Annotated in this window: 168 protein-coding genes, 1 tRNA gene and 6 pseudogenes (2 of these 175 only partly in view); 107 read left to right on the top strand and 68 right to left on the bottom strand. The window is 66.7% G+C overall.

Features of this window, described 5'->3' with window-relative positions:
* From ACWPXK_RS24560 to ACWPXK_RS24530, 7 genes are all read left to right on the top strand, one after another.
* Positions 1-771, top strand: partial view of an MCE family protein gene (locus ACWPXK_RS24560; RefSeq protein ID WP_454198589.1) — the 3' portion only. 462 nt of this gene lie to the left of the window's left edge; only the last 771 of its 1233 coding nucleotides appear in the window; its start codon lies beyond the left edge, outside the window; it ends in the stop codon at positions 769-771.
* On the top strand, positions 768-2009 hold the full coding sequence (locus ACWPXK_RS24555; RefSeq protein ID WP_454198520.1) for an MCE family protein: 1242 nt from the start codon (positions 768-770) through the stop codon (positions 2007-2009). Before ACWPXK_RS24560 ends, ACWPXK_RS24555 begins: the two co-directional genes overlap by 4 nt.
* Positions 2006-3247 (top strand): MCE family protein, encoded by a 1242-nt coding sequence (locus ACWPXK_RS24550; protein WP_454198519.1) that lies wholly within the window; start codon positions 2006-2008, stop codon positions 3245-3247. Before ACWPXK_RS24555 ends, ACWPXK_RS24550 begins: the two co-directional genes overlap by 4 nt.
* Positions 3248-3276: 29 nt before the next feature.
* Positions 3277-3993 carry a hypothetical protein gene (locus ACWPXK_RS24545; protein ID WP_454198518.1) on the top strand — a complete coding sequence of 239 codons (717 nt, stop codon included), beginning with the start codon at positions 3277-3279 and terminating at the stop codon, positions 3991-3993.
* Positions 3994-4003: 10 nt separating this feature from the next.
* Complete coding sequence (locus ACWPXK_RS24540) at positions 4004-4738, top strand: hypothetical protein (RefSeq protein ID WP_454198517.1); 735 nt, start codon at positions 4004-4006, stop codon at positions 4736-4738.
* 409 nt (positions 4739-5147) lie between these two features.
* The gene (rpoB, locus tag ACWPXK_RS24535; RefSeq protein ID WP_454198516.1) at positions 5148-8654 is read left to right on the top strand and encodes a DNA-directed RNA polymerase subunit beta; all 3507 of its coding nucleotides are present in this window, start codon (positions 5148-5150) and stop codon (positions 8652-8654) included.
* Between the two features lie 106 nt (positions 8655-8760).
* Complete coding sequence (locus tag ACWPXK_RS24530; RefSeq protein WP_454198515.1) at positions 8761-12714, top strand: DNA-directed RNA polymerase subunit beta'; 3954 nt, start codon at positions 8761-8763, stop codon at positions 12712-12714.
* A 94-nt stretch (positions 12715-12808) separates the two neighbouring features.
* Here ACWPXK_RS24530 and ACWPXK_RS24525 read toward each other — a convergent pair whose 3' ends face one another.
* The 5 genes from ACWPXK_RS24525 to ACWPXK_RS24505 all read right to left on the bottom strand — a co-directional run bounded on the left by ACWPXK_RS24525 (position 12809) and on the right by ACWPXK_RS24505 (position 16333).
* Positions 12809-13345, bottom strand: a complete 537-nt coding sequence (locus ACWPXK_RS24525; protein WP_454198514.1) for a hypothetical protein — start codon at positions 13343-13345, stop codon at positions 12809-12811.
* A 6-nt stretch (positions 13346-13351) separates the two neighbouring features.
* The gene (locus ACWPXK_RS24520; protein ID WP_454198513.1) at positions 13352-14566 is read right to left on the bottom strand and encodes a DUF6973 domain-containing protein; all 1215 of its coding nucleotides are present in this window, start codon (positions 14564-14566) and stop codon (positions 13352-13354) included.
* Positions 14563-14859, bottom strand: coding sequence for a hypothetical protein (locus ACWPXK_RS24515; protein ID WP_454198512.1), 297 nt, complete (start codon positions 14857-14859; stop codon positions 14563-14565). The genes ACWPXK_RS24520 and ACWPXK_RS24515 overlap by 4 nt, the downstream gene beginning before the upstream one ends.
* Positions 14859-15251, bottom strand: a complete 393-nt coding sequence (locus ACWPXK_RS24510; protein ID WP_454198511.1) for a YbaB/EbfC family nucleoid-associated protein — start codon at positions 15249-15251, stop codon at positions 14859-14861. The genes ACWPXK_RS24515 and ACWPXK_RS24510 overlap by 1 nt, the downstream gene beginning before the upstream one ends.
* A 71-nt stretch (positions 15252-15322) precedes the next feature.
* Complete coding sequence (locus ACWPXK_RS24505) at positions 15323-16333, bottom strand: aldo/keto reductase (protein WP_454198510.1); 1011 nt, start codon at positions 16331-16333, stop codon at positions 15323-15325.
* A gap of 100 nt (positions 16334-16433) precedes the next feature.
* On the opposite strand from ACWPXK_RS24505, the gene ACWPXK_RS24500 reads away from it, so the two are divergent.
* Positions 16434-17288, top strand: coding sequence for a helix-turn-helix transcriptional regulator (locus tag ACWPXK_RS24500; RefSeq protein ID WP_454198509.1), 855 nt, complete (start codon positions 16434-16436; stop codon positions 17286-17288).
* Here ACWPXK_RS24500 and ACWPXK_RS24495 read toward each other — a convergent pair.
* Positions 17285-17908: a hypothetical protein gene (locus ACWPXK_RS24495; RefSeq protein ID WP_454198508.1), complete on the bottom strand. Its 624-nt coding sequence runs from the start codon at positions 17906-17908 to the stop codon at positions 17285-17287. The genes ACWPXK_RS24500 and ACWPXK_RS24495 overlap by 4 nt on opposite strands.
* Positions 17909-18293: 385 nt before the next feature.
* Here ACWPXK_RS24495 and ACWPXK_RS24490 point away from each other — a divergent pair, with 385 nt between their 5' ends.
* Positions 18294-18626 carry an ArsR/SmtB family transcription factor gene (locus ACWPXK_RS24490; protein WP_454198507.1) on the top strand — a complete coding sequence of 111 codons (333 nt, stop codon included), beginning with the start codon at positions 18294-18296 and terminating at the stop codon, positions 18624-18626.
* Positions 18623-19099 carry an SRPBCC family protein gene (locus tag ACWPXK_RS24485; protein WP_454198506.1) on the top strand — a complete coding sequence of 159 codons (477 nt, stop codon included), beginning with the start codon at positions 18623-18625 and terminating at the stop codon, positions 19097-19099. Before ACWPXK_RS24490 ends, ACWPXK_RS24485 begins: the two co-directional genes overlap by 4 nt.
* 57 nt (positions 19100-19156) lie before the next feature.
* On the opposite strand, the gene ACWPXK_RS24480 is transcribed toward ACWPXK_RS24485, so the two are convergent.
* The 6 genes and pseudogenes from ACWPXK_RS24480 to ACWPXK_RS24455 all read right to left on the bottom strand — a co-directional run bounded on the left by ACWPXK_RS24480 (position 19157) and on the right by ACWPXK_RS24455 (position 23493).
* Entirely contained in the window at positions 19157-20146 is a 990-nt protein-coding gene (locus tag ACWPXK_RS24480) for a pirin family protein (RefSeq protein ID WP_454198505.1), read from the bottom strand.
* A 76-nt stretch (positions 20147-20222) separates the two neighbouring features.
* Entirely contained in the window at positions 20223-21017 is a 795-nt protein-coding gene (locus ACWPXK_RS24475) for an N-acetyltransferase (RefSeq protein ID WP_454198504.1), read from the bottom strand.
* A gap of 117 nt (positions 21018-21134) precedes the next feature.
* On the bottom strand, positions 21135-21428 hold the full coding sequence (locus ACWPXK_RS24470) for a putative quinol monooxygenase (RefSeq protein WP_454198503.1): 294 nt from the start codon (positions 21426-21428) through the stop codon (positions 21135-21137).
* Between the two features lie 25 nt (positions 21429-21453).
* Positions 21454-22489: pseudogene (locus ACWPXK_RS24465) on the bottom strand (aldo/keto reductase).
* An 11-nt stretch (positions 22490-22500) separates the two neighbouring features.
* A complete protein-coding gene (locus tag ACWPXK_RS24460) occupies positions 22501-22956 on the bottom strand; it encodes a MerR family transcriptional regulator (RefSeq protein WP_454198502.1) in 456 nt (151 codons plus the stop codon).
* A gap of 165 nt (positions 22957-23121) precedes the next feature.
* On the bottom strand, positions 23122-23493 hold the full coding sequence (locus ACWPXK_RS24455) for a glyoxalase superfamily protein (protein ID WP_454198501.1): 372 nt from the start codon (positions 23491-23493) through the stop codon (positions 23122-23124).
* A 58-nt stretch (positions 23494-23551) separates the two neighbouring features.
* Between ACWPXK_RS24455 and ACWPXK_RS24450 the strand changes: the two genes are divergently transcribed.
* A complete protein-coding gene (locus ACWPXK_RS24450) occupies positions 23552-23755 on the top strand; it encodes a hypothetical protein (protein ID WP_454198500.1) in 204 nt (67 codons plus the stop codon).
* 18 nt (positions 23756-23773) lie between these two features.
* Here ACWPXK_RS24450 and ACWPXK_RS24445 read toward each other — a convergent pair whose 3' ends face one another.
* Positions 23774-24265, bottom strand: a complete 492-nt coding sequence (locus tag ACWPXK_RS24445; protein ID WP_454198499.1) for a SixA phosphatase family protein — start codon at positions 24263-24265, stop codon at positions 23774-23776.
* A gap of 119 nt (positions 24266-24384) precedes the next feature.
* On the opposite strand from ACWPXK_RS24445, the gene ACWPXK_RS24440 reads away from it, so the two are divergent.
* Positions 24385-26055 carry an FAD-dependent oxidoreductase gene (locus tag ACWPXK_RS24440; RefSeq protein WP_454198498.1) on the top strand — a complete coding sequence of 557 codons (1671 nt, stop codon included), beginning with the start codon at positions 24385-24387 and terminating at the stop codon, positions 26053-26055.
* Between the two features lie 230 nt (positions 26056-26285).
* Here ACWPXK_RS24440 and ACWPXK_RS24435 read toward each other — a convergent pair whose 3' ends face one another.
* Positions 26286-27107 carry an acyl-[acyl-carrier-protein] thioesterase gene (locus ACWPXK_RS24435; protein ID WP_454198497.1) on the bottom strand — a complete coding sequence of 274 codons (822 nt, stop codon included), beginning with the start codon at positions 27105-27107 and terminating at the stop codon, positions 26286-26288.
* 146 nt (positions 27108-27253) lie between these two features.
* Complete coding sequence (locus ACWPXK_RS24430) at positions 27254-28087, bottom strand: transglycosylase SLT domain-containing protein (protein ID WP_454198496.1); 834 nt, start codon at positions 28085-28087, stop codon at positions 27254-27256.
* A gap of 236 nt (positions 28088-28323) precedes the next feature.
* Here ACWPXK_RS24430 and ACWPXK_RS24425 point away from each other — a divergent pair, with 236 nt between their 5' ends.
* Both ACWPXK_RS24425 and ACWPXK_RS24420 read left to right on the top strand, forming a co-directional pair.
* Complete coding sequence (locus ACWPXK_RS24425; RefSeq protein WP_454198495.1) at positions 28324-29298, top strand: NADPH:quinone oxidoreductase family protein; 975 nt, start codon at positions 28324-28326, stop codon at positions 29296-29298.
* A gap of 22 nt (positions 29299-29320) precedes the next feature.
* Positions 29321-30433: a winged helix DNA-binding domain-containing protein gene (locus tag ACWPXK_RS24420; RefSeq protein WP_454198494.1), complete on the top strand. Its 1113-nt coding sequence runs from the start codon at positions 29321-29323 to the stop codon at positions 30431-30433.
* A 147-nt stretch (positions 30434-30580) separates the two neighbouring features.
* Here ACWPXK_RS24420 and ACWPXK_RS24415 read toward each other — a convergent pair whose 3' ends face one another.
* Positions 30581-31105 carry an Lrp/AsnC family transcriptional regulator gene (locus tag ACWPXK_RS24415; RefSeq protein ID WP_454198493.1) on the bottom strand — a complete coding sequence of 175 codons (525 nt, stop codon included), beginning with the start codon at positions 31103-31105 and terminating at the stop codon, positions 30581-30583.
* A gap of 161 nt (positions 31106-31266) precedes the next feature.
* Between ACWPXK_RS24415 and hppD the strand changes: the two genes are divergently transcribed.
* The 7 genes from hppD to tuf all read left to right on the top strand — a co-directional run bounded on the left by hppD (position 31267) and on the right by tuf (position 38376).
* Positions 31267-32469 (top strand): 4-hydroxyphenylpyruvate dioxygenase, encoded by a 1203-nt coding sequence (gene hppD / locus ACWPXK_RS24410; protein ID WP_454198492.1) that lies wholly within the window; start codon positions 31267-31269, stop codon positions 32467-32469.
* Between the two features lie 81 nt (positions 32470-32550).
* Positions 32551-33078 carry a DUF3558 domain-containing protein gene (locus ACWPXK_RS24405; RefSeq protein ID WP_454198491.1) on the top strand — a complete coding sequence of 176 codons (528 nt, stop codon included), beginning with the start codon at positions 32551-32553 and terminating at the stop codon, positions 33076-33078.
* A gap of 11 nt (positions 33079-33089) precedes the next feature.
* On the top strand, positions 33090-33647 hold the full coding sequence (locus ACWPXK_RS24400; RefSeq protein ID WP_454198490.1) for a DUF3558 domain-containing protein: 558 nt from the start codon (positions 33090-33092) through the stop codon (positions 33645-33647).
* Positions 33648-33985: 338 nt separating this feature from the next.
* Complete coding sequence (rpsL, locus tag ACWPXK_RS24395; protein WP_014353064.1) at positions 33986-34360, top strand: 30S ribosomal protein S12; 375 nt, start codon at positions 33986-33988, stop codon at positions 34358-34360.
* Between the two features lies 1 nt (position 34361).
* A complete protein-coding gene (gene rpsG, locus ACWPXK_RS24390; RefSeq protein WP_014353063.1) occupies positions 34362-34832 on the top strand; it encodes a 30S ribosomal protein S7 in 471 nt (156 codons plus the stop codon).
* Between the two features lie 137 nt (positions 34833-34969).
* The gene (gene fusA, locus ACWPXK_RS24385; protein ID WP_454198489.1) at positions 34970-37072 is read left to right on the top strand and encodes an elongation factor G; all 2103 of its coding nucleotides are present in this window, start codon (positions 34970-34972) and stop codon (positions 37070-37072) included.
* Positions 37073-37185: 113 nt separating this feature from the next.
* Positions 37186-38376, top strand: a complete 1191-nt coding sequence (gene tuf / locus ACWPXK_RS24380) for an elongation factor Tu (RefSeq protein WP_364333186.1) — start codon at positions 37186-37188, stop codon at positions 38374-38376.
* 82 nt (positions 38377-38458) lie between these two features.
* On the opposite strand, the gene ACWPXK_RS24375 is transcribed toward tuf, so the two are convergent.
* The 4 genes from ACWPXK_RS24375 to ACWPXK_RS24360 all read right to left on the bottom strand — a co-directional run bounded on the left by ACWPXK_RS24375 (position 38459) and on the right by ACWPXK_RS24360 (position 43015).
* Positions 38459-39103: a hypothetical protein gene (locus tag ACWPXK_RS24375; RefSeq protein ID WP_454198488.1), complete on the bottom strand. Its 645-nt coding sequence runs from the start codon at positions 39101-39103 to the stop codon at positions 38459-38461.
* Positions 39104-39314: 211 nt separating this feature from the next.
* Positions 39315-39950, bottom strand: a complete 636-nt coding sequence (locus ACWPXK_RS24370; RefSeq protein WP_454198487.1) for a hypothetical protein — start codon at positions 39948-39950, stop codon at positions 39315-39317.
* A gap of 417 nt (positions 39951-40367) precedes the next feature.
* A complete protein-coding gene (locus tag ACWPXK_RS24365) occupies positions 40368-41453 on the bottom strand; it encodes a fatty acid desaturase family protein (protein WP_454198486.1) in 1086 nt (361 codons plus the stop codon).
* Positions 41454-41950: 497 nt separating this feature from the next.
* Positions 41951-43015, bottom strand: coding sequence for a serine hydrolase domain-containing protein (locus ACWPXK_RS24360; protein ID WP_454198485.1), 1065 nt, complete (start codon positions 43013-43015; stop codon positions 41951-41953).
* A 372-nt stretch (positions 43016-43387) separates the two neighbouring features.
* Here ACWPXK_RS24360 and ACWPXK_RS24355 point away from each other — a divergent pair, with 372 nt between their 5' ends.
* Positions 43388-43792, top strand: coding sequence for a VOC family protein (locus tag ACWPXK_RS24355; RefSeq protein ID WP_454198484.1), 405 nt, complete (start codon positions 43388-43390; stop codon positions 43790-43792).
* 28 nt (positions 43793-43820) lie between these two features.
* On the opposite strand, the gene ACWPXK_RS24350 is transcribed toward ACWPXK_RS24355, so the two are convergent.
* Positions 43821-43982 carry a hypothetical protein gene (locus ACWPXK_RS24350; protein ID WP_454198483.1) on the bottom strand — a complete coding sequence of 54 codons (162 nt, stop codon included), beginning with the start codon at positions 43980-43982 and terminating at the stop codon, positions 43821-43823.
* Positions 43979-44215: a hypothetical protein gene (locus ACWPXK_RS24345; protein WP_454198482.1), complete on the bottom strand. Its 237-nt coding sequence runs from the start codon at positions 44213-44215 to the stop codon at positions 43979-43981. The genes ACWPXK_RS24350 and ACWPXK_RS24345 overlap by 4 nt, the downstream gene beginning before the upstream one ends.
* A 249-nt stretch (positions 44216-44464) precedes the next feature.
* Here ACWPXK_RS24345 and ACWPXK_RS24340 point away from each other — a divergent pair, with 249 nt between their 5' ends.
* Positions 44465-45271, top strand: coding sequence for a helix-turn-helix domain-containing protein (locus tag ACWPXK_RS24340; RefSeq protein ID WP_454198481.1), 807 nt, complete (start codon positions 44465-44467; stop codon positions 45269-45271).
* Positions 45264-45455: a DUF397 domain-containing protein gene (locus ACWPXK_RS24335; protein WP_454198480.1), complete on the top strand. Its 192-nt coding sequence runs from the start codon at positions 45264-45266 to the stop codon at positions 45453-45455. The genes ACWPXK_RS24340 and ACWPXK_RS24335 overlap by 8 nt, the downstream gene beginning before the upstream one ends.
* 22 nt (positions 45456-45477) lie before the next feature.
* On the opposite strand, the gene ACWPXK_RS24330 is transcribed toward ACWPXK_RS24335, so the two are convergent.
* From ACWPXK_RS24330 to ACWPXK_RS24315, 4 genes are all read right to left on the bottom strand, one after another.
* Positions 45478-45720: a hypothetical protein gene (locus ACWPXK_RS24330; RefSeq protein WP_454198479.1), complete on the bottom strand. Its 243-nt coding sequence runs from the start codon at positions 45718-45720 to the stop codon at positions 45478-45480.
* Complete coding sequence (locus ACWPXK_RS24325; RefSeq protein WP_454198478.1) at positions 45717-46049, bottom strand: hypothetical protein; 333 nt, start codon at positions 46047-46049, stop codon at positions 45717-45719. The genes ACWPXK_RS24330 and ACWPXK_RS24325 overlap by 4 nt, the downstream gene beginning before the upstream one ends.
* Before the next feature lie 132 nt (positions 46050-46181).
* Positions 46182-46820, bottom strand: a complete 639-nt coding sequence (locus ACWPXK_RS24320) for a hypothetical protein (protein WP_454198477.1) — start codon at positions 46818-46820, stop codon at positions 46182-46184.
* Complete coding sequence (locus ACWPXK_RS24315) at positions 46817-48232, bottom strand: AAA family ATPase (protein ID WP_454198476.1); 1416 nt, start codon at positions 48230-48232, stop codon at positions 46817-46819. Before ACWPXK_RS24315 ends, ACWPXK_RS24320 begins: the two co-directional genes overlap by 4 nt.
* A gap of 275 nt (positions 48233-48507) precedes the next feature.
* Here ACWPXK_RS24315 and pglX point away from each other — a divergent pair, with 275 nt between their 5' ends.
* From pglX to ACWPXK_RS24300, 3 genes and pseudogenes are all read left to right on the top strand, one after another.
* Positions 48508-52074 carry a BREX-2 system adenine-specific DNA-methyltransferase PglX gene (gene pglX, locus ACWPXK_RS24310; RefSeq protein ID WP_454198475.1) on the top strand — a complete coding sequence of 1189 codons (3567 nt, stop codon included), beginning with the start codon at positions 48508-48510 and terminating at the stop codon, positions 52072-52074.
* A gap of 678 nt (positions 52075-52752) precedes the next feature.
* Positions 52753-53058: pseudogene (locus ACWPXK_RS24305) on the top strand (transposase); the annotation flags it as partial.
* A 1011-nt stretch (positions 53059-54069) separates the two neighbouring features.
* Positions 54070-54243: pseudogene (locus tag ACWPXK_RS24300) on the top strand (site-specific integrase); the annotation flags it as partial.
* 390 nt (positions 54244-54633) lie between these two features.
* Here ACWPXK_RS24300 and ACWPXK_RS24295 read toward each other — a convergent pair.
* Complete coding sequence (locus ACWPXK_RS24295) at positions 54634-57360, bottom strand: hypothetical protein (protein ID WP_454198474.1); 2727 nt, start codon at positions 57358-57360, stop codon at positions 54634-54636.
* Positions 57361-57936: 576 nt separating this feature from the next.
* Here ACWPXK_RS24295 and ACWPXK_RS24290 point away from each other — a divergent pair.
* The 7 genes from ACWPXK_RS24290 (at position 57937) to ACWPXK_RS24260 (ending at position 63793) form a co-directional block, all read left to right on the top strand.
* Positions 57937-58218 (top strand): hypothetical protein, encoded by a 282-nt coding sequence (locus ACWPXK_RS24290; protein WP_454198473.1) that lies wholly within the window; start codon positions 57937-57939, stop codon positions 58216-58218.
* 966 nt (positions 58219-59184) lie between these two features.
* A complete protein-coding gene (locus ACWPXK_RS24285) occupies positions 59185-59529 on the top strand; it encodes a WXG100 family type VII secretion target (RefSeq protein ID WP_195129081.1) in 345 nt (114 codons plus the stop codon).
* Entirely contained in the window at positions 59526-59822 is a 297-nt protein-coding gene (locus ACWPXK_RS24280; RefSeq protein ID WP_043732571.1) for a WXG100 family type VII secretion target, read from the top strand. The genes ACWPXK_RS24285 and ACWPXK_RS24280 overlap by 4 nt, the downstream gene beginning before the upstream one ends.
* A 5-nt stretch (positions 59823-59827) precedes the next feature.
* Positions 59828-61255 (top strand): EndoU domain-containing protein, encoded by a 1428-nt coding sequence (locus ACWPXK_RS24275; protein WP_454198472.1) that lies wholly within the window; start codon positions 59828-59830, stop codon positions 61253-61255.
* Positions 61256-61267: 12 nt separating this feature from the next.
* The gene (locus ACWPXK_RS24270; RefSeq protein WP_454198471.1) at positions 61268-61630 is read left to right on the top strand and encodes a hypothetical protein; all 363 of its coding nucleotides are present in this window, start codon (positions 61268-61270) and stop codon (positions 61628-61630) included.
* Between the two features lie 514 nt (positions 61631-62144).
* Positions 62145-62618: a hypothetical protein gene (locus ACWPXK_RS24265; protein ID WP_454198470.1), complete on the top strand. Its 474-nt coding sequence runs from the start codon at positions 62145-62147 to the stop codon at positions 62616-62618.
* 30 nt (positions 62619-62648) lie between these two features.
* A protein-coding gene (locus ACWPXK_RS24260) for an IS3 family transposase (RefSeq protein WP_454198469.1) occupies positions 62649-63793 on the top strand; the annotation gives its coding sequence in 2 pieces (ribosomal slippage) (positions 62649-62922 and positions 62922-63793; 1146 coding nt in all).
* 548 nt (positions 63794-64341) lie between these two features.
* On the opposite strand, the gene ACWPXK_RS24255 is transcribed toward ACWPXK_RS24260, so the two are convergent.
* From ACWPXK_RS24255 to ACWPXK_RS24245, 3 genes are read right to left on the bottom strand one after another with little or no spacing between them, the layout of a single operon-like run.
* Positions 64342-68496, bottom strand: a complete 4155-nt coding sequence (locus ACWPXK_RS24255; RefSeq protein WP_454198468.1) for a zinc-ribbon domain-containing protein — start codon at positions 68494-68496, stop codon at positions 64342-64344.
* A complete protein-coding gene (locus ACWPXK_RS24250) occupies positions 68489-69628 on the bottom strand; it encodes an IS3 family transposase (RefSeq protein ID WP_454198588.1) in 1140 nt (379 codons plus the stop codon). Before ACWPXK_RS24250 ends, ACWPXK_RS24255 begins: the two co-directional genes overlap by 8 nt.
* The gene (locus tag ACWPXK_RS24245) at positions 69615-69857 is read right to left on the bottom strand and encodes a hypothetical protein (protein ID WP_454198587.1); all 243 of its coding nucleotides are present in this window, start codon (positions 69855-69857) and stop codon (positions 69615-69617) included. Before ACWPXK_RS24245 ends, ACWPXK_RS24250 begins: the two co-directional genes overlap by 14 nt.
* A 28-nt stretch (positions 69858-69885) precedes the next feature.
* Between ACWPXK_RS24245 and ACWPXK_RS24240 the strand changes: the two genes are divergently transcribed.
* Positions 69886-70197 carry a Wadjet anti-phage system protein JetD domain-containing protein gene (locus ACWPXK_RS24240; protein ID WP_454198467.1) on the top strand — a complete coding sequence of 104 codons (312 nt, stop codon included), beginning with the start codon at positions 69886-69888 and terminating at the stop codon, positions 70195-70197.
* A gap of 490 nt (positions 70198-70687) precedes the next feature.
* On the opposite strand, the gene ACWPXK_RS24235 is transcribed toward ACWPXK_RS24240, so the two are convergent.
* The 3 genes and pseudogenes from ACWPXK_RS24235 to ACWPXK_RS24225 all read right to left on the bottom strand — a co-directional run bounded on the left by ACWPXK_RS24235 (position 70688) and on the right by ACWPXK_RS24225 (position 73160).
* Positions 70688-70763, bottom strand: a tRNA-Arg gene (locus ACWPXK_RS24235).
* Between the two features lie 100 nt (positions 70764-70863).
* Positions 70864-71631 carry a DUF1542 domain-containing protein gene (locus ACWPXK_RS24230; RefSeq protein ID WP_454198466.1) on the bottom strand — a complete coding sequence of 256 codons (768 nt, stop codon included), beginning with the start codon at positions 71629-71631 and terminating at the stop codon, positions 70864-70866.
* A 57-nt stretch (positions 71632-71688) separates the two neighbouring features.
* Positions 71689-73160: pseudogene (locus ACWPXK_RS24225) on the bottom strand (flavin-containing monooxygenase).
* A gap of 506 nt (positions 73161-73666) precedes the next feature.
* Here ACWPXK_RS24225 and ACWPXK_RS24220 point away from each other — a divergent pair.
* The 4 genes from ACWPXK_RS24220 to ACWPXK_RS24205 all read left to right on the top strand — a co-directional run bounded on the left by ACWPXK_RS24220 (position 73667) and on the right by ACWPXK_RS24205 (position 78476).
* Positions 73667-74041 (top strand): ArsR/SmtB family transcription factor, encoded by a 375-nt coding sequence (locus tag ACWPXK_RS24220; RefSeq protein WP_454198586.1) that lies wholly within the window; start codon positions 73667-73669, stop codon positions 74039-74041.
* Positions 74038-75147 (top strand): cation diffusion facilitator family transporter, encoded by a 1110-nt coding sequence (locus tag ACWPXK_RS24215; RefSeq protein ID WP_454198465.1) that lies wholly within the window; start codon positions 74038-74040, stop codon positions 75145-75147. Before ACWPXK_RS24220 ends, ACWPXK_RS24215 begins: the two co-directional genes overlap by 4 nt.
* Before the next feature lie 363 nt (positions 75148-75510).
* Entirely contained in the window at positions 75511-76806 is a 1296-nt protein-coding gene (locus ACWPXK_RS24210; RefSeq protein ID WP_454198464.1) for a serine hydrolase domain-containing protein, read from the top strand.
* Positions 76807-76838: 32 nt separating this feature from the next.
* Positions 76839-78476 (top strand): long-chain fatty acid--CoA ligase, encoded by a 1638-nt coding sequence (locus ACWPXK_RS24205; protein WP_454198463.1) that lies wholly within the window; start codon positions 76839-76841, stop codon positions 78474-78476.
* Between the two features lie 24 nt (positions 78477-78500).
* Here ACWPXK_RS24205 and ACWPXK_RS24200 read toward each other — a convergent pair whose 3' ends face one another.
* The 3 genes from ACWPXK_RS24200 to ACWPXK_RS24190 form a co-directional block, all read right to left on the bottom strand.
* Entirely contained in the window at positions 78501-79049 is a 549-nt protein-coding gene (locus tag ACWPXK_RS24200; protein ID WP_454198462.1) for an HD domain-containing protein, read from the bottom strand.
* Between the two features lie 127 nt (positions 79050-79176).
* Complete coding sequence (locus tag ACWPXK_RS24195; protein WP_454198461.1) at positions 79177-79569, bottom strand: SCO5389 family protein; 393 nt, start codon at positions 79567-79569, stop codon at positions 79177-79179.
* Between the two features lie 61 nt (positions 79570-79630).
* Positions 79631-80695, bottom strand: coding sequence for a nitronate monooxygenase (locus tag ACWPXK_RS24190; RefSeq protein WP_454198460.1), 1065 nt, complete (start codon positions 80693-80695; stop codon positions 79631-79633).
* A 187-nt stretch (positions 80696-80882) separates the two neighbouring features.
* Between ACWPXK_RS24190 and ACWPXK_RS24185 the strand changes: the two genes are divergently transcribed.
* The 6 genes from ACWPXK_RS24185 (at position 80883) to ACWPXK_RS24160 (ending at position 129001) form a co-directional block, all read left to right on the top strand.
* Entirely contained in the window at positions 80883-81758 is an 876-nt protein-coding gene (locus ACWPXK_RS24185) for a M23 family metallopeptidase (protein WP_454198459.1), read from the top strand.
* A gap of 143 nt (positions 81759-81901) precedes the next feature.
* The gene (locus ACWPXK_RS24180) at positions 81902-82885 is read left to right on the top strand and encodes a DNA-binding response regulator (protein ID WP_454198458.1); all 984 of its coding nucleotides are present in this window, start codon (positions 81902-81904) and stop codon (positions 82883-82885) included.
* Positions 82886-83177: 292 nt separating this feature from the next.
* A complete protein-coding gene (locus ACWPXK_RS24175; protein WP_454198457.1) occupies positions 83178-90659 on the top strand; it encodes an amino acid adenylation domain-containing protein in 7482 nt (2493 codons plus the stop codon).
* A gap of 241 nt (positions 90660-90900) precedes the next feature.
* Positions 90901-110730, top strand: coding sequence for a non-ribosomal peptide synthase/polyketide synthase (locus ACWPXK_RS24170; RefSeq protein WP_454198585.1), 19830 nt, complete (start codon positions 90901-90903; stop codon positions 110728-110730).
* A 294-nt stretch (positions 110731-111024) separates the two neighbouring features.
* Entirely contained in the window at positions 111025-127773 is a 16749-nt protein-coding gene (locus ACWPXK_RS24165) for a non-ribosomal peptide synthase/polyketide synthase (RefSeq protein ID WP_454198456.1), read from the top strand.
* A 238-nt stretch (positions 127774-128011) separates the two neighbouring features.
* Complete coding sequence (locus tag ACWPXK_RS24160) at positions 128012-129001, top strand: alpha/beta hydrolase (protein WP_454198584.1); 990 nt, start codon at positions 128012-128014, stop codon at positions 128999-129001.
* A 138-nt stretch (positions 129002-129139) separates the two neighbouring features.
* Here ACWPXK_RS24160 and ACWPXK_RS24155 read toward each other — a convergent pair whose 3' ends face one another.
* Together ACWPXK_RS24155 and ACWPXK_RS24150 are read right to left on the bottom strand one after the other, a co-directional pair.
* Positions 129140-130165, bottom strand: coding sequence for an SDR family oxidoreductase (locus ACWPXK_RS24155; RefSeq protein WP_454198455.1), 1026 nt, complete (start codon positions 130163-130165; stop codon positions 129140-129142).
* 48 nt (positions 130166-130213) lie between these two features.
* Positions 130214-131035: an enoyl-CoA hydratase gene (locus tag ACWPXK_RS24150; RefSeq protein WP_454198454.1), complete on the bottom strand. Its 822-nt coding sequence runs from the start codon at positions 131033-131035 to the stop codon at positions 130214-130216.
* A gap of 127 nt (positions 131036-131162) precedes the next feature.
* Here ACWPXK_RS24150 and ACWPXK_RS24145 point away from each other — a divergent pair, with 127 nt between their 5' ends.
* Positions 131163-132401 (top strand): TetR/AcrR family transcriptional regulator, encoded by a 1239-nt coding sequence (locus tag ACWPXK_RS24145; RefSeq protein WP_454198453.1) that lies wholly within the window; start codon positions 131163-131165, stop codon positions 132399-132401.
* Positions 132402-132412: 11 nt separating this feature from the next.
* Here ACWPXK_RS24145 and ACWPXK_RS24140 read toward each other — a convergent pair whose 3' ends face one another.
* Entirely contained in the window at positions 132413-133936 is a 1524-nt protein-coding gene (locus ACWPXK_RS24140; protein ID WP_454198583.1) for an aldehyde dehydrogenase family protein, read from the bottom strand.
* A 500-nt stretch (positions 133937-134436) separates the two neighbouring features.
* Between ACWPXK_RS24140 and ACWPXK_RS24135 the strand changes: the two genes are divergently transcribed.
* The 3 genes from ACWPXK_RS24135 to ACWPXK_RS24125 are packed head-to-tail and all read left to right on the top strand — an operon-like array spanning position 134437 to position 137092.
* Entirely contained in the window at positions 134437-135420 is a 984-nt protein-coding gene (locus tag ACWPXK_RS24135) for an ATP-binding cassette domain-containing protein (RefSeq protein ID WP_454198452.1), read from the top strand.
* A complete protein-coding gene (locus ACWPXK_RS24130) occupies positions 135417-136241 on the top strand; it encodes an ABC transporter permease (protein WP_454198451.1) in 825 nt (274 codons plus the stop codon). Before ACWPXK_RS24135 ends, ACWPXK_RS24130 begins: the two co-directional genes overlap by 4 nt.
* On the top strand, positions 136238-137092 hold the full coding sequence (locus ACWPXK_RS24125; RefSeq protein WP_454198450.1) for an ABC transporter permease: 855 nt from the start codon (positions 136238-136240) through the stop codon (positions 137090-137092). The genes ACWPXK_RS24130 and ACWPXK_RS24125 overlap by 4 nt, the downstream gene beginning before the upstream one ends.
* On the opposite strand, the gene ACWPXK_RS24120 is transcribed toward ACWPXK_RS24125, so the two are convergent.
* Positions 137062-138252 carry a lycopene cyclase family protein gene (locus ACWPXK_RS24120; protein WP_454198449.1) on the bottom strand — a complete coding sequence of 397 codons (1191 nt, stop codon included), beginning with the start codon at positions 138250-138252 and terminating at the stop codon, positions 137062-137064. The two genes, ACWPXK_RS24125 and ACWPXK_RS24120, sit on opposite strands and share 31 nt — an antisense overlap.
* Positions 138253-138480: 228 nt before the next feature.
* Here ACWPXK_RS24120 and ACWPXK_RS24115 point away from each other — a divergent pair, with 228 nt between their 5' ends.
* Positions 138481-139485 carry an alpha/beta hydrolase gene (locus ACWPXK_RS24115; RefSeq protein WP_454198448.1) on the top strand — a complete coding sequence of 335 codons (1005 nt, stop codon included), beginning with the start codon at positions 138481-138483 and terminating at the stop codon, positions 139483-139485.
* Positions 139486-139501: 16 nt separating this feature from the next.
* Positions 139502-140437: an esterase/lipase family protein gene (locus ACWPXK_RS24110; protein ID WP_454198447.1), complete on the top strand. Its 936-nt coding sequence runs from the start codon at positions 139502-139504 to the stop codon at positions 140435-140437.
* A 9-nt stretch (positions 140438-140446) separates the two neighbouring features.
* Here ACWPXK_RS24110 and ACWPXK_RS24105 read toward each other — a convergent pair whose 3' ends face one another.
* Positions 140447-140923, bottom strand: coding sequence for a hotdog fold domain-containing protein (locus tag ACWPXK_RS24105; RefSeq protein ID WP_357730904.1), 477 nt, complete (start codon positions 140921-140923; stop codon positions 140447-140449).
* 433 nt (positions 140924-141356) lie between these two features.
* Between ACWPXK_RS24105 and rpsJ the strand changes: the two genes are divergently transcribed.
* The 11 genes and pseudogenes from rpsJ to rpsQ all read left to right on the top strand — a co-directional run.
* Positions 141357-141662 (top strand): 30S ribosomal protein S10, encoded by a 306-nt coding sequence (gene rpsJ / locus ACWPXK_RS24100; RefSeq protein WP_003938093.1) that lies wholly within the window; start codon positions 141357-141359, stop codon positions 141660-141662.
* Between the two features lie 14 nt (positions 141663-141676).
* Positions 141677-142342 carry a 50S ribosomal protein L3 gene (gene rplC / locus ACWPXK_RS24095; protein WP_454198446.1) on the top strand — a complete coding sequence of 222 codons (666 nt, stop codon included), beginning with the start codon at positions 141677-141679 and terminating at the stop codon, positions 142340-142342.
* Entirely contained in the window at positions 142339-143013 is a 675-nt protein-coding gene (gene rplD, locus ACWPXK_RS24090; protein ID WP_454198445.1) for a 50S ribosomal protein L4, read from the top strand. The genes rplC and rplD overlap by 4 nt, the downstream gene beginning before the upstream one ends.
* Positions 143010-143315, top strand: a complete 306-nt coding sequence (rplW, locus tag ACWPXK_RS24085) for a 50S ribosomal protein L23 (protein WP_011207266.1) — start codon at positions 143010-143012, stop codon at positions 143313-143315. The genes rplD and rplW overlap by 4 nt, the downstream gene beginning before the upstream one ends.
* Before the next feature lie 33 nt (positions 143316-143348).
* The gene (rplB, locus tag ACWPXK_RS24080; RefSeq protein WP_364329921.1) at positions 143349-144185 is read left to right on the top strand and encodes a 50S ribosomal protein L2; all 837 of its coding nucleotides are present in this window, start codon (positions 143349-143351) and stop codon (positions 144183-144185) included.
* Positions 144186-144200: 15 nt separating this feature from the next.
* Positions 144201-144482 (top strand): 30S ribosomal protein S19, encoded by a 282-nt coding sequence (gene rpsS, locus ACWPXK_RS24075; RefSeq protein WP_195129049.1) that lies wholly within the window; start codon positions 144201-144203, stop codon positions 144480-144482.
* Positions 144479-144880 carry a 50S ribosomal protein L22 gene (rplV, locus tag ACWPXK_RS24070; RefSeq protein ID WP_364329917.1) on the top strand — a complete coding sequence of 134 codons (402 nt, stop codon included), beginning with the start codon at positions 144479-144481 and terminating at the stop codon, positions 144878-144880. Before rpsS ends, rplV begins: the two co-directional genes overlap by 4 nt.
* A complete protein-coding gene (gene rpsC / locus ACWPXK_RS24065) occupies positions 144881-145675 on the top strand; it encodes a 30S ribosomal protein S3 (protein ID WP_364329914.1) in 795 nt (264 codons plus the stop codon).
* 3 nt (positions 145676-145678) lie between these two features.
* On the top strand, positions 145679-146095 hold the full coding sequence (gene rplP, locus ACWPXK_RS24060) for a 50S ribosomal protein L16 (protein WP_067464324.1): 417 nt from the start codon (positions 145679-145681) through the stop codon (positions 146093-146095).
* On the top strand, positions 146095-146334 hold the full coding sequence (rpmC, locus tag ACWPXK_RS24055; protein ID WP_067464321.1) for a 50S ribosomal protein L29: 240 nt from the start codon (positions 146095-146097) through the stop codon (positions 146332-146334). Before rplP ends, rpmC begins: the two co-directional genes overlap by 1 nt.
* A 20-nt stretch (positions 146335-146354) precedes the next feature.
* Positions 146355-146603, top strand: a pseudogene (rpsQ, locus tag ACWPXK_RS24050) (30S ribosomal protein S17); the annotation flags it as partial.
* A 115-nt stretch (positions 146604-146718) separates the two neighbouring features.
* Here the strand turns inward: rpsQ and ACWPXK_RS24045 are convergent.
* Positions 146719-147183, bottom strand: coding sequence for a hypothetical protein (locus ACWPXK_RS24045; protein ID WP_454198444.1), 465 nt, complete (start codon positions 147181-147183; stop codon positions 146719-146721).
* A 104-nt stretch (positions 147184-147287) separates the two neighbouring features.
* On the opposite strand from ACWPXK_RS24045, the gene ACWPXK_RS24040 reads away from it, so the two are divergent.
* Positions 147288-148523 carry a helix-turn-helix domain-containing protein gene (locus ACWPXK_RS24040; RefSeq protein WP_454198443.1) on the top strand — a complete coding sequence of 412 codons (1236 nt, stop codon included), beginning with the start codon at positions 147288-147290 and terminating at the stop codon, positions 148521-148523.
* 4 nt (positions 148524-148527) lie between these two features.
* Positions 148528-149067 (top strand): NUDIX domain-containing protein, encoded by a 540-nt coding sequence (locus tag ACWPXK_RS24035; RefSeq protein ID WP_454198442.1) that lies wholly within the window; start codon positions 148528-148530, stop codon positions 149065-149067.
* Positions 149068-149594: 527 nt separating this feature from the next.
* Here the strand turns inward: ACWPXK_RS24035 and ACWPXK_RS24030 are convergent.
* A complete protein-coding gene (locus ACWPXK_RS24030) occupies positions 149595-149924 on the bottom strand; it encodes a DUF6247 family protein (protein WP_454198441.1) in 330 nt (109 codons plus the stop codon).
* A 420-nt stretch (positions 149925-150344) separates the two neighbouring features.
* Here ACWPXK_RS24030 and ACWPXK_RS24025 point away from each other — a divergent pair, with 420 nt between their 5' ends.
* Positions 150345-150824 carry an EXLDI protein gene (locus ACWPXK_RS24025; RefSeq protein ID WP_454198440.1) on the top strand — a complete coding sequence of 160 codons (480 nt, stop codon included), beginning with the start codon at positions 150345-150347 and terminating at the stop codon, positions 150822-150824.
* A gap of 43 nt (positions 150825-150867) precedes the next feature.
* Positions 150868-153018 carry an MMPL family transporter gene (locus ACWPXK_RS24020; RefSeq protein ID WP_454198439.1) on the top strand — a complete coding sequence of 717 codons (2151 nt, stop codon included), beginning with the start codon at positions 150868-150870 and terminating at the stop codon, positions 153016-153018.
* Positions 153019-153719: 701 nt separating this feature from the next.
* Here the strand turns inward: ACWPXK_RS24020 and ACWPXK_RS24015 are convergent.
* The 7 genes from ACWPXK_RS24015 to ACWPXK_RS23985 all read right to left on the bottom strand — a co-directional run bounded on the left by ACWPXK_RS24015 (position 153720) and on the right by ACWPXK_RS23985 (position 161056).
* Entirely contained in the window at positions 153720-156365 is a 2646-nt protein-coding gene (locus ACWPXK_RS24015) for a hypothetical protein (protein ID WP_454198438.1), read from the bottom strand.
* Positions 156366-156727: 362 nt separating this feature from the next.
* Positions 156728-157474 carry a CPBP family intramembrane glutamic endopeptidase gene (locus tag ACWPXK_RS24010; RefSeq protein WP_454198437.1) on the bottom strand — a complete coding sequence of 249 codons (747 nt, stop codon included), beginning with the start codon at positions 157472-157474 and terminating at the stop codon, positions 156728-156730.
* 213 nt (positions 157475-157687) lie between these two features.
* Entirely contained in the window at positions 157688-158617 is a 930-nt protein-coding gene (locus tag ACWPXK_RS24005) for an RluA family pseudouridine synthase (protein ID WP_454198436.1), read from the bottom strand.
* 51 nt (positions 158618-158668) lie between these two features.
* On the bottom strand, positions 158669-159250 hold the full coding sequence (locus ACWPXK_RS24000) for a putative glycolipid-binding domain-containing protein (RefSeq protein WP_454198435.1): 582 nt from the start codon (positions 159248-159250) through the stop codon (positions 158669-158671).
* Between the two features lie 5 nt (positions 159251-159255).
* Positions 159256-159705 carry a TIGR03667 family PPOX class F420-dependent oxidoreductase gene (locus tag ACWPXK_RS23995; RefSeq protein ID WP_454198434.1) on the bottom strand — a complete coding sequence of 150 codons (450 nt, stop codon included), beginning with the start codon at positions 159703-159705 and terminating at the stop codon, positions 159256-159258.
* Positions 159706-159836: 131 nt separating this feature from the next.
* The gene (locus ACWPXK_RS23990; RefSeq protein WP_454198433.1) at positions 159837-160031 is read right to left on the bottom strand and encodes a hypothetical protein; all 195 of its coding nucleotides are present in this window, start codon (positions 160029-160031) and stop codon (positions 159837-159839) included.
* 317 nt (positions 160032-160348) lie between these two features.
* Positions 160349-161056 carry a siderophore-interacting protein gene (locus ACWPXK_RS23985; protein ID WP_454198432.1) on the bottom strand — a complete coding sequence of 236 codons (708 nt, stop codon included), beginning with the start codon at positions 161054-161056 and terminating at the stop codon, positions 160349-160351.
* Positions 161057-161110: 54 nt separating this feature from the next.
* On the opposite strand from ACWPXK_RS23985, the gene ACWPXK_RS23980 reads away from it, so the two are divergent.
* The 3 genes from ACWPXK_RS23980 to ACWPXK_RS23970 are packed head-to-tail and all read left to right on the top strand — an operon-like array spanning position 161111 to position 164598.
* On the top strand, positions 161111-162409 hold the full coding sequence (locus ACWPXK_RS23980; RefSeq protein WP_454198431.1) for a SidA/IucD/PvdA family monooxygenase: 1299 nt from the start codon (positions 161111-161113) through the stop codon (positions 162407-162409).
* Between the two features lie 37 nt (positions 162410-162446).
* Positions 162447-163388: a methionyl-tRNA formyltransferase gene (locus ACWPXK_RS23975; protein ID WP_454198430.1), complete on the top strand. Its 942-nt coding sequence runs from the start codon at positions 162447-162449 to the stop codon at positions 163386-163388.
* A 37-nt stretch (positions 163389-163425) separates the two neighbouring features.
* Positions 163426-164598, top strand: a complete 1173-nt coding sequence (locus ACWPXK_RS23970) for an AMP-binding protein (protein ID WP_454198429.1) — start codon at positions 163426-163428, stop codon at positions 164596-164598.
* A gap of 216 nt (positions 164599-164814) precedes the next feature.
* Here ACWPXK_RS23970 and ACWPXK_RS23965 read toward each other — a convergent pair whose 3' ends face one another.
* The 4 genes and pseudogenes from ACWPXK_RS23965 to ACWPXK_RS23950 form a co-directional block, all read right to left on the bottom strand.
* The gene (locus ACWPXK_RS23965; RefSeq protein ID WP_454198582.1) at positions 164815-165477 is read right to left on the bottom strand and encodes a class I SAM-dependent methyltransferase; all 663 of its coding nucleotides are present in this window, start codon (positions 165475-165477) and stop codon (positions 164815-164817) included.
* Between the two features lie 579 nt (positions 165478-166056).
* Positions 166057-169146, bottom strand: a pseudogene (gene nbtC, locus ACWPXK_RS23960) (nocobactin polyketide synthase NbtC); the annotation flags it as partial.
* The gene (locus ACWPXK_RS23955; protein WP_454198428.1) at positions 169094-170434 is read right to left on the bottom strand and encodes a beta-ketoacyl [acyl carrier protein] synthase domain-containing protein; all 1341 of its coding nucleotides are present in this window, start codon (positions 170432-170434) and stop codon (positions 169094-169096) included. The pseudogene nbtC and the gene ACWPXK_RS23955, both read right to left, overlap by 53 nt.
* Positions 170431-171189: a thioesterase II family protein gene (locus ACWPXK_RS23950; protein ID WP_454198427.1), complete on the bottom strand. Its 759-nt coding sequence runs from the start codon at positions 171187-171189 to the stop codon at positions 170431-170433. Before ACWPXK_RS23950 ends, ACWPXK_RS23955 begins: the two co-directional genes overlap by 4 nt.
* 465 nt (positions 171190-171654) lie before the next feature.
* Between ACWPXK_RS23950 and ACWPXK_RS23945 the strand changes: the two genes are divergently transcribed.
* The 3 genes from ACWPXK_RS23945 (at position 171655) to ACWPXK_RS23935 (ending at position 182502) form a co-directional block, all read left to right on the top strand.
* A complete protein-coding gene (locus ACWPXK_RS23945; RefSeq protein ID WP_454198426.1) occupies positions 171655-176754 on the top strand; it encodes an amino acid adenylation domain-containing protein in 5100 nt (1699 codons plus the stop codon).
* Positions 176751-181325 (top strand): amino acid adenylation domain-containing protein, encoded by a 4575-nt coding sequence (locus ACWPXK_RS23940; protein WP_454198425.1) that lies wholly within the window; start codon positions 176751-176753, stop codon positions 181323-181325. Before ACWPXK_RS23945 ends, ACWPXK_RS23940 begins: the two co-directional genes overlap by 4 nt.
* Positions 181326-181416: 91 nt before the next feature.
* Positions 181417-182502 (top strand): MAB_1171c family putative transporter, encoded by a 1086-nt coding sequence (locus tag ACWPXK_RS23935; protein ID WP_454198424.1) that lies wholly within the window; start codon positions 181417-181419, stop codon positions 182500-182502.
* Positions 182503-182571: 69 nt separating this feature from the next.
* On the opposite strand, the gene ACWPXK_RS23930 is transcribed toward ACWPXK_RS23935, so the two are convergent.
* Both ACWPXK_RS23930 and ACWPXK_RS23925 read right to left on the bottom strand, forming a co-directional pair.
* Positions 182572-183942 carry a SagB family peptide dehydrogenase gene (locus tag ACWPXK_RS23930; RefSeq protein ID WP_454198423.1) on the bottom strand — a complete coding sequence of 457 codons (1371 nt, stop codon included), beginning with the start codon at positions 183940-183942 and terminating at the stop codon, positions 182572-182574.
* Between the two features lie 42 nt (positions 183943-183984).
* Complete coding sequence (locus tag ACWPXK_RS23925; RefSeq protein ID WP_454198422.1) at positions 183985-184965, bottom strand: ABC transporter substrate-binding protein; 981 nt, start codon at positions 184963-184965, stop codon at positions 183985-183987.
* Positions 184966-185183: 218 nt separating this feature from the next.
* On the opposite strand from ACWPXK_RS23925, the gene ACWPXK_RS23920 reads away from it, so the two are divergent.
* Both ACWPXK_RS23920 and ACWPXK_RS23915 read left to right on the top strand, forming a co-directional pair.
* On the top strand, positions 185184-186311 hold the full coding sequence (locus tag ACWPXK_RS23920; RefSeq protein ID WP_454198421.1) for a DUF6545 domain-containing protein: 1128 nt from the start codon (positions 185184-185186) through the stop codon (positions 186309-186311).
* A 183-nt stretch (positions 186312-186494) separates the two neighbouring features.
* Positions 186495-187616 carry an MAB_1171c family putative transporter gene (locus ACWPXK_RS23915; RefSeq protein ID WP_454198420.1) on the top strand — a complete coding sequence of 374 codons (1122 nt, stop codon included), beginning with the start codon at positions 186495-186497 and terminating at the stop codon, positions 187614-187616.
* On the opposite strand, the gene ACWPXK_RS23910 is transcribed toward ACWPXK_RS23915, so the two are convergent.
* Entirely contained in the window at positions 187565-188005 is a 441-nt protein-coding gene (locus tag ACWPXK_RS23910; protein ID WP_454198419.1) for a nuclear transport factor 2 family protein, read from the bottom strand. The genes ACWPXK_RS23915 and ACWPXK_RS23910 overlap by 52 nt on opposite strands.
* Positions 188006-188284: 279 nt before the next feature.
* Here ACWPXK_RS23910 and ACWPXK_RS23905 point away from each other — a divergent pair, with 279 nt between their 5' ends.
* From ACWPXK_RS23905 to ACWPXK_RS23885, 5 genes are all read left to right on the top strand, one after another.
* A complete protein-coding gene (locus tag ACWPXK_RS23905) occupies positions 188285-189475 on the top strand; it encodes an NAD(P)/FAD-dependent oxidoreductase (RefSeq protein ID WP_454198418.1) in 1191 nt (396 codons plus the stop codon).
* Between the two features lie 10 nt (positions 189476-189485).
* Entirely contained in the window at positions 189486-190424 is a 939-nt protein-coding gene (locus ACWPXK_RS23900) for a sigma-70 family RNA polymerase sigma factor (RefSeq protein WP_454198417.1), read from the top strand.
* Positions 190425-190707: 283 nt separating this feature from the next.
* Positions 190708-191895 carry an NAD(P)/FAD-dependent oxidoreductase gene (locus tag ACWPXK_RS23895; RefSeq protein WP_454198416.1) on the top strand — a complete coding sequence of 396 codons (1188 nt, stop codon included), beginning with the start codon at positions 190708-190710 and terminating at the stop codon, positions 191893-191895.
* Between the two features lie 95 nt (positions 191896-191990).
* Complete coding sequence (locus ACWPXK_RS23890; protein ID WP_454198415.1) at positions 191991-192929, top strand: RNA polymerase sigma-70 factor; 939 nt, start codon at positions 191991-191993, stop codon at positions 192927-192929.
* Between the two features lie 35 nt (positions 192930-192964).
* Positions 192965-194047 carry a hypothetical protein gene (locus ACWPXK_RS23885; RefSeq protein WP_454198414.1) on the top strand — a complete coding sequence of 361 codons (1083 nt, stop codon included), beginning with the start codon at positions 192965-192967 and terminating at the stop codon, positions 194045-194047.
* A gap of 7 nt (positions 194048-194054) precedes the next feature.
* Here the strand turns inward: ACWPXK_RS23885 and ACWPXK_RS23880 are convergent, their stop codons facing one another.
* From ACWPXK_RS23880 to ACWPXK_RS23870, 3 genes are all read right to left on the bottom strand, one after another.
* Positions 194055-194195 (bottom strand): hypothetical protein, encoded by a 141-nt coding sequence (locus ACWPXK_RS23880; protein ID WP_454198413.1) that lies wholly within the window; start codon positions 194193-194195, stop codon positions 194055-194057.
* Between the two features lie 116 nt (positions 194196-194311).
* Positions 194312-194701 carry a cupin gene (locus tag ACWPXK_RS23875; RefSeq protein ID WP_454198412.1) on the bottom strand — a complete coding sequence of 130 codons (390 nt, stop codon included), beginning with the start codon at positions 194699-194701 and terminating at the stop codon, positions 194312-194314.
* Between the two features lie 45 nt (positions 194702-194746).
* Positions 194747-196141 (bottom strand): MFS transporter, encoded by a 1395-nt coding sequence (locus ACWPXK_RS23870; RefSeq protein WP_454198411.1) that lies wholly within the window; start codon positions 196139-196141, stop codon positions 194747-194749.
* A gap of 119 nt (positions 196142-196260) precedes the next feature.
* Between ACWPXK_RS23870 and ACWPXK_RS23865 the strand changes: the two genes are divergently transcribed.
* Both ACWPXK_RS23865 and ACWPXK_RS23860 read left to right on the top strand, forming a co-directional pair.
* Positions 196261-196917, top strand: a complete 657-nt coding sequence (locus ACWPXK_RS23865; protein ID WP_454198410.1) for a TetR/AcrR family transcriptional regulator — start codon at positions 196261-196263, stop codon at positions 196915-196917.
* Positions 196918-197066: 149 nt separating this feature from the next.
* Positions 197067-197945, top strand: coding sequence for a type IV toxin-antitoxin system AbiEi family antitoxin domain-containing protein (locus ACWPXK_RS23860; protein WP_454198409.1), 879 nt, complete (start codon positions 197067-197069; stop codon positions 197943-197945).
* A 73-nt stretch (positions 197946-198018) separates the two neighbouring features.
* Here the strand turns inward: ACWPXK_RS23860 and ACWPXK_RS23855 are convergent, their stop codons facing one another.
* Positions 198019-200067, bottom strand: a complete 2049-nt coding sequence (locus ACWPXK_RS23855; RefSeq protein ID WP_454198408.1) for a M13 family metallopeptidase — start codon at positions 200065-200067, stop codon at positions 198019-198021.
* A 340-nt stretch (positions 200068-200407) separates the two neighbouring features.
* On the opposite strand from ACWPXK_RS23855, the gene rplN reads away from it, so the two are divergent.
* The 5 genes from rplN to ACWPXK_RS23830 all read left to right on the top strand — a co-directional run bounded on the left by rplN (position 200408) and on the right by ACWPXK_RS23830 (position 203812).
* Positions 200408-200776, top strand: a complete 369-nt coding sequence (rplN, locus tag ACWPXK_RS23850; RefSeq protein WP_014349098.1) for a 50S ribosomal protein L14 — start codon at positions 200408-200410, stop codon at positions 200774-200776.
* A 1-nt stretch (position 200777) separates the two neighbouring features.
* The gene (gene rplX / locus ACWPXK_RS23845) at positions 200778-201095 is read left to right on the top strand and encodes a 50S ribosomal protein L24 (protein ID WP_040774295.1); all 318 of its coding nucleotides are present in this window, start codon (positions 200778-200780) and stop codon (positions 201093-201095) included.
* Position 201096: 1 nt separating this feature from the next.
* Positions 201097-201660: a 50S ribosomal protein L5 gene (gene rplE / locus ACWPXK_RS23840; protein ID WP_330233054.1), complete on the top strand. Its 564-nt coding sequence runs from the start codon at positions 201097-201099 to the stop codon at positions 201658-201660.
* Between the two features lie 4 nt (positions 201661-201664).
* Positions 201665-201850 (top strand): type Z 30S ribosomal protein S14, encoded by a 186-nt coding sequence (locus ACWPXK_RS23835; RefSeq protein WP_014981705.1) that lies wholly within the window; start codon positions 201665-201667, stop codon positions 201848-201850.
* A gap of 408 nt (positions 201851-202258) precedes the next feature.
* On the top strand, positions 202259-203812 hold the full coding sequence (locus tag ACWPXK_RS23830) for an acyl-CoA carboxylase subunit beta (RefSeq protein ID WP_454198407.1): 1554 nt from the start codon (positions 202259-202261) through the stop codon (positions 203810-203812).
* Positions 203813-203946: 134 nt separating this feature from the next.
* Here the strand turns inward: ACWPXK_RS23830 and ACWPXK_RS23825 are convergent, their stop codons facing one another.
* On the bottom strand, positions 203947-204606 hold the full coding sequence (locus ACWPXK_RS23825; protein ID WP_454198406.1) for a hypothetical protein: 660 nt from the start codon (positions 204604-204606) through the stop codon (positions 203947-203949).
* A gap of 967 nt (positions 204607-205573) precedes the next feature.
* Between ACWPXK_RS23825 and ACWPXK_RS23820 the strand changes: the two genes are divergently transcribed.
* The 5 genes from ACWPXK_RS23820 (at position 205574) to ACWPXK_RS23800 (ending at position 209245) form a co-directional block, all read left to right on the top strand.
* Positions 205574-206770, top strand: a complete 1197-nt coding sequence (locus ACWPXK_RS23820; protein ID WP_454198405.1) for a cytochrome P450 — start codon at positions 205574-205576, stop codon at positions 206768-206770.
* Between the two features lie 165 nt (positions 206771-206935).
* Positions 206936-207250, top strand: a complete 315-nt coding sequence (locus tag ACWPXK_RS23815) for a WXG100 family type VII secretion target (RefSeq protein WP_454198404.1) — start codon at positions 206936-206938, stop codon at positions 207248-207250.
* A 17-nt stretch (positions 207251-207267) separates the two neighbouring features.
* The gene (locus tag ACWPXK_RS23810) at positions 207268-207567 is read left to right on the top strand and encodes a WXG100 family type VII secretion target (protein WP_454198403.1); all 300 of its coding nucleotides are present in this window, start codon (positions 207268-207270) and stop codon (positions 207565-207567) included.
* Entirely contained in the window at positions 207564-208901 is a 1338-nt protein-coding gene (locus tag ACWPXK_RS23805; protein ID WP_454198402.1) for a WXG100-like domain-containing protein, read from the top strand. The genes ACWPXK_RS23810 and ACWPXK_RS23805 overlap by 4 nt, the downstream gene beginning before the upstream one ends.
* Positions 208901-209245, top strand: a complete 345-nt coding sequence (locus ACWPXK_RS23800; RefSeq protein ID WP_454198401.1) for a hypothetical protein — start codon at positions 208901-208903, stop codon at positions 209243-209245. The genes ACWPXK_RS23805 and ACWPXK_RS23800 overlap by 1 nt, the downstream gene beginning before the upstream one ends.
* 400 nt (positions 209246-209645) lie before the next feature.
* Here the strand turns inward: ACWPXK_RS23800 and ACWPXK_RS23795 are convergent, their stop codons facing one another.
* Together ACWPXK_RS23795 and ACWPXK_RS23790 are read right to left on the bottom strand one after the other, a co-directional pair.
* Entirely contained in the window at positions 209646-209852 is a 207-nt protein-coding gene (locus tag ACWPXK_RS23795; RefSeq protein ID WP_454198400.1) for a DUF397 domain-containing protein, read from the bottom strand.
* Between the two features lie 22 nt (positions 209853-209874).
* Positions 209875-211083, bottom strand: coding sequence for a helix-turn-helix domain-containing protein (locus ACWPXK_RS23790; protein ID WP_454198399.1), 1209 nt, complete (start codon positions 211081-211083; stop codon positions 209875-209877).
* A 220-nt stretch (positions 211084-211303) separates the two neighbouring features.
* Between ACWPXK_RS23790 and ACWPXK_RS23785 the strand changes: the two genes are divergently transcribed.
* The 3 genes from ACWPXK_RS23785 to ACWPXK_RS23775 are packed head-to-tail and all read left to right on the top strand — an operon-like array spanning position 211304 to position 211770.
* Positions 211304-211465 (top strand): hypothetical protein, encoded by a 162-nt coding sequence (locus ACWPXK_RS23785; RefSeq protein WP_454198398.1) that lies wholly within the window; start codon positions 211304-211306, stop codon positions 211463-211465.
* Positions 211462-211605 (top strand): hypothetical protein, encoded by a 144-nt coding sequence (locus ACWPXK_RS23780; RefSeq protein ID WP_454198397.1) that lies wholly within the window; start codon positions 211462-211464, stop codon positions 211603-211605. Before ACWPXK_RS23785 ends, ACWPXK_RS23780 begins: the two co-directional genes overlap by 4 nt.
* Positions 211606-211608: 3 nt before the next feature.
* Positions 211609-211770, top strand: coding sequence for a hypothetical protein (locus tag ACWPXK_RS23775; protein WP_454198396.1), 162 nt, complete (start codon positions 211609-211611; stop codon positions 211768-211770).
* An 871-nt stretch (positions 211771-212641) separates the two neighbouring features.
* Here the strand turns inward: ACWPXK_RS23775 and ACWPXK_RS23770 are convergent.
* The gene (locus tag ACWPXK_RS23770; protein WP_454198395.1) at positions 212642-213295 is read right to left on the bottom strand and encodes a Uma2 family endonuclease; all 654 of its coding nucleotides are present in this window, start codon (positions 213293-213295) and stop codon (positions 212642-212644) included.
* Positions 213296-213580: 285 nt separating this feature from the next.
* On the opposite strand from ACWPXK_RS23770, the gene rpsH reads away from it, so the two are divergent.
* The 9 genes from rpsH to map all read left to right on the top strand — a co-directional run bounded on the left by rpsH (position 213581) and on the right by map (position 219130).
* Positions 213581-213979, top strand: coding sequence for a 30S ribosomal protein S8 (gene rpsH, locus ACWPXK_RS23765; RefSeq protein ID WP_039795549.1), 399 nt, complete (start codon positions 213581-213583; stop codon positions 213977-213979).
* A 15-nt stretch (positions 213980-213994) separates the two neighbouring features.
* Positions 213995-214531 (top strand): 50S ribosomal protein L6, encoded by a 537-nt coding sequence (gene rplF / locus ACWPXK_RS23760; protein ID WP_454198394.1) that lies wholly within the window; start codon positions 213995-213997, stop codon positions 214529-214531.
* A gap of 2 nt (positions 214532-214533) precedes the next feature.
* The gene (gene rplR, locus ACWPXK_RS23755; RefSeq protein WP_454198393.1) at positions 214534-214941 is read left to right on the top strand and encodes a 50S ribosomal protein L18; all 408 of its coding nucleotides are present in this window, start codon (positions 214534-214536) and stop codon (positions 214939-214941) included.
* A 34-nt stretch (positions 214942-214975) separates the two neighbouring features.
* The gene (rpsE, locus tag ACWPXK_RS23750) at positions 214976-215635 is read left to right on the top strand and encodes a 30S ribosomal protein S5 (protein ID WP_040774339.1); all 660 of its coding nucleotides are present in this window, start codon (positions 214976-214978) and stop codon (positions 215633-215635) included.
* On the top strand, positions 215635-215814 hold the full coding sequence (gene rpmD, locus ACWPXK_RS23745) for a 50S ribosomal protein L30 (RefSeq protein ID WP_454198392.1): 180 nt from the start codon (positions 215635-215637) through the stop codon (positions 215812-215814). Before rpsE ends, rpmD begins: the two co-directional genes overlap by 1 nt.
* 1 nt (position 215815) lies before the next feature.
* On the top strand, positions 215816-216259 hold the full coding sequence (rplO, locus tag ACWPXK_RS23740; RefSeq protein WP_364329728.1) for a 50S ribosomal protein L15: 444 nt from the start codon (positions 215816-215818) through the stop codon (positions 216257-216259).
* A 179-nt stretch (positions 216260-216438) separates the two neighbouring features.
* On the top strand, positions 216439-217761 hold the full coding sequence (secY, locus tag ACWPXK_RS23735) for a preprotein translocase subunit SecY (RefSeq protein ID WP_454198391.1): 1323 nt from the start codon (positions 216439-216441) through the stop codon (positions 217759-217761).
* Complete coding sequence (locus ACWPXK_RS23730; protein WP_195129002.1) at positions 217758-218303, top strand: adenylate kinase; 546 nt, start codon at positions 217758-217760, stop codon at positions 218301-218303. Before secY ends, ACWPXK_RS23730 begins: the two co-directional genes overlap by 4 nt.
* A gap of 29 nt (positions 218304-218332) precedes the next feature.
* Positions 218333-219130, top strand: a complete 798-nt coding sequence (map, locus tag ACWPXK_RS23725; RefSeq protein WP_454198390.1) for a type I methionyl aminopeptidase — start codon at positions 218333-218335, stop codon at positions 219128-219130.
* Between the two features lie 488 nt (positions 219131-219618).
* Here map and ACWPXK_RS23720 read toward each other — a convergent pair whose 3' ends face one another.
* The 3 genes from ACWPXK_RS23720 to ACWPXK_RS23710 form a co-directional block, all read right to left on the bottom strand.
* Positions 219619-220047, bottom strand: a complete 429-nt coding sequence (locus tag ACWPXK_RS23720) for a DUF4254 domain-containing protein (protein ID WP_454198389.1) — start codon at positions 220045-220047, stop codon at positions 219619-219621.
* Positions 220044-220502, bottom strand: a complete 459-nt coding sequence (locus tag ACWPXK_RS23715; protein WP_454198388.1) for a DNA-directed RNA polymerase subunit beta — start codon at positions 220500-220502, stop codon at positions 220044-220046. Before ACWPXK_RS23715 ends, ACWPXK_RS23720 begins: the two co-directional genes overlap by 4 nt.
* A 358-nt stretch (positions 220503-220860) precedes the next feature.
* Positions 220861-222384, bottom strand: a complete 1524-nt coding sequence (locus tag ACWPXK_RS23710) for a hypothetical protein (protein WP_454198387.1) — start codon at positions 222382-222384, stop codon at positions 220861-220863.
* Between the two features lie 165 nt (positions 222385-222549).
* On the opposite strand from ACWPXK_RS23710, the gene dtd reads away from it, so the two are divergent.
* From dtd to ACWPXK_RS23690, 4 genes are all read left to right on the top strand, one after another.
* The gene (gene dtd / locus ACWPXK_RS23705) at positions 222550-222993 is read left to right on the top strand and encodes a D-aminoacyl-tRNA deacylase (RefSeq protein ID WP_454198386.1); all 444 of its coding nucleotides are present in this window, start codon (positions 222550-222552) and stop codon (positions 222991-222993) included.
* 356 nt (positions 222994-223349) lie between these two features.
* The gene (locus tag ACWPXK_RS23700; protein ID WP_454198385.1) at positions 223350-223676 is read left to right on the top strand and encodes a WXG100 family type VII secretion target; all 327 of its coding nucleotides are present in this window, start codon (positions 223350-223352) and stop codon (positions 223674-223676) included.
* A gap of 20 nt (positions 223677-223696) precedes the next feature.
* Positions 223697-224224: a YbaB/EbfC family nucleoid-associated protein gene (locus ACWPXK_RS23695; RefSeq protein ID WP_454198384.1), complete on the top strand. Its 528-nt coding sequence runs from the start codon at positions 223697-223699 to the stop codon at positions 224222-224224.
* 16 nt (positions 224225-224240) lie between these two features.
* A protein-coding gene (locus ACWPXK_RS23690; protein WP_454198383.1) for a WXG100-like domain-containing protein crosses the window boundary here: on the top strand, positions 224241-230686 show its 5' portion. The gene runs 18412 nt beyond the window's last position; 6446 of the gene's 24858 nt are visible here — the first part of the coding sequence; its start codon is at positions 224241-224243; the stop codon falls past the right edge of the window.

Below are 230686 nucleotides of genomic sequence, written 5' to 3'. Positions count from 1 at the left end.
GCCGATGGCGCGGTGAACGAACTCGTGCGCACCGGCGCGGCGAACCTGGCCGGCAATGGCGAGGCGCTGGCCAACAGCCTCACCCAGTTGTCGCGGGCGGCACGGTACCTGTCGGACGCTCGTGGGGATATCTTCGACACGATCAAGAATCTGCAAGCCTTCGTCACCATGCTGGCGCAGAACGATCAGCAGGTGCGGCAGTTCAATGTTCAGCTGGCCGACTTGTCCACGTTCCTGGCCGACGAACGCGAAGATCTCGGCGCCGCATTGCATTTGCTGTCGATTGCGCTGGGTGACGTTGCCCGCTTCATCGACGACAACCGGGATCTGATCGCGAGCAATGCCGAAGGGCTGACCACGCTCACCAAGACGCTGTCCGATCAACGCAACGATCTGGCCGCCCTGCTGCCGGTGCTTCCGTTGGCGCTGAGCAATCTGATCAACGTGCACAACGCCGAATCCGGCACCCTCGACATGCGCGCCAACTTCACCGACCTGCAGGACCCGTTCGGCGTGGTGTGCAAGATGCTCGACCTGTCCAAGCTGATGCCCGGCGACCCCAAGTTCGAGGCGCTCGGCAGGCAGATGCGGCCGATTCTCGACCACTGCAAGGAAATCACCGACCAGATCACCGCCGGAGTGAAGACCCCGACGCTGATCCTGCCGTTCGGCATTCTCAGCGGCGAGAACCAGCAGCGCGACCCGGTGCCGGGCACGGTGCCCGGGACCGAGTCGGATCGGCTTCCGCCGTCGCAGGGAGGAGACCGATGACCGCCCGAATCCGTTCCTTCGCACGGGGTCTCGGCGCCGCGCTGGCGCTCGGCATGTCCGCCGCGCTGGTCACCTCATGCGCCGCCGACGGTATCTACAGCGTGCCGCTGCCCGGTGGCGCCGATGTCGGCGAGCACCCGATCCATATCGACATCCAGTTCGACGATGTACTCGACTTGGTGCCGCAGTCGGCGGTCAAGGTCGACGGCGTGCCGGTCGGCCGGGTCGAGGAGATCACCATCGGCGAGGACCAGTGGACCGCGACCGTGCGCACCCTGGTGCAGTCGTCGGTGGACCTGCCCGCGAACGCGCGCGCCGAGGTCAGGCAGTCGAATCTGCTCGGTGAGAAGTTCATCGAGCTGTCCCGCCCCGCCGCCGACCCGGATCCGCGCCGCCTGGGCGACGGCTCGGTGATCCCGCTCGACCGCACCAGGCACGCCACCGAGATCGAGCAGGTGCTCGGCGCGCTGTCGCTGCTGCTCAACGGCGGCGGTGTGGCGCAGTTGCAGCCGATCGTCACCGAGTTGAACAACACCTTCGGGGGTCGCGAGGATCGCGTGCGCTCGCTGATCGAGCAGGCGAACACGCTGATCAACGGCCTGAACGACCAGGTGGACGACATCACAAGGGCGCTGGACGGCCTCGATGTGCTCAGCAGCAGGGTCAGCACGCAGACCGAGCAGATCGGCAAGATTCTCGAGCAGCTGCCCGAGGGCATCAGGATCCTGGAAGAGCAGCGACCGCAACTGATCGGCCTGCTCGCCCAGCTGGACCGGCTCGGCCAAGCCGGCTTCGACGTGCTGAACACCTCGAAGGAGGACCTGATCCGCGATCTCACCGCGCTGCGGCCCACCCTGCAGGAACTCGGGCGCTCGGCGCCGGATCTGGTGAGCGCGTTCCCGCTGATTCCGACCTATCCGTTCCCCGACTCCGCGCTGGAGAGCACCTTCGGCGGGCAGGTCAACACCTGGCTGTCGGTGGACCAGCAGATCGGCGTCACGCTCAGCAATCTGGGCGTGGGCAAACCGGATCCGGTCTACATCCCACCGCTCGGTCCGCCGGTGCCGGTGGACCCGACGAACCCGTACTACGGCGGCAACGGCCCGCGGCCGGGCTGGCCGACGGTGTCGATCCTGCCGCTGCCGCCGCTCATGGCGCAGCCGCCCGCGCCGGGCGTTCCCGCGGGTCCGGTCGGGGCGATCCTCGAGCAACTCGGCGTAGGGAGTGGTCCGCGGTGACACGTCTGGTGCGGTGGCAGCTGATCGCTTTCGTGGTGATCGCAGTGATCGGCGTGGTCTACGTCGGTGCGAGGTACATCCGGCTCGACCAGATGTTCGGATTCGGTTTCTACACCGTCCACGTGCGGGCGGAACATACGGGCGGTCTTTACCAAGGCGCCGAGGTGACCTACCGCGGCGTTCCGGTCGGCAGGGTCGGAGAGCTCGAGCTCACCGACGACGGCGTGGTGATGAACCTGATCATCGATTCGAGTTCGCCGGATATCCCGGCCTCGGCGAAAGCCGTGGTGGCCAACCGATCCGCGATCGGCGAGCAATACCTCGATCTGCAACCCACCTCGGACGCGGGCCCGTATCTGCACGACAACTCGGTGATCACCTCGGTGACCACGCCGGTTCCGGTCGAGCAGTTGGTGGCCAGTGTGGACAATTTCACCCGATCGGTGGATCTGAACGCGCTCAACACCACGGTGCGTGAACTCGGCAAGGCGTTCGACGGCAAGGGTGACGATCTGCAGGTGCTGATCGAATCGCTGAACCAGTTCACCGAGACCTTCCACGCGACGCTGCCGCAGACCATCCAGCTGATCCGGGACGGCAGGATCGCGCTCGGCACCCAAGCCGAGCAGTCCGCCGCCATCCGCGAGTTCAGCGACGGTCTGGACAAGCTCACCGCCCAGTTGCGCTCCAGCGATCCCGACGTGCGCAGGCTGATCGGCACCGGAACCGACGCGGGTGAGCAGATCGGCGCGCTGATCGATGAGAGCGGCGGCGCGCTCACCCAGGACTTGGCGAACCTGCGCTTGACGCTGCAGACGATCTCGCCGAAGTTCTATGCCATACGACCGCTGCTGCAGTTCCTTCCCCAGCTGTCGATCGGCGGGTCCTCCACCGCGCCGGGTGACAGCACCAGCCACTTCGGTTTGGTGCTGGAGACCAACAATCCGCCCGCTTGTACCGTGGGCTACGAGGGCACGTATCGGATCCTCGAACAGATGAAGGCGCAGAACCCGGATTTCGACGACACGCGCGACGAGTTCCCGTTCAACAAAGACGCCAAGTGCCTTGTGCCCTTCGGTAATCCGACCGCCGTCCGGGGTGGCGAACGCGCCGAGCTCGCCGATCCGGCGATTGTGCAGCCCTGGGACGACAATCCCAAGACCGATCCGGAAAAGCTGAACCTGACTCCGGTCGCCGTGCAGCTGTCGACCCTGCTTGGAGTCACGCCGAAGCGGTGACCAGGAGCAATGACGTTAGGGTGGCTCGCGTGAGTGATACCGCGCAGGAAGCGCCGGAGGCCGCGGAGGCCTCGGCGGAAGCGACTGTGGAGCCGGTCGACGCTCCCGCCGCCGCATCCGCGGAGGACCGGACCGAGGCCGCGGAGCAGCGCTCCGGCGCCGTGTCGGTGCTCGGCCGGGTGGCGTTCGCCGGCGCGGCCGCGCTGCTGGTGGTCGCCCTGGTCGCCGCCGCATGGTTCGGCGCGGGCTGGGTTCGTGTTGCGCTCACCGACGGCCCGCGTGCCGACGCGCGCGACACCGCCCTGGACGCCGCACGCCAGGCCGCGCTGAACATGACGTCGATGAACCTCGATGACGTGTCCGGCTCGCTCGCGCTGGCCAGGTCGTCGATGACCGGCGCGCTGCTGGACTCGGCTACGAAGAACAAGGACCAGGCGGAGAAGCTGGCCCAGCAGAGCGGGGTCGGAATGACCTCGAAGGTGCTCGGCGCCGCCCTGACTTCGCTCAACAGCGAGCAGGACAAGGCGTCGGCGCTGGTCGTGCTGCGGGTGACGGAGCAGCCCAAGGACAAGCCGCCCGCGGAGTACCGCTACAGCTGGACCGTCGACGTGGCCAAGGACGGCGAGGTGTGGAAGGCCGAGCAGATCTCCTCGCTCGGCCAGCCGGTGCTGCTGAGCGGTGGACCCGGCCAGCAGTCGCCCGCGCCCGCGGGGGATCAGCCCGCCGCACCGAAGCCGGGATCGTAGGAGGAGTTCCATGACGTCTCGCCGACCGGTCAACCGGGTCACCTCCAAGCGCCGCCCAGCCGCCGAACAGCCGTCGCGCACCGCGACGCCCCGGACCGAGCGCACCGCACCGGGCCGTAAGCCGCGCGTGGCGGGCGTTTCCCGGCCCGCCGGGGCATCGGGTGCCTCCCGCGCCGAGCAGCGCGAGGAGAAGGCCGGACTATCGCGATTGCGCGGGATGCTGGCGTGGAAGGCGGACGACCGCCGAGAGGCCGTACGTCCGCGCTGGGGTGTCGTCGCGGGATTGCTGGTCGCCGCGCTGGTGCTGGGCGCCTTCGGATGGCTCGCCGCCCAGCGGCCCGGCGTGGACACCTCGAACCAGGCGTACGTGAACAACGAGGCCACCCAAGAGGTGCGCGCGGCCGCCGACCACGCGCTGCGGACCGTCTACGCCTACGACGTGAAGAACATCGACGGCTACCGGGACACCGCGAAGCAGGTGCTCACCGGAAAGATGCTCGCCGACCTGGACAAGTACGCCGAAACCACCATTTCGGCGGTCAAACAGGCGCAGACCAGCGCCGACGCCAAGGCCGACCCGATCGCCGTGACGTTGCTCACCGACGATCGCGCGGAGCTGCTGGTCAATTTGGTAGTGAGCGCCACCAAGAACGGCGTGGCGCAGCAGAGCGTCGCCGGTCCCGTCGTCCTGCACATGCAGAAGGTGGACGGTCGCTGGCTGGCCAGCGACATCGTCGACCAGTGAAGTCCGGCGGATCGCCCGGGATGACCCAGCGCGGCAGGCGATCTCGCTAGGGTCTCGGCCGGGCCTGCCACTTGACGAGTTTCGCCCGACCCGTCACGCTATTCACAACAGCGGCAGCTGTCACAGTGGCTTTCAGCGCATTGCGGCACCGGACGCGGCCAGCGAATTCGGCCCGGCGCGCCAGCCACGTGGAGGATCACACGGGTGGTACTTTGACACCTCCGTGTACATGGGTGTAGGTTTGGACGTTGCGCTGGCTGCCTCCTGTCCATACCTCGATTTGCACACGTAAGTTCACCCTTCCGGTGTTACTTCCGTTGTTGCCTGTTCGAGTTTCGTTCGGGTTGTAACCAGCGGAATTCGTAGCAGACAAGCGACGGTCGCGGACCCACCACGCGACGCGCGTGAGGTGCTGGAAGGACGCATCTTGGCAGTCTCCACCCAGACCAAGGCAGTTGCCGGAATCCCCGGAGCTCCATCCCGGGTGTCTTTCGCGAAGATCCGTGAGCCCTTGGAGGTGCCCGGACTTCTCGATCTACAAACGGAATCGTTCGCCTGGTTGATCGGTTCGCCGGATTGGCGCGAGCGTGCGGCCGCTCGCGGCGACGTCGGCCTAGTCGGAGGCCTCGAGGAGGTGCTCGAGGAGCTCTCCCCGATCGAGGACTTCTCCGGCTCCATGTCCCTGTCCTTCTCCGATCCGCGCTTCGAAGAGGTCAAGGCCTCGATCGACGAGTGCAAAGACAAGGACATGACCTACGCGGCTCCGCTGTTCGTGACGGCGGAGTTCATCAACAACAACACCGGTGAGATCAAGAGCCAGACGGTCTTCATGGGTGATTTCCCGATGATGACCGACAAGGGCACGTTCATCATCAACGGCACCGAGCGTGTGGTCGTCTCGCAGCTGGTGCGTTCGCCGGGTGTCTACTTCGACCACAGCGTCGACAAGGGCACGGAGAAGGACCTGCACAGCGTGCGCGTCATCCCGAGCCGCGGCGCGTGGCTGGAGTTCGACGTGGACAAGCGCGACACCGTAGGTGTGCGCATCGACCGCAAGCGTCGCCAGCCGGTCACGGTGCTGCTCAAGGCGCTGGGGTGGACCACCGAGGAGATCGTCGAGCGCTTCGGCTTCTCCGAGATCATGATGTCGACCCTGGAGAAGGACAACACCGCGGGCCAGGACGAGGCGCTGCTGGACATCTACCGCAAGCTGCGTCCGGGCGAGCCGCCGACCAAGGAGTCGGCGCAGACCCTGCTGGAGAACCTCTTCTTCAAGGAGAAGCGCTACGACCTGGCGCGCGTCGGCCGGTACAAGATCAACAAGAAGCTCGGCATCCACTTGGGCGAGCAGGTTGTCGGTTCGGTGCTGACCAGGGAAGACATCGTCAACACCATCGAGTACCTGGTCCGCCTGCACTCGGGCGACAAGACCATGACCGCCCCCGGCGGCGTCGAGGTGCCGGTGGAAGTGGACGACATCGACCACTTCGGCAACCGTCGACTGCGCACTGTCGGCGAGCTGATCCAGAACCAGATCCGGGTCGGCCTCTCCCGCATGGAGCGCGTGGTCCGCGAGCGGATGACGACGCAGGACGTCGAGGCGATCACGCCGCAGACCCTGATCAACATCCGCCCGGTCGTGGCCGCGATCAAGGAGTTCTTCGGAACCTCGCAGCTGTCGCAGTTCATGGACCAGAACAACCCGCTGTCGGGCCTCACCCACAAGCGCCGCTTGTCGGCGCTCGGCCCGGGTGGTTTGTCCCGTGAGCGCGCCGGTCTGGAAGTCCGTGACGTGCACCCGTCGCACTACGGCCGCATGTGCCCGATCGAGACCCCGGAAGGCCCGAACATCGGCCTGATCGGCTCGCTGTCGGTGTACGCGCGGGTCAACCCGTTCGGCTTCATCGAGACGCCGTACCGCAGGGTCGTCGACGGCCGGGTCACCGACGAGGTGGTCTACCTGACCGCCGACGAGGAGGACCGCCACGTCCGCGCCCAGGCCAACTCGCCGGTCGGCCCGGACGGCCGCTTCCTCGAGGAGCGCGTGCTGTGCCGCCGCGGCAACGAGGAGAACGAGCTCGTCGCCGCCAGCGAGGTCGACTTCATGGACGTCTCCCCGCGTCAGATGGTGTCGGTCGCGACCGCGATGATTCCGTTCCTCGAGCACGACGACGCCAACCGCGCCCTGATGGGTGCGAACATGCAGCGTCAGGCTGTGCCGCTGATCCGTTCCGAAGCGCCGATCGTCGGCACCGGCATGGAACTGCGCGCCGCCGTGGACGCGGGCGACGTCGTGGTGAACGAGAAGCCGGGTGTGGTCGAGGAGGTTTCCGCCGACTACGTCACCGTGATGGCCGACGATGGCACGCGCAAGTCCTACCGGATGCGCAAGTTCAACCGCTCGAACCAGGGCACCTGCTCGAACCAGCGTCCGATCGTGGATGAGGGTCAGCGGGTGGAGGCCGGTCAGGTTCTGGCTGATGGTCCGTGCACCGATAACGGTGAGATGGCGTTGGGTAAGAACCTGCTCGTGGCGATCATGCCGTGGGAGGGTCACAACTACGAGGATGCGATCATCCTGTCGCAGCGGCTGGTGGAAGAGGATGTGCTGACTTCGATTCATATCGAGGAGCACGAGATCGACGCGCGTGACACGAAGCTGGGTGCTGAGGAGATCACTCGGGATATTCCGAATGTCTCCGATGAGGTGCTGGCCGATTTGGATGAGCGTGGCATCGTGCGTATCGGTGCGGAGGTGCGGGACGGCGACATTCTGGTCGGGAAGGTGACTCCGAAGGGTGAGACCGAGCTGACTCCGGAGGAGCGGTTGCTGCGTGCGATCTTCGGTGAGAAGGCGCGTGAGGTGCGTGATACGTCGTTGAAGGTGCCGCACGGTGAGTCCGGCAAGGTGATCGGTATCCGGGTGTTCTCCCGGGAGGACGATGATGATCTGCCGCCGGGTGTGAACGAGTTGGTGCGGGTGTATGTGGCGCAGAAGCGCAAGATCCAGGACGGTGACAAGCTGGCCGGCCGGCACGGCAACAAGGGTGTGATCGGCAAGATCCTGCCGACCGAGGACATGCCGTTCCTGCCCGACGGCACCCCGGTGGACATCATCCTGAACACCCATGGTGTGCCGCGTCGTATGAACATCGGCCAGATCCTGGAAACCCATCTGGGCTGGATCGGCAAGGCCGGCTGGAATGTCGACGTCGCCACCGACGGCACCCGCCCCGATTGGGCGCAGGCGCTGCCGGAGGAGATGCTGGCCGCTCCGGCCGACTCGAACATCGCCACGCCCGTCTTCGACGGCGCGCGCGAGGAGGAGCTGACCGGGCTGCTGAGCTCGACGCTGCCCAACCGCGACGGCGAGCGCATGGTCAACGACGACGGCAAGGCCACGCTGTTCGACGGACGTTCCGGCGAGCCGTTCCCGTACCCGGTGGCGGTCGGCTACATGTACATCCTGAAGTTGCACCACTTGGTCGACGACAAGATCCACGCGCGTTCGACCGGTCCGTACTCGATGATCACCCAGCAGCCGCTGGGTGGTAAGGCGCAGTTCGGTGGTCAGCGCTTCGGTGAGATGGAGTGCTGGGCCATGCAGGCCTACGGTGCGGCGTACACGCTGCAGGAGCTGCTGACCATCAAGTCCGACGACGTGGTCGGTCGTGTGAAGGTCTACGAGGCGATCGTCAAGGGCGAGAACATCCCGGAGCCGGGCATTCCGGAGTCGTTCAAGGTCTTGCTCAAGGAACTCCAGTCGCTGTGCCTCAACGTCGAGGTGCTGTCCTCCGACGGCGCCGCGATCGAGCTGCGGGAAGGCGAGGACGAGGACCTGGAGCGTGCGGCGGCCAACCTGGGCATCAACCTGTCCAGGAACGAAGCGGCCACCGTCGACGATCTGGCGAACTAGGCGGCCGGCCGGATGCCGTCATCGCACGGCATCCGGCCTCCGCAACGGATTACCCAACTAGTGAACTTTTGCTCGAATTCGACCCGCACAGGGGAAAGGAAGTTACGTGCTAGACGTCAACTTCTTCGATGAACTCCGGATCGGCCTTGCCACCGCCGACGACATCCGTCAGTGGTCCTACGGTGAGGTGAAGAAGCCGGAGACCATCAACTACCGCACGCTCAAGCCGGAGAAGGACGGCCTGTTCTGCGAGAAGATCTTCGGTCCCACCCGGGACTGGGAGTGCTACTGCGGCAAGTACAAGCGCGTCCGCTTCAAGGGCATCATCTGTGAGCGCTGTGGCGTCGAGGTGACTCGCGCCAAGGTGCGCCGCGAGCGGATGGGCCACATCGAGCTGGCCGCTCCGGTCACCCACATCTGGTACTTCAAGGGCGTGCCCTCGCGCCTCGGTTACCTGCTCGACCTGGCGCCGAAGGATCTGGAAAAGATCATCTACTTCGCCGCCTACGTCATCGTGGCGGTCGACGAGGAGCTGCGGCACAACGAGCTGTCCACGCTCGAGGCCGAGATGGAGGTCGAGAAGAAGGCGGTCGCCGACCAGCGTGACGCCGACCTCGAGGCCCGCGCCCAGAAGCTCGAGGCCGACCTGGCCGAGTTGGAGGCCGAAGGCGCCAAGTCCGACGTCCGCCGCAAGGTCAAGGACGGCGGCGAGCGCGAGATGCGCCAGCTCCGCGACCGGGCCCAGCGCGAGCTGGACCGGCTGGAGGAGATCTGGAACACCTTCACCAAGCTGGCGCCCAAGCAGCTCATCGTCGACGAGGTGCTCTACCGCGAGCTGGTCGACCGCTACGGCGAGTACTTCACCGGCGCGATGGGCGCGGAGTCCATCCAGAAGCTGATGGAGAACTTCGACATCGAGGCCGAGGCCGAGTCGCTGCGCGAGACCATCCGCACCGGCAAGGGCCAGAAGAAGCTGCGCGCGCTCAAGCGGCTCAAGGTCGTCGCGGCTTTCCAGACCAACGGCAACTCGCCGATGGGCATGGTGCTCGACGCCGTTCCGGTGATCCCGCCGGAGCTGCGGCCGATGGTTCAGCTCGACGGTGGCCGCTTCGCCACCTCCGACCTGAACGACTTGTACCGTCGCGTGATCAACCGCAACAACCGCCTCAAGCGACTGATCGACCTCGGCGCGCCCGAGATCATCGTCAACAACGAGAAGCGGATGCTGCAGGAGTCCGTCGACGCGCTGTTCGACAACGGCCGCCGCGGCCGTCCGGTCACCGGGCCGGGCAACCGTCCGCTCAAGTCGCTGTCCGACCTGCTCAAGGGCAAGCAGGGCCGCTTCCGCCAGAACCTGCTCGGTAAGCGCGTCGACTACTCGGGCCGTTCGGTCATCGTCGTCGGTCCGCAGCTGAAGCTGCACCAGTGCGGTCTGCCCAAGCTGATGGCGCTGGAGCTGTTCAAGCCGTTCGTGATGAAGCGCCTGGTCGATCTGAACCACGCGCAGAACATCAAGTCGGCCAAGCGCATGGTGGAGCGGCAGCGGCCGCAGGTGTGGGACGTCCTCGAAGAGGTCATCGCCGAACACCCCGTGCTGCTCAACCGCGCGCCCACCCTGCACCGCCTCGGTATCCAGGCCTTCGAGCCGCAGCTGGTGGAAGGCAAGGCCATCCAGCTGCACCCGCTGGTCTGTGAGGCGTTCAACGCCGACTTCGACGGTGACCAGATGGCCGTGCACCTGCCGCTGTCGGCGGAGGCGCAGGCCGAGGCACGCGTGCTGATGCTGTCGTCGAACAACATCCTGTCGCCCGCCTCGGGCCGGCCGCTGGCCATGCCGCGTCTGGACATGGTGACCGGCCTGTACTACCTGACCCGCCTGGAAGACGGCGCGAAGGGTTCCTACCAGCCGGCCACCAAGGACGCTCCGGAGCAGGGCGTGTACTCCTCGCCGGCCGAGGCGCAGATGGCGGTGGACCGCGGTGAGCTCACCGTGCGTTCGCTGATCAAGGTCCGGCTGACCGACCAGCGTCCGCCGAAGGACGTCGAGGCGGCGCTGTTCCCCGAGGGCTGGCGCCGTGGCGACGCGTGGACCACGGAGACCACGCTGGGCCGGGTGCTGTTCAACGAGCTGCTGCCCGTGGACTACCCGTTCATCAACGAGCAGATGCCGAAGAAGCGTCAGGCGACGATCATCAACGATCTCGCCGAGCGCTACCCGATGATCGTGGTCGCGCAGACCGTCGACAAGCTCAAGGACGCCGGCTTCTACTGGGCCACGCGTTCCGGCGTGACGGTCTCCATGTCCGACGTGCTCGTGCCGCCGGAGAAGGCCGAGATCATGGAGCGCTACGAGGCGCAGTCGGATCAGATCGAGAAGAAGTACCAGCGTGGTGCGCTCGATCACCAGGAGCGCAACAACGCCCTGGTCAAGATCTGGCAGGAGGCGACCGAGGAGGTCGGTAAGGCGCTGCGCGCGCACTACCCGGCCGACAACCCGATCATCACGATCGTCGACTCGGGCGCCACGGGTAACTTCACCCAGACCCGTACCCTCGCCGGTATGAAGGGCCTGGTGACGAACCCCAAGGGTGAGTTCATCCCGCGGCCGATCAAGTCCTCCTTCCGTGAGGGCCTGACGGTTCTGGAGTACTTCATCAACACCCACGGTGCCCGTAAGGGTCTGGCCGACACCGCGCTGCGTACCGCCGACTCGGGTTACCTGACCCGTCGTCTGGTGGACGTGTCGCAGGACGTCATCGTGCGCGAGCACGACTGTGGCACCGAGCGCGGCATCGTGGTGCCGATCGCGGAGAAGCTGCTCGACGGCTCGATCATCCGCGACGCGCACGTGGAGACGTCCACCTATGCGCGCACGCTCGCGGCCGACGCGATCGACGCGCAGGGCAACGTCATCGTGGCGAAGGGCGCCGACCTCGGCGACCCGGCGCTCGAGGCGCTGCTGGAGGCGGGCATCACCGAGGTGAAGGTCCGCTCCGTGCTGACCTGCACCACCGGCACCGGCGTGTGCGCGACCTGCTACGGCCGCTCCATGGCGACCGGCAAGCTGGTCGACATCGGTGAGGCCGTCGGTATCGTCGCCGCGCAGTCCATCGGTGAGCCCGGTACCCAGCTGACCATGCGTACCTTCCACCAGGGTGGTGTCGCGGGTGACGACATCACCGGCGGTCTGCCCCGTGTGCAGGAGCTGTTCGAGGCGCGTGTGCCGAAGGGCAAGGCGCCCATCGCCGAGGTCTCCGGTCGCGTGCGGCTGGAGGACGACGATCGCTTCTACAAGATCACCATCATCCCGGATGACGGTGGCGAAGAGGTTGTCTACGACAAGCTCTCGAAGCGGCAGCGTCTGCGGGTGTTCAAGCACGACGACGGCACCGAGCGTCTGCTCTCGGACGGTGACCACGTCGAGGTCGGCCAGCAGCTGCTGGAGGGCGCGGCGGATCCGCACGAGGTGCTGCGCATCATGGGCCCCCGCCAGGTTCAGGTCCACCTGGTCCACGAGGTCCAGGAGGTCTACCGCTCGCAGGGTGTGTCGATCCACGACAAGCACATCGAGGTGATCGTGCGTCAGATGCTGCGTCGCGTGACCATCATCGACTCGGGTGCGACGGAGTTCTTGCCCGGCTCGCTCACCGAGCGGGCCGAGTTCGAGGCCTCCAACCGCCGCGTCGTCGCCGAGGGCAACGAGCCCGCGGCGGGTCGCCCGGTGCTGATGGGTATCACCAAGGCGTCGCTGGCCACCGACTCGTGGCTGTCGGCGGCGTCCTTCCAGGAGACCACCCGAGTCCTGACGGACGCGGCGATCAACTGCCGCTCCGACAAGCTCATCGGCCTCAAGGAGAACGTGATCATCGGTAAGCTGATCCCGGCCGGTACCGGTATCAACCGCTACCGGAACATCCAGGTGCAGCCGACCGAAGAGGCCCGTGCCGCGGCGTACGCGGTGCCGTCCTACGACGACACCTACTACAGCCCGGAGGGCTTCGGCGCCCCGACCGGCGCCGCGGTTCCGCTGGACGACTACGGTTTCAGCGACTACCGGTAATCCGTCAGCTGTGACAGCATTCGGCCCCCGCTCCGTTTCGGAGTGGGGGCCGAAGTGCTGTGGGCTCTTGGAAGTTGCTACCGGCCTTGTTGATTCATGGTGTAGGACGGAGTTGGCCTGCCCAGGGGGTCAGGACGGTGGTCGGGTAGATCGCATCCTGGCCCCGGAAATCGAAGGCTTGGTCGTGGCCGTAGTACCAGTTCACCGTCTGAATGGGCTTGTCGCCCAAGAGGAACAGGTAGAAGCCGTTAGGCGGGCCTTCTCCGTCGCTGTTGAATGGTTGGGGAAGGCTCTTCCAGCAGTTGGCTGGGGTGTTCGCTCTCCTGTTCAGCTCCTCTGCCGTTATCTCCTCTGGCACGTCGACCATTCGGTCCCAGCCATCGTTCCACCCGGCCTCGCGGGCAATGTCAGCCAGGGAGACGGGTTCCGTCCCCGTCGCGGCTTTCATTGCCGCCCGAGTGAATCCGATCGTAGAACCCAGCGGTTCCTCGCTCGATGACATGCTGAAGACGTTCGCGCAGTGTGCTTCGGAATCGGATTCATTCGAGGGGAGGAGAAACCCGCAACCCGTACTGACCGACATGGCCATGATCGCCAACAGAATCGATATCATTCGCCGTGCTGTGATCATCGGCTGTCACTTCTTTCCTGGTAGCGGGACTCCGACGCCGGGCGGTGGCCCGGTTTGTGCTTCACTGACCACATTGCTCCACGTGATCTGAGAAGGCTTCGTCGAGTTGTCGAGGTTCTTGCTTTCGATGATGATCGCGTTTCCGTTGTTGATCTCGTTCCGGATCAGGTCCTTCAATTCGTCTGGCGACGCATTGGGGTGGGCGAGCGCGACTTTGCGACCGAGTTCGTTGTTGTACAGGTCCATCGCCTCACGCTGCGGTGTGTTGCCCCCACTCTTCTCGTGCGCCGTGGCGAACTCCGTCGTCCAATCCTCGCCATATTTCTGAGTCATCAGGGCGTTCCAATACGCGTGCCGGAAGGCATCACCGTGGCCGTCGTCCACGGAAGCCGGGAAGACCTCTTTCGCGGCATCTCTCGCGGCTTCCGCGAGCTGTCCGTGTTCGATGCAGGCCAGCGGTCCCTGGGTCAGGAACAGTTTCTTCATCGCGTCGATCTCTTCGGATGTCATGAGTGACGGGTTGAATCCGGGCTTGAAGGCGCGGAAAGCTTCGAGTTCCAATCCGAGCGGCCATAGCTGCGGCTCACCTTCGGACACATCCGTTTGATAGTCGGTCAGTATCTTCGCGAGTTCGGGATCGCCCGGCACCAGGGCGAGGCCTTGTTTCACCGCATCGGGCAACGTTTCGATCAAACGGACGAACTTCTCGGCACCCTCCTGATCGTCGCGCTGGATGTTACGCAGCGCGCCCTGTATGGCACTGGACAGCTGAGTGATCTGCAACTCTTTCGCGGCAACGGCGGGGCCGCCGAATGGAAAGTACTTCTTGGTCGTCTCCCAGTTGGAATCGTGGGACAAGACCTCGCCGTCTTCCTGTACGAAAAGGTTCCAGCGGGAATCCTCGGCTTCCTTCTTCTTCTCTCGTATGGTTCTGATGTTGGCCTCGATGTCATCGCTCAGCGAGCTGATCATCTTGCCCATCGCCTCGAGCACGTCGGCGGTGCTGAAGGTCTCGTCGCGATCCTTGCGGCCGCGTACCCGCGCGGCTTCCCCAGCATCGCTGTCGTAATAGTCTCGGGAGCGATCGATCTTGTTCTCGGCGGCGGTGGCCTCTTGCTCTACATCCTTGGCCGCTGCGAGCACCTTGGCGGCGGTGTCCTTTGCGGGCTGGATATTCCACCCGAGCACGTCGGTAATCTTCAGCAGTTGTACGCCACTCATTGCCCGTGCCTGTTCAAACCCGCAGCGCGATGCTGATCAACGCTTTCATACACAGTTGCCTGCCGGTCGATTTCGTCACAGCAGTCACGCAACTGACGAACGTGGTAGGCGACAACCGTGTCCATCGCTTGCAAGACTTCTTCGATCTTGGTCGCGAAATTGGAGAGTTTCATACTCGGCCGCACCCGCTGGCGGCTGTCCAGCGCGATCGGCGCCTTGCCCGCGAGTGTGTCCGCGTTCGTCCGCACGTCTTTTGCCAGCTCCCGCATCCGCGCTGGGTCGACGTTGAACATCAGCGCCTCCGATCCCAGTCGGAGGGCTCGCGCCACTGATTGTTCTGGTAGGTGTCGTCGCGTCTGAGATGGGACGGCGTCCACTCCAGGGCAGGTTCGGTCGCCACTGGCTCGTCAATCGGTGCCGGGTTGTCCGCGGGCGCATCGAAGATCCGCGTCGCTTCCGCATTGGCGTTGTCCAGTGCGGCTCGATGGCGATCGATGATGAGTGCGGCCAGTCGGTCCGGACCGTTCTCCATCGCGTAGTCGGCGAGGTAGAGGTCGGTGATGCGGCCGCTGACGTCGGTTTCTATGCTGACGCTGCCGTCCACCGACCGCGCCGCGCCGCGCACTGCGGCGAGTTGTTCGTTGAGTCGCTTGATTTCGAGCGCCCGCGCGCTGACGTCATCCATTGATTCGGGACTCCCCTCCTTCTGCAGCGAACAGATTACCCAGTGATCGAGTGGTGGGGAGTCCAGCGATATCAGCGTTCGCTGTCGAGCAGTGCCATCTGTGCGGTCGCGTAGCGCTCTCCAGCGACTCGGTCGGCAGGGACGGCCGACTCGATGGCGGACAGTTCGGCGTCGGTTAGTGAGATGTCGAGCGCTCCTACGGTTTCCGCCCAGCGCGTGCGTTTGCGAGCGCCGATGACCGGCACGATGTCGTCGCCGCGGGTCAGTGCCCAGGCGATAGCCAGTTGCGCGACCGAGACGTCCTTGCGCGTGGCGATTTCGCCCAGCGCGCGGACCAGTTCGAGATTCCGGTCCAGGTTCTCGCCTTGGAAGCGCGGGCTGTGCGCGCGGAAGTCGTTGGCGTCGAAGGTGGTACCGGGCCGGATCGAATCGCTGAGCAGACCGCGCGAGAGTACGCCGTAGGCCGTGATGCCGATACCGAGTTCTCGGCAGACCGGGAGAATCTCCGCCTCGATACCACGCGAGATCAGTGAGTATTCGATCTGCAAGTCCGAGATCGGATGGACGGCGGCGGCGCGGCGGATGGTGTCCACCCCGACCTCCGACAAGCCGATGTGGCGGACATAGCCCGCCTCGATCAGTTCGGCGATGGCGCCGACGGTGTCCTCGATCGGGACGTTCGGGTCGAGCCGGGCGGGCCGGTAGATGTCGACGTAGTCGACGCCGAGCCGTTGCAGGCTGTAGCCCAGGAAGTTGCGCAGCGCCTCCGGGCGGTTGTCCACACCGCCCCAGGTGCCGCCGGGGCCGCGCAGCGCGCCGAATTTCACGCTCAGCACTACGTCCTCGCGTGGGCGTTCGGCGATGGCCTTGCCGATCAGCATCTCGTTGTGTCCGGCCCCGTAGAAATCGCCGGTATCGATCAGGTTGACGCCGGAGTCCAGCGCCGCGTGGATGGTCGCGGTCGACTCGGCGTCGTCGGCCGCGCCGTACATGCCGGACATGCCCATCGCGCCGAGGCCGATGCGGCTCACCGTGGGGCCGGTCGTCCCGAGTCGTACTTCGTTGCTCGCCTTTGTCGTCATAGCACCAGCCTGACCTGCGCGGACCCGGTGCGGGAGAGATCGTTTATCGGGGGAGTGGCGATCCCTGGCTGAGGCGGGCGTTCGGGAGGACAGTGGTGGCATGGACCGCGTCGAACTCGCCGATTTCCTGCGCCGCCGCCGTGAGCAGCTCACGCCCGCCGACGTGGGGCTGCCGCCCGGCGTCCGGCGGCGCACGCCCGGCCTGCGCCGCGACGAGGTCGCGCTGCTGGCGGGCATGTCGACCGACTACTACACCCGTTTGGAGCAATCACGCGGCCCGCGTCCGTCCACCCAGGTGCTCGCCGCGCTCGCGCGCGCTCTGCGTTTCACCAGCGACGAACGCGACTACCTCTACCATCTGTGCGACCACACGCCGACGGGACGCGAGCCGGCCGACAAACACGTCGGTCCCGGCCTGATGCACCTGCTGGCGAAGCTGGACGACACCGCCGCCACCGTCGTCACCGACCTGGGCGAGGTGCTGGTGCAGAACCGGATGCACACCCTGCTCGTCGGCGATCATGCCGAGCGGCGGGGCTGGGACCGGTACTACGCCTACCGCTGGTTCACCGATATCTCCTCCCGCGCGATCTTCCCGGCGGAGGACTGGGATCGGCTCGGCCGCCAGCACGTCGCCGACCTGCGTGCCACGGCCGCTCGCCGTGCGGGCGACGCGGACGTCACCGAGTTCGTCGCCGAATTACGTTCCGCGAGCGCGGAGTTCGACCGGCTCTGGGACGAACACGAAGTGGCGGTGCGTCTTTCGGACACCAAGCGCATCCTGCATCCGCAGGTCGGCCTGATCGACACCGTGTGCGAAACGTTGCTCACCCCGAACGCCGCGCAGCGCCTGCTGGTCTACCTTCCGCGTCCCGGCACCGACGCGGCCGAGAAACTGGATCTGCTGCGCGTGATCGGGACGCAGAAGCTGACCTCCGCCGACCAGCTCGACTAAGGCGCGGTCACATACTCCAGTGCCGCGTCGACGGCGGGCTGTCCGCCGCCTACGACGAATCCGGCCATAGCGCCGATCGCGGCGCCCGCGACCGCGGCGGCGGGCACCGTGATGAAGTCGAGCACGAACAGGCCGAGCGGAAATCCGAGGACGAAGCCGATGGCCGCGCCGATCCCCGCGCCGGTGAGGATCGAAGGCATGGCTTTCTCGGCCTCGGCGTAGAACCGCTCCTGCGCGCTGACATCGCGCAGCGGTGCGTCGGTCAGCCCGGTTGGTGCGAGGGTGAGCCGGTGGCCCGCGTCCTCGACTATCGGACGCAGTGCCACGCGTTGTTCCCCGACGCGCAATGCCATCGGCAGCGCCGCGACGACCTTGCCGTCCCGGTCGGAGACGGTCACCACGCGATCGTCGTGGGTGAGCTCGAACCTCCCGTCCTGGATGGTGGCCACGGCCGCGCGCCGGTCATCGGTCGCGGCGACCTGGTAGGCGACCTGGTGGAACGAGCCGCTCAAGTCGAGCGGAGCGTCGTCGGGCGCGGGCTGCGCGTACGCGACAGTCGTGGTGATCGCGGTGGCCGCCAATGTGATCAGTGCCGTCGCGGTGAAGTGGGAGATCCTCATCGTGCTCTTTCCATGTGCCGCCCCCGTGTCCGGTTCGTCCGAAGAACATACCGTCCGGTGGGCGTTATCAGAAGAGGTTGGGACACGGCATTGTTCGGTCCATCCACGCGGAATCGCGATGTTGCGCTTCGCAAACCGGGCCCTCGCATCGGTGCGTGAACCACGACGGCGAGTCGGCCCGAGCATGGCTATGCGGTCGACGAGCGCGGGGTGGACCACTCCGCGTTGCGTTCGCGCTGTTCGCGGTTGCCGTCGCCGATGTGACCGCGCGGTGTGGGCGGCCAGCACGGCTGCTCGCGGATCGTGGCCCGGCGAATCGCGCCGACGTCGAGGCGACGCGCATTCGCTCTTGACGTCCACGCACGAACACGCAACACTGAACTAGATGGTTCAGTATGACTTCCTTGATGCCTCCTTCGGGGCGCTCGCGGATCCCACCCGGCGCGGGATCCTGGAGCGACTCGGCAGTGGGCCCGCGACCGTCAGTGAGCTGGCCGAGCGCTTCGACATGACGCTGACCGGCGTCAAGAAGCACATCCAGCTGCTGGAGGCGGCGGGCATGGTGGTCACGGAGAAGCGTGGCCGGGTGCGGTACTGCCGCCTCGGTGCGAACGTCTTCGACCGCGAAGTGGCCTGGATGCAGGGCTACCGGCGGATGGTGGAAGCTCGGCTGGATCGTCTCGGTGAATTTCTCGAGCGAACGGAGCAGGAACCATGAGTACAACCACGAACGACGCCGTTGTCACGACCGACACCGACCACACGATCCACATCGAGCGGATCTTCGACGCCCCGCGCGAGCGGGTGTGGGACGCCTACAGCAGGATCGAGTTGCTCGCCCAGTGGTGGGGGCGCGGCAACAAGCTCGACATCGAGCGGTGGGAGTTCCGCCCGGGCGGCCATTGGCGCTTCGTCGAGTACTCCGACGAGGGCACCGACGGCTTCGAAGGCCGTTTCCGTGAGGTCACCCCGCAGGAGCGCATCGTGTACTCCTTCGAGTGGGATGGCATGCCCGCCCATGTCGCGATCGACCACGTCAGCTTCGTCGACCTCGGTGACGGCCGCACGAAGGTGGTCACCGACAGCCAGTTCCACACGCCCCAGGAGCGGGACGGGATGCTCCAGTCCGGCATGGAGGTCGGGCTCAACCAGAGCTACCGCGCGTTGGACGCGCTGCTGGCGCGCGGCTGATCCCCGAACCTGTTCGGCCCCGGTCGTCGTCTCCGCGAGCGGGGCCGGATCACGCGGTCAGCCCCGGGCCGGACCGATGCGGCGTTTGCGCGGCTTGAGGTGCAGCCCCGGCAGCGGCGGTGCGGGAATGCGCTGTTGTGGCGTATGGCCCGCGATGTCGGCGAACCGGCCGACGTCGTGGTTTTCCCAATCCGCGCGGGCCGCGACGATGTCCTCGTGGTTACGGCCGACGAAGTTCCACCACATCACCAGTTCCTCGCCGAACGGCTCGCCGCCGATCAGGGCGAAATGAGCGCCCTCCGCGCTGCTGATCCGCAGCTCGTCACGATCGGTGCCCAGGTAGAGCAGGGGGCCGGGAGCGAGTTCGGTACCCGCGACCGTCATGCGGCCCTCGATCACCAGCACCGCATGCTCGAAACGGGTTTCCAGCGGGACGGTGACGTCGGCTCCCGGCTCCACCCGCACGTCGGCACCGACGATGGGCGTGTAGGCGATCGCGGGTGAGGCCACCCCGGCCAGTGAGCCGATCAGCACGATCGCCTCGAGGCCGGGCGCTTCCAGGACCGGCAGCTCGCGATGCTGCTCGAAGTGCGGGTCGATGCCGGTGCGGTCGCCCGGCAGCGCGATCCACAGCTGCAGCCCGTGCCCGGCGGGCGCGCCGGGCACGGCGTACTCGGAATGGGCGATGCCGCGACCCGAGGTCATCAGGTTCAGCTGACCCGGTTCGATCTCCACGTCCGAGCCGACCGAGTCGCGGTGCCGGATACGGCCCTCGAACGGCCAGGTCACCGTCTGCAGGCCGATGTGCGGGTGCGGATCGATGTCCGGCGGCGCGCCGGTCTTGGTGACGGTCGGCGATCCGAAGTGATCGAGGAAGCACCACGCGCCCACCGTCGGCAGATCCCGTTGCGGCAGCACCCGTTCGACGAAGACGCCGCGGACACCGCCGAGCGGCACCTCGCGTGCCGGGTACAGCTCCGCGGCCGGACCGGGACCCGGCGCCGGTTCGCAGAGCGTTTCCGCAGGGCGAGGATCCAGATCACTCACGACTGCGCCTCGCTGGCGCTCGGCTGGGTCGTGCGCGAGGGCGCGCTGTGCTTTCGGTTCGCTCGCTGACGCTGGCTCACCGTGTAACGCCCTTGTCGATCACGTGCGCGTCGTACTGCGGGTGCTTCTCCAGGTATCCCTTGATGAACGGGCACAGCGGCCGGATCACGCGCTCGCGCTCCATCGTGTCCTCGATCGCGTTCTTCGCCAGGATGGAGCCGAGTCCTTTGCCGGAGAACGCGCCGTCGATCTCGGTGTGGGTGAACACCGTCTCGTCGGCGCGCTCCTCGTATTCGGCGAAGCCCGCCAATTCTCCGCCGTGGAACACCTCGTAGCGATGCCGCTCGTCGTTGCGGACGACCGTGGATTCCGGAGTTGATTCGGTCATGCTTGCCTTCTCCTTCCGTGCGCGTACCGGGTGCCCGCTGAGAATCGAGACGCGGTTGAACGCGCCGATCGTGGTGGCCACCCAAATGACGACGGACAGCTGATCGTCCGTCAGGTACCGGCGAGCGAAAGCGTACTCACGCTCGATGATGTTTTCGTCCGGAAGCGTCGCCGTGACCTCCGCGACCGCGAGCACGGCCCGCTCGAACGGGGTGTACGTGCCGCCGCGCCGCCATCCGGGCAGCACGGAGATTTCCTGCTCGGTTGCTCCGGCCGCGAGTGCGGCCCGGTAATGCACGTCGAGGCAGTACGCGCAACCGTTGAGCTGGGAGACGCGCAGGTTGATCAGTTCGATGATCCGGCGATCCAGCCCGACCGCGGCGCCCGCGGCCCTGACCTCGCTCGCGACGCGGTTGAGCGCGCGGAACGCGGACGGGGTCCGCTTGTCGATCCAGACGCGATCGTGCGGTGTATCGGGCTTCATATTCATGGGATGTTAGCCGCCCTCGGTGAACACAGCCGGGCCGGAGTGGCAATAACCGGACTCTGGTCCGGTGCGGCGGTCCAGCGCCGCGCCGAACGCCGGACCGCCGCGGCTCGATCACTCGATCTCAGTGAACCGCCGCAGGTCGAACGGCTCGGCCAGGATGTCCGCCAATGCCGCCGCGCAGGCCTCCAGGTGCGGTGTCCGGAAGTGCGTCGCGAGGGCGTCCGCGTCGATCCACTCCTCGAGCAACACCATTCGGCGCGGGTCGGTGGGGTGCAGGTACAGCTCGTAGCCGACGCAGCCTTCCTCGGCGAGCGTCGGTTCGATCATTCCCTGCAGCACATCCTTCAGCTCCGCTTCGCGACCCGGCTTGGCGGTGAAGCGGACATTGAGCGTCAAAGTCGACATTTGCGTCTCCGGTCTCGTGTGTGCGCTATTCCCGGCCCGCCGATGTGAAGGACATGTCCGCGTATCGGGTTCCGGATACTTTGCCTGCGATCGGCTCCAGCGTCGTCAGCTCGTCGTCGGTCAGCGAAATGGTCGCGGCGGCCACGTTGTCGGCGAGCCGGGTGCGGCTGCGGGTGCCCGGAATCGGGACCACCGCGAGGTCGCGCAGCCTGCTCTGCGCGTGCACCCAAGCCAGCGCGACCTGCGCCGGCGTGATGCCGCGGGCGTCGGCGATGGTCCGCAACGGTGCCAGCAGCTCGGCGTTGCGTGCCGCGTTCTCGCCGGAGAAGCGCGGCATCGTGGAGCGGAAATCCTTCGTGTCCGCGGTGCCGGTGAAGGAACCGGTGAGGAAGCCACGCCCCAGCGGCGAGTACGGCACGAAGGTCACGCCCAGGTCCGCGGCAGCCGGTACCACGGTCGCCTCGACGTCCCGGGAGAACAGCGACCATTCCGACTGCACGGCGGCGATCGGGTGCACCGCGTGCGCCGCACGCAGTTCGGCGCCGGCCACCTCGGACAGGCCGAGTGCGCGAACCTTGCCCTCCCGGACCAATTCCGCCATCGCGCCGACCGTGTCCTCGATCGGCACGCCGGGGTCTTTGCGGTGCATGTAGTACAGGTCGATGGTGTCGATCCGCAGCCTGCGCAGGCTGCCCTCCACCGAGCTGCGGATGTAGGCGGGGGAGTTGTCGAAGCCACGGTAGGACGGGTCGTCGGCCTTGCGGACGATGCCGAACTTCGTGGCGATCACCACCCGGTCGCGTTCGGCATTGACGAAATCGCTGAGGAATTCCTCATTGTGACCGAGGCCGTACACATCGGCGGTGTCGAAGAGCGTCACCCCTAGTTCCAGGGGCCCGGTCCAGTGTCGCCCGGGATTCGGTGAGATCACTGGGCCCGTAGAACTCGCTCATTCCCATGCAGCCCAGACCCTGCGTCCCCACCTGGATGCCGGCGGTGCCGAGCGTGGTGGTGGGAAGCGCGCCGGTGGTCCCACCCGTCGCCCGTCTGCCACCCACCATCGAATCGCTGCTCATAAGTTGATCCCTTCGCTGTCGTGCGCGGTGACCGCGGTCGGCTGGACCTCGTGGGCTTTGCCCTCGTAAAGGGCGATCTTGTAATCCAGCACGGCCAGGGTCTGACGAAGTTCATCGATCTTGGCCAGTACCTCGGCGCGCGTGTTCCGGAACATCTCCAGCCGCTGCGGGAACGTGGCCTCCCCCGCGCGCACCAGCTCGGCGTAGCGCACCATGTCCGCCACCGACATGCCCGTGGTGCGCAGCCGGCCGATCAGCGTCAGCCATTCCAGATCGCGATCGCTGAACCGGCGCTTACCGGTGTGATCCCTGCCGATGTAATCCATCAGCCCGATCCGCTCGTACCAGCGCAACGTGTCCCGGCTCAGTCCGGACCGCTCGGCCACCTCGCCGATCGAATACCGCGGCTGCTCCCGATCGCTCCCGCCGCCGTGTAGTGCGGTTTCACTCACGACTGCGCCTCGCCGGCGCTCGGCTCCGTCGTGCGCGTGCGCACGCTGTGTTCTCGGTTCGCTCGCTGACGCTCGCTCACTGTGCTCGCCTTTCCCGTTGAACACAGACGACGCTAGTCACCTGGAGTGCACTCCAAGCAAATGGCCGGAGATGGATCGTGCGGGTCAGCTGCTGTAGTCGGGCAATTGCTGGACGGCCCATTTGTTGCCGTCCGGATCGGCGAAGAAGGTGAACAGGCCCCAGCCGAGATCCTGGACCGGAGTGGCCTCCACACCGGCGGCGACCAGCTGCCGGTACGCCTCCTCGGCGCTGGCGACCACCATCTGCATGCCCTCGACGCTGCCGGGGGCCGCTTCGGTGATGCCCTCGCCGAGGCAGATGGAACAGCCGGAACCTGGCGGGGTCAGCTGAACGAAGCGCAGATTCTCGTTCACCCGGTGGTCGTGGTCGGCGTTGAAGCCGATCTTGGTGTAGAAGTCCTTGGCGCGGTCGACGTCGGTCACGGGAATCGCGACGAGCTCGATTTTCCAATCCATTCGCCGAGCATTCCACCGCCCACCGACAAAGTCCCGGCTTCCGGCCTACTCTGGGAACATGCCTGGAAAGGACATCGATCGCGTCAGGGCCCGTTCGGCCTGGGCGACGGTCAAGGAAAGCCCCGTGATCACCGCCGTCGCGGTCGCGCCGTTCGCGCTCGCGCTCGGCGTGGTCTGGTGGCTGTTCGGTGGTTTCGCCGCGTTCGTTCTACTGGTCATCCTCGGCGCGGTCGTTGTGGTAGGCGGCAAGTTACTGCGCTGACCGCGCCTCGCTGCGCGGTCAGCGCGGGATATGGAAATGGATCAGTTCCCCGGTTCCCGGGTCGATGTCGGCCCAGGGGCGGTCGAATCGCAGTACCGCGAGTGCTGAGGTCGGGAACTTCCTGCTGAGTTCGACGGCAGGCGCGCAGTCGTGATTGCTCGCCAGTTCCCACGCCGTCCACGGCATGCCCGGTGCGTGCCCGATCACCAGCAGCGTCGCCACGTCGTCGTCGCTGAGCTGGATCAGCTCGATGAGCGTCTCGGGCGCGGCCTCGTAGATCGCGGATTCGAACACGACCGGCGCGGTGATCTCGGTGGCGGTGAGCGTTTGCCTGGTGCGCGTCGCGGTGGAGCAGCGCACGGCATCGATCGGCGGCTGGGTCTCGCGCAGCCACTGACCTGCCAGTCCGGCCTCGCGCCGTCCCCGCGGTGCCAGCGGGCGCTCGTGATCGTCCACGCCATCCGGATAGGCCGATTTGCCGTGCCGCATGAGGATCAGAGTCCGCACCATGGGGATACCGTAAGCCCTCCGGGTGAGAGGTCTCGACCACACTCGAGGCAAACTGAAAGCGGCATCACATCACCCCATGGGTGGCACAGCCCACGCACATCTTCGAGGATCAGCACAATATGGCCTACGTAATCACGCAGCGTTGTTGCAACGACGCCAGCTGCGTTTCCGAGTGCCCGGTCGACTGCATCCGTCCCACGCCGGACCAGCCGGAGTTCGCGACGACCGAGATGCTCTACATCGACCCCGACACCTGCATCGACTGCGGCGCCTGTGTCGACGCGTGCCCGGTGGAGGCCATCTTCCCCGAGGACGACCTGACCGCCTCGCTGGCGCGGTACCGCGATATCAATGCCGCCTATTTCGAACGGCATCCACTGGAATCGAACTTCGATCCGATCGTCACTCCCGCGCGTCCGCCGAAGGAACTGGGCACTCTGCGCGTCGCGATCGTCGGCGCCGGGCCCGCGGCCTGCTATGCGGCCGACGAACTGCTGCGCCGGGCCGACGTCGAAATCGAGATGTTCGACCGGCTGCCGACCCCCTGGGGTCTGGTCCGGGCGGGCGTCGCTCCCGACCACCCCGGCACCAAGACGGTGTCGAACATGTTCGAGTCCGCGTTCCGCCGGGAGACACTGCAGTACTACCTGAATGTCGAAGTGGGCACGCACATCTCGCACGAGGAACTGCTGCGCCACCACCACGCCGTGATCTACGCGGTCGGCGCCTCGACCGACCGCCGGATGGGCATCACCGGTGAGGACCTGCCGGGCAGCCACTCCGCCACCGAGTTCGTCGCCTGGTACAACGGCCACCCCGACTACGCCGATCGGACCTTCGACCTGTCCGGCGAGCGGGCCGTGATCGTCGGCAACGGCAACGTCGCGCTGGACGTGGCGCGCGTGCTGACCGTCGACCCCGACGAGCTCGCCAAGACCGACATCGCCGACTACGCGCTGGACGCCTTGCGGCAGAGCAATATTCGCGAGGTCGTCGTCGTCGGCAGGCGCGGCCCGTTGCAGGCGGCCTACACCTCGTCGGAGTTCCTCGCCCTCGCCCACCTGAAGGGCGTCGACGTGGTCGTGGACGAGACCGACCTGGAACTCGACCACGCCAGCCAGGCGATCGTGGACGACCCGGAAATCGAGCCGTCGCTGGGCTTGAAGTACACGCTCGCCAAGGAATACGCGTCCGGTCGTCGTGCCGAGGGCAACAAACGGATCGTGTTCCGCTACCTGACCTCGCCCACCGCGCTGACCGGCACCGACCGCGTCGAGTCGGTCGAGTTCGTGCACAACGAACTGGTCGAGGTGGACGGCCAGTTGGTGGCCAGGCCGACCGACCGCACCGAGACCATCGACGCCACGCTGGTGCTGCGGTCCATCGGCTACCGCGGCGAGCCGGTCGCGGGCCTGCCGTTCGACGAGCGGCGCGGCGTCGTGCCCAACGAGAACGGCCGGGTCATCGGCGACGGCGGCACGCCGGTGCCCGGCGTGTACGTCAGCGGCTGGATCAAGCGCGGCCCACGCGGCGTCATCGGCTCGAACCGGACCGACTCCGAGGAGACGGTGGAACTGCTCCTCGCGGATTTCACCGCGGGCAAACTCGGTGTGCCGCAGGGTGACCGCGCCGCGCTGAAGACCCTGCTCGCCGAGCGCCAAGCCGACTTGGTGGACCGAGCGGGCTGGAAGGCGATCGACCAGGCCGAGAAGGCGGCGGGCAAGACCGCGGGCCGCCCCCGGGTCAAATTCACCACGCGGGAAGACCTGCTCAAAGCCGCCCGCAGCTGATCGTTCCGGCGGCCGGTCGGATCACCCGAGATCCGACCGGCTCCGCGCAGCGCGTCCTCACCTGCTCTCTGGTCCATGGGTACTCGATCGGGTGAGCCCAGAACCGGAGCGGCAGCGAACGCAACAACTGATTTCGCTACAACATAGGTAACTCACCGGGAACGCCCAAAATTGAGCGGCACATGACGCAGGACCTGAACGCGAATCCTGCGCCATCCGACTAGTACGGCCTAAAGGCCCGGAGAGGCGGAGGAGCCGGAGGAGCCGGGGGAGCCGGGGGAGCGCGGCAGCGGCATGATGCGGACCACTGTGGTGGTCGTACCGCCGACCACGAACCATAATCGCAGCACCGGTTGCCCGGTCCGGTCGCCGGGCTCGTACCGGCTGCGCACGGTCACGTGCTGACGTGCCAGCACCGGTGCCACGTACTCGATCACCGCCCGGTGCGGCCCCGCGAGCAGCTTGGGATATTCGACCAGGAACTGTTCCACCGCCTGCCAGTAACAGGCGTTGTTGACGTGGTTGTATTGATCGATGTCGGTGGCCCGCACCGGGAATGGCATGTCCGTGTCCGACTCCGGCGGCGTGGCGTCGGTCAGATACGGCCGCCACCGCAGGCGGTGTTCGGTGGCGGTGCGGGCCAGGTAGGCCAGGCCTTCGTCGCTGATCCGCGAGGGCATGCCGGTGGACTCACTGATATTGATCCAGAAACCCTCGGTCTCGATCAGGCCACCGTTCCCGCTGGTGATCCGCACACGCATATTGGTCCACCGGGTGGACATCGCCGAGCACCACCGCAGCAACCGCACTTCGTCCGGCCATAGAATCGGCCGGATGACGTCGATGACCGTCCGCCGGACGATCCAGTTCGGGTCGGTGCGATGGAAGAACGTCTTATGCAGGTTTTCCCAGGCGATATCTTGCAGGTAGCGGGCGATGGCGTCGAACCGCAACCGGTCGTAGGGATCCACATCGCCAGCCCGGACGGGCCACGCCGAAGCAAAGCCCATGCCCTCCTGGGGAAGCGGGGCGAGTGGCTGATCGAGTGACACTTGTGCTCCTCGCGCTGCACTGTGTGCCGCGTTTCTTCATGCGGTGCTGTTGTGACGACTTTACGGGGCGTACGTCACACCCTCGCGTCGAGCCGTCTGTACCTCCTTCATAGTCCGCCTGCCCGCACCTGGGCCAGGAGGTATGGCTATGGCCTGGCTATCCCGGCGATGATGTTGTCGACCGGGTTCCAGATGTCGTCGTGACCGGGCGCCTTGTACGCGTTGAACGTGCTGTCGATGGTCTGCATCAGCCCCTTGGACGGATGCCCGGCCACCCAGTTGCTGTCCCAGCGGTTCTCCGCGTACGGGTTACCCGCGGACTCGTGCTGGATGATCAGCGCGATCGCCCGCTCATCGAGGTCCTTGGGGTCGTAGCCCATCGCGATGAGCTTCTGCTCGGCCTCCGCGATCCATCGCGCGACATCGCCGCTCGGCAGTGGACCGCTCGGCGCAGACGGGCCAGGGCCACCGTGGTACGGCGTGCCCGACGACGTGCCATGCGGAGACCCCGAGGTGCCGTGGTGCCCGGACATCAGCTGGCTCGGCCGGTTGGAATTCTGGTTGGCGACCGGTGGACCCGAAGTGCTCGCCGGTGCGGTCGCCGCGGGTGCGGGCACGTTCGAGCTCGGCTCGCCGAGCCCGGCGAACGCCGCCTCCAGCTTGCCGACCGCGCCCTCGACCTGTGTTTTCGCCTGGTCGGCTACGTCATGCGCGGTTTTCAACGCGTTGGTCAGCTCCCAGGTGCGGGAGGCCGCCTGGAGCGCCTCCTGGAAGATCAGGCCCTCCACGTCGGCCTTGTCCGCGTGCGTGAGGTAGGCGATCCGCCCCTTGGCTTCCACGGCGCCGTTGGCCGCGACATCGAAGGGTGGCGTCTGGTTGAGCGCGTCGTCGCGCAGACGCAGCACTGTGGCCTTCGCCTCGGTGAGGCTCTGCACCTGGGCGGTGAGGGCGGTTTTCAGCTCCAGCAGTGCGGCGCTCACCGGGCAGCGCCGCCACGGCGGCGGCGAAACCATCGCCTTTGCCCAGATCGGTGACGGCCGTGGCCTCGGCGCGCAAAGGGCGGTCAGCATAACAAAATCGGGTGGTCCGGACAGGTGCCCGCGGCGGTCGATCCCGCCGCTCGTCACGCAGGCAGACATCATCCGGACGCGCCCGTTATGTTGTCGGTGTGGCGTCGGCGCGGAACATGCCGTCGCGAGGACAGAGAGGTCGGCACATGCGCGCAGCCCAGGTGAGCAAGCTGGAGGGACCGGAAGCGGTCGAGATCGTCAACATCCCGGAGCCCGCGCCCTACCCGGGCGGCGTCGTGATCGACGTGCACGCGGCGGGCGTCGCCTTCCCCGACGTGCTGATGACGCGCGGCCTCTACCAGATGAAGCCGGAATTGCCCTTCGTCGTCGGCGGCGAGGTCGCGGGCATCGTGCGGGAAGCCCCGGAGGACGCGCATGTGCGGGCGGGCGACCGGGTGGTCGCTCTGACCCTGCTCGGGAACGCCATGGCGGAGACGGCCGTCGTGCCCGCGGAGATGGTGTTCCGGCTGCCGGACAACGTCTCGCTGGAGGCCGGTGCCGGCATCCTGTTCAACGACCTGACCGTGCACTTCTGCCTGCGCACCCGAGGCAGGCTGGCCGCGGGGGAGACCGTGCTGGTGCACGGTGCGGCGGGCGGCATCGGCACGTCGACGCTGCGCATGGCCGCGGCGCTCGGCGCCGGCCGGGTGATCGCCGTGGTGAGCACGGAAGCGAAGGCCGAGGTCGCCCGCGCGAACGGCGCCACCGACGTGGTGCTGACCGACGGTTGGCTCGCCGCGGTGAAGGAGTTGACCGGCGGTCGCGGCGTCGACGTCGTGCTCGACCCGGTCGGCGGCGACCGCTTCACCGACAGCATTCGCTCGCTCGCCACGGCGGGCCGATTGCTGGTGGTCGGCTTCACCGCGGGTGAGATTCCCACCGTCAAGGTCAACCGGCTGCTGCTGAAGAACGTCGAGGTGGTCGGCGCGGCGTGGGGCGAATGGGTGATGTCGCATCGAGGCTATCTGCGGGAGCAATGGGCCGAGGTGGAACCGCTGCTGGCCTCCGGCAAGATCGCACCGCCCGAGCCGGTGCTCTACCCGCTGGACAAGGCGGCCGACGCGGTCGCCTCGCTGGACAACCGCACCGCCACCGGCAAGGTCGTGGTCACACTGCGCTGACCCGCACGCCAACGCACCCGTCATGAAGCTGTCCAACCGGGTACTGAACCGGACCCTGCTGGCCCGCCAGCATCTGCTGGAGCGCTCGCGGCTCACCGTGCACGAGATGTGCGACCATCTCGTCGGGCTCCAGGCCCAGGATTCGCCGCCGCCGTTCGTCGCATTGTGGAGTCGCGTCGCGGATTTCGATCCGACGACGGTGTCGGACGCGCTGGAGGACCGCTCGCTGGTCCGGATCACCCTGATGCGCGGCACGATTCACTTGGTCACTCCCGCCGACGCGCTGCGGATCGCGCCGCACGTCCAGCCGGAGCTCGAAAAAGTGCCCTTCCGTAAGGGCTTCAACTACGGCGCCATGGTGGGTCTGGATCCGGACGAGGTGCGCGGGCACGGCGAGGCGGCACTCGGCGACGAACCGATGTCCGCGGCGGACCTGCGGACCCGCGCCGCCGAGCTGTACCCCGATCGCGACGCGGGCGCGGTGCTGCAGACCTGGCTGTATCAGCTGCCGGTCTTGCAGACTCCGCCGCGCGGGAAATGGAAGGACAGCAGCAGGCCGATCTGGTCGCGGGTCGAACCGTGGCTGGGCGCCCCGCTGGACCCGACGTACCCGCTGGCGGAACTGCTCTTCCGCTACCTGCGCGCCTTCGGCCCGGCCAGCACGATGGACATGCAAACCTGGTCCAAATTGCTCGGCATGAAGCAAGCGGTCGAACAACTCGGCGACCGGGTGCGCACCTACACCGACGAGCGCGGCCGCACGCTCTACGACGTCGCCGACGGCGAACTGGCCGACCCGGACCTCCCCGCCCCGGTCCGGTTGCTCGGTTGGTACGACAACGCCCTCCTCTCGCACCGAGACCGGACCAGGATCGTGCCGGACGGCGCGGCCCCTCCGCTGCGGGCCTTCGCCGCGCAGGTGTCGCCGATCCTGGTCGACGGGTTTCTCGCGGGGCTGTACAAGGTCTTCGCGAACGCCGAGACGGCCCGGCTCCGGATCAGTCCGACCAGGGCATGGACGAAGGCCGAGCGCGCGGCCGTCGAGGCCGAGGCACACGGTCTGCTGGCTTTCCTGGAGGCGAGCAAACAGGGGAGCGTGGAAATTCTCGACCCGCACGCCGATCTGCGTCCCTGACGGGAAGGAGTTGGCGGCCTACTCCCGGCACCTGACGACGACGGCGGCGGCGATCGACCAGCCGACCACGCCGCTGCGTCGGCGGTCGCACCGATCAGGTGGCCCAGCCGACTGGGTGGGGCCTTCGCAGATCTCGAGCAGGCGCGTTCACGGCTCGCGGGGCGGACGGTAGGCGGGCGCCTTGGTGGTCCCGGTCGGACTCAGCGTGCGCAGCAGCGGCAGCGCGCGGCGCGCCACCACGGTGGACAGCACGATCACGCTGTGCGAGCGCACCACCGACGACGTCCGGTCGATGCTCAGCAGGACGGTTTGCAGCCCGGCGTGCGAGTCGGCCCCGATCCGGCACAGCACGTCGCCCGAGCCGGTGGTGGCATAGGCCTCCAGCACGCCGGGGATGGCGTCGAGTTCGGCGGCCACCGCGTCCAGCGCGCCCTGGGCGATCTCCAGCGTGACGAATGCCTGCACGTCGAATCCCGCCGCGGTGACGTCGATGTGCGGGTCGTAGGAGGCGATCACGCCGGATTCCTCCATGCGGGCGATCCGGGATTGCACGGTTGCTCTGGCGACCTTGGTGCGGCGGGAAAGTTCGAGAATGCCCGCCTTCTGGTACTCGTGCATCGCGGTGAGGATGGCGAGATCGAGTTCGTCGACTTTCGCGGGTGTGCGCGACATGACGGCCTCCGTTTCGAGCACTGGCCAGGCTTGCCGCCTGTCCTGCTTCTGCTATTCAAATTGTCCAGCATCCAAGGCGGTTTCCTAGCCGAATTCGCCACACTGACCATCGAGAATTCGCGCTGTTGCCTACTGGCCGGGCCTGGCGATTTCCTTGGAACATGACCATCGAGCACCTCCCGAACGCCCGGTCCGGCGCCGTTCCCAGCGACGGCGAGTTGCGCACGCTCGTGGGGCTGGTCGACCACGACGACAGCGGCGATCCCTTCCCGGTCATCGGCTGGGACGCCCTCGTCTGGGTGGTGGGCAACGCCACACAGACCGCACACTTCCTGCAATCCGCCTTCGGCATGCGGTTGGAGGCCTACTCCGGTCCCGAAACCGGCAATCGCGACCACAAGGCGTTCGTCTTGCGCAGCGGCGCGGCACGTTTCGTGATCACCGGTGCGGTGGACCCGGACAGTCCGCTGGTCGCCCATCACGATCGGCACGGTGACGGCGTGGTCGACATCGCGCTGGAGGTGCCCGATGTGGACCGCTGCGTGGCGTGGGCGCGTGCACGCGGGGCCACCATCCTGGTCGAACCGCACGACGACTCCGACGACTTCGGCACCGTTCGCTCGGCCGCGCTGGCGACGTACGGCGACACCAGGCACACGCTGGTCGACCGTTCCGGCTACCACGGGCCCTATCTGCCGGGTTATGTCGCCCGGCGCGCGCACTACCAGCGGCGCGACGGCGCGCCCGCCCGGCTGTTCCAGGCGATCGACCACGTCGTGGGCAACGTCGAGCTCGGGCAGATGGACGAGTGGGTCGAGTTCTACCGGCGCGTCATGGGTTTCACGAATATGGCCGAGTTCGTCGGCGACGACATCGCCACCGAATACTCGGCGCTGATGAGCAAGGTCGTCGCCAACGGAAATCACCGGGTGAAGTTCCCGCTCAACGAGCCCGCCGTGAGCAAGAAGCGCTCCCAGATCGATGAGTACCTGGAGTTCTACCGCGGTCCCGGCGTGCAGCACATCGCACTCGCCACCAGCGACATCCTCGCCTGCGTCGACGCGCTGCGCCGCGAAGGCGTCGAGTTCCTGGAGACACCCCCCGCCTACTACGAAGACCCCGAATTGCGCGCTCGCATCGGCCGCGTCCGCGTCCCGGTGGAGGAACTCCAGCGTCGCGGCATTCTCGTCGACCGGGACGAAGACGGCTATCTCCTGCAGATCTTCACCAGACCGCTCACCGACCGGCCTACCGTTTTCTTCGAACTCATCGAGCGCCACGGCTCCCTCGGCTTCGGCAAGGGCAATTTCAAGGCGCTGTTCCAGGCCATCGAACGCGAACAAGCCGCTCGCGGCAATCTGTGACCGATCCACGGCGGCCTATCGCGGCAGCGGGCCGGGTTCGTCGGACGGTCGCCCCGTCGCGTAATCGGTAGAGTTCTTCCCATGCGGATCAAGTCGGCGGTCGTCCTGGCGACAGCCTTGGTGCTCGCGCTGGCGGCCTGCGGTTCGGACGCGCAGTCGGAGGACTCCGGTCCGTCGCGTCCGGCGCCGAAGGTGGTGGCGCTGGGCCCGTTCGTCGGGGAGTGTGGGCACGTGACCGACGACGAAGTGCGCGACCTCGGCGGCCTCGGCCAGATCTCCGGGGTGTTCAAGAACGCGGTCGGCTGTAACTGGCGGGCGGCCGGAGTCGGTTCCGCGAGCATCACTTTCGCGTCCTATCGGGGCAGCCCGATCGAGCGGGAACGAGCGTGGGTCACCGTCAACGGCCGCGAACCGGATCCGATCAAGGTGGACGGGCGCGAGGGATTCGCCGCGTTGGATCCGAGCGGACAGATCTGTGATCTCGCGGTGCAACTCGGCGACGACTTCTTCGAGTGGTCGACGTCCTTCGGGCTCTTCTCCACCGCCACCGGCAACCCGTGCGACCGCAGCCGTGCCCTCGCCGAGCTGACCTTGCGGCGGTTGCAGTGAGGGGGAAGGGCATGAACTCCGGGCGAGGTCTGCGCCGTCGTGGCGCGGCCACCGTCGCCGCCATCGTCGTCGCGTTGGCCGCGGGCGGCTGTAGCCAGACCATTTCCGGTTCGGCGCGCCCGGTCGGCGGCAGTGAGCCGGTCAACACAAGGCTCGACAAGCTGCTGCGGGAATGCGAGATCCTCTCCAAGGAGGAGATCGGCAAGGCCATCGGCGAGAACATCTCGGTCGAGGATTCGTTCTTCGGCGCGGTCTGCATGTGGGATCTGGTCGGCGCGCCCGGCGGCAACGGCATGGCCACGCTCAACTGGTACGAGAACGGCACGCTGAGCAACGAGAAGCAGACGAACAACAAGCTGGGCTACGTCACCACCAACGTCACCGTGCAGAGCGCTCTGGCGCTGCTGATCCGGCGGCCGAACGACCCCGACTCCTGCGGTGTGACCGCGAGTGCACCGGACAACGGCGTGATCGGCTGGTGGATCAACTACCGGCCCGGCTCCGCGCACCCCGATCCCTGCGAGGCCGCCAAGAAGCTGATGGAAATGACCTTGAATCTGGCCCGGTAGACCACGGTCGTCGCGACCCCGCTTTGACCGTGTGTCCCGGCCGCGGGTATCGTGGATCGCTGTGCCCGGAAGCATGCGGGCAAGTTCGTGCGTGACCGTAGGCCAGCGAGAGCGGCTGACGACTCCAGCGTGCCCGGAATCCGGGCTCCGCGCCGCGCGCGACACGCCCGACCTCGGGACGCGAGAAACGTGGCCGGACGTGCGAGTGAAAGCTCGATGACAGCGGAGTGAACGTCGGGCCGGAAGCGGAAGCTTGCCGCCAAGGGCCCCGGGAGCGCCGCGCACCACAACAGACATGAAGTCCAGACACCGCGTTAACTAATAAGGAAAGCCGGTCTATGCCAACCATCAACCAGCTGGTCCGCAAGGGTCGCCGCGACAAGGTCGCCAAGACGAAGACCGCGGCCCTCAAGGGGAGCCCGCAGCGTCGTGGCGTGTGCACCCGCGTGTACACCACGACCCCGAAGAAGCCGAACTCCGCGCTGCGCAAGGTCGCGCGTGTTCGCCTGACCAGCGCGGTCGAGGTCACGGCCTACATCCCGGGCGAGGGCCACAACCTGCAGGAGCACTCGATGGTGCTCGTCCGCGGCGGTCGTGTGAAGGACCTCCCCGGTGTGCGCTACAAGATCATCCGCGGCTCGCTCGACACGCAGGGTGTGAAGAACCGCAAGCAGGCCCGCAGCCGCTACGGCGCCAAGAAGGAGAAGAGCTGATATGCCACGCAAGGGCCCCGCACCCAAGCGTCCGCTGATCAACGACCCGGTCTACGGTTCGCCGCTGGTTACGCAGCTGGTCAACAAGATCCTGCTGGACGGCAAGAAGTCCACCGCCGAGCGCATCGTCTACGGCGCGCTGGAGCAGGCGCGTGAGAAGACCGGCACCGACCCGGTCGTCACCCTCAAGCGCGCGCTGGACAACGTGAAGCCGTCGCTGGAGGTGAAGCCCCGCCGCGTCGGTGGCGCCACCTACCAGGTTCCGGTCGAGGTCCGTCCGGGCCGCGCCAACACCCTGGCCCTGCGCTGGCTGGTCAACTTCTCCCGCGCGCGCCGGGAGAAGACCATGGTCGAGCGTCTGGCCAACGAACTGCTCGACGCCAGCAACGGCCTCGGCGCCTCGGTCAAGCGCCGCGAGGACACCCACAAGATGGCCGAGTCCAACCGGGCCTTCGCGCACTACCGCTGGTGACGTCTGCCCGGCCCGTCGTCTGGGTCGGGAGGCACAGCCGGAATGCGGCACCGACCGGCCGGTTCCGGCGTTGACATAGTGGCGACCACAGGGTCGTCCCCGATAATCCCAACTAGCTACGAGCGGGGAAGATTTCCGTGGCACAGGACGTGCTCACCGACCTGAACAAGGTCCGCAACATCGGCATCATGGCCCACATCGATGCGGGCAAGACGACCACAACTGAACGCATCCTCTTCTACACCGGCATCACCTACAAGATCGGTGAGGTCCACGACGGCGCCGCCACGATGGACTGGATGGAGCAGGAGCAGGAGCGTGGTATCACCATCACCTCCGCGGCGACCACATGCTTCTGGAAAGAAAACCAGATCAACATCATCGACACCCCCGGGCACGTCGACTTCACCGTGGAGGTGGAGCGGTCGCTGCGCGTGCTCGACGGCGCCGTCGCGGTGTTCGACGGCAAGGAAGGCGTCGAGCCGCAGTCCGAGCAGGTGTGGCGTCAGGCCGACAAGTACGACGTGCCGCGGATCTGCTTCGTGAACAAGATGGACAAGCTCGGTGCGGATTTCTACTTCACCGTGCAGACCATCAAGGACCGCCTCGGCGCCAAGCCGCTGGTCATCCAGCTGCCGATCGGCGCGGAGGACACCTTCGAGGGCATCGTCGACCTGGTCGAGAACAACGCCAAGGTCTGGCGGGGCGAGACCAAGCTCGGCGAGCAGTACGAGGTCGTCGAGATCCCCGACGACCTGAAGGAGCGGGCCGAGCAGTACCGCCAGGAACTGCTGGAGACCGTCGCCGAGTCCGACGAGGCGCTGCTGGAGAAGTTCTTCGGCGGTGAAGAGCTGACCATCGACGAGATCAAGGGCGCCATCCGCAAGCTGACGGTGACCTCCGAGCTCTACCCGGTGCTGTGCGGCTCGGCGTTCAAGAACAAGGGCGTGCAGCCCATGCTGGACGCGGTCATCGACTACCTGCCCTCGCCGCTGGACGTGGAGGCCACCACCGGCCACGTGCCCGGCAAGGAAGAAGAGCTGCTGACCCGCAAGCCGAGCGCCGAGGAGCCGTTCGCGGCCCTGGCGTTCAAGATCGCGGTGCACCCGTTCTTCGGCAAGCTGACCTACGTCCGCGTGTACTCCGGCAAGGTCGACTCCGGCGCCCAGGTCATCAACTCGACCAAGGGCAAGAAGGAGCGTCTGGGCAAGCTGTTCCAGATGCACTCCAACAAGGAGAACCCGGTCGGCGCCGCCTCGGCGGGTCACATCTACGCGGTCATCGGCCTCAAGGACACCACCACCGGTGACACCCTGTGCGATCCGCAGAACCAGATCGTGCTGGAGTCGATGACCTTCCCGGACCCGGTCATCGAGGTCTCCATCGAGCCGAAGACGAAGTCCGACCAGGAGAAGCTGGGCACCGCGATCCAGCGTCTCTCCGAAGAGGACCCGACCTTCTCGGTCAAGCTCGACCAGGAGACCGGCCAGACCGTCATCGGCGGTATGGGCGAGCTCCACCTCGACATCTTGGTCGACCGCATGAAGCGCGAGTTCAAGGTCGAGGCGAACGTCGGCAAGCCGCAGGTGGCCTACCGCGAGACGATCACCAAGCGGGTCGAGAAGCTCGAGTACACCCACAAGAAGCAGACCGGTGGTTCCGGCCAGTTCGCGAAGGTCATCATTGCCCTCGAGCCGTTCGTCGGCGAGGATGGCGCGACCTACGAGTTCGAGAACAAGGTCACCGGTGGCCGCGTGCCGAAGGAGTACATCCCTTCGGTGGACGCCGGTGCCCAGGACGCCATGCAGTACGGTGTGCTCGCTGGCTACCCGCTGGTGAACATGAAGGTCACGCTGCTCGACGGCGCCTACCACGACGTCGACTCGTCGGAAATGGCGTTCAAGATCGCCGGCGCGCAGGCGCTCAAGGAAGCGGCTCGCAAGGCCGGTCCGGTGATCCTCGAGCCACTGATGGCGGTCGAGGTCACCACGCCCGAGGACTACATGGGCGACGTGATCGGCGACCTGAACTCCCGCCGTGGCCAGATCCAGGCCATGGAGGAACGCAGTGGTGCCCGTGTCGTCAAGGCGCTGGTTCCGCTCTCGGAGATGTTCGGTTACATCGGTGACCTGCGGTCGAAGACTCAGGGCCGGGCGAACTACTCCATGGTGTTCGACTCGTACGCGGAGGTTCCGGCCAACGTGTCGAAGGAGATCATCGCCAAGGCGACCGGCGAGTGACACCGTCGGGGCAGGTGTCACACTTGCCCCGACAGCCGGGCGTCAGCACGACCCCTTATCAATAACCGCACTGCTGCAACTGCACGCACCAACAAGTCCAGGAGGACAAAGAAGTGGCGAAGGCGAAGTTCGAGCGGACGAAGCCGCACGTCAACATCGGCACCATCGGTCACGTCGACCACGGCAAGACCACGCTGACCGCAGCGATCACCAAGGTGCTGGCTGACAAGTACCCGGATCTGAACGAGAGCTTCGCGTTCGATCAGATCGACAAGGCGCCTGAGGAGAAGGCTCGTGGTATCACGATCAACATCTCCCACGTCGAATACCAGACCGAGAAGCGCCACTACGCGCACGTCGACGCGCCGGGTCACGCCGACTACATCAAGAACATGATCACCGGTGCGGCGCAGATGGACGGCGCCATCCTCGTGGTCGCCGCCACCGACGGCCCGATGCCGCAGACGCGTGAGCACGTGCTGCTCGCCCGTCAGGTCGGCGTGCCCTACATCCTGGTCGCGCTGAACAAGGCCGACATGGTCGACGACGAGGAGATCCTCGAGCTCGTCGAGATGGAGGTCCGCGAGCTGCTGGGTTCGCAGGAGTTCGACGAGGACGCGCCGGTCGTGCGGGTCTCCGGCCTGAAGGCGCTCGAGGGCGACCCGAAGTGGTCGGAGTCGGTGCTGGAGCTGATGAACGCGGTCGACGAGTCCATCCCGGACCCGGTTCGCGAGACCGACAAGCCGTTCCTGATGCCGGTCGAGGACGTGTTCACCATCACCGGTCGTGGCACCGTCGTCACCGGTCGCGTCGAGCGTGGCGTGATCAACGTGAACGAGGAAGTCGAGATCGTCGGCATCCGTCCGGAGAAGACCAAGACCACGGTCACCGGTATCGAGATGTTCCGCAAGCTGCTCGACCAGGGCCAGGCGGGCGACAACGTCGGTCTGCTGGTTCGTGGTATCAAGCGTGAGGACGTGGAGCGCGGCCAGGTCGTCGTGAAGCCGGGCACCACCACCCCGCACACCGAGTTCGAGGGCCAGGCGTACATCCTGTCGAAGGACGAGGGCGGCCGCCACACCCCGTTCTTCAACAACTACCGTCCGCAGTTCTACTTCCGTACGACTGACGTGACGGGCGTTGTGACCCTGCCCGAGGGCACCGAGATGGTCATGCCCGGTGACAACACCGAGATGTCCGTCAAGCTGATCCAGCCGGTCGCCATGGACGAGGGTCTGCGCTTCGCGATCCGCGAGGGTGGCCGCACCGTCGGCGCCGGTCGCGTCACGAAGATCATCAAGTGATTCACTGAATCGCGCTGAACGGCGCCGCTCCTTCGGGAGCGGCGCCGTTTGCGTCTTTCAGGTTCGGTGACTGGTCGGTGATTCAGCAGCCGTAGGCGCGACCGACAGCGGGTTCGCGCTCGTCTTCCGGGAGTTCGCGCAGACAGCCGAGCGGGACAACGCCCTCGGCGCTCATCTGCACGCCGCTGCGCGCGGTGGGGTTCACGCAGCTGAGACCGGTCGTCGCGAGGCGGCAGGCGTAGTCGCCGAAGGTGAAGGTGCTGTCGTAGGGCAGCGTCTGTCCCTGGCCGTGGATGAAAAGCCCTGGGTCGCCGCGGAATTGGCCGACAGTCAGGCGCTGCGCGGAGTAGGTGACGTACCCGCCGAACCACTGTCCGTACCCTTCGTTGGGCGCGGGCGCCGGTTCTTTCAGTTCGACCATGCAGTCGAATCTGTCCATGTCCAGCGCGGTCCCGGTAATGCAACTGATCTTGCCGGTCGGGCTGACGAACGCGATATCCGCCTGCAAGTCGGTCACTTGACCGCCATCGAGACTCGCCGAGTGATAAAGGCCGAGATCAATCACCGAACCTTGGCGAACCCAGTCGATCCGATCCTGCAGCGCGCTCTCCCCGGACGCCGACGGGCCGGGTTCCGGCGAACCCGCCACCGGCTGCGGTTTCCCCGCCGTGGTCTGCGAACACGCACTCAACACCATCGCCACGCCGACCAGCACCGCCCACCGCATATCGCAAACACTAGCCCGTTGCGCGCCAAGGGATTTCCCACGCCAGCGGACGAACGGCCGATGACCGGACCGCCCGGTGCCAGCTCTCGATAAGTGGCCACCTTCTTCCTTGACGACTTGCCGCCGCTGGTCGTCGACCGCGTCCGTGCTGATTCTCGGCGTCGTCGACCCTGACAGCCCGTGGAGTCCATCTGATATTTGCCTGCCGCGATCAGAGCGGAGGCGACTTGACCACCACGCACGGACTGGTCAGCAGTGCGGTATCGGCTGCCAGCCCGGAAGCGAGCAGTGCCGCTGCAATGAGATTCAGAACCTCCGTGTCTGCGACGTCCGACCGGACATGGCCGGTGGCGGCGCGGCGCTGGAACTCCTCTGTCGCTGCTCGCGCGTCCGAGATGTGCGGGTCGGCGGCAGTGCGATCCTTGGAACCGGCGGACACGAACGCCTCCCAGATCAGCAGCTCGAGGGAGCCGTTGAGCAGGATTTCCGCGTCCACTCCGGCCCGGACCGGGCGATGCAGCGTCCCGGCGAGCCGGTGCATCACATACGACGCCTGTTGGACGCCGAACGCGAGTGCGATGGTTCCAGCGCCCGCGCACCACGGACGTCCTGCCTCGCCGTCTCGTTGTCGCCCGAGCCCACCCGTCGAGGGAGGATTGGGGATGAACAGCGGCGCTTCGAATCCGAGCGCAACCCGGCGGCCTCCGTTGAGGTCGGCCGCGAGCGATGTCACGAGGTCGTCCAAGTCGCGACCGCCACTCGCTTCGACCCCCGCTATTCGCCACCATCCGACGTTCGCTAGCTTGCCGACATCGACCGCGGCGACAACGAGCTGGTTGGGCGACATACCAGCAACATATCTCCGTTCGCCCGCGTCCGCGCAGCCCGCCGGGCCGGAGTGGTAGCCGCTCTGAGCTGCGCTGATGTTGTGCCCTCGGCGGGCACATCGAACATGGGAACAGGGACGATCCGCGGTTTTCGGGTGGGTGGTTGGTGATCGAAGCCGACTATCAGTTGTAGGCGGGTGGTGTCGCAGTCTTGCTGGGCCGCTTGCCATCGTGCGATCTCTAGGAGGACGTTGGCCTGTTGTTGGGTGCGAGCCTCGTCCTCGGCTTCGTCGAGGAAGGTGTCGTGGAACTCTGCTTCTGGTTCGTTGGGGCGTCGTGGCTGCCGGTCGGCGAGGTTCGGCTCTTGCCGATGAGCGGACGCCCAACACCGCCGACGGCCCCGGTGTGTCCGGGGCGTCGTGATGCCCAGCTTGTGTTCAATGATTGCGTTGTGGCACTCCGGCACCCGGGTGTCGATCGGGAGTGCGCAGAGGAGCGCCGACGTGGTGCAGGTGTCTCAGCGCCTCGCGATACGAGGAGATCAGCCCAGTTTCGTGGTAGGGCACGCCGATTTCGGTGCAGTAGTCGCGGACGATCACCCGGGCGTGACGCAGGTTCGGCGTCGGCATGCTCGGGAACAAATGATGCTCGATCTGATAGTTGAGCCCGCCGAGGGCGAGGTCGGTCAACGCGCCACCCCGCACGTTGCGGGAGGTCAGCACCTGGCGACGGAGGTAGTCGGGGCGGTTGTCGCCGGTCAAGGTCGGCATGCCCTTGTGGTTCGGGGCGAAGATGCAGCCCATGTACAGGCCGAAGAGGCCCTGGTGGACAGCAAGGAACGCGAAGGCTTTGTCGGCGGGCAGAACCGCGAACAGTGCGGCCAGGTAGGTGGCGAAGTGGCCGAACAGCAGTGTGCCCTCCAATCCGCGGTGTTTGACCGATCGATTTCTGAGCGCACGTACGCCGGCCACATGGAGGTTCAGGCCCTCCAGCAACAGGAGGGGGAAGAACAGGAACGCCTGCGCCCTCCCGATGAGACGAGGCAGACCGCGGCTGGACCGTGCCTGCTGTTGTGACCAGACCAGAATGTCGGGCGCGACATCGGGGTCGAGTTCCTCGTGGTTCGGGTTGGCGTGATGCCGGGTGTGCTTGTCCTGCCACCAGCCGTAGCCCAGGCCGATGCCGGCGTTGCCGACGAGTCGTCCCATGAGCTCCGTCGGCTGCCGTAGCCGGAAGACTTGGCGGTGCGCGACATCATGCATGACGAGTGCGATTTGAGCGAACGTCACGGCCATGAACCCCGCGACCAGCAGCGTCCACCAGGAATCGCCGATGAGAACGAACGCCGCCCAGCCGGCTACGAACGCAAGCCCCACGAGGCTGAGCCGGACGGCGTAGTAGACGGGACGCCGCTTCATCAGCCCCGCGTCGGAGATCCGGCGCGACAGACGGGCGTAATCACCGTCAGCGCCGCGCCGCGGTGACCGTGGAGAGGACTCGGGGACCAAGGCAGGTGTCGTCATAGATCTTCCTGAGAGCTGAGTCGGAGACGCCACCTCCGTCCGTCGACGATGCCAGCCGATCGATGTCGGAGCGGGCGCCGATTTCGATACCCCGAAGCTATCGGCCGAATTCTCGTTGCACGTAATCCCCGGGTATGACATGGAATCAGACTGCGGTGTGAGATTGGATGTCCACCGCGGCCCGAGGCGGTCGGCCGGTTATCGGCCAAACGCATCCGGGTCGCCGGACTGGACGTCCGCTCATGCCGTGGAGCGCGCGGTCAGCGTATGAGATCGACTGCGGCTCATGACATCCGCATCTGCCGATGACCGTGTACCAGTTCATGCAGCGTCCAGATGCCGTCGGTCAGGGTCATCTCGTAGATTCGCTCAACGTCCCGGTCGTCGGTGTAGAGCTGGGCTCACTGCGACGAGCAAGGGATTATCCAACTGCGGGAAGTCCAGGCTGCCTATGATCTAGCAGCGGTGCGGCCGATCCTCTTCGAGGGCTACAGCAGTCAGCTCGTGATCGCCTCGTACGCGGCCAGCAGCACGCCGAGCGACCGGTCGTAGCCGCGGTTCCAGAGCATCTGGTTCATCACATACGACACCGTCATTCGATGGTCGAAGTCGACGAGCACCAGCGAGCCGCCCCACCCACCCCACGAACACGTGCGGTTCTCCAACCGGTACCCCATACCCCAGCGGATCGGATAGTCCAGGATGCGGTCGGTGCCGCGGAACTGTTCGTCGAAGACGCGCTCGCACCCGTCCGGTGACAGCAGCCGGACCCCGCCAACGGTGCCACCGCACGCCAGCACCGACTGCACAGCGGCGATCGAGCGGGCATTGCCGTGACCGTTCACGGCGGGGATCTCGGCGCGCCGCCAATGCGCCGTGTTCGCGTCGGACACCCCGACCGGGAATCCCGGCGGTTTGTCCCCTTCGGGCGCGGGGAGCAGCGTGGCGACGCGCCGGTCGTGCTCGGCGGCGAGCCCGATATGGAAGTCGGCGCCCAGCGGCCCGGCCACCTCCTCGGCGAAGAACGTGCCGACACTGCGCCCGGTCACCCTGGCGATGACCTCACCAACCAGGAACCCGAAGGTGATCGCGTGATATCCGGCCGCGGTGCCCGGCGCCCACCGCGGTGGCTGCGCGGCCAGCCGCGCAGTGACCATCGACCACTCGTACAGGTCAGCGGCCGTGACCGGATCGTCCCAGACCGGCAGGCCCGCCGTATGACCCAGCAACTGCCGAACCCGCACATCCTGTTTTCCCGCGGCCGCGAACTCCGGCCAGTAGACCGCGACCGGCGCGTCCAGATCGAGGTCGCCTCGATCGGCCAGGATCAGTGCACACAGCGCCACCATCGTCTTGGTCGTCGACCACACGGTGACGATGGTGTCGCGCTCCCACGCGACGGTGCCGGCGGCGTCGGCGTATCCGCCCCAGATATCGACCACCGGCGAACCGTCGACGAACACCGCCGCCGCCGCGCCGACACCATCGGAGTCCAGCGAGACCGCCAGCGCCTCGGCGACCGCGCCGAATCGGTCATCACACCAGCCTTCGATCTGCGCCACTGGCGCAACCTAGCCGGACCACGAACATCCGAGCCATCCATTTTCCAGCCGAATAGGTTGACTGCCGCTGGAGGCCGCGCTCACGGCCCGGAGTGCCTGTGACGCAACGGATGGCAGGCCCCCACACGTCCAGCCGATGCTTTCGGGGATCCAGTCACGGCGACAACTACATCGGCGCGATTGTCTGTGGCCGTGGATATTTCGGCAGATGAGTTCATCGACGATGCGAATCGGCACCTGCAGTATGGCTGGCCAGTGGAACGAATGTTGCACGGAGCCTGGCCGAACGAGCTGCCAAGCCTCATGACCGCTTCGCCGTGCCGACAAGGAAAACCGCTGTTCGGAACAGTCGCGCACGCTAGTGTCGCGCGCATGTCTTGCAGGATCACCGAACTGGTCATCGACTGTGCGGACCCCCAACGGCTGGCGGACTTCTGGTGCGAAGTCCTCGGCTACGTCGAACTCGGCTGGGAGGGCGACGACCACCTGGAGATCGGCCCACCCGGAACCGGCTTCGGCGGGCCGCAGCCCACACTGGTGTTCGGTCGCAGCACCGAGCCGAAGCGCGGGAAACTGCCGCTGCACTTCGACGTGAACCCCACCGACCGCGATCAGGACGCGGAACTGGCACGGCTGCTCGCCGCGGGTGCGCGGAAGGTCGACATCGGCCAGACCGGCGCCGCAACATGGCACGTGCTGGCCGACCCGGAGGGGAACGAATTCTGCCTGCTCCGGCGCCGGGTCAAGGCAGTGGAGAGCCACCCGAACACAGGGTAACGGCACCCTTTCTTGGGCAAAGCTGTACTTACTCCCGTGGTACCGGCTGGTCATCCTCGTCCTCGATGCGCTGCCTGATCGCCTCCACCGACCGGTCCTTCGGGATGCGCTCGGGCCAGAAGATCACCGCGATGAGTACGCCCAGCGGCAGCCCGACCGCGACCGCGATGCCGACGTCGACCCAACTCATTCCGCGAACCGCCGGAATTTGGTGACCCATGCCGCACGCCCTCGCGGAGTGATCGACCACCGGGAACCACGCGCCGTCGCCATGATCAGGCCCCGTGATTCGAGCTGTCCTATCGCCCGGCGAGCACTCCACTCGGTGAGCTGCGCGTCGCGGGTGATCTGCGCAGTGGTCAGCAATCCACCCGGTGCGAGTACGGACAGCACGGCTGTTTCCGCCGCTGTTCCGGTAGTCATTCGGTATCCCCTGAATGTGTCCTCTGGTCGTCGGTGCCCGCCCAATGCGCAAGTGCGACGGCGGTACGCCTGATCAGTTCGACGGATGGACGCTCTACTGTGCCCGCCGGGTACTCATGTTCACCCGGAATCTGTTGCGGTAGTGCGTACATCGACGTGCCCCTCTCTGGATTTCCCCTTGTGAGGATCAATGTTCCGCGCGAATAGCGAAACAGACCACGGCGCGCAAGTTGCACCTACGATGCATGTATGCGCAGGCAACGTCTCATCGAGGCGCGGAAGGCGACCGGGAAGACTCAGGAGCAGATAGCCGAAGCCGTGGGGGTGGATCGGACCACGCTCGGTAGATGGGAGCGCAACGAGGGGACACCGTATCCGGCGCAGCGACCGAAATACGCTGAAGCACTCGGAATTACGATGGACGAGCTGTCGGCGATGCTGAGCAGCGTGCCCGCGATCGAGGGCGAGATACCCGAGTGGCTGTCGACGTATCTCGGTATGGAGCAGTCGGCTACATCCATTCGCACGCACGAACCGCGAGCCGTCTACGGGCTGCTACAGATTCCGGCCTATGTCGAAGCGCTGGTGAGCAGAGTCGGAATCTCGGGAGTCTCGGACACCTACGTACAGCAGGCGGTGGACCAGCGTCTGCACCGGCAGAAGCGTGTGCGTTCGGGTGAGTTGGTGCTGGACGTGATTCAGCCGGAACCTTCGCTACGTCTGCGCGTAGGCACCCCCGACGTGATGTCCGAACAGTTGCGGACGCTGGCGGAGCTGTCGGAGCTGCCGAATGTGACGGTACGGGTGACGACCTACGACGCGGGACAGTACGAAGCGCGGCGGCTGCACTCGTTCTCGATCATGAGCCATCCATGGGGTTCGCCGCGCGTTCACATCGAGTCCTACGGCGGCGGGCGGTTCATCACAGATGCCGAGGAGGTGGGATACTTCGCCAGTGCGTTCGACCATGGGGCGAAGGTTGCTCTGAACCCCACCGAGTCGCGCAAATTCATCCTCGGACTGGCAGACGAATGGGAGCGGAAGAACCATGGATAGCCTCGAATGGCGGGTGTCGAGCTTCACCGACAACGGCACGTGCGTTGAGGTCGCCGGTACGCCGAACACCATCTACGTTCGCAACTCCAACGCACGCGAGGCCGGAACTGTGGCGTTCACGCGAGCGGAGTTCTCAGCCTGGCTGAAGGGCTGCAAGGCCGGAGAGTTCGACGACTTGGCCTGACTCCGGTCAACCCCGCTCGGCACTACGAAGGGTCATAGTCGAGCAGGCCCACCGTCGTCTCTCCCCAGTGGAGGAGTAGGTGGCCGAGCGTAGTCTCCGCGCCGTCTTCGAGCCTCACAACGAAACCGGCCAGGTCCTCGCTCGGTCGGCCGTCCTCTATGACGACAAGCTTGCGAACCAGCTGTGTCTCGACCACATCTCCGTTCGCGCGTGTGAGCCGGAACCGCATCGGCGGCGTAACTTCCACAAACCCGTAAAGAGTCATTGCTTCGCCTCATCAGTGCTCGCCGGAACATGCCCAGTCACCTGCTGCCGGGCGAGAGCCTCGCCGTCGGCTCCGTTGACGAAGGCGATTTCGAAGTCTGCTTCCGGTTCGTTGGTTCGTCGTGGTTGCCGGTCGGCGGGGTGTGGCTCGACCGGTTTGCTTGCACCGTGCGGCATTCTGCGACTATCACGTATCAGCCGACCTGTGGGTACAGCCACGCCGAAACGCTCGGTAATGCCGAATACCATTGCGTTCGGCGACGATACAAGGTCAACGATTCCACTCGCCACAAAGTCTGCCACCGGCTTGCCACATTCAGGCACAGCCATCGAAGTAGTCACGTTCGGCCTGGACCATCCCGGCCCGGTTCTCAGCGGCGCTCGGATGTTCTACGAGAGAGTTCTACCTGGTCCGCTCCGCTTCTTGTGCGGAAACGCGAAGCGGCACTTGGCGTCGGAGCGTTAGTTACTGCGCCCCAGCGCCTCACGCAGGTCGTCCGTGAACGACTGCCAGGACGCGAGCTGCTTGACCGGTCCCTCGCGATCTAGCATCTGCAGGAGCCGCGCGCGGTTCGCCGGGAAGCGTGCCTGGAGTTTCTGCAGACCGCGCCCTCTTTCCTCGCTGGCCGTGGCAATCGCTTGTTTGAGTAGCGCCTTGGGATCCGCCACCGATTCCGCCTTGGCCGGCTTCGGAAGGTTGAGTGCCATCTTGCCGTTGGGGTTGCCTGCGACTTCTCGGATCGCTGATTGGTCGAGCACCAGCCATGCCTCCAGCATCCGCACTGGGATCACGGGCACATGCGCTAGCCCGGGGCTCACTGCGGCCACCGCTTCCGCGATTTCTTTGCGGCGACGGTCCGGGGGCTCGCGGTCCGAGTCACGGTGGATGACGACGAGGTCGTATGTGTGCCCGCCGTCGCTGAGCTGCTGAGCTGCTCGCAGTTTGTCAGCAACCGAGTGGCCGGGTTTGTTCGGCAGGCGGTTCAGGTCGGGAACCGTCACAAGGATCTGTCTGCCCATGGCTCCCGCTATCCCCTCGATGTGAAAGCGCAGACCCGTGTCACTGGATCCCTCACAGAGGTAGAGGGCACGAACGGTCACGACGCGCTCTTCTCAAGAGTCAGCCGTGCTTCGGGCGGGGCTGTGAGGTACGCAAGTATGTCGGCCTTGGTGCCGTAGCCCGTTCCGGACCCGCCGGCGCGCCACGCATCGGCCAGAGGGCGCAGCCGCAGTCCCCGCGCGGCCTGGCCGTCGGCCCCCGGGACAATGGTGGTGTCCGCGATCAGCAGGTCCGCCGGGTCGACGAGCTGTACGACGCCCGGCGAGTGTGTGTTGATCAGGACTTGCCGAAAGGGGTTGTCTTCGTCCACCGGCAGGGATGGGTCCACCGCCAGGTCGCGTACCAGGTTTACCATCGCGGAAAGGTTGGCCGGATGGATGCCGTTCTCCGGCTCTTCCATGCAGAGCAGGCCGTGCACTTCCGGGTCTTCCAGCAAGACACACAGGGCGAGGAAGCGCAACGTTCCCTCTGACAGGCTTCGAGCTGGTAACACCATGCCGTCGATCTCGTGGAGCTTGATCGTCAGTAGCTCGCGTGTGTCGTCGGCGTCCACATGCAGAGTCTTGACACGCAGTCCAGATAGGTCAGACAGCCGCCCCGCGACTCGCGAGTAAACCCGCGCAGGGTCCTCTGGAGATTTTTCCCGCGCAATCCGGTCCAGGCTCCGTGGCAGGTGCAGGCCGTCAGGCTGCATCTCACTGGGGTCGGTATAGCGGTCAGAGGTACGCAGCGCGGAGGGTTCGAGGGCCAGTCGCCGCCAGGACTGCATCTCCCGCCTGGCAGCAAGGATGGTCGGGTCGTCATTCCGGTTGATCGTGGAAAGCATGGTCTGTGGGGCCCGGCTCGCGGGCGCCGGACGAGGCTGGCCTCTGCGACTACCGTCGGCATGGATACTGACGACAGCGTCACCCGTCTCGAGAGACGTGGAGATGTAAGGAGCGCTCGAGCGGCGAGAGCGGACAACGGCCTTGCGGAAGTCCGCGGCGTGATGAGGGAAGCGCAGATGCGAAAGAGCCTCGCTGGGTCTGATCCGGCTTAGATCCTCGTAGCGAAGTGTCAGCTTGCCGCCCCGTTCTCGGAGCTGGGGCGGTTGGTATCCAAGGTGGAGCTCATAGCGGAGAAACGTTGACGTCGGTTCGGCCAACCTACCGAAGTCGTCTTCCACCTCGCCCGGGACGATCATCTCCACGGCGAACGTCATCAGATGCTCGCCATCCCCGTAACCGTTCCAGAACAGGTCGCGTGCGTCACCATGCAACGTGCCGTGGGTCCCGCGTACGGTCTGGGCCGCCTCGATCATGGAGAGGTCGGCGAGCAGGCTCAGGAACTGGATCGCGTCAAAGACATTTGACTTTCCCGTCCCATTTTCCCCCGCGATGCAGGTGAAGGGACCGAACTCGACCCTGAGATCCAGAAGGTTCTTAAATCCACTGACTTCGAGTCGCGTCAGCATGTGCCCCCTCGCTGGTCCTGCCCCGACGCGCCGTCGGAGCGCATGGTGCCCGGCTGTATCCAGGCCGGTGCGCAAAGGAAATAATAGAGCGCCAGGCCCTGATCGACTGAAACCATCCGCCGACGATCGTCGGGAACAGAGTGGCGGCCCGAGAGCTGGCAGGATGTACCCGACGAGACAGTGGAATGTGGACATCGATAACGTACGGAGGAGAGGTCGCCGCTGTGCCTCCGACTGGCGGAGCTGATCCGGAGACGTCCTCGCTGGACAGGACGATGCTCGTAGCGGGTGTACGTAAACAGGTTCGGGCGCTGGAGGCGGACCTCCGCGAGCGCAGCGACGATGTTGACCGCTATCGCAACCGGCTGCGGGCCTCGTACGAACACGTGCGAGCATCCGGCCGAACAGCCGCCACATACGGTTCCTGGAGGGACGACCGCATCACGCAGACCGCGACGGCATGGGTGCTAGGCACGGTGTTCGTGCGCTTTTGCGAGGACAATGGACTTGTCAACCGGCCATTCATCGCAGGACCGGGGCGGTGGTTGATGGAGGCGGAGGAGCTGCAGTCCGCCTACTATGCCGAGCATCCCGGGGCCAACGACCAGGACTGGCTAGTCGAGGCGTTTACGCACTTGGCGCGGTCTCACGTAGCGATGGACCGCATCTTCGACAGAGCCCACAATCCGCAGTGGGAACTGGCGCCGTCTCCTCAAGCTGCGGCCGAGTTGATCGCGTTCTGGAGGCGGCGAGGCGAGGACGGTGCCCTTCGGATCAACTTCGCTGATCAAAAACTCGATACCGACTTCCTCGGCGACTTGTACCAGGACATCAGCGAGCGATCACGTAAATCCTATGCGCTGATCCGGACACCCGATTTCATCGTGGAATTCCTCCTGCGACTCACGGTCGACCCTGCCATCACGGAATTTGGCCCCCGAGGATTTCGTGGAATCGACCCCGCCTGCGGGTCGGGAACATTTCCGCTGAGGCTTTTCGCGCGGCTTCTGGATGCCTGGCGCACAGTGGCACCCGAAATCCCGGATGACGAGCTGATCCGCCGGTCCCTGGACTCCGTCCACGGCTGCGACGTCAACCCCTTCGCGGTGAGTATTACGCGGTTCAGACTGTTGATGGCCGTCGCGCGGGCGATCGGCCGAAGGAATCTGAGTGAGCTGCCGAGCCACGTGATCAACGTGGCGATGGGCGACGCTCTGCTGGATGGGCGCGGTGCCCCTGGGGCGTCGTCGTTGTGGCCTTTCGCAGAGAAGGAGGATGCCGGTCCTGGAATGGCCGACGATGTCGACGAGTTCTCCAAGGTGTGCGATCTTTTGGGTCGAAATTCCTACAATGCGGTGATTTCTGAGCCACCCTTCACTTCTGTGAGCGACAAGGCGAAGAATGCGGCATACCGGGAAGTCTATACAGTAGCATCCGGAAGTTTCCCGCTCTCGGTTCTTTTCACGGAGCGCATGTTCCAACTGGCAGTGAGGAAATCCAGCAGTACACCGGGAGGCTACGTCGGTCAGTACACGTCCAGTTCCTTCACGAAGCGTGAATTCGGCGAGAAGCTGATCGAGAAGTTCTTTCCACGCGTTACGCTGACTCATGTCATCGACACCTCCGGCGTCTACGTGCCGGGCCACGGGACCCCAACCCTGATTCTGGTCGGCCGGAACGCCCCGTCCATGCGTGACACCCCAATCCGGGCGGTTCTCGGTGTACGTGGTGAACCGGCGCAGCCGACGCATCCAGCCCAAGGAATCGTATGGAAGTCGATCCTCGACCAGATCGACCGGCCCGGCAGCACCTCGGAATGGGTCAGCGTCCAGGACGAACCCCGGCAGCGTTTCCTTCGCTTCCCGTGGACGATGACGGGCGGCGGGGCTGCGGATCTCATTGGCCGTCTCTCCCAGGCCCCGCAGCGCTTGGCCGACCTCCTCTCCGGCAGGGTAGGCGTTGTCTCGGATCCGGGACAGCGAGAGGTCTTCGCCCTCGGCCAGCCCTGGTTCCTCCGCCATCAGGACTCGGCCCAGCTGGCCCGAGGCATGGTCACCGGCGAGACGGTGGGGGACTGGCGTGTAGGCGCCTCGATGGATGTACTCGCCCCCTATGACGAAGACGACATCCCGCTCCCGCTGGACCTCGGCAGATCATGGGGACGGCACCTCTGGATGATGCGCCAGGTCCTTCGGGCGGCTCCCGGGTCACGGGAATCGTCCAGGACCGAGGATGGGCCTTGGTGGGCCTGGAGACACTGGTCTCGCAGCGCACTTCGGGAGCCGGCACTCACGTTTGCGTCTGTGGCCACGCATAACCGCTTTGCCCTGGAGTACGGCGGGCGGGTACTCAGCAGGAGCGCGCCCGCACTGCGCCTATCTCCCGGTGCGGACGAGCACGAGTACATCGCGCTGCTAGGGGTGCTCAACTCATCGACGGCTGGCTTCTGGCTCAAGCAGACCGGGACCGCCATAGGGGTCGATGGGCCTGCCGTCTACCCGCCCGGCAAGGAATGGGCGAGGGTCTACCGCTTTACCCCAAAGTCCCTATACCGGCTCCCGCTGCCGACAGGCGCTCCGGTCGTCCGCGCGCGGAAACTGTACGCCTTGGCCGAGCAGCTCGATGCCCATGAGCCGAGCACCGTCTGCTCGAAGGAACATCCGCCCACCCAAGACGACTTGGACGCGGCCAGAGCCAACCAAGACGAGACACACCATCAGATGATTGCCATTCAGGAAGAACTGGACTGGGAGGTCTACGGTGCCTATGGGTTGTTGTCCGACGAGGAGCAGGCACGCCTGACCACTCCCCGTGAGGTTTTACCGCCACCGCTGCGCCCAGGCGAGCGTGCCTTCGAGATCGTGCTGGCACGCAAAATCGCCGCTGGTGAGGCTTCGGACTCCTGGTTCGAGAGACACCGCGCAACACCGATCACCGAGATCCCGCAGTGCTGGCCGACTGCTTACAAGAAAGTCGTGCAGGCCAGAATCGACGCCATCGAGTCCTACCGCGCAATCGTCATCGTCGAGCGCCCGGAGTACAAGCGGCGGTGGGCGTCAGAACCATGGGAGAAGCGGGAGGAACAAGCACTGCGAACCTGGCTGCTCGACCGCTGCGAGGATGAGCGACTCTGGTTCGAGCACAGGAAAGGGGTCATGCACCCGCGCCCCCGGACCATTGACCAGCTTGCAACGGCCCTTGGCGCCGATGCCGCAGTCTGTTCCGTTGCCGCACTCTATGCGTCCCGCCACCTCGGCGTGCCCGAAACGACCCTACGTGATGTGTTGGCGGCGATTCTGATCAATGAGCATGTTCCGTATGTGGGGGCGCTGAGATACAAGGAGTCTGGGCTACGTAAACGCGCTCAATGGGAACAGGTTTGGCAACTGCAGCGCAGCGAGGACAGGACAGGACAGGCGCTGGGTATCCCAGTCCCACCAAAGTTCAGCGCCAGCGATTTCCGGCATCCCTCGTACTGGTCGCATCGAGGCAAGCTGGACATTCCCCGGGAACGCTTCGTCTCTTACCCAGATCTCGCTACCAAGGAGAAGAGCCTGCTGCTAGGTTGGTCCGGCTGGAATGACACAGATCGTGTCCATGTACTACTTGATCTGGTTGGCATGCTCCAGCGGCAACCACGGCCGAGCGCCTACCAGATCGCTCCCCTGCTCGTCGGCATCCAGGAGCTGATCCCTTGGGTTCGCCAGTGGGAGGGTCTGGCAGATCCAGGACGGGGCCTCGATTACGTCGGGCAATATCAACGCGAACTGGACAGCCTGCGCATAGCGTTTGGTCTCAGCCCTCATGACTTGAGTTCTTGGCGGCCGCAGAAAGCCACGTGAAGAGGGATCAGCGATCTGCGCAGTACTCTCACAGCTACCCGCCTTGAATAGGGACGTACGGAGCGGATCAACTGCCATAAAGTGGCGGTCGTCCGGGCGAACGGGGCCAGGCTAAGCAAATGAGCAGCCTCAGCCTGGCGTGGGAGTAGCGAATACTAGCCACGATGCCGCCGCCAACATCCAGTAATGCCGCTTATCGCGTGATAGTGACGATGTCCACAAGGGGGTCGATCGGGTGGGCTCTCGTATCGCGAGCTGAGTCGAAGGTCGTTGCGTTGCAGTACGTTCAGCGGAATGTGATGACAGACAGCTCTGCTCGGTGGAGGGTGCTTGTCCGGCCGGGTTGGATTGTTCGGCAATGCTGGCCGGGGCTACGGCACTCGGGGTTCCACTCCGACCAGATCGGCGTGAGCAGCCAGGCGCGACGACCGTCTCACCTTATCCATGGTCAGCGGACAACTTAGCTGCCCCGCCTGGGGTGAACATCGGGCGTGATCGGATGCCCGTCGGAGAGCGAACCAAGTCAGCGGTGACGTCGACGAAGAGGTCGACCACCCTCTCCCGGTCCACGTCGGCCTGGCTGAACTTGACCCGCTGGTCCTCGTCCCACTGGGCTACGAGCTGAACGCACTCGGCCCCGAGGGATTCCACAAGACCTGCCAGGCGGCGGTGCGGTCACGACGCGGACCACGCAGGCGCCGACCAGCCAAGCTGCACGCCGACAAAGCATACGACCACACCGAACTACGCCGATGGGTCCGAGACCGAGGCATCGGCGTCCGGATCGCCCGCAAAGGCATCGAATGCAGCGACCGCCTCGGCCGGCATCGATGGGTCATCGAACGAACGATCTCCTGGCTGACCGGCTACCACCGGCTCAACATCCGCTACGACCGCAAGGCCACCCACTTCCTGGGCTTCCTTACCCTCGCCGCAGCACTGACCGGCTACAAGAAACTCACGAAGGCCAAATCGGCCACATGAGACAACGTCTTAGGCTCGTCGCATACGAGTCCACGTGCCAGCGTGTCCGGAGTACTCTCCGGCAATTCCGGAATACGCATACGGAATGGTGACAAACATCGATTCTTTGGCAGCCATAACTGTTTTGGTAATAGCTTTGCCCTCAACCATTAGCGCCAATTCCAGACACCATTCTACAGCCTTCTCTGCAGCGGTCGCATGGACCTCGAATAATTCGGTTCTACCGGGTTCCAGCTCGAACTGGATCGGTATGGTATGCGCGTGAGCTAAAACTGTCGAGTCTCTGCACTCCACCTCGCCCGAATCTAGGTTGATGGAAAGATGTCGCGACTCAATGGACCTCCAATTTGATGACTAATCGCAAGTCCTCTGATTGGCTCCAGTTCTCTGCGAGTCACACGAGCACCAACCAAAGCGGCCGTCGCGCCGTTGAGCGCTTGAATTGCAATAGAAAAAGATGTCGAACCAAGTGGAATGCAGCGGTTTGCCCGAATCCAACGCTCAGATGGAATATCTATAATTCGGTCACCCCACGGGCGCCTGAATTGAGATGGCTCTTCTACCTCGGGAACGAAATATGAGGCAGAACGATTATATATGTACCCATTGACGACCGTTACGGCGACCCGCCGTCGGGTGCGGTACAGGTCAATCGCCTTCTCAAGGGGCTCCCAAAGGACCATGGCCGGAAGTCTAACCAGTTCCGTACCACCCGCTCGGAGGGGCTGAGGTACGCAGTAAGACTGCACTGGCTGCGTTGGCACACGCCGGTTATGCCGCGCGTCCATCCTGCGTACTCTCGTCGTCGCCACCTGCTCCGACCTTGATGCCTAGGCGTCAGACTTACCGCTTAGGAGCGCAGGGGAAATCGTGTAGAGCCCTGTTCTACCCGGTTCCCCGCTTAAGCGGGGAACCGATCGCTTCGCATGCGGGACGAGTGACGCACCGTCGTCCGGCCGTGGACTGATCGCAGACGCGGGCAAGATCTAGCTCGATGTCCAGGCGCATCTCAAGGAGACCACGGGTTCGACGCGCGATTACACGTGGCATGCGCACGTCCTTCCGTACTGGGGAGACAAGAGCCTCAAGGGCATTCGGAAGACGCACGTTCGAGCATGGACCGCCGAAATGGTTGCCGCGAAGACCGGCGTGGCCACGATCGAGAATGAATCCAAGAATGGGTGAACGACCAGGTGACCAGCGGTGCGGCTGGTGGCACCGTTCGCAAAAACCTCGGGGTGTTCTCGTAGATATGCGACTACGCGGTGATCACGGTACGGATCGCTGTGAATCCTTGCGGCACTATGCGGTGTGTTGGCGAGGAACCTTGCCCAGCCGGACTGTGTTGACGGCTCGGCCGATAATTTCCTCGAAATCCTGTCGGGCACGGTGAGCGTTGGCTCGTACCTGACGTGCGGTGAATTTGGTGTGTGCCTTGCTAGCAGGCAAGTTGTCAAGCGATGCTATCGGTCGAGGAAAAATTCGTCAATCTGGGCCGTGCTGCTGTGTCAGCATCGCCCCACCGTAATGTCGGGCTATACATCAGAATTACCTCGTATGCTGCGGATATTATTCCTAGTCAATTAGATCTAGCACAAGAGCATGCAGGGTAGGCATGTCGATGATGGGCAGAGCCGATACTGGGATCTCCCACCTGGAGATCGACCATGCGCGCGCCAGCAAGTGTTTGCTCGATCTCCTCCGTTCACGTAGTCCCGAGGGCGCTTGCATGTTGGTCCGCACTCCCGAACTCTCTGAGTTGACCTCAAGTGCCGCGGCCCGTTCTTCGGCACTGCCAACGACCTCAGCGATCGTGGTGAGCGCGGCGGCCTGCTCGGGCGGTTGCATGATGGTGCAGGCGATGGTTTCGGCGCGTTCGGGATCGGTCTGGGCCACCACTCGGGCGATTCTGACGAGTGCGTTGGCCTGTTCGTGCGGGCTGGCGATGAGGTGGGCGATGGTTTCGGCACGTTCGGTGAGCCGAGCAGCGCGTTCAGGATCGGTGCCAGCTACTACCTCGATGATTCTGATGAGTGCGGCACCTTGCCAAGACGGATCGGTGATGGTGTGCGCGATGGTTTCGGCGCGTTCGGGATCGGTGTGGGCCACCACCCGGGCGATTGCGGCGAGTGCGTTGGCCTGTAGGTGAGGGTCGGCGGTGCAGGCGATGGTTTCGGCGCGTTCGGGATCAGTGTGGGCCACCACCCGGGCGACTGTGGCGAGTGCGATGGCCTGCGCGTACAGGTTGGTGATGGTGTGGGCGATGGTTTCGGCGCGTTCAGTGAGACGGGCCGCACGCTCGGGATCGATCGCGGCCACCACATCAATGATTCTGACGAGCGCGATGGCCCGAGAGTCCGGGTCGGTGATGGTGTGGGCGATGGCTTCGATGTGTTCGGTGAGTCGGGCCGCGCGTTCGGGGTCAATCCGGGTCACCGCAAGGGCGATTTCGGTGAGCGCTTCGGTCTGTAAGTAACTGTCGGCGATTCTATGGGCGATGGTTTCGGCGCGTTCGGGATCGGTTCTGGCCACCACCACAGAAATGTTGGCGAGCGAACCGGAAAGTCGGTCCCGGTCGGTGATGGTGTGGGCGATGGTTTCGGCGCGTTCGGTGAGACGGGCGGCGTGTTCGGGATCGGTGCCAGCTACTACCGTGCTGATTTTGGCGAGCGTATCAACTTGGTGGCCGGGGTCGGTAATGGTGTGGGCGATGGTTTCGGCGCGTTCGGTGAGACGGGCCGCGTGCTCGGGATCGGTCCGGGCCACCGCGAGGGCGATTGTGGCGAGCGTGTTGGTCTGTTGGTGAGGGCTGGTAATGGTGTCGGCGATCGTTTCAGTGTGTGCGGTGAGTCGGGCGGCGTGCCCGGGGTCGGTCGCTGCCACCATCTTGATGATTTTGACGAGTGCGCTGGTCCGCCGGTAAGGGTCGGCAATGGTGTGCGTGATGGTCTGGGCGCGTTGGAGATCGGTCCGGATCACCACCTGGGCGACTGTGACCAGGGCGTCGTCCTGCCGGTCCGGGTCGGCGATGGTGCGGGCGATGGATTCGGCGCGTTCAGGATCCGTCTGGGCCACTACGTGGACGATATTTCTAAGCGCGTTGGCCTGCTTGCGCGGGTGGGTGATGGTGTGGGCGATGGTTTCGGCGCGTTCGATGAGTCGGGCCGCGTGTTCGGGATCGGTCCGGCTCACCGCCCGGGCGATTGAGGTGAGCAAGTCGGTCTGGTGGTGCGGGTCGGTGATGGTGTGGGCGATGGTTTCGGCGTGTTCGGTGAGTCGGGCTGCGTGTTCGGGATCGGTCCGGGCTACCGCAAGGGCGATTGAGGTGAGCGTTTTGGCCTGCCGGTAAGGGTCGCTGATGGTGTGCGTGATGGTTTCGGCCCGTTCGGGATCGAGCCGGATCACCGCCCGGGCGACTGTGACGAGGGCGTCGTCCTGCCGGTCCGGGTCGGTGATGGTGTGGGCGATGGATTCGGCGTGTTCGGTGAGTCGGGCCGCGTGTTCGGGATCGGTCCGGCTCACCGCCCGGGCGATTGAGGTGAGCAAGTCGGTCTGGTGGTGCGGGTCGCTGACGGTGTGCGTGATGGTTTCGGCGTGTTCCGTGAGTCGGGCGGCGTGCCCGGGGTCGGTAGTGGCCACCGTCTCGATGATTCTGATGAGTGCGCTGGCCCGGGAGTGCGGGGCGCTGATGGTGTGGGCAATGGCCTCGGCGCGTTCGGGATCGGTCCCGGCCACCACCGCGACGATTTTGGCGAGCGCGGCGGCTTGTGAGCGTCGGTCGGTGATGGTATAGGCGATGGTTTCGGCATGCTCGGTGAGTCGGGCAGCGCGTTCGGGATCGGTCTGCGCCACTACCTGGATGATTGCGGTGAGCGCTTCGGCCTGCTGACTTGGGGTGGAGTAGGAGTGGGCTAGGGCTTCCGCGCGGTCGTGTTGACCCAGGAGCGCCATCACAATCAGTAACTGGGTGGGGATGTTGTCGTTGCGGCTGTGGAGGCGATCTCGATGGCGGGCCAGGCGTGCGGTGCTGAGGAGGTCAGGGTCGGGTTGGTTGCAGATATGTTGTTGCACCGTGCGGATCTCACTCAACGCGGTGGCATCGCCACCTGTATGCACCCGCATCCGATCGTGTCGAGCGGTGTCGAGCGCCGCCGTGATCATCCGCGCCAGATCGTGGTGTCTGTCGAGGATTGAGAAGTAGCGGCGCAGCAGGAAGTCAGGGGTGTCGGTCGGCCATGCCCGGTCTCGGTAGTGGTCGGCCCAGGTGTGGAGCCGGTCCATACCCGCGGTGAGGTGTCGCATGCCGAGTCGTTCCTCGGCGGTGCGTTGCAGGGTTTCGTGAGCCAGCACATAGACCGGGTCGCCGTGTCCGCCAGGCAGCGGCGGTGCCGTCGTGGTGCGGGTACGGAAACTGCGTCCGGCCACCGCGCGCAGTAGCCCGTCGATCTCGTAGGGTGCCATGTCGGTGAGTTCGGTGAGTTCGGATGCGGTGAGGCCATTGGCGGCAGTGATCAGCGTGAGCAGGTCACGGTGTTGGTCGGGTCCACGAAGCAGCGCATCGAGTTCGGCGACGGCTTTGGCTTGGACGTTGGCGGCGAATGGAGATGACGTGAGCGGGTAAGGCTCGGTAGCTGTCAGAGGGTGGCCATGTGGGATGGGCAGGGCGGGGCCGTGACGACTGGCTACGACGACCCGCAGGTTGAGGTCCGGCCGTGTCGGCAGCAGGGTGACAATCGGTGGTGTGCCGGTGTCCTCGTCCAGTCCGTCGACCACGAGCACCAGGCGTCGGCCGGCCGCGGCTTCGCGGCGTGCGGCGAGGGTGAGGAGTTCGTTGCGTAGCCCGTCTCGGTTGACCGTGGCGGCAGCGATGAGGGCCCGTTGGTCCGGCATCAGAACGGCGAGTTGATCCAGGACAGCGGCGGTGAACGCGCTGTGGTCGTTCTGATCGGCGAGGCGGTCGGTGATGAAGAACCCGATCACCGTCATGTCGGCTGGAGGGAACAGGGTGAACCACGACAGCAAAGCCGATTTACCCGCCCACGGCTCGGCCCTGATCCACATATACGGTTGCTCACCGCGGCAGAACTCGGCCACATCATCGAGTTCGTCTTTCCGATCTCGCAATCCGTCGACGGGGGCGAGGAACTCGCGCACCTGTGACACGTACAGCGACCTGCCGGTGAGCAGCGCCCCGTTTGACACAACACCGATCTCGTAGCGGTTGTCGGTGTGATGGATCAACAGATCGCGCCCGGCTTTCACCCGGTCGAAGTCGTAGATCGGCGCGACGGGCCAGCGTGCCTTCTCGTTCATGGATGTGTGGGATTGTTACGGCCGGTTTCGATGTCCTCGAAGGACATGTCACCGCCGGACCGTACTCGGCGTGCTCTGACCCCTGTACCGGTTGCGTGTATTCCTCTGACCCGCAGGGATCTTCCTGCTTTCACGTTGCGCAGATCGACACCGACGGTGGGCTCGTGTCCGGGTGGGGGTGTGGATTGTCCGTGCTGGACCCACAGTGATGCAGCGAACACGCCCACCGTCAGCACGGCGACGGCTACCCAGGTCCAGGCCGAATGGTCCCCGCCGGTGGCGTAGTTCACCGCTACCGCCAGTCCCGTGGTCATCACCGCTGTGGCCGCTGTCGGCAGTATCACTCGAGACAGTGTCTGTCCTGGTGCCACATCATCCTCCCGCCCGAAATGGTGAGACCGATCCTCACAGCCTCACGCCTAGAAAACCAGCCGACACCATCGATGCCGTGCACCAGCCCCCAACCGTTACAAAAACCCAGCCGCACAACCCCTTCAACATCCCGGACGGTCTTCTCCGGAAAGGCTGCCCTGCTGTCAGCGCTCTGAAATTTCGAAGAGCATCGACAACCGGTGGAGTTGAGCTCGACTGGATGTCGTTTGCCTGGTCCGGCATGCTGCGAGCTTCTCTCAGCGGGTTTGCCGATGGCTATCGCGCCGGAATAGGTCATTCAGCGATTTCGGCAGACCCGTAGGAGAATCTCGCACTGATCAGTACGACACCGTGTGGTTGAGCGAGCGGTGTCGGACGTGGTGTTGCGTTGCATGACGCAGCGGGATTGACACCCCTGGAGGTGATCGCTACGGTCCAGCCATGACTGATGGGGGAGATTCAGCCTCCGGCGCAAGCATTTCGGTTGTGCCAGAGGAGGTTAGAGAGGTTGGGCAATACACCTACGAGCTGGCGGAATCCTTGCAGTCCGCCCTGCGGTCCGTAGCTCAGGACGTCGCGGCTTTGCTCGACGGGGGCTGGTCTGGCGGCGCAGCGACCGACTTCTCCGCAGGGTGGTCCGAGGTCCGCGATGGGGGAGGTCAGATCATCACGGCGTTGAGGGAGATGGCTGAAAAGCTTGGTGTTTCCGCCCAAACCTACGAAAGGCGCGACTGCACCAACGCATCAGCGTTGAACACCTCGGCATCCAGCCTGGAGCTTCCGTGAGCGAGTTCACCGTCGATGTCGACCAACTGGACCAGATCGTGGCCAGGTTGTCCGGCCTGGCCGGATTCATCAGTGATCACCTCGACGACATCGACGACAAGGTAGCAGGACTCACCGGTACCGGTTGGGAAAGTGTCGCAGGCCGGGCCTATTTCGAAGCGCATACGAAATGGGTCACGGCCGCTCGGGAGTTCGCGGAGGGCGTCCGCGACATGAGCGACGCCGCCCGCAAGGCACACACGAAGTACATTAACGCTGCCGAGGTCAACAAGCAGATGCTCAACGGCGGATAACGCCCATGGGGTGGACCATCGATTCCGGCATCTACTTCGATGCGGCCAAGAAATGCCAGCTGCTCGCCAGCGACATCTCTCTCGCGTTGGGTCCGTTGCTGTCCACGTTGGTCCACGAGTGCGGCGGAATGGCAGGCAACCACGAGAAGTGCCAGGCATGGATCACCGCCTACGACCAGTACGCCAGCGATATAGTCCAACTGACAGCGGCCCTGGCGAACGCACTGCAGCGATACGGCGATGTGCTTGCCGCCACCGGCTACAACTGGTGGCAGGCTAATCGCTCCACCGCCAGCGGCGCCGAACCGACACGTCCAACCGAGTCCGAACTGCTGTACGACACCGGGATGGACCTCCCCGCTACGGCGAAGGGGGACAACGGATCCGGAATCGACAGCTCGATCACGGGCCTACTGGAGAAGGTCGGCAAGATCCCCAACGGTGACGTCACCAAGTTGCACACTGCCGCGGAGGCGTGGAAAACGTTCTCCGAGCACACGAACATCACCGGGGCCGCAGAGCGGATCAAGGGCATCAATGCCAAGTTCGCAGACAGCACTGACCCGAACATTATTGCGATCGACGAGAAAATGTCCACGCTGCAGAAAGCCGCGGAACTGTTGGCTCAGGCCGCGAAAGCGTTATACGGACCGGTCCAGGGACACTACGACGCTCTCGACAAAATGCGCTCCGACATCCAGAAAGCTGTCTCCGACGCCAACAAGGAACTCGCCGCATCGATAGCTGTCACGATCGCGGTCGTCGGGGTCCTAGCCGTCGTAACAGGCGGTGTAGCCGCTGGGCCTGCCGCCGCGGGTGGCGCTGCGGTGACCACAGAAGTCGTCACGGCGACGGCAGCGGTTATCCGCACTGCTGTTCATGCCAGTGACCTCATCCACATCTACGAGGTGGTCACCTCCGTTGGTTCTGCCGGCTCGGGCGTGTTCTCGGCCATCCCCGACCTCTCTCAGGGCGGCACCAAAGCCGCTCTCGAGGGTATCGCGGCAATGACCGTCAAGCTGACCGACGGCGGCAGTGGCGGGAACCAGTGGGACAAGGTGGAGGGGGCGAAGCCCAACCCGGCGAACATTACTATTTCTCAGAAACGACGGATCCATATCCTCGACGGCGACGGGAGTGACGACATCAACGGTGGTGGGCACGCGCCCGGGACTGGAATGCCCAACAAGACCGAGTTCCCCGACACCGATGACTGGGAAGACGACAAAATCATCGACCGAATAGTCGACGTCGCGAAGAACCCGGACCAGCCGCCAGTCCTCCAGGACAACGGCAACTGGAAAGTCAACGGCACCCGCAACGGCGTCCAAATCGAAGTCATCGTCGCTCCCGACGGCTCAGTCGTGACCGGCTACCCCGTCGGTGGCGAGGGTGTAGTCAGGAACGACGCGAATGGCGACCCGATCAAATAGGCTAGGAGAGCGATGAATCCGGACAGGGCGGCACGAGAAGCACGAAAGCGTCAGCGGGATCCGCAAGCTATCGAAGCCCGTAACCGTCGGCTCAACAAGATGAGCAAGGACTCGCGAGACCTTCTCGAGAGCGTCGCCGACCGTCTGCCTTCGGACCTGGTCGAAAGCTACCGGACCTATAGTGACGTGGGGGAGTGGGCGATGCTCGTCGACGTGCTGTGCGCCAGTCTGATCAAGCGCCGGATCCCGGTCACTGAAGCGGAACGCGATGCCGTGGCGAACGTGCTCGGCCAGTTCAATCTCCCAGTGGAGGGATACCGCTACCTCAACGATCCCCAAGGCGTGCTCTCGGAGCTTAACGTGGTCACCGCGTAGATCCTTGTGTTCCGATCGGGGCGGACGGCGGAGTCGTGCGCGGCGGCGGTGCGGTTCCGACTTATATCTCCGGTAGCGGTTTCTTGGTCAGGGTAGCTGCCGGTAGTGTGCCGCAGCAGGCCGGGTGGTTCGACTTCTGAGGGCTCTAGGGTCAAGGCGGGTGGGTAGTACATCACCCCGGCTGGAGGCTGGGCCTGTCGTGTGCCTACAGATTTCGCTACTGCGTACCGATCGGGTGCCGCGGTCAGCGACGCGGAGACGGAGACTGGCCTGATCCCTGTGGTTCGGTCCCGGGGCGATGGACACGCAGCCCATGGGCAACCGGGCAACGACTGGTCATCATGGGTACGCACCGGATCTCAGTGTCGCGGTGTCTTACGCCTATTGGGCTGTCGCGTGACCACGGACGGTGATTGTTCGGGGATGGGTGGGCGTCGCGCGGTGGAACTGTCGGTGTTAGCTGCCGGGCGGCGGTGGTGCACTCTTGTCCGGTTTCGCGTAGGAGGATGAGACCATGACGGCGGTCGAGAATGCGTTCAGATGGGCTCGCGTCCAGGCCGTTCGGCATATGGCTGCGTGCGAGCGGACGGGCCTGCGGTGGAGCGAGACGACAATTACTGAGATCGTGACAGCCCACACCTCCCGGGCAGTTACCGTTGTTCCGTTTACCCAGCGAGCCGAAGTTCTCAGTGGTGCCGACTGGGTCTGGTGGTGGCTGGACGGCGCGGACGCTTACGGGATGCTCGTCCAGGCGAAGCGCGTGACCGTGGCGAGGAGCAAGTGGAACTTCGACTTCGGCTACGGAGCGAGGGGCGCGGCGCGCTCGCAACGCGAGGTGCTTCTTTCCGCTGCTGCGGCGCTGGGCCTCCTGCCGGCATATGCGCTTTACCTCGGGACAGGTGACTACCGGAGGTGGGAGCGCTGCCCGGACGTTCACCGGAGTGGGCGCTGGGGACTGCCCCCAGCTTGGTTGACTCCTGATCTGTGAGGATTCGTCCTCGCTGGAAGGATGTTCACCATGCCGAAGCCCTATCCCGAGGAGTTCCGTCGCGACGTCGTCGCTGTCGCACGCAAGGGCGAGTCTCCGTTGCGGCAGGTCGCGAGGGATTTCGGGATCTCCGAGGGTTGTCTGCACAACTGGCTCAAAGCCGCCGACATCGAGGAAGGCACACGGCAGGCCACCACGGCTGCGGAGTCGGCCGAACTGCGTGAGCTGCGTAAACGCAACAAGCAGCTGGAGCAAGAGAACGAGATACTGCGTCGGGCAGCAGCGTTCTTCGCCCGTGAACTACCCCCAAAATGAGCTACCCGCTGGTCCTCGACTTGGCCGCCGACGGTATCCCCGTGGCGGTGACCTGCCGGGTGCTGGGATTCACCACCCAAGCGTTCTACAAGTGGCTCAAAAACCCTGTATCTCAACGCGATTGGGATAACGCGCACCTGATCGACGCCGCCCGCGACATCCACCATGACGATCCCGCGTTCGGATACCGGTTCATCACCGACGAACTGGCCGATCGCGGGATCCGTGCCGGGGAGAACCGGGTACACCGACTGTGCTCACAGCAACGCATCTGGTCGATCTTCGCCCGCCGACGCGGCCTGAACAGGGCTGCGGGTCCGCCGGTACACGACGACCTCATCAAGCGTGAATTCACTGCACAAGCACCGAACCAGATATGGCTGACCGATATCACCGAGCACCGCACCGGCGAAGGAAAGCTCTATCTGTGCGCGATCAAGGACTGCTATTCCAACCGGATCGTCGGCTACTCCAGCAACGACCGCATGACCGCCGCACTCGCGGTATCGGCACTGCGGAACGCGGTCGCGCTGCGTGCACCGGTCGGCACCATCGTGCATTCGGACCGGGGCAGCCAGTTCCGATCTCGAAAATTCGTACATGCATTGTCCGTCAACGGATTACACGGCTCGATGGGCAGAGTCGGAGCGTGCGGCGACAACGCCGCCATGGAATCGTTCTTCGCACTGCTGCAACGCAACGTCCTCGACCGCAAACACTGGCCCACCCGTGAAGAGTTGCGGCTGGCCATCGTCACCTGGATCGAACGGACCTATCACCGACGCCGCCGCCAACGACGACTCGGACGCCTGACCCCGATCGAGTATGAGACCCTCAATCGGGCCCCACTCGCTGCCTGAACTACACACCCCGCGAGTCAACCGACACGGGGGCAGTCCCCTGTGTCCATTGCGTCAAGCGCACCATCTCCCTGATGCCAGCCCTGCTTGCAGACGAACTGCTTGTGCGTGACGCGGCGTCGACCTATAGGCGGTCTGTGGCACTGGAGGACGTGTGGACACGCTCCCCGGCGAGCCCAACGCTGATACCGGCGCTCAAGAAGCAGCTCGCACCGGATCTCTCGGACTTCCTACAGAATCGGCAGGACGGCACACGAGCAGTCGCCCGTTCGATGATCGACCGGGTGTTGAGAGCTCGCTCCGAGCAGTTCAGCGCAGTATCGACGAGTGTCAAAAGCGAGCACTATGGCGGTCATGACCAGCTCGGCCCGGTCTTCTGCGACGTCCCCGACGACACCGGGCACTGGGGTCTAAGGTACTTCGAGCACACGCTATATAGGCGCAAAGTTCACCCTAACCAACAGATCTCAGCATCGGAGCCCGGTTGGACATCGATTACGAGGGCACCAGCAGCCGATCACGCGCGGCAGCCCGCGATGGATGGGTCCCTACGTGCTGTGCAATTTGATCGACACGCTGCCGGACATCGTGGCCGAGTCCGCTCTGACTGCCCGTACGAACGTAAACTGGCCGACGAGGTCCATGCGGTAGAGATCGAAGCCAAACTCGGTGAGGACGCTTCGGAGCCGAATCTCATCCGAACCGATGCTGGAGGTCGGCTCACACAACCACAGATGACCGTCGACCCGCAGTATCCGACGCGCTTCGTGGATATAGTCGGCATGGTTCTTGCCCATCAGAGCTAAGGACAGAATGGCGATATCGACGGACGCGTCATCAAGTGGGATAGCGGATATGTCGCAGGCAGTGACGCGGTCATCAACGGCGACATGGTCGAAGGGCAGAATCGTGTGAGCGTTGGTGACACGGTCAGCGATCAGCATCTCGCCACATCCCAGGTCCGCGACCACACAGGGATTCCTGCCGTTTAGCCATTTCGCGAACTGGTAAGCCGGCACCACTTCCCACGTCTTTCGCGCTTCTGAATAGAGCGTGTGGTAGCGACGCCACTCGGTGGGGTTATCGGCGAGTCGGCTATGCGTGATCGCCGAATTCACTGCGGCCCAAGCACCGTTCATAGTCGACAGCTCACCGAAACGGCGAAGCTTGCCGTCGGGTGTCATCCGATCGATGTCCTCGCCGAGGAGCTGGTCGAGAGGCTTTCGGGTAATCGACTGCAGATTGCCTTTCCTGAGTCGTCGCAGCCACTCCAGCGAAGCGTGCGCTGCCTGTGTCGGGCTGACGAGCACACCACGGGGCACTACACCGTCCACCGCGCAGTCAGCCAAGGTCTCTTTCATCTCCACCCGAGCCCAGCGTTGGCCACACCAGGACCACCGCTCATGACCGTCAGATGTCGCGATGTCAGCGAACGTCACCGGCAGCACGACCCTGACGGTCTGCGATATCTGCCCCTGTCGATAGATGCGGCCCACAATCTGCTGGTAGTTGGCGTGTGTCCACGGCAAGGTCGCGAAGATCAACGTGTCGCAGACGTGCTGGAGCCCGTCGACACCAGCGGCGATCGCCTCCGATCCCACGAGGACGTCGACCTGATCCTCCGCAGCTACGGTGTCGCCGTTGGACCACCGTCCGACAAAGCGGGCGTACCCGCTCTTGTCCTCGCCGGTGAACAAGCCGACCCGCAATCCGGCGGCGGTCAATGCCTGGGTGAGGGGTTCCACGACACCGGTGACGAACTGTGTGTAGATCAATGTCTTGCGCGCATGAAAGCAGCTGTCAAGGATCGTGTCGATCTTGTCTACGAGCAACAGCTGGTCCAAAGCCGATGGGCTGGGGCACTTTCCGAGCGCGAGCACCTGGTCGAGGCGGTGCGACACATCCACAGCCACCGTGACAGGTTCCAGGTGGGTGCTGTAGTCCGGCAGCCACCTGGAACCTACGCGGGCCAGACTTTGATGTACACGCATCGCGTTAGGTACATTTCGCGCAGTCGCCAGGTCGTCGCGCTGGACTCCTTCGATCATCTCTAGCAAGCTTCGAGCCTCATGGAGGTCGTTGACCACGGGAGTGGCTGACATGCCGAGCACCGCGAGGTCTGGATTCGCCCGCGCCGATTCCACGGCAATACCCGTGAGAACGGTTCGCCGTTGAGAGGGAGCGACGTTCTCGCGTTCTTTGACGTAGTGCACCTCGTCGATGACGAGCATGTCGATGCGATGATCGGCGATTAACTGTTTGAGCGTGCCTTCGTTTCCCGGCAGGCGGTCGTAGTTGATGATCAGCCAGCGTGAACCCGATCCGCTGTCCCATACCGGGTGCAGTGTCTTCTGCGCGACGCGCGCGTCGGGATAACAGTTGCGGACAGAATGACCCCACCCTGCGACGACGTTGTGGGGGCACACTACTAGCACGATCCCCTCGCCAAGACCGGCCTTGAGCAAGCCTGCAGCGAGAATCGCTGAAACTGTCTTCCCCGCACCGGTGCCCGACCAGTTCCCGACCCGCTTGCGGTTGAGCACCTGCGTTGCGACATGTCGCTGCATCATGTTCGGTGCGACGACCTCGGCGGAACTACCTGGTCTGAATGACCAGTTCGTCGGTGGCACGACGGCTAGCGATTGCTCGTATTCCGATCGGAAGCGGACCCGGATGCGTTCGGAATACGCGTCGGAGCGCGGCAGGAGCGTCTTGTCCAACTCGGTTTGGAGTTGCGTTCTCTGCGATGGTGCGAGCGCCGCGGAATCTAGTAAGTATGCGAGTTTCCAAATCTGGTCGGCTGCCGCAGCGATTAAGAATTCCGCGGTGTCCTCGTCCACGTTTACGAAGAACTGGTCGTCCATACCGAGCAGATCGTCGACATTGAGCGACGGGAGTTGCACTGGGCCGCTGCCCTGTTCACTTACGGGAGCCGTGACTTCGGTTGCCGAGGATAGGTCGGACGAAGTGGGAAGGTGGGCTGCTGGGTCGAGTGTGTCGAGCTCCTCGACTTCGGAGGGAGTAGGGGGTGGTGTCTGTGGGGCAGCGCCGGTTTCGTCGTGGTCATCGGGTGGTACCAGGTTCTTGAGTCGTGTGGGATCCAACAATGCGTCGGCGATAGCGTCGGATTTCGTGGATGTCAGAACCCCTGCCTGCTGGCAGATTGCGTACAGCATCGCGGGAGTCATTGAATCGGTGTAATCGGCAAGCGCGGCAACAAACCCTTCCAGCTTGCGAAGGTTCCACCTCGTCAGCTGGCAGTGGCATCCGAGCCCTTGATTAGTGCGCCATAGCACCGGCATCTCGTAGCCGTCGTGTCCGTTCGGGCAGACCCAGTGCGCCGGGGCGTCGGTGCCGGCGATAACGTCGCGGGGGGTCAGGGGCGCATTCTTGAGGTAATCCCATTCCTTGGCGATTTCCGGGAACCGGTGCTCGAGGTCGTTGAACCCGGCAAGCACCTGCTTGTTGGCGCATACAGGGCAACCTGTGCCGCCAGTGGTACGGCTTTTGATCACGGCGGGCCATGGGTGGCCGAGCTTGCATTTCCAATGAGCCTTGCTGTGGCTGCCCGCGTGGACCTGGTCCGGAGTCTGGGGCGCGTTCTTGTCGTAGTCCCACTCCGCTGCGATGTCCGGAAACTGTGACAGCAGGTCATTCGAGCCTGCTTGGACGATCCGGCCGGTACATGCCGGGCAACCATAGTCTTTGCGGGTGCGGTTCTTGATCATCGCCGACCACCGGTGGCCGAACTCGCATTTCCAATGGGCGTCGTTGTGGCTGCCCGCGTGGACCTGGTCCGGAGTCTGGGGCGCGTTCTTGTCGTAGTCCCACTCTGCTGCGATGTCCGGAAACTGTGACAGCAGGTCATTCGAGCCTGCTTGGACGATCCGGCCGGTACATGCCGGGCAACCATGGCCTTTGCTGGTTCGGTTGTTGACCGTAGTCGGCCACCGGTGGTTGCAATCCCGGCATTTCCAGTGAACCCGCTTGCTGCTTCCTGCCGTGATTGCATCCGGGCGTAGGTCGCCATTTTGTTCGTAGTCCCACATAGCCGCGATTTCCGGAAACTGCGACTCAAGGTCGTTGAACCCCTTCAGGACCCTTGTGCCGTTGCAAAACGGGCAACCGCCTTGAGCCGTGGAGGTGCGAGCGTTGGGCGATGTTTCCCATCCGTGTTCGTGAGCCCGGCACGTCCAGTGCACCTTCTTCTCGCTCCCGTAGGTGATCTCGTCGGGCGTCATCGGCGCGTTCTTCTGGTAGTCCCATTCAAGCGCGATCTCAGGAAATTTGGCGGCTAGGGATCTGCCAGGAGTAACGATGATCCGGCGCGGACGAGATCGCCGCTCCACTACCTCGCGCCCCCGCAACACCTCCCACCGCTTCTGCCAGTAGGGGGTGTGCAGTCGGGACGGATCGGCGACGGTGATCTCGTCTGCCTCCGCAACCCGGGCGCACGCGGTGACGAACTGGATGACAGCGTTAAGCTTGGGCAGCTTCTTACCCTCTCCGACTGCGATATATCGCAGAGTACTGTTGGATATCAGTTCGCTTTCCCCGGACAGCTCGGGTAACCTTTCGCCCGCCGTTATTTTGCGCAGCTCGTTCACCATTCGGCGGTAACTCGGACTGCCCACCAACTGGCGTAGAAGTGCGAGGTCCTGTGCGAACGCCTCGATCTCAGCAACCAGGTCAGCATCACTCACGACTCACGTCCTGTCCGTAAACTCTGACAGAGCACAATCTTTCCGATTCACGGAGGCAGCGGGTGCACTTCGCTGGATCGGAGGCGACGTTCATTTCCGAACTGCAAGGTCCGTCCAGATCTGTGGACCGAGCCGTACTGGGTGCCCAGTGTTTGACCCGCCTGTCGTTCCGAATCGCCCGGCTGCACACCCGTTGCGGTACTGAAGATCTCGCGAATGTTCGACCTGACCCGCTCCAGGTCCGGACGAGATACGTTGCCGTCGAACGTATTTCGACGGTTGCGCATCCGCTCGGCCATTGCTGGAAAGTCAATGATACCGCCCTCTCGGTTACGCTCCTCTGGCGTGTCCGCCAGTCCCCACGGTCCTCGCCAGGCGCCGATTGCCGAGGACGAGAGTACGGGTGACCACCGACAACATCCCGCGCGGTGAAGTCCCCGTTGACCAGGTCCGGGGCCGGAGTTGCCTGCCGAGTCGAACCCAGCCGCCACGTCTTGCGCAGGAACGCATCCTGCAACCCGGCACCCCGCATCAGCCGCTCGACTCGTTTGCGGCCGACCGAGATCCCACGCCGGGCCAGCATTGCATGGATCCGCGGTGACCCGTAGGTCCCGCCCGAGCTGGTATGGATATCGACGATCTCGGCCAACAGCTCCTGATCGGCCAGCCGCCGCCGAGACGGCGCCTGCGGCTGCCGCAGCCAGCCGTAATACGTCGACGAGGCGATGCCCAGAACCCGCAGTACGAGCTCGGCCGGGTGCTGCGGATGTTCGCTGACGAACCGCATGATCACCGTCGGGTCTGGCCGAATTCCGAGGCGAAATACGCACGCATCACGTAATACGACGTTCACCCGTTCGAGCTCCGCGACACGCTTCTTCAGCGCCCGGTTCTCGGCCAGCATGTCAGTCGTCGGCTTGTCGTCGCGTTCGCCGGCGTCGGCCTGGGCCTGGGCCTGGCGGATCCATAACCGCAACGCCTCGTGATGCACCCCGAGCTGCGCTGCCAGCTTCCGGATCGTCGGCTTCGGATCCGATTCCCGATATAGCCGCACAGCTCGCGTCTTCAGCTCGTCCGGGGTACTTCTTCGGTGCTGCCACGAATGACTCCTTCCGGTCCTATCGGACCACAGTCAGAGCCCTACGAGAAAGCGGGGGACCCTCACCACCGCAGCCTCGGCGTTTCCGGTTAGCGACCTGATCAGACCGTTGCGGGATCACCGCCTTGATCCGCTTGCCCCGCAACAACTCTTGATTCGCCGCCGTGGAATACGCTCTATCGGCCAGCACCCAATCCGGGTTACGCCGTGGCGGGCCACCGGCCGGCCTCGGCACCGCGATCGCATACAGCACTGCGGGCATCAACGGCGAATCGCCAGCTTGGCCCGCGGTGATCAACACCGCACCAACACCGACCCGAAACGGCCGTCCTCTCAAGCCCTGCACCCTCAAGCTGCTATCACAGCTCACACCAGAAGAACACGAGGTCTACGGCGACCTCGTCGCACCGACGCTGCGCGGCCATCGACGCATCGAACAGGAGCGCATATCTCTTCAGGTCGCACTCTGCGCTATCAGAGGTGTTGTCACACTACCCTCAAAAATGGACATTGAGTGGCGAGTGAGCCGCCGGCTTCGAGGGTTAGAGGTGGGTGCGGTCGCCAGGCGGATCGGTTTTCATACGCGCGCCTGCCTGAGTTGAAGTGTGATCTGGTCGAGAATCTCGCACGTGGCGGCGAGCTTTGAGGTCGATCCGGTCGACTCGGCGGAATCCCAGTCGGACGTGCCAGTGAGTCCGGTCTCGATGGGCGACCGGGGCGGAGGTGGCGATCAGGTATCAGCCGGATGGGACGGCAGTCAGGTCGGAATACCTGTCCAACGGGGTGCAGACGTGGTGTGTGACGGGTTGACGGCGTCTTTCGAGGTTCGATACGTCGGTGGTGCGGAAGGAGAGCGCATCGCTGCCGCGCAGGCGAAGGCGCTTGCCGCGCTGCTGAAATGGCAGGCGGATTGCTCCAAAGGCGGCGGGTCCTGAACTCCGGCGAATTCACCGGCCCGGTTGCCCATGTTTTGTGTTTCCTAGAGGGCTCGCACTGGTCACCGTTTGACCTGCACATTTCGGTCTTTGGTAGCGATCCGGAACCGATGCACAGCTCAAGAAAACCGCTGACCTGCGGAAACATGTCGTAGGTTGGTGCCCTCGGCAGGATTCGAACCTGCGACACCCGCTTTAGGAGAGCGGTGCTCTATCCCCTGAGCTACGAAGGCTGGTTGTGGTGGGCGGTGTGCCTACCCGGGACGTCCGCAGTCTACCGGGTCGGGGGCTGGGAGGCCGCATCGCTGTCGCGGGGAGTTGCCCAGGCCAGGATCAGAAGCCGCCGCCGCCGTCGAAGCCTCCACTATCGAAACCGCCGCCGTCGGCACCACCGGAGTAGTCGCCACCCTGGTCGTATCCGCCGCCGTGGTCGGCGGCCAGACCGTCCTGATATCCCTCGCCGTATCCGCTCTCGAACCCGTGGGCGTCGTACCCCACGCCGGACATCCCGGCGAACAGGGACGTGAACAGCAGTGCCGAGCCGAGGCCCCAAGCGCCGCCGATGAGCGCGGGCTTCCACCACGGCTCGGAGTACCAACCCGCGGGAACCGGTCGGCCGGCGACTCGGCCGCCGGGGTAGTAGTTCGGCGTCGCCGACGAGGGCTCGGGGGAGGCCGTGATCTGCCTGCCCTCGTATCGGACTACGCGCTTCTCGCTGACCTGCCCAGCGATGTCCTGGCCGTCGAGTGCGGCGATCGCTGGACCGGGGTCCATGTTCATCGCGGTGCGCGCGGCCCTGATGTAGTAGAGCCCTTCCAGTGCGGTCTGTTTCGCCAGCCGTGCCTGTGCCGGGGTGTGAGCCTGATCGAGTTGCGCGCCCGCGGCGAGATGTCGCTCGGATGCGTCGGCCAGTGCCTGGGTCGCCGCGTCGTTGCCGCCGGTGAGGCTGTAGACCTGGCCGCCGAGTCGCTCGTTCGCCTGCCTGGCGTCGGCGAGCGCGTCGGCCAGTTCGATGGCTGCGCGTTGTTTGCTCCGTTGCGCCTGCCGCACCAGCAAGGCGACCAGGACGACGATCATCACGACGAGCAGCAGCCACTCCACAGCGCACCTCTTCCGCTCAACCCCGGATAAGGCCAGTTTACTGATAGATTGCTGAGGTCATACCGATGATGTGGGCGCCTGCGTCTCGTCGTAATCGGACGGGTCGAAAGTCCTTGTCTTCCAGCGGTAGAGCACGGTGGCGCCGGGCCAGTTGTTGGTGATCCTGCCGGCGGCGTTGCGGTACCAGCTGGTGCAGAAGTTCCACGGGGTGTCTTTCAGGCGGTTTTGTAGCCAGTCGTCCCAGCGCTGCTCGGTGGTGGTGCGGGCGGCGAGGTAGCGGCCGGGGCGGTCGGTGAGGTACTGCACGACCCGGCGGATGTAGCGGGCCTGGGATTCGAGCATGTAGATGATCGAGCCGGAGCCGACGTTGGTGTTCGGGCCGTACATCATGAACAGGTTCGGGAACCGCGGCACGGAGATGCCGAGGTAGGCGCGGGCTCCGGCGTCGCCCCACACGTCGGCCAGCTTGCGCCCGTCGAGGCCGTAGATGTTCATCGGCGCGAGGAACTCGGTGCCCTTGAATCCGGTGCCGTAGATGATGACGTCCACCTCGTGCTCGACGCCGTCGGCGGTGCGGATACCGGTCGGGGTGATCGCCTCGATGGCTGTGGTCTCCACGGTGACGTTGGGCTGCGCCAGCGCGGGAAAGTAGTCGTTGGAGAACAGGCCGCGCTTGCAGCCCGCCGCGTAGTCGGGCGTCAGTTTCGCGCGCAGCTCCGGGTCGGGGACCTGCTCGGCCCGTGCCGGTCGGCCAACGCGATCACCGGTGTCTTGATCGCCGGGATGTCGGTGAGCGCCAAGGCGAGCACTTCGAAGAACGACCAGATGGCGAAGCGCTCCGCGATACGGCTGGGTGGGAAGTACTTGAACAGCGCATGGTGCAGGGAGCTGTAGGCGACATCGGCCTTCGGCAGCACCCAGGCCGCCGAGCGTTGGAACAGCGTGAGGTGGGCGGCCCGCGGTTGGATGCGCGGGATGAACTGGATGGCGCTTGCTCCGGTGCCGATGCAGGCGATGCGTTTGCCGGTGAGATCGACCTCGTGGTTCCACTCGGCGGAGTGGAACGCGGGACCGGCGAAAGTGTCGATGCCAGGGATGTTCGGCATGGCGGGACGCGACAGCTGGCCGACCGCCGGGATGAGGATGTCGGCGGACAGCTGCGCACCGTCGGCTGTGCGCACGGTCCACTGGCCGCTGTGCTGGTCGAACTCCGCGTCGGTCACCTCGGTGCCGAAGCGGATGAAGCGCCGCAGGCCGTGCTTGTCGGCGACGCCGCGCATGTAGTCGTGGATGTCGCGCTGTTCGGAAAATCGCCGTGGCCAGTCGGATTTCGGTTCGTAGGACCAGGAGTACAGCGGCGAGGGCACATCACAGGCCGCGCCGGGGTAGGTGTTCTCGCGCCATACGCCGCCGAGGTCGTCGGCGCGTTCGAGGATGGTGAACGTGTCCAGCCCGGCCCGCCGCAGCTCCAGTGCCATGCCGAGCCCGCCGAATCCGGCTCCGATGATGATGATCGACGGCGAGGTCATGCATCGAGAGTACGGTGGAGTACTCGCAGGCCGAAGACATCCGCGGTCACTTGATTGGCATTTTCGGCCACATTGGATGCAGCCGTGGCCGCCGTTCAATGCACAATGGCGGGATCGCCGCGGCGAAGCGCCCGCGAAAGGCGCGCGGCCGAGGTGTCGAGATGCTCGAACGTTCCCATTGCACGTGCAGCTGTGTGCACAGCAGGCGCATGACCTTCGATCCGGCGCCGCGCTATTCGTGCTGGTCAACCGGGTATGTGTGGGGTGTGCACCGAAAGCGCCCGTGCACCTGGGAGATTGGTTTGTCTCATTCAGGTGATATCCGCCCACTCGGCTGGCGCACTAGCGCCACACTCGACTAAGACAGAAGCTGTTCGGATCTGGGGTCGACCGATGTGTCGGCGGCGACGCAGGGGGTGCCGCCGGCACACCGGCCCGGAGCGGTGCGGCTGTACCCAGCCCTTCGTCTGATCTAATATCTGCGTATGAATGCAGATAACCAGGAAATGCGGCCCCCGCTTGCGGAGGACCAGGTCGGGCTGGTTGTCGAGGTGTTCCGGATGCTGGCCGACCCGACGCGCGTGCAGGTGCTGTGGGCGCTGGTCGACCGTGAACTGTCGGTGACCGATCTGGCCGGACAGGTCCGCAAGCCCGCGTCCTCGGTGTCGCAGCATTTGGCGAAACTGCGGATGGCGCGTCTGGTGAACACCCGAAGGTCGGGCACGACGATCTTCTACCGCTTGGAGAACGAGCACGTGCGGCAATTGGTGGTGGACGCGGTGTACAACGCCGAGCATGCGGGGCCTGGCGTTCCGGCGCACCATCGCGGGGTGGGCGCGGTGCGCGAACTGCCCCGCTCCAACGAGGCGGGTGCGTCATGAACTGGTCGAAACACGCTGCCGGGGCGCGGATCAACGGCGGGAACGGTGGCCACCGCGCACCGGATGCGCACGCGCACGAACACCGGCACCAGCACGGTAGCCATCGGCATCACCACCGCCACGCCGGACACCATCATGAGCATCGGAGGGGCCCGCTCGGCGCACTGCGCGCAATCTTCCTCCCGCACAGCCACGGCGCCGCCGACAGCTTGGACGACACGCTCGAGGCCAGTGCCATCGGCATCCGCGCGGTCAAACTCAGCCTGGTCGTGCTGGGGTGCACGGCGGTGCTGCAGCTGCTGATCGTCGCCGTGTCCGGTTCGGTCGCGCTGGCTGCCGACACCGTGCACAACTTCTCCGACGCGCTGACCGCCGTGCCGCTGTGGATCGCGTTCGCGCTCGGACGCAAGGCGGCGACCCGGCGCTACACCTACGGGTTCGGCAGGGCGGAGGACTTGGCCGGGCTATTCGTCGTCGCGATGATCGCCCTGTCCGCGCTGATCGCGGGATATGAGGCGGTGCGCAGGATGCTCGATCCGGTGCCGATCGACCATCTCGGCTGGGTCGCCGCGGCAGGGCTGATCGGGTTCCTCGGCAATGAGACGGTCGCGCTGTACCGGATCCGGGTGGGGCGGCGGATCGGCTCGGCGGCGCTGGTCGCCGACGGTCTGCACGCACGCACCGACGGGTTCACCTCGCTGGCCGTGCTACTCGGCGCCGGGGGAGTGGCCTTGGGATTCCCGCTGGCGGACCCGATCGTCGGTCTGCTGATCACCGTCGCGATCCTCGCGGTCTTGCGCACCGCGGCGCGGGACGTGCTGCGCCGGTTGATGGACGCGGTCGAGCCGGGGCTGGTCCTCGCGGCCGAGCGGGCGCTGGCCGCCGAGCCCGGCGTGCAAGGCGTGCGCAGCCTGCGGATGCGCTGGATCGGGCATCGCCTGCACGCCGACGTGGAACTGGACGTGGCGCCGACCATCACGCTCGCGGACGCCCACCGAGTCGCGCACGACGCCGAGCACACGCTCACCCACGTGGTGCCCAAGCTGAATACCGCTGTGGTCCACGCCTATCCGGCGCATACCGAGGTCGCGGTGCCGAGCTCGTAGCTGGAACCGAGGCATCCGCTACCAGGTCGCGGTGCCGAGCTCGTAGCTGGAACCGAGGCATCCGCTACCAGGTCGCCGTGCGAGCCGAAGGCTGGAACCAAGGCGCATCCGCTACCAGGCCGCCGTGCGAGCCGAAGGCTGCAACCAAGGCGCATCCGCTACCAGGTCGCCGTGCGAGCCGAAGGCTGGAACCAAGGCGCATCCGCTATGGACTTCGCGGCGGCCGAGCTGACCAGCCGGAACTGAGGGCATCCGCTGTCGGACGGGTGGGTGGAAGAGAATCCCCTAGGCCCTGCCCGGCGCGGCCTACCGTTGGGTAGCATCCCCGGTGTGATGTGGCTCATGGTCGGTGTGTGCTGAACCATGCTCGCGCGCGTACCGATCCTCCCGAAGCTGCCCGACCTGGTGCGACGCAGTGACATCCCGGAAGACCTCGACTCCGTCGCATCGATCGGCGCCGAGGTGGCGCCGACCGACGTCGGCTTGGCGCCCGACTACGCCGAGCGCATCTGGCGGCGTATGCGCCTGGTGTATCGCAGCGGCGTCCATCCCGCCATCCAGGTGTGCGTGCGCAGGCACGGGCAAATCGTCTTCGATCGAGCGCTCGGTCACGCGCACGGCAACGGTCCCGGCGACGGGCCCGATACGCCGAAGGTTCTCGTGGACACGCGCACCCCGTTCGTCACCTACTCCGCGTCCAAAGGCGTCACGGCGTTCGTCGTGCACCTGCTCATCGAGCGTGGACTGCTCGAGCTGCACGCGCCGGTCAGCCGCTACATTCCCGAATACGGCTGTCGTGGAAAGGAATCCATCACGATCGGGCAGGTGCTCGCGCACCGGTCCGGCGTGGCGAGCCTGCCCAGGGAGGCGCTCACCGCCGAAGCGGTCGCGGACCGGGAACGGCTGGTGCGGAATCTGTGCGCGGCACGCCCGTCCGTGCCGCCCGGCCGCTTCCAGTCGTATCACGCGCTCTCGGGCGGTTTCATTCTGGGCGAGGTGGTGCACCGCGCGACCGGGAAGGACATCCGCACCATTCTGGCCGAGGAGATCCTGCGCCCACTGGGCTTCCGCTGGACCAATTACGGTGTGTCGCCGGAGGATTTCCCCAAGCTCGCGCACAACTACCTGACCGGGATGCCGCCGATGCCGCCGCTGTCGCATGCCATGGACCGGCTGCTGGGGGTCAGCTTCGCCGAGGCCGTCGAGACCGGCAACGATCCGGCCTATCTGAGCGTCATCGCGCCCGCCGCCAACCTGGTCAGCACCGCGGTGGAGTTCACCCGCTTCTACGAGATCTTCCGCCGTGGTGGCGAACTCGACGGTGTGCGGGTGATGCGGCCGGACACCATAGCCGCGGCGCTGGTTCCGCAGTCGCGGATCGAGCCCGATCTCACGCTGGGCATGAATTTCGGCTTCGGGTACGGGCCGATGCTCGGCGGCCGGGTGGTCAGCCTGTTCGGTCCCGATACCACGCGTGCTTTCGGTCATCTCGGCTTCACCAACAACGTGGCCTGGGCCGATCCCGAGCGCGCGTTGACGTGTGCCGTGCTCACCAGCGGTAAACCGATGCTGTATCCCGAAGTGATCCGCTGGATCGGGTTGCTCTACGGGGTCACGTCGCTGACGCCGAAGGTGGCGGAAACGGGCTTGGCTTTCTGAGCGGAAGTCATTGGAGAAATAGAGGAGTTCCGATGTTGAGCACCATGCAGGACGAGCCGTTGTCGTTGGCGACGTTACTGCGCTACGCATCGACGTTCGCCGGTGATTCGGTCGTGTCCACCTGGACCGGTACCGGCGTGCGCACCATGACCTACCGTGAGGTCGGTGCCGAGTCGGCGCGGTTGGCGAATGCGTTGCGCGGGTTGGGGATCGGGGTGGGTGATCGGGTCGGCACGTTCATGTGGAACAACAACGAGCATCTGGTCGCCTATATCGCGGTGCCGGCGATGGGTGCGGTGCTGCATGCGCTGAACATCCGGTTGTTCCCCGAGCAGGTCGTCTATGTGGCCAACCACGCCGAAGACCGGGTGGTGCTGGTGGACGGCACGCTGGTGCCGTTGTTCGGGCAGATCCTGCCGCACCTGAGGACGGTGGATCACGTCATCGTGGTCAACGGTGACGCGGCCACGCTGAACGCCCCCGAGGGCGTGGCGGTGCACTCCTACACCGAACTGCTGGCCGCGCAGCCCGACAGCTACGACTTCCCGGTGATCGACGAACGCTCGGCCGCCGCGATGTGCTACACCTCCGGCACCACCGGCGACCCGAAGGGTGTGGTGTATTCGCATCGCTCCAACTGGCTGCACGCCATGCAGGTGGCCGCGAACAACGGGATGGGCCTGTTCGAAACCGACACCATCCTGGCCATCGTGCCGCTGTTCCATGCCAACGCTTGGGGCCTGCCGTACGCGGCGCTGATGTCGGGGGCGAATCTGCTCATGCCCGACCGGTTCCTGCAGCCGGGCCCGCTGCTGGAATGCATGGCCGCGTGCAAGCCGTCCTTCGCCGCCGCGGTGCCCACCATCTGGGGTGGGGTGCTGGCGGCGCTGGCCGCGGCCCCGCAGGACATCACCCACCTGCGGTCGGTCGTGGTCGGTGGTTCGGCCGTCCCTCCCTCGATGATGCACACCTTCCAAGACAAGCACGGTGTGCGGGTGCTGCACGCGTGGGGCATGACCGAGACCTCGCCGCTGGGTAGCGTCGCCCACCCGCCCGCCACCGCGGTCACCGAGGAAGAACAGTGGGCCTATCGGGTGACCCAGGGCCGGTTCCCGGCCGGTGTGCAAGCCCGCCTGGTCGGCGACGAGGGCGTCGTGGCCAACGACGGGGAAGCCCTCGGTGAGCTGGAAGTGCGTGGCCCGTGGATTACCGGCTCCTACTACTCGCCCGACGGCACACTCGTGGACCCGGAGAAGTTCCACGACGGGTGGCTGCGTACCGGCGATGTCGGCAAGATCAGCCCGGACGGCTACCTCACCCTGGTCGACCGCTCCAAGGACGTGATCAAATCCGGCGGTGAATGGATTTCCTCGGTGGACCTGGAGAACGCCATCATCGGCCACCCCGCCGTCGCCGAAGCCGCGGTGATCGGCGTACCGGACCCGAAATGGGACGAACGCCCCCTGGTGGCGATCGTGCTCGCCGAAGGCGCCGAAGCCAAACCCGAAGAACTGCGCGAGTTCCTGGCCGACAAGTTCGCCAAATGGCAGCTGCCCGAACGCTGGACGTTCATCGCCGAGGTGCCCAAGACCAGCGTCGGCAAGTTCGACAAGAAGCGGTTACGCAGCCAGTACGCCGACGGCGACCTGGACGTCACCACCCTCGACTGAACCCGCCCGCTGACCGCCCCCGCGTCACCACTTCACCATAGGCAGTGGTGACGTGGGGTTGGTCCGCAGCCGCCGCGCGGTCAGACGGACAAGGGCGCGGTGAAAGCCGTGGTTCGGATAGCGTTTCGCCAGGTCGCGGCGGGCGGCGCGGGAGACGCCGTACCAGCCGAGCAGACCGCGTCCGACATCGATGGCATCGGCGCGGCGGAAGATCTCGACCGGGTCGTGCGGCGGACCGGCGGGACGAATCCGGTGGTGCTCGTCGATCATCGACACCACCAGGCCGGTCAGGTCGTCGCGGTCGATGCTCGACAGCCAGGCTCGGGCCAGGTCGCAGGAGGGGGCCAGGTAGTCGAAGGTGCCCGCGGCCCAGATGCCGATATCGTGCAGGGTGGCCGCGGTCAGGTACTCCTCGCGAGCGCTGGGCCGGGGTTGCTGGTCGGCGGCCAGCAGGTCACACAGCGCCAGGACGCGCAGTACGTGATTGGTGTAGGCGGCGCGGTCCGCCCCGAGCTGTTGTTGCCACGGCGCCAGCCTGGCTTCGACCTCATCCCGAAGATCGTTGCTGCTCATGGCGGTTCACCCTACGCGCGCGGGACGGCCACGAACGGTGGCGACGCGCGGGTGTGCCGGACCTCTTCGCGCGAATACCCGGCGCGGGCCGAAACGGTTGCCGCGCCGGGTGTTCAGTTCGCGCCGATCAGCAGTTGCGCAGTTCGGGGCTCTGGTTGAGCAGTTGCGCCCTGGTGCCGATGAACGTGGTGTACGTTTCGCCGCCGACCTCGGACAGCGGGAAGGCGGCGACCCGGTGGCAGTTCTGGAAGGCGAGCTTCACCCCGAAGTGCCGCTCGAGTCCGCCGCGGATGGCGTCGGATGCCATGGCGCGCAGCAGTTGGCCGCGGGCGACCTCGTCCGGCGGCGCGATCGTGTTGTCGGCGAATTCCGCGGTGCCGGAGCGCAGTTCACCGGCCACCCGGCTGACGACCTCCCAGGCGTAGGGCAGCGAATTGCGCACGACCTCGACGAAGTCGGCGTCGTCGACCTCGCCGCGCTCGGCGCGTTCGAGTAGGGCGGTGGGGACATCGAGGGACATAACGCTCTCCTCCAGTGCTGGACGTGATGCGATGCGACCCGAGTCTAATCGAAAGTCGTTGTCAACAACACTGGATTCGGCGCGAAAGTGCTTTTTCCAGTGCGGTTTTCGTGTTCGCGGCCAGTGTGCGGACCAGGTCGCCCGCGGGTGTTTCCGGTGCGAGCGCATGGGTTTGACCTGCCCAGAGGTTGACCTCGTCGGCATTGCCCGCTGCTCGTGCCGCGGCCCGCAGTGGCGCGGTGGCGTAGTGGATTTCGGGGTATCCGGCCGGTGCGGTGGCGGTGTGCTCGAGCAGGAAGCGGTTGCGCAGCCCGCGCGCCCTGCGTCCGGTGAAAGCGCGGGTGAGCATCGTCGGAGTGTCCGCGGTCAGAGCGGTGCGATGCACGGGATTGGTGCCCGCCTCGGGGCAGCGCAGGAACACGGTGCCCAGCTGGGCGGCCGCGGCGCCTGCCGCGAGCGCCGCGGCGATACCCGCGCCCGTGGCGATGCCGCCGGTGGCAACCAGCGGCCGATCTGTGGCGGCGGCCAGAAGTTGCAGCAGCGCCAGCAGGCCGAGCGGATCGGTCGCGTCGTCGGCCGGTCGATCGACGAAACTCGCGCGGTGCCCACCCGCCTCCGCGCCCTGCGCGATGAGTACGTCGGCGCCCGCGTCCACCGCGACGCGCGCCTCGCCGGGCGAGGTGACCGTCACCCAGACCTCGGAGCCGACGGCGTGCAGCCTGGCGATCTCCGCGGCGCTCGGGCAGCCGAAGGTGAACGACACGGCCGCGACCGGGTCGGCGACCAGCAGGTCGAGTTTGGCGTCCCAGTCGTCGGTATCGAACTTCGCGTCTCCGAGTTCATGGTCGGCGCCGAGTTCGGCGAGATAGTCCGCCAAGTCGGCGGCCGGGGTCGCGGGGCCGGGCACGAAGAGGTTGACGCCGAACGGCTTGTCGGTCGCGGCGCGGGTCGCCGTGATCCGCGCGGCGGTGTCGGCGGCGCTCAGATAACCGGCGGCCAGTTGCCCGAAGCCGCCCGCTTCGGCGACGGCGGCGGTCAGCTCGGGAGTGGACGGGCCGCCCGCCATCGGGGCGAGCACGATCGGGACGGCCAAATGGTCGAGGATCACGGTCCAAGTCTCGCCCATCTGGACATGTGACCCGTGCCTCACCTGCGAATTTTCCGCGGAAGGTTGCGGAATGGTCACGACGAGGTAGAGTTCCCATCACAACGGATGCCAAACCGTTATCCGCCCGGCGTCATCGAATCGTTATTAAACCGGTTCGGTCCCGGGCACCGGCATCCGGACCCTGTACGTCGACCGAGGATCAGCTTTGTCGCAGCACCGTGTAGGCCCCGATTCCATTACCGTCCACAGCCTCCTCGGCGAGGGCGGCGCCACGGACCGGCCGACGCGGCACCGCGCCGAGCCGTCCGCAGCCGAGCGTGTCAAGGCCGCCGCGAGCGCCGCGGTCGCCACCGGCGCCCTGATCGGCGCCGCCAGCCAGGTCGCCCCGGCACTCGCCTACGCGGCCCCGCTGCTGCCCGGTGCGCACGACGCCGACAAGGAGTCGGCCGCCGCGGTGAAGGGCACCGGCATTCTTCCCGTCGCCGAGGCGAAGGCGGCCGCCGAGCCGGTCGCCGAAGCCGCACCGGAGCCCGCTCCCGCTTCGGTCGCCGCCACCGCGGTCGCGGCGCCGGTCGCCGCCCCGTTCGGCATTCCCAATCTCCCGCCCGAGATCTCCGGTCCGCTGGCCCAGGCCGAAGAGGCTCTCCGGGGTGTGCAGCAGCAGGTCGCGCCGCCGTCGGCGGTGCGCCCCGTGGCCGGCGCGATCAGCTCCGGCTTCGGCAGCCGCTGGGGCGCCATGCACTACGGCGTCGACTTCGCCGACGCGCTCGGCGCCCCGATCCATTCGGTGAGCAATGGCACCGTGATCGAAGCGGGCCCCGCCTCCGGGTTCGGCCTGTGGGTGCGGGTGCTGCAGGACGACGGCACCACCGCGGTCTACGGCCATGTGAACGAGATGTTCGTGCACGAGGGCCAGCGGGTGAACGCGGGCGACGTGATCGCCACCGTCGGCAACCGGGGCCAGTCCACCGGTCCGCATCTGCACCTGGAGATCTGGGATCAGGTCGGCACCAAGATCGACCCGCTGCCGTATCTGGCCGCCAAGGGCGTGCCGATGCAGTGGGGTCCGTCGGCACACTGACTTCCCCTGTCCAGCTTGATATTCCGACGATCGCGCGGTTGCGCGCCGCGGTGCCTCCCTGGCCCGGGCGAGGCGCGAGGCGCTGTGCGCACGGGTCTCGTGGACCCGCCCCATGGCCACCGGTCGGTCGCTAGGCTCGGGCCGTGATCGAGCTGGGCGATATCTTCGAGCCTGGGTCACCGCACGGCCGCACCTACGCCGTGCTGGTGCACCACCCGCGGTCGAGTCTCGCCGATATCGCGCAGTACCTGGGCGTTTCGGAAGACCTCGCGGCCGACTCGCTGGATGTGTTGTGTGAGTTACGCGCCGCGGTCCGCATCGAGTCGCCCGACGGCGGCACGGTCTGGGACGCGCACGCACCGGAATCGTTGTCCGAGGCCGAGGCGCGGCGTAGGCAACAGGAAATCAACCACATGCATGCCGCCGCGGCACGGCTGAGCGAGACGTTTCGTTCGGTGCGTCGCTCGCCGCGCGGTAACGGCGCCGTGGTGCCGGTGTACGAGCGGCTGGAAATGCTGGCGGATTTCGAGGAGATGCAGACCGGCGCGCGTACCTGCGTCAAGCTGGTCGAACGCGGACCCTACCTGAGCGATCCGGAGCGCGAGCGACAGCTGTTCCAGCTCAAACGGGCCAGGCTCGGCGAAGGCATTCGTTACCAGACGCTCTATCAGGACACCGTCTACCAGGACCCCGAACGCCTGCGGCACGCGCTGTCCACCAATGCCAGTGGAGCACAGGCCAGAACGCTGCCCGAGCCGCCGTTCAAGCTGATCATCTGCGACGACGAGCGGGCCAGCCTGGTGCTGCACGCCGACGAACGCAGGCCCGATCCGATGGGGCTGCGCTTCACCGGATCCCCCGCGCTCGAATTGCTGATCAAGACCTTCGACGTGCTGTGGGCGATGGCCGCGCCGATCTCGGTGAACCCGGCCGCGGAGGCGCTGGACGAACGCGACCGGGCGATCCTGACCCTGATGGGACTGGGCGCCACCGACGACACCATCGCACGCCGGCTCGGGATGTCGCGGCGCACGGTGGTCCGCCGCACCGCCCGGCTGCTGGAGCGTCTCGGCGCGAGCACCAGATTTCAGGCGGGGGTGCAGGCCACCCGGCGGGGATGGTTGTGAACAAGTTCACCGATGCGAGTATGCCTGCAACATGACCGGCCCGGCGCCGATATAACGACAGGCATCAGGCACGACACCGCATCCAGGGGGGCGACGGTGTCCGACGAGAGGACGGCACGGACGAAGAGGGGGCGCGGACCGCATGCGCGGCAGCCGCGGCAATCCAATACGGCGCGCGGGCCTGCCGATCGGTTCCTTATATGATTGCTCGGACCGCGCTCGGCCCGGAAAACAGACCCTCGGCCTGGAAATGTCCGGGTCCTGGCTCGATGCGAGAGGTGAATGCACTCGAATGGAAACCGCCCGTCGCTCCACTCGTGGTAGCCGTCGTCGCAGGTCGGGCAGTCCCCTCTTCGGTCAACTGCTCACTGCCGCGGTCGAGTCCGCCGCCACCGAGGTCGCGATCCGGTTCAACCCCACGGGAGATCCGGCCGACGATCAGGAACTCACCTACGCCGAACTGGACGCGGCGTCCTCGCGGCTGGCCAGGGAACTGATCGCGCGCGATGTCGGGCCGGGCGACGTGGTCGCCATCGGAATCTCGCGCAGCGTGGAGTCGGTGCTCGCGGTCTGGGCCATCGCGAAGACCGGCGCGGCCTACGTGCCGGTGGATCCGACCTACCCGCCCGACCGGATCAACCACATCGTCGCCGATTCCGGCGCGAGCGTGGGGCTGACCATCTCGGCGCATCGCCCGGTGCTCGGCACCGCCGCGTACTGGGTCGAGATGGACGACCCGGTGCTGTCCGCGCGGATCGCCGCGCGCCCGGGACATCCCATCTCCTACACCGACCGCGTGCGCCCGCTGGACGAGCGGCACCCGGCCTACGTCATCTACACCTCCGGATCGACCGGGAAGCCCAAGGGCGTCGTGGTCTCGCACAGCGGCCTGGCGGGGCTGGTGGCCGCGGAACGTGAGCACTACGGGGTGACCGAGGATTCGCGGGTACTGCACGTCTGCTCGCCGAACTTCGACGTCTCGGTGCTCGAACTGCTGCTGGCCTTCTCCTCCGGCGCGACGCTGGTGATCGCGCCGCCGACCGTGTTCGGCGGCTTCGAACTGGCGGATCTGCTGCGGCGCGAGCGCGTCACGCACATGCTCATCACCCCGGGCGCCCTGGAATCGGTGGATCCGGCCGGGCTGGACGATCTGCAAGCCGTGGTGGTGGCCGGGGACAAGTTCGGTCCGGAACTCGTCGGCCGCTGGGCTGGTGAGCGCGAGTTCTACAACGGGTACGGGCCCACCGAGGCGACCATTCTCGCGACCAGCACGCCGCCGATGGTGCCGGGCGAGCCCATCACGATCGGCACGCCCATCCCGGGAGTCGGTGCGTTCGTGCTCGATTCGCGGTTGCGGCCGGTACCGGCCGGAGTGGTCGGCGAGCTGTACCTGGCGGGTCCCGCGCTGGCGCAGGGCTATCTCGGGCGGCCGGGTCTGACCGCGGAGCGGTTCGTCGCCAGCCCGTTCGGCGCCGACACCGGCAACCCGGGCGCGCGGCTCTACCGCACCGGAGACCTGGTGCGCCGCATCGAATCCGCGGGCCAGGACGGCGGCGCCATCGAATACCTGGGGCGCTCGGACTTCCAGGTGAAGATCCGCGGCTTCCGCATCGAGCTCGGCGAGATCGACAACGCGCTCACCAGCCACCCGGACATCGATTTCGCCGCCACTCTCGGCAAGGCGCTGCCCTCGGGCGCGACGGCGCTGGTGTCGTATGTGCTGCCGCGGTCGGGCGCCGATGTGGACACCGGCGCGCTCGCCGAGTTCATCGGCGAGTCGTTGCCCGCGTACATGATTCCCGCGTCCATCCTGGTGCTGGACGAGATCCCGCTGACGCCGGTCGGCAAGCTCGACCGCGCGGCGCTGCCCGAGCCCGTCTTCGCCGTGCGTGCGTTCCGCGCGCCGTCGACGCCGGTCGAGGAGATCGTCGCGGACGTGTTCGCCGCGCTGCTGGTGCCCGAGGAGGACGGCCGCGTCGGCGCGGACGACGATTTCTTCGAGCTCGGCGGCAACTCGCTGCTGGCCGCGCAGGCCGCCGCGCGCATCGGCTCGGCGCTGGATCTGCGGGTACCGGTGCAGTTGCTGTTCGAGGCGACCACAGTCGCCGCGCTCGCCGCCCGCGTGGAGCAGCACGCGGGTTCGGCCGCGGGCCAGGCGCTGCACGCGCGTCCGCGCCCGGAGCGGGTGCCGCTGTCCTATGCCCAGCAGCGCATGTGGTTCCTGAACCGGTTCGATCCGGCGAGCGCGGTCAACAACATCCCGGTCGCGGTGCGACTATCGGGACGGCTCGATGTCGACGCGCTGCGCGCCGCGGTGCACGATCTCGCCGAGCGGCACGAAGTGCTGCGCACCCTGTACCCGGAGGTCGACGGCGAGGGCTACCAGTTGGTGCTGCCCGCCTCCGATCCGGGTGCCGTGCCGGAACTCACGGTCGAGCAGGCCGCGGAGTCCGAGGTGCCCGCGCTCGTGGCCGCCGCGGTGACCGAGGGTTTCGACGTCACGGTCGCGCCGCCCGTGCGGGTGCGCTTGCTCGCGCTGAGCGAGACCGAGCACGTGCTGATCTGCGTGGTGCACCACATCGCGGGCGACGGTTTCTCCATGGGGCCGCTGACCCGCGACCTGATGAGCGCCTACGTGGACCGGATGCGCGGCGGCGCGCCGGAATGGCCCGCGCTCGAGGTGCAGTACGCCGACTTCGCCCTCTGGCAGCGCGAGATCCTCGGCGCCGAGGACGACCCGGATTCCGTGCTGGCGCAGCAGATCGCCTTCTGGCGCACCGAATTGGCCGCGCTGCCCGAGCAATTGGAGCTGCCCGCGGACCGGTCGCGTCCCGCGGTCGCGTCCCATCACGGCGCCACGCTCGGCTTCGAGATCGACGCCGCTGTTCATGCCGGGCTGAGCCGCCTTGCACAGCAACATAATTCGACCCTGTTCATGGTGGTGCACGCGGCATTGGCTGTCCTGTTGTCTCGTTTGTCGGGCACCAGGGACATCGCCATCGGCACCCCGGTGGCGGGCCGAGGCGAAGCCGCACTCGATGACGTAATCGGCATGTTCGTCAACACGCTGGTGCTGCGCACCGAGATCGTGCCGGGCGCACGATTCGACGAGCTGCTGCGCGAGGTGCGCACCATCGACGTCGAGGCGTTCGGCCATGCCGACGTTCCGTTCGAGCGGCTGGTCGAGCTGCTGGACCCGGTGCGGTCGGCCGCGCGGCACCCGCTGTTCCAGGTGATGCTGACCTTCCAGAACCTGGCCCGCACCGAGTTGGAGCTGCCCGGGCTTTCGGTGTCCGCGGTGGATCTCGCGGTGCCGCTGGCGAAGTTCGACCTGCAACTGGCGCTGGTGGAGAACATCGACCGGCACGGCGCCGCGCAGGGCATGTCGGCGGCCTTCACCTACGCCACCGACCTGTTCGACGAGGCGACCGTACAGGACTTCGCCGATCGCTTCGGCCGGATTCTGCGCGCGGTGGCCTTCGACGCCACGGTGACCGTCGGCGATATCGACGTACTGGCGCCCGGCGAGCGCGAACTCGTGCTGCACGAGTGGAACACCCCTGGCGCCGCGGTGCCCGAAGTGACCCTGGTGGACCTGATCGGCGCGCAGGCGCGCAGGCGGCCCAACGCGGGCGCGATCCGTTTCGGCGACACCACAGTGGCCCACCCGTCGCCCGACCACCACCCCTCATCGAGTCGCTCCGCGACGCTGACTTTCGATGAGTTGCAGCGCCGGGCGAATCGGGTGGCCCGTGCGTTGATCGCGCAGGGCGCGGGCCCGGAATCGCTGGTGGCCGTCGCTGTCCCGCGTACCGAGGAGCTACCTGTCGCGCTGTTGGCGGTGCTCACGGCCGGTGCGGCGTACCTGCCGATCGACACCACCTATCCGGTGCAGCGGCTGGAGTTCATGCTGGCCGATGCCGCCCCCACCTGCATCCTGGCCACCGCCGCCGAGCGGGATGCGCTCCCCGCGGGCTCTATTCCGGTGCTCCTGCTCGAAGACATCCTCGCGGCGACCACCGCGTTCGACGACGCCCGGATCCGCGACGCCGAACGCCTGGCGCCGCTGCGTCCGGACAACCTGGCGTACGTCATCTACACCTCGGGCTCCACCGGCGTGCCCAAGGGCGTCGGCGTCACGCACCGCAACGTCGTCGAATTGTTCGCCAACACCCAGCTGCTGTTCGAATTCGACGAGACCGACGTGTGGACGCTGTTCCATTCGTTCGCGTTCGACTTCTCGGTGTGGGAGCTGTGGTGCGCGCTGGCCAACGGCGGCACCGTGGTGGTGGTCGACTACCTGACCTCCCGGTCGCCGGAGCAATTCCGCGAGCTGTTGATTCGCGAACAGGTCACCGTGCTCAACCAGACGCCGTCGGCGTTCTACCAGCTCGCCGAGGCCGACCGGGCCGCGCATCCCGACGACCAGGGCAAGCTCGCGCTGCGCTACGTGGTGTTCGGCGGTGAAGCGCTGGATCTGCGCCAGTTGCGGCGCTGGTACGAGCGTCATCCCGTGGACGCGCCGTGGCTGGTGAACATGTACGGCATCACCGAGACCACGGTGCACGTCTCGTTCCTGTCGCTGGACGAGCAGATGGCGGACAACGCGGCCAGCGTCATCGGCCGCGCGCTGCCCGGCCTGGACGCGTATGTACTCGACGACCGCCTGAACCCGGCTCCGGTCGGCGTCGCGGGCGAGATCTACGTCGCGGGCGCCCAGCTGTCCCGCGGCTACCTCGGCCGTCCCGGACTCGCCGCCGCGCGCTTCGTCGCGAACCCCTTCGGCGCGCCGGGATCTCGGATGTATCGCACGGGCGATATCGGCCGCTGGGTCGGCTTCGGTGGCCAGGCCACCCTGGAGTACGCAGGGCGCGGCGACCAGCAGGTGCAGCTGCGCGGCTTCCGCATCGAACTCGGCGAGATCGAGTCCGCGCTGCTGCGTTGTCCCGGCGTGAGCCAAGCCGTGGTGCTGGTCCGCTCGGACGAGCACGCGGGTGATCGCCTGATCGGTTACGTCGTGCCCGACACCGGCGCCACGCTCGACTCGAGCGTGCTGCGCGCGCAGGTGTCGGAGTTCCTGACCGGCTATATGGTTCCGGACGCCGTCGTGGTGCTGGACGTCCTGCCGCTCACGCCGAACGGCAAACTGGACCGCAGGGCCCTGCCCGCACCGGAGTTCGTCGGCGCGGCGGCTTTCCGCGCGCCGAGCTCGCCGGTCGAGCAGGCGGTGGCGGAGGTGTTCGCCGGACTGCTCGGCGCCGCCGAGGTCGGCCTCGACGACGACTTCTTCGCGCTCGGCGGCAACTCGCTGCTTGCCACCAGGGTGGTCGCGCGGATCAACGAGGCGCTGGACGCGAATCTCGCGGTGCGCGAACTGTTCGAGGCGCCGACGGTCGCCGCGCTGGCCGCCCGTGTGGTGCCCGGCGCCGGTGGCGCGGAGCGGCCGCCGCTGGTCCGCGCCGAGCGGGTGGAGCCGGTGCCGCTGTCGCTGGCGCAGCAGCGGATGTGGGTGCTCAACCAGTTCGATCCCGCTTCGCCCGCCTACAACATTCCGCTGGCGATCCGGTTGACCGGTGTGCTGGACGTGTCCGCGTTGCGCTACGCCCTGGCGGACGTGCTGGAGCGGCACGAATCGCTGCGCACGCGCTACCCGGCGAGCGGGCCGGGCGGGCTGCCGTACCAGGAGATCCTGTCCGTCGCCGAGGCGCTACCCGGCGGGTTGGAGGTGGCCGCCACCGACGACCCGATCGGCCGGATCACCGAGCTGATGCGCACCGGATTCGATGTGACCGAACAAGTCCCGGTGCGCGCCCTGCTGCTCGATTCCGGGACGGACGAGCACCTGCTGGCCATGGTCGCGCACCACATCGCCGCAGACGGTGCCTCGATGGCCCCGCTTGCCCGCGACCTGATGACCGCCTATCTGGCCCGGATTCGCGGTAACTCGCCGCGCTGGTCGCCGCTGGAGGTGCAGTACGCGGACTTCGCGATCTGGCAGCGGGCCGCCATCGGCACCGACGACGACGAGAACTCGGTGGCCGCACGGCAGTTGGCGTACTGGCGCGACCAGCTCGCCGGGCTGTCCGGCGAGATGCACCTGCCGCTGGACCGTCCGCGCCCCGCGGTGCCGACGATGCGCGGGGCCAACACCGGATTCGCCATCGCGCCCGAGGTGCACGAGGCGCTGGCCAAGCTGGCGCGCGAGCACAATTCGACGTTGTTCATGGTCGTGCACGCGGCGCTGGCCGTGCTGCTGGCCCGGTTGTCCGGCGACTCCGACGTGGCCATCGGCACGCCGATCGCGGGCCGCGGCGAACGCGTGCTCGACGATCTGGTCGGCATGTTCGTCAACACCCTGACGTTGCGCACCGCGGTCGATTCCGGGGCGAGCTTCGCCGAGCTGGTCGATCAGGCCCGCCACATCGATCTTGCGGCCTTCGCCAACGCGGACATCCCGTTCGAGCGCGTGGTGGAGAAGGTCGTCCCGGGACGCAGCACCTCGCACAGCCCGCTATTCCAGGTGATGCTCTCGTTCCAGAACGCCGAGCAGCCGACCCTGGAGCTGCCCGGACTTACGGTGGCGGCATTGGACGTGGGCGCGGGTGCGGCGAAATTCGATCTCCAGGTGACCGTCGAGCCGCGGCATCGCGCGGACGGCTCGTTCGATGATCTGGTCACCGTGATCACCTACGCGACCGACGTTCTCGACGAGTCCACCGCGCAGGCATTCGGACGCAGGCTGGAGCGCATCCTCACCTCGGTGGTCGCCGACCCGGAGGTATGTGTCGGCGATATCGACATCCTCGATGCCGAGGAGCGGAATCGCGTCTTCGCCACACCGCGGACGACGACGAACGTCGCCGAGGCCGAGACCGCGGCACCGACCGCGGGTACCGCGCTGACCCGGCTCTTCGCCGTCGCGGTCGAGGACGATCCGGACGGGCCCGCCGTGGTGTGGGGCGAGGAGGCGTTGTCGTACCAGGACATCCACGCCCGAACGTCGCGACTGGCGCGGGCGCTGATCGGGCGCGGCTGCGGGCCCGGCACCGGCGTGGCGATCCGCCTGGATCGCGGCATCGATGCGGTGGTGGCCATCTGGGCGGTGCTCGAGACCGGAGCCGCGCTGGTTCCGATGTCCTCGATCGACGCGGCGCTGCCCGGCGAAATGGAGGTCAAGGTGGGCTTGGTCGCCGCGGCCGATATCGCATCGGCCACCGGCAGTGTCGACTGGCTGGCGTTCGACGATCCCGCCGTGATCGCCGAGATCGAGGCCCAATCGCCGAGACCGGTCACGTACGCGAATCGGATACGCACGCTGCGCGGCGACGATCCGGCCGTCGTGCTGACGGGGATGCCACCCACCGAGGAGTATGGCTTCGCACTGTCCTATGACGCGCTGGCGGCCGCGGCGGCTCGATTGTCCGCTCGTACCGGCCTGACCTTCGAATCTCGTACCTTCCGGTATGGCCGCCCGGAGTCGGTGGCCGCCGTGCTGGAGGTCGTGGCAGCGGGCAGCGCGGGCGCTTCGGTCGTGGTCGCGGACGCCGAATCGGCGGAAGCAGGGCCGCAGACGTTGCTCGCGGAGGAGTGGGTGACGCACTTGTTCACCGATGCCACCGATCTCGCCGCGATCGACCCGGCCGAGTTGGACGACCTGCAGGCCGTGGTGCTGGACGAGGCCTATTCGGTGCCCACACCGATAGCCCGGAGTGCGCTGCATGTGGTCGCGCTCCCGGATCTCCTCGGGAGCCGGGTATCCAGCGATGTCCGGTGAATCCGCCCTGTGGAGGCGCGGTTGACCAACCATCGCGGTGGGTATCGTGTCGAACGGGACCGAATAGCGCCGCGACCGGTGGTGCCGCGATTGCGGCGGGCGTGCCGGATCGACGGTGTGCGGTGGCGCAGTGCTGCCGACGCTGGGCAGAAAGACAGCTGAACCAGATAGTAGTGAGGGATACTTCATTGTTTCGGGTAGCCGACACACCGTGCACTTTTGCTGGCGATGGGGTACCCGAATGACCCGCCCGGCACGTGTGCGGCCCAACCGGACCCGGCGGCCGCGGGTCACCACATTGCCGCAGTTGCTGTCGATGGCGGTGGAGACCAACCCGGACGGCATCGCCGTCGTACAGGCTGCGGAATGGCTCGGCGGCCGCGCCGTCCCGATGGAGTCGGCGGCGCGAATGAGCTACGCCGAGCTGGATTCCCGATCGACGCGGCTCGCTCGGTTGTTGCTCGAACGTGGCGTCGGCCCCGAAGACTTGGTCGCCGTGAGTATTCCGCACTCGATCCAGTCGGTGGTGGCGCTGTGGGCGGTGGCCAAGACCGGTGCCGGCTTCGTGCCGGTGGATCCGGACGATTCGCCGGACCTGGTCGAGCAGATGGTGTCCGATCCCGGTGTGGTGGCGGGACTGACGGTCGGTACCGTGCGTGACCAGCTGCCCGGACAGGTGACGTGGCTGGTCGTCGACGAGCCGGAGTTCGAACGTGCGTTGCTGAACTACCCGGCGGATGCGGTGACCCACATCGATCGGGTGCGTCCGTTGCAGGGCGAGCACCCGGCGTATGTGATCTACCCGCGGAATTCGAGCGGGCACCCGGAGCGGACGGTGGTCGCGCAGGCCGGTTTGTCCGGTTTCTGCGATGAGCAGCGGGAGCGCTACCGGGTGACGCCGCAGGCGCGGACGCTGCACTTCGTCGCGCCGTCGTCCGACCAGTTGGTGCTCGAGCTGCTGCTCGCCGTGAGTGGCGCGGCGACGATCGTCGTGGCTCCCGGATTCGATGGTGCGGGGCTCGCGGGACTGCTGTCCCGGGAACATGTGACGCATGTGTTCGGTGCGCCTGCGACACTCGCCGCCCTGGACCCGGCCGGATTGGATGAGCTGCGCGTGGTCGTCGCCACCGGCCAAGCGAGCCCGCCGGATCTGGTGCGGCACTGGGTCCGACCGGTCGCGGGCGGTGCGGCCCGTCTCTTCTTCAACGGTCGGGACCAGGCCGAGACCGCCGACTCGGCGGCTACCCTGGTGGACCTGTTCCACGCCCAGGTATCGGCGTCCCCCGAGTCGGTCGCGATTGTCGACCCGTCCGTTCCCGATGGGAAGTCCCTGACCTACGCCGAGTTCGCCGCCCGAGTGCATCGGTTGGCACGGCGGCTGATCGAGGCGGGTGTCGGTCCGGAAACGCTTGTCGCGCTGGGGATGCGGCGCTCGGTGGACCTGGTCGTCGCCATGTACGCGGTGCAGGAGGCTGGTGCCGGGTATGTCCCGCTCGACCTCGATCAGCCGATCGAGCGAGTCCGGTACGTGCTCGAGTCGGCGGCGCCGGTGTGTGTGCTGACCACGTCCCGCGATGGTTTCGACGGCGCCGGAGTGCCGACCCTGTCGCTGGACGACCTGGATTTGTCCGGTTACTCGGGTGCGCCGGTGGTCGATGCGGAGCGGATCGCGCCGTTGCGTCCGGCGCATCCGGCTTACGTGATCTTCACCTCCGGTTCGACCGGCCGCCCGAAGGGGGTCGCGGTTCCGCATGCCGCGGCGGTCAACCAGATTCGCTGGATCACCAGCGAGTACCGGATCGGTGTCGACGATGTGGTGTTGTTCAAGACGCCCGCGACGTTCGATGTGTCGGTGTGGGAGTTGTTCGGTCCGCTGAGCACCGGCGGCCGGATGGTCGTGGCGAGTCCGGATGGACACCGCGATCCGGCATATCTGGCCGAGGTGATCGCGGCCGAGCGCATCACCATGACCTCGTTCGTGCCATCGATGCTGACCGTCTTCGCCGGCGGCGCTGCCGCGGCGGGTAGCGAGGGGCTCGGCTCGCTGCGGGCGCTACTCATCGCGGGCGAGGCTTTCACCTCCGACGCTGTGGAGGCGATCCGGCGGGTGAGTTCGGCGGCGCTGTACAACCTGTACGGTCCGACGGAGTTCACCGTCCACGCCACCCACGCCCCGGTCGCCGAGGACGTGGCGGGCGCGGTCCCGATCGGTCTTCCGGTGTCGAATACCCAGGCGTACGTCCTCGATTCGCGCCTTCATCCGGTGCCGTCGGGTGTCGCGGGCGAGTTGTACCTAGCCGGTGCGCAATTGGCGCGCGGCTATTTCGGCCGTCCGGACCTGACCGCGGATCGGTTCGTGGCCAACCCGTTCGGTGCGCCGGGCAGCCGGATGTACCGCACCGGCGACCTCGTCACCGCCGACTCGACCGGTTCGCTCACCTTTGTCGGCCGCACTGATTTCCAAGTCAAGCTGCGTGGTCTGCGGATCGAGCTGGGTGAGATCGAAGCCGCGCTGCGGGCGCATGATTCGGTAGCGCAGTCCGTGGCGATCGTCAGGTCCGACGAGCGCCTGGGCGATCAGTTGATCGCTTACGTCGTGCCCGCGCGGCGGCCAGATGACATCGGTGACGAGCAGCCGTACCTGGACGAGTTGCGCAACCACTTGGCCGCGCGACTGCCCGCGTACATGGTGCCAACGGCGATCGTGGTGCTGGAGGCGTTGCCGCTGAGCCCGAACGGCAAGCTGGATCGCCGCGCGTTGCCGGAACCGGTTGTCCGGGAACGCGAATTCCGCGCACCGTCCACTCCGATCGAGCAGCTCGTCGCCACGACGTTCGCCGAAGTGCTCGGCGTGAGTGCGGACCGCCCGGTGGGTGCCGACGACGATTTCTTCGACCTGGGCGGCAACTCGCTGTTGGCCACCCAGATGATCGCCCGGCTCGGCGCGGCACTCGACACGCGTATGCCCGCTCGGGTGATCTTCGAGGCATCCACGGTCGCCGCACTCGCGGCGCGCCTGGCCTCGCTCCAGGGCACGGGCGGGCGGCGTGCGCTGGTTCCGGTCCCGCGCGACGGCGAGACGGCACAACCGATCCCGTTGTCGCTGGCGCAGCAGCGGATGTGGTTCCTCAACCAATTCGATCCGGCGTCGGCGGCGAACAATATTCCGTTCGCCGTCCGGCTGTCCGGAGCGTTGGACGTGGCGGCTTTGCAGGCGGCGGTCGCCGATCTGGTCGATCGGCACGAGACGCTGCGCACCGTGTATCCGGCACTGGACGGCACCGGCTATCAGCGGATTCTGCCTGCCGATCAGGCGGTTCCGAACCTGGCGCCGCGGCCGGTGGCGGAGGACGAACTCGCGGACTGGCTGCTCGATATCGTGTCGGCGGGTTTCGACGTGACCGCGCAGGTCCCGTTGCGCATCGCCCTTGCCGAACTGGTGCCGGGCGCGGATTCCGCGGACACCGTTGAGCACGTCCTCGCTGTCGTGGTCCACCACATCGCCGCCGACGGCGCGTCCATCGCGCCGATGGTCCGGGATCTGATGGCCGCGTATCTGGCCCGGGTGGATGGTGCCGCGCCGAACTGGCAACCACTGCCGGTGCAGTATGCGGATTACACGGTGTGGCAGCGCGCGGTGCTGGGTGACGAGTCCGATCCCGAATCGGTGGCCGCCACCCAAATCGACTACTGGCGTGCAGCTTTGCAGGGCATCCCGGATCGGCTGGAGCTGCCGGCGGATCGGCCTCGACCGAACGTCGCGTCCGGCCGGGGTGCGGAATTCTCGTTCGAGATCCCGGCCGAGATCCACGCCGAGCTGACCGAGCTGGCGCACCGCACGGGCGCCTCGCTGTTCATGGTGGTACACGCCGCTTTCGCGGTGTTGCTCGGCCGGTTGTCGGGTAGCGACGACATCACCATCGGCACACCGGTCGCCGGGCGCGGCGAGCGTGAGCTCGATGAGCTGATCGGCATGTTCGTCAACACGCTGGTGCTGCGGACCAAGGTCGATCCGGGCATTTCGTTCGCCGAGCTGCTCGCGGCCACCAAGGAGACGGATCTGGCGGCGCTCTCGCACGCCGAGTTGCCGTTCGAGCGACTGGTGGAGGTGCTCGATCCCGTTCGGTCGCAAGCGCATCACCCGCTGTTCCAGGTCGCGCTGTTCTTCCAGAACATGCAGTCCCCGCGGCTGGAATTGCCCGGACTGACCGCGACCGCCGTCGAGCTCGGCGGCGCGCAGGCCAAATTCGATCTCCAGCTGACCGTGGTGCCGCGCCAGGACCACGACGCCGCGGCCGGGCTGTCGGCGATGTTCACCTACGCCACCGATCTGTTCGACGAATCGACGATCGCGGAATTCGCGGCGCGGTTGCAGCGGTTGCTCGCCGCCGTGGCGACGGATCCGGCACAAACCATCGGCGAGGTGGACCTGCTGGCGTCGGCCGAGCGGGAACAGATTCTGGTCGGCTGGAATGACACCCGCCACCCGGTCGCCGCCGAACTGCTGCTCGATGGTTATCGCCGGGCGGTGGCGGCTCACCCGGATGCCGTCGCGTTGGTGTATGAGGGTGTCTCGCTCACCTACCGCGAGTTCGACGAGCGCGTCAACCGGCTGTCCCGGGTCCTGATTTCGCAGGGTGTGGGTGCGGAATCGCTGGTCGGGCTGTCGATTCGGCGCTCGGTCGATCTGGTGGTCGGCATCTACGCGATCGTGACGGCGGGCGGCGCGTATGTGCCGCTGGATCCCGATCATCCCGCGGATCGGATCGCGCACATTCTCGATACGGCACAGCCCGCGTGTGTGGTGACGAGGACCCCGGACGCGGTGACCGTCCCGTCGGGCACCGTACTGCTCCATATCGACGCTTTGGAGCTGGATCACATCGACAGTGCTCCGGTGCGCGCCGAGGAATTGCTGCGACCGGTCCTGCCACAGCACCCGGCGTATGTCATCTTCACCTCGGGTTCGACGGGCCGCCCCAAGGGCGTCGCCGTGTCGCATGCGGCGATCAACAATCAGATCGAGTGGATGCTGGCCGAGTATCCGCTGAGTCCCGATGACGTGTATCTGCAGAAGACCGCGACGACGTTCGACGTGTCGTTGTGGGGGTTCTTCATGCCGTTGCGGGTCGGGGCGAAACTGGTCGTGGCCACGCCCGATGGGCATCGGGATCCTGCCTATGTCGCGGAAACGATTGCCGCGCAGGGCGTGACGGTCACCGATTTCGTGCCGTCGATGTTGACGGTATTCGCCGCGCATACCGCGCCGGGTGCGTGCCCGAGTCTGGCGCATATCTTCGTGATCGGTGAGGCATTGCCGCCGGAGACGGTGGCCGCCGTGAACGCCGTGTCCGATGCCCGGGTGCACAACCTGTACGGGCCGACCGAGGCCGCGGTGTCGGTGACCTACTGGCCCGCTCGTGCTGCGGACGAGCGCTCGGTGCCGATCGGGTTGCCGCAGTGGAACACGCAGGTGTATGTGCTGGATTCGCGGTTGCGTCCGGTCCCTGCGGGCGTAGCGGGAGAGCTGTATCTGGCCGGTGACCAGCTTGCTCGCGGGTACGTGCGCCGTCCGGATCTGACCGCGGACCGATTCGTCGCCAATCCGTTCCGGACCGGTGCACGGATGTACCGGACCGGTGACCTGGTGGTGTGGCGTGCGCCTGCGGGGGATATGCCGCAGCGGCTCGATTACCTGGGTCGCACCGATTTCCAGGTGAAGTTCCGTGGCCAGCGGATCGAGCTGGGTGAGATCGAAACCGCATTGCTGGCCCAGCCTTCGGTGAGTCAGGCGGTCGCGCTGGTGGCGCCGTCGGCGCTGGGTGATCAGCTGGTCGCGTATGTGGTTCCCGCGCCAGGGCGGTCGGTGGAGCCGTCGGAATTGCTGGCCAGGATCGGTGAAACGCTTCCGGCGTACATGGTTCCGGCCACGATCGTTGTGTTGGACGCCTTCCCGTTGAACCCGAGCGGAAAGCTCGATCGTAAGGCGCTGCCGGAGCCGACCTTCGGCACTCGCGAATTCCGCGCCCCGGCAACGCCGGTGGAAGAGATCGTCGCCGGTGTCTTCGGCGAGGTTCTCGGTCTTAGCCGTGTCGGCGCCGACGACGATTTCTTCGCACTCGGCGGCAACTCGCTGATCGCCACGCAGGTGGTGGCGCGGTTGGGCGCCGCGGTGGGTGCCCGCATTCCGGTGCGAACGCTGTTCGAGACCTCGACCGTGACGGACTTGGCTACCGCGATCGAGTCGCACACGCACGCCGACCGCCGTGTCGAACTGGGTAGCCTCGTCCGGCCGGAGCGGTTGCCGTTGTCGTTGGCGCAGCGGCGGATGTGGTTCCTGAACCGGTTCGATCAGGTCGACGACGATCCGGCGGCGGCATCGGGCTCGGCGGCCTATAACCTGCCGTTCGCGCTTCGGCTCACCGGGCTGCTCGACGTGGCGGCGCTGGCCGCGGCGCTCGATGACGTGGTGGCGCGGCATGAGGTGCTGCGCACCGTGTACCCGGAAACCGCCGAGGGGCCCGTGCAGGTCGTCCTGCCCGCCGGACAGGTGACGTTGGATGTCGCACCGGAGCGGGTCACCGAATCCGAGATCGCGGCGGCTGTGTACGCGCTCGCCGCGACGCCGTTCGACGTGACCTCCGAAGTGCCGGTGCGGGTGCGGCTGCTGGAGATCGATGGACGCGCGCCCGGGTCGCCATCGGAGTACGTGCTCGCTGTCGTGGTGCACCACATCGCCGCCGACGCCTCGTCGATGGGGCCGCTGGTGCGCGATGTGATGGTGGCCTATGCCGCGCGGAACGCGGGTTCCGCCCCGGCGTGGACACCACTGCCGGTGCAGTACGCCGACTACGCGCTCTGGCAGCGCGCCGTGCTCGGCGACGAATCCGATCCCGAGTCCATTGCCGCGCAGCAGATCGCGTACTGGCGCGAGCACCTCGCCGAGCTTCCCGACCTGCTGGAACTGCCCACCGACCGGCCCCGGCCCGCGGTGGCATCACTGGCCGGTGGACGGGTGGAGGTGTCGGTGGATGCCGCCACGCACGCCGGGCTCGTGCGACTGGCACGCGCCAACGGCGCCACCCTCTTCATGGTCGTGCACACCGCGCTCGCTGTGCTGCTCGCGCGGCTGTCCGGTTCCGGCGATATCGCGATCGGCACACCGGTAGCGGGTCGCGGTGAACGTGAACTCGACGATCTCATCGGTATGTTCGTCAACACCGTGGTGTTCCGGACCCGCCTGTCCGGTGGCGACTCGTTCACCGAAGTATTGGCGCGGCAACGGGAAATCGATCTGCAGGCGTTCGCGAATGCCGATATTCCGTTCGAGCGCTTGGTGGAAGTGCTCAACCCGCGACGCTCGACCGCGCATCATCCGCTGTTCCAGGTGGGCCTGTCGTTCCAGAACCTGGCACGAACCGCGCTGGAATTACCCGGCTTGACGATCGCCGGAGTGGAAGCGGATCTGAATGTGTCGCAGTTCGATCTGCATCTGATCGTGGGTGACACCTACGACGAGGCCGGTGGCGCGGCGGGGATCGGTGGCTACTTCACCTACGCCACGGATCTTTTCGACGCCGTGACGGTGCGGGGCTTCGCCAAGCGTTTGTCGCGCATCCTGGCGGCCGTCGTGACGGACGCGACGACACCGGTCGGGGATATCGAGATTCTCGATACGGCCGAACGGATCGAAGTGCTGTCGGTGTGGAACGCCACCGACCGCGCGATCGACACGGCTGTGCTGCCCGGCAGCTCCACGCCGGAGTCGTCCGTCGCGACGACGCTCGCGGCGCTGTTGGATTCCGCCGTCGCCGCGGCCCCGGATGCCGTCGCGCTGGTCGCCGACGCCCAGGACTCGGGGGGCGGTCGGCAGGAGCTGACGTATGCGGAGCTGGACGCCCGGGTCAACCGTTTGGCCCGCTATCTGATCGCGCAAGGCGTCGGCCCGGAATCGCGGGTGGCGTTGGCGTTGCGCAGGTCGGTGGACCTGGTTGTGGCGATGTACGCGGTGGCGCGGGCCGGTGGTGCGTATGTGCCGGTGGACCCCGACCAGCCCGCCGAACGGACCGGCTACATCCTGGAGACGGCGGCACCGGTCTGTGTATTGACCAATGCCGAGGCGGCTTTCGCCTCCGATGCCGCGCCTGTGGTGCCACTGGACGAACTCGACCTGACCGAGCTGTCCGCCGCTACGGTCACCGATGCCGAGCGGCTGACGCCGTTGCGCCCGGAGAACACCGCGTATGTGATCTTCACGTCGGGTTCGACGGGTCGCCCCAAGGGCGTCGCGGTGTCGCACGGCGCGATCGTGAATCAGTTGCTGTGGAAGTCGTTCGAGTTCGGTCTCGTCGACGATGACACGGTCTTGCTGAAGACGGCGGCGACGTTCGACCTGTCGGTGTGGGAGTTCTGGTCCGCGGCGGTCTGCCAGGGCCGGTTGGTGCTCGCCGCGCCGGACGGGCATCGCGATCCGGCGTACCTGAACGAGCTGATCACCCGCGAATCGGTGACCACGTTGCATGTGGTGCCGTCCATGCTCGACGCATTGCTCGCCAACGCCGACACCGGCACACCGCTCCCCGCACTGCGGCGAGTGCTGGCCATCGGCGAGGCGTTGCCCGCCGCGACCGCGCAGCGCTTCCAGATCGTGAATCCGAAAGCCGAACTGTTCAATCTGTACGGTCCGACCGAGGCGGCGGTGTCGATCACCAGCCACCGGGTTACGGCTGCTGATGAGACGTTGGTTCCGATTGGTGCGCCGGAGTGGAACAGCCGGGTTTATGTGCTGGACGCGCGTTTGCGGCCGGTGCCGGTGGGTGTTTCCGGTGAGCTGTATTTGGCTGGTGCGCAGTTGGCGCGTGGTTATTTCGGTCGTGCGGATTTGACGGCGGATCGTTTCGTGGCGAATCCGTTCGAGCCGGGTGCTCGGATGTATCGCACGGGTGATCTGGTCGCGTGGAATGCTGCCGGTGAGCTGGAGTACCGGGGTCGTACGGATTTCCAGGTGAAGATTCGTGGTTTCCGTATCGAACTGGGTGAGATCGAGGCCGCGCTGTTGGCGTTGCGGCAGGTCGCGCAGGCGGCGGTGATCGCGAAGTCGGATCCGAAGGCCGGTGACCGGCTCGTCGCCTACCTGGTCCCGAGTGATATCGACGCCGGTATCGATGTGGCCGCGGTGAAGTCCCTGCTGTCCGCGGGGTTGCCGTCGTACATGGTGCCGTCGGCGTTCGTGGTGCTGGACGCTCTGCCGTTGAATGTCAACGGCAAGCTGGATCGGAAGGCGTTGCCGGAGCCGGAGTTCGAGGCTCAGGCATTCCGTGCGCCGTCGACTCCGATCGAGGAGATCGTCGCCGCGGTTTATGCCGAGGTGCTCGGAGTCGAGCGTGTGGGTGCGGATGACGATTTCTTCGCGCTCGGTGGTAATTCGCTGTTGGCGACGCAGGTCGCCGCCCGTATCGGTAAGGCATTGGATGCCCGGGTGCCGGTGCGGTGGCTGTTCGAAGCGTCTACTGTCGCGGGGCTGGCTGTACGGGCCGAGCGGCACGCGGGAGCGGGTGGGCGCCGGGATTTGGTGGCCGGTCCGCGACCGGACCGGATTCCGTTGTCGTTGGCGCAGCAGCGGATGTGGTTCCTGAACCAGTTCGACACCGAGTCCGCCGCGTACAACGTGCCCATCGCGGTGCGGCTGACCGGGGCGCTCGATATCGCCGCACTGCAGCAGGCGGTGTCGGATGTCGTCGTGCGCCACGAGATTCTGCGCACCATCTACCCGCAGACCGAAGACGGCCCGGTTCAGGTCATCCTGCCGCCGGGACAGGCCGTGCCACGCTTGGACGTCCGATCGGTGGCGCCGCAGGATATCGAATCCGCGGTGACGGCATTGACGTCGACGATCTTCGACGTGACCTCCGAGGTGCCGGTGCGGGTCGCGTTGTTCCAGATCGCTGGTGATACAGCGCATTCCGCTGTTTCCGAGCCGGTGGAATATGTGCTCGCGATGGTGGTGCATCACATTTCCGGTGATGGTTCGTCCGTGGGGCCGTTGACGCGGGACCTGATGATGGCGTACGCGGCTCGTTCGATGGGCGCGGTCCCGAATTTCGCGCCGCTGGCGGTGCAGTATGCGGATTACAGCATCTGGCAGCGTGAACTGCTCGGTAGTGAGGATGATCCGGAGTCGTTGGCTGCCAAGCAGGTTGCGTATTGGCGGCAGGCGTTGGCTGGTCTGCCGGATCAGTTGGATTTGCCGTCGGATCGGCCGCGTCCTGCGGTGCAGTCGTTCGCTGGTGGCAAGGTCGAGTTGCGGGTGGATGCCCGGACTCATCAGGCGTTGATCGAGTTGGCGCGTGCTGAGGGTGCGACGCTGTTCATGGTTGTGCACACCGCGTTGGCGGTGCTGTTGTCTCGTTTGTCTGGGACTGATGACATCGCGATCGGTACGCCGATGGCGGGTCGTGGCGAAGCGGTGCTGGATGACTTGATCGGTATGTTCGTCAATACCTTGGTGTTCCGTACCCGGGTGGATTCGGGTGAGGCGTTCACCGAGCTGTTGGGCCGTCAGCGTGAGACGGATATTCAGGCGTTCGCCAATGCTGATGTGCCGTTCGAGCGTTTGGTGGAGGTGCTCAACCCGGTCCGTTCGACCGCGCGGCATCCGCTGTTCCAGGTCGGCCTGTCGTTCCAGAATCTGGCGCAGGCCGCGCTGGAGCTGCCCGGCTTGAGCGTGTCGGGGTTGGATATCGATACCGAGCTGTCGCAGTTCGACCTGCACCTCATCGCAGCTGACCACTACAGTGACGCGGGCGAGCCTCTCGGTGTCACCGGGGTCTTCACCTATGCGACGGACCTGTTCGACCGGGAGACGGTGCAGGGCTTTGTGGATCGGTTCGCGCGTTTGCTCGGTGAGATCATCGCCGCGCCGCGCACGCCGGTGGGTGACCTGGAACTGCTCGACGCCGCCGAGCGGACGGAACTGGTCGTCGGCCGTAACGCGACCGCCTCGGCGCTGGATTCGACCGCGACATTGGTCTCCTTGTTGGATGCCACCGTCGCCGCGGATCCGAAGGCCGTGGCACTGGTCGGTGACGCTCCGGCAGGTGCTGGGCGTGTGGAGTTGACCTACGCCGAGTTGGATGCTCGGGTCAACCGGCTGGCGCGCTATCTGCTGGCGCGGGGTGTCGGTGCCGAGGATCGGGTTGCGCTGGCTCTGCGCCGGTCGGTGGATCTCGTGGTCGCCATGTACGCGGTCGCGAAAGCCGGTGCGGCGTATGTTCCGGTCGATCCGGATCATCCGGCTGACCGGACCGACTACATTCTGGAGACCGCGGCACCGGTCTGTGTGCTGTCGAATGCCGACGCTGAGTTCGATACCGATGTCGCGCCGGTGGTGCGGATCGATGAACTGGGTCTCGGGGAGCTGGACGCGTCGCCGATCAGCGACGCGGATCGTGTCACGCCGTTGCGTCCGGAGAACACCGCGTACGTGATCTTCACCTCCGGTTCGACGGGTCGGCCGAAGGGTGTCGCGGTTCCGCACGGGGCGATCGCGAACCAATTGCAGTGGAAGAGCACCGAGTTCGGTCTGGACGCTGCGGACGCGGTCTTGTTGAAGACGGCGGCGACGTTCGACTTGTCGGTGTGGGAGTTCTGGTCCGCGGCGGTGTGTGGTGGTCGTTTGGTTATCGCCGCACCCGACGGTCATCGTGATCCGGCGTACTTGAACGAGTTGATGGCGCGGGAGTGGGTCACCACGCTGCATGTGGTGCCCTCGATGCTGGACGCGCTGCTGACGGCCGGGATGCCGAATTCGTTGTGGCGGGTGCTGGCGATCGGTGAAGCTCTGCCGGGTGCGGTCGCGCAGCGGTTGTTGCGCGAGTATCCGCGTACGGAGTTGTTCAACCTTTACGGTCCGACCGAGGCAGCGGTGTCGATCACCAGCCACCGCGTCGCCCTCGCCGATGAGACATCCGTGTCGATCGGTGTCCCGGAGTGGAACAGCCAGGTCTACGTCCTCGATTCCCGGCTGCGGCCGGTGCCCGACGGTGTCTCTGGTGAGCTGTATCTGGCGGGTGCGCAGCTGGCGCGCGGCTACTTCGGTCGTGCGGATCTGACGGCGGATCGGTTCGTCGCCAATCCGTTCCAACCGGGTGCACGCATGTACCGCACCGGTGACCTGGTCGCCTGGAACGCCAATGGCGAACTCGAGTACCGGGGTCGTACGGACTTCCAAGTGAAGATCCGTGGTTTCCGTATCGAGCTCGGTGAGATCGAAGCCGCGTTGCTCGCGCTGCCGCAGATCGCGCAGACGGCGGTGATCGCCAAGTCCGATCCCAAGACCGGTGACCGTCTGGTTGCCTACCTGGTGCCCAGTGATGCCGATGCGGGTGTCGATGTGGCGGCGGTGAAGTCCGCGCTGACGGCGGGTTTGCCGTCGTACATGGTGCCTTCGGCGTTCGTGGTGCTGGACGCTTTGCCGTTGAATGTCAACGGCAAGCTGGATCGGAAGGCGTTGCCGGAGCCGGAGTTCGAGGTTCAGGCGTTCCGGGCGCCGTCGACTCCGATCGAGGAGATCGTGGCGTCGGTGTTCGCCGAGGTGCTGGGTGTCGAGCGTGTCGGCGCGGATGACGATTTCTTCGCCTTGGGTGGTAACTCGCTGCTGGCGACGCAGGTCGCGGCACGGATCGGTGCGGCGTTGGATGCGCGTGTGCCGGTGCGGGTGTTGTTCGAAGCCTCGACGGTGGCTGGTTTGGCGGCGAAGGCCGAGCAGCATGCGGGTGCTGGTGGGCGTCGCGCTCTGGCGGCGGGTCCGCGTCCGGAGCGGATCCCGTTGTCGTTGGCCCAGCAGCGGATGTGGTTCCTCAACCAGTTCGACACCGCTTCGGCCGTCAACAACATCCCGGTGGCGATCCGCCTGACCGGCGACCTGGACGTCGCGGCGCTGCAATCGGCGATCACGGATATGGTCGCGCGGCACGAGATCCTGCGCACCATCTACCCGCAGACCTCCGACGGACCGGTGCAACGGATCCTGGAACCGCGCGAGGTGCCGGTCGATCTCACGCCGGTGCCGCTCGGCCCGGACCGCGTCGCGGAGGAAGTGCAGCGGGCTGTCGTCGCCGGTTTCGACGTCACGGTGGAAGTTCCGTTCCGCGCCGAGTTGTTCCAGCTCAGCGGAACCGAGTACGTCCTCGTGTTCGTCGCGCACCACATCAGCGCGGATGGCTGGTCCATGGGCCCGCTCGTCCGTGATCTGATGCTGGCCTACGCCGCCCGCTCGGGCGGTGCGGCACCCGGCTGGGCCCCGTTGCCGGTGCAGTACGCGGATTTCAGTATCTGGCAGCGCGAGGTCCTCGGTTCGGAAACCGATCCGGAGAGCCTGATCTCGCAGCAGGCGGACTACTGGCGCACCGCGCTGGCCGGTCTGCCCGACGAGCTCAACCTGCCGACCGACCGGCCTCGCCCGGTCGCGCAGTCGTTCGCCGGCGGCAAGATCGGTTTCACGATCGACGCCCAGGTGCACGCGGAACTCGTCCGCCTGGCTCGCGAGCACAACGCGACCATGTTCATGGTCGTGCACGCCGCGCTGGCGCTGTTCCTGGCCCGCATGTCGGGCACCGGGGATATCGCCATCGGCACGCCGGTCGCCGGTCGCGGCGAGGCCGAGCTCGACGACGTGATCGGCATGTTCGTCAACACCCTGGTGCTGCGCACGGACGTGCGGGGCGAGGACGCCTTCGGCGATTTGCTCGCGCGGGCCAAGGACGCCGACTTGGAGGCATTCGCGCACGCGGACATCCCATTCGAGCGCCTGGTGGAAGTCCTCAATCCGGAACGCTCCACCGCGCGGCATCCGCTGTTCCAGGTGGCGCTGTCGTTCGAGAACCTGCCGAACGCGGGCTTCGAGCTGCCCGGGTTGCGCGTCGAAGCCGTCGATTTCGATGTCGAGACCGCGAAATTCGATCTGTTCCTCACCGTCCGAGAGGCAGGCGCCGAAGCCGACGGTGTCGGCATGTACGCCGAGTTCTCCTTCGCCCGTGATCTTTTCGATGACGCCACGGTGCGGGTGTTCGCCGAGCGGTTCACCCGCCTGCTCGAGGCGATCGTCACCGCCCCACACCGTCCGGTCGGCGATCTGCCACTGCTGGACGCTTCCGAACGCGAGCTGCTGACCCACGTACACAGTGCCGACGCGCTGCCTCCGGGGCTGCTCCCGGATCTCTTGACCCGCGGCGCGCAGTCCAGCCCCGGCAACATCGCGGTACGCGACCGGGGCCGGTCGATCACCTATCGCAGGCTCGACGAGTACTCGTCGCGATTGGCTCGGGTCCTGATCGACCGTGGCGTCGGACCGGAAAAGCTGGTCGCGCTGTCGTTGTCGAGGTCGTACGAGATGATCGCCGCGGTGTGGGCGGTGGCCAAGGCCGGTGGCGCGTACGTGCCGATCGACCCGGCTTATCCGGCGGATCGATTGCGGCACATGGTGACCGATTCTCGGGCCGTGATCGGGTTGACCGCCGCCGAGTACGTCGAGCAGTTGCCCGACGATGTGGCGTGGCTGGTGCTCGACGATCCCGCGACCGAGGAGTTGCTGGCGGACCAGCCCGCTACGCCGGTCACCGACGCGGACCGGATCGCGCCGCTGACCGCGCGGCATCCCGCGTATGTGATCTACACGTCGGGATCGACGGGCTTGCCGAAGGGCGTCACCGTCACCCACGCCGGGCTGGCCGGTTTGGCCGAGTACGCGACCGAGCAGTACGGCATCCAGGGGCAGCACCGGTTCCTGCATGTCTGCTCGCCGAGCTTCGACGTGTCGGTGCTGGAATGGCTGTGCGCGTTCGCCAACGGGGCGACGCTGGTGATCGTGCCGCCGACCATCCTCGGCGGCGCGGATCTGGGTGAGCTGTTGCGCGCCGAAGCGGTGACGCACGCGGTCATCACACCGGCGATGCTGGGCACGGTCGCGCCGGACGGGCTGGAAGACTTCGAGGTCGTCTCGGTCGCCGGCGATGCCACCACCCCGGAACTGCTGGCCAAATGGCAGCCGGGACGGCGGTATGTCAACGGATACGGTCCGACCGAGGCGACGATCATCGCGACGTACGCCACCTTGACCGCCGGACAGCACATCACCATCGGCCGTCCGGTGCCGGGCATGTCCGCGCTGGTGCTGGACGCACGGCTCAACCCGGTGCCGCCCGGCGTCGTCGGTGAGCTGTATCTCGCCGGTGGCGCCCTGGCCCGTGGCTACCAGCACCGGATGGGTCTGACCGCCGAGCGGTTCGTCGCGAACCCCTGGGGTGAGCCGGGCTCGCGGATGTATCGGACCGGTGACGTGGTGCGATGGTACGCCGAGCCGGTCGAGCGGACCGGTGATCGAGTTCCCGCGTCGGAGTGGGAACTGGACTACGTCGGTCGCTCGGACTTCCAGGTCAAGATCCGCGGCTTCCGCATCGAACTCGGGGAGATCGACGCGGTGCTGAGCAGCCACGACGACGTCGAGTTCGCGGTCACGCTCGGCCGCGACACGGCCGGTGGGAAAACGCTGGTGTCCTACGTACTGGCCGTCCAGGGCCGCTCGATCGATGCCGCCGAGCTCACCGACTACGCCGCGCGCACGCTGCCGCCGCACATGGTGCCCGCCGCGATCGTGGTGCTGGACGAGATCCCGCTCACGCCGGTCGGCAAACTCGATCGAAAAGCATTGCCGGAGCCCACGTTCGAGAAGGCGGTGTTCCGCGCGCCGACCACGCCGATCGAACAGATCGTCGCCGACACGTTCGCCGACGTGCTCGGCCTCGGAGACGGGTCCAGCTACCTCGGCCGCGACGACGACTTCTTCGCCCTCGGCGGCAACTCGCTGCTGGCCACCCAGGTGGCGGCCCGGTTGGGTGCGGCACTCGACGCGCAGGTACCGGTGCGATTGTTGTTCGAGGCCGCCACGGTGGCCGGGCTGGCGCGGAAGGTGGAACAGCAGGCTGGTGCGGGTGGGCGCCGTGCGCTGGTGGCCGGTCCGCGCCCGGAGCGGATCCCGCTGTCGCTCGCGCAGCAGCGCATGTGGTTCCTCAACCAGTTCGACACCGAATCGGCGGCCTACAACGTGCCGGTGGCGGTGCGGCTGGCCGGTGACCTCGATGTGCCCGCGCTGCGGGCCGCCATCGGGGACGTGGTCGGCAGGCACGAGATCCTGCGCACCGTTTACCCGCAGACGGACGCCGGTCCGGCACAGGTGGTCCTCCCTCCGGCGCAGGCGATTCCGGAGCTGGCCGTGCGGAGGATCGGCGCGGCGGACATCGAATCCGCCGTGCTGGAGGTGGTATCGACCATCTTCGACGTCACCAGCGACGTGCCGCTGCGGGTCGAACTCTTCGAGATCGACGATGCCGGAGCGGAGCGCACCTACGTGCTGGCCATGGCCGTCCACCACATCAGCGCCGACGGCTGGTCGGTCGGCCCGCTGACGCGCGATGTGATGCTGGCCTACACGGCGCGTTCGCAGGGTGCGGCACCCAGTTGGGCGCCGCTGCCGGTGCAGTACGCCGATTTCAGCGTCTGGCAGCGTGACCTGCTGGGCAGCGAGGACGACGCGGATTCGCTCGCGGTACAGCAGATCTCCTACTGGCAGACCGCGTTGGCGGGCCTGCCGGACCAGTTGGATCTGCCGTCGGATCGGCCGCGTCCGCCCATGCAGTCGTTCGCCGGTGGCAAGGTCGACGTGCACATCGACGCGCAGACGCATCGCGCGTTGATCGAGCTGGCCCGGGCCGAGGGCGCAACGCTGTTCATGGTCGTGCACACCGCATTCGCCGTCCTCTTGTCACGTTCGGCCGGCGCCGACGACATCGCGATCGGCACGCCGATAGCCGGTCGCGGCGAGGCCGTCCTGGACGAGCTGATCGGCATGTTCGTCAACACGCTGGTTCTGCGCAGCCGGGTCGATGCGGCGGAGTCGTTCGCCGATCTGCTGGTCCGCCAGCGCGAAACGGACGTCCAGGCCTTCGCCAATGCGGATGTGCCGTTCGAACGGCTCGTCGAGGTACTGAATCCGGTGCGCTCGACCGCGCGGCACCCGTTGTTCCAGGTGGGTCTGTCGTTCCAGAACCTGGCCAGGGCCACGCTGGAACTGCCGGATCTCTCGGTCGAGACCGTCGCCATCGATACCCAGCTCTCGCAGTTCGATCTGCATCTGATCGTCGCTGACGGCTACGACGCGGACGGAAACCCAGCGGGCATCGGTGGCTTCATCACCTACGCCACGGACCTGTTCGATCGGGACACGGTGCAGGGCATCGTCGACCGGCTGTTGCGGATCATCCGCGCCGCGGTGGCGGACCCCACGCTGCCGGTGGGTGATCTGCCGTGGCTGGACGAGACCGAAGTGACCGAGCTGGTAGCGGGCCGCAACGATACGGCGCACCAGGTCGATGAGTCCGGGACGCTGGTGTCGTTGCTCGAGGCATCGGTCGCGGCCACACCCGGCGCCGTCGCCATCGTCGCCGATGCGGGCGGCGACGGCGCGCCCGCTCGGACGCTGACCTACGACGAACTCGACCGTCGCGTCAACCGCCTTGCCAGGTACCTGATCTCGCGAGGTATCGGCGTGGAATCGCGGGTAGCGCTGGCCATCGGCCGCTCGGTCGATCTCGTGGTCGCCATGTACGCGGTCGCGAAGGCCGGTGCGGTGTACGTGCCGATCGATCCGGATCATCCGGCCGAGCGGATCGAGTACATCCTGGGCACCGCGGCCCCGGCGCTGGTGCTGACGACGAGCCGCGACGAGGTGGACGCCACCGTCATCGAGAACACCCGCACGGAGATCGCTGACGGGACTGCCGCCGCGGCTGCTGTGGCGCGTGTCGACGAACTCGACCTGTCGGGGTACGCGGACGGGCCGATCGCTCCCGAGGAACGTCGCGGTGATCTCACGGCGGCCAACACGGCTTACGTGATTTTCACGTCGGGCTCGACGGGTCGGCCGAAGGGAGTCGCCGTCCCGCACGGTGCGATCGTCAACCAATTGCTCTGGAAGCAGGCCGAATTCGGGTTGGGATCCGACGACGCGATGCTGTTGAAAACGGCGGCGACGTTCGATCTGTCGGTGTGGGAGTTCTGGTCGGCGGCCGTCTCCGGCGGGCGGCTGGTGATCGCGACGCCGGAGGGGCATCGTGATCCGTCGTACCTGAACAACCTCATCCGCGACGCCGAGGTGACCACGTTGCACGTGGTGCCGTCCATGCTCGACGCGTTGCTGACCGAATCGGAGGCACGCTTGCCCGCGTCGTTGCGGCGGGTGCTTGCCATCGGCGAGGCATTGCCCGCCGCGACCGCGCAGCGTTTCCTATCGGCGAATCCCGAAGTGGCGCTATACAACTTGTACGGACCGACCGAGGCGGCGGTGTCGATCACGCGTCACCGGGTGACCGACACCGATACGACTTCGGTGCCCATCGGCGTGCCGGAGTGGAACAGTCAGGTTTATGTGCTGGACGCGCGTTTGCGGCCGGTGCCGGTGGGTGTTTCCGGTGAGCTGTATTTGGCTGGTGCGCAGTTGGCGCGTGGTTATTTCGGTCGTGCGGATTTGACGGCGGATCGTTTCGTGGCGAATCCGTTCGAGCCGGGTGCTCGGATGTATCGCACGGGTGATCTGGTCGCGTGGAATGCTGCCGGTGAGCTGGAGTATCGGGGTCGTACGGATTTCCAGGTGAAGATTCGTGGTTTCCGTATCGAACTGGGTGAGATCGAGGCGGCGCTCCTGCGCCAGGAGGCGGTCGCGGCCGCCGCGGTGGTCGCCCATACAGATTCGAGCGGAGATCGTCTCGTCGCCTATGTCGTCGGCGCCGACGGCGTCATCGACACCCAGCGGCTCGGCGCGGCTCTCGCGGCGGAACTGCCGTCGTACATGGTGCCGTCCACGGTCATCGAACTGACCGCGCTTCCGTTGAACGCGAACGGCAAACTCGACCGGGCGGCGCTGCCGAAACCCGTGCTCGAGCAGGCGCGGTTCCGTGCTCCGGTCACTCCGCTGGAACAGACGGTGGCCCGAGTGTTCGGCGAGGTACTCGGCGTCGCCGAGGTCGGTCTCGATGACGACTTCTTCGGTCTCGGCGGTAATTCCCTGGTCGCGACGCAGGCGGTGAGCCGGTTGCGCCGCGTGACCGGCGCCGAGGTCCGGGTGCAGTGGTTCTTTACCGATTCCACCGTCGCGGGACTCAGCGGCCGGATCGAGACGGCGATCGCGCAGGGCTACGACTTCGGCCCCGATCCGGACGATGGGCTCGGCGTGCTGCTGCCGATCCGGGCGGAAGGGACAGCGGATCCCTTGTTCTGCCTGCATCCGATGTACGGGTTGTCGTGGAGCTATGTGGGCCTGGCCCGGTTCCTGCCTTCCGGACAGCCCATTCTCGGCATCCAGTCGCCTGCCCTGTCGGAAGACGGGTACCTGCCCGGCTCGCTCACCGAGATGGCTCGCCGCTACGTCGCCGAGATCCGGGCCGTGCAGCCCGAGGGACCGTACCGGCTGCTGGGCTGGTCGTTGGGCGGGGTCGTGGCCCACGCGGTGGCGACCGAGCTGCAAGCGGCAGGCGAACAGGTGGCGCTGCTGGCCATGCTGGACAGCTACCCGGATGTGGATGTCTCCGATTTCCGCGGCACGATTCGTCAGGGCTTGGCCGAGCTCGGCATCGGCGGGGACGCGATCTCCTCCGACGGCGACATCCACGAGCTCAGCGAGGAGGCACTGGACTCGTTGCACGCGTCGATTCCGCCCGAGCTGGCCGTGCTGACCAAGGAGCGGCTGCGGCGGATCTACCGCAGTGCGGTGCGGTCGGTCGAGCTGATCGCCGAATACCGCCCCGACGTATACCGCGGCACGCTCGAATACTTCAGCGCCGGCATCGGCGGGCCGGGCCAGACCGAAGCCGATCTTCGAGCGGCAGCGACCCAATGGCATCCATATGTAGCTGGGGATATCGTCGATAGGCCGATCAATGCGAATCATCAGCAAATGGCTTCTCCCGAGGCGCTTGCCGAGATCGGTCCCCAGCTCGCGAGTCTGCTCGATCCGCGGGAGTAGGTGCTGCGGCGCACCCGCCGCCGGGCTGGGCCACCGCCGGGCCCGGCCCTGGCGGCTTCGCGACACCAATCGCGCGCCGGGAGGGAATAATCGTCGCAAGCACTCGCCCGCGCTCGGAACAACTCGCGGGTCCGTCGCGCTCGGCCGTGCCGCGGCGGATTCGTAACGATCGGTATGCGCGCGTTCGATGATCATGAGGGCGGGGAGTGCGTGGCAACAACAGACAGGGTGAGGCATCTCCATGGTTCGGGCGGTCCGGCAGCGGTGTGACGAGACTGCGGAAGCGGTGCGCGCATGACCCGCCCGGCCCGTGTGCGCCCGACCCGGACCCGCCGCCCCCGCGTCACCACGCTGCCGCAGCTCATGACCACCGCGGTGGAGGTCAACCCGAGCGGCACCGCCGTGATCTTCGCCGACGCCACCAGCACGCTGGCCACGCTGAGCTACGCCGAGCTGGACGAGCGGTCCACCCGCCTGGCCCGGCTGCTCATCGATCGCGGTGTCGGCCCCGAGGACCTGGTCGCGGTCGGGATACCGCGGTCGATCGACTCCGTGGTCGCGGTCTGGGCGGTCGCGAAGACGGGCGCCGGATTCGTCCCGGTCGATCCGAACTACCCCGCCGATCGCGTCGAGCACATGATCGTCGACTCGGGCGCGGTCTTCGGACTGGCCGTCGACGGGGTCCGCGCCGATTTACCCGACCGGGTCGAGTGGCTGTCCATCGACACCGCCGAGTGTGCGCGGCGGCTGGAGGAGTTTCCGGCCGACCCGGTGACCTACACCGATCGAGTGCGCCCGCTACGGGCGGAACATCCGGCCTACGTCATCTACACCTCCGGGTCCACCGGCAAGCCGAAGGGCGTGGTCGTCACCCAGGCGGGGCTGGCGAGTTTCTGCGCGGAGCAGCGTGACCGGTATCGCGTGACGAGTGCGTCGCGGACGTTGCATTTCGCGTCGCCCTCGTTCGACGCGTCGGTGCTGGAACTGCTGCTCGCGGTGGGTGGCGCGGCCACGATGGTGGTCGCTTCCCCCACCGTGTTCGGCGGCGAGGAGTTCGCGTGCCTGGTGCGCAGGGAGGGCGTCACCCACGCCTTCGTCACGCCCGCCGCGCTCGCCTCGGTGGACCCGGCCGGGCTCGACGAGTTGCGTGTGGTGGTCGCCGGTGGCGAGGCGTGCCCAGCCGAACTGGTCCGGCGCTGGGTGCTACCGGTCTCCGGCGGGCGGACCCGCGAGTTCTTCAACGGGTACGGGCCGACCGAAACCACGATCATGACCAACATCAGCGCGCCGCTGGTACCGGGAGAGCCGGTGACCATCGGTGCGCCGATCCGGGCCGTCACCGAATACGTCCTGGACGAACGCCTGGTCCCCGTCCCGAGCGGCGTGGTCGGCGAGTTGTACATCACCGGCGCCCAGCTGGCCCGTGGCTACCACGAACGGCGGGGACTGACCGCGTCCCGCTTCGTGGCGAACCCGTTCGACGCGAACGGTTCGCGGCTCTATCGCACCGGTGACCTGGTGCGCTGGACGCCGAACGGCGAGTTGGAGTATCTGGGTCGCAACGACTTCCAGGTGAAGATCCGCGGTTTCCGCATCGAGCTGGGTGAGATCGACGCGGTGCTGGCCGCACACGAGAGCGTCGACTTCGCCGTCACCGTCGGGCACGAACTGGACAGCGGCGTAACGATCCTCGTCTCCTACGTGCACGCCGCGCCCGGGATGGTGGCCGACGCGGCCGAACTGGCCGCCTTCGCCGAGCGGAGCCTGCCCGCGCACATGGTGCCGACGGTGGTCATGGTGCTGGAGAAGATCCCGCTGACGCCGGTGGGCAAGCTGGACCGCGCGGCGCTGCCGGTGCCGCGTTTGCAGACCAAGGTGTTCCGCGCGCCGGTCGGCCCGCTGGAAGAGCTGGTGGCCGAGGTGTTCGCCGAACTGCTCGGCCCGGGTGCGCCGGTCGGCGCGGACGACGACTTCTTCGAACTCGGCGGCAATTCGCTGATCGCGACGCAGGTCGCGGCCCGCGTCGGGGCCGCCATCGCCGCGCGGGTGCCCGCCCGGCTGGTCTTCGAGACTCCCACCGTCGCCGGGCTCGCCGCGCGATTGGAGCCGATGAAGGGTGCCGGGGACCGGCGCGCGCTGGTGGCGGTGGAGCGTCCGGAGCGGGTGCCGTTGTCGCCCGCGCAGCAGCGGATGTGGTTCTTGAATCAGTTCGATACCGATTCGGCCGCCAACAATATTCCGTTCGCGGTGCGGTTGTCGGGTGCGTTGGATGTGGCGGCGTTGCAGGCGGCGGTCGCGGATGTGATCGAGCGTCATGAGACGTTGCGGACGATGTATCCGGCGGTGGACGGCACGGGTTATCAGGTGGTCGTGCCCGCTGCTCGTGCCGTCCCGGACCTGGCGCCCAAACCGATCGCCGAGCATGAACTGCTCGACTGGCTGCGGGGATTGGCACTTACCGGGTTCGATGTCGCGGCCGAGGTGCCGCTGCGCATCGCGCTGGCCGAACTCGGCCCCGGCGACCACGTGATCGTGGTCGTGGTGCACCACATCGCCGCCGACGGCGCTTCGGTCACGCCATTCCTGCGGGATCTGCTCAGCGCGTTCCTTTCCCGGCGCAATCGGGCGAAGCCGGCGTGGGCTCCGCTGCCGGTGCAGTACGCGGACTACACGCTCTGGCAGCGCGCCGTGCTCGGCGACGAGAACGACCCGGACTCGGTGGCGGCGGCGCAGATCGCGTACTGGCGTCGCGCCCTGGCGGGCATTCCGGACCGGATCGACCTGCCCTCGGACCGCCCGCGCCCGGCCGTCGCATCCGGGCGGGGCGCGGAGTACTCCTTCTCGGTGGACGCTTCGGTACACCACGGACTCGCCGAACTGGCGCACAGCGCGGGCGCCTCGGAGTTCATGGTGCTGCACAGCGCGTTCGCGGTGCTGCTCGCCCGGCTCACCGGCACCGACGACATCACCATCGGCACGCCCGTCGCCGGTCGTGGCGAGCGGGAACTCGACGGACTGATCGGCATGTTCGTCAACACGCTGGTGCTGCGCACCCGGATCGACCTGGGCGTGTCCTTCCGCACACTGCTGGAGCAGGCGAAAGCGACGGATCTGGCCGCGTTCTCGCATGCCGAGCTGCCGTTCGAACGGCTGGTCGAGGTGCTGGACCCGGTGCGGTCGCAGGCGCATCACCCGCTGTTCCAGGTGGCGCTGTTCTTCCAGAACATGAGCAAGCCCGCGATCGAGCTACCCGGCTTGTCCGCGCGGGCGGTGGAATTCGGCGGTGCGGTCGCGAAATTCGATCTGCAATTGACGGTGGTGCCGGGCGGGGAGGGTGGCGCCACGGGTTTCCCGGCGATGTTCACCTACGCCACCGACCTGTTCGACGAGGCGACGATCGCCGAGTTCGCCTGGCGGCTGGAGCGATTGCTCGCCGCGGTCGCCGCGGAACCGGATCAGCCGATCGGCGCGATCGATCTGCTGGCTCCCGCCGAGCGCGAGCGCGTGCTGCTCGAGTGGAACAGCACCCGGTATCCGGTGCCGGAGGAATTGTTGCTGGACGGCTATCGGCGCATCGTGGACGCGTATGCGAACGAGGTCGCGGTGGTCTACGAGAGCACCGAGCTTACTTATCGTGAGTTCGACGCGCGGGTGAATCGCCTGGCGCGGTTGCTGATTTCCCAGGGCGTCGGTGCGGAGTCGCTGGTGGGTTTGGCGGTTCGGCGGTCGCTGGATCTCGTGGTGGGGATGTATGCGATCGTGACGGCGGGTGGGGCGTACGTGCCGTTGGATCCGGATCATCCGGCCGAACGCATCGCGCACATTCTCGAGACCGCGCAGCCCGTCTGCGTGCTCACCACCTCCGCCGACGCGGTCGACGTACCCGAAGGCACCGCCGTCTTGCTACTGGACGCCGTGCATCCGGATCGATTCGACGATTCACCGGTGCGCGCCGAGGAATTGGTGCGTCCGGTGTTGCCACACCATCCGGCATACGTGATCTTCACGTCGGGCTCGACCGGCCGCCCCAAGGGCGTCGCGATTTCCCACCACGCGATTCAGAACCAGATCAGCTGGATGCTCGCGGCCTATCCGCTCGATCCCGATGACGTGTACCTGCAAAAGACGGCGACCACGTTCGACGTGTCGCTGTGGGGCTATTTCATGCCCTTGCGCGTGGGTGCGAAGCTCGTCGTCGCGACCAACGACGGGCATCGCGATCCGGTCTACGTCGCGGAAACCATTGCCGCACAGGGCGTGACGGTCACCGATTTCGTGCCCTCCATGCTGACCGTGTTCGCCGCGCACACCGCGCCGGGTTCGTGCCCCAGCTTGCGGGACATCTTCGTGATCGGCGAGGCGCTGCCGCCGGAAACGGTCGCCGCGGTGCGGGCGATGTCGGACGCGGCGGTGCACAACCTCTACGGCCCGACCGAGGCTGCGGTGTCGGTGACCTACTGGCCCGCCACGGCCGTCGACAAGCGGTCCGTTCCGATCGGCGTGCCACAGTGGAACACCCAGGTATACGTGCTGGATTCGCGCCTGCAACCGGTGCCGGCGGGTGTTCCGGGCGAACTCTACCTCGCCGGTGATCAATTGGCCCGCGGTTATGTGCGTCGTCCCGATCTCACCGCGGACCGGTTCGTGGCCAGCCCGTTCGGCATCGGTGAGCGGATGTACCGGACCGGTGATCTGGTGGTCTGGCGCGCCGCGACCGAGGAGCTGCCGCCGCGGCTCGACTATCTGGGCCGGACCGATTTCCAGGTGAAGTTCCGCGGTCAGCGGATCGAGCTGGGGGAGATCGAGACGGCATTGCTGGCGCAGCCGTCGGTGAGCCAGGCGGTGGCGGTGGTCACGCCTTCGTCGCTGGGTGACCAATTGGTGGCCTACCTGGTTGCCGCGCCTGGCGAATCGATCGATCAGTCCGCATTACTGGCGGCGATCGGTGAAATGCTGCCCACCTATATGGTTCCGGCCGCGATCGTGGCGTTGGACGAGTTCCCGCTGAATCCCAGCGGCAAGCTGGACCGCAAGGCACTGCCCGAACCCACCTTCACCGCGCGTGAATTCCGTGCGCCCGTCACGCCCGTCGAGGAGATCGTGGCGGGAGTGTTCGGTGACGTGCTGGGGTTGGGGCGAGTGGGCGCGGATGACGATTTCTTCGCGCTCGGTGGCAATTCGCTGGTCGCCACCCAGGTGGTGGCCCGGTTGGGTGCCGCGGTGGATGCCAGGGTGCCGGTGCGGGCGTTGTTCGAGACACCCACGGTCGCGGCATTGGCGGCGGCGATCGAGTCGCGGGCGCATGGTGAGCGCGGCGTGGAGCTGGGCAGTATCGCGCGTCCGGAGCGGCTGCCGTTGTCATTGGCGCAGCGGCGGATGTGGTTCCTGAATCGCTTCGATCAGTCCGGGGACGCCGGGGACCGGATCGGTTCTGCCGCGTACAACTTGCCGTTCGCCGTGCGATTGACCGGTGGGCTGGACGTGCGGGCGCTGGGCGCGGCGCTGCATGACGTGGTCGCGCGGCACGAGGTGCTGCGTACCGTGTACCCGGAGACTCCGGATGGCCCGGTCCAGGTGGTGCTGGCCGCCGGACAGGTGACGCTGGACGTGGCGGCGCACCCGCTCGGCGCCACCGAGGTCGCGAGCGAGGTCTATGCGCTCGCGGCGACACCCTTCGATGTGACGGCCGAGGTGCCGGTGCGTGTGCGGCTGCTGGAAATCGCCGATGCGCCGAACGAATACGTGCTCGCCGTGGTTGTGCATCATATTGCCGCCGACGCGTCGTCGATGGGTCCGTTGGTGCGGGATGTGATGACCGCTTATGCGGCGCGTACCTCCGGTGAGGTACCGGGGTGGTCGCCACTGCGGGTGCAGTACGCGGACTACGCGTTGTGGCAGCGTGCGGTGTTGGGGGAGGAAACCGATCCGGAGTCGATCGCCGCCGAGCAGATCGGCTTCTGGCGTGCACAGTTGGCCGATCTGCCTGATTTGCTGGAGTTGCCCACCGATCGCCCCCGTCCGGCCGTGGCTTCGCTGGCCGGTGCGCGGGTGGATGTCGAGATCGACGCGGCGACACATGCCGGATTGGTCGAACTCGCCCGTGCGCATGGCGCCACGTTGTTCATGGTGGTGCACACGGCGTTCGCGGTGTTGCTGGCCCGGTTGTCCGGCTCGGACGACATCGCGGTCGGTACGCCGGTCGCCGGGCGCGGTGAGCGCGAACTCGACGATCTGATCGGCATGTTCGTCAATACGGTGGTGTTCCGCTCCCGGATCGACGGAGGCGACTCGTTCGCGGACGTTCTCGCGCGGCAGCGGGATATCGATCTCGAGGCCTTCGCGCACGCGGATGTGCCGTTCGAGCGGTTGGTGGAGGTGCTGAATCCGCCGCGGTCGACGGCGCGTCATCCGTTGTTCCAGGTGGGCTTGTCGTTCCAGAATATTGCGCGTACCGCGCTGGAGCTGCCCGGTTTGACGGTGGCCGGTGTCGATGCCGATGTGGCTGTGTCGCAGTTCGATCTGCATTTGATCGTCGGTGATGCGTATGACGAGTCGGGTGCGCCCGCCGGTATCGGTGGTTTCCTCACATACGCGACGGACCTTTTCGACGCGAGAACGGTACAGGGATTCGCCGACCGACTATCGCGAGTTCTGTCCGCCGTGGTCGCCGACGCGACGGTTCCGGTCGGGGATATCGACATCCTCGCCGACACCGAGCGCACCGACCTCGCTGGATGGAACGATACGACGCACCCGGTGGAACCGGCCGCGACGCTGGGATCGCTGCTGCGACGGTCGGTCGCGGCGGCACCCGGAGCGGTAGCACTGGTCGCGGACCGGCCCGAGGGCGGGCGCACGGAGCTGAGCTACGCCGAACTGGCCGCCCGGGTGAACCGCCTCGCGCGCTACCTGATCTCGGTGGGCGTCGGCCCCGAATCCCGGGTCGCGCTGGCATTCCGCCGATCGATCGACTTGGTCGTGGCGATGTACGCGGTGTCGGAGGCAGGTGGCGCGTACGTGCCGGTCGACCCCGGTCAAGCCGCGGACCGGACCGATTACATCCTCACCACGGCCGCGCCGGTCTGCGTGCTGACCAATGCCGAATCCGCCTTCGAGACCCAGGTCGCCCCCGTGGTGCGGTTGGAAGACCTCGAGCTGGGCGAGGTGGCGAGCGGGCCGATCACCGACAGCGAGCGGATCGCATCGCTGCGGCCGGAGAACACGGCATACGTCATCTTCACGTCGGGTTCGACCGGCCGCCCGAAGGGTGTCGCCGTGCCGCACGCCGCCGTCGTCAATCAATTGTTGTGGAAGATCACCGCATTCGAGATGACACCCGACGACGCGGTATTGCTGAAGACGGCGGCGACATTCGATTTGTCGGTGTGGGAGTTCTGGTCGGCCGTCGTGTGCGGTGGGCGGCTGGTCATCGCGGCACCGGATGGTCATCGGGACCCGGCGTACCTGAACGAGCTGATGGCGCGGGAGTCCGTCACGACGCTGCATGTGGTGCCGTCGATGCTCGATGCGCTGCTGGTGCACCGGGCATCCGCGGGCGACGCGGCGGCAGGCTGGTCGCCGCGACGGGTGCTGGCGATCGGTGAAGCTCTGCCGGGCAAGGTGGCACAGCGTTTCCTGCGCGAGCATCCCCGCACGGAACTGTTCGATCTGTATGGCCCGACGGAGGCGGCGGTGTCGATCACCAGCCACCGCGTCACCCTGGCCGATGAGACGTCGGTGCCGATCGGCGCGCCGGAGTGGAACAGCCGGGTCTACGTGCTCGACAGCCGACTGCGGCCGGTTCCGGTGGGTGTTTCCGGCGAATTGTATGTGGCCGGTGCGCAGTTGGCGCGCGGTTACTTCGGTCGTGCCGATCTGACGGCGGATCGTTTCGTGGCCAACCCGTTCGAGCCGGGTGCTCGGATGTATCGCACGGGTGACCTGGTCGCCTGGAATGCCAACGGTGAACTCGAATACCGCGGTCGTACCGACTTCCAGGTGAAGATTCGTGGTTTCCGGATCGAATTGGGTGAGATCGAGGCCGCGTTGCTGGCGTTGCCTCAGGTCGCGCAAACGGCGGTGGTCGCGAAGTCCGATCCCAAGACCGGTGATCGTCTGGTGGCGTATCTGGTTCCGGCCGACGGCGATGTGGATGTGGCGGCGGTGAAGTTCGCGCTGTCGGCGGGCCTGCCGTCGTATATGGTGCCCTCGGCGTTCGTGGTGCTGGACGCTCTGCCGTTGAATGTCAACGGCAAACTCGACCGCAAGGCGTTGCCGGAGCCGGAGTTCGAGGTTCAGGCCTTCCGTGCGCCGTCGACCCCGATCGAGGAGATCGTCGCCTCGGTCTACGCCGAGGTGCTCGGTGTCGAACGTGTCGGCGCGGACGATGATTTCTTCGCCTTGGGCGGTAACTCATTGTTGGCGACGCAGGTCGCGGCGCGGATCGGCGCGGCGCTGGACGCCAGGGTCCCGGTGCGGGTCCTGTTCGAGGCGTCCACGGTCGCCGGATTGGCGATCAAGGTCGAACGGCCCGCCGGGGAGCGCAAGCGTATCCCGCTGGTCGCCGGGCCACGTCCCGATCGCATCCCGCTGTCGTTCGCGCAGCAGCGCATGTGGTTCCTCAACCAGTTCGACACCTCGGCCTCGGTCTACAACATCCCGGCCGCGATCCGCCTGTCCGGTGACCTCGACGTCGCCGCGTTGCAGCAGGCGATCGCGGATATCGTCGCGCGCCACGAGATCCTGCGCACGATCTACCCCGAGACGCCCGACGGCCCGGTGCAGCAGGTGCTCGCGCCGCATGAAGTGCCGGTGGATCTGGCCCCCGCGCAGATCGGCGACGAGCACGTCTCCCACGAAGTGCAACGGATCGTCGCGGCCGGTTTCGACGTGACCGGCGAGGTACCGTTCCGCGCCAAGCTGTTCCAGCTCGGGGGCACCGAGTACGTGCTGGTGTTCGTCGCGCATCACATCAGCGCCGACGGCTGGTCGATGGGCCCGCTGACCAGGGACCTGATGGTGGCATACGCGGCGCGCGGCGGCGGCGAGGCCCCGTCCTGGGCGCCGCTGCCCATCCAGTACGCCGACTACGCGCTGTGGCAGCGCGAGGTGCTCGGCGCCGACGATGACCCCGACTCCCTCGCGGGCGCACAATTGGCCTATTGGACAACGGAACTCGCCGATCTACCCGACGAGCTGAACCTGCCGACGGACCGCCCCCGTCCGCCCACCCAGTCCTTCGCGGGTGGCAAGACCGATTTCGTCGTCGACGCGGACGTGCACGCCGCACTGGCCGGGCTGGCAAGACAGCACAACGCCACGCTGTTCATGGTCGTGCACACCGCGTTTGCCATCTTCTTGGCTCGTTTGTCGTGCACCGACGACATCGCCATCGGCACCCCCGTCGCGGGCCGCGGCGAAGCCGAACTCGACGATCTGATCGGCATGTTCGTCAACACCCTGGTACTGCGAACCGAAGTGAACGCTGGTGGCTCTTTTGCCGACTTGCTGGCCGCCAACCGGGAAACCGATCTGCGCGCCTTCGCCAACGCCGACATCCCGTTCGAGCGGTTGGTCGAGGCGCTGGACCCGGAGCGTTCGGCGGGTCGCCATCCGCTGTTCCAGGTCGCGCTGTCGTTCGAGAACCTCGCCGCCTCCAGCTTCGAACTGCCCGGCCTCAGCTTCACCGCGCTCGACCCGGTGGCCGAGACCGCCAAGTTCGACCTGCTGCTCACCGTACGTGAGCAGCGCACCGAGACGGGCGCCGAAGCCGGTATCGCCGCCGAATTCACCTATGCCCGTGACCTTTTCGATGAGCGAACCGTGGTCGAGTTCGGCCGCCGGTTCCGCCGCGTGCTCGCCGCCGTCGCGCGGCACCCGGCCACCGCCGTCGGGGATCTGGAGATCCTGGACGACTCGGAGCGCGTCGACCTGATCACGCGCACCGGCAGGCCCGCGGTGCCGCCGGGCACGCTGCCGGACCTGATGGCCGCCGCCGTCGCAGCGAACCCGTCCGGTGTCGCCGTGGTCGCGGGAGATCGCAGCTTCCGCTATGCCGAACTCGACGCCGCCTCCGCCCAATTGGCGCGCGCGCTGATCGACCGCGGCGCCGGACCGGATGCGCTGGTCGCGATCGCGATCCGGCGTTCGGTCGAGTCCGTGCTCGCACTGTGGGCGGTCGCGAAGACCGGTGCGGCGTTCGTCCCGATCGATCCGACCTATCCCGCCGACCGCATCGCACACATGGTCGCGGATTCCGGTGTCGCGCTGGGCGTGACGCTGACCGCCGAGCTGGTCGACCTGCCCGCCCTGTCCCGCGGCGCCTGGGTCGCCCTGGACGATCACGACTTCACCTTCGACGTCGCGGCGCGGTCGGACGAGCCGCTGCGGGCCGGTGAGCTGCGCGGGCCGCTGCGCGCCGACAACGCCGCGTACGTCATCTACACCTCCGGCTCCACCGGTCTGCCCAAGGGCGTCGTGGTCACCCACGCGGGCTTGGCGAACTTCAGCGCCGAGCAGGTGGAGCGCTATCGGCTCGACCGGTCCACCCGCGCACTGGCGTTCGCGTCCCCGTCGTTCGACGCGTCGATGCTGGAACTGCTGCTCGCGCTCGGTTCCGCGGGCGCGCTGGTGGTCGCGCCGCCGCTGACCTTCGGCGGCGAGGAACTGGCCGGGTTGATCCGCGCCGAGGGTGTCACACACGCCTTCCTCACCCCGTCCGTGCTCGCCTCGCTCGACCCGGACGCGCTGGCGGGCATGCGGGCGATCGTGGCGGGCGGCGAGGCGGTGCCCGCCGAGTTGGCGGCCAAGTGGACCGGCGCGGCGCAGCGCGCCTTCCACAACGGCTACGGGCCCACCGAGACCACCATCATGACCAATATCAGCGACCCGCTGCGGCCCGGCGAGCCGGTCACCATCGGCGGTCCGATCCGCGGTATGCGGTCGCTGGTACTCGACAGCAGGCTGCGCCCGGTGCCGGAAGGCGTCGCGGGCGAACTGTATCTGGGCGGAATCCAGCTCGCCCGCGGTTACCATGCGCGTGCCGGACTCACCGCCGCGCGGTTCGTCGCCGACCCGTACGGCGCGCCAGGCGAACGCCTGTACCGCACCGGCGACCTGGTGCGCTGGCGTCGGGCCGAGGGCGTGCCGGTCGTGGAGTACGTGGGACGCAACGACTTCCAGGTGAAGGTGCGCGGCTTCCGCATCGAGCTCGGGGAGATCGACGCCGCCCTCGCGGCCCAGCCCGAGGTCGACTTCGCGGTCACGCTCGGACGCGAATCCGGTTCCGGCGCGACGATGCTGGTCTCCTACGTGCTCCCGGCCGAGGGCGCGACGGTGGATCCGGCCGCGCTGACCGAGCGGATCGGGCGCACGCTGCCGGAGTACATGGTGCCGGCGGCGATCATGGTGCTCGATGCGATTCCGCTGACGCCGGTCGGCAAGCTGGACCGCAAGGCGCTGCCGGAAGCGGCTCTGGAGACCCGCGCCTACCGCGCGCCGCTGACCCCGGCCGAACTGGTGATCGCCGAGGTCATCGGCGAAGTGCTCGGCATCGACCGGGTCGGTCTGGACGACGACTTCTTCGCCATCGGCGGCGACAGCATCGTGTCCATCCAGGTAGTCTCCCGCTCACGCGCCCGCGGCGTCACGTTCACGCCGCGCGACGTCTTCGAGTGCAGGACCGTCGCCGCGCTGGCCCGCGCCGCCGTGGTCGAGGGCGGCCCCGGTGACGAGGCGGGCGAGCTGCCACTCACCGCGGAGACGGCGCGGATGCTGGATGAGGGCATCGAGGTGCGGGCCATCGCACTCGACGTCCCGGAGACCTGTTCGGCCGAGACGGTGCGGGGCGCGGTAGCCGCCTTGCTCGACCAGCACCCGATGCTCTGGGTGCGGGTGGAGTACGACGACGACGGCGTGGCGATGCTGCGTATCCCCCCGGTCGCCGAGCGCACCGGCGAGGCGTTCCGCCGGTTGGACCCGCTGCGCGGCGAGACCTCGCTGCCGATCGACGACGTGGTGCAGGCGGCCGCGGCGGCACTGGACCCGGAACAGGGCCGGAACATCCACTTCGTGCTCACCGGCGGTCCCGAGGGACGCTCGACGCTCATCGTGGTGGCCAGCAGCCTCGTGGTCGACGACGTCTCCTGGCGCGTCATCGTCGACCAGCTCACGGCGAGCTGGAACCGGGCCCGCCACGCGGCGCCCGCGGCGCCGGAATCAGGCCTCGGCATGCTCATTCGCGCGTTGTCGGCCAAGGCGCACGATCCGGCCACCGTCGCCGAAATGGACTGGTGGCGGCGGGCTCTCGGCACCTTCCCCGAAGCCGCTGGTACCGATGGGCGGGATCTGCGCGCCCGCAGCCGGGTTTCGCTCACCATCACCGCGGAGGGCGCGGAGGCCGTCGCCGCCGCGGCCGAGGCCTATCACACCGGGGTGGACGACATCCTGCTCACCGCGCTGGCCCTGGCGCTGCGGACCTCCGCGGGCGAGACCGTGACGCGCGCGATCGGTTCGGTCGTGCGTCTGCCCGCCGACGGCCGCGCGGCCACCCTCGCCGACGCGGAGAGCATGGTGGGCGGCTTCGTCACCGAGTATCCGCTTCCACTGCGGCTGACCAGGATCGACATCGAGGACGCCCTGATCGGCGGCCCCGCCGCCGGCACCGCGATCGCACAGATCAAGGAGCTACGCCGGTCGGTGCCCTCGCGTGGCGTCGGCTACGGCCTGCTGCGTTACCTCAACGCCGACACCGCCGCCGAACTGCACGGACTCGGCCGCGGCCGGTTCGCGCTGCGCTACCGGGATCTGCGCCCCGCCCGGGTGCACACCGACATCCCGTCCGACGACCTGCTGCTCGTGCTGACCGTCGACGCCACCGACGACGGCCTGCTGGCCCGGTTCGATTTCGCCGCGGCGGCGTTCCGCGGCGAGGACGCGAAGGTCTTCGCCGAGCACTGGATTCGCGCGCTCGGCGGCCTCGCCGAACATGGCTTGCGGCCCGACGCGGGCGGATTCACGCCCTCGGACTTCCCGCTGGTGCGGCTGAAGCAGCCCGACATCGACCGGTTCACCCGCGCCTATCCGGACCTGTCGGACGCCTGGCCGGTCACGCCGCTGCAATCGGGCATGCTGTTCCACGCCCTGCTCGCGGAGTCCTCGGTGGACGTCTACACCACCCAGTTCGTGCTCGAGCTCAGCGGCGCGGTGGACGCCCGCCGGATGCACGCCGCCGCGCAGGCCGTGCTGGATCGGCACGACAACCTGCGCGTCGCCTTCGCCGACGACAGCGAGGGCAATCCCGTGCAGATCGTGCAGGATTCGCTGGAGGTGCCGTGGCGGCTGATCGATCTGCGGCAGCTGGAACCGGCCGAAGCCAGCGCCCAGCTGGAACGGATAAAAGCGGCCGATCTGGCCGACCACTTCGACATGCGGACCGCGCCGCTGCTGCGGTTCGCGCTGATCCGGTCCGCCGCGGGCGCCTACCACCTGCTGGTGACCAGCCACCACATCCTGATCGACGGCTGGTCCATGCCGCTGTTGATGAAGGACCTGCTGACGTTGTACGCGCTGGGAGGTAACTCGCGGCACCTGCCCACGGTGCCGTCCTACCGCGACTACCTGGCCTGGCTGGTGGCGCAGGACGCGGAGGCGGCGCGCGCGGCGTGGCGCACCGCCTTGGCCGGTATCACCGAGCCGACCCCGCTCGCGCCGGTGGACCCGGGACGTGAGATCTCCGCGGGTGTCGGCGAGGTCGGTTTCGAGCTGTCCCAAGCCGACACCACCGCGCTGACCCGGCTCGCTTCGGGTCTCGGCGTCACGGTGAACACCGTGGTGCAGGCGGCGTGGGGCCTGCTGATCGGACGCAGCATCGATCGGGACGACGTGGTCTTCGGCGCCACCGTGTCCGGGCGTCCGCCGCAGCTGGACGGCGTCGAAGCGATGGTCGGTCTGTTCCTCAACGCGATCCCGGTACGGGTGCGACTGGGCGCGACCGTGACTCTCGGCGGCTTGCTGCGTCAATTGCAGGCCGAGCAAGCCGCGCTGCTGGACCACCACTACTTGGGCCTGAGCGATATCCAGGACGCGATCGGCGTGGAAGGGTTGTTCGACTCGCTCGTGGTGTTCGAGTCGTTCCCCGTGGACCGGGAGGGACTGGTCCAGGCCAGCGCCATCGAGGGCATGAACGTCACCGGCGTCGGCGCGGTCAACGGCACCCACTACCCGCTCACCGTGATGGTGGTGCTGGACAGCCAGTTGCGCGTCTCGGTGAAGTACCTCCGCGACCTGTTCGACGAATCTGCGGCACGGACGCTGGCCCAGCGGCTCTCGGCGTTGATCGGCCGCTTCGTGACCACGCCGCAGGCGCGGGTCGGCGAGATCGACGTGCTGCTCGACGACGAGCGCGCGGAGCTGGCCGCGCGCAACGCCACCGACGTGCCGGAACTGCTCGACGACGCGACGCTGCTGTCGCTGTTCGACGCACAGGTGGCCCGCACGCCGGACGCGCCCGCGGTGCGCTACGGCGACGTCACCCTCAGCTACGCCGAACTCGACTCGCGCGCACGATCGTTGGCCATAGAGCTGATGCGCTGGGGTGTCGGACCGGAGATGCTGGTCGCCGTGGCCATGCGGCGTGGCATCGACCTGGTCGTCGCGATCTACGCGGTGCTGCGTGCCGGTGGCGGCTACGTGCCGATCGATCCGGACCATCCGGCCGAGCGCAGCGAGTACGTGCTCGACAGTGCCGCTCCGATCTGCGCGCTGACCACCACCGCCGACGGCTTCGACACCGCGACCGGCATTCCGGTGGTCGCCGTCGACACGTTGTATCTGCCTCCCTACCAAGGGCCTTGGCCGCAGGACTACGTCCACCCGGACAGCATCGCCTACGTCATCTACACCTCGGGCTCCACCGGTCGACCGAAGGGCGTGATGATCACGCACCGGCAGATGGTCAACCAGTTCCGCTGGGCCCAGCTGGCCTATCCGCACGACGGCGGCGACGTGGTGCTGCACAAGACGCCGATCACCTTCGACATCTCCACCTGGGAGCTGTTCTGGCCCTTGCAGACCGGGGCCGCGATCGTCATCGCCGCGCCCGACGGTCACCGCGACCCGGCCTACCTGGCCGGGGTCATCGACGAGAATGCCGTCACCACCGTGCATTTCGTGCCCTCGATGCTGGAGGCGTTCCTCGACCCGGTGGCCAACCCGGCCGCGCGGTACCCGTCGCTGCGGCGGGTGTTCGCCGCGGGGGAGGCGCTGTCCGGGGAGACCGCGGCCACCTTCGCCGCCACCGCACCCGGTGTGGCCCTGATCAACTGGTATGGCCCCGCCGAAGCCACCGTGGTCACGGACCATCCGGTGCGCGACACCGCGGCGATGGCGATTCCGATCGGCGTCCCGGTGGCGAACACCCGCGTGCACGTGCTCGACCGGCAATTGCGGCCGGTACCGCCGGGCGCGGCGGGCGAGCTGTATGTCGGGGGCGTGCAGCTGGCTCGCGGCTATCTCGGGGCGCCTGCTCTCACCGCCGAGCGTTTCGTCGCCCATGCGGACGGTGCCCGGCTCTACCGCACCGGTGACATCGTGCGCTGGCGCGGCGGAGCGCTGGAATACCTCGGTCGCAGCGATTTCCAGGTCAAGCTGCGTGGGCAGCGCGTGGAGCTGGGCGAGATCGAGACCGTGCTGGTCACCCACCCGCAGGTGCGGCACGCGGCGGTGTCGCTGGTGCGCGGCGCGACCGGGGACCGGCTGGTCGCCTACGTGGTCGGCGTGCCGGGCGAGACCATCGACGAGGCGGCGCTGCTGCTGCACGCGCGCGGCGCGCTGCCGTCCTACATGGTGCCCTCGGCGGTGGTCGCGCTCCACGAGCTCCCGCTGAACGCCAGCGGCAAGCTCGACCGCAAGGCGCTGCCCGTGCCGCAGCTGGCGGCGCGTCCCTATCGTGCGCCGAGCACAGCGCTGGAGCGCACCGTGCTCGACGTGTTCGGCGAGGTGCTCGACCTCGGCGACGGACACCGCGTCGGCATGGACGACGACTTCTTCGACCTGGGCGGCAACTCGCTGGTCGCGACGCGCGCGGTCAGCAGGCTGCGCGCGCTCACCGGCGCCGAGGTGCGGGTGCAGTGGTTCTTCACCGATTCCACCCCGGCGTCGCTGGCCGCTCGCATCCTCGCGGCGCTGGAAGACGACCACGACTACGACCGGGATTCGAACGCCGCGCTCGGGGTGCTGCTGCCGATCCGGACGATGGTGCCGCACGACATGGCCGCGGCACAGCCGCTGTTCTGTCTGCACCCGATGTACGGATTGTCCTGGTGTTATGCGGGTCTCGCGCGCTACGTGCCCGCGAGCACGCCGATCTTCGGCCTGCAATCGCCCGCGTTGACCGAAGAAGGTTACCTGCCGGCGTCGCTGACCGACATGGCGCGCCGCTACGTGGCCGAGATCCGCGCGGTGCAGCGGCACGGGCCCTACCGGCTGCTCGGCTGGTCGCTCGGCGGTGTGCTGGCGCACGCCGTGGCCACCCAGTTGCAGGCCACCGGTGAGGAGATCGGGCTGCTGACCATGCTGGACAGCCACCCGGACATCGACGTCACCGACTTCCGGGCGGCGATCCGCGAGGCGCTGGCCGAACTCGGCATCGGCGCGGACGCCCTGCTGCCCGGCGACGGCGACATCCACGACCTGAGTGAGGACGCGCTCGCCGCGTTGCACGCCACGATCCCGCCGGATATGGCGGTGCTCACACCCGAGCGGGTGCGCCGGATCTACCGCAGCGCGGTGCGCTCGGCCGAGCTGATCGCCGAGCACCGGCCGCGGCTCTTCCGTGGTCGCCTGCACTACTTCAGCGCGGCCGGCCACGACACCGCCGCAGCTGGCTGGCAACCGTACGTCGACGGCCCGGTCGACGATCATCCCGTCGGCGTCGCGCACGACCAGATGACTTCCCCGGAAGCGCTGGCGCAGATCGGTCCTCGGTTGTCCGAACTACTCCATCCCCGAGGATGGGAAACCGCACGGAACCCGGGGGAGTCATGATCGAATCGAATCGGTTCGGGCATGATGGGGCAACGGTGCGGTAACAATGTCCCCTGTTGTCACGACTACATAGGCCGTATGGTCGGCGTGGTGTCCAGGGCATCCACCCCGGCGCGTGGGGCATGCAGAGCGAATCTCGAGACGAAGCGAAGGTGCGAAATTGATACGTCGACAGACCCGGCGCGGCGGCCTGCGTGCCGCGGCAGCGATCGCGGCAACGGCAGTGCTCGCGGGAGTGATGACCGGTCTCGGCGCGTCCAGTGCGACAGCTGACCCGATCATCGATTCCAAGACCCTGCTGGGCAACCCGGTCGCCCCGGACGGTTCGCGTATCACCAAGGCCGAGTACAAGGACTCGCGCAGCATCCGGCTGTACGTGTACTCGGCGGCGATGGACGAGAAGATCATCGTCGACGTCCAGCGCCCGGCCGACGCGTCCGTGCCGCGTCCCACGCTGTACCTGCTCAACGGCGCGGGTGGCGGCGAGGACGACGCCTCGTGGCAGGCGAAGACCGACGCGCTGCAGTTCCTGTCGGACAAGAACGTCAACGTGGTCCAGCCGATCGGCGGCAAGTGGAGCTACTACACCGACTGGATCAAGGACGATCCGGTGCTCGGCCGCAACAAGTGGAAGACCTTCTTCACCGAGGAGCTGCCCCCGCTGGTCGACGGCGCGCTCGGCACCAACGGCGTGAACGCCATCGCGGGCCTGTCCACCTCGGGCACCACGGTGCTCGCGCTGCCGATCGCCAAGCCGGGCCTGTACAAGGCCGCCGCGGCCTACAGCGGCTGCGCGCAGACCAGTGACCCGGTCGGCTCGGAGTTCGTGAAGCTGACCGTGGAGACCTGGGGCGGCGGCGACACCGAAAACATGTGGGGTCCCCAGGGCGGGCCGGAGTGGGTGGCCAACGACCCGTACGTGCACGCCGAGGGGCTGCGCGGGCTCGATCTCTACATCTCCACCGGCAACGGCCTGCCCGGCCAGCACGACACGCTCAACGGCCAGTACGCCCTTCCCGGCCCGTACGGTCTGGCCAACCAGATCATCATCGGCGGCGTGATCGAGGCAGGCACCAACTACTGCACGAACAACCTGAAGAACAAGCTGGAACAGCTGGGTATCCCGGCCACGTACAACTTCCGCAACTCGGGCACCCACTCGTGGGGTTACTGGCGCGACGAGTTCCTGCTCTCCTGGCCGGTGCTCGCGAGGGGCCTCGGCATCTGAGCCGCTGACCCGATCCGGATCGCCCGGCTGAACTTCACCGACCGCCTGGTTGCCCCCTGGGGCAACCAGGCGGTCGGCTTTTCGCGATTCCCCTTGGTGCACTTCACCAGTGGCCTCGGTGCTAGGTGGATGCGGGTATCAGACCCAGTTCTCGATCCAGTACTTCCAGATCCGCGGCGCGTAGGCGTCCAGCGGCGGCACCTTGATGTCGCTGCCCGCGAGCGCCGCGCTGGTGTGGCGGCAGTCGAACCAGCAGGTGAATTCGCTGTGCTCCAAAACATCCAGCGGGACGCCGACGCGGGACAGCAGCCAGTTGGCGCCGGGGACGCGCAACATCATGTCGAGGGTGCGTTTGGGCATCACCTCCACCAAGTGCGGTGCGCCCGCCTCGTCGGCGAACAGGTTCAGTGCCTCGACCGCACTCTGCCTGCGCGGGTCGACCAAGTGGTATGTCGTCTTGTCCGAGCCGGGCCGGTGCGCGATGTGGTCCAGGGCACGCGCGACGAAATCGACCGGGACCATGTTCGTCTCGCCCAGCTTGGGCACCAGCACGGGCAGGAGCCTGGGCAGTTGCGCGCCCATCCGCAGCAGCCGGAAGAAGTAGTACGGCCCGTCGATGCGATCGATCTCACCGGTCCTGGAATGGCCGATCACGATCGATGGACGATAGATGCGCCAGCGTAGGGAGGATTCCCGCACGATCCGCTCGGCCTCGAATTCGGCCCGCTGCATCGGCGTGGCCAGCGACTGACCGTGGTCGAACATGTCCTCGGTGAACAGGCCTTCGCTGGACCCGGCCACCTCCACGGTCGAGACATGGTGCAGCAGATCGGCGTTCAGCTCCTCGGCGACGTCGACCAGATGCCTGGTTCCCCCGCCACGCTCGGTCAGGTCGTAGCCGGCGGCGAGGTGGAAGACGTGCTCGATGCCGCCGCGATGCCGCGTCAGCCAGGCCGGGTCGATGCCGAGCCCGGGGGCACCGAGATCGCCGCGCACCAAGCGGACGCGGTCGCCGCCCGCCCATTCCTGCGCACAGCAGGCGAACCGGTCGGCCGCGGCGTCACCCGGCCGGACCAGTACATGGATGTCACCCTCGCGTTTCAGGAGCTCGGGGATGAGGAACCGACCGATGAACCCAGTTGCCCCGGTAACCAGGTAAGTCATAGCCGATGAACATAGTCGCCTGTCGCCGGGTCCGTCGCGGCGGCCCGATCAGTCGGCGAAGACGGGCTTGCGCTTGGTGAGCATCGCCGTGGCGCCCTCGGCGAAATCCGGGGACCGCAACAACTCGGTCTGCCCGGCCTTTTCGGCGTCCAGCGCCGCGTCCAGCGAGGTCAGCGTGGCCTGGTTCAGTGCTTGCTTGGTGAGTTCCAGCGCGCGGCGCGGCCCCGCGGCGATCTTCGTGACGGCCTGCGCGACTGCGTCGTCGAGTTCGTTATCGGGGACGACCGCCGTGAACAATCCGGCGGCCCTCGCGGCAGGAGCGGGCAGCCGCTCGCCGAGCAGCGCCATACGCGCGGCAAGCGGTCGGCCGGCCGCCGCGGCGACCAGCGCGGCCGCACCGCCGTCGGGCATCAAGCCGATGTTGATGAAAGCCAACAGCAGGTAGGAATCCTCGCTGGCATAGACCAGGTCGGCGGCCAGCGCGATGCCGACGCCGACGCCCGCCGCGGCGCCCCGGATGCGCGCGATCACCGGGACCGGCGCGTCGACGATCGCGCGCACCAGCCGGTTCGCCGCGTCCATCACCATGTCCGAGGTGATGCCGCGGCGTGCTTCGTCCGCGCTCGCCGACAGGTCGGCGCCGGTGCAGAAGTCGCCGCCCTCGCCGGTCAAGACGATCACGCGCACCGCGCGGTCCTCGGCCGCGGCGTGGAAGGTGTCTCCGAGCGCGACCATCGTGTCGTAGTCGATGGCGTTCTTGCGCTTCGGCTTGGTGATCGTGACCCGGAGCACCTTGCCGTCCTTGACCGCCGTGAACCCCGTGGATGCCGTCGGCACGTCGGCGGCATCCACGGAATCGGTGTTGCTCATGTTTGCTCCTACGCTGGAATTCGGCAGATACCGGGCCATGAATAATGGTTAACTTTGCGAATTGTGGTTAACTTAGGTTCCATTGTCGGGCGCTGTCAACCAGCGCCGCCGGAGAACGGAGAGGTGCATGGTCGCGGATCGCAGCGAGATCGGTCTCGCTCCCGCGCGGCCCGACCCGGGAAGCAGGGCGGGTGCGGAACGCGCACCGCAGGTGCGGCGCCGCCCGAAGGACCGCAAGGTCCAGATCATCCGGGCTGCCGCGCGAGCGTTCAGCGAACGCGGGTACTACCCGGTGGGTGTGGACGAGATCGCGGCCGAGGTCGGGATCTCCGGTCCCGCGCTGTACCGGCATTTCACGAACAAGTACGCGCTGTTGGTCGCCGCCGCCGAGGAGGGCGCACGGCATCTGCTGACCGTCGCCCAGGCCGCCGACGACGTACGGCTCGACGCCGCGCAGCGCTTGGACGCCCTGATCCGCGCGATCAGCGAGCACACCATCGAGATCCGCCGCGAGGCCGGGCTCTACCGCTGGGAACGGCGCTATCTCGAACGTGCCGACCGCGTTCGGATCAAGAAGATCTACGACGACCTGAACAACACGCTCGCCGCGCCGATCGCGCTGCTGCGGCCCGCCGCGCCGCCCGCGGACGTGGCGATGCTGGCCGCGGGCGTGCTGAGCGCGATCGCGAGTATCGCCGCGCACCGCACCGCGCTGTCGAGTGCCAGACTGCTCCCTCTCCTGCACGAGATGGCCTGGGCCGTCCTGCGCACCGAACTGCCCGCCGCGCCGGCCGAACCGGACCCGGCCCAGCCCGTGCGCGGCATCCCGGTGACCTCGAAGCGGGAACAGCTGCTCACCGAGGCGATCCGGATCTTCGGCAGGCAGGGCTACCACGAGGCGAGCATCGAGGAGATCGGCGCCGCCGTGGGGATCAACGCCTCCAGCGTGTACCGGTACTTCGCGAGCAAGTCCGACTTGCTCGCCGCGGCTTTCTACCGCACCGGCGACCGGCTGGCCATCGCGATCACCGAGGCGCTGGCCGAGGCGACCAGCCGGGAGGACGCGGCGCGGCGCCTGGCCGACCGCTACGCCAAGCTCAGCTTCGCCATGCCGGAGATCATGCCGGTCTACTACGCCGAATTCAGCAACCTGCCGCAGTCCGAACAGCACAAGCTGCGCGCCATCCAGCGGCAGAACGTGCTGGAGTGGGCCAACCTGCTCGACGGAGACCCGGTGGAAGCGCGTTTCCGCGTGCACGCCGCCATCGGCCAGGTGATCGATGTGGGCAGGCTGATCCGATTCGATTCCCGCCCAGCGCAACTCGCGCGCGTCACGGCGCTGATGGACGCGGTGCTGCTCGGCTGAGCCTGCGCCGCTCAGGTGCGTGCGTGCCGGATCCGGAAGATCGTTCTGGCCAGCCGCAGATGCCGCGGGTGGCGGTCGAACGTGGACAGGTTCACCGGCGCCTGGTATCGCTTCCGCGCGATGGCCAGCGTCCGGCTGAACTCGCGCAGGCCCTGGTCGCCGTGGCTGTGGCCTTGCCCGTACTCGCCCACGCCGCCGAAGGGCAACGCCGGGATGCCCGCGTAGGCGGTGGAGGAGTTGATCGTCACCACGCCGACCCGCAGCCGCTCGGCGAAGGCCTCGATCTCGTGCACGTCCCGGGTGAACACCGACACCGCGACGTCGGTGCCGACCGCGTTGATCCGTTCGGCGGCGTCATCCATGCTCGCCACCTTGTTCACGATGAGCACCGGGCCGATGCCCTCGCCGGTGATGGCGCTGCTCTCCTCCGGCACCTCGGCCAGCACGATCGGCTCGATGTAGGGCTCGCGGATCGAGTCGAGCCCGCCGACCACCGCGCGGCCGCCGCGGGCCACCGCGTCGCGCACCTGCCTGCGCACCACCTCGACCTGTGACTCCATGATCATCGGGCCGTAGGACGCCTTCCGGTCCGCGCCCGGCCGCAGCTTACGGGCCTGGTCCACGACCAGTTCCAGAAAGCGGTCGTAGACCGACTGGGCGACGTAGGCCCGCTGGATACCGGTGGCGTTCTGCCCTGCGTTGGCCATCGCGCCGAACACCGCGGCCTCGGCGGCGTCGTCGAGCTTCGCGTCCACGTGCACGACCATGCTGCCCTTGCCGCTGCGCTCGACGACGACCGGCGTCATGGTCTGCGCGCACGCCGCGATCACCTCGCGGGCGCCCGCCTCCGGGCCGGCGTAGGCGATCTTGTCGACCTTGGCCCGGCACAGCGCCGTGCCGGTCGCGCTGTCGCCGGTAACCACTTGCAACACCGGTTGATTCGGCGCCAGCCGAGCCCAACTGTCCGCCAGCCACACTCCGACGCCGGTGGTCAGCTCATGCGGCTTGAACACCACCGCGTTGCCCGCCGCCATCGCGTAGGCGATCGAACCCAGCGGGGTGAACACCGGATTGTTCCACGGACCCAGCACCCCGACCACGCCGAGCGGCAGGTAGCCGACCGAGGCCCGCTGATTGCGGCTGAGCCAGCTGGAACCGATGCGCCGCCGGTCCAGCGCGCGGGCGGCGTTGCGCGCGGCCCAATCCAGGTTCTCCACCGCGAGCATCACCTCGATCGCGGCGTCCACCTCCGGCTTTCCGGTTTCTTCGCACAGCAGGGCGACCAATTCGCCCGAGCGCCGGGCGATATCGCGCTTCCAATCCAGCAGCCAGCGCTTGCGAGTGCTGAATCCCAGCTCCGCCCACCACTTTTCGGCGGCGCGGGCAGTGCGCACGGCGCGGTTGAGTTCGCCGGTGCCCATCACGGCGTAGTTGCCCACCACCTCGCCGGTGCGCGGATCGTAGGACGTGAGCACGTTCGTTCGGCCCGTTCCTCCCGGACGCGCCGCCACCCATGGCTGCGCGGACTCGGCCATGATCACCTCTCGCAGTGTCGAAACCAGCGTGCGGACCGCTCAGCGGGGCACAGCCGCGGACGAGTGAGTGTGGTCCCCCACAAAGCAGACTATGGGCAGGCACGGCGGCCCGACAAGGCTCGGCCGCCACCACCTGAACGCCCCGGATCGTCCTCACCAGCATCGATCCCTTGCGCGGCGGATTGGGAGCCGGAAATGTGAGTAAGGACACAATTGATGCGCGCCGCACTGGGCGGCTGCCTCGCCTTCGCTCGGCCCGGCGCAGGCCGAGGACGTAATACGTCCGACAGCGCGTTTTACGCGGCTGCCTCAGCCTTCGCTCGGCCCCGGCGCGGGCTGTGGACAGACTACGTCCGGCTGCGCCCCCAACGGACCGGCCGCGAGGCGAAAGCCGCGGCGAGCGGGCCGGTAACATCACGCCGAGCGCGACGGATCACCAATCCGAGCGCACCATGCGCTCGGGCGACCTCGTCGCCGCACCGGCCGATAGTGGAGAGTTGATGCCGAGTTCCAACCAAGCAGATTCGCGTGCGGGTGAGCCAGCGGTCCGGGTAGTGGACGTCCGCAAGTCATTCGGCGACGTGCATGCACTGCAGGGCATCAGCTTCGTCGCCGAACGCGCCTCCGTCCTTGGCATCCTCGGCCCCAACGGCGCGGGCAAGACGACCATGGTGAAGGTCCTCGCCACCCTTTTGCGGCCGGACTCCGGCACCGCCGTGGTCGCCGGGCACGACGTGCTGAAGGACCCGGCGGGTGTGCGCCGGTCGATCATGATGACCGGGCAGTATGCGGCGCTGGACGAGAACCTCTCCGGCCGGGAGAACCTGGAGCTGTTCGGCAGGCTGATGGGCCTGGGCAAGTCCGCGGCACGCAAGCGCGCCGACACGTTGCTCGAGGAATTCGATCTGGTGAGCGCGGGCCGCCGTGCGGTGCGCAACTACTCGGGTGGCATGCGCCGCCGGGTGGACATCGCCTGCGGCTTGGTCGTGCGTCCCGAGGTGGTGTTCCTCGACGAGCCGACCACCGGCCTCGACCCGCGCAGCCGCCAGGGCGTCTGGGATCTGGTGACCGCGCTGAAGACGCAGGGCATCACGGTGCTGCTCACCACGCAGTACCTCGAGGAAGCCGACGTGCTCAGCGACAACATCATCGTGATCGACAAGGGCACGGTGATCGCCGAGGGCACCGCCGACGAACTCAAGGAGAAGACCGGCGGCAGCTACTGCGAAGTGGTCCCGCTGGATCCGACCAGGCTGCGCACCGCCGCGTACGCGCTCGGTGACCTGGTGCCGCCCGCGGTCATGGCAGATCTGGACGGCGGCGATCGGCTGTCCATCCCGGCGCCCGAGGGCGCGGTGACGCTGACCGAGGCGCTGCGCAGGCTGGACAGCGCGGGTGTGGAGTTGGCCGACATCGCGTTGCGCCGCCCCTCGCTCGACGACGTGTTCCTGTCCATCACCGGACACTCGGGCGGTCACGCGTGACCGCTGCGACCGCCCCGGAAACCCCACCGGCTGCGGCGACGCTGTTCGGCGACCTGCCCGTGGCGCGGCCGTCGGCCTTCGCGCAGTGGCGCGCGCTGACCGGCCGCATCGTCCGCACCATGGCCACCAAAGGCGAGCTGATCGCCGCGGTGGTCACGCCGCTGGTCTTCACCGTCGGCTTCTACCTGCCGCTGCGCTACGTGATGAAGTTCCAGGGCGTCGACTACGCGCAGTACGTCATGCCGATCATCGTGCTGCAGACCATGGCCTTCACGATGATGTCGAACGCGCAGGTGGCCGCGTTCGAGGCGATGACCGGGTTGAGCACCCGATTGCAGACCATGCCGATCGGCACGCTGGTGCCGTTCTCCGCGCGCATCAGCGCCGGGCTGGTCCGGTCGGTCACCTCCCTCGCCGCGGCGGTGCTCTTCGGGCACATCATCGGATTCCGCTTCGTCGCTGGTTTCGGCCAAGCGGTGCTGTTCTGCGTCTTCTCCCTCGCCATCGGCACGGTGCTGGCGATCGGCGCCGACGCGCTCGGCAGTCTGACCAAGAGCCCGGAATCGCTGAGCCAGGCCCTGACCCTGCCGACGCTGATCTTCGGCATGCTCTCCTGCGGCTTCGTGCCCGAACGCAGCTTCCCGGAGTGGATTCGTCCCTTCGTGCGCAACCAGCCGATCTCCCAGTTCTCCTTCGCCCTGCGCGATATGGCGGCGGACGGCGTGACCTGGCAGGTGTTGTGGGTGCCGCTGGTGTGGGTGATCGGGCTCGCGGCGGCGTTCGTTCCGTTGGCGATCTGGGCGAGTGTGAGGCGGTCATGAGTTCTGTGGAGACGACCATGACGCCCGAGCGGATCGGCCCGTCGGCGCTGCCGGAGGTGGCGCCGCGCCCGGAGGGTTCGGTCCGCAACTGGGCCACGCACAGTCTGGTCCAATGCAAGCGACTGCTGCGGGTGTGGGCGCGCGATCCGGCGACGACGATCCAGACGCTGCTGTATCCGGCACTCACCCTGCTCATGTTCCGCATCGTGCTCGGCGACTCGATCACCCTGGCCACCGGCCAGCCGAGCGTCTACGGAACCGTTCCGATGATCACGCTCGTCGCGGCCATGTCCGGCGCGGTGGTCAGCGCGCTCGGCTTCAAGGTGGAGAAGCTCACCGGACTGCTCGGCCGGTTCTGGACCATGCCGGTCCATCGCGCGGCCGGATTGACCGGCCGCCTGCTCGCCGAGGCGATCCGGGTGCTGGTCACCACGCTGTTCGTGATCGCCGTCGGCTTCACCATCGGCTTCCGCTTCGATCAGGGACCGCTGGCGGCGCTGGCGCTGATCGGCATTCCGGTGCTGTTCGGTGTGGCGTTCGCGGTGCTGGTCACCGCGGTGGCGACGATGTCGGAGGGTGTGATGCTGGTGAACACCATCGGCCTGATCAGCACCTTGCTGATGTTCTTCAACTCCGGATTCGTCCCGACGTTCGTCTACCCGACGTGGCTGCAAGACGTCGTCGGCAACCAGCCGATGAGCTGCGCCATCGACGCGATGAAGGGCCTGTCCTACGGCGGCCCGGTGGCCGAACCGCTGCTGAAGACAGTCGCCTGGGTGATCGGGCTGATCGCGGTGTTCGCCTATCCCGCGATCCGCGGCTACCGGCGCGCGGCCGAGACCGGCGCCTGATCGAAGTCGTAGTCCAGCCAGCGATTCCGGTTGGTCCAACCGACCAGGTCGTAGCGCCAGCGGAACGGCCAGGTGTGCGCGACCGTGTTGAACAGCACGGCGCCGAGGGCGGAGTAGTCGTCGTGCGCGGACAGCAGGGCGCGCTGGCCGCGCGGGGAGGCGCTGAAGAAGGCGTCGAACATGGCAATGGACTGTTCGGTGGTGAGCCTGCCCAGGCCGTAGAGTCCACGCATCCGCATCCAATACACCAGTCGAGCGCGTGGCGGCCACAGTGCGGCGATCGGATCGCGGCCCTGGCGCAGCGCGGTGATCGCGGTGTCGGCCAGCGCCAGTGAGTCGGCCACGCTGTAGCCGGTGCACGGGTGCATCATGCCGCCGCGCGAACCGAACGGAATCGCCCTGGCCTCGCCTTTTCGCGGCGGTGGCTGGTCGAGCGGATAGTGCGCCGCCTCGCTCGGTTCGGCGCCGGTGAGCCGGATGCCGTGCGCGGCGAGGCGGTTGAGCGTGCGCTTGCGCAGTTCGTGCTGCGGCATGCCGCCGCGCAGCCCGAGACTGGTCTCCTCGAAGATCACCGTGCCGTCGCCGACCGGCACCGCGTAGAGGAACGACGGCGGCTCGTCGGGGCCCGCGCCGTTCTCCGGCCGCCAGTCCAGCAGCAAACCCTCGCCATCGGAGACCATCGGCGCGGCGGTCTCGGCGTCGACGAAAATACCGTGCGCGCTCGCCGCCCTGCGACGTCCGAGGGTGGGCAGCCCGCGGGTGTCGAACACCGCTGTGGCGGTATGCACGGTACCGTCGGCGAGTTCCACCTCATGCGCATCCACCCGGGTGGCCCGGCCCGCGACGACGGTGGCATCGTCGAGCGGGAGCGCCGCGCGCAGACCGGGTTTGGACAGCACGCAGTAGGGCCGATCGATGCGATGCTCGGTTTTCGTCCAGACCGTGGGCGCCGGGATCGTGGTCGCGATGGCGGCCGACGGCAGCCAATCCGGCAATTCGTCCACCCAGCAGGAGAAGGTCGGCGGCCATAAGCGGTCGGGACGTGGATCGATCGCGGTCACCGACAGTCCGGACCGCAGTGCGCGGTGGGCGAGTGCCCGCCCGGCCGGGCCGAGTCCGACCACGCACACATCGACTTCCCGGACCGCGCTGACACCCATAGGGGCATTCAATCCGCTGGGCCGACGCGAGCGCAACTATTCCGATCACGCGAGCCCAAGTAATTCGGGTCTCGCGATATCCGCCACAAACGGGTCTCGGTGCGAATTCCATTTCGCGCGTGCCCCCAGAATCAGTGGCCCAGCAACTTCAGTCATGAAATGCCTTGCGGCGCAGCATAGCCTGACCTCGGAACGCGATGCGTTCCGGGATTCTGGATAAGGGGCATCATGAGAGGAAGCCACCTCCGCCGGCTCGTGCTGTGCGCCGCCACCGTCGGCGCGGCCGCGTCGGCGGTCGTACCGGCGCAGGCGAACGCGGCACCCGCGGAGTCTTCTGTCGTTTCCGTGCAGGAGCACAGCGCTCGCAGTCTGACCTTGACGGTGCATTCCGCCGCCATGGATCTCGACATTCCGGTCGAAGTGCAGCGCGCCGCGGATACCAGTGTGCCGCGTCCGGTGCTGTACCTGCTGCTCGGTGCGGGGGGCGGCAGCGATGGCTCCACCTGGGCCACGAAAACCGATGCGATGCAATTCCTCTCGGACAAGAACGTGCACGCGGTGACGCCGATCGGCGGGATGTTCAGCTACTACGCGGACTGGCAGAAGGACGACCCGAGGCTCGGGCGCCAGAAATGGAAGACGTTCCTGAGCAGCGAATTGCCGCCGCTGATCAACGCGTATCTCGGGACCAGCGGACGCAACGCGGTCGCGGGTTTCTCGATGTCGGGTACCACGACACTCGCCCTCGCCGCGACCACCGGTGACCTGTTCTCCAGCGTCGCGGCCTACAGCGGGTGCGCGCAGACCAGCGATCCGGTGGGTCGCGAGTTCATCCGGCTCACCGTCGAGGAGTGGGGATGGGCGGAGATGGACAACATGTGGGGTCCCGCGGACGACCCGCAGTGGCGAGCCAACGATCCCTACGTACAAGCGGAGGGGCTGCGCGGAAAATCGATCTACATCTCCAGCGGAAATGGGCTTCCCGGTGTCTACGACGTGTACGGCGGAAAGTATTCGCTGCCCGGCGCATGGGGTTTCTCGAATCAAATCGTGCTCGGCGGGGTCATCGAGGCAGCGGCCAATTATTGCTCGCAGAATATGAAGGCCCGGTTGGACAGCCTGGGAATTCCCGCGCGATACAACTTCCGGCCGGAAGGCACCCATACCTGGGGCTACTGGGAGGACGCGCTGAAGGACTCGTGGCCGACGCTGGCCGCCCCACTGGGAATCTGATCCCCGGGACTTCGAGATGACTATTCGCTCGTACGCCGCGCGGATCGCCGGTCTGCTGGTCGCCGCTGCCTGTACGGCCGTGCTGCACATGCCGAACGCGCTCGCCGTGCCGCAGCTGCCACCGCTGGACGGCGCCAACGATTGGTCCTGCCGTCCCACGCAGGCGCGGCCCGAGCCGGTGGTGCTCTTGCACGGGTCGGGCACCGATGCCGTCCGCAGTTTCCTCTTGCTCGCGCCCGCGTTGCGGGCCGAGGGGCACTGTGTGTTCGCCGCGAATCTCGGTGCGGCGCCGGCCGTTGTCGACGCGGTGAGTGGCCAGACCGGTTCCGGCTCGACCGGTATGGGGCCGATCGGCGCCGCGTTGCTGGGGCGGGTGGTCTACGGCGTGGCCGACATCGATCGGATGGCCGCGGAACTCGCCGATGTCGTGGAAGCGGTACGGAACACGACCGGGGCGAGCCGGGTGGCGCTGGTCGGGCATTCCACCGGCGGCACCGTGATCCGGCAATACCTGCGAGCCCGCGGCGCGGACGCGGTGTCGCAGGTGGTGACCATGGGAACGCCGTATCGCGGTTCGACGTGGGCCGGGTTGCGCGGCACCTATCCAGACCTGGCCTCGCTGGGCCTGGGCAACACGCAGATCGCCGCCCAGGTCTACGGAACTCCGGGACAGCAGCAGGTGGTCGGGTCACCGCTGCTGAACCGGCTGAACGCGGGAGGCGAGACCGTGCCCGGTCTCCGGTACACGGCCATCGCCTCCCGCGCCGACGAAGTGATCACGCCGCAGGACACCGCCCTGCTCGCCGCCCCCGCCGAGGGCGACCGCAATGTCTGGCTCCAGGACGGCTGCCCCGGCAACACCGCGAACCACAGCGGATTGCTTTCCGACCCGCGTACCGCCGAGGCCGTTCTCTCGGCACTCGCGGCCGACGCCCGCCCCTTGCCGTGCTGAGTGGTTGCCCTATTTGGGTGTCACCCAGGTGGTGATGTCGGCGTGCACGACCTCCAGGCCGTGCTTGTCGTAGATCGACACCGGCACCACCAGTTCGCGGCCTTCGGTGAAGGTCGCGAAGTCGGGCACCTCGGCCAGCTTCGCGACCGCGCGCAGACCGGTCTCCGCCTTGGCGAGGTACTGCACGTTCATCGCCTTCGGAATCCACCGGTGTGTCGCGGGAACGGTCGCCTCGCTCAGCATGCCCATCGCGACCTCGGCCAAGTTGCACGCCGCGATGGCATGAAACGTGCCCAGATGGTTGTGGATGCCGAACCATTTCGGCGAGGTCACCTCGCACAGCCCCGGTTCCAGCCGGACCACGTTCGGCAGCACCGTGCCGAAGTAGGGCACCCGAGCCACCATCCCCAGCGAGAACAGGGCGTGCCCCAGCCGGTTGTCCGGCAGCTTCTTCCAGCCGCGATAGGTCGCGGTCTCGTTCGTCATGGGCCCGTATCTTACTCGCAAGTAAGTTCGCCGTGCGCACCTGATTTGAAGTGTCGGCAGGGCGTCGGGCATACTGTTCGGGTTGCCTTGCACCGGGCCGTGTCCGTTTCCTCGTGAAACGGGTGGTCGGGCAGGGCGAGCAGTACCCCATCGTGTACCTCGCCGGGTTTCTGGCGTGGGTACGTCCGGGACAGTGTTCCAGGCCTGAGATGCTTTGCGATCCAGAGCCGAGGAATGAGCGGACGGGCGACACGCCCGACCGCGTGGACCGGAGAACCATGACAGATGAACAGCGGCGAGGATCGGGCATGCCCGGTCGCGGTCTCCACTGAGACGTCTTCGTGTGTTCGGGCTGTGCAAATTGAGGGTGGTCCAGATGGCTGGCTAGCCAGCTTCCGGATCACGAAGGAAAGCGGAGAAAAGGACACTTAGCGTGGCGGGACAAAAGATCCGCATCAGGCTCAAGGCCTATGACCACGAGGCGATCGACGCATCGGCGCGCAAGATCGTGGAGACGGTGACCCGCACCGGGGCACGCGTCGTCGGCCCGGTGCCGTTGCCCACCGAGAAGAACGTGTACTGCGTCATCCGTTCGCCGCACAAGTACAAGGACTCGCGCGAGCACTTCGAGATGCGTACGCACAAGCGCCTTATCGACATCCTCGACCCGACGCCGAAGACGGTGGACGCGCTCATGCGCATCGACCTGCCGGCCAGCGTCGACGTCAACATTCAGTGACGGGGACTCGAGAAATGACTGACAACAAGAACAGGCCTGCCGCCGGCATCCTGGGCACCAAGCTCGGTATGACCCAGGTCTTCGACGACAAGAACCGCGTCGTTCCCGTGACCGTCATCAAGGCGGGGCCGAACGTCGTCACCCAGATCCGCACCGTGGAGCGCGACGGCTACAGCGCCGTCCAGGTCGCGTTCGGCGCCATCGACCCGCGCAAGGTGAACAAGCCGGTCTCCGGTCAGTTCGCCAAGGCCGGTGTCACTCCCCGCCGCCACGTCGCCGAGATCCGCGTCGCGGACCCCTCCACCTTCGAGGTCGGCCAGGAGATCAACGCCGACGTGTTCGAAGAGGGCAGCTACGTCGACGTCACCGGCACCAGCAAGGGCAAGGGCTTCGCCGGCACCATGAAGCGCCACGGCTTCCGTGGTCAGGGCGCCTCGCACGGTGCGCAGGCGGTGCACCGCCGCCCGGGTTCGATCGGTGGCTGCGCCACCCCCGGCCGCGTGTTCAAGGGCATGCGCATGTCGGGCCGGATGGGTAACGACCGGGTCACCACGCAGAACCTTTCGGTGCACAAGGTGGACGCCGAGAACGGTCTGCTGCTGATCAAGGGAGCGATCCCGGGTCGCAAGGGCGGCGTCGTGATCGTCAAGAGCGCCGTGAAGGGTGGTGCGCACGCATGACCAGCCTCGAGAAGAAGGCCAACCTCACGCTGCCGGTCAAGGAGATCGGCGGCAAGACCAACGGCACCGTCGAGCTCCCCGCGGAGATCTTCGACGTGACCGCCAACATCGCGCTGATGCACCAGGTCGTCGTGGCCCAGGAGGCCGCGGCTCGCCAGGGCACCCACGCGACCAAGACCCGTGGCGAGGTGCGCGGTGGCGGCAAGAAGCCGTACCGGCAGAAGGGCACCGGTCGCGCCCGCCAGGGTTCGACCCGCGCGCCGCAGTTCACCGGCGGTGGCACCGTGCACGGCCCGCAGCCGCGCGACTACAGCCAGCGCCTGCCCAAGAAGATGAAGGCCGCCGCTCTGCGTGGCGCCCTGTCCGACCGGGCCCGCAACGAGCGCATCCACGTGATCACCGAACTGGTGGCCGGCCAGACCCCGTCCACCAAGACCGCCAAGACCTTCCTGGCCGAGCTGTCGGATCGCAAGAAGTTCCTGGTGGTGGTCGGCCGCGAGGACGTCGCCGCGTGGAAGAGCCTGGCGAACCTGCAGAACGTGCACCCGATCGCTCCGGACCAGCTCAACACCCGCGACGTGCTCAACAGCGACGACGTGGTGTTCAGCGTCGAGGCGCTCAACGCGTTCGTGCACGGCCCGGCCGAGGCTGCACAGGAGGAGAGCAAGTGACCACCATCGCCGACCCCCGCGACATTCTGCTGGCGCCGGTCATCTCCGAGAAGTCCTACGGGCTGATCGAGGAAGGCACCTACACCTTCCTGGTGCACCCGGACTCCAACAAGACGCAGATCAAGATCGCCGTGGAGAAGGTCTTCGGTGTGAAGGTGACCAGCGTCAACACCGCCAACCGTCAGGGCAAGCGCAAGCGGACCCGCTTCGGTTACGGCAAGCGCAAGAACACCAAGCGCGCGCTCGTGACCATCTCGGCCGACAGCAAGCCCATCGAGATCTTCGGAGGCCCGGTCGCGTAAGCGCCTGGGATTCCAGAAAGCAGAGAAGAACTCATGGCAATCCGTAAGTACAAGCCGACAACGCCGGGCCGTCGTGGCGCCAGCGTCTCGGACTTCGCCGAGATCACCCGGTCGACCCCGGAGAAGTCGCTGCTGCGCCCGCTGTCCAAGTCCGGCGGCCGCAACGCCCACGGCCGGATCACCACCCGCCACCGCGGTGGCGGTCACAAGCGTGCCTACCGTCTGATCGACTTCCGTCGCCTGGACAAGGACGGCATCCCGGCCAAGGTCGCGCACATCGAGTACGACCCGAACCGGACCGCGAACATCGCGCTGCTGCACTACGTGGACGGCGAGAAGCGCTACATCATCGCTCCCAAGGGCGTGACGCAGGGCACCCGCATCGAGTCCGGCCCGACCGCCGACATCAAGCCGGGCAACAACTTGCCGCTGCGCAACATCCCGACCGGTACCACCATCCACGCGGTGGAGCTGCGTCCCGGCGGCGGCGCCAAGCTGGCCCGTTCCGCTGGTATGAGCATCCAGCTGCTGGGTAAGGAAGGCCCCTACGCCACGCTGCGTATGCCCTCCGGTGAGATCCGCCGCGTCGACGTGCGCTGCCGCGCCACCGTCGGCGAGGTCGGCAACGCCGAGCAGTCGAACATCAACTGGGGCAAGGCCGGCCGCATGCGCTGGAAGGGTCGCCGCCCCACGGTCCGTGGTGTCGTCATGAACCCGGTCGACCACCCGCATGGTGGTGGTGAGGGCAAGACCTCCGGTGGTCGCCACCCGGTCTCGCCGTGGGGTCAGCCGGAAGGCCGCACCCGCAAGCCCAACCGTCCGAGCGACAAGCTCATCGTCCGCCGTCGCAAGACCGGCAAGAAGCGCTGAAGGAGGAGGTAAGAAATGCCACGCAGCCTCAAGAAAGGCCCGTTTGTCGACGACCACCTCCTGAAGAAGGTGGACGTGCAGAACGAGAAGAACACCAAGCAGGTCATCAAGACCTGGTCGCGTCGTTCGACCATCATCCCCGATTTCATCGGGCACACCTTCGCCGTCCACGACGGCCGCAAGCACGTGCCGGTGTTCGTCTCGGAGTCCATGGTCGGGCACAAGCTCGGTGAGTTCGCGCCGACCAGGACGTTCAAGAGCCACGTCAAGGAAGACCGGAAGAGCAAGCGGCGATGACGACTGAGACTCAGAACCCGACTGCGCGCGCGACCGCCAAGTACGTTCGCGTGACCCCGATGAAGGCACGCCGTGTCGTGGACATGGTCCGCGGCAAGCGCGTCGAGGACGCCCTCGCCCTGCTGAAGTTCGCGCCCCAGGCCGCGAGCGAGCCGGTCGCCAAGGTCGTCGCCAGCGCCGCGGCCAACGCCGAGAACAACCTCGGCCTGAACCCGGCCACACTGGTCATCTCGACGGCCTACGTCGACGAGGGCGCCACCATGAAGCGGTTCCAGCCCCGTGCCCAGGGCCGTGCGTTCCGCATCCGCAAGCGCACCAGCCACATCACCATCGAGGTCGAGAGCATCCCCACCGCCGGTGGATCCACTCGTAACCGCCGGAAGGGAGGGGCAAAGTAAATGGGACAGAAAATCAACCCCCACGGCTTCCGCCTCGGTATCACCACCGACTGGAAGTCGCGTTGGTACGCGGACAAGCAGTACGCGGACTACGTGAAGGAAGACGTCGCGATCCGCAAGCTGCTGGCCACCGGCATGGAGCGGGCGGGCATCTCGAAGGTCGAGATCGAGCGCACCCGTGACCGTGTTCGGGTGGACATCCACACCGCGCGTCCCGGCATCGTGATCGGCCGCCGCGGCGCCGAGGCCGACCGCATCCGCGCCGAGCTGGAGAAGCTCACCGGCAAGCAGGTGCAGCTGAACATCCTCGAGGTCAAGAACCCCGAGTCGGATGCGCAGCTGGTGGCGCAGGCCGTCGCCGAGCAGCTGTCCAACCGTGTGGCGTTCCGTCGCGCGATGCGCAAGGCCATCCAGTCGGCCATGCGTTCGCCGAACGTCAAGGGCATCCGTGTGCAGTGCTCGGGCCGCCTCGGTGGCGCGGAAATGTCGCGCTCGGAGTTCTACCGCGAGGGTCGGGTGCCGCTGCACACGCTGCGCGCCGACATCGACTACGGCCTCTACGAGGCCAAGACCACCTTCGGTCGCATCGGCGTGAAGGTCTGGATCTACAAGGGCGACATCGTCGGTGGTAAGCGTGAGCTGGCCGCCGCTGCCGCCGCGCCCGAGCGTCCGCGCCGGGAGCGGCCGAGCCGCCCGCGTCGGTCCGGTTCCTCCGGCACCACGGCGACCAGCACCGAGGCCGGGCGCGCCGCCACCGCGGTGGCCGATGCTCCGGCAGAGACACAGGAGGGCTGACGCATGCTGATGCCTCGTAAGGTGAAGCACCGCAAGCAGCATCACCCGGGCCGTTCCGGCATGGCCAAGGGCGGCACCTCGGTGGCGTTCGGCGAGTACGGCATCCAGGCGCTGGAGCCTGCCTACGTCACCAACCGGCAGATCGAGTCGGCGCGTATCGCGATGACTCGCCACATCCGCCGTGGCGGCAAGATCTGGATCAACATCTACCCGGATCGTCCGCTGACCAAGAAGCCCGCCGAGACCCGCATGGGTTCGGGTAAGGGCTCGCCGGAGTGGTGGGTCGCGAACGTGAAGCCCGGCCGGGTCATGTTCGAGATGAGCTACCCGAATGAGGAGACCGCTCGTGAGGCCCTGCGCCGCGCGATGCACAAGCTCCCGATGAAGTGCAGGATCGTCACCAGGGAGGAGCAGTTCTGATGGCTACCGGAACACCGGCCGCAGAGCTCCGCGAGCTCACCGAAGATGAGTTGGTGGCCAAGCTGCGCGAATCCAAGGAAGAGCTGTTCAACCTGCGCTTCCAGATGGCGACGGGTCAGCTGGACAACAACCGTCGTCTGCGCGTCGTCCGTCACGAGATCGCGCGCATCTACACGGTCATGCGTGAGCGTGAGCTCGGTCTGGCCACCGGACCCGCTGGCAAGGGAGACGCCGCATGAGCGACAAAGTAGAAGGGCAGCGCGGCACCCGCAAGGTGCGTGTCGGTTACGTTGTCTCCGACAAGATGAACAAGACGATCGTCGTCGAGCTGGAAGACCGTAACCGGCACCCGCTCTACGGCAAGATCATCCGCACCACCTCCAAGGTGAAGGCGCACGACGAGAACGAGATCGCCGGCATCGGCGACCGCGTCCAGCTGATGGAAACCCGTCCGCTGTCGGCCACCAAGCGCTGGCGGTTGGTCGAGGTCCTGGAGAAGGCGAAGTAAGCCTGCTCCGCGGCTGACAAGTCGACGAACAAGGGCCTGCTTTCCTTTCGGAAGGCGGGCCCTTGCCGATTTGCGGGTGTGTACCGCGCAGTCGCGGTAGACCAGAGCTGGTCGCTTACTTGCGAGGGTCTCTTGTGCTCGTTGCCTGTGACCGCGCGAGCGCGGTTGTGATGACAGTCGACAGAAGGGGCAAGCGCCGATCGCGTTCGGGAGTGTTGACCCAATAGGCTCCTTCGCGGGTGTATCGCCCGAGGCTGGTCGGGATCATCAATGCGCTGCCGACTATGGGTACGCAGATGTCGTTGCGGGACAAGAGATCCAGTATCTGGTAGCCGGGGCTGTAGTCCACAGCTGCGACGAACGTCCAGCGAATCTGCCGGGCAAGTAGCGGGCCTGCATTTCCTTGTTCGCGCAGTGCATCCGAGACTTGTTGGGCGACTAGCTTCGGCATGTGCACGATCCCCACGGTGCTCGTTACCGGCAACATCACATAGCCGCCGCGCTCCTGCGCGGGCAGATGAAACTGTCGACGGTAGAAATCCACCCAGTCGGCCACGGTGCTGACTTCTTCGATGCTCACGATGATCCACCCCATCCGGCACTGTCGTTGTCGGTCGGGAAGTAGCGTGATCCCTAGTCCGGTCCGAACCCCGGAATTTCCTTCCGGGGTCCCAGCCAAGGGAGGTGGAAGATCATCTGGTGCGTGGAATGACGCAAGACCTCACCATTGGTGAACGGGTGGCTTGGTACCGTCGGCGACGCGGCATGCCTCAGGACGTCCTCGCCGGATTAGTCGGCCGCACCGAAGACTGGATGAGCAAGGTTGAGAACAACCGGATCCCTTTGGACCGGTTGTCGGTGATTCGTCTGCTAGCCGACGCGCTAGACGTCTCGCTCGGCGATCTGATCGGTGAGCCAACGTTGCTTGACTGGACTCCTGACAGCGGGACTTCCACTGTTCCGGCCCTCCGCGCCGCGTTGATGGACTACAGCCACCTGATACCGGCGCTGCTTCCAGCAGCTCGAGGCCACGAATCTCTTGAACTGAACGAACTCGAACGCGAGCTCAGCGAGGTATTCGGCGCATACCAGGCATCGAGGTTCGGTGCTGCGGCCGGGCGATTGCCTGCGCTGTTGTCGGCGGCGCTTTCCATGGTTCAGAGCAGCTCCGATGTGACCGGCTATCGCGTACTTGCGTTGGGATATCAAGCCGCAGCCTCAGTCTTGACCAAGTTGGGCGAGACTGACCTCGCATGGAACGCGGCGGAGCGTGGGCTCGGCGCCGCACAACACACCGGTGACCCAGCGATCATCGGATCCTTGATGCGATCGGTGGCTTTCACTCTGATGTCGACAGGTCGTCTGCAGCCCTCCCTCGACCTCGTCGAAGTCGGGGTGTCCTTCCTACAGCCACATCTCGGCAGCGGCCGCGCAGACGTGCTGTCGGTGTACGGGACCCTGCTACTTGTCGGAGCGATGGCCGCAGCCCGCAACAATCGCCGAAACATCGTTCAAGACTTCCTGCTCGAAGCCGACCAGACCGCAGCCCGCATTGGCGGGGACCGCAACTGCCTGTGGACCGCATTCGGACCGACCAACGTCGCAATCCACCGGGTCAATACAGCAATGGAACTCGGGGATGTGCAGGTTGCCCTGAGCATCGGTCCTACTGTGGACACGTCAGCATTACCTGCGGAGCGCCGAATCCGCCACCAACTCGAGCTCGCCCGCGCTTTCAATCTCGCAGGACGTCAAAAGGACTCGATCACCGCCGTGCTCGAAGCCGAACAGATTGCGCCAGAACAGGTCCGGCACCATTACTTGAGTAGACAGCTCGTGCTGACGTGGATGCGAAGCAATCACGGCAGCCCATCACTTGCGTTGCAGTCTCTTGCCCAACGAATGCGGATCGCGAGGTAAACCAATGAACGATGCCGATAATCGAATTGCGCGAGCAAGGCTTGCGGCTGGAGCCCTATTCGTCCGTGACGGCGAGGTGCTGTTAGTGCACAAGACATATGGCAGTGGGTGGGACATCCCTGGCGGATACGTGGAGCCTGGCGAGGCGCCCGCCGCGGCGTGCCACCGTGAAGTGTTGGAAGAACTTGGAATCGACTGTCCGCCGCAGCGATTGCTTGTTCACGACTGGGCTCCCAGTGAAACCGAAGGTGACAAGATTCTCTATGTATTCGACTGCGGTGAACTTGTTGACGAGGCAGCGATCACGCTTCAGGCGGCAGAACTCGACAGGTGGGAATGGGTTGCGGTCGATAACCTCGATGGCTGTGTCATCCCGAGGCTCGCTCGACGCCTGAAACAGGCACATGCAGCCTATTTGAGAAGCCAGACTCTGTACCTCGAGCATGGTCGACTGGTATTTGGCGGCGACGGAGAGTCCTTTGACCTGGGCGGACCCATCGGCAAGGACGAAATTCGGGATGCGATGAATCGCCCCACGCCGTAGCCCGGACTTCGGGCCGGGGCGGGAACCATCAGGTCAGTTCGGAGTCGGCATCGCCACATCTTGGCTTGGACTGGCGCTGTCCTCGGTGCCCCTCGTGCTCGTTGTGTGAGGAACCCGGGACTTTCTGGGCGGGTGTCGACCCGGCGTGAATGGCCGCCCTTCCGTCGAGTGGCACATAGCCGATGCAAACGCCGAGGAGTATGCCTCTCCATCGTGTGCCACTCGTGGTGGACTCGACCGGTGCGGGGCCGCAGCCCCTGCCAGGCGCTACGAACTGCCGAGCCAGTGGACGGCGAGTATGTGAACTTCGCGTTGTCGGTAGGCGATGAGGTACGTGACCAGGCCTTCGTGATCAGGCCCGAAGGTCATCTGGCGTACTGGTGCGTCTGGATTCGCACCGTTGATCGACTCGCCGCTCCACGGGCTGACTTCGAGTACGACCGTAGCTCCGCATAGGTTGTGAGCGCGTGGTCGGGGAGGGCATCGACCTGGTCACTGGCGCTCGGGTCGGTGACGACGAGGAACACCTACATGCCAGCCTTGGCGCGAGTAACCTCCAGCGGTTCGTCCTCCGGAATCGCTTGTCCGGTCAACAGCTCCGCGGCTCGCCGGACGACACGTCGGTAGTTGTCCGGGTCGCTCTGCAGGACTGCGAGACGGCGCCAGTGCTCGAGTGTGCGGAACAGATCGGTGAGGTCCAAGCTCTGTCGGGCGTCGTCCAATGCCCGCGCGTAGGCTGCGTCGAACTTATCGACGTCCGCTGGCATCAGCGCCGAGCGTATCTGCTGCGGGGATGCGCCAGGGAGTAGCGGATGCCCGCCGCTCGGCTGCTCGTCGTAGGCATAAGTGGCGGCCATGTCCATAACGATAACCTCACCGATTTGCTCACCGAGCGTCGTTCGCCGTTCGTCGGCGTGGGGACAGTGCGCGGTCGCCGCGGTGGCGTTTTCGGCCGTGGTCGGCGGGTAGGCCTGAACTCACGCGAAGGCTCGCCACTGCCCAACGTGGCCGTCGTTGTAATCCCGGTGCGGAGGGATCCCCGGCGGCTGGTTGAGGTCCGGATGCCACGATTCGCCCGTCTTGGGGAGTGAGCGCGCTCGATGAGCAGGACCCTTGCATTATACGTATACATCTACTTATAGTGGATCCGGCGGGCGTTGCGAGGTCGGCGCCGCGGACAACATCAAATCGACACCGGTGCAACGGAATCCGAGACGGGACCGTTGGCGGTGGACGCATGCTTGCATGCGCATTCATCTATGAAACGGGGAATTGTCATGTCCAGCGATCCGAACAACCTGACCAGCGCGGATGCTATCGACGAGCAGGCCGGGGGCGTCACCTTTGCGAAGAAGGGCACCGAGACGGGTGGAGCGGAGGACTTCCGCGAGATCGTGCTGCAGGTCGGGCCGGGTGGTGCGCGTAGGCAGCGCTTCTTCGGCAGGCTGCTCGGGGAATCGCGGGAGTACACCAAGGCCGGGGTGGACGTGGTGCGGGTGTATGTGAGCCGCAAGGGGAAGTTCGTGGTGCACCGGCAGGAATCGAACTGGCGGGAGATGGCCGCGGCGACCGACTGGACCGACTGGAAGAACTGGCGCGTCCTGCTCGGGTTCACCGGTGCCGAGCGCGAATGGGGTGACTACACGGTCGAGATCGTGGATTCACCGGCCGAGCTCGAGGGCCGGATTCCGGCGCACATCTATCGGACGGTCGTGGATGTAGCCGAGAACCCGAGCTTGCAAGATCTTCAAATCTGAACTAGCCCAGCGCATTACGAGTCCGGAAAGGATTTCTTCGCAGATGTTCGCACGACTGGGGGCCGTGGTGGTCCACAATCCGTGGAAGGTGATCGGCCTGTGGGTGCTGCTCGCCATTGCGGTGGTGGCCTCGGCGCCGGAACTGAAATCGACGACAGACCAATCCGCGTTCCTGCCTTCGCATTACGAGTCGATCCAGGCTTTGGAGATGCAGCAGGAGGCGTTTCCGCAGAGTTCGGCGCCCGCGGCGATCATTGTGTTCGCACGGCAGGACGGGGCTCCGCTGACCGAGGGCGATTCGGCCTCGGTCACATCGATCGGCACTCAGCTGCTGGGCGCGCGGATCAAGGATGTCACCGCGCTCCAGCCGGTGCCGCCTTCGGAGAACCGGCTGATCCAGATCATCGCCGTGCAGATGACCAAGGTGACCAATCCGAACGACACCACGCAGAGTGACGCGGTCAAGGCGCTGCGCGCGGAGCTGAAGGAACGCGTGGCGGGTACCGACCTGAAGGCGGGCATCACCGGTCAGGCGGCTCAGGTGCTGGACCAGCAGGAATCCAGCGAAAAGGGCATGGCGATCATCGGTGTCGCCACCATCGTGCTGATTCTGGTGCTGCTGCTGGTCATCTTCCGCAGCCCGGTGATCGCGCTGCTGCCGATCGTGGTGATCGGCGCGATCTCCAGCATGGTCGGTGGGTTGATCGCCATGGTGGCCAAGGCCTTCGACCTGCAGATCGATGCGTCGATCAACGCCATCCTGGTGGTCGTGCTGTTCGGTGTCGGCACCGACTACATCCTGTTTCTGATGTTCCGCTACCGGGAGCGGCTGCGGGCGGGCGAAGATCCGAAGACCGCCATGGTCAGTGCCGTCACCCGTGTCGGTGAGGCCATCACCTCCGCGGCGGGCGCGGTGATCATCGCGTTCATGGCGCTGGTGTTGTCCACGCTCGGCATGTTCCGGGCCATGGGTCCGGCACTGGCGATCGCGGTCGCGGTGGCGTTGGTGGCCGGGCTGACGCTGGTGCCTGCGGTGGTTTCGCTCTTGGGCACCAAGGTGTTCTGGCCGTCCAAGGCGTGGCGGACCGAGCCGAAGGGTGCGCGATTCACCGCGGTCGGCAATGCGCTCGGAAGGCGGCCCGGCGCTTTCGCGGTGGTGTCCGGTGGTGTGCTGGTCGCCCTGGGGGTGTTCGCGTTCGGCTTCCACCCGACCTTCGACCTCAGCTCCGGCTCGACCTCGGAGGCGTCCGAATCCGTGGTCTACAGCAAGGAATTGGTGAAGGGCATGCCCGCGGGGACCACACAGCCCTCGGATGTCCTGCTGCGCTCCGGTGGTGGCGAGTTGACCGAAGAGCAGCTCAGCACCTACCGAAGCGCGCTGGCCGCGGTGCCCGGCGTGGGAGACGTGGCGGAGCCGAAGCTGTCCGCCGACAAGACGATCGCCGATTTCGTGGTGACGCTCGCCGACGTGCCGGAGTCGGATGCCGCCCTGGACACCGTCAAGGGGCCGCTGCGGGATGTCGCGCACTCGGCCGCACCCGCCGGGGCTACTGCGGCGGTCGGCGGATTGACCTCGGTCTTCGTCGATTTCCAGGACGCGATGGCGCGCGACTACGCGATCGTGTTTCCGGTGGCGGCGATCCTGATCATGATCGTGCTGGGGTTGCTGCTGCGCAGTCTGGTCGCGCCGTGGTACCTGATGGCGTCGGTCTTCCTCGGGTTCGCCGCGACCCTCGGCGCCGCGGTGCTGGTGTTCCAGAACATCCAGGGCGAGTCCGGACTGATCTTCACCCTCCCGGTGATCATGTATCTGTTCGTGGTCGCACTCGGTACCGACTACAACATCCTCATGGTGGCCCGTCTGCGGGAGGAGGCGCGCGAGGGCAACGAGCCGAAACAGGCGGCCGCCCTGGCAGTTCGGCACACTGGACCGACCATCGCGGCGGCCGGGGTGATCCTGGCGGGCACGTTCGCGTCGATGATGTTGGCGGGCAACAACGTGCTCGCACAGATGGGCTTCGCCATCTCGGTGGGTATCGCGATCGCCGCGTTCGTCATGGCGATGTTCTTCACCCCCGCCCTCACCGCCATGATCGGACACAAAGCATGGTGGCCCGGGCACGGCGATCGGACCATCGCTGACGCTGCAACGGGTCGGCCGCGGCCGGCGAAGTCCTACGATCCTGCCTATTAGCAGGACGCCGGGCAAACCTCAGCCGCGAACAGTGGGGCCCGAGAGGGGTTGGACGAACGCCGACGACTGAGGTGGGCAGGTGGTCCAAGGGCTGTGCACTCGGAACTCACCGAGTGCACAGCCCCTCGGCCTGGAAGCGGTGCGCGTCGGCTTGCAGGCGGATACCGTTCGGCTATGGAGTATTTGCTCGGCGTCGCTGTCGTGGTGATCGTGATCGCCGTGATCATCGGCATTGCCAACGGCAGGTCCGGTGGTGAACAGCAACGGCGTCGGTGCGGTTGGGCGGCCGGGGACAGTGGTGGTGATTCCGGGAGTAGCTCCGGCGGCGACGGGGACAGCGGCGGCAGCAGCTGCGGAGGCGGCAGCAGCTGTGGTGGAGGTAGTGGTTGCGGAGGTGGCAGCAGCTGAGTCCGCCGCACCGCACGTCAGCGCGGCGTCGCGCTACTGGCCAGTACTGATACTCCCTGGTTGCTTGTTCCAATTCGAGGACGTCAGCCGATGGCTCGACGTCGGCGGTCCGCTCTTGCTCGCCTACTCGTCGGGCCGGTGGCCGAACACCCGGCGGTCGGTCCGGCTGGCGGCCCGCCTTGCGGTGGTCGGATCCACTCTGTGCGCGTTGCGTACGCGGTGGGCGTGCACCGCTGGGGTACCGCGTCGGCGCAGCCAACTGTGCGACGCCGAGGTGTCGCCGATCCGCTCTGTCAGCCGATGACGAGGTACGGGCGGTGGACTCTGATCGCCGAATCCAGGACGCGGGTGACCGCGGCGCGGGAGACTCCGAGTTCGTTGGCGATGGCAGGCGTCGTGCCGCCTTGGTCGGCGAGCGTAAGGATCTCCCTGACCTCCTCGATCGGGAGATTGGACAGGCGTCGGCCGGTGATCGCCCGTGCGATTGCCGAGATTTCATCGTCGTCGGTGTCGGCTTCGTCGGTCTCGGTGGAGAATTCGTCGTCGTCCTCGTCGTCTTCGTCGAGGATCGGCATCGGTTCCGCGCGCAGGTGTGGGCGGACAGGTTCGGGGGATTCGCCGAGTGCGAGTTGTTCACTCTCCGCGTCGGACGAGCGGTCGCCATGCTCGGCGGACAGTGACTTTCCGCGTTTCGCCGCGCGCGGTGCGGTGGCCTTTGGATTCGCCTGAGCGGCAGCGTCGGCGGTCGCCGCAGTCGGCGTACGCGTGGGCGCGGTGGTGCCGGTGCTGTCGAATCCGCCGTATCCTCGCTCGATCGGACGTCCAGCTGGTTTGGAACTCGACAGCGACTGCGCCACAGGGCTATTCGCGGTGGTATCGTTGCTCGGCGCACCGGACCGGAGTACAAAATCTCCGTGCAGATCTTCCATCGAGATCTGTTGTGCTGCAGGGGGCTTTCTAGTTTCGCGATGCGGTTCGAGTGTGCCCGCGATGGACGCTTCCGGATGGTTCACCACGGTGGCGGAGGAAGACTCGACTGCGGGGCTCGAGCCGTCTGCATCAGCCGAGTAAGGCAGTGCCGCCGGATCATCGGCCGACTGGGTGGTGCGCGCATTGGCGGGGGGTGCGATCGAGGAGGCCGGGCGATCCTCAGGCAGGGGCGCTGCACTGTGACCGGCAACGACCGAGGGTGCAGGGCTACCGTTCTCTGCGGTGGGCCGATCGGTGGTGGGACCGGCGTACCCGTCGACCCCGAGGTCGTGAGCGTAGCCGTTGGTGGAGGAGGTCTCGCCGGTGTAACCGTTGGTGGCCGGGAGGATTGCGTGCCCGTTTGCCGCGAGGGTGTGCCCGTTGCTGGTGGTGTTCGGAGGCGTGGGGTGCCCATTGACCGGAATGTCGCGAGCGTAGCCGTGGCTGGAGGTCTCCACTCGGTGCCCGTTGGTGGCCTGGGGGAAGACACGGCCGTTGGGAGCTGCGACCGGGTGTCCGTCGGTCGAGGGTGCATCGGCTCGGCCTGAGGCGGTGGAGATGTCGCGGACTTCACCGTCCGGGTAGGGGTCTGCGTTGCCGATGTCGGCGGTGCGACCGGTGGTTGTGGCAGTGGTGTGCCCATTTACCAGGTTGTGAGCAGGGCCGTTGGTTGAGGTCTCAACCGTGTGCCCGTTCGTGGCATGCGGGAATCCGTGTCCGTTGGCTCGAGGTGGGACCGTGTGGCCGGTCAGCCACGGCCCGTCGGTTCTGGGCGATGCGGCGGATGTTTCGCTGACGTCGCCGTCGGCATGGTTTATCGCGAGTGGGGCGGCACTTTCGGCGTGGTGGTTGTCGACCGAGTGGCCATTGGTCCGGCTGTCGGTGATGTGGCCGTTGGTCGGTGACGGCTTCGCATGGTCGGTCGGTGTCGCGGCGGTCCGCTTCGCGGCCGTCGAGGCTGCTGACTCGTCGCGCTCGACGCCGGTGCCTGTGAAAGGCGCCGCGTCGTTGCCGGAGTGATGACCACTCTCCGGCCGATCGGCCCACATGGAGCCGGAGTTCGCACCAGCACCGCTCAGGCGCGGCGCGGCAGAACCTGCGTCCCGGCGAAATCGACCGCCGTTCGCCGGATCGTCCCTGTTGTCGAGCGGGTGATAGTCGGATCTCCCCGAGACGTGTTCCGCGTCGATTCGGATCATCGGCGCGTCACGGTCCACCACCGGTGCACCGTCGATCAGGACGGCGTACCGGGCCGAGACCCAAGCGTGCAGCCAGATCACCACGCCGACCATCACCGGGGCGATCGCGTACTCGGCGGCGCGGCCGAGGTCGCCCGCGGCGAGATGCGGTCCGGTGTTGAGCGCGACGGTCGTGCCGAGCAGCGCCGCCTCGAAGAAGATCACCTTGCCGCGCGCCAGCTCGCGACCCCATCGCGCCGCGGTCGTCGCGGCCACCATGATGGTGATGATCGGGATGGAGATCATCGCCTCGATGCCGTAGCTCAACCAGTACAGCGGATCGGACATGTCCCCGCTGGGCACCAGATTGTGCTGCACATTGACTCCGGCCCACACCATGCCGAGCACGACCACCGCGATCAAAGCGCGCGATGACCACTCGGCCCGCCGGTAGAGTTGCGCCAGTCGCGCATCCTCGCTGGAAACCCGCCGCCGTGCCGCCAGTGCACGCCGATGCCAGCGCGCGTCGGCCTCGTCGGCGCGGCGCAGCGCGGCGGCCGACTTGCGGTCCCGCTGCTCGGCGGCCAGCTCCGCTTCGATCTCCCTGCGCCGCTGCTGGCGCCGCTGGCCGCGAATCCACTCCGCGAGTTCGCGTTCCGCGGCGATCTCACGCTCGGACAGCACTTCCAGCAGTGCCGGGTCGTACTGCAGGGGCAATTTGCCGCGCGCTGTCTCGACTTGCTGTGCCAGCGCGGCAATCTCGGAACTACCGTTCGACAGTGCGTCGGACATCGCGAGCCTTCCCGAGAGCAGGTGTCATGTCGAGTGGTGGAGACATGAGTGCTCGAACATATGTGTGATCGGAGTGAGACTAAACCGACCGCTGCGCGTGGTCAATGTCGTCGGCAGGGGCCGATGGGCGACACGCCGAGACGCCGAAAATCCCCGTCCTGCCCGAATATCCAAGTGAGCGGCCCTTTTGCCGAAGCAACCGCGTGTCGAAACTCAGTTCGAATTAACACATCATTCCGGGACGGAATTCTCTTGCGCCGCGTTTGGCGTCTCCGGCCACTGAACCCCCGGACGTGGCAATGAATATCGAGTTCTGCGGCGAACAGATCCCGATGACCTGTCCGGCAACGCCGGATGACGGATCAGGTCAGCGTCGTGTGCCACACGACGGCGGCGGCCAATGCTCCGGCACCGTTCACCGACCAGTGCAAGGCGATGGGGGCGAGGAGGCTGCCGCTGCGGTGGCGCAGCCAGGTGAACACAACGCCGGCCGCGGCCGTCGCGACGACGGCGAGCAGGATCCCGATGACCTGTCCGGTGACACCGCCGCCGATGAATCCGGTCAGGCCGCGGTTGCCGGAGGTGAGCCCGAGCGAGGACGCGATGTGCCAGAGTCCGAACAGCAGCGAGCCCGCCGCGAAGACGCCGCGCGCACCGTAGGCGCGGTGCAGTGTGCCGTGCAATACACCGCGGAAAGCCAGTTCCTCCGGGATCACCGTCTGCAACGGGATGACGATCATCGAGGCGATCAACGCGCCGGAGATGGTCGCATACCGATCGGCCAGAAAGAACGGACGAGTGACCGGCAGCGCCGCGCCGATCGCGACGACAGTGAGGACCAGCGCCACCGCGGCGAGACCATAGAGCGAACCGCGCCGCCAGTGTCGCGGCGAAAGGCCCAGTTCGGACCAGCCGAGCCCGCGCCTGCGCATCAGTGCGAGCAGCACCACCGCGGCGACCGGCACCGTCACGATGTTCGCCCACGCCGTGGTGAAGTGCGCGACCAGATTGGTGCCGGCCAGGACGACCACTACGACGGCGACGTCGATATAGGCGTGCATCTTGTGGCGTGGGTGGGGCGCTGCTGCTGCTCGGGCCTGCTCAGACATCCGGACCAGTGTACGAATCGGTAATCGGCCCGCTACGGGTCATGCTTCCCACTGCCAGACAGGTCACATTTCCGTCGTCTCCGGGCCGCCGACCTCAACTGCACATCGTGCGACGCGGCTGGACAGGTCACAGTTCTTCCTACGTCCCCGAGACCGCCGAGGTCTGCGTCATCCAGCAGTCGCCGCATCTCATGCGATGCGACGCCGGATCGATCACCCGGCCCATCCGTGCGGATCGGTCCAGGCCTGCAACGTGCGGGTGGTGTCGAAGCGGCGTGGTTCCCGGGTGACCGGATCGGTGAACTCGAGGGCGGCGGCCAGCAGTTGGAGCGGCCTGCGAAAGTCGTCGACCGGCTTGTCGGTGAGTACGGGATAGAAGTCGTCGCCGAGGATCGGGATGCCGAGGCTGTTCATGTGTAGCCGCAACTGGTGGGTGCGGCCGGTATGCGGGCGCAACCGATAGCGACCGAACCCGTCGCGGTGCTCGAGCAATTCGATCTCGGTTTCCGCGTTGGGTTCGCCCGGCACCTCCTGGGCCGCGAGCACGTGCTTCTCTTTGATGATCCGGCTGCGCACCACGCGCGGCAGCGCCAAGCCGGGATCGAACCGGGCGATCGCCTCGTACTCCTTGCGGACGGTGCGCTTGTGGAACATGGTCTGATACGCGCCGCGCCGGGCGGGATTGATCACGAACAGGACCAGGCCCGCCGTGACCCGATCCAGCCGATGGGCCGGGACCAGGTCGGGGAGGTCGAGTTCCCGGCGCAGCCGCACCAGCGCGGTCTGCAGGATATGTTTGCCACGCGGGATGGTGGCCAGGAAGTGCGGTTTGTCGACCACGAGCAGATCGTCGTCGCGATGCACGATGGGGATGTCGAACGGCACCACAGTCTCCTCGGGCAGATCGCGGTGGAACCAGACCGCGCCGCCCGGCACGTACGGTGCGTCCGGGGCGATCGGCCCGTCCAGGTCGACGATGCCGCCCGCGTGCAGCAGTTCGTCGATCCGCGCGGCGGGCACCCGGGGCAGGCGCTCCACCAGGTGGTCCCGAATGGTCGCCCAGTGGCCCTGCTCCGGTAGTCGCAGCCGGGCCGGGTCCAAGCCGTGCCGCTTCGGCAACGGCGGTTGTTGCCGCCTTCTCATCGGTAACGACCCTAGTAGGCGGGTGAACAGGGGATATCCGAGGCCGCCGGTTCAGCGTGCGCGGACCGCGATCCCCGGGTAGTCGAGCACCAGTCCGGACTTGTCGTATTCGAGCGTGCAGGTGAAATCGAATTCAGGGGCCGAGTAATCGAACCGCGCCCCGTGCTCGCCGTCCGCGATGCGGACGTAGCGCTGTTCCAGGCGGGCCACCGCGGCCCCGGCCGCGTACACGTAGGCCGCGGGTGCCTCCGCGCCGTCGCCGATCTCCAGCGCCAGCCGATGCACCGGCAGCGCGTTGGTCAGCGCGGAGGACTCCAGGTCGACGTCGAGGCAGCCGTCGAGCAGCGGCGCGGGCATGGCGTCCAGCAACCACGACCCCGCGCCGTCCGATTCCAGCACCAGCGTGTTCCAGCCCCCTGGTTTGCGGATGGCCACCTGGGCCCGCCGCGTCCGCCATTCGGTGTCGAGCGCGATCCGGTAGTCCACCACCCATGCCGCGCCGTCCTCGACGGCCGTCGTGCAGCCGTCGATGAGCACGCCCAGCTCGGTGACCCGGAAATAGGCCACCTCGAACCCTTCGCGTGCGGTCCGATGCCGCCAGGCGGCGGTGGACGGCGGCGGCGCGAACGTCATCGGGATCAGAACCCGCGCAGCCGATCCGGGGTGACGCGCAGGACGACGGAGTACTCGGCGTAGAACTGCTCGCCGGTCATGTTGATCGAGCGAAGGCCATCGGTGTACTTCGTGGTGAATGCGGCGATTTCGTCCGCGCCCGGCCGATCCTCGTCGACGCGCGCCGCGCCGGTGAGCACGACGACGTCGCCGCCGGTGACGGTGCTGTTGAGGTTCAGCGCGACACGGGGATTGCGCAGGATGTTGCGGATCTTCGGCTGACCGGGCTTGCTGAAGATCAGGAATTCACCGTCGCGCCACTGGAACCAGACCGGATTCGGTTGCGGCGTTCCGGTGGGGCCGACGGTGGTCAGCCAGAGGACGGATTCACGGTTCAGGCGTTCGGCTACCTTCGCGCCGAATCGGGTCTCGGTGTCGACGACGGGGGCGGATCGGTCGGATGCCGTTGTGGTCATGGCAGAGACAACACCGCGGCACCCGGGACGATTCCGCTCGGCACAGAAAAGCCAATTCGGTGTATGCGAACCCGCCGTAGCCCGCAGTGGTACCCGAGCGCACGACCGCGGGGCGCGCATCGCGGACGTCATTACGGCGTTGCCCTCTCGTCCAGGACCATCAAGCGGGCCTCGACCAGCGTCCTGCGCGCGCGACGCCGGACCCGGCACAGTTCGACGCTGCAATCCAGGTGCACCTGCATGGCCCGGTGCGCTTGGCCCGCGGTGAGTTCGCCGGGGTCTCGCGTGCAATTCACCAGAATCGAAAGAATTTCCGTGCCATACATGTCGGTACTCCTATGTGACCAATAGTTTTGCTTTCCGTCGAAGTTAGCGATGTACAGGAGCTATCGGACCACGATGCGTCGCCGTTCACGGAGGTTTCCCCGACCCGTCGGTAGCTCGAAAACCTCGGGTCTGGAGCAGTTTTCGCACATTGACGGAATAAGTCCCGCAGGACAACTGCGGTGGACATGATCGACGTCGGTGCACAGCCCGCAACCCTGCCTGGGCGACTACCAGCAGCTCGGCTGCCCGGGTACGTGATGGCGAACTGCTCTGGACAGGGATGCGTGGCCATGGACGGTGTTGACGGCAGAGGCCGCTACTTCCAGTAGGCTCGGGATTTGATCGCGGCCTTGGGCAGTCCGTGGGTGCTCTTCAAGGTCTTCACGATCGACCTGGTGGTATTCCCGTCGCACGCTACCCACGCGTATGCGTCTGCCGGGCAAGACATTTCCTGTGCTTGCTCGCGCAGCAGTCGGCCGCCGTCGATGCGCTGCAGCCAGGTCGTCTGGTGGTGCGGCTTGTTGCGCACGGGCAGCGTCTGGTCCGACTCGTACTGCCATTCCAGCCAGACCCGCGCGGGTGTGTCGCCGATGGCGTCCAGCAGCGAGTTGATCGCGGGCAGTGAAGCGGTGTCGCCGAAGATGAGGTACTCGCTCGGCGTGGTGTCCGGCAGCTGGAAATCCGAGCCGAGCACGGACGCCTCGATTTCGTCGCCGACGGCAGCGCGCTGAGCCCACGCGCTGGCCGGGCCACTGTGCAGGGCGAATTCGATGAAGAAGTGATCCGCCGCCGGGTCCGGATCGACCAGCGAGTACCCGCGGTGATGCAACTTGTCGGTGACCGCGTCCGGTATCCAGAGCCGAATCCATTGCGTGGGGTGGACCGGATGGTCGGCGAGGAGGCCGCCGGCCGCGAACCCGATCCGCAGGTACTTGTCGGTGATGGTCTCGGACGAGGTAACGCGCAATCGGTAGTCGTCGGCGCGCCACATCTTCAAGATGACGCCGTTGGTTCCTTTACCCATGCGATTAAGGTTAGCCTAACTATATCTGGAAGTCTTGCCGTGGGAGTGCGACAGATGGGAGATCCGGTGGACCGACTGCTGGTGGTAGGCGCGGGGCCGAAGGCCATGGCCGTCGCGGCGAAGGCGCATGTGCTGCGCCGACTGGGTCTGCCCGCGCCGCAGGTGATCGTCGTGGAATCGCATGCGGTAGGCGGCAACTGGCTGCCCGGTGGTGGTTGGACCGACGGTCGCCATCGGCTCGGCACGAGTCCGGAAAAGGATGTCGGCTTCCCGTACCGCTCGACCTGGGCTGCTGGGCACAACCGCGCGATCAACGAGGCGATGATGGCGTTCAGCTGGACCTCGTTCCTGATCGAGCGGGGCACCTATGCCGAATGGGTCGACCGCGGACGCCCCAGCCCGCATCATCACGTTTGGGCGAAATACCTGCAGTGGGTCGCACGGAACACCGATATGGAGCTCGTCCACGGCTCGGTGCGCAAAATCTCCGCGGCGGCCGACGGCTGGATGGTCTCGGTGGTCGCCGCGGACGGGGCTGTCACCGAGATCGATGTGGACCGATTGATGATCACCGGGCCGGGCAGCAGCAGGCGTGTGCTGTCCGAGCATCCGAAAGTGTTGAGCATCGCGGACTTCTGGGATCTCGCGGGTCGTCGCCAGTTGCCGGTCTCGTCGCGCGCGGCGGTGATCGGCGGCGGCGAGACCGCGGGGTCGGCCATGGACGAATTGGTCCGGCACGACGTGCTGACCGTCTCGGTGATCTCGCCTTCGGCCACGATCTACACCCGCGGGGAGAGCTACTTCGAGAACTCGCTGTACAGCGATCCCTCCAGGTGGCGCGCGCTGAGTGTGGAGCAGCGCCGGGATGTCGTTCGGCGCACCGACCGCGGTGTGTTCTCGGTGCGGGTGCAGGAGAGCTTGCTCGGCGACAGCCGGGTTCATCATCTGCAAGGACGAGTCGTGCGGGTGGCCGAGCAGGGTGCCGGAGTCGCGCTCACGCTGCGCAACGAGCGGCGTACCGACCAAGTGCACAGCTTCGATCTGGTAGTCGACGCGACCGGCGGACAGCCGCTGTGGTTCCTGGAGATGTTCGACGCGGATGCCGCGGATCTGGTGGAACTCGCGATCGGCGGCCCGATCACGCAGGCGCGGATCGAGGCGTCGATCGGTCACGACCTGGCGGTGACCGGGCTCGGGGCGAAGCTCTATCTGCCGAACCTCGCGGGACTGGCGCAAGGGCCGGGGTTCCCGAACCTCAGCTGTCTGGGCGAACTTTCGGATCGAGTGCTCGCGGCTGGGCCGTGGGGCCCCAGGATGGCCGCACGGGCCGCCTCTTCCGTCGCCGAGAGCTAGGCTAGGCTAGCCTTAGCTGACAGTAAGGATGGGGTTCATGCGTATCGTGTCGTTCGGCTACCAGACCTGGGGCTGCAAAACCCTGCAGGCTCTGATCGATTCGGAGCACGAGGTGGTGCTCGCGATCACCCATCCGGCGAGCGCGCAGTCCTACAAGGCGATCTGGTCGGATTCGGTCGAGGAGCTGGCTCGCGCGAACGGCATACCGGTACATCTGACCGAACGGGCCGACGCGGAGACCATCGACCTGGTCAAGCGAGCCGAGCCGGATGTCATCGTCGTCAACAGCTGGTACACCTGGATGCCGCCGGAACTGTACGAACTGCCGCCGCACGGCACGCTCAACCTGCACGATTCGCTGCTGCCGAAGTTCACCGGGTTCTCTCCGGTGCTGTGGGCGCTGATCAGCGGCGCGTCCGAGTTCGGGCTCACCGTGCACCGAATGGACGAACAGCTGGACGCCGGTGACATACTCGTGCAGCGCTCGCTGCCCATCGGGCCCTCCGCCACCGGAACCGAGCTCGTCGAAGCCGGTATGGAGCTGATTCCCGGTGCGCTGCACGAGGCCCTGAGCGCCCTCGAATCCGGTACCGCGGTGTGGCGGCCGCAGGACAAAGCCGAGCGAACCTACTTCCACAAGCGGTCCGAACGGGACAGCCGGATCGACTGGTCCTGGGCCGCGCCGGATCTGGAGCGTTTCGTGCGTGCGCTGTCCGAGCCGTATCCGCGCGCGTTCAGCTACTACCGCGGCGAGAAGGTCGAGATCCTGGCCGCGGAGGTATCCGCGGCGTGCTACGGCGGTACGGCTGGCCGCGTGGTGGTGCAAGAGGGCGGCGGCGCCGTCGTGTGCGGGCCCGACCCGATTCGCGGACGCAACCGCGGTTTGGTGATCACCCGCGTACGCACATCCGACGGACGAGAGCACTCGGGCGCCGAATTCTTCCAGCGCGGTGGCTATCTGACCGACGCACCGGAGTAATCCGAGCCGGTACGAGTTTCGGGGAGCCGAGGAATCCATGTCGACCATCGCCGATGACGCCCAGCGCATGCTGTATCGCCGGACTGCTCCGCAGGTCGCCGAATGCGACCAGAACCCCGAACTCTTGCAACGCCGATTCGACGGTCTGAGGGTTCACGCCGGCCATGCGTTCCACAACGCCACGGTCCAGGCGACCACGCGCGGTGCGGATGCGGCGAACGTGCTGACCGCCGAGGATCGGCGGCGGTTACTCGACGAGTGGTCGACCGGTGTAGAACTATCCGACGTGCTGAGCGTCGCCGAGCTGATTCGCCGCGGCCGTGCGATTCCCGGCATTCGTACGGCGATCCGTTGCGGCGCTGCGTCACTGAGCTATGGCGAGCTCTTCGGACGGCTGGATGGCGCGCTGGCGGATCGGCCGTCGGCGGATGCGATCAACCGGCTGATCCGACTGCTGGCGACACTGGGCAACGATGCCGCGGGCCGTGGCGTCGCGGTCGGCCCGGTGCGGTTGCCCGGCGCGGCACTGGCCGCCGCGGTCGCGGACCGTCGCGCCGTGGCCGCCGAATGCCGCGGGGGGCGAGGAGATCCCGCCTTCCGCCCCGCCGACGTACGGCTGCTTGCCGCCGAATGTGGCGAGGCTGAGGTCGCCGTCGAAATGCTGGCCGCCCTCGCCGATGGCTCGACGCTGGTTGTGGCCACCGAGTCACAACGGGCGAATCCTGCCGAGTTGGTCGAACTGATCGTGCGGCACGCGGTCACTCACGTAGTCGCTTCGGCCGAGACGGTAGCCCAGATCGTCCACACGGTTCCCGAGCTGTCGACGATCCGGCGCTGGGATGTCATCGGAGCCGAACCGGTCGCAGTACTTCCCGGGCGGCTCGCGGCCGTCTCAGCGATGTCGGTCGCCACGGCCGCCTATACCGTGCCTGCATACGCCGGATCGGTGGCGCGTGGCACGCTTGACGGCACCGGACGCACTCGGCCGATCCCCGGCGCCCGGGTGCTGGTGCTGGATGCATCGCGGCAGCCGGTTCCGCCCGGCGTGATCGGCGAGGTCTATGTGGGCGGTGCCGCACTCGGTACCGGTGGCGGGGATCCGCCCGCTGTCGACCGCTTCGTAGCCGACCCGTTCCTCCCGGAAGGCCGCCTGTTCCGTACCCACGATCGCGCTCACTGGACCACGGACGGCTGGCTCATCTTTTCGTGACGGGATCCCGTATCCCTGATGCCTCGCCGTAATCGGCGCAACCCACGACCAGCCACGCGCCAGTGGAGATGCAGGTGGACCACGCGGCCAGTTCCCGGAGTCGGCGAATCGGTTGGCCGAATCGCCGCCACAGCCGTCCGGCCCCGGAAAGCGAGACGCGCCGTGAACCGAAGAAGGCCCCCGGCGCGTACGCCAGGGGCCTTCTCGGACCAGGCACTAGTCCCGAATCGCGGCAAAGATTCGCTGGTCGAGCAGGTGCATCGGATGGCCCGCTTCGGGTAGCACCAGCATCGGGGTGAACCCGGATGCGATCAGCTGGTCGCGCCATTCGTCCTCCGTGAGGAAGATCCGGGCTCCGCGGCGGATGTCGGAGCTGCCCGGGTGCGGCTGACCAGGCCCGGCCGACATGAGGAATTTCATGGATGTCAGGAGCTGGTAGTTCGCCCGGCATGCCTCGATGAAGACGACCGCGCCGCCTGGATTGAGCAGATCGTGTAGCTCGCGCAGGGTCTTCCCGATGTGATGCGCGTTGTGCACGACATTGGCGCCGAGCACGATGTCATAGCGCGGCTGTGCACCGAGGTCCGTGTTCAGGTCCATGATTCCGTAACGGATCCATGGGTATTCGGTGAAACGTTCCTGTGCCGCACCGAGGAAGAAGGTCGACAGGTCGGTGAAGTGGTAGTCCACGGACAAGTCGGACAGCCCGGCCACGACATCGCTGGTCGTACCACCGATTCCGGCACCCAGTTCGAGAATCCGGACCGGTGATCGGTCGCGTTCCAGCCGCGCGACGATGCCCGCGACGATCTCGCCGGCGGCGAGATTCAGGTAGCGACTGATGATGTTGTCCCGATAGGCGGCGTCCGCGGTGAGCATGTCGCCGTCGGGGAACAGCAACTCCTGGACGCGCACCCGGTCCTGGGCGAGTTCGGTCAGGTGCTCGTCAGAGCTCTGGAGGAAAGTCGCGAATTCGGGGGAGTAGCCGAGGTCGGCGCACACTGTCGACAGGTCGGGGCGCACCGGTACCGGTACCGGGTGCAGCGCACGGTAACCCCGATCCGGATCATACGCGAGACAACCTTCCGCGGTGAGTTCATCGAGCCATCGATTCAGCAACCACCGATGTCGCGGCGCGAATCGCAGACCGGTTGCGATGTCGTCCCCTGTGTGGGCCGCGCCGTCGCAGAGCACGGGATCCAGCGTGTCCATCATGGCGCGCAGGCCGAAAACGTCCAGATCGCGCCGGGCAGAGCGCATTCGGTCGTGATCGAGATCGCCAGGGATGGCTTGTTCGGCGGTCAGCCGTGCGCGCTCCGCGATGTCGGCCGGCCGTGCCCGATCCACTGTTCGGGCTGGCGGAGCCGATTTCGCCGACGCCACCGGTTTCACCGCCGTCACCGGTTGAGCCGGAACCGCTGCCTGCGCGGACAACTGCGGCGTTACACCGAAAAGTCGCACGACATCGTCGACAGACGCTCCACCGAGGAGTTCCGCGACGGGTAGATCACGATGGAACTCCGCTTTCATCCGTCGGCGAAACTCGAGTGCCTGCAGCGAATCCAGGCCGAGTGCCACCAGTGGCCGCGCGGTGTCGATCGTGTCGATGTCGTCGACGCCGATGACCTCCGCGAGCAACCGCACCATCCGGAGCGGCAGGTCCCCCGCGTCAGCGGGCTCATCGTCCGCGGTCACCGCTGCCAGCGTGGGTACCGGTGCCGCCAGTTGCGACAGCAGCGGGCCATAGCCGTAGGCCCCCAGCAGGGAGGTACCGCGTGCCCAGTCGAACGCCGCGACGATCGCGTTCTCGCGGAGCCCGCTCAGTCCCAGCGCGATGGCGTCGGCGGAACGCATGGGAACGTAGCCGACCGCAGCCAGCTGCGCCGCATCGGATTCACTCCGCGTCTGGTAGACGGCCCACTGCCCCCATTGCACCGAGACGCAACCGAGCCCATCGGCACGAAGCCGGTGTGCGAACGCGTCGAGCATTCGGTTGGCCGCCGCGTAAACGATCTTTCCGCGACCGCCGATGTTCGCCGCCAGCGAGGAGCACAGGACCACGTGGCAATCCTCGGCGAGAGCAAGCGAGTCCAGCACCTTCGAGATGCCGATGACCTTTGCCCGCATCACCTGGTGCACCGTCTCGGCGGTGATGTCCCGCAGTTCTACGTCCGCGATATCGGCAAGGTCCGCCGCGGCATGGATGATGAGATTCGCGGGTGCGTCCCGGTGTTCGTCCGCCAGCCGCAGTATCGCTTCGTCGTCGCCCACGTCGCAGGCCGTGACGCGAATTTCGGCGGAGCCGGTCGTGCGAATCCGCCGCAAGCGGTCCGCGACCGACGCCGTCTCACCCGACCTGCTCACCAACGTGATCCGCCGGGCGCCGCGCTGCGCGAAGTGGTCACAGAACTCCAAGCCGAGACTGCCTGTGCCACCGATGATGAAGACGTTTCCGGGAATGGTTGCGAGGGAGCCGGTGCTTACCGGTTCGGCTTCGGCGAGCCGCTTGGCATACAGATTCTCGCCGCGTAGGGCCAGCTCTGGTTCGCCAGACGTGTGCAGGGCCATGACGATCGCGCTCGCGTTTTCCGGTCGCGCCTGCTCGGGCGACAGATCCAAGTGCCGGAAGGCGACGCCGGGGTGTTCGGTGCCGATGCAGCGAAAACCCGCACTGATCGCGGCGTGTACCGGATGCGGTGGCGCGTCTTCGGTGCGCACTGTCTCACCGCCGACCGTGACGAGCCAGTAGTCCGCCGCGTTATCGATCAGACCCGGCCACCAAGCCCGAGCGCCGAAGAAGTCCGCGGTCTCGGCGACGGCGGCGGGTCCATCCAGGTCCGGCAGGCTCGGAAGCAATACGACGATGGCGTCGACATCGCCGCTGTCACCGCCGGGCGTGATCAGGCGCGCCTGAGCGCCGTGGTTCGCCGCTTCGGCGCACAGCGCGGAGGCGAGTTCCGCACAGCCGCCCGTGTGATCGACGATTCCGAAGCTGCGCGGCGCCACCATCGAGCGCCGCACCAGCCGGACCCACTCCTCGACGACGAGCTGCGCAGCGACGGCAGGCGTGCTCGGTTCGGTGCGGGCGTCATCGACCGGGCGATCGGCTTGCCGAGTCGAGCCGACGTTGTACGGCAACCACAACTCGACCTCGTTCATCTGGACATTCGGGAAGTCGCGCAACGGAAGCCGAATGGCGCCTTCGGATTCCGTACGGAGGCATTGCCACGGATACTCCAAGTCGTTGACCGCGAGAACGGCGAGGTTCCGGGTGAACTCGCTCAGATCGGTTGCGGTCCGGCTGGTGGTGCCGATCACCCTGGTGTCTCGCCCGTCCGCGATGATGCCGAGGTTCTCCTGCATCGAGAGTTGCAGTGTCGGGTGTTCGGCGAGTTCGACGAAGGTATCGACCTCACGCGCGACCGTGGCGGCGATGGCCTTGTCGAACCGAACGGTGTTACGGAGGTTCCAGAACCAGTACTCGCCGATGGGCAGGTCCGGGGTGATCACGTCGCCGAGAGTGGCGCCGACGCAATCGATGCCGGACGCCAAGAAGTACTGGTTGTGCAGCCGGTTCTGTACCGCGTCGAGAATGTCGGCACGAAACTCGTTGACCATGCCGGTGTGCGCCGGATACCGGACGCGGATCACTCTGGCGAACCTGCCGCGCGCGGCGAGGGTGTCCACGATGTCCTGCACCGTGCCGCGGTCGCCCGAGATGCCCAGCATGTGCGGGGCGTTGACCACCGAAACCTGCGCCCAGCCCGAACGTCGCGCGAGCAGTTGCTCGCATTCGTCGCGGTCGGCGGCGACCACCGCCATCGCGTAGTCGTCCGAGGCGATCTTGTCGACGGCCTGCGCCCGGGTTCCGACCACGAGAATCGCGTCGGCCAGCGTCATCGTGCCGGACACGTAGGCCGCGGCGATTTCCCCCTGGCTGTGCCCGACGGTGGCACGGGGCTGGATGCCGACCGACCGCCACATCGCGGCGAGACCGGCCATCTGCATGAACAGCGCGGGCTGCACGATTCGTGCATTGTCATCGGCCGGGAAGTTCTCGTCGAGAATGTATTTCAACGGCGATTCGCCGAACAGCTCGCGGAAGAGATCGTCACAGCGGTCCACCTCGGCGCGGAACGCGGGTGCCGATTCGTAATATAGCCGACCCATTCCGGGGCGCTGACCGCCCTGACCCGGAAAAACATACGCGAGACGCCGGGAGGTGGCCGGGGCGGCCGTGCGCACCACCGACGGGTGCGTGCCGTCGTCGGCGACCGCTCGCAGGGCAGCGATGAGCTCGTCCCGGTCGGTGACCATCAACAGGGCACGATTGCGGCGCGCGATCCGCGTTCGGAACAGCATGTCGGCGACGCGCTCCGGCGAAACGCCGGGATCGTTGCCGAGATAAGCAAGGAGGGCGGTGGCCTCGTTGCGCAGCAGACCGGGTGTATCCGCGGACAGGAGTACCGGTACGGTGCCGTCGGGCAGCTGGTAGCTAGGAATTGTCGCTCTCCTCACGAACGGGCACCGCAATGATTGCGTGCGCATTGGATCCCCCTGCGCCGAACGAGGAAACGGCGCCGTAGCGGATGCCGTTCTTCGGTTCCCATGGCTGCATTTTCGTGGCCAATCGCAAGTTCGACCGGTCCCAATCCACCTTCGTGGTGGGGTTGTCGGCGAACAGGCTCGCCGGAATGTGGCCGTCCTCGCCCGAGAGCAGCAGCTTGATCAGGCCGAGCATGCCCGCGGCCGCCTGCGCGTGCCCGGTGTTCGATTTCACCGAGCCGATCAATGCGTTGGATCCCGCGGCTCCGTAGGTGTTCTGCAGTGCGATCAATTCGACCGGGTCTCCGGCCCGGGTAGCGGTGCCGTGCCCCTCGATCATCCCCACATCCGCGGGAGCTATCCCCGCGAGATCGATTGTTTTGCGGATCAGCCGCTCCTGCGCGTCCGATCGAGGGACGAGGATCGGTTTGCCTCTGCCGTTGTGGTTGGTGGCGGTGGCCAGAATCCGGCCATAAATCCGATGTCCCAGTTTCCGGGCGCGCGACTCGTGTTCGACGAGGACGACGCCCGCGCCTTCACCCCACAAGGTGCCGCTGGCGTCATCGGCGTAAGAACGGCAATGCCCATCGGACGAGAGGGCGTTCATCTTCGCGAATTCGTAGAATGCTCCCGGTGATCCCATGACGCACACCGCGCCCGCGAGTGCCCATTCACACTCTCCGTTACGCACTGCCGTCGCGGCGAGATGCAAGGAAGTCAACGACGACGCGCACGCCGAGTCGACACACATCGACGGACCTGTCAGTCCCAGACCGTGCGAGATCCGACCGGCCACGCCCAGTTGTCCTAAGCCGATGATCCGGTGACCGTTGTAGGCGTTGACCTCGGCCGCGCGCGGGCCGTATTCCATCGGAGACGCGCCGATGAAGCAGCCGCCATCCGCGCCGTCGAGCGCGCCGGGGTTGATGCCGGAGTTCTCCAGCGCTTTCCACGCCATCCGCATGCCCACCCGCTGCTGCGGATCCATGGCGATGGCTTCGCGCTGTGCGATGCCGAAGAAGGCCGGGTCGAATGCCGCCGCGCCGTCGAGGAATCCGCCCGCATCGCAGACCCTGCCCCAGCCCTCGAGACGAGAAAGGGACAGCAATTCATCGACCGGCCAGCCACGGTCGCGGGGGAATGGGCCGATCAGTTCGCGCGAATCCGCCAGTGCGGACCAGAACGAAGCGGTGCTGTTTATGCTGCCGGGCGCTTCCACTGCCATGCCGGAGATGACGATGTGGTCGCGGTCTCGATCCGTCGCCGGCCTTTGCGGATCCTCGTTGTTCATGCCGTCCGTCCAGATTGCGCACTCGGCGCCAGCAATTCGGCGATTGCGTCGACATGATCGTGCAGGTAGAAGTGCCCACCCTCGAAAATCGTGACGTCGACACTGTCACTGTGCTTGCGCCAGGCATGGAGGTCCGACATCGTGACGATCGGATCCTGGTCACCGCACAGCGCGTGAATCCTTGCCGCAACTTTGACGTTTTCGGCGCAGGAATAAGCTTCGGAGGCGCTGTGGTCACTCTTGATCACCGGGAGTGCCATCTTCATGACCTCGTTGCTCGCGAAGACATCGCCACTGATTCCCTCCAGCATGGCCAGATGCTCGAGCAGTTGCTGGTCTTCCTTCGGGGTTCGCGGTTGGTCGACGGCGCGGGAGGGCGCCACCGCCGCCGAGACCACGAGTTCGCGCACCTCGATCCCCGCGGCTTCGGCGAGCCGGACGAACTCGAACGAGACCAAGGCACCCATACTGTGGCCGAACGTGGTGATCGGGACGCCGCGATTGTGCGCTGAGGCACGGAATTCGGCGAATGCACCCGCGGCGATCTCGGGCAGGGATCCCAATGCCGGTTCATGTGCTCGGTCTTGGCGACCCGGGTATTGAAAGACGAAGACGTCGTAGCTGTCGCTGAAAGCCTTGGAAAACGCGCGGTACGTCGAGGCGCCTGCGCCGGCGTGCGGAAAGATCAAGAGTGGAAGGTGCTCAGGCGAATTCGGCTTGTGAAATTGCCTGATCCACATCGGTCTGTGCTGCATGTTACTACTCCGAATCTCCATCGCTCCCGCTCAACGACCCGCACCGGCCGCAACGAACGTGCAGGGAAACCGGATCGGTTCCGTGGGCTCGTCTACGCGCGTGCCACCGCGGTGGCGTTGAGAGATAGGTAAGGCTAACATAACCTCTACCGTGGTCGCGGAAGTCGGAGGACTTCTGGCGGCACTAATTTGCATAGGCTAACCTAAATCGCTAGGTTGTCCTAGCCTGATCGACGTCAGGCCCGAGGCCGCAGGTAGGAGAGGTTGGGCCATGCTCGATGCGCCCGTGGCCGCACTTGGCCCGAAGTTCTTGCAGGCAGCCGACTTTCCTCGGCAATCGCAGGCCCAACTGAACCGTGAGTGGTCCGCGACCCCATGGGGCGCGTCTTCGGAAGACGTCGTGTGGTCGGTGTCCGGAAACCAGGCGTGAGTCAGCCGACCGAGGTTCAGGGAGAGAGACGGTTCATGTCCAACGATGCCAAGTCCATGCTGGAGCGCCGCAAGGAGCTATTGCGGAGGCGACTGGTCGAAAGCGGTGTCACAGCTGCGGAGTCCACACCGGTGCTCGAGCGCCGCGCGCGGGTGGGCGAGCGGTACCCGCTGTCGACCGGGCAGCGCCGAATGTGGTTTCTGCAGACCCGCGATCCCGAGGACACCACGCTCAACATCTGCGTGGCCTATCGGCTCAGCGGCGCGCTGGATCCGGACAGGTTGCGCGCGGCGGTGGACACGGTGGTGGCCCGGCACGATGTCCTGCGCACCACATACGGTTTGGGCGAGAACGGCGAGCCGTACCAAATCGTGCACGCGGTTCTGGACCCCGCGTGGCACGTCCACGATCTGTCGGAGTTGCCGGAGGCGAGCCGGTCGCGGCGACTCGAGGTGCTGGCACGCCGCGAGTTCGGACTTCCCTTCCAACTCTCGGAGCAGAGTCCCCTGCGCATCACGCTGGTTCGAACCGGGCCGCAAGAGTTCGCGCTTGTCCTGGTCGTGCATCACATCTGCTGGGACGACGACTCGTGGACGGTCTTCTTCGCTGAGTTGAACGCTGCCTATAACGGCTCCGTGCCACCGCGGGAACCCGCTGTGCAGTTCGTCGACGCCGAGGTGCTCGGTGCCGCAGCCGATGACGCCGAGGACAGCCTCGAGTTCTGGCGCCGATCGCTGCGCCCGCTCCCCGAGCCGTTGGAGCTACCCGGGGCAGGGACGGCCCGCGCGACCGGCAAACAGGCCGATATCTGCACCCGAGCGCTGCCCGCCCAGCTGCTCGGACGCGTGGAGGAGTTCGCGCGCACGCACGGCGCGACGCCCTTCATGGTGCTGCTCGCCGCCTACGAGGCAGTTATCCACCGCTACACGGCGGCAACGGATTTCCTTGTCTCGGTGCCCGTGACCGTGCGCCGCGCCGCTGCCGAACCGCTCATCGGATACTTCGGCAATTCCCTGCTACTGCGGGCAACCCTGACCGGCCGGGACGGCTTCGGCAGGTTCGTCGAGACCGTCCGCGACACGAGTCTCGATGCTTTCGCGCACCAGCATGTCGGTATCGATCAGGTCGTCCGGGCGGCGAATCCGGATCGTATCGACGGACGCGACGGACTCGAACAACTGGTGCGCCTAGGATTCGCGGTGCGCAAGAGCGCTGCCGGGTTCGCCCTGAACGGAGTTTCCGCGACACAGCTCGGGCTCGGCAGCCAAGTCGCGCAACTGCCGCTGACCCTGACCGTGGTGTCCGAGTCCGAGGGGCCATACCTGGAGGCCGAATACCGCGTCGGCGATGTGGAACGGGTTCTGGTCGAGCAGCTGCTGGATCACTACGTGCAGCTGCTGGACCGCGCGCTGGCCGAGCCGGATCGGCGCCTCGACGACATCGACATTCTCGGTGCCGCGGATCGGGCGCGGATCATCGAGCTTTCACATGGTGACCGGGTCGAAACCCCCCAGACCACGATCGTGGCGCTGTTCGAGGACCGTGTTGCCGAGTCGCCGGATTCGCTGGCCGTGGTCGTCCCGGGGCAGACGGTCGACGTCGACCTCGAGCTGACCTACGGCGAGCTGAACCGGCGCGCGAATCGGCTGGCGCACTGGCTGATCGATCAGGGTATCGGCACCGAGGACATCGTCGGCCTGCGCCTGGCCAACTCGGCGGAATTCATCGTCGCTGTCCTCGGCGTGCTCAAAGCCGGCGCCGCGTACCTGCCGATCGATCCGGCCTATCCGGACGACCGCATCGAATACCTCGTCGAGGATGCGTGCCCACGGCTGGTACTCGGCCGAGTGGAACTCGGCGCGGTAGAGGAGGCCGCGGTCGGCTTACCCGAACATGATCCGTCCGATGCCGACCGGCTCCGGCCACTGCGGCCGGACAACCTGTCCTACGTCATCTATACCTCGGGCTCCACCGGCAAGCCGAAAGGCGTTCCGGTACCACATGCCGCGATCGCCGAGCATCTGCTGGGGTTCATCGCGGAGTGGGGCATGACCGCCGAGGACCGGCTGCTCCAATCGTCGTCGGTGAGCTTCGACGCGTCGCTGCTGGACATCTTCGTCACGCTGAGCCTCGGCGCCCGGCTCGTGGTCCCGAAACCCGATGCGTTCCGCGATATGGCCTACGTCGCCGAAGTCATCACGCGCTGCGGAGTCACCGTCCTGCACATGGTGCCGTCCATGCTCAGTACCTTTCTGCTCCTGCCGGAGGTCAGCGAATGGCGTGCGCTGCGCCATGTTCCGGTCGGCGGTGAGGCGCTGCCGGGCGAGGTCGCCGACAAGTTCGCTGGCGTCTTCGATGCGGAACTGCGCAACCACTACGGACCCACCGAAGCTGTGGTGTGTTCGACCCATATGCCGGTGGAGGGCCCGCAGGGCACCGGGATCGTGCCGATCGGCGTGCCCAACCAGAACGTCTCCGTCTATTTGCTGGACGCGGCCCTGCAGCTGGTGCCGACCGGAGTGGTCGGCGAAATCTACCTGGGCGGTGCGCAGCTCGCGCGCGGCTACCTGAACCGGCGTGGTCTGACCGCGGAACGGTTCGTCGCCGATCCGTTCACCATGGGGCAGCGTCTGTACCGCACCGGCGACCTGGCCCGGCGGAACAGCCGCGGCGAGATCGAATTCGTCGGCCGCGCGGACGAACAGGTCAAGGTGCGTGGTTTCCGCATCGAGCTGGGCGAGGTCGAGGCCGCGATCGCGAGTCAGCCCGCTGTCGGACACTGCGTGGTCATCGCGACGCAGGACCAGGCAATCGGCGCCATGCTGGCCGCCTATGTGGTGCCCGCCGCCGGCGTCGATGCCGTCGACCTCGAGCAGGTCCGCGCGCACGCCGTGGCGGTCCTGCCCGAATACATGGTTCCCCCGGCGTTCGCGGTGATCGACGAGATTCCGCTCACCGTGCACGGCAAGCTGGACCGGCGGGCGTTGCCCGCTCCCGATCTGCTGGCCGCGCGCAAATACCGGGAGCCCGCGACCGCGACCGAGCGGCGGATATGCGCGATCTTCGCTCAGTTGTTCACTCTCGACCAGGTCGGCGCCGACGACTCGTTCTTCGAACTCGGCGGTCACTCGTTGCTGGCGGCGCGGCTGATCGCGCAGATCCGTGCCGAATTCGGTCTGGAGCTGGACATCCGGGTGCCATTCGACACCCCGACCGCGGCCGGGCTCGCCGAACTGCTGGTCGCACGCTTCCGCGACGAATTCGATATCGACCTCGACACGGTGGCGGCCGACGACGACGCTCCCGCCCTCGAACTCCCCGAGGCGAAAACGAGCGCCATCGCGCCGGTGCAACAGCGGCGGCCGGAACGAATTCCACTGTCGTACTCGCAGCGGTTCCTCTGGTTCCTGGACCGGATGGAGGGCGCGGGTGAGGCGGGCAACATCCCGTTCATGGTCCGATTCGAGGGCCCGCTGGATCGGGCTGTGCTGACGGCAGCCCTCGGTGACGTGGTCGCCCGGCACGAATCGTTGCGGACCACCTTCCCAGAATACGACGGCGTCCCGTACCAGCTGGTGCTTCCGGCTGTCGACATCGACATCCCGGTCACCACGATCGCCGCCGATCAGCTCGCCCGGGAACTCGCCGAGACCGCGCGATACCGCTTCGCGTTGGACGCGGAACCGCTGGTGCGCCCGCACTTGTTCGTACTCGATGAGCACACCCACGTGCTGTTGCTGCTGGCTCACCACCTCGTGGCCGATCATTCGTCGCTCGGGGTGCTGCTCACCGATCTGGTCACCGCCTATCGATCGCGGGCAGGTACCGGCGCGGCGCCGGAGTGGTCGCCGCTACCGATTCAGTACGCGGATTACGCGTTGTGGCAGCGGGATGTCTTCGAGTCCGACGCCGCGGGCGAGCCGAGCCCCTACGCGCGGAAACTCGTCGACCACTGGACGCGGACACTCGCCGGATCGCCGGAGGAGATCTTCGTGGCCCGCGATCGGCCCCGGCCGCCGGTGCTGAGCCGACGAGGTGAGCTGGGCATGTTCACGGTGCCACCCGCGCAGCGCAGTGCGCTCAAAGCGCTGGCCGAGGACTGCAACGGCAGCGAGTTCATGGTGTATCAGGCGGCTGTCGCCACCCTGTTGTGCGTTCTCGGTGGCGGCACCGATATCGCGATCGGTACCCCGATCGCGGGCCGCACCGAGGCCACGGGCGGCCTGGTCGGAATGTTCGCGAACGTGGTGGTGCTCCGCAACGACCTGTCCGGTAATCCGACACTGCGCACCATGGTGGTTCGAGCCCGCGACACGGCCCTCGACGCCTATGCGCACCAAGACCTGCCGATCGAGCGCTTGGTCGATGCGGTGAACCCGCCGCGGGTCCGTTCGCGCAACCCGCTGTACCAGACCGTGGTGCACTTCCGCGGCGAGGACTGGACACCGGCGCCGCTGGATGTCACCGGTACCGGTGCGACGACGGCTACCGCCGTTCCGTCGGAATTCAAGTTCTCCGTCCTCGATCTGAACCTGAATTTCGCGGTGCGTCCCGATGCCGGGTTGGACGTGCGCCTGGTCGTCAGCGCGGACCTCTACGAAGCGGCAACGGCACAGCTCATCACCGATGCGCTGGAGGCGACGCTGTCCGCGTTCGCGTCCACGCCGGACATCGAGCTGGCCGACCTCCAGGTGCTGCCCCAGCAGCAGCTGGCGGCCCTGCTGGCCCGCGTGCCGGTCGACGGTGGCGAAACCGCTGCTCGCCCGGCTGTATCCGGCGGCCCGGTGACCGACACCATGCGGACGCTGATCGAGCTCCTCGAAGAGCTGCTCGAGATCACCGACGTTCAGCCGGACGACGGCTTTTTCGCCCTCGGCGGTGACAGCGTCATCTCGATCCAATGGTCGGCACGGGCCAACGCCGCGGGTCTGCCGCTCACCCCGCAGCTGGTATTCGAGCACTTCACCATCGCGGAACTGGCAGCCGCGGTCGATGCGGCGGCCGACAACCCAGCGCCGCAGGAAGTTGCGCAGACGCCCGCACCGGAGGAGCGGGCCTACGCGCCGATGAGCACCTCCGGCCTGGACGTGGACGCGCTGGCCGCACTGACCGCATCATGGCAGGCGGGAGCATGAGTGAAGGCATGCCGCAGATCGAGGATGTGATGGCGCTCAGCCCGCTACAGGAAGGGCTGTTCTCGCTGTCCCAGCTCGCGGGCGAGGGACCCGACGTCTACACGATTCCGATGGTCATCGACATCGATGGGCCGTTGGACGCGGCGCTGATGCGCCGCAGCCTCGAAGCGCTGCTGCGACGGCACCCGAATCTGCGCGCCGCGTTCTGGGACCGGGACGTACCCCGTCCGGTGCAGATCGTGCCGGCCCGGGTCGAGCTGCCGTGGAGTGAACGTGCCGCCGAGGCGCACGAACTCGACGACATCACCGCGGCCGAGCTGCGCCGTCCGTTCGACCTGAGCCGCGGCCCGGCGCTGCGGATCACGCTGGTGACCCTGCCGCCGGATGCCGATGGCACCGAGCGGCGGCGCATGATCGTGGCCATTCACCACATCCTGATGGACGGGTGGGCGCTCGGACTGTTCTTCGGCGAACTGCGGGCGCTGTATCAAGCCGGGGGAGCGGTCGATTCGCTGCCTCCGGTGCGCCCCTACCGCGACTACATCGGCTGGCTCGCCGCGCAGGACATGTCGGCGGCCCGGCACCGATGGGCCGACCATCTCGCCGGACTCAGCGGACCCCTCATGATCGCCGACGGCGGCGCCACGATGGGCATCAGCCAGGCGGCGGCCTCAGCGGCCCCGGAGATCACGCGGTTCGCGCTTTCGGCCGCCGATACCGCGGGGCTGCGCGACTGGGCACGCGAACAGGGACTCACCCTGAACACTGCGGTGCAGTTCGCCTGGACGATCCTGCTGTCGCGGCTGACCGATCGCCGGGACGTGGTGTACGGCACGCTGGTGACCGGGCGACCGGAACACCTCGCCGGTGTGGAGCGCATGATCGGTCTGTTCCTCAACACGATCGCGGTCGCCTTTACCCTCGATTCGGCTGCGACGGTGTCGGCCGAATGCGCTCGGCTGCAACGGGAATCGGCGGCCATGCGTGAGGTCGGATATCTGAGCCTCTCGTCGGTGCAGCGTGCGGCCGGGCACAGCGCGCTATTCGACACGCTCTTCGTTTTCGAGAATGCCCCCTTGGATGATGCGGTCGAATCGGCCACGCTCGGCGACGGTGTGACGTTCCGTGCGGTCGAGACCGACAGCCTCACGCACTATCCGCTGACGGTGGTCGCCCACGTGCACGGCGACGAGCTGCTGATATTGGTGGAGGTCATACCCGGTTCGGTGCCGCACCTGGCACCGGCCGACATCGGTACCAGCCTGCTGGCCGTGCTGCGCAGCCTGCGACACAGCGGTGACGTGCGGGTGGACGACCTGGACCTGCTGTCTTCCGCCGCGCTCACCGCGCAGCTGCGGTCCGCCACGACTCCGCCCTTGCTCGAACAAGCCCCGGGGAAAACGGTTTTCGAGCTGTTCGAGCGACAGGTGGCGGCGACGCCGGACGCGATCGCGCTCACGAGCGATACCGAACGTCTGACGTACCAGGATCTGCACGACGCGGTGGCGCGGTTGGCTGGTGAACTCGTCACCGGAGGGATAGGGCCGGAAGACGTCGTGGCTTTGTGCCTGCCGCGGAGTACGCGGGCGATCGTCGCCGTCCTCGCGACTCTCGCGGCCGGTGCCGCTTACGTGCCGGTGGATGTATCGCTGCCCACCGCGCGGATCGAGTCCATTCTGCGGCAAGCGCGGCCGGAGCTGATCCTGGCCACCGGGGGATACGGCGACGGAATCGACACTGTGACCGTGCTCGATCTCGACGATCCGGCAGTCGCCGACCGGATCTCCCGGCGCTCGCCGACCGCGCCGCGGGTTTCACGGCATCCGGCGCAGCGGGCCTACATCATCTTCACTTCCGGCTCGACGGGTGAGCCCAAGGGGGTCGTGGGCACCCACGAGGCACTGGTCAGCTACTTCGCCGACCACCGTGAGCGGGTGTACCGGCCCGCGGTGGCCCGGCTGGGCCGCAAGCTGCGGATTGCGCACGCCTGGTCGCTGAGCTTCGACGCCTCCTGGCAGCCTATGGTCGGACTGCTCGACGGACACGGCATTCACCTGTTCGACGGCGAGACGATGCGCGACGCGCATCGCCTGGTCGACGGCGTAGCCCGCCACGGTATCGACATGATCGATACGACACCGTCGATGTTCGCCCAACTGGCCGCGGCAGGACTGCTCGACCAGAAGCTCGCCGTGCTGGCGCTGGGCGGCGAGGCCATCGATACACAGCTGTGGGCCCGCCTGCGTGCCTTGCCCGACACCGTCGTGCACAACTGCTACGGCCCGACGGAGACAACCGTCGAGGCGGTGGTCGCGGAGGTGACCGCGGCACAGTTCGCGGATTCGCCCACGATCGGTGACCCGACCGCCGGAATGTCGGCCTATGTGCTCGATTCCAGGTTGCGTCCGGTGTTGGCCGGTGTCGTCGGGGAGCTGTATCTGGCCGGCCCTCAGGTGGCCCGGGGGTACGTCGGCCGCCCAGGCGCCACGGCCGCTCGCTTCCTCGCCGATCCTTTCCACACGGGTCGGCGAATGTACCGCACCGGAGACCTGGTGCGTCTGCTGCCCCAGGGCGGTCTCCGCTACCTGGGTCGCGCCGACGACCAAGTGAAGATCCGTGGCTACCGTATCGAGATCGGTGAGGTCGAAACTGCATTGCGGAGACTGCCCGGTGTCACCGCGGCGGCGGCGACTGTGGTTCGCCGCAGCGACAGTGCCGGTCTGGTGGGGTTCGTCGTGTGCGAACCGGGGCGGCCCGCGGATCCGGTCGGCCTGCGTTCCGCGCTCGCGGATCGACTGCCCACCTACATGATTCCCGCCCGGATCGTGGTGTTGCCGCAGCTGCCGATGAACGCGAACGGCAAACTCGATGTGCGGGAACTTGTCCGTCTCGCTGAACAGCCGCGCGCAGGTGACGCCGCGGCTTCCAGCCCTGCTGCTGCGAGCACGGAGACCGAACGAATCCTGAGTGCGGTGCTCGCCGAGGTGTTCGACGGCCGGGTTCCCGGTGTCGACGACGACTTCTTCGCCCTCGGAATGGACAGCATTGTCGCCATTTCGCTGGTGAACAAGGCGCGCCGGCATGGTCTCGCGATCACTCCGCGAATGGTATTGGCGGCGCCGACGATTCGTGATCTCGCCGCGGCGATCGACCGTCCCGTGGCCGCGACCGTATCGGACAGTGACGACGACTACGGAGAGGTGCCGCCGCTGCCGATCGTGGCATGGATGTACGAGCACGGCAATTACCGGCGCTTCACGCAGAGCATGCTGCTCACGCTGCCCGAGGAAATCTCTCGTGCCGACCTCGAGGCAGTGCTGCAAGCCGTGCTCGACGGGCATGACACGCTGCGAGCACGGCTGGTGAACACGCCCAACGGGCCGCGGTTGGTGACGCGTGCTCGCGGCAGTGTCCGAGCGACGGATGTGCTGTCGCGAGTCGACGTCGACGGTCCCGCGTTCGGCCCAGAGCTGACCTCGGCCACCCGCACGGCAATCGACGAGATCGATCCGAACACTGGGGATTTGGTGCGAGCTGTGTGGTTCCACGGCGCACCCGATGGCGACATCATGTTCCTGACGATCCACCATCTGGCCGTGGATGTCGTGTCCTGGCACGTTCTGATCGCCGACCTGGCCGACGCCTGGGAACAGGTGCGTTCCGGTATCACGCCGAAAGCGATGTCCGAGTCCACGTCCTACCGCGCGTGGTGCGAGCTGATCCGGCGGCGGGCCGATGACGCCGCGGTGCTGGCGCAGCGTGACTACTGGGCCGCGCAGGTCAGCCCCCAGGATCCGGCGATTGGACGGCGGAAACCGGACCCGAGGACCGACACCTGGTCCTCGTTGCGCGACACCCTGGTCACCACACCGGTTGCGACCACCGCGCGCATCCTGCGCGCGCTGACCAAGGAGGACGGTGTCCGGGAGTTCCTGCTGGCGGCCCTCACGATGACGCTCGTGACCTGGCAGCGAGAGCGGGACGAGGACCACACCAGCGGGGCACTGATCGCTCTGGAGAGTCACGGCCGGGCCGACGCTGTGGTCGATGCCGACACCGCGAGCACCGTCGGCTGGTTCACCACCGTATTCCCGGTCCGGTTCGGTGCGGGTGCTGCCCCGATCGACGTGGCACGGGCCGAGGCGGATCCGGCGGCGGCTCGCTCGTTGCTGGAATCGGTTGCCGCGCATCTCGCCTCGCTGCCCGAACAGGGACTGGACTTCGGTCTGCTGCAGCACGTGGCCGGCGTTCCCGAGTTGGTCGACGCGCACGAGCCGCAGGTCGAATTCAACTACCTGGGTCGCGTCGACCTGAGCGGGCACCGAGGCCGGGCATGGTCGATGATCATGGATCCGGCCGTGGCCGACGCCGTGCCGATCGCGCCGGAACCCGATCTGCCGCTGCGCTATGCCCTCGATGTCATCGCCGCCGTCGGCGCCACCGCGGAGGGGCCGCGGCTGACGACCAACTGGCGGTGGAGCGATGCCCTGTTCACAGCGGCCGAGGTCGACCATCTGACAGGGCTCTGGGGTCGGAGTATCGATGCGTTGGTGGCTGCGCTGGAATGGTGAAACCAGCGCCACCGCATAGCGATTCGGCACCGCATCGCCGGTGTCGTAACATCGGCAGCCGTCGGTCGGGAGGACATGTTCTGGAGGGCTGATGTCGGCTCCGGCGCCGCTGTGGATCGCGCTGCCTTTGGTGGTGTTGATCTGTGTCGTCACGGTGGCCCGATGGTTGCTCGTCGACCAGACGGTCGCGGACCGGTTCGTCAATCGGGCGATGAGCTGGCAGGCCGTCGGCATGGTGGTCTACGAGGTCGGCGAAGTCTCGCGCTACGCCGACCTGACCTACCGCGTGTTCCTCGGCTGCGGAGTACTGGTTCTCTTCCATGTTGTCGGAATCGCCGCTCTTTTCGACGGCGCCGACACTGGAGCGGTCCAACGCCGCCAGCGGATCCTGGATGTGGTCGCCGCGATCGGAGGAGTTTTCGTGGCGGTGATCGGCCGACCAGTGGACTTCGGATGGCAAGTGATCGTCTTCACGGCCATCTTCCAGACCCCGATGGCGGCGGCCGGATTACTCACGGTGCGGGCGTCGGTGCGCGAGCTTCGCGGAGGCGAGCTCTCCTTGCGTGAACGGGCCGTCATCGTCGCTCTGCTGCTGACTGCGGCGTCGTGGTGCGGCTTCGCCTTCGCCTCGGGCTTACAGGTCATCGGCGGGAAGATGCCGAACAACCCGGGTCAAGAATGGACCATCGGATCGTGGGTGGTGACGCTGTCGGTCACGGCCCTGGTAGCGGTTCCCTTGATCGGAACGCTTCTGCGGAAATGGGGATGGGATCGGACCGGCCGGGAAATCCGGCAGCTGCAGCCGCTCTGGCGTGACCTCACCACGGCGGTACCCGAAGTCGCACTTCACCAGGACGCCGCCGGCAGCCGCGGACCCGAGTCACGGTTGTACCGGATGATCGTCGAGATCCAGGATGCGCTGCTGCAGTTGCGGCAGTTCCTGCCCGCCCATGGCACACCTGATTCGCGCATGGCGGAGGTCGCTCTGGAAGTGGCGCGTGCGGTACAAGCGAGAACACTGGGAATCACGGTCCGGCCGGAGGTGGCGCCCGACCGCCCGCATCAAGCCGTTCACGACTTCACATCTCAACTCGATCGGCTGCTGATCCTGGCGCGAGAGTGGCCTGGTGCGCGGTCCGAGGTCTCGAAGACGAGCCCGACCGTTGTGAGCGAGTAACGTCGAGCCGACGTCGAGGCACCGGTGACGTGAGTCCAGGTGCCCGCACAGGCCGCGGACGGTCGCCGTTCAGCTGGTCGCGGGCGAACCGATGATGATGCTGCCCACGCTGCATTCCTCGAGTTCGTCCACCCTCGCGGCCGTGACGAACGCGGCGGTGTCGCCGAAGCCCTGGGCGCAGGCACCCAGACCCATCGCCGTGGCGGCCAGGTACACGGTCTGCATCAACACGCCGACGTGTTTCAGGATCGTCGCGTAGGCGACCTGCTCGTAGGTCCACATGACCCGGCCGGGGCGGGCGGCGACGACGAGGAGGATCTGGGGTTCGGCGCCTTCGGCCAGGGTGGCCGAGGTGGATTTCAGGAGCTGCCGCACCGCGGGTGAGTCGGCGGCGGCGACCGGACACAGCACATGATCGAACGAGTCGTAGTGGTACATGCCAGGCGCCAAGCCGTGGACATTACGCACTACGGGATAGAGCTCCAGCTCGTGGACGCTGCCACCGGAAGGGTAGGGGCGTGAGATCAGTTCCTCCCCCTCGCCGGCCTCCCGCACTCCGCGGGTACGGGCGGTGCGGTAGAGCAATTCGGCCAGCTGATCGAGTGTGATCGGGTGGGCGTCGTCGAAGGCTCGACAGGACACCCGGTCCTCGAGCACTGTCGTCAAAGAGGGGTCGGCCGCGCGCAGGCCGGCGAGATCGGGGACCGGCAGCGGCACCGGCGCGCCCGGGTAATTCGCCTTGCGCGCAGGCGGTTGCGGGAAAGTCCCCTTGGCCCATTTCGTGGGTCCGAAGTGCTCCCAGGTGATCGTGCGCTCACCGAGTGTGCTGCGGCGGTGGAACCACAGGTCCGGGGCGCTCCAGCTGCGGGTTGTGAACTGCCGCTCTTCGGCTTTCGGGTCCGCGACGAGAAATCCGCCCCAGTACAGATCCTCGGCCAGCCGTACCTCGATCGCGGTGGTGTCGGCCGTACCGGGGCTGTCCAGCAGCGGGAGCAGCCGCGAGTCATGGATCCGCACATCACACCACGACAGCGGGTGCTCCAGCACGAAACCTTCCGAGTCCCGATGCAGCAGGGCGAATTTCGACAGGACCGCGGATCGGGGGACTGCGGTTGCCGACCGTGCAGAAGGCTGGCCGAACGGCCGAATCGTGTACCGATCCCCGTCACGGTCGCGCACCGTCACCGACAGCCAGCCACCCTCGGTCAGCCTGCCCATCAACCGGGCGATGTCGTCTCCAGCCGTTTCGGAGGCCATCGACGATATGGTCGAGGGCCCCTTGTTCAAGGTCCGCAGAGCCTGGAGTTGTCCCGGGGTGAGACCGGTCAACTTCTCATTACGGGGTGGATTCAGCAGCACGGCGCCCGCGGGTGTGGTCAGGCAGGTGACGCCGTCACGCAATGCGTAGCGGGTCTGGTCGGGATACGTGACGGCGGACAACCGCAAACCTCCGTTGTCGAACCTATGTGGCCGGCGCCGCACTTATTTCGCCGCGTTGGCGAAGGCGGGCCCGAGCTTGTCCAGGATGTACGGCACCGACAGCGCGGTCGGCTGGTTGACGGCGGTGATCTCCTGGGTGGTGAGGAACGTGACCGAATCCTTCTTCACCGCTGGCAGGTCGGCGTATCCGGGCAGCTGGCGGTACTTTTCGTCCAGTCCGGGGGAGTAACCGGCCAGCAACAGGTCCGCGGTCAGCTCGTCCACCCGTTCCGGGGACAGTGCGACGCGGCCCTGATTGGCGGGCAGATCGGTGAGGTTCTTGGGAATCGTCATGCCGAGCTGGGTGAAGATCTTGCTGGAGCCGTCGTTCGGGTCGGTCAACACCATGAGCTGCGCCGGGCTCGCCAGCCACGTGCTGACGAAGGTCTTGCCCCGCAGACCGGGATTCGCCCGAATGATCGCCTCGCTCTTCTGGTCCACGCTCGCGATCACCGTGGTCGCCTCGTCCTGCTTGCGCAGCACCTTGCCCAGCGTGGTGACTTGGTCCCGCCATGATGCGACCGCTTCTTTGCTGATGCCCGGAATGGTCGGAGCCACCTTGGAGAGCTCATCGTAGGTCTTCTGATCGGCCAGGAACGGGTCGGCCAGGATCAGGTCGGGCTCCAGCGCGGCGACCTGCTCGGCCACATTGCTCGCGGTGTTGATGACCTTCGCGGACTCGAGCGATTTCGGCTCCCACGGTGGCGTGCTTCCAGAGAGGGTCGCGACATTATCGATGTACCCGACCGGCGTCACTCCGAGCGCCAACGTCGTGTCGAGCCATTGGTTGCCAAGCGCCACAATCTTTTTCGGCGTGCCCTCGACAGTGGTCGTGCCACGCGCATGGGTGATCGTGATGGGCTCGCCTCCCGCGCTCGAATCGTCGGTCGAGGATCCGCACGCGGTCAGTCCGAGGGTCAGCGCACCGGCGACCGCGGCGACCGCCGCGCGCGTCCAGCCGTGCGGGATTCGAACAGACTTCATCATCCAACCTTCCTTCATCGAGGAACCTCCTCGCCCGGGTCACCCGAGCAACAGCGCGCGCCCAAGTCAGCCTAGGCTAACCTATCTTGCTTGGGGTGCCCAAGGCACGCCAGTCGCCGTCGGCACGACGGAAATCGGGCCGGTAAACCGGCTCCGCTTCCCTGCGTGTGGCGTTCGAGCTGGTGCCGAGCCCGATGCGCCTCTACGCTTGACCCTCGATGAACGCTGTACCCGCGTGGATCATGACCGCGGTGGTCCTCTGGGTGGGGATCATCACCTTGGGCCGCTGGTTTCTGGTGAACGACACGACTATTGATCACCGGATCAACCACGCGCTGACTTGGGATCTCGGTGCGCTGGCGCTGTATGGGCTCGCCAGCGGTTTCGGTCTCGACGGTCTGGCATGGCACTTGTTCGCCTGCGGCAGCCAAATGGCGTTGGCGAATGTGTACGGCTTCGCAAGATTGCTCGATGGAGCCGATCCGCAGACAGCCGGCCAGCGCCAGCGTCGCTACAACCGGGCGGCCGTCGCGGTGGCCGCTGTCTACCTGCTGCCGTCGGTCCCGGGCATTCCGATCGATCGGACCGTCGACTGGAGTGGAATGGCCTGGTCCGCGTCGAGCATGGGCTGTACGTTGTGCGGGGTGTTGCTCGCTCGCGCCGTGCTGCGTGAGCTCCGGACAGCAGATCTACCGAGGCGGGAACGGCTGGCGTACTCGGCGCTGTGCGCGATCGGCGTCTACGTCATCGTTGCGTGCGCGATCACGGCAGTGCGCACGGCGTTCGGAACGCGGCCCGAGGATCCGGGGGCGACATGGGCAGCCGGGGCTTTCATCGTGCTGGTCGTTCTTGCCGCTCTGGCCGGGATACCGCTGCTGAGGACCGTTCTCGCGCGGATGGAGCTGGACCGCGCGGGTCGGCGCTGCCGCCGGCTGCGCCGGTTGCACCGTGATCTGACGGCCGTGGTACCGGAAGTCGTCCTGGTTCAGTTGGACTCGGCACGCGCGGAGTCCAGTTCCCGCCTGTATCGCATGACAGTCGAAATCAGAGACGCCTTGTTGCACCTGAAGCACTACACGATCACTCTCGACGATGCCGATACTCGCCGCTATGCTCGCCAGATCGTATTGGCGGCGCGGGCCAAAGCGCTCGGGGTACGGCCGATCGCACAGGCTGGGTATAGCGGTACCGGCATGCGTTCGGGCGCTGACCGGTCCGCCGAGTTGCGGAGCATGCTGGATCTGGCCCGTGAATGGCCGAAAGCACTTGCGGCCGAAAGCTACCAGGCCGACAAACCGCAGCCGACGGCGATTGCGCTGATCGGCGGTCTGCTGCCGCGAACGTAGTCAACACGGCGGCACGCCCGACGTGGAAGGTCGCGAATTGCCAACCGCCGCTCGTCCTCCTCCTGCGTTGCGCTGCGCGCATGTTGCGGGTCGAACGCACCATGCGCGAAGGTGCGGTTGCAGCGGAATTCGGCGGGGACGCGAGCTGGACCCGCCCCGCCCGAGAACCTACTGTCGAGCGCGATGAACGCTGTTCCTGCTTCGGTGGTGCTGTCGGTCGTCGTCTTCGTCGCCCTCATGACCCTGGGGCGGTGGCTTCTGGTGAACGAGACGAGCACCGATCGGCTGATCAACCGTACGTGGAGCTGGGATATCGTTGCAATCCTGCTGTATCAGGCCGCGGTCGCGTTGCATCGTCCCGGCCTTGGGCGGTCTCTATACCTTGGTGCTGCGCTGATGGGAATCGCCAGTTTCTACGGGATCGCCCGGCTGCTCGACGGCGCCGATCCGGGGAGCGCGCGCCGACGTCAGCGCCGATACGATTCGATATCCGCCGTCGTCGCCATCTCGCTGATACTCGGCACGCCGGTCATCCGGGGAGCGTTCGGGATCGACTACACCGAAGTGGTCTGGATGCTTTCCGCGGTTCCGGCGGCCTTCTGTGGATTCCACTTCGGGCGTGCCTGTATTCGTGAGCTACGGGCCGAAGGCTCCCCGCCGAGCGAAAGGCTCACTTACGCCGCGTTATTGGCGTTCTCGATCTACTGGTCGGCCTCGTTTGTGATCATGATCGGCCGCGCACTGGCCGGCACGCCGCCGAGTGAGTCGGGCGCAGCGGCGGCTGTCGTGGCCTACCTCATGCAATTCGTGCTCACACTCTTGACCGCGATCCCCCTGGTCACCGTGCTGCTGGCGCGGACAGGATGGGATCGGACCGGACGCACCTGCCGTCGCCTGCGTCCACTGTGGCGCGACCTGACCGCCGCCGTGCCGGAAGTCGTCCTTCGCCAAGACGGTTCGACGCCACTGGACTCGGCCTCCCGGCAGTACCGGATGATCGTCGAGATCTGGGACGCACTGCTGCACCTGAAACCGTACGCGTCCGAATCCGCTGTGCCCGTCGCGATCGAGACCGACGTGCGCGGCTACGCGCGCCAATTGGCACAAGCCGTGCGAGCGAAGCGCGCAGGAAACGCACCGGCAGCTGCCTTCCCCGCCCAGGGCGCGGTGCTTGAACCCCGCGATCGTGAGGCGGAGTTGCGGTACCTGCTCGAACTCGCCCACGAATGGCCGAAAGCGGTCGCGGCCCTTGGCTACGAGTCCAGCACTCCACATGCAGCCGCGATTGCCGCGGTGTCCCAGTAGAAGGGGTACACCTCGGCGATCCGGCCGTCGGCGAAAATGATCGTCTGCAAGATCGCGAAGGAGAGCTCCCGGCCGGTCGCACGTGCCCGCGCGTGCACTTCGGTGTGCACCACCGTGGCATCGCCGGTCGCCAGGAATCGTTGATCGAGCAGGTCGAACTTCTCCCAGGTGTCGCTCATCGCGAGGAAGAAGCGCTCCATGCCGTCGTGACCGCGCCAGGTCCCGCCGTAGGGCAGGCTCTCGGCCTGATGGAGCACCACGGTAGGGGAGAAGAACGGGGCGAGCAGGTCGAACGAGGCGGCACCGGGGCCGCCTGCCGCCAGGTATTTCGCCTCGGCCGCGTACATTCCGGTCAGCACGGTCATCGGGTCGCTGGTAGTCCGCGTCATGTAGTCAGTCTCGCGATCGGCCTACCGCGGGACCGGCGGTTATCGGACGTTGCGCTGCGCAGTCCGAATCCCGCCCACGCATCGCGTGTTGAGATTCGTCATTTCGATGTCAGTAGGGATCTCCGCGATGGCGCTTTGCTTGGCTGCCGATGAGGGTGGTTCGAAATGGAGTTCGTCGACTGAGCGAGCCTGGAAGGTGATGCACGTCACTGGTTGATGCTGTCAGGGATTCGGGGGCTGTCTCGTTCAGAGAGCACGCGAATCAGACAGGAGCGGATCATGAAGCATCGCATCGTCGTTCTCGGGGCCGGATACGCTGGAGCGTTCTGCGCTGGATACCTGGCCCGTCAATTGCATTCCGACGACTTCGAGATCACCGTGATCAACGCCGAACCGGATTTCGTCGAACGGCTGCGCCTGCATCAGCTGGCCGCGGGGCGGGAGCTGCGCCTCCGGCCGCTGGCGGAGGTGTTCGCGGGTACCGGTATCCGGCTACGTGTGGCGCGGGTGACCGAACTCGACGTCGAGCACCGGACGGTCACGGTCGTCGACGGCGAGGGCATCGACCGGCTCGGATACGACACGCTTCTCTACGCGCTCGGCAGCAGCATCGCCGAGCACGGCGTTGCGGGTGTCGCCGAGCACGCCTTCCACGTGGCCGCGCGCCCGGCTGCGTTGCGTTTGCGTGCACGCCTGGATGAGCTGGGCGAGGAGGGGAAGGTGTTGGTGGTCGGCGGTAACCTGACCGCGATCGAGGCCGTCACCGAGATCGCCGAATCCCGTCCAGGACTTCGGGTCGGCCTGGCCACCAGCGGCGAAGTGGGCGGCTGGCTGGGCCCGAAGGCGCGCCGTCACCTGCTGCGTGCCTTCGACCGGTTCGGTATCACGGTCCATGAGCACACCACCATCGAGCGCGTCGAGCCGTCGGTGGCGGTCGCCGCCGACGGCGCCGTTTTCGCCTCCGACGCGACCGTGTGGGCCGCTGGCTTCGCCGTCCATCCGATTGCCGCCGCCAGCGGCCTGGCGGTGGTACCCAACGGCCAGATCACCGTCGACCGTCAGATGCGGTCGGTCTCGCACCCGGATATCTACGCTGCCGGTGACAGCGCCTTCGTCATCGGCGATAACGGTCTGCCGTATCCGATGTCCTGCGCTTCCGCGGGATACACCGGCATGCAGGCGACGGCCGCGATCGTCGGGGACCTGACCGGACGCAAGATTAAGGCGACCGCGCTGACCTATGTCGGCAACCACATCAGCCTCGGCCGCAAGGACGGGATCTTCCAGCTGGTCGACGGGGACGCTCGCTCGAAGCCCGGGGCGCTGTGCGGCCGGTCGGCGGCCCGCGTCAAGTCGGCGATCGTGGCAACCAGCGGCTGGGCCGTCAGCCGCCCGACCTTCGGGAAGCCGAGTCACAAGTACCGCCTGGCCACCACCGCGCAGCACTCGCCCGCCGTGGTCTCCGCATAGATTGGCGCTCATGGACACTGCCACCGTGGCGCGGTTCGAGGCCAGCCGCAATCGGCTGGCCTGCCTCGCCTACCGCCTGCTCGGCTCGGCCGCCGACGCCGAGGACACGGTGCAGGAGGCGTTCCTGCGGTGGCAGGCCGCCGACCGGGACTACGTCGAGGTGCCCGAGGCCTGGCTGACCAAGATCGTCACCAACCTGGCGCTCGACCGGCTCCGTTCGGCGACGGTGCGGCGCGAACGCGCGGTCGGCGCCTGGATGCCCGAACCGCTGCTGGACGGCGACCCGATGCTGGGCCCGGCCGACACCGTCGAGCAGCGCGAATCGGTGACCCTGGCGGTGCTGACCCTCATGGAGCGGCTGTCGCCGGTCGAACGGGCCGCTTACGTGCTGCGCGAGGCCTTCTCCTACAGCCACGCCGAGATCGCCGAGATCCTCGGCATCACCGAGGCCGCCAGCCAGCAACACACCCACCGAGCCCGGCGCCGGATCACCGCCACCGGCAACCGCACCGACATCGACCGCGCCGCCGCGCGCCGAATCGTGGAGGCGTTCGTGGATGCCGCCTCCTCGGGCCGGACCGAACGGCTGGTGGCGCTGCTGACCGACGACGCGACCGGCACCTCCGACGGCGCCGGGGGACTGGCCCAGACCCTGATCCGGTACTCGACCCCGCAGCGGCTCGCCGACGCGGTGCGGGCCGGTTTCACACCATCTCCGGCCAAGCGGCGACTCGCCGGTGGCTCACCCTCCATCCATGCCGGCGTGGTCAACGGCTGCCCGGCCATGCTGTTCACGCTCGACGACCGGGTCCTCGGGGTCGCGATCCTGGAGATCCGCGACGACAAGATCGCAGGCCTGCGCGGCATCGCCGCCCCACACCGACTCGGTCGTCTCACCCAGCAATGGCAGCGGCAGCAACATGACCTCCCCCTGATCGAATCATGGTAACCGGCCCTGCGACGCTCGATGCCCCGGACGATAACTGGGCCACCGATATCTGCGGCAAGGTCAGAGCCCTTCGCGACCTGCTCCGCACCGGCGCAGTCGACGGCGGTTGCGGGCCGACTACGCGGAATTCGGTGCTGCGAAGCGGCGCTGCTCTGAAGATCCGGCTACTCGATCGCGTGCTGAGCAATGAACCACCGCGACGAGTGATCTGCATCACATCATGTCAGGAATTTCGTCCATGCGGTGTCTTGTGCTCGAGCCCCCACGGAGCGAAGGAGACACCATGAGCAAGAACATCGATGTGGTCGTGATCGGCGGCGGATATGCCGGTGTCATGGCGGCCAATCGTGTGCGACAGCGCGACGACGTGACGGTGACCGTGATCAATCCGCGCTCGGTCTTCGTCCCGCGGCTGCGCCTGCATCAACTGGTGGGCGGGACCCACGATGCGGTCGTCGACTACACCGAAGTCCTCGCCGAGGGTGTCCGGTTGGTCGTCGACAGCGTGACGCGGATCGACGCGGCCGGGCGCAGTGTGACGCTGGCCGAGGGCGGCACGATCGGCTACGACTACCTGATCTACGCGGCGGGCAGCAGCGGCGCGGGCTCGCGGGTGCCGGGCGCGGCCGAATTCGCTTACCCGGTCGCCACATTGGAGGCGGCGCAACGGCTGCGGTCGGTGCTCTTCGACACCCCCATGACGGCCCCGGTGACGGTCGTCGGGGGCGGTCCGACCGGCATCGAGACCGCCGCGGAACTGGCGGAGCGTGGCCGCACGGTCACGTTGGTCTGTGGCGAGGTCGTCGGCCCGTACCTGCACCAGAAGGCGCGGCGCACGGCCCGCCAGTACCTCGCCGACCTGGGGGTAAGCGTCGTCGAAGGCCCCGACGCGGCGGTCATCGCGGTGACCACGGAGGCCGTGGAACTCCGCGACGGGCAGCAGTTGGCGAGTGCGGTCACGATCTGGACGGCGGGCTTCGATGTACCCGATCTGGCCGATCGCAGCGGGTTGCGCACCGACGCCGCCGGTCGCCTGCTCACCGACGAAACGCTGACCAGCGTCGACGACGAGCGCATCATCGCGGCGGGCGACTCGGCGGCACCGTCGGGCCTGCCGTTCCGGATGAGCGCCTACACCGCCTACAGCCTGGGAGCGCATGCCGCCGACACCGTGCTGCACCGAATCGCGGGTGACCAGCCCACGCCGATCGACCTGGCCTTCCCCGCCATGTGCCTCAGCTTCGGGCGCGACGCGGGGATCTACCAGCTCGGCCACAAGGACGAGACCGCGATGCGGCTGTACCTCAGCGGGTTCGCGGGCAAGAAGCTCAAGGAATTCGCCTGCGAAGCGGGCATCAAGCACCTCGCGCGCGAGGCGCGCAAGCCCGGCTCGCATCGCTGGTTCAAGGACGGCAAGTACCGGCCGCAGCTGCTGGCCCAGCGCAGCGACGCCCCCACACCTCTCGCCTGAGATACCGACACCGCCGTCGTCGCGACGGCCGCCGCACATCGTGTCATCGGCGAGCCGGTGCGAACCCGAAGACCCACTGAATAGGAGAGGACCCCATGGACACAGCAGGTGAACCCGACGGGCGGCGGCGGGCTTTCAGCGACGACCACGCCACCGTCGACGCGACGGAAACGTTCGTCGTCCACCGCAATCTGCTGTTCACCGTCGCCTACGAGATGCTCGGGTCAGCGGCCGACGCCGAAGACGTGCTGCAGGAGACCTGGCTGCGATGGGTGAGGGTCGACGTATCCCAGGTGAGCGACCAGCGCGCCTACTTGGTGCGCATCACGACCCGGCAGTCACTCAACCGGCTGCGCTCTATGAAACGCCGCAGGGAGGCATACGTGGGCCCCTGGCTCCCCGAGCCACTGCTCACCGCACCGGACGTGGCGGCCGACGTCGAACTCGCCGACAGCATGTCGATGGCGCTGATGCTCGTCCTCGAGACACTGACCCCGACCGAACGGGCGGTGTTCGTGCTGCGCGAAGCATTCGGCTTCGGCTATGACGACATCGCGGCCGCGGTGGACAAGACACCCGCCGCCGTGCACCAGATCGCCCACCGCGCCCGCCACCACGTCGAAGCCCGCCGGCCACGCCGCGTGGTCACCGCGCACCAGGCCGAGGCGGCTGTCGAGGCGTTCCGGAGCGCGCTCGAGACCCGTGACCTGCAAGGCCTGCTCGACGTGCTCGCCCCCGACGTCGTGGCGATCAGCGACGGCGGTGGCATCAAACAGGCCACACCGCGTCCGATCATCGGCGCCGACAAGGTAGCCCGCTTCATCGTCGGCGGTCTCACCAAGCACGACATCACGCTCACCGTCGAACCGACCGCGGTCAACGGCGGCCCCGCACTGGCTCTGCACGTCGACGGAGAACTCGACGGCGTCATCGCGATGCGCGTCGAGGACACCCACATCACCGGCCTCTACTACATCCGCAACCCGCAGAAGCTGACCCACATCGAATCCGAAACACCGCTCAGCCTGCGATGAACACCAGCCACGACCCCACCGCTCGAGGAGTAGACATGACCACGCGGGCACCGCTCGCCACCGACACGCTTCCGTCCCGATGGCCAACAGTGGCCAGAGCGGTCGCTCTGCTCACGGCGATCATCAGTGTGCTGCTCATCGCCTTCGCCTGGCCGTCGGTGCGGTCGTCGGTGCACGATGTGCCGATCGCTGTCGCCGGGCCGACCAACGCTGTCGCGCAGATCCGTACAACGCTTGATCAACGTCTGCCGGGCGGCTTCGAGATCACCGAAGTCGCCGACACCGATGCCGCTGAACAACTCATCCGCGACCGGCAGGTGTACGGCGCGATCGACCTGAGTTCCGGCACCCCGCAGTTCATCGTCGCCTCCGCCGCCAGCACTGCGGTCGCCCAAACCCTGCAGACCATGGCGACCAGCCTCGGCCAGGCAGACAAACCCGGCACACAGGTCGCCGTCCGCGATCTCGCCGCCCTACCCGCCGACGACCCGCGTGGCGCCGGATTGTCCGCAGGCGCACTGCCCCTGGTCATGGGCGGTTTGCTGGCCGCAGTGCTACTGAGCAGACTCGTCCACGGCACCGCCCGCCGAGTCACCGGGGCATTCGCCTTCGCGGCCATCGGCGGCGGGACAGTGGCAGCGATCCTGCAGTTCGGCCTCGGCTCTCTGAGTGGGTCCTACCCAGCCAACACAGGCGCCGTCGCCCTGACGATCGCGGCCACCTCCCTGGTCGTCCTCGGGCTGGAATCCCTGCTCGGATACGCCGGCATCGGGATCGGCGCCGTGATCATGATGCTCATCGGCAACCCACTCTCGGGCACAGCGACCGCACCCGAGATGCTGCCCGGCTGGTCCGGCGCGCTCGGCCAACTCCTTCCGCCCGGAGCGGGCGGCCGGTTACTGCGCTCGACCGCCTTCTTCGACGGCCGCGGCGCCACCCAGGCCGTCATTGTCCTGCTCATCTGGATGGCCTTCGGCGCGGCACTGTGCCTGGTCGGTGGCCTACGCGCCCACCGCGCCACCACAACCACCGCGGGACTTCCGATGACGCGTACACCACTTGCTGAAGCCTCATCGGCATCACCGCTACCGGGCGTTTCGGCGGGCAACCGCACGTGATCGTTGGTCAGGTCACCGTGTTGATCGAGGATGGCCAGCCGACCGACAGCGGCTTGCCGAAGCGCACGCTTCGCGGCATCGGCCACCGCCCACGCCAACCGAACACGTTGGCCTGCACGACATCCGGTGCCAGCGCACTGCCCATCATTCGATCTCGAACGGCACGGTCAGCAGTCGGTTCTACTGACATTCCGATGACGAATTGGCACTGACACCACGATGACGAGTCTCAGCGGACGGTGCGCGGGAACCGGTGTGCGCGGGTCAGCTGGCGGCGACGGCCTCCTGTCTGGTGCCGTGGCGCAGGCCGATGGACATGATGTCGGATGGTTCGTCGAGTTCGAGGCGGTGCCAGCGGTTTCGGGGAACCACGAAGGCGGTGCCTGCGGTGAGGCGGACCATCGACTCCGCGTCGCCCGGTTGCTCCGGTCGCAGATAGAGCCGCAGCGCGCCGGTCAAGCAGCACACTGCCTCGTCGCCCGCGGGGTGGATTTCCCAGTGATCGGCGTGCACGTCGGCGTCGGATTCGACATGGAAGGTGGCGAGTTGCCAGCCGCCGTCGCCGCTGCTCATGCGGCGTTGTGCGGCTCGCACGTCGCCGCTCGCCTGGAAGTGCAGTCCGAGGTCGAACAGATCGATCGGTGTGGAGGTCATCGTTTTCCTTTCGTTGATTGCCGGGAGAGCTGTTCCAGTGGGTGCCTAGCGGCGCACCGGCGAAAGTTCTGCAGAAATTGCTTCTTTCGGCATCGGCTCTGCCATAGGGCGGCGCGGCGACGGAAGAACGACCGCCGCGACGACGCAGGCCACCGCGAAAAGTGCTGCGGCGCAACCGAGGCCGAGGGCGTAGCCGTCGTTGAGGGCGACCGGTCCGGTGTTATCGCCGGTCCGCGTGGCCGCGAGGGTGGCGAGTGCGGCCACGCCGACACTCCCGCCGAGCTGGCGGGCGCTGTTGAACACGCCGGATGCCATTCCCGCTTCGCCGGGCGCCACACCCATGGTCGCCGCCGCGGCCACTGGGGCGAGGCACAGACCGAGACCGAACCCGCCGAGCAGGGAGGGGCCGAGGACGTCGGCGAGAAAGCTGCCGTCTGGACTGATCAAGGCGAACCAGCCGATACCGACTGTGGCGAGCAGCCCGCCGGTGACGAGCGCCGCTTTGGGGGAACGTCGGCCGCCGACGCGGGTGGCGACAATCGTCCCGACGATCACGCTGAGCGAGAACGGAACGAATGCCGCGCCCGCCGCGCCCGCGTTCATCCCCAAGACCTGCTGCAAATAGAGCGACAGCAGATAGAACGCGCTGAATTGACCGGCACCGGCGAGGAATACGAAAAGGTTCGCTCCCGCCACCCATCGGTTGCGGAACAGTCCGAGCCGTACCAGCGGCGCCGCCGCCCGTGCCTCCACGATGAGGAAAGCGGCCAGCAGCAGCGCGCCCACGCCGATGGTGATGCCGGTCGCTGCGGATAACCAGCCGTAGTGATCGGTTCGCACCACGCCGACCACCACCAAACCGATTCCGCCGGTGCCGAGTACCGCGCCGGGCACGTCGATCCGCCCGCGCGGGCCTGGCCGGTCGGCCGCGACACCGGCCGCTGCCGCGCCCAGCGCGATCACCACGATCGGAACGTTGATCAGCATCACCCAGCGCCAGCTCGCGTACTCGGTCAGCAGTCCACCCACCAGCACCCCCATCGCGCCACCCGCCGCATTGACCGCACTCCACACGCCGAGCGCCCGCACTCGTGCCGGTCCCTCGGAAAAAGTCGTGGTCAGCGTCGCCAGCGCGGCGGGAGCGACGGCTGCGGCGGCGAGACCCTGGATCGCTCGCGCGGCGACGAGATGCCACGGCTCCTGCGCGAAACCGCCGGCCAGGGACGCGATGCCGAAAGCGACGAGCCCGCCGACGAACAACCTGCGTCGCCCGAACAGGTCGCACGCCTTTCCACCGAGCAGCAGGAATCCACCGAAAGTCAGCGCGTAGATGTGCGCCACCCACGCCAGATCGACCGGCGCGAAGCCCAGATCGACCCGGATCGCGGGCAGCGCGACGTTCACCACCGCGAGGTCGAGCGCGACCATGAACTGGGCCACGGCCACCGCCGTCAAAGCGACGCCAGGCCGCCCTCTCGAGTTTTCATACATGTATAAAAACTAACCGGACGGGCAGCCCGTGTCCACACCGATGCGGCGTGATGCGTGATGATGGACCCATGCCGAGCCCGTCGCCGCAGCCCCACCGCACCGGCCGACCTGCGCGAATCTCCCGCGCGGAGATCGTCGCGGCGGCCAACGCCGTGATCGATGCCGAAGGTGTGGAGAAGCTGACCATGCGCCGTCTGGCGGCCGAGCTCGGTTGTACGCCGATGGCGCTGTATCACCATGTCCGGGACAAGGAAGACCTGCTCCGGCTGCTGCTCAACGACTACGCCGACCAGGTGGTCTGGCCGGATCTGCCGGAGGACCCGAAAGAGCGCATCCGCATCGCCGCGCAAGCAATGCACGACGTGCTCGCCGCCCGCCCGTGGATCGTCGAAATCCTCGCCGCCGACGATCTTTTCGGCGTCTCCGCGCTGTGGGTGAGCGAATCCATCATCGATGGCTTCGTGACCTGCGGCCTCCCGCTGGAGCGTGCGGTCCAGGCATATCGCACCATCTGGCACTACACGGCGGGCGACCTGATCGTGCGCGCGAGATCCACGCGCCGTGCCGCCGAGAACCGCCCCACCTTCCGCGCGCAGGTCTTCGCCGACCTGGACGCCGAAACCTACCCCCACCTGGCCACCCTCGGCCCCGACTACCTCACCCTCACCACCCAGAACACCTACGACCTCGGACTCCGCGCCCTCATTACCGGCCTGCTGTCGTGACGGGAGTCGAATGGTGGCTCCGGCATCATCACGAGCCGCCATTTCACTACCGTCGCTGAGAAATCCACAGCTGGCGAGGTGTCCACAGGGATGGGGAAAGGCCTGGTGGGCGCCGGGTTATGGGTGAACGGGCGGGGCATGCTCGGCGCATGCGACTCGGCTTGGAACAGGTGCGGGACAAACAGTTCGGCGTGTTCACCGCGCGGCAAGTGCTGCGCGAGTACACCCGAGCCGAGCTACGTGCCCGGATCGACCGTGGGGAGTGGGTACGCGTCTTTCATGGGGTGTACCGCGAGGTGACCACACGACCGACAGCGCAACTGCGCGTCGAGGCGGCACGGCTGTCGATGGGGCTGCCGTCGCTCACCGCAGCCTATCGCTCCGCAGCCGAGTTGCACGGTTTCTCCGTCCTGCCGGACCAACCGACGGAGGTTCTCGGCGTGCAAGCCTCGCGCACCTCTCGGCTGGTCGTGCACCGCGATCGAGTCGACCCAGCGGAACTGGATCTGGTCCGCGGAACCATCGCCACGAATGCCGTCCGCACCGCCGCCGACCTCGCACGCACCCTGACCCGAATGGACGCGTTGGCGACCTTGGATGCCGCACTGCGCAGCGGAATCTCATCCGCTGCGCTCGCCGAGGAGATCCAAAAGCACGCCGGCCGACGCGGTCGTCGACAAGCTGCCGAGCTGATCGGCCTGGCTGACGCCCGCGCGGAATCCGCCATGGAGTCACGCACCCGGCTGCGCTGTATCGACGCTGGCTTACCGCCCCCGGAACCGCAAGTGGAGGTCACCACTCGAGACGGCCTCCGCCGCATCGACCTGGGCTGGCGGCAATGGCGAGTCGGCCTCGAATATGACAGTGCCGCAGGGCATTCCGGGCAGAACGCCGCGCTGCGTGACAATCCGCGCCACAACTGGCTGAGCACCGAAGGCTGGACCATCTACTACGCCACCGCCGCCGACGTCTACCACCATCCGCAGCACTTCACCGCCCCTATCCAGTGCGCGATCGACCGAGCGTAGTGAAATGGTGGTTACCTGGAGAAAGCCGCGCCACCATTCGACTCCGCTCAGCGATCGGCAATCGGTGCGTTACTCAGAATGTGACGCGCTGGTCGGCGGGCAGGAAGAGTTTGTCGCCTTCCTTCACTTCGAAGGTCTTGTAGAACTCCTCCAGGTTGCGCACGACCTGGTTGCAGCGGAATTCGGCAGGGGAGTGGGTGTCGGCGGCGAGGTAGCGGACGGTGAGTTCCTTCGTCTGTTTTTCCCGCCAGCTGCGAGCCCAGGACAGGAACATGGTGCGGTAGTCGGGGTTGTCGATCCCGCGGCGTTTTTCGGCGATGCGGAAGGCGGCCAGGGTGATCTGCAAGCCGCGCAGGTCGGCGAGGTTCTCGCCGACGGTGAGTTCGCCGTTGACGTGCTGGTTCGGCTCGAGGCCTTCGGGGACCAGCACGTTGTACTGCTCGACCAGCTGCTTCGCCTTTGCGTCGAACGCGGCCCGGTCCTCGGGAGTCCACCAGTCGCGGCGGTTGCCGTCGCCGTCGTATTTGGAGCCTTGGTCGTCGAAGCCGTGGCCGATTTCATGGCCGATGGTCGACCCGACCGCTCCGAAGTTGACCGCGGGCAGCGCGTCTTTGTCGAAGAACGGCGGCTGGAGGTATGCGGCCGGGAAGACGATCTGGTTGGAGGTCGCCGAATAGTAGGCGTTCACCGTCTGCGGCGACATTCCCCATTCGGTCTTGTCGACCGGGGTGCCCAGGCGCGCGAAGGCACGCTTGACCTCGAAATCATTGACGGCGAGCAACGATTCGATCAGCTTGCCCTTGGTGATCTTCAGCTTGGAGTAGTCGATCCACTTGTCCGGGTAGCCGATCTTGGGATCGATCTTGTCCAGTTTCGCCAGCGACGCCGTCCTGGTCGCGGGCGACATCCAGGTGGAGTTGGTGAAGTTCTCCCGGTAGGCCGCGATGACGTCGCCGAGCATTTCCTTGGCGCGCTCTTTTGCCTCCGGCGGAAAGTGCTTGTCCACATAGAGTTTCCCGAGCTGTTCGCCGAGCCGTTCGTCGACGATGCCGACCCCGTACTTCCAGCGTTCCGGGCGCTCGTCCTGACCGTTGAGCACCCTGCCCTTGAAATCGAAATTCGCGTCGTTGATGGCTTTGGGCAGGTAAGGCGCGAATTCCCGCAGCACGTACAACTTGAGGTAGTCCCGCCACGTGGCGATGTCGACCTCGGTCCACAGCTGGCCGGCCGCCGTGATGTAGGACGGCTGGTTGACCACGATCGAGGCGAACAGCTCGCGCGGGCGGTCGGTGTTCCCCGCCAGCCACGGGTCCCAGTCGAATCCCGGTGCGAGTGCGGTCGTCTCGGCCCAGCTGTACAAGTTGTACGTCGCGTCGGTGTCGCGGTTGCGCACGTTGTCCCAGTGCGCGGGAGCGATGCGCTTCTCCAGGTCGAACACGCGCTGAGCGATACCGGCTGGATCGGCGAACCCGGCGCCCGCCGCGATGCGCTCGAGGAAGATTCGATACTGCGCGAGCACCTCGGCGTACTCGGGCTTCCGGTAGTACTGCTCACCGAGTCCGAGGCCGGACTGGCCGACCGAAGGGATGTAGGCGTCGGAGTTCTTCCGGTCGACGCCGATGCCGAGTCCGATCAGCCCGCCGATCGGCAGCTCGGCCATCACCTTCGCCAGGTCCGCCTTGGTCGCGGCGCCGTCGATCTTGGCGAACAGCCCCGCCAGCGGAGTCATGCCGAGCCGTTCGATCTCGTCCCAGTCCAGGCGTGCGTCGTACAGGTCCTTGATCTGCTGGGCTTCCGAGCCGGGCTCCGGGTCCTGAATGCCCTCGATGATCTCCCGCAACTGCTGCTGGGTGCGCTCGGCGGCCTCGCTCGTCGAGCCGAAGGCGACTTTGTCCGGCGGCAGCTGGTACTCCCGCAGCCACTTCCCGTTGACGTGCCGGTACAGGTCGTCCTGCGGCCGGATCGTCTCGTCCGCCCCGCTCAGGTCGACACCGGTGAGCGTCTGGCTCGCCGGTTCGGTGTCGTTCGAGCAGGCGACCAGCGCGGCGGCGGCCGGGACCGCCCCGAGCGCGATCAGGAACGCACGACGGTCCAGCTTGCCTGGACGACCGGTTGATGTCACGAGAGTCCTCTCCCCGACGCGGCGTTGCCGCAGATGTACGTAAAGGCAGCCTTACAGGACACCGAGGCTACCGCCGCGGCGCCGGTCCAGCCCGGAAACGTGGCCCGGGGAGGCCGCCCGACCGCCCGATTTGGGAACGACCTGCGGATTCCCATACACTAGACCGGTTGCCTGCGGGAGCTATGCCCGCAATCCGGCAGTGAACCCCCAGTGGTTGGTTCCGCGTTATCGCTCAGATCGAGGAAACCCGCTGGCAGGCGCGCGTCCGGAGGGCAACCGACCATGCCCGTCGGGTCGGCAATCCGGCGTGCTAAACGTCCAGGTCAAGGAGGACGCTGAAGTGATTCAGCAGGAGTCGCGACTGCGCGTCGCCGACAACACGGGTGCGAAGGAGATCCTCTGCATCCGCGTTCTCGGTGGTTCGTCGCGTCGCTATGCCGGTATCGGCGATGTCATCGTCGCTACCGTGAAGGACGCCATCCCCGGCGGCAACGTCAAGCGGGGTGATGTCGTGAAGGCCGTCGTCGTGCGCACCACCAAGGAGCGCCGCCGTCCGGACGGTTCCTACATCCGTTTCGACGAGAACGCGGCCGTGCTCATCAAGGCGGACAACGACCCGCGCGGCACTCGCATCTTCGGCCCGGTCGGCCGCGAGCTGCGCGACAAGAAGTTCATGAAGATCGTCTCGCTGGCCCCGGAGGTGCTCTGACATGAAGGTGCACAAGGGCGACACCGTGCTCGTCATCTCGGGCAAGGACAAGGGTGCCAAGGGCAAGGTCATCCAGGCCTACCCGAAGGAGAACCGGGTTCTCGTCGAGGGCGTGAACCGGATCAAGAAGCACGTCGCGAACTCCGCCACTCAGCGCGGCGCCTCCTCGGGCGGCATCGTGACCCAGGAAGCTCCGATCCACGTGTCGAACGTGATGGTCGTCGACTCCGACGGCAAGCCGACCCGGGTCGGCTACCGGACCGACGAGGAGAGCGGCAAGCGGGTCCGGATCTCCCGGAAGAACGGGAAGGACATCTGACATGACCACGACCGAAAAAGTGCAGCCCCGGCTGAAGCAGCGCTACCGCGAAGAGATCAAGGACGCGCTGAACAACGAGTTCAACTACGCCAACGTGATGCAGATCCCGGGCGTGGTGAAGGTCGTCGTCAACATGGGTGTCGGCGACGCCGCCCGCGACGCGAAGCTGATCAATGGCGCGGTCGAGGACTTGGCCCTGATCACCGGCCAGAAGCCGCAGATCCGCAAGGCGACCAAGTCCATCGCGCAGTTCAAGCTGCGTGAGGGCATGCCGATCGGCGCGAAGGTCACCCTGCGCGGCGACCGGATGTGGGAGTTCCTCGACCGCCTGGTCTCCATCGCGCTGCCGCGTATCCGCGACTTCCGCGGCCTGTCGCCGAAGCAGTTCGACGGCAACGGCAACTACACGTTCGGCCTGAGCGAGCAGTCGATGTTCCACGAGATCGACGTGGACAGGATCGACCGCCCGCGCGGCATGGACATCACCGTGGTGACCACCGCGACCAACAACGAAGAAGGCCGTGCCCTGCTCAAGCACCTCGGCTTCCCGTTCAAGGAGAACTGAGCACATGGCAAAGAAAGCACTGGTCAACAAAGCCAACGCCAAGCCGAAGTTCGCGGTCCGCGCCTACACCCGCTGCCAGCGGTGCGGCCGCCCCCACGCGGTCTACCGCAAGTTCGGCCTCTGCCGCGTGTGCCTGCGCGAAATGGCGCACCGGGGCGAGCTGCCGGGCGTGCACAAGAGCTCCTGGTGAGCTCGCGCTCCTCGTGAGCGCACCCGGATAGCAAGACAGCGAGGGCACGGACTCACACCGAGTCCGTGCCCTCGCCTTCTATAGAGGCGCTCCCACCGCGGCAACACTGATCGGACGCAGCTTTCCCGCCGCGAACTCCGCCGTCGAGCGTTTGACCGAAGCCGGAATCCTGCGCCAGCTCACGGTCGGCTCCGCTGCAACCGGGCCTTCGAGTCGCCCGAGGCGGTCACCGCGTTCACCGTCCTGGAACGGCGTCTTGCCAGTCCTTCCTCTGACTGTGTTCGGACGTGATGTGCGGTCGGCCCCGGCTGTGATTTGTCCCGGATATCCGGTCCAGTGACACGTTCTGTGTCGATACCGCTTAACGTCGCGGGGGCACAACAGTTGGTTCGGAAGGTGGCGGCGAGCGTGACAGGTACCGAGGCGAAGCTCGATGAACTGGTCAAGATCCTGACGATAGCTGCGGAACCGGCGGGTGAGGCCGGTGCCGCCAAGCGGGCGAAGAAGGGCGTTCCGAGTGTTCGCCAGCGTGTGGACATGCTGCTCGACCGCGGGACGTTCATCGAGACCGGTGCGTTGGCTCGTCAGCCCGGCCGACCGGATGCTCTCTACGGTGACGGGCTGGTTACCGGTCGCGGTCTGATCGGGGGCCGTCCGGTGGTGGTGATCGCCCACGATCAGACCGTGTACGGCGGGTCGGTCGGTATCACGTCCGCCCGCAAGTTCATGCGGGCGCTGCAACTCGCGTTCGACAACGCATGCCCGGTGGTGACGATCAATGATTCCGGCGGTGCGCGTATCCAGGACGCGGTGGGTTCGATCGCTTCGTTCGGTGATATTTCCCGGGTGTTGGAGAAACTGTCCGGGTATGTGCCACAGGTGTCGATCATTCTCGGCAAGTGCGCAGCGGGTTCGGTATACGGACCGATCAACACCGACGTGCTCATCGGCACCAGGGATTCCTACATGTTCGTCACCGGGCCGGAGGTGATCAAAGCCGTCAACGGTGAGGACGTCACCGCCGAGGAGCTCGGTGGCGCCGAGGTACAGGCCGAACGCGGCACCCTGCATCACGTGGCCGACACCGAGCAGGAAGCCTACGAGTGGGCGCGCAACTACCTGAGCTACATGCCGACGAGCTGTCTCGAGCAGCCGCCGATTGTGAACCCCGGCTTGGAGCCGGAGATCACTGCTACCGATCGGGAGCTCGACACGATCATCCCGGATTCCGATCGCGCCGGTTACGACATGCATGAGATCCTGCTGCGGATCTTCGACGACGGTGAATTTCACGAAATCCGCGCCGCTTTCGCCCCGAATCTGATCACCGGGTTCGCCAGGGTCGACGGCTATCCGGTCGGTGTGATCGCCAACCAGCCGTTGGTGCTAGGTGGTTCCATCGACGCCGCCTGCTCGGACAAGTCGACCTACTTCATCCGGCTCTGCGACGCGTTCAATATCCCGCTGGTGTTCGTCGCGGACACCCCGGGCGTGCTGCCGGGCCTCGAGCAGGAAGCCAACGGTGTGATCATCCGCGGCGGGCGGGTCCCGCGTGCGATCATCGAGGCGACGGTCCCGATCATCAACCTGGTCGTGCGCAAGTCTTACGGTGGCGCCTACGGCATGATGGCGGCCCGACAGGTGGGTGCCGATATCAGTTTCGCCTGGCCGACGGCCCGGATCGCTGTGATCGGCGCCGACAGCGCGGTCGACCTCATCGGCAAGCGGCAATTGGAGGCGGTGCCGGAGGAGCATCGGGCAGCGGCGCGTGAGTTCATGATCAACCAGTACAACGAGACGATCGCCACCCCGTGGATCGCCGCCGAACGCGGCTACATCGACGCGGTCATCGAACCGGCGCGCACCCGTCTGGAGATCCGGAACGCGCTGCGCCTGTTGCGGGACAAGCCGCCGGTCAAGCCGGAGTTCAACCCGCGCAAGCACCCGGTGTACCCGATGTGATCTTCCCGTTGACTCCGCAGCTGGGCTTTGCGCCAAGCAGCGAATCGCAGACGACCAGAAGAAAGGCGCTGCGGCGGATCGTCTCCGCCGCAGCGCCTTTCGCGACTTCGGCTCAGCAGGTCAAGCGCTGATTGTCAGGGCAGCACCTGCGGAATGACATCGGGTGCGACCGTACCCACGACCGCGCCGACCACGGCACCCAGGATGGCGGTGGTCACCACGCCGACCGCGGCGCACAGCACGTAACCGACGACGAAGGCCGCCACGGTCGGAATGCAGGTGATGAGGGCGGCGATCGCACCGACGCCCGCGCCCGCGGCCGCACCGTTCATGACCGGATCCGGGTACTGCGCCCCCGGATTGGTCGCGATGTCCTTCAGTTCCGCGCCCGTCGCGGCCGAGACCTCAGGTGTGGTCACCGACAGCGTGCGGCCGTCCTCGGACACCTTGGCATCCAGGGCGATGGTGGTACCGGACGGCGTGGCCAGCGTGCGCGGAAGCTCGGTGACCGCCGCGCCGGCCTTGTTCACGACCTTGATCGAGGCCTCGCCGAGCTGGAACGTGCCTGCATCCAGCGTGGCGGAGACGGTGCGCAGGTCCGGCGCGACCGTGGTGTGGTAGCCGATGTCCGCGGACGTGCCCGACGTCGAGATCGCCTGGGCCAACTTCGCCTGCTGATCAGCGTAGTTGGTGGCCGAAGCGGCTCCGGCACCGGCGAACGTAGTCGCCACGGCCAGCGGCAGCGCACCGATAAGCGCCTTACGACCGATACGCGTTGCAGCGCGATAGAACATTGAATTCATTTTCCCTCCCGACCCCCGACCACCCCCCACGAGGACGAATCGAACGTCGTGTCGTGTGAACTGAACGCACTATTGGTAGCGACTGCACGATCGTCAAGGCAAACCTTGTGACATTGTCCACAATGTGGAACCGATTGAGCAGCATGGTAATTCGATCCGCCATGAACTCTCGGCAAACTGAGAGCGAATGCTGTCACCGACTCCGCCGCCGCATCGGGCGACTGCCGCGAAGCTCTCGTTTCAGCGCTGTCAAGACGCACGGCTCCCGCGGCGAACATGTCGATATCGTTCAGTGCGTCCTCGGTCTACCCGTACGTCTCGGCGTTGTGCAGCAATCCCATACTCCAGCCGGACTGCGTGATCAGTTGAGTTGGCGGGACATTGCCGGTACGGAGCGGTGTGGAGGTCGGCGGCGCCAGGTCGACCAGTGCCGGAGGGCGCGAGCGGGCTGCTGGATCAGGACCGCGTACAGGTGCCGAATTGGGTGCTCTATCAGCGAGCGGGCAATCGTCGCGTAGGCGATCGCGGTCTTGTCGCCGAGTCCCAAGCCCCAGAAGCAGTACGACTGCCGTCATTTGATCGATCGACTGCCCGCGCTCGCGGGATGGCGTGCTGCTACGCCGGAGTCGTGATCAAAGACATCAGCGGCTTACGCAGCTTCCGGCAGGCCAGGTCGGAGGCGGCAAGGAAGCACGCCATCGACACCATCAGGCCTTCACCAACCGGGTTCGACGGAGGAAACTTCGAATCGGCTGCGGCCGATGCGGCGCGGAATAGTTCGCATGAAATACCCCTGGACAGTACGCTTCTCGAAATGGCAGCAGTTGTTCGGCGGCCGAAAGCGGGGATGCGCGGATGATCGCGTCCCCAGAACACACCAGCATCTGGAGTTACATCCTTGGGTACGCCACAGTCCCGTACGGACACCCCGACCTGTCCGGTCGTCCACGGCTCGCCGATGGCTTCCGAAGGTCCGAGGGTGCCGCTGTACTCGTCGGAATTCGCCTCGGATCCACACCGTGCTTACGACGAAATGCGAAGACAGTACGGCTCTTTGGCTCCGGTTGAGCTGGCGCCGGGCGTGCCGGCCACGTTGGTGGTCGGGTATGACACCGCGCTGCGGATCCTGAACGATCCCGAGCGCTTCCCTGTCGATCCGCGCACCTGGCAGAAGAACATCCCGGCCGACTGCCCCATCCTGCCGCTTATGGAGTGGCGTCCCACCGGGAGTCGAAGCGACGGAGCGGCCCTCCTGCGCTACCGGCAAGCACTCACCATGAGTATCGACGCGGTAGATCTGTATGCCCTCGATGCCACCGTGGAGAAGATCGCCACCCCGCTGGTCAACACCTTTTGCCAGGCCGGTGCAGCCGATCTGATCAGTCAGTACGCGTTCCCGCTTGCATTCGCGGTCATCGATTCCCTGCTCGGCTGCCCGCCGGAGATCGGACAGCGGGTCGCCGCAGGCATGGCCGCGATATTCGAGGGGGTCGATGCCGAGGCCGGCAACAAGATGACCGCCGAGGCGCTGCTGGAACTGCTGGCCCTCAAACGGACCCATCCTGGCAACGACATCACCTCGCTACTGCTGCGGCATCCGGCCGAACTCGATGAACTGGAGATGATCCACCAGCTGAACGCCGTCTACGGCGCCGGGATCGAACTGGAACAGAACCTGATCGGCAACACCCTGCTGCTGATCCTCACCGACGAACGCTTCGGCGGAAGTGTCGTCGGCGGGAACCTGTCCACCCGCGACGCTCTGGACGAAGTCTTGTTCAACAACCCGCCGCTGGCAAACCTCCTCACCACCTACCCCCGTCAGCCGATCCTCATCGACGACGTCTGGCTGCCCGCGCACCAGCCGATCCTCATCAGCATGGCCGGCTGCAACAACGACCCCGCGATCCGGACCGAGAATCGCACAGGCAATCGCTCGCATCTGGCGTGGGGCATCGGCCCACACGCTTGCCCTGCGCAGTCGCTGGCCTACCTGATCGCTCAGCACGCGATCGATCAGCTTCTCGATGCGCTGCCCGAGATCCGGCTGGCCATACCGGCCGACGCAGTGGCCTGGAGGCCTGGTCCCTTCCACCGTTCTTTGGTGGCTCTGCCGGTCACCTTTCCCCCCTCTGCTCCGTTGAACGAGTACTGAGAATCTCGCAATCTCCCACGCGCGGACGGCGATCCAGGCATCAGACCGCCATTCGTGCTTTCCAGGTGATCGCTAGCTCAGCTATGCTGCAACGAGTTCGGCTTCTGGCCCGAGACGGTACGCGGCTGTCGTCTGAATCATTCACTGGCAGAGGGGGACAGAGGTTTGGCGGGGGAATCGTCCTCACTGTCGGTCGAGACCGATGAAGTCAAGGCATTGGGGCGCTTGGCATTCGATGTCGCCACCCAGTGCCGTGACGGCTACTCGGCGCTGGAGACGGATGTTCGGGACATGCTGGAGAGCTGGACCGGAAACAACTCCGGCGCCTTTACGGCTGGCTGGGAGGAGTTTCACCAGGGAGCGGTGCAGGTGTGGGATGCGCTGTTCGAGTTGGCGGAGAAGCTGGGGATCACCGCCGACACCGTTCGCGGGACCGACCAAGCTTTCGCCACCGGCGTGAGCTCGTTGGACCTGCCCTGACCGAGGACAGGCACCTGATGGCAGACGCGCAAGCTTTCTCGGTCGATCTCGACAAACTCGATAACTTGGCCGCCCGAATCCGGGGTTTCGCCGGCTTGCTTTCCGATCAGCTCGCAGCAATCGACCAGAAAGCCAAGGAAGTCGACGCGGCCTCGTCCGGGGCCGTGATGGTGGCCTACCGCGAAGCACACGACGAATGGCTGGTCGGCGCCACCGATATCAAGGAAGGGCTCACGGCCTTGGAAGAGGCTGTGCGACTGGCTCATGAGGGCTACACCGGCGCTGTGGCCGAGAGTCTGCGGATCCTCGGCATATGACCCTGGCCGTCGATCCGAAGGCCTATTACCAAGCGGCCACCAACTGTTTCGACGCCGCGTCGGCGCTGCGTGACAGCTTTGTCTACATCTTCGCGGAACTGTCCGGATGCGGATCGATGGCAGGCGTGGACGAGAACGGTCAAGAATGGGCGCGCTCGTACAACACGTCCGCCTACGAGGCGGTGGGGTTCTTCGAGGATGTCCACTCTACGTTGTACGCATACGGCAGCGCCCTCAACGAGATCGGCTTCACGCACGCTCAAGCCGACGCCTCGCTGAAGGGCGCGCCACAACCGGATCGGCCAACAGATCCGGGAATGCCTGTCTTCGGGCCATTCTCGGTCCCAGCCTCGGCGGGCGGCCCCGGGCAAGGACTCATCGACAGCGGCATCAATATCGTCAGCCACATAGGCATACCGGTTCCCGATGGCGACACCGGAAAACTAACCAAGGCGGCCGACGCCTGGGACCGGCTCGGCACCATCTACCAGAACACGAACGCCCGCGACAAAATCACCATCGCCGCAGGGCTGTTCGACACCGTCACCGCCGACGACGCGTCCTACATCCGAGACGATCTCAAATCCCTGGCGAACTCCATCGATCAACTGCTGACCGCTTGCAAGCAGATCAGCCAGTCCTGCATCGAATACCGCGACGCGCTGAACGAACTCCGCGCCGAGATCAGGACCTTCTTAGAAGGTCTCGCCAAGGATCTCGCCATCGACGCCGCAATCACCATCGGCCTCTCGCTGATAAGCTTCGGCGCCGGCGCGGTCACCGCCGCCAAGGCCGTCCACACGCTCCAGCAATGGGCCGGGAAGATCAAAGACGGCATCATCGCGTGGCGAGCCCGCAAGGCGCTCCAGATCGCGGGTCTCGAGCAGGAGGCAAAGGACGCGGTTGTCAAAGCCAGGAAAGTGGTTACCGACCTGCGCGATCGGCTGCGCGGGAAACGCAGCGGCGATGTTAACAGCGCCCCTAAACCACAGCCGAAGGCCATTGTCGACGAGAAGAAGTTCGACTATCTTTTTGGTAGGGCGGCGGAGGATGAGCACAACTCGCCGAGGTCGTTGCAAAATCTTTCGCAGTTGAATCGTGTGGGGGTATTCGATAACCAGGCTGGTCGGGATCTGCTCAATCGTCATTTCGACGAGGTTGTCAGTACCGACAACAATATTGCTCGCACTTTCTCCAATGAGTATGGGAACTTTCAGGTGCGAGAGTCCCTGTTCGTGGGACCGAACGGTATTCTGAAGTTCGAAACGACATGGCAAGTCACGCCGGAGGGCTTGCGCTTGACGACTGTGATCCCTAAGGGTGGAGGAGCATAATGCCTGACCATGAGTTCGTTGAGCCGGAGGAATCCGACTTCCTGGAGGCGTTCGGAGCGGAACGTGTCGCAATTCCGGGAACGACTGCTTCTTTTGTTGTCAACATCGATGCCGACGACCGGAACAAGCTGGAATTATCGTACGACGTAATTGCCCGATCCGTTCGCGTCCGGTGGATTCAGGATTCGGTGCTTCTCACCGATCTATTTCGCGAGCAGGTGAATCGGATTGCGGTCGAAGGAAGCGGGATCATCAGAATATCCACGAGAGGAGCCGATCTGGCTGGGGAACTAACTGTAGAGGTGTACCCCATCCGGATCAGTGACGTGTTCCTGGCCCGCTGAATGTTTTCTCGCCCTAACGTTCGTGTTTTTGGCACGAGAAAGAGGGATGTGCGCCCGGCCTGGCTGGATGAGCCACGATTACGGAAGGGTGTTGGCATCTGCTGTCGGCATTTGAAGAATCCAATTCACCCTGGGGATGTCAGGCGTGATGCTGCGCGAACGTTTGGTCAGCTGCTTCCCGACCAAGCAGCGTCCAGCAGGCTAGTCGCGTTGCTGGATGACGAAGATTCCGCCGTCGAGCAAGAGGCAGCCGAGGCGCTTGTACTACAAGGTGGACGGCAGGCGACTGTACTGGCTCGGTCCAAAAGCAACGACAATGCGACGAGATTCGTTGCATTACTCGAACTCGGCCGGAATATCATCTCGGCACCTGGATTGCGATGCCGGGCTCGAACTGCCCTCAGGGGCGGTCGAATTCGCCGTCTTTGGCTCCGGCCAGGAAGGCGTCCCAGTCGCCGGGGGTGAACACCAGTGCCGTGCGGGTTGGGTTCTTGGAGTCGCGCACGCCGACCGTGCCGCCATCCAGGTGTGCGACCTCTACGCACTGGCCGTTGGACGCGCTGAAGCTGCTCTTGAACCAGCTTGCCCCGGATAGGTCAACGGTCAACGGTCACCGCCATAACTCCTTGCTACCCGGTCAGGCGCAGGACGGAGGCGAGCTTTTGAGCGTCTGGTCGCACGGTAGCGCCACCGTGCTCTACTAGGTCGGGCACAGCTGACCGAGCGAACAGCGAGAAGCCGAAGGTGTCGGGAGATTCCTTGTGCGCCTTGGTAAGTAGCGACACGGCAGCCGGAGATTCGTCCCGCATATGGTGTGCGCGGGCGATTTCGGCGGTGTGGAAGCTGCGCCTCGTCGCTGAGGGCATCGTGGTCAAGTCGACTTTGCCGGCCTGCTGGATCGCGTAACCGGGATGCATCAAATCGGCCTGAATGGTGATCATGTATGCGTCGACCATGGGCCGGCCGAAGATCAGCCATGGGTGGTGGTACTCGTCGCCGAGGGCACGTGCCGCCCTGTCGGCTTCGTCCCAGTACCGAAGGGCATCGCCTTCGCGTCCGACCTTCGCGTACGACAGCGCCATCGCGAGCCTGAGCAAACCCCAGAGCGCCAAGTCGTTGCCCGCCTTGTCCGGGCTGAGCAGACCGGAAACCTCATGTGCGAGCGCGACACGGGCATCGTGCTGCTCGCCAGCGTCCCGGTAGACGTGATTGACATACCAAGCCGCAGCGGCCATGGCGTACGGGTCGTCGGCATCCTGCGCGGCGGTCATCGCGCGGTCGCCGGACATCAATACCAACGACGCGGGCGGTTGAAACGACAGATAGAGCTGAGTGAGGTGGTAGACCTGCGACAGCGTGGAGAGCGCCTTCCGCCGCTCGTTCCCGTCAAGCTGACGTACGGCGATCCGGGTATCTCGCAGTAGGTCGGGCAGGACCGTCGCCACGGCCGAACGCTGGTACGCGGCTCCGTGCCACAGGGTCCACGCCTGTCGGGTGCGAGCCGCCAGCGCTCCGGGAGAAAGATCGGGATTGTCGCCGCTCGCCGCTACTGGATAGGACGCCAACGCCTCGGTGACCTTCGCGAGAGCGGGATGCACAGTCTTGCCGTAGCTTGCCCGCAAGAGCGCTTGCTCGCCCGTCAACTCCTTCAGGTCGTTGATATCGAGGATATCCGCCAGCCGGATCAGCATCGGAAGACGTGGTTGCTGAAGTCGCCCGTTCTCGACTGCTTTCACCCAGCTCGCGGAACGCCCCGCGAGTTCCCCCAGAACAGCACGGGTCATCCCGGCCTGCTCGCGCAGCCGCCGCAATCGCTGACCGAACTCGTGATGAACCATGCCGGGCTCTCCCTAAGCCGTTGGCCGAATGAAGGTTTCGCTGCTCACGCTACTCGGGCGACGTCAACTCCGGGGTTCGAAAAGGGACACGATCTGTGCCTCTGCGGTTGCTTCGCGTGAGTCAACCTCAGGTACAGCCCCGGCGCCCGGTCGAGTACTCGAACTCCCGGGCGCCGGGCGCTACCCAACCACACCACATAGCGTCAAGGGGGTTCAGCGAATGTCCGAACTTGCGGTTGTCCTGGTCGTCATGGCTGCGGTCGCCGGGGTATTGATGTTGCTCTTTTGGGTGTTGCCGTGGTTGATCGACCTGGGCGGCGAGCCGGATGAGTCGGTACCGGCGAGCGAGATCATTCGGCGGGTCGAAGACGAGCAGCGATGACGGGGCCGCATGGTTGGGTCGGACTGCGGCACGCTGAGCTGCGCCTGCCCGGCACTCGCGTTTTCTTCGACATCTTCAACGCTCGTACCGAGCCCAGTGACGCGACGATGGTGGCGGCTGTGGGGCTGCTCGGAGTGTGACCGATGAGTCGTCGGCTCGCGGATCTGATGGACCTGCATATCCGGGCGATCGACCGGCACATCGAGGACCGGATTGCGGCGGCACGCCTGCACGGCTACCAGCCCGGCCCGGATCTCCACGAGATGCCCTATTCCTACGGCGAGATTGAGCCTGCTCACCGCTGACTTCGTGCGATGCCGACGTGAAGAGCGGCAACCCGGAACCGCTGTAGCGGGATCTGGTCAAAGGGCGGCTCATCGGGGGTAGTCGTAGCATCGGTCGAATTCGGGCGGATATGGCGGAACTGCTTGCTACGGGTGGCCGCGTTCGAGGTGGCGGTAGATGGTCTTGCGGGAGATGTTCCGAGACGTCGGCGAGCCTGCCCAGTCGGCGACCCCACGACACGATCCTTACCGCACCTAAGGTGGTCTTGCGCCCCGACCTACGGCTGGTGACACGATTCCCCCATTCGAAAACGTGTTCTATCATCGGTTCCGTCGACGACTGATGGGCGAAAAGGAGTGGTCGAATTGGCTGATGAACAGGTGGACCCGACGGTGGACGAAGACGCGTACGAAGACCCGTACGATGTCAACTTGGAGGAACCCGTCATCGACTCTGCTGTGCCGGTGACTTGGCAGGACTTCGCCGAGGATGCCCGGACAGGGCAGTCCGCCACAATCATTGGGGGAGTCGGGAGCGTCACTCTCCCGGGGGCGGCCCGCTTCACCGGGTAGACATCGTCACTCGTATCGGATCGCCACGCCGCCCGCCTCGGGCGGGATTCGACCTGCTGCACTTTCTCTGGGTAACGGCCCGTGGAGTCCAGATTTCCGAAATCCGGCGCTAAGAGTTCGGTCCTCGGCGGTTGTAAACGGCAGCGGCCAACTCGATGGCCAATCGGATCTCGTGCCGCACTTCGGTGACAGCCTCGGGTTCGATCAGCCCGCCGTCCTTCGTCGTCTTCCATGGGGCACGAGGCAGCACAGCGTTTCCTTCTGCTGGTTCGAGAGGACCCATTGGTCGGGTATCGGCGATATCGACTGACGGGCGAAGTCAGAACTCCAGGTCGGACCAAGGGATGCGGATGGGGAACGGGAAGTCGATGGTGATGGCGTCGGAATCCTTGGGCGACCACTTACCGGTCAGGAGGTAGTTGACCGGGTACAGCGGGTGGACGCCGGGTGGGAGCTCGCCGTGAGTGGCCTCCAGTGCGTAGGCGCGAACCATCGCGATGGCGCTCTTCTCGCTCTCCAGCGTCACTTCCCAGTACCAAGGGATGCCCGCCTTGGCGTAACGCGCTTGCTTGTCGTACATGTCGGTCTGCGTGTTCGACGGAGAGAGAACCTCGCCGACCAGCAGGACATCGGCCGCGCGAACATCCTGGTAGGGGCGCGGGAGGCGCCGGTGCACCAGGAAATCCGGCGTGACGAAGTCGGACTTTCCGGATGTGCCGAAGAAGATGTTCGTTTCCGTGTGGACCCTCCAGCACTGATCCGGGTCCGCAGCCATTTTCTCGCGGGCGCACCGGCGCAATCCACTCCACAGCAAGTTGGTGAATTCCTGATGCTCGGCTGGACCACGTCGTAGCCACACGACGCGCCCGTTCCACAGTTCGATCTGCCCGGCGATCTCCTCGGGCAGTTGCTCGAGCTCCTCCCAGGTCATGTACTCCGGGAGGTCGGGGCGTTGGATGCGCGGACTCGACATGGCCCAATGGTAGGTCAATCGACGGCTGTTTCCGCTGGTCATGAGCCGGGCAAGAAGAAGTCCCCGCAGGACCCCGATTTTGTCCTGGTGACGCCCTTGCCTACACTAGAGCGGTTGCCTGGGCATCTCCATGTCCGTATGCGTGCGCTCGGGCGATACATACCTCCTCCGGTCGGCAAGTGTCGGCCGGACCATCCGAATTGTCGTAGGCCCACCGCCGCAGATGCCGATGTGCATGGCGGCGCTGTATGGGAACCGCGGCGAGAAAGGTGTCTAGGTCGAACCATGACCATGACTGATCCGATCGCAGACTTTCTGACACGTCTGCGCAACGCCAACTCGGCGTACCACGATCAGGTGAAGGCTCCGCACTCGAAGCTCAAGGCGAACATCGCCGAGATCCTCAAGCGCGAGGGCTACATCGCCGATTACCGGACCGAGGACGCACAGGTGGGCAAGACGCTCATCGTCGACCTCAAGTACGGCCCGAGCCGTGAGCGCAGCCTCGCCGGCGTGCGCCGTGTCTCCAAGCCCGGTCTGCGCGTGTACGCGAAATCCACCAACCTGCCCAAGGTGCTCGGCGGCCTCGGCGTGGCGATCATCTCCACGTCCTCCGGCTTGCTGACCGACAAGCAGGCGGCCAAGCAGGGCGTGGGCGGCGAAGTCCTCGCTTACGTCTGGTAAGGGAGGTCAGGACAAATGTCGCGTATTGGTAAGAAGCCCATCGCCATCCCGGCTGGTGTCGATGTCACCATCAACGGCCAGGACGTCTCGGTGAAGGGGCCCAAGGGCACCCTGTCGCTGACCGTCGCCGAGCCGATCACCATCGCCAAGGAGGACGGCCAGCTCCAGGTCGGCCGTCCGGACGACGAGCGCCGCAGCCGCGCGCTGCACGGCCTGACCCGCACCCTCGTGTCGAACATGATCGTCGGTGTGACCCAGGGCTACGAGAAGAAGATGGAAATCTTCGGCGTCGGTTACCGCGTCGCGCTGAAGGGCCAGAACCTCGAGTTCGCCCTCGGCTACAGCCACCCGGTGCCCATCGAGGCGCCCGAGGGCATCACTTTCGCGGTGGAATCGCCCACCAAGTTCTCGGTGTCCGGAATCGACAAGCAGAAGGTCGGCCAGATTTCGGCGGTCATCCACGGCCTGCGCAAGCCCGACCCGTACAAGGGCAAGGGCATCCGCTACGCCGGCGAGGTCGTTCGCCGCAAGGTCGGAAAGACGGGTAAGTGATCATGGCGCAAACCGAAAACCAGAAGGCCAAGCGCATTCCGCGCGGCAAGGACGTGTCCACCACGCGTCGTCTGTCGAAGACGCGCCGTCACTTCCGTCTGCGCAAGAAGGTCCAGGGCACCACCGAGCGTCCGCGCTTGGTGGTCAACCGCTCCTCGCGGCACCTGCACGCGCAGCTGGTGGACGACTCGATCGGCAAGACCATCGCCGCAGCGTCGACCATCGAGGCCGATGTGCGCGCGGTGGACGGCGACAAGTCGGCCAAGAGCAAGAAGGTCGGCGAGCTGCTCGCCGAGCGTGCCAAGGCCGCCGGTGTCGAGGCCGTCGTGTTCGACCGTGGTGGCCACGACTACCACGGCCGGATCGCCGCACTGGCCGACGCCGCTCGCGAAGGTGGGTTGAAATTCTGATGATCGTGACCAACAAGAACGGAAGGAACGTCTGATGCCGGGACGTCAGAGGCGTGACGGCGGAAGCGGACCCGCCGGACAGAATGGCAGCGCCCCCGAGGGCGGCCGCGGCGACCGTCGCGGTGGCGGCGACCGTCGTGGTGGCGGTGACCGCCGCGAGAGTGCCGCCGAGAAGAACCAGCTCGAGCGGGTCGTCGCGATCAACCGCGTCTCCAAGGTCGTGAAGGGTGGCCGGCGCTTCAGCTTCACCGCCCTGGTGATCGTCGGTGACGGCAACGGTCTGGTCGGCGTCGGCTACGGCAAGGCCAAGGAAGTTCCCGCGGCCATCCAGAAGGGTGTCGAGGAGGCTCGCAAGAACTTCTTCCGCGTCCCGATGATCGGCTCCACGATCACCCACCCGGTTCAGGGTGAGGCGGCGGCCGGTGTCGTCATGCTGCGTCCGGCCTCGCCGGGTACCGGTGTGATCGCCGGTGGCGCGGCTCGTGCCGTGCTGGAATGCGCCGGTATCCATGACATTCTGGCGAAGTCGCTCGGTAGCGACAACGCCATCAACGTCGTGCACGCGACTGTTACTGCCCTCAAGCAGCTGCAGCGTCCGGAAGAGGTCGCGGCTCGCCGTGGCCTGCCGCTCGAGGACGTCGCTCCTGCCGGCATGCTGCGTGCGCGCGCTCAGGCTGCCGGAGGTGTCAAGTAATGGCAGATCTCAAGGTGACCCAGATCAAGAGTTCGATCGGCGCCAAGAAGAATCAGCGGGACAGTCTGCGGACGCTCGGTCTGCGTGGCATTCACAAGACCGTGGTCCGTGAGGACAACGCCCAGAACCGCGGGCTGATCAACGTCGTGCGCCACCTCGTGACCGTTGAGGAGGTCTGACATGACCATCAAGTTGCATCACCTGCGTCCGGCTCCCGGCGCCAAGACCGAGAAGATCCGGGTGGGTCGCGGTGAGGGCTCCAAGGGCAAGACCGCGGGCCGTGGTACCAAGGGCACCAAGGCGCGCAAGAACGTGCCTGCCGCCTTCGAGGGTGGGCAGATGCCGATTCACATGCGGCTGCCCAAGCTCAAGGGCTTCACGAACCCGTTCCGCACGGAATACCAGGTCGTGAACGTCGGCGCCATCGCCAAGCTGTTCCCCGAGGGTGGCGAGGTCGGCAAGGCCGAGCTCGTGGCCGCCGGCGCGGTTCGGAAGAACCGGCTGGTCAAGGTCCTCGGCGATGGTGAGATCGGCGTCGCGGTCCAGGTGACCGTGGACAAGGTCACCGGCGCGGCGAAGGAGAAGATCACCGCCGCCGGTGGCACCGTCACCGAGCTGGGCTGACGGTACTCTGCAAGTAGTGGCACCGGACGAGTGAAGGCTCGTCCGGTGCCACTGTTAGAGTTCAATTGTTGTCTGCCAAGCCTCGTCATGGGTTTTCGGCGTCCCTCCTGTGCTAGCAGGGACTGGATAATTGCTGAATAACCCATGTCATGACCATGTCGTTCGCGCCAGGAGGATCAGTGCTTTCCGCCTTCGTATCGGCCTTCCGGACCCCGGACTTACGGCGGAAGATTCTCTTCACGCTGGGGTTGGTCGCGTTGTACCGCGTAGGCGCCGCGCTGCCGTCCCCCGGCGTCGACTATCAGGCGGTCCAGGAGTGCATCGACCTGGTCTCCGGCGGTGAATCCGCCGGTATCTACCAGCTGATCAACCTGTTCTCCGGTGGTGCGCTGCTGCAGCTGTCGGTCTTCGCGATCGGCATCATGCCCTACATCACCGCGAGCATCATCATCCAGCTGCTCACCGTCGTCATCCCGCGGTTCGAGGAACTGCGCAAGGAAGGCCAAGCAGGCCAGACCAAGATGACGCAGTACACCCGGTACCTGTCGATCGCGCTGGCGATCCTGCAGGCAACGGGTCTGGTCGCGCTGGCGGCCCGCGGTCAGCTGCTGCAAGGCTGCCAGCAGGACATTCTCGCCGACACCAGCATCTTCGGCATGATCATCATCGTGCTCGTGATGACCGCGGGCGCGGCGCTGGTGATGTGGTTCGGCGAGCAGATCACCGAGCGCGGCATCGGCAACGGCATGTCGCTGCTGATCTTCGCCGGTATCGCCGCGCGCATCCCGACCGAGGGCAAGGCCATCCTGGACAGCCGGGGCGGGTTGGTTTTCGGCCTGGTGTGTGTCGCCGCGCTGGCGATCGTCACCGCCGTGATCTTCGTCGAGCAGGGTCAGCGCAGGATTCCGGTCCAGTACGCCAAGCGCGTGGTGGGACGGAAGATGTACGGCGGCTCCTCGACCTACCTGCCGTTGAAGGTGAACCAGGCGGGCGTCATCCCGGTCATCTTCGCGTCGTCGCTGCTGTATCTGCCCAACCTCGTGGCGCAGCTGACCTCGTCGCAGAACGATCCGGATCCGAGCTGGTGGCAGGACATCATCCAGAAATACCTGGTGAATCCGAGCAACCCGGTCTACATCGCGATCTACTTCGGTCTGATCGTGTTCTTCACCTACTTCTACGTCGCGATCACCTTCAACCCGGAGGAGCGCGCCGACGAGATGAAGAAGTTCGGCGGCTTCATTCCGGGCTATCGCCCTGGCAAGCCGACCGCCGACTATCTCAACTTCGTCCTGAGCCGTATCACCCTCCCCGGCTCGATCTATCTCGGTCTGGTCGCGGTGCTGCCGAACGTGTTCCTCGACATCGGTTCCGCCGGTGGCGTGCAGAACCTCCCGTTCGGCGGTACCGCGGTGCTGATCATGGTGAGCGTTGGTTTGGACACCGTGAAGCAGATCGAGAGCCAGCTGATGAATCGAAATTACGAAGGGTTCCTCAAGTGAGAGTTGTACTGCTCGGTCCGCCGGGCGCCGGCAAAGGCACCCAGGCTGTCCTGCTGTCGGAGAAGCTGGGCGTTCCGCACATCTCCACCGGGGACCTGTTCCGTGCGAATATCAGCCAGCAGACGCCGCTGGGTCGTGAAGCACAGAAGTACATGGACGCGGGCGATCTGGTGCCCAGCGACGTGACCAACCGGATGGTCGAGGCGCGGGTCAACGAGCCCGACGCCGCGAACGGTTTCGTGCTCGACGGCTACCCGCGCACGGTCGACCAGGCCGACGCGCTGGAGAAGATCCTCAAGGACATGGACACCAAGCTCGACGCGGTGCTGTGCTTCGTCGTGCCGGAGGACACGGTGGTCGAGCGGATGCTCGCCCGCGGCCGCGCCGACGACAACGAAGACGTGATCCGCAACCGGCTGCGGGTGTACCGCGAGGAGACCGAGCCCCTGCTGGAGCACTACGACGGCCTGGTCGTCTCGGTGGACGGCGTCGGCGAGGTCGACGACGTCAACACGCGCGCATTGCGCGCGCTCGGCCACTGATGCCGCTCACGATGGAGCGCTGAGGCCGCATGGTCTTCCACCGTAAGAAGAAGGTCGTGCCGTTCCGGACGGCTGGTGAACTGGATGCCATGGCGGCCGCCGGCGCGATCGTCGGTCAGGCCTTGATCGCCGTGCGTGCGGCCGCCAAGCCCGGAGTATCCACCCTGGAACTGGACGAGGTCGCCGAGCAGGTGATCCGGGACGCGGGCGCGGTGCCGTCGTTCAAGGGCTACCACGGTTTTCCCGCGTCCATCTGCGCGTCGGTGAACGACCGTGTGGTGCACGGGATTCCGACCGGCGAGGAGATTCTCGCCGAGGGTGACCTGGTGTCCATCGACTGCGGAGCGATCCTCGACGGCTGGCACGGTGATTCGGCCTGGACCTTCGGCGTCGGCACGATCATCGAGGCCGACCGGTTGCTCAGCGAGGCGACCAAGTTGTCCATGGAGGCCGGAATCGCGGCGATGGTGCCCGGTAACCGGCTGACCGACGTCTCGCACGCCATCGAACTGGGCACCCGCGCAGCCGAGAAGGAGCACGGGCGGGCCTACGGCATCGTCGACGGTTACGGTGGGCACGCCATCGGCCGGGAAATGCACCTCGATCCCTTCCTCGCCAACGAAGGTGAGCCGGGCAAGGGCCCGAAGCTGGTGGTGGGGTCGGTTCTCGCGATCGAGCCGATGCTCACGCTCGGCACCACCCAGACCAAGGTGCTCGACGACGACTGGACCGTGGTCACCGTGGACGGCAGTCGTGCGGCACATTGGGAGCACACCGTCGCCGTCACCGAGGACGGGCCGCGGATCCTGACGCTGCGTCCGGAATAGCGCCCGGCCGTCGCCTGTCGGACGTCCCGATTCGGTGACGCTGCGCGGCGAGGATCCGAGCCGCACCGACGCCAGTCATCCTGGTCGATCTCGCCGCGTGCGCGGTATCGGCACCATGCGCCGACCGCGACCAGACGATACCCAGCTCGCGCTGGATCGGTGACGTCGTTCCTTGCACCCGCGTCCTGTGCGTCCGACCGAAGCGGTATGCCCGCGGCGGTGCCGGTGCGGGATGTGTTCCTCCTTCGTGCCGAACCTGTCCTGAACGATGCCGTCAGCGTATGGCCGGTCCGGTGCGGGGTACGTGAGTAGATCGCTACTCGAATTCGCCTGGGGCACCACGCGGTTCGATTCGGTGCGGCCGGTGCATCGGGCCGCGGGCAGCGGCGGAAACCGCCCTGGAGTGCATATTTCGTATGCGTAGGTAGCGAGTCCGCCGATGGCGCACAGCGGCGTCCCACCCTACGGATGGGACGCCGTGGCGGAACCTAAGAGGCGCCCGGTAGTCGACGGACGCCCGCGCAGACCTCGGCGGCCAGGTCGTCGTAGCCGACGGCCAGTTCGGCCAAGCGCTGCCAGGCGTCCCAGAGGTCCCATTCCGAGGAACTGGTCAGCGCCGCGTAGGCGTGCGCGGTGAGCTGGGCGAGCCGGTCGATCACCGCGCCCATGGTTTCGGTGTGCACGTGCGCCGCGCCGTGCGCGGGCGGCAGCTGCACGGTGATCCAGCGGTCGATATCGCGAACCAGGCTGGCGCGCAACGCGTCGATCTCGTTCAACGACTCGCATCCCGCGCTGAGCCTGCGCTCGTGCAACGTGGTGAGCTCATGTGCACAGCGCAGCAGCGGGTTGCCTTCCTGCAGTTCACCTCGGCATGCTTGCAGCACCTGGTGCTTCGCGGGCAGGGCGCCGGTCGTCATCGCTTCCCCGCTCTCGCGCAGGACCGGATGGCCTCGACGATGGACGAGCCGGAGGGGCGGAAAGCGTTGCGGGGGGCGACGATCCAGTGCCGATACCGCGCGTTGGCATCGTCGGGCGAGGGCAGTGCGATCTCGCCGCCGCTGGGCACGATCGAGACGTTGTGGCGGAACAGCTCAGCGAACAGCCGAACGTCGTCGGATAGATCGGGACGGGTCAGGAAGGTCCATCGTTTGGACCGTTCGTAGCAGATGATCGGACCCAGTCCGATTCGGCGGTCGGTGAGATCATCGCGAACTCTGCGGCCGAGTGTGGCGGGCATCGTGATCGCGCCGACGAATCCGGCGCGGACGGTGATTCGGCCGATCTCCGGATGGACTCCGGCGGGCAGGTCGCAAGTGTGTCGATAGTAGGCGCATCGGGCGGTCGGGGTATCCGCCAACGCCAGCTGATCCATGGGGCCCTCGGGTAACTTCGTGTGACTTTTTCTGAGCGGCCCGGTCGGTGATGTGGCAGCAGTGCTGTGATCCGTTTCACCATTGGGCGCTGTCTCAGTAGAGCACTCCATGGAAGGGGATAAACATTCCGTTCAATTAGTTCGCGAGAAATTCGTTCTTCTACTGGTTACCGGTAGTTTCGGTAATTAGTATGGTTCGGCGCGAAGGCCCGGGTTCACGTCGGCTTACGTAATACCTGGTCAGGTGACCTGCGCGGTACCGGAGTCCGGACCTCCGGAACTTTTTTTCACGGCTATCCGGTCGACGCGCCCGTACTGTGCACATCGGCCCGACCGCGCGGTCTGCTCGGCCCGGCGCTCAGGGTGTCGTGCGGAAGAACAGCACGCGGTCGCCGTGTTCGGACAACGGCGTGTTGACACTGATCTGGCGCAGGCCGCTGTCGGGCAGATAGGTGAGGTTGGCGAATACCTTCGTGTTGCCGAAGGCCGCGCGCAGTTTGCTCTCGGTCGCCCGGTCGGGGTTGTAGAGGGCCAGCGTCTCGAAGTCCAATGGCGCGAGCGGCTTGTCGAGCGGACCCTGTCCGGCTGGACGGCCGAGCGCGGCGTACTGGGTGGCCGCGCCGTGCTCGTACCAGCACAGCTCGTAGGCCACGTTTTCGGTGACCGTGATGGCCGCCACCGGCCAGTCCTGGGAGAGGCGCAATGCCAGTGGATGTTTCGCCACCGGAGTGAGCTCCCAGTTCAGGCTCATGACCGTCACCCAGCCGCCGTAGGGCTGATCGATCAGCACGATGTCGTCGCCGAGGGTGGTCGAGGTGTTCAGCTCTGGTTCGCCGATCTTCCACTTCGACTCGTGCTGACCGAGGTAACTCTCGCGATCGAGGGGGTAGGCGTCATCGATGGCGTATGCCGCGATGATCGCGGCGCGCACCTGGGAGATGGCATCCCGTTCGGGGCAGTAGACGCTCAGCGCACCGAAGGTCGCGCCGATATGCACCGGCATCGACGGCTGATCCGGCTCCGTGCCGGGTGCGAGCGGTCGCAGGCCGACCAGGGCCAGCTTCCAGTTGATCTCTTCGACGGTGGACAGATCGCCGGAGGACTTGAACATGACCTGCTGCTGGGTAAGCCTCCCGGCCTGCTCCAGGGTGCGGCAGTTCAGCTCGACCAGCGCCCGGTGCGACTTCGGGGTGAGATCGAGGTCCTGGATGCCGCACGCGCGCAATCGGATCGACATGGTGGTCGAGGTGAGCGCGGCGTACCGCTCGCGATACATGGCGATGGCCTGCTTACGCGAACGACCGATCATGAGCGTCCGCAGCAATGTGCTGAGGCTGGCCAGGTACTTGCCGGACAGTTCGGGGTTCGCCGCGGCCAGGCCGGCGCGAATGCGTGCCGCCTCCTCGGTGGCCGCGACCGCTGCGTCCTGGTCCAGCCGACCCAGCCATACGCCGCACTTGGACAATCCGTCCGCGCATGGACCCGCGACTTCCGGATGTGCTCGCGCCACTTGACGGTAGACGTCGCAGGCCCGGCGGATCGTCGTGGTCGCGAGTTCCCGGCGGCCACTGTGCCGGGCCGCCTGCTCGAAGGAGCGCAGCGCGTCGTTCAGCTCACCGGCCAGGCGCGCGGTCAGCACCTGGCCCCGGGACAGCAGGCGCAGGCGGATCGCCACCGCTTCCTCGGCGGGCGCCAGCGCCTCCCTGGTCCGGTCGCGCACCGACCCGTTGGTCTTCGTGGCGATCAAACCCTTGGCGAGTTCGCCGAGAGAGGTGGCCAGACGCAGCTCGGAATCGACCGAACGGTCGAGTGCCGCATACCGATCCGCCGCGATCTGGCGCTCCAACGCGTCCAGATCCATCGCGCTCCTCGTTTCCAGCATGATCCTCCGCCGCCGCGCGACATCCGCGCACACATCCTTCTGTGCACCGAGTTTGTCATGGTTGCCGCCCGCGCGCACCTGTATCCGGCCGGGCCGATCGGGTCGGACGGCGTGTGGCCACCCGTGTGGTCGCCGCTGCCGGGTGAGGCGGCATGATCGAGCTTTGTGCGAGCCCTTCTGCAGCGTGTGAGTTCGGCGCAGGTGACCGTCGACGACCAGGTGGTCGGTCGCATCGACCCGGTGGCCGACGGCATTCCGCACGGCTTGGTCGCCCTGGTCGGCGTGACGCATTCCGACACCGAAGCCACCGCGAAGGCGTTGGCCGACAAGGTATGGCGGTTGCGCATCCTCGACGGGGAGCGATCGGCCGCGGATCTGCGGGCCCCGATTCTGGTGGTCAGTCAGTTCACGCTGTACGCGGACACCACCAAGGGCAGGCGCCCGTCCTGGTCGGCGGCCGCGCCCGGCGCCGTCGCCGAACCGCTCGTCGAAGCTTTCGCGCGGGCGCTGCGCGAGCTGGGCGCCACCGTGGCCACCGGGCGGTTCGGAGCGCATATGCACATCGATCTGGTGAACGATGGCCCGGTCACCCTGATGGTGGAGATATGAAGGGTCGCCGGGCTCGCGAAGCGCCCTGGTGAGTTGCTGTGTCGTAGGCGATTCGGCGCCACGTGACAGCGGACACCTTCCAGCTACCTACCTGTGACGGCGGGAAGCGCCCGGCCGCATGAGGATGTCTGCTCGGGGAGGCGGCGGGCGGGTGGGGGATCATCAAAACCGCACGGCCATACCGCAATTCAACGTGCCCATCGCTAGGTGTACATCGCCGTCGCATGTAACTGACGTGGCACTTTCCGTTCATGTCCGGGCCACGGGTGAGTTGCTCTCGGCTGTCATCGTCGAAGGCATCCGAGTCCAACGGAGGGGGCATGCCCGCCCCGCGTGAGCGCAGGAGGAGCGACGCAATGGCGGAGAGGATCGAACTCGACCCCGACCTGCTGCGGCAGGCCGCGCAGAAGACCAGCCACGTCCGCGACCGCATCAACTCCGTGATGTCCACTTTGCAGACCTCACTGGCCGGTCGCGGAGCGCCGTGGGGCAACGACAAGATAGGCGACAACTTCTACAACGGGCCCAACGGCAACGACGGCTACCAGGCCTCACGCAAGAATCTGACCACGAACGCGACGAACATGTCGACCACGTTCGGCAACTTCTCCACCAACCAGGCCCGGACCGCCGACTATCTGGAGCGTCAGGACCGCCGCAACGCCGACGGTTTCCGTCGCTGATCGGCGAGACGGCACCGACGATGACGAACGAACTCGCCAAGGCGGAGATGGCCGCGCTGCTGGAGGATGTCCAGGAGCAGCTGCGCACCGTCGCCAAGGTGCAGCAGGAGCGCGCCCAGCTGGTCGGCAGCGCCTCGGCGCGCGGAAAACGGGTGACCGTGTTCGTGAACGCGGACGGCACGGTCATCGAGACGCGGTTCGGGCCCGGCATCGAAGATCTGAGCTATGCGGAGATCGCCAAGGCGATCACCGAGGCCGCGCAAGCGGCGGCCGTGGATGTCGCGCGCAAGGGACAGCAGTTGATGGCGCCGCTGCACGATCGACGGGCTCGGCTGCCGAAGCTGTCGGATCTGATCGAGGACATGCCGGACCTCGCAAGTCAGATCCCGCAACCGCCGAAAGCGTCCACGGCGCCGCCGGAAGCGGCCGAGCGGCAGGCGCGTGCCGCGGGGGCGGAGGACGGCAGCACCGCAATGCAATTCAGCAATGTGGAGGCCTACGACCACCACGGGGCCACGGACCGCGGAGTCACCGATTCCAGCTGGTGATCTGAGGTAATCGCACATGGCTGAGCTGCCCGGATATCTGCGGTGGCTGGAATGGGTGGCCGGCTCCGACTGGCCCGCGGGTGACCCCGACGGCATGTGGGCCCTCGCCGGAGACTGGCGTACCGCCGCGGACGGTCTGCGCGACATCCTGGCCGACATCGACGCCGCCAAGAGCGCCACCCTGGCGGCGTATCCGGACGGCCGGGGCAGCGACGAGGCCATGAAGCTGTTCGACCAGCTGCGCAGCGGCGATCAGTCGCTGGCGAAGCTGGCCGAGGCGTTCGACAACGTCGGCGAGGGCGCCCATCAAGTGGGCACCGAGATCGAATACGCGCAGATCATGATGATCTCGTCGCTGGCGCTGCTCGCGGCGGAGATCGCCGCGGCCTGGATCTTCCCGCCGACCGCGCCCGCGGTGGAGGCGGCCGCGATCGGCTTCACACGCATCGGGATCAGGCTGCTGGCCCAGCGCGTGATGAACAAGATCATCCACTGGACCTCGCGATTCCTCGGCGAGAAGCTCGCCACCTTCCTGGTGCGCCACCTCGCCCTCGACACGATCATCGGCACCATGCAGGACCTGGGTATCCAGGCCTACCAGGTGAACGCGGGGCATCGGAACGCGATCAACTGGGAGCAGGTCGCGGTCACCACGGTGAGCTCGGCGGCCGGCGCGGGTGCGGCGAGCCCGTTCGGTGAATGGATCGGCAACAAGCTCGGCCAGGAGATGCGGCCCTGGTTGCGCGGTGCGATCACCGGCGCTTCCGCGGGCGGGGTGGGCGCGGTCGCGGGATTCGCCGCCAGCGTGGTCACCCAGTTCGGTATCGACTGGGCGCAGGACGGCTGGGACGCGGCGGTCGCGAACGCGAAGAACACCGAGTTCGACCCGCGGATGATCACGGCCGGTGTGTCCAATGGCGCGATGTCCGGAGCGAGCCGCGCGCAGGCGGATATGTTCTACCGCTCCCGGCATCCGGAGTGGTACACCCCGCCGCGGGGCAACGCCCCCATTCCGGAACCGCGAATCGGATTCCGGCCCGATGGTGCAGGTTTCGGTAATGATGGCGCGCTCACTCCCGCGGCCGGTAACGGAATCGCGCCTGGCGGGGAACCGGCGAACGGCGGACCCGCCGCGGGCAACGGCTCGGCGAACGGGAACGGGGCTGGTGATGCGAACGGCCGCGGGGCTGGTGACGCGACGGCAAATGGCCGGGGGGCTGGTGACGCGACGGCAAATGGCCGGGGGGCTGGCGACGCGACCGCGAACGGTCGCGGGGCTGGCGACGCGACCGCGAACGGTCGCAGTGTAGGCGATGCGGACGGTCGCGGGCCTGGTGACGCGACGGCCAATGGACGCGGGGCGGGCGATGCGAATGGGCATGTAGCCGGGGACAATTCCGTGGGCGATCGCAATGCCGCGAACGGCAGCTCCACGGGTGACGCCGCCACGAACGGTCGTGCCGCTGACGGGGACACAAGCGGGCAGACGGGTGACGGCACCGCGAATGGACGCGGAGCGGGCGACGGCACCGCCACCCACACGCGGGATGACGGGGACGGCACTCGTTCGGACGACCAGGCCGCGCCTGATCGTCTGGCCGCGGGTGACGTGCAGGCGCGCGGCGCCGACGATTCGGTGAGTCGATCGGAACCGGCGAGTTCCGACAACGCGGCGCGTCCTGTGGCTGACACCGACCGAGGCGCGAGCCAACCGAGCGCGCCGAAAGACACGAATATCACCGCGGCCCACCAGGATGCGGTTGCTCCCACGCGCAACCCGGAGACGACGACGGCGCACAGTCCCGAGCTCACCGGGACCCGCGCTGTCAACGGCATCGGCATCGACGGCACTGTGCCGCGGATGGACGCTATGGCCGCCGGTCCGCTCACTCCGCAGGGACCGGCCACCGCCGCGCCGCCATCGGCGCCCACTCAATCCACTGGACCCGCGGCAGCCACGGCCGGAACATCGAACAACCCGTCCGCCACCCCGACGCATGCGGCGTCCGATACGCGCACGAATACACCCACTACGAGTGAGCCGCGCACGCAAACCGGAGCCGGCGATCCGACGCGCAGGCCGGCAGGCGTGCCGGAAAGCCGCGCAGGTGCGGCGGAGCGCGCCGCCGGGCCCGCTGCCCGCGAAGGAGCGACACAGGCCAGAGTTGCCGACTCCGAGGCGCTCCGGACACGGTCCGCGGACGCCGTCGACGTCCCCGAAACCCGGGTGGACCCGGACCCGGATGTCTCGATTCCACCGGAGAGTCTGCTGGTCGCCCCGCCACTGCCTTCGGCGGACACGGTCGCGGGTCAGCCGTCACGTGGCGGGCCGCGGGTCGACCCCGGCAGCGACACGAACAGCGCCACCCGCGCGGAACCGGCCGGCACGGCCGAACGCGCTGTGCCGCAGGTCGATCCGGCCAACCGGGGAGAATGCGCCAGGTTGGCGCTCGACGAGATCCAGCAGGGCACCGGCAGCGACGTCATCCGTGTGCCGGAGGAGCCGGTGGGTCCCGCGGGCATGTCGCGGAGCGAAGTGGAGGACGCGGCAGGCGCTCCACTCCGCGACGTCCCGGAGGCGGAGCCCGGCCAACCGCCGCACCAGCCGATCGCCGACGCGCTGCTGGCGCGGAACGAGGAGGGCGCGCGCGCCCTGGTGGTGGACGAATACGCGGGCCCGACCGACGAGCACGGCGTCGGCGCGCACGCCTACGTGCTGACGGTGCGGCGGCATCCGCAGACCGGCGAGCTCTTCGTGGAGGTGTCCGATCCCGGCGCCGGCATCCGCGAGGGATTCCCGCCGCACGTACCGAAGGAACTGCGCCGCGTCTCCACGATCCTGTACGACGCGCAGGGCAATCCGCTGCATCCCGCTGGTTCCGATGCCGTGTGGTCCGGCGACCGGACGGGGGACCGGGACGAGCGCCGGGTCGGCGATTCGGAGGATCGGCGGGATCAGCAACCGGCGTCCCGCTCCGAACCAGAACCCGCGGCGGACGCCGCGCGGCCGGAGGGCGAGGCGGCACCGCAGAAGGTCCGCGCCGACGGAAGCGAGCCGGATCAGCCGCACCGGGATGGTTCGCAACGAGCAGATCAGAGCGACGACGATGCGGCGGTGCCCCGTCGTGCCGAGCCTCATCCGGAACCAACCGCGGAGAGACGACCGGACACCGCGGATTCCGGCCTGCCGCGTGATCTCGACAGTTCCACACCGCCGCGGCCGGACGATGACGCCGACTCGCGCACAGGTTCGCCGGACGCGGTACGTGCGCCGGAAGACCATGCGCCTCAGTCCGATTCGGACGCGCGTGTGCCCCGGGAGGAGTCTGGACTCGAACCGGATGCCGCCACACCTGAGGCGATCAGGCCGGATGCCGACCACGGCGCGGCTGACGACTCCGCTCCGCGCTGGATGAGCAGTCCGCCCGACGACGGCGTCGCACGGGTTTCGCAGGTGCTGGCGCAGACCGAGACCGGTCGGGCCGCCACCGCGATTCTGCGGGAAGCACGCGCGCGGGTGCGGCTCGGTGACCCGGGCGACGGACCCGAGCCGCCCGATTCGGTCAACGGGCGCACGATGGAGGTCTTCGTCGGAACCCGGGATCGGACCGAACTCGCGCAGGCTGCGGCGATCGTGCGAGCGGCCGCGCTCGTCGAGGCGGTGCTGACCGGGCAGGTCGAGGTCACGCCTTCCCGCATTCGCGATATGGACCGGGCGGATTACGTTGCTGCGCGGCAGCGTGCCGAGGCCGCCGCGCTGGGACGCCAGGCCGAGTTCAACCGGGAACTGCACGAAGCCGGATACGACCGCACCACCGAGACGCTTCGCGACGTCACCGACGCGGTCTATCAGCGGGAATTGGAGTCGGCCTACCTGGCTGCCGCCGATGCGGCGATTGCCGAAGCGCGGCAACGGAATCTCGACCCGGTCGCGCTGCGCCGGATCGGGCAGGAGGCCGGGATCGCGGAGCTCTTGTCGCGGGCCGACAGCGACCGCGCGGAGGAATACGGTCGCGAATGGGACGCGCAGCATCGCCGCGACATTCCCGAGGGAATGGACGAGTACGTCCCCTCGACCGAGGAGGCGGCGCGGCGGCTGGAGCGGCTCATGCGGGAGCAGGCCGCCGCCGGCCGGGAAGTGTTCCGGGTCGAAACGGACTGGCAACGCGTGTTCGAGCGGCTACAGGAGGGCTACCGCATCCCCGAAGGCGAACTCGGCCCCGACCGGCGCGCAGTGGTCGATCTGCTGCGCGAGCGGTCCAGGGACACCTTCGTCTGGAACTCCGAAGCCGATCTGCGCGTCCTGACCGACCTCACCGATCGGCACACTCGGGCCGTCGCCGAGCGCGCCCGGATCATCGACGCGATCTCCCTGGCGGTCACCGAGGATCTCGCCCGAACAGCGGATCAGCCGCCGGCCGGGCCGGTCCGCGTGCACGGGGACAACTCCGGTGTTCTGCACGTGTTCCACGACGGTGTCCATCCCGTGCGCCCGGATGGCGATCCGCCGCCGCCCGAGCCGAACCCGGCGGACGGGACGATCACCGACCTGGCCGACTCGACGATGGCGCGGGCCAGGGAGCTGCTCGCCGGAGGCGGGGCCGGCCGTTGGGCAGCGGACGTACTGGAACGCCACGGTGTGGACATTCGGTACAGCACCGAACCGGAGGCCCGCAGCCGCCGGCCCGACGAAGGCCGGGTCGAACTCGGCCGCGTGGCGGGCTACGACCCGGTCACGAACTCCGTCGTGCTGGACCACTCCGCCACCGCACGCCAGCACGCCGTGGCGTTGGTGCGCGCCGCCCGCCTGGCCGAATTGCATGCCGCCGGCGACAACCCGCTGGAGCGTCTCACCCTCACCCGCGACGAATACGTCGACCTCATGCTGCGCAGGCAGGCGGAGGCAGAAGCGCTGGCGAACGCCTTCAACTGGCGGCTGAACGAAACCAGTGACCTGATCGGATCGATGGCCGACCCCCTGTCGCGCAATCACATCCGTGCCTACGAGGAAGCCCTGGCACTCGCCGAGCAGGCGTATCGCAAGAACCCGAACGCCGATTGGTCGTTCTTCCAGGCGGCTGCCTACCGCGCCGCCGTCCGCGCGACGTACGCGCAGTTGACCGAGCTCGGGCCGTTGACCGACGGCCAGGACTACGCGCGGCGGTTCGCGGCGGAGTGGGATCGCGCGCACGGCATACCGCCCGGCGGCGACGCACCCCGCGTCGCCGAACCCGACACCCCAGCGATCCGGGACGCACGCAGCAGGCACTACGCACTGGAGATCGAGACCTTCCGCGCGCTGCGCGAGGCAGGCAGGTACGTCCCGGTCGGACCTGCCGAACGCGCCTACACCGACGCCTATGACAAGGCGTACCGGAAGGCGGCTCGGGCCGCGGCCCGCAATGCCGAGGCACCACCGCCCGAACGGGTCGCGCACGAGGCGGGACGCGCGGCGGTTCGCCGCTACCTGGACCGGGTCGGCGTGGAAGCGGCCGAGGTCGCGTTCGACGTCGTGCGCGCCGCCGACAGGGAATCCGACACCGGGCCGCACTGGGGCCGTCCCCGGACCGAGGACTCCGAGCCGGTCCCCGAGCTCGACGCGAATCCCGGTGACCACCCCGGCCTCGTCCGACAGGCTGTCGACGACCATCTGGACAGGCACCCGGACGGCGAGCGGCTCAGCGATCACGTCCTCCGTTATCCGGACGGCTCGCCGAAGTGGGACGGCCGTCCCCTGCTGGTCGTCATCGCCGCGGAGGGAACGCACGTCGACGCGTTGCGTGAACTGGCCGCGATGAGGCCGGAGTACGGCAACGTGCTCTGGGACGACAGCCACCGGCTCGAATACCGGACGGCGCGGACCGGCCCCGATGGCCAAGTCGAAACGCACCCGATGTCCCGGCAGGTCGCCGAGGGGCAGTACCGCATGCCCGAGCAGCGGGAGGCGATCGCGGAGCTGCTCTCCCAGTATCTGCGCTACCGCGCGGAGGGCCGGACCACGCTCGGGTTCGACGCGTGGTTGCGGCAGCTGGGGCCGGACGCGTTCTACACCAAAGAGGATCAGCAGCGGATACACGGCGACGAAGAAGTGGTTGGCCGACGTGTCGCGGGCATGCTGCGAAACGACTTCGTCACGGTGGGATTCCGCCTCGCCGCGGGCGATACGTCAGTGGGGCCTCCGCATCCCGCCGAGGTCGCGCACCGGTTGATGACAAGGCAGGTGCCGCTGCCGCCGCTCGATGTGCCCCGGACACCGCGGTCGGCACCGCAATTCGACATTCGAGCCGTCGATGTCGGCGGCGCGCACCTGTCGATCTGGCTGCAGAACGACGGCAATGGCGGGTGGTGGGTGCCGCCACCCAGCCCGGAGGGTGCCATCTCCGATGTGCTGGCCCGCCAGTTTCAAGGCCTCGCGGATTCCGATCCGCAGCGGCTCGCCGATCGGATCGGCCGGATGCTGCG

The organism is Nocardia sp. Marseille-Q1738, from assembly GCF_965283145.1.
Note: the sequence above shows the minus strand (reverse complement) of the source record. Positions and strands in the feature narration are given on the sequence as shown.

Bases quoted from the DNA above. Each gene is read 5' to 3' on its own strand.
- ACWPXK_RS23895 (WP_454198416.1), top strand. From the start codon at position 190,708: ATGAGCAAGAACATCGATGTGGTCGTGATCGGCGGCGGATATGCCGGT.
- rpmC (WP_067464321.1), top strand. From the start codon at position 146,095: ATGGCTACCGGAACACCGGCCGCAGAGCTCCGCGAGCTCACCGAAGAT.
- ACWPXK_RS24500 (WP_454198509.1), top strand. From the start codon at position 16,434: ATGGACCGCGTCGAACTCGCCGATTTCCTGCGCCGCCGCCGTGAGCAG.
- rplB (WP_364329921.1), top strand. From the start codon at position 143,349: ATGGCAATCCGTAAGTACAAGCCGACAACGCCGGGCCGTCGTGGCGCC.
- ACWPXK_RS24485 (WP_454198506.1), top strand. From the start codon at position 18,623: ATGAGTACAACCACGAACGACGCCGTTGTCACGACCGACACCGACCAC.
- ACWPXK_RS23955 (WP_454198428.1), bottom strand. From the start codon at position 170,434: ATGAACAACGAGGATCCGCAAAGGCCGGCGACGGATCGAGACCGCGAC.
- ACWPXK_RS23920 (WP_454198421.1), top strand. From the start codon at position 185,184: ATGAACGCTGTACCCGCGTGGATCATGACCGCGGTGGTCCTCTGGGTG.
- ACWPXK_RS23925 (WP_454198422.1), bottom strand. From the start codon at position 184,965: ATGAAGTCTGTTCGAATCCCGCACGGCTGGACGCGCGCGGCGGTCGCC.
- ACWPXK_RS24020 (WP_454198439.1), top strand. From the start codon at position 150,868: ATGTTCGCACGACTGGGGGCCGTGGTGGTCCACAATCCGTGGAAGGTG.
- rplF (WP_454198394.1), top strand. From the start codon at position 213,995: ATGTCGCGTATTGGTAAGAAGCCCATCGCCATCCCGGCTGGTGTCGAT.
- ACWPXK_RS24215 (WP_454198465.1), top strand. From the start codon at position 74,038: ATGAACTGGTCGAAACACGCTGCCGGGGCGCGGATCAACGGCGGGAAC.
- ACWPXK_RS23720 (WP_454198389.1), bottom strand. From the start codon at position 220,047: ATGACGACCGGCGCCCTGCCCGCGAAGCACCAGGTGCTGCAAGCATGC.
- ACWPXK_RS23945 (WP_454198426.1), top strand. From the start codon at position 171,655: ATGTCCAACGATGCCAAGTCCATGCTGGAGCGCCGCAAGGAGCTATTG.
- ACWPXK_RS24025 (WP_454198440.1), top strand. From the start codon at position 150,345: ATGTCCAGCGATCCGAACAACCTGACCAGCGCGGATGCTATCGACGAG.
- rplO (WP_364329728.1), top strand. From the start codon at position 215,816: ATGACCATCAAGTTGCATCACCTGCGTCCGGCTCCCGGCGCCAAGACC.
- ACWPXK_RS23715 (WP_454198388.1), bottom strand. From the start codon at position 220,502: ATGGATCAGCTGGCGTTGGCGGATACCCCGACCGCCCGATGCGCCTAC.
- ACWPXK_RS23985 (WP_454198432.1), bottom strand. From the start codon at position 161,056: ATGGGTAAAGGAACCAACGGCGTCATCTTGAAGATGTGGCGCGCCGAC.
- ACWPXK_RS23980 (WP_454198431.1), top strand. From the start codon at position 161,111: ATGGGAGATCCGGTGGACCGACTGCTGGTGGTAGGCGCGGGGCCGAAG.
- ACWPXK_RS24195 (WP_454198461.1), bottom strand. From the start codon at position 79,569: ATGTCCCTCGATGTCCCCACCGCCCTACTCGAACGCGCCGAGCGCGGC.
- ACWPXK_RS23880 (WP_454198413.1), bottom strand. From the start codon at position 194,195: ATGATGGGCAGTGCGCTGGCACCGGATGTCGTGCAGGCCAACGTGTTC.
- ACWPXK_RS23860 (WP_454198409.1), top strand. From the start codon at position 197,067: ATGCGACTCGGCTTGGAACAGGTGCGGGACAAACAGTTCGGCGTGTTC.
- ACWPXK_RS23805 (WP_454198402.1), top strand. From the start codon at position 207,564: ATGACCCTGGCCGTCGATCCGAAGGCCTATTACCAAGCGGCCACCAAC.
- rplC (WP_454198446.1), top strand. From the start codon at position 141,677: ATGACTGACAACAAGAACAGGCCTGCCGCCGGCATCCTGGGCACCAAG.
- ACWPXK_RS23865 (WP_454198410.1), top strand. From the start codon at position 196,261: ATGCCGAGCCCGTCGCCGCAGCCCCACCGCACCGGCCGACCTGCGCGA.
- ACWPXK_RS23710 (WP_454198387.1), bottom strand. From the start codon at position 222,384: ATGCTGGAAACGAGGAGCGCGATGGATCTGGACGCGTTGGAGCGCCAG.
- ACWPXK_RS24005 (WP_454198436.1), bottom strand. From the start codon at position 158,617: ATGAGAAGGCGGCAACAACCGCCGTTGCCGAAGCGGCACGGCTTGGAC.
- ACWPXK_RS24000 (WP_454198435.1), bottom strand. From the start codon at position 159,250: ATGACGTTCGCGCCGCCGCCGTCCACCGCCGCCTGGCGGCATCGGACC.
- ACWPXK_RS24035 (WP_454198442.1), top strand. From the start codon at position 148,528: ATGAACGATGCCGATAATCGAATTGCGCGAGCAAGGCTTGCGGCTGGA.
- pglX (WP_454198475.1), top strand. From the start codon at position 48,508: ATGCTCGTAGCGGGTGTACGTAAACAGGTTCGGGCGCTGGAGGCGGAC.
- ACWPXK_RS24200 (WP_454198462.1), bottom strand. From the start codon at position 79,049: ATGAGCAGCAACGATCTTCGGGATGAGGTCGAAGCCAGGCTGGCGCCG.
- ACWPXK_RS24555 (WP_454198520.1), top strand. From the start codon at position 768: ATGACCGCCCGAATCCGTTCCTTCGCACGGGGTCTCGGCGCCGCGCTG.
- ACWPXK_RS24490 (WP_454198507.1), top strand. From the start codon at position 18,294: ATGGTTCAGTATGACTTCCTTGATGCCTCCTTCGGGGCGCTCGCGGAT.
- ACWPXK_RS24445 (WP_454198499.1), bottom strand. From the start codon at position 24,265: ATGGTGCGGACTCTGATCCTCATGCGGCACGGCAAATCGGCCTATCCG.
- rpsS (WP_195129049.1), top strand. From the start codon at position 144,201: ATGCCACGCAGCCTCAAGAAAGGCCCGTTTGTCGACGACCACCTCCTG.
- ACWPXK_RS24030 (WP_454198441.1), bottom strand. From the start codon at position 149,924: ATGGCCGCCACTTATGCCTACGACGAGCAGCCGAGCGGCGGGCATCCG.
- rplX (WP_040774295.1), top strand. From the start codon at position 200,778: ATGAAGGTGCACAAGGGCGACACCGTGCTCGTCATCTCGGGCAAGGAC.
- ACWPXK_RS23995 (WP_454198434.1), bottom strand. From the start codon at position 159,705: ATGACCACAACGGCATCCGACCGATCCGCCCCCGTCGTCGACACCGAG.
- ACWPXK_RS23975 (WP_454198430.1), top strand. From the start codon at position 162,447: ATGCGTATCGTGTCGTTCGGCTACCAGACCTGGGGCTGCAAAACCCTG.
- ACWPXK_RS23890 (WP_454198415.1), top strand. From the start codon at position 191,991: ATGGACACAGCAGGTGAACCCGACGGGCGGCGGCGGGCTTTCAGCGAC.
- rpmD (WP_454198392.1), top strand. From the start codon at position 215,635: ATGGCAGATCTCAAGGTGACCCAGATCAAGAGTTCGATCGGCGCCAAG.
- ACWPXK_RS23970 (WP_454198429.1), top strand. From the start codon at position 163,426: ATGTCGACCATCGCCGATGACGCCCAGCGCATGCTGTATCGCCGGACT.
- ACWPXK_RS24510 (WP_454198511.1), bottom strand. From the start codon at position 15,251: ATGGATGACGTCAGCGCGCGGGCGCTCGAAATCAAGCGACTCAACGAA.
- rplE (WP_330233054.1), top strand. From the start codon at position 201,097: ATGACCACGACCGAAAAAGTGCAGCCCCGGCTGAAGCAGCGCTACCGC.
- ACWPXK_RS24505 (WP_454198510.1), bottom strand. From the start codon at position 16,333: ATGACGACAAAGGCGAGCAACGAAGTACGACTCGGGACGACCGGCCCC.
- ACWPXK_RS24115 (WP_454198448.1), top strand. From the start codon at position 138,481: ATGAGAGGAAGCCACCTCCGCCGGCTCGTGCTGTGCGCCGCCACCGTC.
- ACWPXK_RS23835 (WP_014981705.1), top strand. From the start codon at position 201,665: ATGGCAAAGAAAGCACTGGTCAACAAAGCCAACGCCAAGCCGAAGTTC.
- ACWPXK_RS23780 (WP_454198397.1), top strand. From the start codon at position 211,462: ATGACGGGGCCGCATGGTTGGGTCGGACTGCGGCACGCTGAGCTGCGC.
- rplR (WP_454198393.1), top strand. From the start codon at position 214,534: ATGGCGCAAACCGAAAACCAGAAGGCCAAGCGCATTCCGCGCGGCAAG.
- ACWPXK_RS24265 (WP_454198470.1), top strand. From the start codon at position 62,145: ATGACGGCGGTCGAGAATGCGTTCAGATGGGCTCGCGTCCAGGCCGTT.
- ACWPXK_RS24375 (WP_454198488.1), bottom strand. From the start codon at position 39,103: ATGCGGTGGGCGGTGCTGGTCGGCGTGGCGATGGTGTTGAGTGCGTGT.
- ACWPXK_RS24400 (WP_454198490.1), top strand. From the start codon at position 33,090: ATGAACTCCGGGCGAGGTCTGCGCCGTCGTGGCGCGGCCACCGTCGCC.
- ACWPXK_RS24105 (WP_357730904.1), bottom strand. From the start codon at position 140,923: ATGACGAACGAGACCGCGACCTATCGCGGCTGGAAGAAGCTGCCGGAC.
- ACWPXK_RS24520 (WP_454198513.1), bottom strand. From the start codon at position 14,566: ATGAGTGGCGTACAACTGCTGAAGATTACCGACGTGCTCGGGTGGAAT.
- ACWPXK_RS24150 (WP_454198454.1), bottom strand. From the start codon at position 131,035: ATGAGCAACACCGATTCCGTGGATGCCGCCGACGTGCCGACGGCATCC.
- ACWPXK_RS23990 (WP_454198433.1), bottom strand. From the start codon at position 160,031: ATGTATGGCACGGAAATTCTTTCGATTCTGGTGAATTGCACGCGAGAC.
- ACWPXK_RS24275 (WP_454198472.1), top strand. From the start codon at position 59,828: ATGGGGTGGACCATCGATTCCGGCATCTACTTCGATGCGGCCAAGAAA.
- ACWPXK_RS24440 (WP_454198498.1), top strand. From the start codon at position 24,385: ATGGCCTACGTAATCACGCAGCGTTGTTGCAACGACGCCAGCTGCGTT.
- ACWPXK_RS23775 (WP_454198396.1), top strand. From the start codon at position 211,609: ATGAGTCGTCGGCTCGCGGATCTGATGGACCTGCATATCCGGGCGATC.
- ACWPXK_RS23770 (WP_454198395.1), bottom strand. From the start codon at position 213,295: ATGTCGAGTCCGCGCATCCAACGCCCCGACCTCCCGGAGTACATGACC.
- ACWPXK_RS24470 (WP_454198503.1), bottom strand. From the start codon at position 21,428: ATGTCGACTTTGACGCTCAATGTCCGCTTCACCGCCAAGCCGGGTCGC.
- ACWPXK_RS24295 (WP_454198474.1), bottom strand. From the start codon at position 57,360: ATGCGACACCTCACCGCGGGTATGGACCGGCTCCACACCTGGGCCGAC.
- ACWPXK_RS24350 (WP_454198483.1), bottom strand. From the start codon at position 43,982: ATGAGTTGGGTCGACGTCGGCATCGCGGTCGCGGTCGGGCTGCCGCTG.
- rpsL (WP_014353064.1), top strand. From the start codon at position 33,986: ATGCCAACCATCAACCAGCTGGTCCGCAAGGGTCGCCGCGACAAGGTC.
- ACWPXK_RS24425 (WP_454198495.1), top strand. From the start codon at position 28,324: ATGCGCGCAGCCCAGGTGAGCAAGCTGGAGGGACCGGAAGCGGTCGAG.
- ACWPXK_RS24355 (WP_454198484.1), top strand. From the start codon at position 43,388: ATGTCTTGCAGGATCACCGAACTGGTCATCGACTGTGCGGACCCCCAA.
- ACWPXK_RS24540 (WP_454198517.1), top strand. From the start codon at position 4,004: ATGACGTCTCGCCGACCGGTCAACCGGGTCACCTCCAAGCGCCGCCCA.
- ACWPXK_RS24015 (WP_454198438.1), bottom strand. From the start codon at position 156,365: ATGTCCGACGCACTGTCGAACGGTAGTTCCGAGATTGCCGCGCTGGCA.
- rpsE (WP_040774339.1), top strand. From the start codon at position 214,976: ATGCCGGGACGTCAGAGGCGTGACGGCGGAAGCGGACCCGCCGGACAG.
- ACWPXK_RS23785 (WP_454198398.1), top strand. From the start codon at position 211,304: ATGTCCGAACTTGCGGTTGTCCTGGTCGTCATGGCTGCGGTCGCCGGG.
- ACWPXK_RS23940 (WP_454198425.1), top strand. From the start codon at position 176,751: ATGAGTGAAGGCATGCCGCAGATCGAGGATGTGATGGCGCTCAGCCCG.
- ACWPXK_RS24370 (WP_454198487.1), bottom strand. From the start codon at position 39,950: ATGTCGCCCAACCAGCTCGTTGTCGCCGCGGTCGATGTCGGCAAGCTA.
- ACWPXK_RS23905 (WP_454198418.1), top strand. From the start codon at position 188,285: ATGAAGCATCGCATCGTCGTTCTCGGGGCCGGATACGCTGGAGCGTTC.
- ACWPXK_RS24170 (WP_454198585.1), top strand. From the start codon at position 90,901: ATGACCCGCCCGGCACGTGTGCGGCCCAACCGGACCCGGCGGCCGCGG.
- ACWPXK_RS23695 (WP_454198384.1), top strand. From the start codon at position 223,697: ATGACGAACGAACTCGCCAAGGCGGAGATGGCCGCGCTGCTGGAGGAT.
- ACWPXK_RS24160 (WP_454198584.1), top strand. From the start codon at position 128,012: ATGACCGGTCTCGGCGCGTCCAGTGCGACAGCTGACCCGATCATCGAT.
- ACWPXK_RS23800 (WP_454198401.1), top strand. From the start codon at position 208,901: ATGCCTGACCATGAGTTCGTTGAGCCGGAGGAATCCGACTTCCTGGAG.
- ACWPXK_RS24525 (WP_454198514.1), bottom strand. From the start codon at position 13,345: ATGATCACAGCACGGCGAATGATATCGATTCTGTTGGCGATCATGGCC.
- ACWPXK_RS24010 (WP_454198437.1), bottom strand. From the start codon at position 157,474: ATGTCTGAGCAGGCCCGAGCAGCAGCAGCGCCCCACCCACGCCACAAG.
- ACWPXK_RS23875 (WP_454198412.1), bottom strand. From the start codon at position 194,701: ATGACCTCCACACCGATCGATCTGTTCGACCTCGGACTGCACTTCCAG.
- ACWPXK_RS24220 (WP_454198586.1), top strand. From the start codon at position 73,667: ATGCGGCCCCCGCTTGCGGAGGACCAGGTCGGGCTGGTTGTCGAGGTG.
- ACWPXK_RS23935 (WP_454198424.1), top strand. From the start codon at position 181,417: ATGTCGGCTCCGGCGCCGCTGTGGATCGCGCTGCCTTTGGTGGTGTTG.
- ACWPXK_RS24420 (WP_454198494.1), top strand. From the start codon at position 29,321: ATGAAGCTGTCCAACCGGGTACTGAACCGGACCCTGCTGGCCCGCCAG.
- ACWPXK_RS24140 (WP_454198583.1), bottom strand. From the start codon at position 133,936: ATGGCCGAGTCCGCGCAGCCATGGGTGGCGGCGCGTCCGGGAGGAACG.
- ACWPXK_RS24415 (WP_454198493.1), bottom strand. From the start codon at position 31,105: ATGTCGCGCACACCCGCGAAAGTCGACGAACTCGATCTCGCCATCCTC.
- ACWPXK_RS24345 (WP_454198482.1), bottom strand. From the start codon at position 44,215: ATGACTACCGGAACAGCGGCGGAAACAGCCGTGCTGTCCGTACTCGCA.
- ACWPXK_RS23965 (WP_454198582.1), bottom strand. From the start codon at position 165,477: ATGCTCACCGCGGACGCCGCCTATCGGGACAACATCATCAGTCGCTAC.
- map (WP_454198390.1), top strand. From the start codon at position 218,333: ATGGTCTTCCACCGTAAGAAGAAGGTCGTGCCGTTCCGGACGGCTGGT.
- ACWPXK_RS24340 (WP_454198481.1), top strand. From the start codon at position 44,465: ATGCGCAGGCAACGTCTCATCGAGGCGCGGAAGGCGACCGGGAAGACT.
- ACWPXK_RS24325 (WP_454198478.1), bottom strand. From the start codon at position 46,049: ATGGCTGTGCCTGAATGTGGCAAGCCGGTGGCAGACTTTGTGGCGAGT.
- rpsG (WP_014353063.1), top strand. From the start codon at position 34,362: ATGCCACGCAAGGGCCCCGCACCCAAGCGTCCGCTGATCAACGACCCG.
- rplD (WP_454198445.1), top strand. From the start codon at position 142,339: ATGACCAGCCTCGAGAAGAAGGCCAACCTCACGCTGCCGGTCAAGGAG.
- rplV (WP_364329917.1), top strand. From the start codon at position 144,479: ATGACGACTGAGACTCAGAACCCGACTGCGCGCGCGACCGCCAAGTAC.
- ACWPXK_RS23900 (WP_454198417.1), top strand. From the start codon at position 189,486: ATGGACACTGCCACCGTGGCGCGGTTCGAGGCCAGCCGCAATCGGCTG.
- ACWPXK_RS24145 (WP_454198453.1), top strand. From the start codon at position 131,163: ATGGTCGCGGATCGCAGCGAGATCGGTCTCGCTCCCGCGCGGCCCGAC.
- ACWPXK_RS24205 (WP_454198463.1), top strand. From the start codon at position 76,839: ATGTTGAGCACCATGCAGGACGAGCCGTTGTCGTTGGCGACGTTACTG.
- ACWPXK_RS24210 (WP_454198464.1), top strand. From the start codon at position 75,511: ATGCTCGCGCGCGTACCGATCCTCCCGAAGCTGCCCGACCTGGTGCGA.
- ACWPXK_RS24270 (WP_454198471.1), top strand. From the start codon at position 61,268: ATGAATCCGGACAGGGCGGCACGAGAAGCACGAAAGCGTCAGCGGGAT.
- ACWPXK_RS23915 (WP_454198420.1), top strand. From the start codon at position 186,495: ATGAACGCTGTTCCTGCTTCGGTGGTGCTGTCGGTCGTCGTCTTCGTC.
- ACWPXK_RS24450 (WP_454198500.1), top strand. From the start codon at position 23,552: ATGCCTGGAAAGGACATCGATCGCGTCAGGGCCCGTTCGGCCTGGGCG.
- rplP (WP_067464324.1), top strand. From the start codon at position 145,679: ATGCTGATGCCTCGTAAGGTGAAGCACCGCAAGCAGCATCACCCGGGC.
- ACWPXK_RS24155 (WP_454198455.1), bottom strand. From the start codon at position 130,165: ATGACTTACCTGGTTACCGGGGCAACTGGGTTCATCGGTCGGTTCCTC.
- ACWPXK_RS24125 (WP_454198450.1), top strand. From the start codon at position 136,238: ATGAGTTCTGTGGAGACGACCATGACGCCCGAGCGGATCGGCCCGTCG.
- ACWPXK_RS24495 (WP_454198508.1), bottom strand. From the start codon at position 17,908: ATGAGGATCTCCCACTTCACCGCGACGGCACTGATCACATTGGCGGCC.
- ACWPXK_RS24135 (WP_454198452.1), top strand. From the start codon at position 134,437: ATGCCGAGTTCCAACCAAGCAGATTCGCGTGCGGGTGAGCCAGCGGTC.
- ACWPXK_RS24365 (WP_454198486.1), bottom strand. From the start codon at position 41,453: ATGACGACACCTGCCTTGGTCCCCGAGTCCTCTCCACGGTCACCGCGG.
- ACWPXK_RS24245 (WP_454198587.1), bottom strand. From the start codon at position 69,857: ATGCCCGCAGTGCTGTATGCGATCGCGGTGCCGAGGCCGGCCGGTGGC.
- ACWPXK_RS24475 (WP_454198504.1), bottom strand. From the start codon at position 21,017: ATGAAGCCCGATACACCGCACGATCGCGTCTGGATCGACAAGCGGACC.
- ACWPXK_RS23825 (WP_454198406.1), bottom strand. From the start codon at position 204,606: ATGTTCTATCGCGCTGCAACGCGTATCGGTCGTAAGGCGCTTATCGGT.
- ACWPXK_RS23700 (WP_454198385.1), top strand. From the start codon at position 223,350: ATGGCGGAGAGGATCGAACTCGACCCCGACCTGCTGCGGCAGGCCGCG.
- rpsH (WP_039795549.1), top strand. From the start codon at position 213,581: ATGACCATGACTGATCCGATCGCAGACTTTCTGACACGTCTGCGCAAC.
- ACWPXK_RS24175 (WP_454198457.1), top strand. From the start codon at position 83,178: ATGGAAACCGCCCGTCGCTCCACTCGTGGTAGCCGTCGTCGCAGGTCG.
- ACWPXK_RS24165 (WP_454198456.1), top strand. From the start codon at position 111,025: ATGACCCGCCCGGCCCGTGTGCGCCCGACCCGGACCCGCCGCCCCCGC.
- ACWPXK_RS23790 (WP_454198399.1), bottom strand. From the start codon at position 211,083: ATGGTTCATCACGAGTTCGGTCAGCGATTGCGGCGGCTGCGCGAGCAG.
- ACWPXK_RS24335 (WP_454198480.1), top strand. From the start codon at position 45,264: ATGGATAGCCTCGAATGGCGGGTGTCGAGCTTCACCGACAACGGCACG.
- ACWPXK_RS24285 (WP_195129081.1), top strand. From the start codon at position 59,185: ATGACTGATGGGGGAGATTCAGCCTCCGGCGCAAGCATTTCGGTTGTG.
- ACWPXK_RS24405 (WP_454198491.1), top strand. From the start codon at position 32,551: ATGCGGATCAAGTCGGCGGTCGTCCTGGCGACAGCCTTGGTGCTCGCG.
- ACWPXK_RS24120 (WP_454198449.1), bottom strand. From the start codon at position 138,252: ATGGGTGTCAGCGCGGTCCGGGAAGTCGATGTGTGCGTGGTCGGACTC.
- ACWPXK_RS23885 (WP_454198414.1), top strand. From the start codon at position 192,965: ATGACCACGCGGGCACCGCTCGCCACCGACACGCTTCCGTCCCGATGG.
- rpsC (WP_364329914.1), top strand. From the start codon at position 144,881: ATGGGACAGAAAATCAACCCCCACGGCTTCCGCCTCGGTATCACCACC.
- ACWPXK_RS24515 (WP_454198512.1), bottom strand. From the start codon at position 14,859: ATGTTCAACGTCGACCCAGCGCGGATGCGGGAGCTGGCAAAAGACGTG.
- ACWPXK_RS24315 (WP_454198476.1), bottom strand. From the start codon at position 48,232: ATGCTGACGCGACTCGAAGTCAGTGGATTTAAGAACCTTCTGGATCTC.
- ACWPXK_RS23820 (WP_454198405.1), top strand. From the start codon at position 205,574: ATGGCTTCCGAAGGTCCGAGGGTGCCGCTGTACTCGTCGGAATTCGCC.
- ACWPXK_RS23950 (WP_454198427.1), bottom strand. From the start codon at position 171,189: ATGCAGCACAGACCGATGTGGATCAGGCAATTTCACAAGCCGAATTCG.
- ACWPXK_RS24330 (WP_454198479.1), bottom strand. From the start codon at position 45,720: ATGACTCTTTACGGGTTTGTGGAAGTTACGCCGCCGATGCGGTTCCGG.
- ACWPXK_RS24190 (WP_454198460.1), bottom strand. From the start codon at position 80,695: ATGGGCGAGACTTGGACCGTGATCCTCGACCATTTGGCCGTCCCGATC.
- hppD (WP_454198492.1), top strand. From the start codon at position 31,267: ATGACCATCGAGCACCTCCCGAACGCCCGGTCCGGCGCCGTTCCCAGC.
- ACWPXK_RS24455 (WP_454198501.1), bottom strand. From the start codon at position 23,493: ATGGATTGGAAAATCGAGCTCGTCGCGATTCCCGTGACCGACGTCGAC.
- ACWPXK_RS23910 (WP_454198419.1), bottom strand. From the start codon at position 188,005: ATGACGCGGACTACCAGCGACCCGATGACCGTGCTGACCGGAATGTAC.
- ACWPXK_RS23810 (WP_454198403.1), top strand. From the start codon at position 207,268: ATGGCAGACGCGCAAGCTTTCTCGGTCGATCTCGACAAACTCGATAAC.
- ACWPXK_RS24110 (WP_454198447.1), top strand. From the start codon at position 139,502: ATGACTATTCGCTCGTACGCCGCGCGGATCGCCGGTCTGCTGGTCGCC.